General features: G+C 39.0%; 194 protein-coding genes, 2 tRNA genes, 1 pseudogene and 2 CRISPR repeat arrays (2 of these 199 cut by a window edge). Of the genes and pseudogenes, 148 read left to right on the forward strand and 49 right to left on the reverse strand.

All coding sequences use genetic code 11. The features are described from left to right. The 6 genes from AC2TDL_RS12715 to AC2TDL_RS12740 all read left to right on the forward strand — a co-directional run. Window positions 1–1,242: the 3' portion of a methyl-accepting chemotaxis protein gene (locus tag AC2TDL_RS12715; protein WP_484696466.1), read on the forward strand. 705 nt of this gene lie to the left of the window's left edge; 1,242 of the gene's 1,947 nt are visible here — the last part of the coding sequence; the start codon falls outside the window, past its left edge; it ends in the stop codon at window positions 1,240–1,242. Between the two features lie 18 nt (window positions 1,243–1,260). Continuing rightward, a complete protein-coding gene (locus AC2TDL_RS12720) occupies window positions 1,261–2,769 on the forward strand; it encodes a chemotaxis protein CheW (protein ID WP_484696467.1) in 1,509 nt (502 codons plus the stop codon). Window positions 2,770–2,797: 28 nt separating this feature from the next. After that, window positions 2,798–3,835: a chemotaxis-specific protein-glutamate methyltransferase CheB gene (gene cheB, locus AC2TDL_RS12725; RefSeq protein ID WP_484696468.1), complete on the forward strand. Its 1,038-nt coding sequence runs from the start codon at window positions 2,798–2,800 to the stop codon at window positions 3,833–3,835. Between the two features lie 116 nt (window positions 3,836–3,951). After that, window positions 3,952–4,359 (forward strand): Hpt domain-containing protein, encoded by a 408-nt coding sequence (locus tag AC2TDL_RS12730; RefSeq protein ID WP_484696469.1) that lies wholly within the window; start codon window positions 3,952–3,954, stop codon window positions 4,357–4,359. Then, window positions 4,259–4,633, forward strand: a complete 375-nt coding sequence (locus AC2TDL_RS12735) for a CheR family methyltransferase (protein ID WP_484696470.1) — start codon at window positions 4,259–4,261, stop codon at window positions 4,631–4,633. Before AC2TDL_RS12730 ends, AC2TDL_RS12735 begins: the two co-directional genes overlap by 101 nt. A 103-nt stretch (window positions 4,634–4,736) precedes the next feature. Next, window positions 4,737–6,977, forward strand: a complete 2,241-nt coding sequence (locus AC2TDL_RS12740; protein ID WP_484696471.1) for a chemotaxis protein CheA — start codon at window positions 4,737–4,739, stop codon at window positions 6,975–6,977. A 132-nt stretch (window positions 6,978–7,109) separates the two neighbouring features. Here the strand turns inward: AC2TDL_RS12740 and AC2TDL_RS12745 are convergent, their stop codons facing one another. Next, complete coding sequence (locus AC2TDL_RS12745) at window positions 7,110–7,871, reverse strand: SDR family NAD(P)-dependent oxidoreductase (protein WP_484696472.1); 762 nt, start codon at window positions 7,869–7,871, stop codon at window positions 7,110–7,112. A gap of 313 nt (window positions 7,872–8,184) precedes the next feature. Between AC2TDL_RS12745 and AC2TDL_RS12750 the strand changes: the two genes are divergently transcribed. From AC2TDL_RS12750 to AC2TDL_RS12775, 6 genes and pseudogenes are all read left to right on the forward strand, one after another. Further along, window positions 8,185–9,102 carry an ArsR/SmtB family transcription factor gene (locus AC2TDL_RS12750; RefSeq protein WP_484696473.1) on the forward strand — a complete coding sequence of 306 codons (918 nt, stop codon included), beginning with the start codon at window positions 8,185–8,187 and terminating at the stop codon, window positions 9,100–9,102. Between the two features lie 238 nt (window positions 9,103–9,340). Further along, window positions 9,341–10,660 (forward strand): ABC transporter substrate-binding protein, encoded by a 1,320-nt coding sequence (locus AC2TDL_RS12755; protein ID WP_484696474.1) that lies wholly within the window; start codon window positions 9,341–9,343, stop codon window positions 10,658–10,660. Window positions 10,661–10,766: 106 nt separating this feature from the next. Continuing rightward, window positions 10,767–11,648: a carbohydrate ABC transporter permease gene (locus AC2TDL_RS12760; RefSeq protein WP_484696475.1), complete on the forward strand. Its 882-nt coding sequence runs from the start codon at window positions 10,767–10,769 to the stop codon at window positions 11,646–11,648. A gap of 13 nt (window positions 11,649–11,661) precedes the next feature. Then, window positions 11,662–12,489, forward strand: coding sequence for a carbohydrate ABC transporter permease (locus AC2TDL_RS12765; protein ID WP_484696476.1), 828 nt, complete (start codon window positions 11,662–11,664; stop codon window positions 12,487–12,489). A gap of 17 nt (window positions 12,490–12,506) precedes the next feature. After that, window positions 12,507–15,230: a glycoside hydrolase family 2 protein gene (locus AC2TDL_RS12770; protein ID WP_484696477.1), complete on the forward strand. Its 2,724-nt coding sequence runs from the start codon at window positions 12,507–12,509 to the stop codon at window positions 15,228–15,230. A gap of 639 nt (window positions 15,231–15,869) precedes the next feature. Then, a pseudogene (locus tag AC2TDL_RS12775) lies at window positions 15,870–16,887 on the forward strand (DUF2804 domain-containing protein). 201 nt (window positions 16,888–17,088) lie between these two features. Here the strand turns inward: AC2TDL_RS12775 and AC2TDL_RS12780 are convergent. Next, entirely contained in the window at window positions 17,089–18,273 is a 1,185-nt protein-coding gene (locus AC2TDL_RS12780; protein ID WP_484696077.1) for an IS256 family transposase, read from the reverse strand. Window positions 18,274–18,471: 198 nt separating this feature from the next. On the opposite strand from AC2TDL_RS12780, the gene AC2TDL_RS12785 reads away from it, so the two are divergent. Beyond that, entirely contained in the window at window positions 18,472–19,743 is a 1,272-nt protein-coding gene (locus AC2TDL_RS12785; RefSeq protein WP_484696478.1) for a diguanylate cyclase domain-containing protein, read from the forward strand. A 149-nt stretch (window positions 19,744–19,892) separates the two neighbouring features. Here the strand turns inward: AC2TDL_RS12785 and ku are convergent, their stop codons facing one another. Then, window positions 19,893–20,729, reverse strand: a complete 837-nt coding sequence (gene ku, locus AC2TDL_RS12790; RefSeq protein ID WP_484696479.1) for a non-homologous end joining protein Ku — start codon at window positions 20,727–20,729, stop codon at window positions 19,893–19,895. Window positions 20,730–20,753: 24 nt separating this feature from the next. Here ku and AC2TDL_RS12795 point away from each other — a divergent pair, with 24 nt between their 5' ends. The 3 genes from AC2TDL_RS12795 (at window position 20,754) to AC2TDL_RS12805 (ending at window position 24,547) form a co-directional block, all read left to right on the forward strand. Continuing rightward, complete coding sequence (locus tag AC2TDL_RS12795; RefSeq protein WP_484696480.1) at window positions 20,754–20,933, forward strand: hypothetical protein; 180 nt, start codon at window positions 20,754–20,756, stop codon at window positions 20,931–20,933. Window positions 20,934–21,035: 102 nt separating this feature from the next. Beyond that, window positions 21,036–23,489 (forward strand): DNA ligase D, encoded by a 2,454-nt coding sequence (gene ligD, locus AC2TDL_RS12800; RefSeq protein ID WP_484696481.1) that lies wholly within the window; start codon window positions 21,036–21,038, stop codon window positions 23,487–23,489. A gap of 140 nt (window positions 23,490–23,629) precedes the next feature. Further along, on the forward strand, window positions 23,630–24,547 hold the full coding sequence (locus AC2TDL_RS12805; protein WP_484696482.1) for a polyamine aminopropyltransferase: 918 nt from the start codon (window positions 23,630–23,632) through the stop codon (window positions 24,545–24,547). Window positions 24,548–24,629: 82 nt separating this feature from the next. On the opposite strand, the gene AC2TDL_RS12810 is transcribed toward AC2TDL_RS12805, so the two are convergent. Further along, window positions 24,630–25,580: a zinc-binding dehydrogenase gene (locus AC2TDL_RS12810; RefSeq protein WP_484696483.1), complete on the reverse strand. Its 951-nt coding sequence runs from the start codon at window positions 25,578–25,580 to the stop codon at window positions 24,630–24,632. A gap of 260 nt (window positions 25,581–25,840) precedes the next feature. Between AC2TDL_RS12810 and AC2TDL_RS12815 the strand changes: the two genes are divergently transcribed. The 16 genes from AC2TDL_RS12815 (at window position 25,841) to AC2TDL_RS12890 (ending at window position 45,855) form a co-directional block, all read left to right on the forward strand. Beyond that, window positions 25,841–26,815, forward strand: a complete 975-nt coding sequence (locus AC2TDL_RS12815; RefSeq protein WP_484696484.1) for a LacI family DNA-binding transcriptional regulator — start codon at window positions 25,841–25,843, stop codon at window positions 26,813–26,815. Window positions 26,816–26,970: 155 nt separating this feature from the next. Continuing rightward, window positions 26,971–28,314 carry an ABC transporter substrate-binding protein gene (locus AC2TDL_RS12820; RefSeq protein ID WP_484696485.1) on the forward strand — a complete coding sequence of 448 codons (1,344 nt, stop codon included), beginning with the start codon at window positions 26,971–26,973 and terminating at the stop codon, window positions 28,312–28,314. Window positions 28,315–28,392: 78 nt separating this feature from the next. After that, entirely contained in the window at window positions 28,393–29,274 is an 882-nt protein-coding gene (locus tag AC2TDL_RS12825) for a carbohydrate ABC transporter permease (protein ID WP_484696486.1), read from the forward strand. Next, the gene (locus AC2TDL_RS12830) at window positions 29,274–30,104 is read left to right on the forward strand and encodes a carbohydrate ABC transporter permease (protein WP_484696487.1); all 831 of its coding nucleotides are present in this window, start codon (window positions 29,274–29,276) and stop codon (window positions 30,102–30,104) included. Before AC2TDL_RS12825 ends, AC2TDL_RS12830 begins: the two co-directional genes overlap by 1 nt. A gap of 27 nt (window positions 30,105–30,131) precedes the next feature. Further along, window positions 30,132–31,601, forward strand: coding sequence for a glycoside hydrolase family 32 protein (locus AC2TDL_RS12835; protein ID WP_484696488.1), 1,470 nt, complete (start codon window positions 30,132–30,134; stop codon window positions 31,599–31,601). Window positions 31,602–31,611: 10 nt separating this feature from the next. Beyond that, on the forward strand, window positions 31,612–32,577 hold the full coding sequence (locus tag AC2TDL_RS12840) for a carbohydrate kinase family protein (protein ID WP_484696489.1): 966 nt from the start codon (window positions 31,612–31,614) through the stop codon (window positions 32,575–32,577). A gap of 143 nt (window positions 32,578–32,720) precedes the next feature. Beyond that, entirely contained in the window at window positions 32,721–33,476 is a 756-nt protein-coding gene (locus AC2TDL_RS12845; RefSeq protein WP_484696490.1) for an alpha/beta hydrolase family protein, read from the forward strand. Window positions 33,477–33,590: 114 nt separating this feature from the next. Further along, entirely contained in the window at window positions 33,591–34,538 is a 948-nt protein-coding gene (locus AC2TDL_RS12850) for a tRNA dihydrouridine synthase (RefSeq protein ID WP_484701171.1), read from the forward strand. A 194-nt stretch (window positions 34,539–34,732) separates the two neighbouring features. Then, window positions 34,733–36,892, forward strand: a complete 2,160-nt coding sequence (locus AC2TDL_RS12855; RefSeq protein WP_484696491.1) for an alpha-galactosidase — start codon at window positions 34,733–34,735, stop codon at window positions 36,890–36,892. A 90-nt stretch (window positions 36,893–36,982) separates the two neighbouring features. Beyond that, on the forward strand, window positions 36,983–38,785 hold the full coding sequence (locus AC2TDL_RS12860) for a cache domain-containing sensor histidine kinase (protein WP_484696492.1): 1,803 nt from the start codon (window positions 36,983–36,985) through the stop codon (window positions 38,783–38,785). A gap of 5 nt (window positions 38,786–38,790) precedes the next feature. After that, window positions 38,791–40,344: a response regulator transcription factor gene (locus tag AC2TDL_RS12865; RefSeq protein ID WP_484696493.1), complete on the forward strand. Its 1,554-nt coding sequence runs from the start codon at window positions 38,791–38,793 to the stop codon at window positions 40,342–40,344. A 114-nt stretch (window positions 40,345–40,458) separates the two neighbouring features. Then, window positions 40,459–41,415 carry an ABC transporter permease gene (locus AC2TDL_RS12870; RefSeq protein WP_484696494.1) on the forward strand — a complete coding sequence of 319 codons (957 nt, stop codon included), beginning with the start codon at window positions 40,459–40,461 and terminating at the stop codon, window positions 41,413–41,415. 16 nt (window positions 41,416–41,431) lie between these two features. Continuing rightward, entirely contained in the window at window positions 41,432–42,319 is an 888-nt protein-coding gene (locus AC2TDL_RS12875) for a carbohydrate ABC transporter permease (protein WP_484696495.1), read from the forward strand. A gap of 74 nt (window positions 42,320–42,393) precedes the next feature. After that, complete coding sequence (locus tag AC2TDL_RS12880; protein WP_484696496.1) at window positions 42,394–44,088, forward strand: ABC transporter substrate-binding protein; 1,695 nt, start codon at window positions 42,394–42,396, stop codon at window positions 44,086–44,088. Window positions 44,089–44,206: 118 nt separating this feature from the next. Continuing rightward, entirely contained in the window at window positions 44,207–45,181 is a 975-nt protein-coding gene (locus AC2TDL_RS12885; RefSeq protein WP_484696497.1) for a glycosyl hydrolase, read from the forward strand. A 155-nt stretch (window positions 45,182–45,336) separates the two neighbouring features. Next, a complete protein-coding gene (locus AC2TDL_RS12890; protein WP_484696498.1) occupies window positions 45,337–45,855 on the forward strand; it encodes a GNAT family N-acetyltransferase in 519 nt (172 codons plus the stop codon). Window positions 45,856–46,455: 600 nt separating this feature from the next. Here the strand turns inward: AC2TDL_RS12890 and AC2TDL_RS12895 are convergent. Next, entirely contained in the window at window positions 46,456–47,043 is a 588-nt protein-coding gene (locus tag AC2TDL_RS12895; protein WP_484696499.1) for a GNAT family N-acetyltransferase, read from the reverse strand. Between the two features lie 169 nt (window positions 47,044–47,212). On the opposite strand from AC2TDL_RS12895, the gene AC2TDL_RS12900 reads away from it, so the two are divergent. From AC2TDL_RS12900 to AC2TDL_RS12965, 14 genes are all read left to right on the forward strand, one after another. Then, window positions 47,213–47,839 (forward strand): hypothetical protein, encoded by a 627-nt coding sequence (locus AC2TDL_RS12900; RefSeq protein WP_484696500.1) that lies wholly within the window; start codon window positions 47,213–47,215, stop codon window positions 47,837–47,839. A 317-nt stretch (window positions 47,840–48,156) separates the two neighbouring features. After that, window positions 48,157–51,426 carry a pullulanase-associated domain-containing protein gene (locus AC2TDL_RS12905; RefSeq protein WP_484701173.1) on the forward strand — a complete coding sequence of 1,090 codons (3,270 nt, stop codon included), beginning with the start codon at window positions 48,157–48,159 and terminating at the stop codon, window positions 51,424–51,426. Window positions 51,427–51,533: 107 nt separating this feature from the next. Next, entirely contained in the window at window positions 51,534–53,291 is a 1,758-nt protein-coding gene (locus AC2TDL_RS12910; protein WP_484696501.1) for a sensor histidine kinase, read from the forward strand. After that, window positions 53,284–54,648, forward strand: coding sequence for a response regulator transcription factor (locus AC2TDL_RS12915; RefSeq protein ID WP_484696502.1), 1,365 nt, complete (start codon window positions 53,284–53,286; stop codon window positions 54,646–54,648). Before AC2TDL_RS12910 ends, AC2TDL_RS12915 begins: the two co-directional genes overlap by 8 nt. A 178-nt stretch (window positions 54,649–54,826) precedes the next feature. Then, window positions 54,827–56,506, forward strand: coding sequence for a type 2 periplasmic-binding domain-containing protein (locus AC2TDL_RS12920; protein WP_484696503.1), 1,680 nt, complete (start codon window positions 54,827–54,829; stop codon window positions 56,504–56,506). Between the two features lie 65 nt (window positions 56,507–56,571). Next, window positions 56,572–57,462: an ABC transporter permease gene (locus AC2TDL_RS12925; RefSeq protein WP_484696504.1), complete on the forward strand. Its 891-nt coding sequence runs from the start codon at window positions 56,572–56,574 to the stop codon at window positions 57,460–57,462. Window positions 57,463–57,481: 19 nt separating this feature from the next. Next, window positions 57,482–58,366, forward strand: coding sequence for a carbohydrate ABC transporter permease (locus AC2TDL_RS12930; protein WP_484696505.1), 885 nt, complete (start codon window positions 57,482–57,484; stop codon window positions 58,364–58,366). Between the two features lie 31 nt (window positions 58,367–58,397). Then, on the forward strand, window positions 58,398–60,848 hold the full coding sequence (locus tag AC2TDL_RS12935; protein WP_484696506.1) for a glycoside hydrolase family 31 protein: 2,451 nt from the start codon (window positions 58,398–58,400) through the stop codon (window positions 60,846–60,848). A gap of 204 nt (window positions 60,849–61,052) precedes the next feature. After that, window positions 61,053–61,760: a DNA alkylation repair protein gene (locus AC2TDL_RS12940; RefSeq protein WP_484701175.1), complete on the forward strand. Its 708-nt coding sequence runs from the start codon at window positions 61,053–61,055 to the stop codon at window positions 61,758–61,760. An 18-nt stretch (window positions 61,761–61,778) separates the two neighbouring features. After that, the gene (locus AC2TDL_RS12945) at window positions 61,779–63,035 is read left to right on the forward strand and encodes a mechanosensitive ion channel family protein (RefSeq protein ID WP_484696507.1); all 1,257 of its coding nucleotides are present in this window, start codon (window positions 61,779–61,781) and stop codon (window positions 63,033–63,035) included. Between the two features lie 116 nt (window positions 63,036–63,151). Beyond that, on the forward strand, window positions 63,152–65,068 hold the full coding sequence (locus AC2TDL_RS12950) for a DEAD/DEAH box helicase (protein WP_484696508.1): 1,917 nt from the start codon (window positions 63,152–63,154) through the stop codon (window positions 65,066–65,068). 414 nt (window positions 65,069–65,482) lie between these two features. After that, window positions 65,483–65,878 (forward strand): hypothetical protein, encoded by a 396-nt coding sequence (locus tag AC2TDL_RS12955; protein ID WP_484696509.1) that lies wholly within the window; start codon window positions 65,483–65,485, stop codon window positions 65,876–65,878. Next, window positions 65,847–66,188: a glycosyltransferase gene (locus tag AC2TDL_RS12960; RefSeq protein WP_484696510.1), complete on the forward strand. Its 342-nt coding sequence runs from the start codon at window positions 65,847–65,849 to the stop codon at window positions 66,186–66,188. The genes AC2TDL_RS12955 and AC2TDL_RS12960 overlap by 32 nt, the downstream gene beginning before the upstream one ends. Further along, complete coding sequence (locus AC2TDL_RS12965; RefSeq protein WP_484696511.1) at window positions 66,185–67,054, forward strand: AAA family ATPase; 870 nt, start codon at window positions 66,185–66,187, stop codon at window positions 67,052–67,054. The genes AC2TDL_RS12960 and AC2TDL_RS12965 overlap by 4 nt, the downstream gene beginning before the upstream one ends. Before the next feature lie 601 nt (window positions 67,055–67,655). Here AC2TDL_RS12965 and AC2TDL_RS12970 read toward each other — a convergent pair. Beyond that, window positions 67,656–69,038, reverse strand: a complete 1,383-nt coding sequence (locus tag AC2TDL_RS12970) for a hypothetical protein (protein WP_484696512.1) — start codon at window positions 69,036–69,038, stop codon at window positions 67,656–67,658. Window positions 69,039–69,182: 144 nt separating this feature from the next. Between AC2TDL_RS12970 and AC2TDL_RS12975 the strand changes: the two genes are divergently transcribed. Next, a complete protein-coding gene (locus AC2TDL_RS12975; protein WP_484696513.1) occupies window positions 69,183–69,638 on the forward strand; it encodes a hypothetical protein in 456 nt (151 codons plus the stop codon). 80 nt (window positions 69,639–69,718) lie between these two features. Here AC2TDL_RS12975 and AC2TDL_RS12980 read toward each other — a convergent pair whose 3' ends face one another. Then, window positions 69,719–71,335, reverse strand: a complete 1,617-nt coding sequence (locus AC2TDL_RS12980) for a response regulator (protein WP_484696514.1) — start codon at window positions 71,333–71,335, stop codon at window positions 69,719–69,721. Continuing rightward, window positions 71,332–73,164, reverse strand: a complete 1,833-nt coding sequence (locus AC2TDL_RS12985; RefSeq protein ID WP_484696515.1) for a sensor histidine kinase — start codon at window positions 73,162–73,164, stop codon at window positions 71,332–71,334. The genes AC2TDL_RS12980 and AC2TDL_RS12985 overlap by 4 nt, the downstream gene beginning before the upstream one ends. Window positions 73,165–73,325: 161 nt before the next feature. On the opposite strand from AC2TDL_RS12985, the gene AC2TDL_RS12990 reads away from it, so the two are divergent. The 3 genes from AC2TDL_RS12990 to AC2TDL_RS13000 all read left to right on the forward strand — a co-directional run bounded on the left by AC2TDL_RS12990 (window position 73,326) and on the right by AC2TDL_RS13000 (window position 76,542). Then, on the forward strand, window positions 73,326–74,213 hold the full coding sequence (locus AC2TDL_RS12990) for a carbohydrate ABC transporter permease (protein WP_484696516.1): 888 nt from the start codon (window positions 73,326–73,328) through the stop codon (window positions 74,211–74,213). Continuing rightward, the gene (locus AC2TDL_RS12995; RefSeq protein ID WP_484696517.1) at window positions 74,213–75,049 is read left to right on the forward strand and encodes a carbohydrate ABC transporter permease; all 837 of its coding nucleotides are present in this window, start codon (window positions 74,213–74,215) and stop codon (window positions 75,047–75,049) included. The genes AC2TDL_RS12990 and AC2TDL_RS12995 overlap by 1 nt, the downstream gene beginning before the upstream one ends. A 155-nt stretch (window positions 75,050–75,204) precedes the next feature. Further along, the gene (locus AC2TDL_RS13000) at window positions 75,205–76,542 is read left to right on the forward strand and encodes an ABC transporter substrate-binding protein (protein ID WP_484696518.1); all 1,338 of its coding nucleotides are present in this window, start codon (window positions 75,205–75,207) and stop codon (window positions 76,540–76,542) included. 83 nt (window positions 76,543–76,625) lie between these two features. On the opposite strand, the gene AC2TDL_RS13005 is transcribed toward AC2TDL_RS13000, so the two are convergent. Together AC2TDL_RS13005 and AC2TDL_RS13010 are read right to left on the reverse strand one after the other, a co-directional pair. After that, window positions 76,626–77,846 carry an MFS transporter gene (locus tag AC2TDL_RS13005; RefSeq protein ID WP_484696519.1) on the reverse strand — a complete coding sequence of 407 codons (1,221 nt, stop codon included), beginning with the start codon at window positions 77,844–77,846 and terminating at the stop codon, window positions 76,626–76,628. Between the two features lie 161 nt (window positions 77,847–78,007). Continuing rightward, the gene (locus AC2TDL_RS13010; protein ID WP_484696520.1) at window positions 78,008–78,682 is read right to left on the reverse strand and encodes an HAD family hydrolase; all 675 of its coding nucleotides are present in this window, start codon (window positions 78,680–78,682) and stop codon (window positions 78,008–78,010) included. Between the two features lie 294 nt (window positions 78,683–78,976). Between AC2TDL_RS13010 and AC2TDL_RS13015 the strand changes: the two genes are divergently transcribed. The 6 genes from AC2TDL_RS13015 (at window position 78,977) to AC2TDL_RS13040 (ending at window position 84,169) form a co-directional block, all read left to right on the forward strand. Next, a complete protein-coding gene (locus AC2TDL_RS13015; protein WP_484696521.1) occupies window positions 78,977–81,199 on the forward strand; it encodes a methyl-accepting chemotaxis protein in 2,223 nt (740 codons plus the stop codon). A gap of 161 nt (window positions 81,200–81,360) precedes the next feature. Then, window positions 81,361–81,436, forward strand: a tRNA-Ala gene (locus AC2TDL_RS13020). Between the two features lie 465 nt (window positions 81,437–81,901). After that, window positions 81,902–82,852, forward strand: a complete 951-nt coding sequence (locus AC2TDL_RS13025; protein WP_484696522.1) for a quinone oxidoreductase family protein — start codon at window positions 81,902–81,904, stop codon at window positions 82,850–82,852. Window positions 82,853–82,859: 7 nt separating this feature from the next. Beyond that, window positions 82,860–83,294, forward strand: coding sequence for a MarR family winged helix-turn-helix transcriptional regulator (locus tag AC2TDL_RS13030; RefSeq protein WP_484696523.1), 435 nt, complete (start codon window positions 82,860–82,862; stop codon window positions 83,292–83,294). A gap of 92 nt (window positions 83,295–83,386) precedes the next feature. Further along, window positions 83,387–83,593 carry a zinc ribbon domain-containing protein gene (locus AC2TDL_RS13035; protein WP_484696524.1) on the forward strand — a complete coding sequence of 69 codons (207 nt, stop codon included), beginning with the start codon at window positions 83,387–83,389 and terminating at the stop codon, window positions 83,591–83,593. A gap of 120 nt (window positions 83,594–83,713) precedes the next feature. After that, complete coding sequence (locus AC2TDL_RS13040; RefSeq protein WP_484696525.1) at window positions 83,714–84,169, forward strand: hypothetical protein; 456 nt, start codon at window positions 83,714–83,716, stop codon at window positions 84,167–84,169. A gap of 74 nt (window positions 84,170–84,243) precedes the next feature. Here the strand turns inward: AC2TDL_RS13040 and AC2TDL_RS13045 are convergent, their stop codons facing one another. The 3 genes from AC2TDL_RS13045 to AC2TDL_RS13055 are packed head-to-tail and all read right to left on the reverse strand — an operon-like array spanning window position 84,244 to window position 86,161. Further along, complete coding sequence (locus AC2TDL_RS13045; protein ID WP_484696526.1) at window positions 84,244–84,978, reverse strand: ABC transporter permease; 735 nt, start codon at window positions 84,976–84,978, stop codon at window positions 84,244–84,246. Next, a complete protein-coding gene (locus AC2TDL_RS13050; RefSeq protein ID WP_484696527.1) occupies window positions 84,975–85,709 on the reverse strand; it encodes an ABC transporter ATP-binding protein in 735 nt (244 codons plus the stop codon). Before AC2TDL_RS13050 ends, AC2TDL_RS13045 begins: the two co-directional genes overlap by 4 nt. A gap of 20 nt (window positions 85,710–85,729) precedes the next feature. Further along, window positions 85,730–86,161, reverse strand: a complete 432-nt coding sequence (locus AC2TDL_RS13055) for a helix-turn-helix domain-containing protein (RefSeq protein WP_484696528.1) — start codon at window positions 86,159–86,161, stop codon at window positions 85,730–85,732. A 254-nt stretch (window positions 86,162–86,415) separates the two neighbouring features. Here AC2TDL_RS13055 and AC2TDL_RS13060 point away from each other — a divergent pair, with 254 nt between their 5' ends. Beyond that, window positions 86,416–86,703: a hypothetical protein gene (locus AC2TDL_RS13060; protein WP_484696529.1), complete on the forward strand. Its 288-nt coding sequence runs from the start codon at window positions 86,416–86,418 to the stop codon at window positions 86,701–86,703. Between the two features lie 78 nt (window positions 86,704–86,781). Here the strand turns inward: AC2TDL_RS13060 and AC2TDL_RS13065 are convergent, their stop codons facing one another. Next, window positions 86,782–88,023, reverse strand: coding sequence for an MFS transporter (locus AC2TDL_RS13065; protein WP_484696530.1), 1,242 nt, complete (start codon window positions 88,021–88,023; stop codon window positions 86,782–86,784). 108 nt (window positions 88,024–88,131) lie between these two features. After that, entirely contained in the window at window positions 88,132–89,316 is a 1,185-nt protein-coding gene (locus AC2TDL_RS13070; RefSeq protein WP_484696531.1) for an ROK family protein, read from the reverse strand. A 173-nt stretch (window positions 89,317–89,489) separates the two neighbouring features. On the opposite strand from AC2TDL_RS13070, the gene AC2TDL_RS13075 reads away from it, so the two are divergent. The 8 genes from AC2TDL_RS13075 (at window position 89,490) to larC2 (ending at window position 98,233) form a co-directional block, all read left to right on the forward strand. Continuing rightward, a complete protein-coding gene (locus tag AC2TDL_RS13075) occupies window positions 89,490–90,929 on the forward strand; it encodes an IS6 family transposase (protein WP_484696056.1) in 1,440 nt (479 codons plus the stop codon). A gap of 495 nt (window positions 90,930–91,424) precedes the next feature. Then, window positions 91,425–92,693 (forward strand): nickel pincer cofactor-dependent isomerase, group 22, encoded by a 1,269-nt coding sequence (locus tag AC2TDL_RS13080; RefSeq protein ID WP_484696532.1) that lies wholly within the window; start codon window positions 91,425–91,427, stop codon window positions 92,691–92,693. A gap of 45 nt (window positions 92,694–92,738) precedes the next feature. Further along, a complete protein-coding gene (locus AC2TDL_RS13085; RefSeq protein WP_484696533.1) occupies window positions 92,739–93,509 on the forward strand; it encodes an SDR family oxidoreductase in 771 nt (256 codons plus the stop codon). A 19-nt stretch (window positions 93,510–93,528) separates the two neighbouring features. Further along, window positions 93,529–94,338 carry an ATP-dependent sacrificial sulfur transferase LarE gene (gene larE / locus AC2TDL_RS13090; RefSeq protein ID WP_484696534.1) on the forward strand — a complete coding sequence of 270 codons (810 nt, stop codon included), beginning with the start codon at window positions 93,529–93,531 and terminating at the stop codon, window positions 94,336–94,338. 31 nt (window positions 94,339–94,369) lie between these two features. Further along, window positions 94,370–95,845, forward strand: a complete 1,476-nt coding sequence (locus AC2TDL_RS13095) for a gluconokinase (RefSeq protein WP_484696535.1) — start codon at window positions 94,370–94,372, stop codon at window positions 95,843–95,845. Between the two features lie 29 nt (window positions 95,846–95,874). Continuing rightward, entirely contained in the window at window positions 95,875–96,630 is a 756-nt protein-coding gene (gene larB / locus AC2TDL_RS13100) for a nickel pincer cofactor biosynthesis protein LarB (protein WP_484696536.1), read from the forward strand. Further along, window positions 96,630–97,724 carry a nickel pincer cofactor biosynthesis protein LarC gene (gene larC / locus AC2TDL_RS13105; protein WP_484696537.1) on the forward strand — a complete coding sequence of 365 codons (1,095 nt, stop codon included), beginning with the start codon at window positions 96,630–96,632 and terminating at the stop codon, window positions 97,722–97,724. The genes larB and larC overlap by 1 nt, the downstream gene beginning before the upstream one ends. 29 nt (window positions 97,725–97,753) lie before the next feature. Further along, the gene (gene larC2 / locus AC2TDL_RS13110; protein WP_484696538.1) at window positions 97,754–98,233 is read left to right on the forward strand and encodes a nickel pincer cofactor biosynthesis protein LarC2; all 480 of its coding nucleotides are present in this window, start codon (window positions 97,754–97,756) and stop codon (window positions 98,231–98,233) included. A 131-nt stretch (window positions 98,234–98,364) separates the two neighbouring features. Here larC2 and AC2TDL_RS13115 read toward each other — a convergent pair whose 3' ends face one another. Continuing rightward, the gene (locus AC2TDL_RS13115) at window positions 98,365–99,765 is read right to left on the reverse strand and encodes an MATE family efflux transporter (protein WP_484696539.1); all 1,401 of its coding nucleotides are present in this window, start codon (window positions 99,763–99,765) and stop codon (window positions 98,365–98,367) included. Between the two features lie 427 nt (window positions 99,766–100,192). Between AC2TDL_RS13115 and AC2TDL_RS13120 the strand changes: the two genes are divergently transcribed. Together AC2TDL_RS13120 and cas3 are read left to right on the forward strand one after the other, a co-directional pair. Beyond that, complete coding sequence (locus tag AC2TDL_RS13120; protein WP_484701177.1) at window positions 100,193–101,323, forward strand: MFS transporter; 1,131 nt, start codon at window positions 100,193–100,195, stop codon at window positions 101,321–101,323. Window positions 101,324–101,522: 199 nt separating this feature from the next. Further along, window positions 101,523–103,374: direct repeats of the CRISPR family, unit length 32 nt; unit sequence GTCGCACTCCATGTGAGTGCGTGGATTGAAAT. Window positions 103,375–103,721: 347 nt separating this feature from the next. Continuing rightward, complete coding sequence (cas3, locus tag AC2TDL_RS13125) at window positions 103,722–106,178, forward strand: CRISPR-associated helicase Cas3' (protein WP_484696540.1); 2,457 nt, start codon at window positions 103,722–103,724, stop codon at window positions 106,176–106,178. 406 nt (window positions 106,179–106,584) lie between these two features. Here cas3 and AC2TDL_RS13130 read toward each other — a convergent pair whose 3' ends face one another. After that, complete coding sequence (locus tag AC2TDL_RS13130; protein ID WP_484696541.1) at window positions 106,585–106,734, reverse strand: hypothetical protein; 150 nt, start codon at window positions 106,732–106,734, stop codon at window positions 106,585–106,587. A gap of 227 nt (window positions 106,735–106,961) precedes the next feature. Here AC2TDL_RS13130 and cas5c point away from each other — a divergent pair, with 227 nt between their 5' ends. From cas5c to AC2TDL_RS13175, 9 genes are all read left to right on the forward strand, one after another. Next, entirely contained in the window at window positions 106,962–107,678 is a 717-nt protein-coding gene (gene cas5c, locus AC2TDL_RS13135) for a type I-C CRISPR-associated protein Cas5c (RefSeq protein ID WP_484701179.1), read from the forward strand. Continuing rightward, a complete protein-coding gene (cas8c, locus tag AC2TDL_RS13140; RefSeq protein WP_484696542.1) occupies window positions 107,675–109,600 on the forward strand; it encodes a type I-C CRISPR-associated protein Cas8c/Csd1 in 1,926 nt (641 codons plus the stop codon). Before cas5c ends, cas8c begins: the two co-directional genes overlap by 4 nt. Before the next feature lie 68 nt (window positions 109,601–109,668). Beyond that, on the forward strand, window positions 109,669–110,529 hold the full coding sequence (gene cas7c, locus AC2TDL_RS13145; protein ID WP_484701181.1) for a type I-C CRISPR-associated protein Cas7/Csd2: 861 nt from the start codon (window positions 109,669–109,671) through the stop codon (window positions 110,527–110,529). Then, window positions 110,519–111,175 carry a CRISPR-associated protein Cas4 gene (cas4, locus tag AC2TDL_RS13150; RefSeq protein WP_484696543.1) on the forward strand — a complete coding sequence of 219 codons (657 nt, stop codon included), beginning with the start codon at window positions 110,519–110,521 and terminating at the stop codon, window positions 111,173–111,175. The genes cas7c and cas4 overlap by 11 nt, the downstream gene beginning before the upstream one ends. Next, window positions 111,172–112,203: a type I-C CRISPR-associated endonuclease Cas1c gene (gene cas1c, locus AC2TDL_RS13155; RefSeq protein WP_484696544.1), complete on the forward strand. Its 1,032-nt coding sequence runs from the start codon at window positions 111,172–111,174 to the stop codon at window positions 112,201–112,203. Before cas4 ends, cas1c begins: the two co-directional genes overlap by 4 nt. Window positions 112,204–112,212: 9 nt before the next feature. Next, complete coding sequence (cas2, locus tag AC2TDL_RS13160) at window positions 112,213–112,503, forward strand: CRISPR-associated endonuclease Cas2 (protein WP_484696545.1); 291 nt, start codon at window positions 112,213–112,215, stop codon at window positions 112,501–112,503. Window positions 112,504–112,687: 184 nt separating this feature from the next. After that, a CRISPR array of direct repeats spans window positions 112,688–114,536; the repeat unit is 32 nt; unit sequence GTCGCACTCCATGTGAGTGCGTGGATTGAAAT. Window positions 114,537–115,100: 564 nt separating this feature from the next. After that, window positions 115,101–115,892 carry a DUF4097 family beta strand repeat-containing protein gene (locus AC2TDL_RS13165; RefSeq protein WP_484696546.1) on the forward strand — a complete coding sequence of 264 codons (792 nt, stop codon included), beginning with the start codon at window positions 115,101–115,103 and terminating at the stop codon, window positions 115,890–115,892. A 151-nt stretch (window positions 115,893–116,043) separates the two neighbouring features. Further along, on the forward strand, window positions 116,044–116,586 hold the full coding sequence (locus tag AC2TDL_RS13170; protein ID WP_484696547.1) for an RNA polymerase sigma factor: 543 nt from the start codon (window positions 116,044–116,046) through the stop codon (window positions 116,584–116,586). Next, a complete protein-coding gene (locus tag AC2TDL_RS13175) occupies window positions 116,583–117,353 on the forward strand; it encodes a hypothetical protein (protein WP_484696548.1) in 771 nt (256 codons plus the stop codon). The genes AC2TDL_RS13170 and AC2TDL_RS13175 overlap by 4 nt, the downstream gene beginning before the upstream one ends. Window positions 117,354–117,449: 96 nt before the next feature. Here AC2TDL_RS13175 and AC2TDL_RS13180 read toward each other — a convergent pair whose 3' ends face one another. Further along, a complete protein-coding gene (locus AC2TDL_RS13180; protein ID WP_484696549.1) occupies window positions 117,450–118,829 on the reverse strand; it encodes an aldehyde dehydrogenase in 1,380 nt (459 codons plus the stop codon). A 94-nt stretch (window positions 118,830–118,923) separates the two neighbouring features. On the opposite strand from AC2TDL_RS13180, the gene AC2TDL_RS13185 reads away from it, so the two are divergent. From AC2TDL_RS13185 to AC2TDL_RS13200, 4 genes are all read left to right on the forward strand, one after another. Next, window positions 118,924–122,163: a hybrid sensor histidine kinase/response regulator gene (locus tag AC2TDL_RS13185; protein WP_484701183.1), complete on the forward strand. Its 3,240-nt coding sequence runs from the start codon at window positions 118,924–118,926 to the stop codon at window positions 122,161–122,163. Between the two features lie 224 nt (window positions 122,164–122,387). Continuing rightward, on the forward strand, window positions 122,388–122,732 hold the full coding sequence (locus AC2TDL_RS13190; protein WP_484696550.1) for a YojF family protein: 345 nt from the start codon (window positions 122,388–122,390) through the stop codon (window positions 122,730–122,732). A gap of 956 nt (window positions 122,733–123,688) precedes the next feature. After that, window positions 123,689–124,351, forward strand: coding sequence for a bacillithiol biosynthesis deacetylase BshB2 (bshB2, locus tag AC2TDL_RS13195; RefSeq protein ID WP_484696551.1), 663 nt, complete (start codon window positions 123,689–123,691; stop codon window positions 124,349–124,351). An 11-nt stretch (window positions 124,352–124,362) separates the two neighbouring features. Next, window positions 124,363–124,899 (forward strand): DUF402 domain-containing protein, encoded by a 537-nt coding sequence (locus AC2TDL_RS13200; protein ID WP_484696552.1) that lies wholly within the window; start codon window positions 124,363–124,365, stop codon window positions 124,897–124,899. 132 nt (window positions 124,900–125,031) lie between these two features. Here AC2TDL_RS13200 and mnhG read toward each other — a convergent pair whose 3' ends face one another. Genes mnhG through AC2TDL_RS13235 form a run of 7 tightly spaced genes read right to left on the reverse strand, consistent with a single transcriptional unit; the run spans window position 125,032 to window position 130,822 of the window. Further along, window positions 125,032–125,415, reverse strand: a complete 384-nt coding sequence (gene mnhG / locus AC2TDL_RS13205; RefSeq protein WP_484696553.1) for a monovalent cation/H(+) antiporter subunit G — start codon at window positions 125,413–125,415, stop codon at window positions 125,032–125,034. Then, entirely contained in the window at window positions 125,393–125,677 is a 285-nt protein-coding gene (locus AC2TDL_RS13210) for a Na(+)/H(+) antiporter subunit F1 (RefSeq protein WP_484696554.1), read from the reverse strand. The genes mnhG and AC2TDL_RS13210 overlap by 23 nt, the downstream gene beginning before the upstream one ends. Then, a complete protein-coding gene (locus AC2TDL_RS13215; protein ID WP_484696555.1) occupies window positions 125,677–126,153 on the reverse strand; it encodes a Na+/H+ antiporter subunit E in 477 nt (158 codons plus the stop codon). The genes AC2TDL_RS13210 and AC2TDL_RS13215 overlap by 1 nt, the downstream gene beginning before the upstream one ends. Window positions 126,154–126,184: 31 nt before the next feature. Next, window positions 126,185–127,669: a Na+/H+ antiporter subunit D gene (locus tag AC2TDL_RS13220; RefSeq protein ID WP_484696556.1), complete on the reverse strand. Its 1,485-nt coding sequence runs from the start codon at window positions 127,667–127,669 to the stop codon at window positions 126,185–126,187. After that, window positions 127,662–128,000, reverse strand: a complete 339-nt coding sequence (locus tag AC2TDL_RS13225) for a Na(+)/H(+) antiporter subunit C (RefSeq protein WP_484696557.1) — start codon at window positions 127,998–128,000, stop codon at window positions 127,662–127,664. Before AC2TDL_RS13225 ends, AC2TDL_RS13220 begins: the two co-directional genes overlap by 8 nt. After that, the gene (locus AC2TDL_RS13230) at window positions 128,000–128,425 is read right to left on the reverse strand and encodes a Na(+)/H(+) antiporter subunit B (protein ID WP_484696558.1); all 426 of its coding nucleotides are present in this window, start codon (window positions 128,423–128,425) and stop codon (window positions 128,000–128,002) included. Before AC2TDL_RS13230 ends, AC2TDL_RS13225 begins: the two co-directional genes overlap by 1 nt. A 3-nt stretch (window positions 128,426–128,428) precedes the next feature. Then, a complete protein-coding gene (locus AC2TDL_RS13235; protein ID WP_484696559.1) occupies window positions 128,429–130,822 on the reverse strand; it encodes a Na+/H+ antiporter subunit A in 2,394 nt (797 codons plus the stop codon). Between the two features lie 131 nt (window positions 130,823–130,953). Here AC2TDL_RS13235 and AC2TDL_RS13240 point away from each other — a divergent pair, with 131 nt between their 5' ends. The 6 genes from AC2TDL_RS13240 to AC2TDL_RS13265 all read left to right on the forward strand — a co-directional run bounded on the left by AC2TDL_RS13240 (window position 130,954) and on the right by AC2TDL_RS13265 (window position 138,567). Beyond that, window positions 130,954–131,610 (forward strand): histidine kinase, encoded by a 657-nt coding sequence (locus AC2TDL_RS13240; protein WP_484696560.1) that lies wholly within the window; start codon window positions 130,954–130,956, stop codon window positions 131,608–131,610. Between the two features lie 344 nt (window positions 131,611–131,954). Next, window positions 131,955–133,328: an ABC transporter substrate-binding protein gene (locus AC2TDL_RS13245; RefSeq protein ID WP_484696561.1), complete on the forward strand. Its 1,374-nt coding sequence runs from the start codon at window positions 131,955–131,957 to the stop codon at window positions 133,326–133,328. An 89-nt stretch (window positions 133,329–133,417) separates the two neighbouring features. Then, window positions 133,418–134,260 (forward strand): carbohydrate ABC transporter permease, encoded by an 843-nt coding sequence (locus AC2TDL_RS13250; protein ID WP_484696562.1) that lies wholly within the window; start codon window positions 133,418–133,420, stop codon window positions 134,258–134,260. Beyond that, window positions 134,260–135,096, forward strand: a complete 837-nt coding sequence (locus tag AC2TDL_RS13255) for a carbohydrate ABC transporter permease (protein WP_484696563.1) — start codon at window positions 134,260–134,262, stop codon at window positions 135,094–135,096. The genes AC2TDL_RS13250 and AC2TDL_RS13255 overlap by 1 nt, the downstream gene beginning before the upstream one ends. Window positions 135,097–135,187: 91 nt before the next feature. After that, the gene (locus tag AC2TDL_RS13260; RefSeq protein ID WP_484696564.1) at window positions 135,188–136,222 is read left to right on the forward strand and encodes a LacI family DNA-binding transcriptional regulator; all 1,035 of its coding nucleotides are present in this window, start codon (window positions 135,188–135,190) and stop codon (window positions 136,220–136,222) included. A gap of 227 nt (window positions 136,223–136,449) precedes the next feature. Then, window positions 136,450–138,567 (forward strand): methyl-accepting chemotaxis protein, encoded by a 2,118-nt coding sequence (locus tag AC2TDL_RS13265; RefSeq protein ID WP_484696565.1) that lies wholly within the window; start codon window positions 136,450–136,452, stop codon window positions 138,565–138,567. 133 nt (window positions 138,568–138,700) lie between these two features. On the opposite strand, the gene AC2TDL_RS13270 is transcribed toward AC2TDL_RS13265, so the two are convergent. From AC2TDL_RS13270 to AC2TDL_RS13285, 4 genes are all read right to left on the reverse strand, one after another. Further along, entirely contained in the window at window positions 138,701–139,204 is a 504-nt protein-coding gene (locus AC2TDL_RS13270) for a hypothetical protein (RefSeq protein WP_484696566.1), read from the reverse strand. 177 nt (window positions 139,205–139,381) lie between these two features. Then, window positions 139,382–139,458, reverse strand: a tRNA-Asp gene (locus tag AC2TDL_RS13275). 91 nt (window positions 139,459–139,549) lie between these two features. Beyond that, window positions 139,550–140,665: an electron transfer flavoprotein subunit alpha/FixB family protein gene (locus AC2TDL_RS13280; protein ID WP_484696567.1), complete on the reverse strand. Its 1,116-nt coding sequence runs from the start codon at window positions 140,663–140,665 to the stop codon at window positions 139,550–139,552. Window position 140,666: 1 nt separating this feature from the next. After that, entirely contained in the window at window positions 140,667–141,500 is an 834-nt protein-coding gene (locus tag AC2TDL_RS13285; protein ID WP_484696568.1) for an electron transfer flavoprotein subunit beta/FixA family protein, read from the reverse strand. Window positions 141,501–141,879: 379 nt separating this feature from the next. Here AC2TDL_RS13285 and AC2TDL_RS13290 point away from each other — a divergent pair, with 379 nt between their 5' ends. Then, window positions 141,880–144,351 carry a 3-hydroxyacyl-CoA dehydrogenase/enoyl-CoA hydratase family protein gene (locus tag AC2TDL_RS13290; protein ID WP_484696569.1) on the forward strand — a complete coding sequence of 824 codons (2,472 nt, stop codon included), beginning with the start codon at window positions 141,880–141,882 and terminating at the stop codon, window positions 144,349–144,351. A 23-nt stretch (window positions 144,352–144,374) separates the two neighbouring features. Beyond that, entirely contained in the window at window positions 144,375–145,580 is a 1,206-nt protein-coding gene (locus tag AC2TDL_RS13295; protein ID WP_484696570.1) for a thiolase family protein, read from the forward strand. Window positions 145,581–145,836: 256 nt separating this feature from the next. Here the strand turns inward: AC2TDL_RS13295 and AC2TDL_RS13300 are convergent, their stop codons facing one another. Next, the gene (locus tag AC2TDL_RS13300; protein WP_484696571.1) at window positions 145,837–147,057 is read right to left on the reverse strand and encodes a hypothetical protein; all 1,221 of its coding nucleotides are present in this window, start codon (window positions 147,055–147,057) and stop codon (window positions 145,837–145,839) included. On the opposite strand from AC2TDL_RS13300, the gene AC2TDL_RS13305 reads away from it, so the two are divergent. The 8 genes from AC2TDL_RS13305 (at window position 147,057) to AC2TDL_RS13340 (ending at window position 153,833) form a co-directional block, all read left to right on the forward strand. Beyond that, window positions 147,057–148,706: a long-chain-fatty-acid--CoA ligase gene (locus AC2TDL_RS13305; RefSeq protein WP_484696572.1), complete on the forward strand. Its 1,650-nt coding sequence runs from the start codon at window positions 147,057–147,059 to the stop codon at window positions 148,704–148,706. The genes AC2TDL_RS13300 and AC2TDL_RS13305 overlap by 1 nt on opposite strands. Beyond that, the gene (locus AC2TDL_RS13310; protein ID WP_484696573.1) at window positions 148,699–149,091 is read left to right on the forward strand and encodes a PaaI family thioesterase; all 393 of its coding nucleotides are present in this window, start codon (window positions 148,699–148,701) and stop codon (window positions 149,089–149,091) included. Before AC2TDL_RS13305 ends, AC2TDL_RS13310 begins: the two co-directional genes overlap by 8 nt. A 33-nt stretch (window positions 149,092–149,124) precedes the next feature. Then, a complete protein-coding gene (locus tag AC2TDL_RS13315; protein WP_484696574.1) occupies window positions 149,125–149,265 on the forward strand; it encodes a hypothetical protein in 141 nt (46 codons plus the stop codon). A gap of 201 nt (window positions 149,266–149,466) precedes the next feature. After that, window positions 149,467–149,655, forward strand: a complete 189-nt coding sequence (locus AC2TDL_RS13320) for a hypothetical protein (RefSeq protein ID WP_484696575.1) — start codon at window positions 149,467–149,469, stop codon at window positions 149,653–149,655. Between the two features lie 193 nt (window positions 149,656–149,848). Beyond that, complete coding sequence (gene map, locus AC2TDL_RS13325) at window positions 149,849–150,841, forward strand: type I methionyl aminopeptidase (protein WP_484696576.1); 993 nt, start codon at window positions 149,849–149,851, stop codon at window positions 150,839–150,841. A gap of 190 nt (window positions 150,842–151,031) precedes the next feature. Further along, window positions 151,032–151,892 (forward strand): sulfurtransferase, encoded by an 861-nt coding sequence (locus AC2TDL_RS13330; protein WP_484696577.1) that lies wholly within the window; start codon window positions 151,032–151,034, stop codon window positions 151,890–151,892. Window positions 151,893–152,097: 205 nt separating this feature from the next. After that, complete coding sequence (locus AC2TDL_RS13335; protein WP_484696578.1) at window positions 152,098–153,153, forward strand: LacI family DNA-binding transcriptional regulator; 1,056 nt, start codon at window positions 152,098–152,100, stop codon at window positions 153,151–153,153. A 308-nt stretch (window positions 153,154–153,461) separates the two neighbouring features. Further along, window positions 153,462–153,833, forward strand: a complete 372-nt coding sequence (locus tag AC2TDL_RS13340; protein ID WP_484696579.1) for a sensory rhodopsin transducer — start codon at window positions 153,462–153,464, stop codon at window positions 153,831–153,833. A gap of 245 nt (window positions 153,834–154,078) precedes the next feature. Here AC2TDL_RS13340 and AC2TDL_RS13345 read toward each other — a convergent pair whose 3' ends face one another. The 5 genes from AC2TDL_RS13345 to AC2TDL_RS13365 form a co-directional block, all read right to left on the reverse strand. Then, window positions 154,079–155,107, reverse strand: a complete 1,029-nt coding sequence (locus tag AC2TDL_RS13345) for an ABC transporter substrate-binding protein (protein ID WP_484696580.1) — start codon at window positions 155,105–155,107, stop codon at window positions 154,079–154,081. 12 nt (window positions 155,108–155,119) lie between these two features. Beyond that, entirely contained in the window at window positions 155,120–156,451 is a 1,332-nt protein-coding gene (locus AC2TDL_RS13350; RefSeq protein ID WP_484696581.1) for an LLM class flavin-dependent oxidoreductase, read from the reverse strand. Between the two features lie 55 nt (window positions 156,452–156,506). Then, window positions 156,507–157,334 carry an ABC transporter permease gene (locus AC2TDL_RS13355; RefSeq protein ID WP_484696582.1) on the reverse strand — a complete coding sequence of 276 codons (828 nt, stop codon included), beginning with the start codon at window positions 157,332–157,334 and terminating at the stop codon, window positions 156,507–156,509. Between the two features lie 19 nt (window positions 157,335–157,353). After that, window positions 157,354–158,157 carry an ABC transporter ATP-binding protein gene (locus AC2TDL_RS13360; protein WP_484696583.1) on the reverse strand — a complete coding sequence of 268 codons (804 nt, stop codon included), beginning with the start codon at window positions 158,155–158,157 and terminating at the stop codon, window positions 157,354–157,356. 282 nt (window positions 158,158–158,439) lie between these two features. Further along, entirely contained in the window at window positions 158,440–159,210 is a 771-nt protein-coding gene (locus tag AC2TDL_RS13365; RefSeq protein ID WP_484701185.1) for a YheC/YheD family protein, read from the reverse strand. 220 nt (window positions 159,211–159,430) lie between these two features. On the opposite strand from AC2TDL_RS13365, the gene AC2TDL_RS13370 reads away from it, so the two are divergent. Next, window positions 159,431–160,594, forward strand: coding sequence for a serine hydrolase domain-containing protein (locus tag AC2TDL_RS13370; RefSeq protein ID WP_484696584.1), 1,164 nt, complete (start codon window positions 159,431–159,433; stop codon window positions 160,592–160,594). Window positions 160,595–160,713: 119 nt separating this feature from the next. Here the strand turns inward: AC2TDL_RS13370 and AC2TDL_RS13375 are convergent, their stop codons facing one another. Together AC2TDL_RS13375 and mgrA are read right to left on the reverse strand one after the other, a co-directional pair. Next, window positions 160,714–161,568 (reverse strand): AraC family transcriptional regulator, encoded by an 855-nt coding sequence (locus tag AC2TDL_RS13375; protein ID WP_484696585.1) that lies wholly within the window; start codon window positions 161,566–161,568, stop codon window positions 160,714–160,716. A 16-nt stretch (window positions 161,569–161,584) separates the two neighbouring features. After that, window positions 161,585–162,595: an L-glyceraldehyde 3-phosphate reductase gene (gene mgrA, locus AC2TDL_RS13380; RefSeq protein WP_484696586.1), complete on the reverse strand. Its 1,011-nt coding sequence runs from the start codon at window positions 162,593–162,595 to the stop codon at window positions 161,585–161,587. A gap of 424 nt (window positions 162,596–163,019) precedes the next feature. On the opposite strand from mgrA, the gene AC2TDL_RS13385 reads away from it, so the two are divergent. Next, entirely contained in the window at window positions 163,020–164,216 is a 1,197-nt protein-coding gene (locus tag AC2TDL_RS13385) for an acyltransferase (protein WP_484696587.1), read from the forward strand. 63 nt (window positions 164,217–164,279) lie between these two features. Continuing rightward, a complete protein-coding gene (locus AC2TDL_RS13390) occupies window positions 164,280–165,170 on the forward strand; it encodes a polysaccharide deacetylase family protein (protein WP_484696588.1) in 891 nt (296 codons plus the stop codon). 124 nt (window positions 165,171–165,294) lie between these two features. On the opposite strand, the gene AC2TDL_RS13395 is transcribed toward AC2TDL_RS13390, so the two are convergent. From AC2TDL_RS13395 to AC2TDL_RS13405, 3 genes are all read right to left on the reverse strand, one after another. Then, on the reverse strand, window positions 165,295–165,801 hold the full coding sequence (locus AC2TDL_RS13395) for a GNAT family N-acetyltransferase (RefSeq protein ID WP_484696589.1): 507 nt from the start codon (window positions 165,799–165,801) through the stop codon (window positions 165,295–165,297). Window positions 165,802–165,901: 100 nt separating this feature from the next. After that, window positions 165,902–166,624, reverse strand: coding sequence for an amino acid ABC transporter ATP-binding protein (locus AC2TDL_RS13400; protein ID WP_484696590.1), 723 nt, complete (start codon window positions 166,622–166,624; stop codon window positions 165,902–165,904). Then, window positions 166,617–168,077, reverse strand: a complete 1,461-nt coding sequence (locus tag AC2TDL_RS13405; protein ID WP_484696591.1) for an ABC transporter substrate-binding protein/permease — start codon at window positions 168,075–168,077, stop codon at window positions 166,617–166,619. Before AC2TDL_RS13405 ends, AC2TDL_RS13400 begins: the two co-directional genes overlap by 8 nt. A gap of 120 nt (window positions 168,078–168,197) precedes the next feature. Here AC2TDL_RS13405 and AC2TDL_RS13410 point away from each other — a divergent pair, with 120 nt between their 5' ends. The 4 genes from AC2TDL_RS13410 to AC2TDL_RS13425 all read left to right on the forward strand — a co-directional run bounded on the left by AC2TDL_RS13410 (window position 168,198) and on the right by AC2TDL_RS13425 (window position 173,964). Next, entirely contained in the window at window positions 168,198–169,676 is a 1,479-nt protein-coding gene (locus tag AC2TDL_RS13410; RefSeq protein ID WP_484696592.1) for a methyl-accepting chemotaxis protein, read from the forward strand. A gap of 179 nt (window positions 169,677–169,855) precedes the next feature. Beyond that, window positions 169,856–171,655: an ABC transporter ATP-binding protein gene (locus AC2TDL_RS13415; RefSeq protein ID WP_484696593.1), complete on the forward strand. Its 1,800-nt coding sequence runs from the start codon at window positions 169,856–169,858 to the stop codon at window positions 171,653–171,655. Further along, a complete protein-coding gene (locus AC2TDL_RS13420) occupies window positions 171,652–173,568 on the forward strand; it encodes an ABC transporter ATP-binding protein (RefSeq protein ID WP_484696594.1) in 1,917 nt (638 codons plus the stop codon). The genes AC2TDL_RS13415 and AC2TDL_RS13420 overlap by 4 nt, the downstream gene beginning before the upstream one ends. Before the next feature lie 36 nt (window positions 173,569–173,604). Next, on the forward strand, window positions 173,605–173,964 hold the full coding sequence (locus AC2TDL_RS13425) for a hypothetical protein (protein WP_484696595.1): 360 nt from the start codon (window positions 173,605–173,607) through the stop codon (window positions 173,962–173,964). A 177-nt stretch (window positions 173,965–174,141) separates the two neighbouring features. On the opposite strand, the gene AC2TDL_RS13430 is transcribed toward AC2TDL_RS13425, so the two are convergent. Then, window positions 174,142–174,912, reverse strand: a complete 771-nt coding sequence (locus tag AC2TDL_RS13430) for an exodeoxyribonuclease III (RefSeq protein ID WP_484696596.1) — start codon at window positions 174,910–174,912, stop codon at window positions 174,142–174,144. Between the two features lie 20 nt (window positions 174,913–174,932). Further along, window positions 174,933–175,583 carry a DUF4190 domain-containing protein gene (locus tag AC2TDL_RS13435; RefSeq protein ID WP_484696597.1) on the reverse strand — a complete coding sequence of 217 codons (651 nt, stop codon included), beginning with the start codon at window positions 175,581–175,583 and terminating at the stop codon, window positions 174,933–174,935. Window positions 175,584–175,757: 174 nt separating this feature from the next. Between AC2TDL_RS13435 and AC2TDL_RS13440 the strand changes: the two genes are divergently transcribed. The 9 genes from AC2TDL_RS13440 to AC2TDL_RS13480 all read left to right on the forward strand — a co-directional run bounded on the left by AC2TDL_RS13440 (window position 175,758) and on the right by AC2TDL_RS13480 (window position 185,994). Beyond that, on the forward strand, window positions 175,758–177,638 hold the full coding sequence (locus AC2TDL_RS13440) for an LTA synthase family protein (protein WP_484696598.1): 1,881 nt from the start codon (window positions 175,758–175,760) through the stop codon (window positions 177,636–177,638). Between the two features lie 116 nt (window positions 177,639–177,754). Then, window positions 177,755–179,215 (forward strand): ABC transporter substrate-binding protein, encoded by a 1,461-nt coding sequence (locus tag AC2TDL_RS13445; RefSeq protein ID WP_484696599.1) that lies wholly within the window; start codon window positions 177,755–177,757, stop codon window positions 179,213–179,215. Window positions 179,216–179,377: 162 nt separating this feature from the next. Beyond that, complete coding sequence (locus AC2TDL_RS13450; protein ID WP_484696600.1) at window positions 179,378–180,787, forward strand: ABC transporter substrate-binding protein; 1,410 nt, start codon at window positions 179,378–179,380, stop codon at window positions 180,785–180,787. 170 nt (window positions 180,788–180,957) lie between these two features. Further along, window positions 180,958–182,436 (forward strand): ABC transporter substrate-binding protein, encoded by a 1,479-nt coding sequence (locus AC2TDL_RS13455; protein ID WP_484696601.1) that lies wholly within the window; start codon window positions 180,958–180,960, stop codon window positions 182,434–182,436. 349 nt (window positions 182,437–182,785) lie between these two features. Then, window positions 182,786–183,346, forward strand: a complete 561-nt coding sequence (locus tag AC2TDL_RS13460) for a hypothetical protein (protein ID WP_484696602.1) — start codon at window positions 182,786–182,788, stop codon at window positions 183,344–183,346. Window positions 183,347–183,473: 127 nt separating this feature from the next. Next, entirely contained in the window at window positions 183,474–184,322 is an 849-nt protein-coding gene (locus tag AC2TDL_RS13465) for a M15 family metallopeptidase (RefSeq protein WP_484696603.1), read from the forward strand. Window positions 184,323–184,436: 114 nt separating this feature from the next. Continuing rightward, a complete protein-coding gene (locus AC2TDL_RS13470; RefSeq protein WP_484696604.1) occupies window positions 184,437–184,775 on the forward strand; it encodes a LapA family protein in 339 nt (112 codons plus the stop codon). Window positions 184,776–184,869: 94 nt separating this feature from the next. Continuing rightward, entirely contained in the window at window positions 184,870–185,064 is a 195-nt protein-coding gene (locus AC2TDL_RS13475) for a hypothetical protein (RefSeq protein WP_484696605.1), read from the forward strand. 171 nt (window positions 185,065–185,235) lie between these two features. Then, on the forward strand, window positions 185,236–185,994 hold the full coding sequence (locus tag AC2TDL_RS13480) for a hypothetical protein (RefSeq protein WP_484696606.1): 759 nt from the start codon (window positions 185,236–185,238) through the stop codon (window positions 185,992–185,994). 60 nt (window positions 185,995–186,054) lie between these two features. On the opposite strand, the gene AC2TDL_RS13485 is transcribed toward AC2TDL_RS13480, so the two are convergent. Further along, window positions 186,055–186,867 (reverse strand): lipase family protein, encoded by an 813-nt coding sequence (locus AC2TDL_RS13485; RefSeq protein ID WP_484696607.1) that lies wholly within the window; start codon window positions 186,865–186,867, stop codon window positions 186,055–186,057. A 156-nt stretch (window positions 186,868–187,023) separates the two neighbouring features. On the opposite strand from AC2TDL_RS13485, the gene AC2TDL_RS13490 reads away from it, so the two are divergent. After that, window positions 187,024–187,992 (forward strand): Gfo/Idh/MocA family protein, encoded by a 969-nt coding sequence (locus AC2TDL_RS13490; protein WP_484696608.1) that lies wholly within the window; start codon window positions 187,024–187,026, stop codon window positions 187,990–187,992. Between the two features lie 73 nt (window positions 187,993–188,065). Here the strand turns inward: AC2TDL_RS13490 and AC2TDL_RS13495 are convergent, their stop codons facing one another. Continuing rightward, entirely contained in the window at window positions 188,066–189,259 is a 1,194-nt protein-coding gene (locus AC2TDL_RS13495; protein WP_484696609.1) for a magnesium transporter CorA family protein, read from the reverse strand. A gap of 215 nt (window positions 189,260–189,474) precedes the next feature. On the opposite strand from AC2TDL_RS13495, the gene AC2TDL_RS13500 reads away from it, so the two are divergent. Further along, window positions 189,475–190,038 carry a hypothetical protein gene (locus tag AC2TDL_RS13500; RefSeq protein ID WP_484696610.1) on the forward strand — a complete coding sequence of 188 codons (564 nt, stop codon included), beginning with the start codon at window positions 189,475–189,477 and terminating at the stop codon, window positions 190,036–190,038. Window positions 190,039–190,157: 119 nt separating this feature from the next. Here AC2TDL_RS13500 and AC2TDL_RS13505 read toward each other — a convergent pair whose 3' ends face one another. Both AC2TDL_RS13505 and AC2TDL_RS13510 read right to left on the reverse strand, forming a co-directional pair. Continuing rightward, a complete protein-coding gene (locus AC2TDL_RS13505; protein WP_484696611.1) occupies window positions 190,158–191,384 on the reverse strand; it encodes an NAD(P)/FAD-dependent oxidoreductase in 1,227 nt (408 codons plus the stop codon). 32 nt (window positions 191,385–191,416) lie between these two features. Further along, window positions 191,417–192,340 carry an AraC family transcriptional regulator gene (locus tag AC2TDL_RS13510; RefSeq protein ID WP_484696612.1) on the reverse strand — a complete coding sequence of 308 codons (924 nt, stop codon included), beginning with the start codon at window positions 192,338–192,340 and terminating at the stop codon, window positions 191,417–191,419. 229 nt (window positions 192,341–192,569) lie between these two features. Here AC2TDL_RS13510 and AC2TDL_RS13515 point away from each other — a divergent pair, with 229 nt between their 5' ends. The 4 genes from AC2TDL_RS13515 (at window position 192,570) to AC2TDL_RS13530 (ending at window position 197,045) form a co-directional block, all read left to right on the forward strand. Beyond that, window positions 192,570–193,745: a galactokinase gene (locus tag AC2TDL_RS13515; protein ID WP_484696613.1), complete on the forward strand. Its 1,176-nt coding sequence runs from the start codon at window positions 192,570–192,572 to the stop codon at window positions 193,743–193,745. A gap of 128 nt (window positions 193,746–193,873) precedes the next feature. Beyond that, complete coding sequence (gene galE / locus AC2TDL_RS13520) at window positions 193,874–194,860, forward strand: UDP-glucose 4-epimerase GalE (protein WP_484696614.1); 987 nt, start codon at window positions 193,874–193,876, stop codon at window positions 194,858–194,860. Window positions 194,861–194,889: 29 nt separating this feature from the next. Next, the gene (locus AC2TDL_RS13525) at window positions 194,890–196,464 is read left to right on the forward strand and encodes a UDP-glucose--hexose-1-phosphate uridylyltransferase (protein ID WP_484696615.1); all 1,575 of its coding nucleotides are present in this window, start codon (window positions 194,890–194,892) and stop codon (window positions 196,462–196,464) included. A gap of 149 nt (window positions 196,465–196,613) precedes the next feature. Continuing rightward, complete coding sequence (locus AC2TDL_RS13530; protein WP_484696616.1) at window positions 196,614–197,045, forward strand: hypothetical protein; 432 nt, start codon at window positions 196,614–196,616, stop codon at window positions 197,043–197,045. 137 nt (window positions 197,046–197,182) lie between these two features. Here AC2TDL_RS13530 and AC2TDL_RS13535 read toward each other — a convergent pair whose 3' ends face one another. Beyond that, window positions 197,183–197,407 carry a DUF1128 domain-containing protein gene (locus tag AC2TDL_RS13535; protein ID WP_484696617.1) on the reverse strand — a complete coding sequence of 75 codons (225 nt, stop codon included), beginning with the start codon at window positions 197,405–197,407 and terminating at the stop codon, window positions 197,183–197,185. Between the two features lie 157 nt (window positions 197,408–197,564). Here AC2TDL_RS13535 and yyaC point away from each other — a divergent pair, with 157 nt between their 5' ends. The 11 genes from yyaC (at window position 197,565) to AC2TDL_RS13590 (ending at window position 208,744) form a co-directional block, all read left to right on the forward strand. Further along, on the forward strand, window positions 197,565–198,143 hold the full coding sequence (gene yyaC, locus AC2TDL_RS13540; RefSeq protein ID WP_484696618.1) for a spore protease YyaC: 579 nt from the start codon (window positions 197,565–197,567) through the stop codon (window positions 198,141–198,143). Continuing rightward, window positions 198,121–198,963 carry an alpha/beta fold hydrolase gene (locus tag AC2TDL_RS13545; protein WP_484696619.1) on the forward strand — a complete coding sequence of 281 codons (843 nt, stop codon included), beginning with the start codon at window positions 198,121–198,123 and terminating at the stop codon, window positions 198,961–198,963. The genes yyaC and AC2TDL_RS13545 overlap by 23 nt, the downstream gene beginning before the upstream one ends. A gap of 16 nt (window positions 198,964–198,979) precedes the next feature. After that, on the forward strand, window positions 198,980–200,182 hold the full coding sequence (locus AC2TDL_RS13550) for a class I SAM-dependent methyltransferase (RefSeq protein WP_484696620.1): 1,203 nt from the start codon (window positions 198,980–198,982) through the stop codon (window positions 200,180–200,182). 89 nt (window positions 200,183–200,271) lie between these two features. After that, the gene (locus AC2TDL_RS13555) at window positions 200,272–201,966 is read left to right on the forward strand and encodes a histidine kinase N-terminal 7TM domain-containing diguanylate cyclase (protein ID WP_484696621.1); all 1,695 of its coding nucleotides are present in this window, start codon (window positions 200,272–200,274) and stop codon (window positions 201,964–201,966) included. A 76-nt stretch (window positions 201,967–202,042) separates the two neighbouring features. Next, a complete protein-coding gene (locus AC2TDL_RS13560; RefSeq protein WP_484696622.1) occupies window positions 202,043–203,125 on the forward strand; it encodes an HD-GYP domain-containing protein in 1,083 nt (360 codons plus the stop codon). Window positions 203,126–203,471: 346 nt separating this feature from the next. Beyond that, complete coding sequence (gene thiL, locus AC2TDL_RS13565) at window positions 203,472–204,512, forward strand: thiamine-phosphate kinase (protein WP_484696623.1); 1,041 nt, start codon at window positions 203,472–203,474, stop codon at window positions 204,510–204,512. 18 nt (window positions 204,513–204,530) lie between these two features. Next, complete coding sequence (gene tsaE, locus AC2TDL_RS13570) at window positions 204,531–205,010, forward strand: tRNA (adenosine(37)-N6)-threonylcarbamoyltransferase complex ATPase subunit type 1 TsaE (RefSeq protein WP_484696624.1); 480 nt, start codon at window positions 204,531–204,533, stop codon at window positions 205,008–205,010. Further along, window positions 205,007–205,927, forward strand: a complete 921-nt coding sequence (gene tsaB, locus AC2TDL_RS13575) for a tRNA (adenosine(37)-N6)-threonylcarbamoyltransferase complex dimerization subunit type 1 TsaB (RefSeq protein ID WP_484696625.1) — start codon at window positions 205,007–205,009, stop codon at window positions 205,925–205,927. The genes tsaE and tsaB overlap by 4 nt, the downstream gene beginning before the upstream one ends. Beyond that, complete coding sequence (gene rimI, locus AC2TDL_RS13580) at window positions 205,924–206,421, forward strand: ribosomal protein S18-alanine N-acetyltransferase (RefSeq protein WP_484696626.1); 498 nt, start codon at window positions 205,924–205,926, stop codon at window positions 206,419–206,421. The genes tsaB and rimI overlap by 4 nt, the downstream gene beginning before the upstream one ends. After that, on the forward strand, window positions 206,411–207,433 hold the full coding sequence (tsaD, locus tag AC2TDL_RS13585) for a tRNA (adenosine(37)-N6)-threonylcarbamoyltransferase complex transferase subunit TsaD (RefSeq protein WP_484696627.1): 1,023 nt from the start codon (window positions 206,411–206,413) through the stop codon (window positions 207,431–207,433). Before rimI ends, tsaD begins: the two co-directional genes overlap by 11 nt. A gap of 639 nt (window positions 207,434–208,072) precedes the next feature. Further along, a complete protein-coding gene (locus AC2TDL_RS13590) occupies window positions 208,073–208,744 on the forward strand; it encodes a response regulator (RefSeq protein WP_484696628.1) in 672 nt (223 codons plus the stop codon). Between the two features lie 164 nt (window positions 208,745–208,908). Here AC2TDL_RS13590 and AC2TDL_RS13595 read toward each other — a convergent pair whose 3' ends face one another. Continuing rightward, the gene (locus AC2TDL_RS13595) at window positions 208,909–210,849 is read right to left on the reverse strand and encodes an ABC-F family ATP-binding cassette domain-containing protein (RefSeq protein WP_484696629.1); all 1,941 of its coding nucleotides are present in this window, start codon (window positions 210,847–210,849) and stop codon (window positions 208,909–208,911) included. 139 nt (window positions 210,850–210,988) lie between these two features. Between AC2TDL_RS13595 and AC2TDL_RS13600 the strand changes: the two genes are divergently transcribed. The 8 genes from AC2TDL_RS13600 to AC2TDL_RS13635 all read left to right on the forward strand — a co-directional run bounded on the left by AC2TDL_RS13600 (window position 210,989) and on the right by AC2TDL_RS13635 (window position 217,472). Then, window positions 210,989–211,570, forward strand: a complete 582-nt coding sequence (locus AC2TDL_RS13600) for a 5-formyltetrahydrofolate cyclo-ligase (RefSeq protein ID WP_484696630.1) — start codon at window positions 210,989–210,991, stop codon at window positions 211,568–211,570. Between the two features lie 18 nt (window positions 211,571–211,588). Then, on the forward strand, window positions 211,589–212,065 hold the full coding sequence (moaC, locus tag AC2TDL_RS13605) for a cyclic pyranopterin monophosphate synthase MoaC (RefSeq protein ID WP_484701188.1): 477 nt from the start codon (window positions 211,589–211,591) through the stop codon (window positions 212,063–212,065). A 26-nt stretch (window positions 212,066–212,091) separates the two neighbouring features. Next, window positions 212,092–212,583 carry a MogA/MoaB family molybdenum cofactor biosynthesis protein gene (locus tag AC2TDL_RS13610; protein WP_484696631.1) on the forward strand — a complete coding sequence of 164 codons (492 nt, stop codon included), beginning with the start codon at window positions 212,092–212,094 and terminating at the stop codon, window positions 212,581–212,583. Window positions 212,584–212,744: 161 nt separating this feature from the next. Further along, window positions 212,745–213,824, forward strand: coding sequence for a molybdopterin-binding protein (locus AC2TDL_RS13615; protein ID WP_484696632.1), 1,080 nt, complete (start codon window positions 212,745–212,747; stop codon window positions 213,822–213,824). An 83-nt stretch (window positions 213,825–213,907) separates the two neighbouring features. Further along, on the forward strand, window positions 213,908–214,150 hold the full coding sequence (gene tatA / locus AC2TDL_RS13620; RefSeq protein ID WP_484696633.1) for a twin-arginine translocase TatA/TatE family subunit: 243 nt from the start codon (window positions 213,908–213,910) through the stop codon (window positions 214,148–214,150). A 69-nt stretch (window positions 214,151–214,219) separates the two neighbouring features. Then, on the forward strand, window positions 214,220–215,044 hold the full coding sequence (gene tatC, locus AC2TDL_RS13625) for a twin-arginine translocase subunit TatC (protein ID WP_484696634.1): 825 nt from the start codon (window positions 214,220–214,222) through the stop codon (window positions 215,042–215,044). Window positions 215,045–215,296: 252 nt separating this feature from the next. After that, entirely contained in the window at window positions 215,297–216,919 is a 1,623-nt protein-coding gene (locus AC2TDL_RS13630; RefSeq protein WP_484696635.1) for a hypothetical protein, read from the forward strand. Between the two features lie 28 nt (window positions 216,920–216,947). After that, complete coding sequence (locus AC2TDL_RS13635) at window positions 216,948–217,472, forward strand: hypothetical protein (RefSeq protein ID WP_484696636.1); 525 nt, start codon at window positions 216,948–216,950, stop codon at window positions 217,470–217,472. A 71-nt stretch (window positions 217,473–217,543) separates the two neighbouring features. On the opposite strand, the gene AC2TDL_RS13640 is transcribed toward AC2TDL_RS13635, so the two are convergent. Further along, the gene (locus AC2TDL_RS13640) at window positions 217,544–218,500 is read right to left on the reverse strand and encodes an ABC transporter substrate-binding protein (RefSeq protein WP_484696637.1); all 957 of its coding nucleotides are present in this window, start codon (window positions 218,498–218,500) and stop codon (window positions 217,544–217,546) included. A 350-nt stretch (window positions 218,501–218,850) separates the two neighbouring features. Here AC2TDL_RS13640 and AC2TDL_RS13645 point away from each other — a divergent pair, with 350 nt between their 5' ends. The 11 genes from AC2TDL_RS13645 to AC2TDL_RS13695 form a co-directional block, all read left to right on the forward strand. After that, window positions 218,851–219,966: an NEAT domain-containing protein gene (locus AC2TDL_RS13645; RefSeq protein WP_484696638.1), complete on the forward strand. Its 1,116-nt coding sequence runs from the start codon at window positions 218,851–218,853 to the stop codon at window positions 219,964–219,966. Window positions 219,967–219,991: 25 nt separating this feature from the next. Continuing rightward, complete coding sequence (locus AC2TDL_RS13650) at window positions 219,992–221,722, forward strand: S-layer homology domain-containing protein (protein ID WP_484696639.1); 1,731 nt, start codon at window positions 219,992–219,994, stop codon at window positions 221,720–221,722. A gap of 98 nt (window positions 221,723–221,820) precedes the next feature. Further along, window positions 221,821–222,804, forward strand: coding sequence for a heme ABC transporter substrate-binding protein IsdE (gene isdE / locus AC2TDL_RS13655; protein ID WP_484696640.1), 984 nt, complete (start codon window positions 221,821–221,823; stop codon window positions 222,802–222,804). Window position 222,805: 1 nt separating this feature from the next. Then, a complete protein-coding gene (locus tag AC2TDL_RS13660; RefSeq protein WP_484696641.1) occupies window positions 222,806–223,789 on the forward strand; it encodes a FecCD family ABC transporter permease in 984 nt (327 codons plus the stop codon). Then, window positions 223,779–224,555 (forward strand): ABC transporter ATP-binding protein, encoded by a 777-nt coding sequence (locus AC2TDL_RS13665; protein ID WP_484696642.1) that lies wholly within the window; start codon window positions 223,779–223,781, stop codon window positions 224,553–224,555. Before AC2TDL_RS13660 ends, AC2TDL_RS13665 begins: the two co-directional genes overlap by 11 nt. 127 nt (window positions 224,556–224,682) lie before the next feature. Beyond that, window positions 224,683–224,964, forward strand: a complete 282-nt coding sequence (gene groES / locus AC2TDL_RS13670; RefSeq protein ID WP_484696643.1) for a co-chaperone GroES — start codon at window positions 224,683–224,685, stop codon at window positions 224,962–224,964. A 52-nt stretch (window positions 224,965–225,016) separates the two neighbouring features. Then, window positions 225,017–226,636, forward strand: coding sequence for a chaperonin GroEL (gene groL / locus AC2TDL_RS13675; RefSeq protein WP_484696644.1), 1,620 nt, complete (start codon window positions 225,017–225,019; stop codon window positions 226,634–226,636). 270 nt (window positions 226,637–226,906) lie between these two features. Further along, on the forward strand, window positions 226,907–227,332 hold the full coding sequence (locus AC2TDL_RS13680; RefSeq protein WP_484696645.1) for a gamma-glutamylcyclotransferase family protein: 426 nt from the start codon (window positions 226,907–226,909) through the stop codon (window positions 227,330–227,332). A 95-nt stretch (window positions 227,333–227,427) separates the two neighbouring features. Further along, window positions 227,428–227,886, forward strand: a complete 459-nt coding sequence (locus AC2TDL_RS13685) for an ion transporter (protein WP_484696646.1) — start codon at window positions 227,428–227,430, stop codon at window positions 227,884–227,886. A gap of 423 nt (window positions 227,887–228,309) precedes the next feature. Continuing rightward, window positions 228,310–229,269, forward strand: coding sequence for an IS30 family transposase (locus AC2TDL_RS13690; protein ID WP_484696043.1), 960 nt, complete (start codon window positions 228,310–228,312; stop codon window positions 229,267–229,269). A gap of 42 nt (window positions 229,270–229,311) precedes the next feature. Then, window positions 229,312–230,686 carry the 5' portion of a methyl-accepting chemotaxis protein gene (locus AC2TDL_RS13695; RefSeq protein ID WP_484696647.1) on the forward strand. The gene runs 710 nt beyond the window's last position, so 1,375 of the gene's 2,085 nt are visible here — the first part of the coding sequence; it begins with the start codon at window positions 229,312–229,314; its stop codon lies beyond the right edge, outside the window.

The raw sequence follows: 230,686 nt of genomic DNA on the forward strand, positions 1-230,686 counted from the left end.
AATGTAAAAGTGGTCGTTGTTGATATTGAGAGTACAGGTAAAGCTGCTAACGAAGAAGTAGAGAAAGCAAAGAAAACAACAATTGATCTTAACAATATATCACGAGATATTGTCTCGATTCAAAATAGTGTAGCTGAAATTGCTATGAACGCATCTGACGCAAGTAAAGGGGCAATTGAGTTTCTTGGACTTGCTGAACAGATTGCAGTTGCAGCGGAGCAGCAAAGCAGCAGCTCAGAAGAAATTGAACGCTCATTACAAATGCAAAATCGTGCTTTTAGTGAGTTGAATTCAGCGGCGTCAGATTTAGCGCAAATGGCGGAAGAGCTAAAAGTATCAACAGATACGCAAAAATCCGCAGAAGTATTAGCGGCAGCGGCTGAGGAATTATCTGCTAATGTAGAAGAAGGTAACTCTATGGCTTCCGAAATTTATCGTGCGATGGAGCAAATTTCAATGGGTGCACAGGCCCAAGAACAGCTTTCGGAAAAATCCGCCCAAATGGTAGAAAAGCTTGCGGCAGCAGCAGTTCAAATGAACGAACGTGCAATGTTCTCTACTGAAAAATTAGGAGAGCTGCAAAGCTTGCTAGAAAGTAACAAAATCTCAGTAGATGAAATGATTAAGGGGATTACTATTTCTGCTGAATCCAATGTCAATTCAGCTAAAAATATTAAACGATTAGAAGAAACAATTCGCAAAATCGATAAAATTGTTGATGCCATCGTTAATGTTACGATTCAAACGAATATGTTGGCAGTTAATGGTTCAATTGAGGCGGCAAGAGCTGGAGAGTTCGGCAGAGGATTTTCTGTTGTTGCTGGAGATATCCGCTCGTTAGCAAATGAATCTGCTGAGAATACAGATAAAATTAAAGAGTTGGTAAGAGGCATTCAAGATCAGATTCAAAAGGTTGCGCTAGATATTGATACTGCTAGTAAAACTTCCTTCAACGAAGTGGAAAAAGCGAAGAAAATTACTCATAACTTAAACGTTATCGAAGAAAATATGATAAAAGTTGTTGAGATCACAAACGAAGTGCAAAAAAATGCGGATGAATCAGTTATTGCACTTGAACAAGTAACAAAAGGAGTAAATCAAATCGCAGCAGCAGCTCAGGAAGCAAGCAGAGGAGCGGCAGAAGCTACTGTCGCTGCCAGTCAGCAATCTAAAGGAATGCAGGATTTAGCTGAAGCCATCGAGGAAATTTCTAGTCTAGCTGATGAACTCCAAAATATGTAATAGGATGAGGATGAGCATATGGCAGAGATAAAGGAACACAATTTAAACTATGCTGAATCTCAGCTCGTTACGTTTAATCTTGGAGATGAAGAATTCGGCGCAGATATTATGAACGTTAAGGAAATTGTTAGGGTTACAGATATTATTAAAGTGCCTAACGCGCCAGATTACATAGAAGGAGCCTGTAACCTTAGAGGCGATGTTTTACCAATTATTGATGGACGAGTTCGACTCAACATGGCTAAAAAGGAAAAGGATGAAAATAGTAGAGTGCTTGTACTTGATGTCAATGGAACAGCGACAGGAGTCATTGTAGATAAGGTGTCTGAGGTTTTACGTGTTAGCACTCATGATATTGATGATACACCTGAAATTGTAAAAAGCGTTGATTCTGATTACTTGAACGGAATTGTTAAGCTAGATAACGGTAATCGACTTATAATGCTGCTGGATGTCGTCAATGTACTCAATGTGAATAATGAGTTAAGACAAAAAATGATGGAATCTACTTCTGTAGACAATCATTTTAATGTAGCGAGCCATGCATCAGTGGAAGCAGTTGACGATCATCAGTTAGTGTCATTTTTGTTAGGTGATGAAGAGTTTGCTATCGATATTATGCAAGTTAAAGAAATTATTCGACTTTCAGAAGTGATGAAGGTACCGAATGGTGTTTCCTATGTCGATGGGGTAGTATCGATTCGCAATCAATTACTTCCTATTATTAATATGCGTTCCTATTTTGGGATGGAGTATCAAGAGTATACAGATCATACAAGAGTACTAGTCGTTGATATGGGTGAAATGACTGCAGGAATTATGGTTGATAAAGTGTTAGAGGTACTAAGAATTCCAGCAGACATTGTTCAGTCACTTCCTAAATTTGCTCAGCAGGGTGGGGAGCAAATTAAGGGGGTAGCCAAGCTAAACGAAGGTAAAAGACTCATTATGATGCTTGATCCTACAGGAATCATTTCCGTTGAACAGTTAGAACGAATTGTTAATTCTAGTCGTTTTGAGCAAGAGGATAATGCTTTAGAATCGGTTAATGCCATTATTGATGAAGAACATCTAGTTACTTTTAATCTTGATACCGAAGAGTATGCGATAAAAATTAAAGATGTCATTGAAATCAATCGAATGACTAGTGTTACAAAGGTCCCGCGTTCTCCGCATTTTATCGAAGGAATTGTAAACTTACGGGGCAATATCATTACAGCAGTAGATTTAAGAAAGTTGTTTGGGTTAGACGAGAAGCAATTAAACGATACAACGCGCATTATTATTGTAGAGTCGGGTAATACAAAAACAGGAATTATCGTAGATTCTGTGTCTGAAGTGCTGCGATTAGAGCGAATCAAAATCGAGGTTCCGCCTGTGATATTGCGTAATGGAATCAATAGCAACTGGATTGAAGGTGTCGGAAAATTAAATGACGGCAAAAGAATGATTTTAATTCTAAATCTGAAACAGGTGTTAGGATTTCAAATGATAGCTGAAGGTGATAGTAGTGAGGAATCGGATTAGAGTATTAATCGTCGATGATTCTGCTCTAATGAGAAAAACTTTAAAAGAAATTATGCTAACTGATTATGAAATTGAAGTAATTGGGACGGCACGAGATGGAGAAGATGCGATACTTAAAGCACGAGAGTTTCAACCAGATGTCATTACAATGGATATAAATATGCCAGTAATGGACGGGTTGACCTCAATGCAGCATATTTTGAATGATTTTCCAGAAATGCCGATTGTGATTGTTAGCTCATTGTCTCAAGAGGGAGCACTCACGACCTTTGAGGCGCTAGCATTAGGAGCTTTTGATTATGTACCGAAGCCTTCTGGCACTGTTTCTTCTAATCTTCATATTGTTGGTAAAGAAATTATCAATAAGGTTAAGCAAGCTTATCAAAGTATAAATAAAAAAGCTTTAATTAATCGAGTTAAATATCGCAGCAATGAAGTGAAAATGCTTAATAAGCAACCTTCTGTTCGCTCAAGTATACAACTAGAACAAGGAGAGCTTTCCAAGGTTGTTGTTATAGGAGTATCAACTGGGGGACCAGGAACATTGATGGATGTAATTCCATATCTCCCGCATGATTTAAAAGCGGCTTTGCTAATTGTGCAGCATATGCCGCCTTCCTTTACATCTTCATTTGCTGATCGATTAGCAAAAGTCTGTGCTTTTCCATTTAAAGAAGCAGAGCCAGGTGATGTTTTGGCTAATGGCAGGGGTTATCTTGCTCGGGGAGGTTACCAGTTAATTGTTCATCGTCATAGTAATATGCTGCGGATAAGTTCTAGTCCACAGACACAGTTTATGCCTAGTGTTAATGTGACGATGGAGTCAGTGCTAGAGCGTTACGGCGGGAAAAAGGTAGTTGGAGTAATTATGACTGGTATGGGCAGTGATGGCGCGGAAGCGATGGTGAATATTAGAAAAGCAGGCGGAGTAACGATTGCTGAGGATGAGTCCACTGCGATTGTTTTTGGAATGCCGAAGGAAACGATTGTAAGAGGTGGCGCTGAAATTGTTGTTCCATCCTATCAGATTGCTGATGAAATTGTTAAAGCTGTAAATCGAAAATGATTAGCTACCACATCTTTGGGAACTTAATTGCTCAAGAACTAATTAAAGGATGACTGGAAAAATTAGATTGAGCTATTTTAATAACGTCTTCCTAGTAGAGTAGAGGTGAACAATAAATGAATCAAATAGCTGCACTTTACTTTGAGGAAACGGAAGAGTTGCTTCAAAAAGTAGAGTTTTTATTAATCGAACTTGAAACCAATTATTCAATTAATGAGATTAATGAATTATTCCGAATTGTACATTCAATTAAAGGCTCCTCTCAAATGATGGGATATGAGCATATCGGTAATTTAACACATAAAATTGAAGACATGTTAGATAAGGTTCGCAAGCATGAACTTGAAATGAACAGTGAAGTGTTGAGGCTATGCTTTGAAGGCTTTGATTTGGTAAAAAGCTTGTTTGAAGTGCAAAAGTTTGATGACGAGGGTTCTACTCAGTCGATTCTTGCTGAAGCAAATAAAATTGAGCAGAGTATTGAAAAAATATTTTACGAAACGTCACGACAAATATTTGATTAGTCCTAAAATTAAGCGCTCTATTAACTTTATGAATATTAACTTAATGGATGAGGCAGCGATAAAAACGATCACAGATTGTGATGTAATTTTTTGTAGAAATTGCTTAATCTATTTTGATGATATTTCCAAAAAGGAAGTGCTGTTAAATTTTTATAATAGCTTAACACCTGGAGGTTACATTCTATTAGGACATTCTGAATCAGTTGGCAGAATCTCTACAGCATACCAAATGCAAAAAATTGGAGATACCATTATTTATTCCAGACCTCATTAAGTTAAGTTAGTAAAATTATTCAAAATAACACCCACTGAGCGAAATTATCAGAGAAATTGCGCAAACAACAACAGTCTGCAGGGGACGTAGGAGTGTGCTTGAAGTGGAATATACTTTCAGTCTCGAGGATAGTGATTATTTAAAAGTATTATTTGCGGAGTGGATGAAAAGCTGGGATGAGCTTGCAAAGCTTTTCTTACAGCTTGAAGTGGAATATCGAAGCTTAGAGTTACAGACACAAATCCATACAAGGTTACACCATGCCAAAAAGTATTCTTCATTTATTGGTATAACTGAAATAACAAAGCTAATTTATCGAATAGGAATAGCTATCGAAGATATTCATTCCTATAACATTATCGTGGATGAAGCAGTTATCGATTGTCTGCTTAACGCTCATGAGCTTATTAACATTATCATTAACGCCATTAATCATCAATTAATAGATAGCAAGACGCAGGAAGACGGTATTGTAATAGCGATCGATGATCAGCTTTTTACTGGGATAAATGATAGTATTGCCCAACTAACATCGAGCGTTAATAAAGCTAAAGAAAATAAAGCTGCGGTTGCAGCATTAGATGAAGTTGTAGTACAGCATCAAGAAATTAGTTCAACTGCTTCCCTGACACAAAATGATATTACTGCATTAACTGAAAGTATCAAAGAAAAATTCATCTTTGATATGTTCCAGTATGTTGACCAAATAGATGGAGTTTTAGCGATATTAGAGCGAGCAGAACATCAAGAACAAGCGTTAATTCAATTAAAGCATATCGTTCATAAGTTAAATAGAGGAATTGATGAATTTAGCAGATACGATGGTATTGAAGGGATGATGGCTGAGCTATTACAAGAGATGTTAGAGGTTGGCAGTGCCTATGAAAAGCTTCTTAATCATTTTAATAATCAACAACTAACGTATTTTCACCAGTTAGCATTTAAGGTAAGCTACGAAACTGCTTATTTTTTACGAGAAGTGTTAGATACGATGATGCTTGAACAAGAGCGAAATTGCTCAAATAAAGAGCTACTAAATAGTATCATGGAAGTAATCGAAAATAGCAGAAATACATCGTCCCAACAAGCTGCTTATAACTTACCTAAAAAATGGGAGAGAGAAACTAACTCATCAGATTTGCCTGCTAAATCATTATCGACACAAAGCATTCGTGTAAGCCAAGATAAATTAGATAAAATGATGAATATGATCTCTGAGCTTCTAATTACAAAAAATACTTTTTTACATGTGTCAGATAAAATCAATATTGATGGCGGAAACTCTCAATTATCCAAGGAAGTAAAACAAATAGGGTCGATGGTTAATCGTATTTCAGATGAATTGCAAAAAGCGATTATGTCGATGCGAATGGTTGAAGTGAATACATTATTTCAAAAGATTCCGCGAATTATTCGAGATGCATCACAAAACACCGGCAAAAAAATGAAGCTAGTTATGAAAGGTGAAACTACGGAAATAGATAAAACTATTATTGAACAAATTAGCGATCCAATCGTTCATTTAATTCGCAATGCTGCCGATCACGGAATTGAAGCGGGAGAAGAGCGGCTGGCGAAAGGGAAGGATGAAACAGGGGTCATTACATTACGAGCTTATAATATGGACAAGCATGTATGTATTGAAATCGAGGATGATGGTAAAGGGATTGACGCACAATTTGTTAAGCAAAAAGCAATAAATAAAGGTTTTATTACAGAAGAACAAGCGGAAAAAATGTCACAGAATCAGCTTATCCAACTGATTTTTCTACCTGGTTTCAGTACAGCAGAGCAAGTCACTGAGCTGTCTGGTCGCGGTGTAGGAATGGATGTTGTTCGCAGTAACATTGAGAAAATTAATGGAAATATCTCAATAAATAGTGAAATAAATAAAGGAACAAAAATTATTATTTATCTTCCATTGATACTTGCCGTATCTAGAGGGCTAACTGTAAAGGTAGGCACAGAAACATATATTATTCCGATTGATTATGTATCAGAAACTGTAAAGATTAACATTAAAGATATTCATGAATATAACGGTAAGAAATTTGTCTATTTAAGAGGGGAAGTTGTCTCGATTGATTGGCTTAGCTCATTGTTTTTGCTTGAAGCATGCGAGCAAAGCTCAGAGGGAGAAGTCAATACAGTAATACTTACGAATGGTCAGGAAAAGCTTGGTTTAGTAGTAGATAAGCTTTTAAATGAGCAGGAGTTTGTAATTAAAACATTGAGTGGTCATCTTGCGGCTATTCCAGGAATATCAGGTTCTACTTTGCTAGGTAGCGGACAAGTTGTATTAATTATTAATCCGCTTGATCTTATGCAGCTAGCAAAGACATAGAGCTACAACAAAAAAAGCGCGAACAGCCACTGGCTTGTTCGCGTAAATGATATATATGGATAGGTGAGGGAGTATTAAGCGAAAGGAAAGGTAAAGTCAATTGAACAGTAGGCGGATCAACGTAATTGAGCATTACTCTTTTATCGTTTGACCACCATCAATAATAAATTCCGAACCTGTAATAAATCTTGCTTCATCAGAAGCTAAAAATAACACTGCGTAAGCAACATCCTCTGGTTTTCCTAATGTTCTTAAAGGAATACCTGCAATCAGATGTTTTTTTACGTCTTCATTTTCAGTGTAATCCTTAATCATTGGTGTTTCGATAAAGCCCGGATGAACAGAGTTAACACGGATATTGAATGGACCTAAATCTTTAGCTGCACCCTTCGTTAATATACGTGTTGCACCTTTGGAAGCAGTATAGGCACTAATGCCTCCAATACCATGAATACCGGCAATCGAAGAAATATTAACGATAGAGCCTTGTCCTACCTTTTTCATTTCAGGAACTACATGTTTAATTCCTAAAAGGTTACCTAAGGCATTTACATCCATAACCTTAGTCCATTCTTCTACAGTAATGTTTTCGAGCGCCAAAGTTTTACCTGTAATACCAGCATTGTTGACTAAAATATCAACTTTGCCAAACTTATTGACCGCTTCTTTTACTACTGTAATCCAGTCATTTTCGTCAGCGACATTTTGCTTTAAGGCAAGTGCAACATCCCCGTATTTAGCATTAACTTCGCTAACAACAGAATGAAGCAGCTCCTCTTGTACGTCAGTGGCAACTACTTTGGCTCCTTCTTCAGCAAAAAGTTTTACCTCTGCTGCACCCATACCACTTGCTGCACCAGTAATAATTGCAACTTTTCCTGACAATCTGCCCAATGGCAACACCTCCTATTTCCAAAATAAAAGATTTTGTTAGTCAAAGGTTTATGTCTATTAAAATTGTAAATGATGGAAAATATCCAGACAGTGACATTTTTCACACTTGGTGTTACGATCTTTTAACAGTAAAAAGCTGCTTTTGCTTAAGTGAATCATGGAACAGCATCTATATTTTCAGTATAATAAAGGTGCGTTTATCTGCTTCTGAGAAATTGTGTAAGCTTGCATTTTGAAGACTTTCGCTGTTATTGTTAATATAATAATTAAGTAATAAGTGATGAAGTAAATTAGACCAGAACGGAGAAAGCTTATGAAAGTATTAAAATTATCAATGGACGAAGCGGTTCAAATATGCAAAGTAATAGCCAATGAACATCGTATGAACATTTTGAAATTGTTAGCGACTGGTCCGCATAATGTGAATGAAATTGCAGAAAAGCTAGGACTGCCTTTTTCAACCGCTGCAGTGCATGTGAAAAAACTAGAAGATGTTCAGCTAATCACAACTGAATTAGTTCCAGGCAGAGGCACACAAAAGGTTAATACAAAAAATTACGATAGAATTATGATTGATTTATTTAGTGAAGGAAGAGAAGAAGAACAAAATGTAATTACCTTCGATATGCCAATTGGTGAATATGTGGACAGTCATGCTGAGCCTAGCTGCGGTATTGTAGGTCTTCATGATTATATTGGCATGCAGGATGATCCGCGCTCCTTCTACGAGCCTGGGCGCAAAGAAGCGCAATTGTTATATTTTCGTTGCGGTTATGTTGAATATCGTTTTCCAAACCGCATTCCTTACGGGATGAAGGCAGATGAGATTGAATTTAGTGCCGAAATATGTTCAGAGGCCCCATACCATAAGCTTGATTGGCCTTCAGATATTACAATTTGGGTCAATGGAGTGGAAATCGGCACATGGACTAGCCCTGGTGATTTTGGCGGACAACGAGGATTCAATACGCCGGAATGGTGGCTTATCTATAATTCGCAATATGGATTGTTAAAAAATTGGAAAATTACTTCAAATGGAAGTTTCCTTGACGGAGTGCAAATTTCTAATGTACGTATTGAAGATTTGCAATTACAGGCAAAGCCGTATATTTCTTTAAGAATTGGAGTTAAGCCTGATGCTGTAAATGTTGGCGGCTTAAATTTATTTGGTACAAACTTCGGAAATTACAGTCAGGGAATTTTAATGAATTTACGTTATAGTAACAGCTAGAACTTCTTCTTGTCCCAATTATTACAACAAAAATTAGAATGAAATAATAAAAAAAGAACCCTTTCAAGGGTTCTTTTTTTACATCAATTGCATAATTTAAGTAATTAAAGTAGCCCATTTCATGGGAAAACTAAAAATAGAAAACGAATACATTTTTATTACAATAATACTTGATATATAACCAAAAAATATGATATATTCGTTTTGAAGTTACAAATACTTTTTAGGGGGAAGTAGAATGAAGAAATTTGCTCAACTAGTAAGTCTCTTATTAGTCGTTAGTTTGTTTCTAGCTGCATGTTCTTCTGGTAACAATTCAAGCAACTCTGGAAGTTCAGCGGGAACGAATGAAAGCACTTCCAATTCAGGTGGGGAATCATCATCAAGTGATAAAACAATAGAATTGGATTTCTGGGTACCATTCAGCGGTTCGGATGGTGAATTTATGGAAGCAATGGTTAACGCTTTCAATGAATCTCAGAGCGAAATTAAAGTGAACTTTATGAATAACAACTGGGATAACTACTATACAAAATTCCGTACAAGTCTTGTATCTAACTCAGCTCCAGATGTTGCAGTTGCTCACGTATCTGAGCTGCCAAATCTTATTCCTACTGACAACCTGGCTGTGCTTGATGATTTAGCGGCAGAAGCTAATCTTGATTGGTCTAGCTTCGGACAAAACCAAATTGAGGCAACGATTGTAGATGGCAAGCATTATGCAGTACCTCTTGATACACATGCTGTTGTTATGTTCTATAACAAAAAGTATTTATCTGATGCAGGTCTTCTGAATGAAGATGGTTCGATTAAAATGGAGCCAGGTGCAGAAGGATTTACTAATATGCTTAGAACGCTAAAATCTACGCTTCCTTCTGATGTTTCTCCGATGATTATCGGCAGCAACAATGTATTCACATATTGGATTTGGTATGCGCTTGTTCATCAGCAAGGCGGCAGCATTATGGTAGACGGTAAGCCAACGATCGATACACCAGAAGCTAAAAAAGCGATGGAGCTATTAAAAACATGGCTTGATGAAGGGCTAATGCCTGCAGACATCGGTGATCAAAGCTACGATATCTTTAAAGCAAGTAAAGCAGCAGTAACCTTTACTGGTGTATGGGCTACAGGTAACTTTGAAACTGAAGCTTCACTAGAGTTTGCAGCAACACCATTCCCACAATTGTTTGATCAACCTGCTGCATGGGGTGATTCTCATACTACTGTAGTACCAGTTCAATCTGACAAAACTAAACAGCTTGCAGCAGTTAAATTTGCTGATTGGTTAGCTAGCAACGGACATTTATGGGCAAAAGCAGGTCATGTACCTGTAAAACCTTCTGTGCTTGAATCTGCAGAGTATAAAGAAATGCCTTATCGTGCGGATTATGCTGCAGTTATGGGAGATGTTAAATATGCTCCATATTCAGACAAGATGGGTGCGATCAAGGACACTGTATTAGAGTCATTAGTTGAAATTAACTATGGTATGACTTCAATCGAAGAAGGATTAGCAAAAGCGCAAAGCAATGCTGATGCACTTGTCAATAAATAATGTAGATAAAGAGTTTATTATTTAAGTAAGGAAAATCAATAATCAAAGAAGTGATGTGAAATGCCAGCGGGTGTTTCACATCATTCCTTTGGAGGAGAGATTGACATTGAAACAATCAGGAATCCGTTCATATAAAGCTTTATTGACCGCAACGGTCTTTTTAGCTCCGTTCATGATTCTCTATATCTGGTTTTGGGTATATCCGATTTTCAAAGGATTCTTTTCTTCTTTTTATTCAGGCACCTTTGGTGGAGAGCAAAAATTTGTTGGATTGTACAATTTTGAATATATGATGTCTGATTCTAAATTTTGGACATCTTTAGGTAATACACTTTATTTCATTGTTATCTCTACACCAGCAATTGTTGTACTTGGTCTCATTATGGCATTGCTTGTTAATGCAAAACTGAAAGGCACTACGTTTTTGCGTACAATTTTTTTTATGCCATATGTACTTTCTGTATCAGTTATCGGGAGTATTTGGCTATTTATGCTGCAAGCTCGTACCGGGCTTATACCTGAAACTTTACGTTCTCTAGGAATGACAACAGAAATTTCTTGGCTTGGTAGCTGGGGCATGGGATGGTTATCAATTCTTATCGCGACGTTATGGTGGACAGTAGGATTTAATATGATTTTATTTCTAGCTGGATTACAGGAAATTCCGGATGAAATTTATGAAGCAGCTGCTCTGGATGGAGCAGGAACATGGCAAAAGTTTTGGTATATTACGATGCCTTATTTAAAAGGGGTTACGGTGTTAATTGTTATTTTACAATCCATAGCGTCTTTTAAACTTTTCGGTCAAACATGGTTAATAACGAAGGGCGGTCCAGGAATTTCGACGACACCGCTAGTTCACTATATTTATCAGATTGCCTTTAGACAGTGGGATATGGGATATGCTGCAGCGGTTTCATTCGTCTTATTTTTTGCGATCGCTTTAATTTCGATTATTCAATATAAATTACTTATGAAAAAGGATTAAGGAGGTAAGAGCATTGAGTCTACGAGTAGGAAGAATTTTCTCCTATCTGTTTGCTTATGGTTTGGCATTACTTATGTTAGTTCCAATCCTTTGGATGTTTATTTCATCGTTTAAAGCGCCTGGCTCAACCGTAACAATTATGAACAAATTGCTTTCGCCTCCTTTTACGTTGGAGAGCTTTGCCAGAGTGCTGAAGCCTGACGGTACGGCAATGATGTGGCGCTGGACAGTTAACAGTGTCGTTGTCGGAGTTGTCCAAACGGCAATTACGATATTTTGCAGCTCATGGGCTGCCTATGCAGTTTCTCGTCTAGTAACAAAAGGAAAGTCTATTATTTTTGCTTTTATTTTAGCTGGGATGATGGTACCGATGGAATCGATTGTCGTTCCGTTGTTTGAAATGATTGTCGATTTAGGTTGGGTTAATAGCTATCATGGATTAATTTGGCCTGGCATGATGCTGCCACTCGCATTTTTAATCTTAAAGCAATTTATTGATCAATTACCGCATGAGTTGTTTGAAGCAGCAAAGATCGATGGAGCGGGTTCATTGCGTATTTGGTGGAATTTAGTATTTCCGCTATCAACGAGCTCAATGGCTGCAGTAAGTATTTTTATTTTTGTACAGTCTTGGAACAATCTTCTTTGGCCAATGCTAGTTGCGCAAGAGACGGCTATGATGACGCTGCCGGTAGGTGTTCCGACCTTCCAAAGCACATTTGCTACAGATTTTGCAGTGCCAATGGCTTCTAATATGCTAGCTAGCTTGCCAGCAATTCTCGTATTCTTGCTATTCCAACGACATATTGTTAAAGGGATTGCAATGACAGGCATAAAATAAAAAATCGGGGGATAGGCATGAGAAATAGATTGAAACTGAATAGTTTATGGCAATTCCAGATCGATCGCAAGGATGTGGGGGAAAGCCAAGCTTGGTATCAAACAGGCTTGCCTATGGCTGAAGCAGTAGAGGTGCCTCATATTTGGCAAAGTAACCCTAACTATACTCATTATTGCGGTACAGCTTGGTACCAGAAATCATTCGAAATCAAAGAACAACTTGCAGGCAAACGATTGTTTGTATGCTTTGGCGCAGTAGATTTTCGCGCACGTGTCTGGCTCAATGGGGTATTTATCGGAGAACATGAGGGAGGATTTACTCCGTTCGAATTTGAGATAACAGATGTAGTGAAATTAGCGGATAATCTTCTCACGGTGCAAGTTTACGATCCACAGGACAATGCGGAGATTCCGATCGGCAAGCAAGGAAGCTGGTATACCCGAGTAAGCGGAATTTGGCAGGATGTGGTGCTGGAATGGCGTACTGCTTCATTTATTGACTATGTCCATGTTTTTCCTGATATTGATCGCAGCTTGATTAATATTAAAACAGAACTAAATATGGCGCAGCAAGCTGTCTATGAGATTGAGTATATTGTCACGGATCATTTACAGAGTGACCCCGTTGCAACTAGCGCTGGATCAGAACTAAACGACACATTAATCGAAACAGAATTGATCATTCCTAATTGTATTTTGTGGTCTCCTGATACACCGCATTTGTATGACTTGAAAGTAATCTTAAAGGAAAAGGCTACTGGTGAAATCGTAGATCAATATCAAACTTATTTTGGAATGCGGAAAATTAGCTTCGCTAATGGGCAGCTAATGCTCAACCATCGTCCATTATTTGTCCGAGGAGCTTTAGAACAGGCTTATTATCCTGACACCATTTATGTAGCACCATCAGATGAGTGGATTCAACAAGAAATTCGCCTTGCTAAGGAAATGGGCTTCAATCTCCTGCGCAAGCATATTAAGGTAGAAATTCCTGCTTATCTTTATTGGGCAGATCGTATGGGGATGTTAATTTGGGCAGAGCCGCCAAATACAGTGAAGTGGAGCGAACAGAGCAGAACGCGGTTTTTAAGTGAGCTTAAAGGAATGATTAAACGTGATATGAATCATCCTTCCATCCTAATTTGGACATTGTATAACGAAGAATGGGGCTTAGAGTGGGATCTAGCGAATGACTTAGAAAAACAAGAGTTCGTGAAGCAGCTATATGATGAGATTAAACAGCTTGATCCAACACGACTTATCTGTGATAACTCTGGCTGGATCCATGTAAAAACCGATATTAATGACTATCATCGTTATTTTACATTGCCTGAGCAAATTAGCGATTGGAAGAAAGACATTGATGATTACATGGTTGGTCACCCAGAACAAAACTATGTGCAAGGATATAAGCCAGACGGTGAGCCGATTATTGTTTCAGAATTCGGAGTATGGGGCTTGCCAAGTGTGAAGAAGCTATTTGACTATTACGGCGGAGAGCCTTCCTGGTTTGCGAATTTGGGGGATGATACTCATCGCGAAGATTTCAAGCAACCTCGTAATATATTTAAAAACTTTGAAAAGTATCAGGTTAATCGTGCCTTTGGCGATATGGAAAATTTAGCAGAGGCATCACAAAAGCGAATGTATCGTGCAGTGAAGTCTTTGATCGAAGAAATGCGCAAAAATCCAAAAATTAATGGTTACGTTGTAACTGAATTTACTGACATTGAGTGGGAAACAAACGGTTGGCTTGATTATATGCGCGATAAGAAGCTTAGAATGGATAGAGCAGCAGATTTTAATGGTAGTCTAGTTGTCATGGTTGATCAGTTAAAACGGAATTTGTGGTGCGGAGAGCAGCAAAGTGTAGACGTTATTATTTCAAACCATGATCAGCAAGTTATTGCAGGTACTCTGTCGTGGGAGTTGACGGGAACGAATGTGTCCGGCACGATTGAGCTGCAAGAAGGCAATTCCACTTATATTAAGCTGCCGCAGGCAATTCAATTTACTGCGCCAGATGTTAAATCCTCTTCGTTCCATAGCTTAAAGCTTACATTAACGCTTAATGGGGAAGTGGTAGCGGTAAACGAAGAAGAGCTGACGATTTCACCAATTCATATGCCGACATCATTTACGATATATGCCTATCAGATGCCAGAAGTTTTCTGTAAATATCTAGAAAAGAATGGTTTGAAACTAACAGATTCTTTTGAACAGGCACAGGCAGTCATCACCTCTAGCCTGGACCAGAAAGTAATGTCTTATTGCCGCAATGGTGGTGCTGTGCTGTTCCTAGCGGAAGAAGGAGATCGCTTGCTTGAGAAGGATCAATTTACGTTCCGCGAATTAGTGCGCGGAGAAAGCTGGGATCGAACATCATCGTTTAACTACGTCGATGCTTCCTATTTTGCAGAAGTTCCGCTTCATCCTGAAATGGGCTGGGAATGTGATGGTCTGTTTCCAGAGTATATCGTGCCATTCAGCAATTATAACAAGCTTGGGGGCACGATAGGGCGTATTGTATATATGTTTGGAAATGAGACACTTCCTGAATCTAGTGAAATTATTTCTGGTTATTTTCAGGGTTGGATCGGTCAAGCCGGCGGCTCCATGCTGAAAAAAGCAATTGGACAAGGCAGCCTAATACTAACGACATGGAAACTGAAAAACACCTACGGCACACATCCAATTGCAACACAAATCATTCATACATTGCTAAGTAAAGAGATCAATTAACAATAATCCCTGTTTCCAAAGCTTAACTCTAAGCTACGAAGCGGCACTGACAAAGCTGCAACGGAGGAATAGTTAACTCTGGACAACAAAAAGAGGGTCGCCTTTAAAGCTGATGCTAACAATAAAATCATTAAAAGCATCAGCTTTAAAAAGTGACGGTAATGGTTAAAACAGAGGGACACGGAGATCCCTCTTTATGTTTTCTTATCCAGTTTGCTATCATAGCTCATTTCCTCATACTTTTCTTTACAATTAACAACTGCTCCTTTACCTGAAGTGAATGAAAGTCCATTGACTTTTACGCTACTTTACGCTTTGATTCTTTTACTTTTTCCGTGATATTTTTCCTCCATACAAGTACAAAGCCTACTGCTAAAATCCAAAGCAACTCAATACCGAAGCTATTGAATACTTCATTGCTAAAGAACAACACTTTGATTATTATGTAAAAAAATTGATCGATGTAATTATGCATGGAGCTGTTAATAAGATAGGATTTTTCGCTGAAAGCAACGATGAAATACATTAATGCAGCAAAAAGTTTAAACGTATAGAGTGGGGGTTATTTAAAATTTAGATTATTTTTCGCATATTTGAAACAAGTTCAATATAATATGATTAATAAATGGAGGTGTTTTTATGCAAAATGAAATCATTACTCCAGGACCATTACTTAATGATAAAGGGATATTAAATCAAAGAGGCTACAGTACACGCGCAATTTTAACCTACAATCGTGAAAAGATTAAAGCTGCTCCGTGGCGCATTAAAGAGTGGGATTTTTATCAGGTAAACAATGCTGACTATTGCTTGCAAATGACAATTGGTCACGTTGGCTATGCTGGTCATGTTTCAGTTAAATTATTCGAATTTGCTAATGGTCAGCATTATGAAATCACAAAAATGTTAGCGCTTCCATTCGGTCGATTAAATATGCCTCGTACTGCAGAACAAGGAGATCTACACTATAAGAGCAGAGATGTAGAAATGAAGTTTGAGGTTTTTGAAGGTGGCAGACGAATAAGTTGTCGCTCAACGAGCAAAAAGCATCCAACAATTGAGGTTGATGTGACACTTACTCAGCCTGATCTTACCTCAATGGTTATAGCTACTCCTTTTAAAGAGAAGCGAACGCAATTTTAATCATAAAATTAATTGTATGCCAGCCAAAGGAACGGTAACAATTGGCGAGGGGGAAAAGCAATATACCTTTGAACCTGAAACTGCATTTGGGCTTATTGATTGGGGCAGAGGAGTTTGGCCATTTAGCCATGAATGGGTTTGGGGCAATGGCGCAAGCTTTGTAAACGGTAAACGCTTTGGTTTTAATATCGGCTTTGGCTTTGGTGACACCTCGGTGGCAACAGAAAATATGCTATTTTACGATGGAAAGGCGCATAAGCTTAGCCATGTCTATATCAAGTTAGACGAGAATGGTTTTATGTCTCCAAAGAAAATTACTAGTGATGATGGGCGTTTTGAAATGAATTTTACACCCATTTATGATCAACAAACGGCTACAAAATTACTATTCGTTAATAATCGTTGCCATCAAGTTTTTGCAAGATTTGATGGGAAAGTGATTTTGGACGATGGTGAAATTTTGCATGTTGAAAATTTAATCGGATTTGTAGAACATGCAATAAATAATTGGTGATAAATAATATATAGGAATAGATTATTATAAAATATATATAATTAACTCTTATATACTAGAATTTATAGTTAATTAGTGCTAAATACTTATAGGAAGTAAGAAGTCAGTACTTTATAATTTTTGTAATACCACAATTGATCCATATTGGTAGCGTCAAGAAGTTTGTGTAAATAAAAATAACTTTTACTTGTAGCAATTGAATTACGTGTTGCTTTTGAACATGGCTTGTAGTTCTGCACGAGCTTGATCAAAGCCAATATGACATCTTGTAGCAAAGCGTTGGTTATAGCCTTCGAACTGTGAAACTAAGAATTTTTCTAGTGCTTCTTCATGAGGAAATTGCTCTTTCCGCTTGGTATATTTCTTGATCTGCTTGTTAAAGGATTCAATAAGATTAGTAGAGTAAATGCTTCTCCAAATCGACTGTGGAAAGCTGTAAAACGTGAAGATATAGGGATTCTCCACTAAGGCTTTCGTTGCTTTAGGATAAGCAGTTTTCCACTTATCACAGAAACGTTCTAGTGCTTCACGACCAGCTTGCTCATCTTTTGCACGGTATACGGTCTTGAAATCATCACAGATCTCAGCACGATCAGACACACGCACTTTATGAGCAAGATTGCGAGCAAGATGAACACAACAGGTTTGGTATTTGGCACCTGGAAAGACCTCGAAAATGGCATCAACCATGCCTTTTAATCCATCAGAAATAAAGAGTAGCACTTCTTCTGTGCCTCTTTCTCGAAGGTCTTGCAGAAGCTCTTTCCACACGTAAGCAGACTCGGTTGGAGCAATGGCATAGCTTAACACTTCCTTAGAACCATCTTCGCGAATGCCAACAGCTAAGTAAACCGCTTCTTTCGAAACGGTCTCACGCTTTACAGCAATGTAGGTTGCATCCAAATAGACGCAGACATAGCGTGTAGCTAACGAGCGTTTCAAGAAGGCATCCACATGCCCTACCATCACTTGCGTCATGTTAGAAATGGTTTGCGGGGTGTAATGATGCCCATACATTTTCTCGATCAGATCAGCGATTTCAGTCATGGTTACGCCCTTTTGGAACATATGAATGACAAACGATTCTAACGTGTCGTTGGATCGCTTGTAGGGTGCTACGGTCTGCTGCTTGAACGCTCCATTACGATCACGAGGGATTTGAAGGTGCAGATCGCCGTATTCCGTATGGAGCGTACGTGTATAGCTGCCGTTACGAGAATTGCCTGTATTGAAGCCTGCACGATCATACTTTTCGTAATCTAGGAAGGCGGTTAACTCGGTTGTTAACAAGTGATTCATCGCTCTTTCGAGGTGAATACGAAAAATTTCAGTCACATCTTGTTTTGTAACTAGAGCTTGGACTAAATCTGTTGTAAAATGATTCATAGGGAAGACCTCTCTCTGTGAATTTTGTGTGGTAACTCAATTCTACAAGAAAAGGTCTTCCTTTTGCATTTATTCATTTACACATAATATTTTATACTCTCTCCATATTTCTTATCTTAAGATTTTTCATATGATATATTACCCATGTTTTTTATAAATTCCACCATTTAAATTACTTAATTATAGAAAGGATAAATAATGAATTTGTTGTTCAGTGAGCATGCAAAAGAAATTTGCCAATCTATCATTGATTACAATCCAGATGGTATAGTTGTTTTTTCCATGGAAGGAAAAATTATTGATATTAATCAAGCAGTAGTATCAATACTAGGATATTCAATGGAGGAACTAAAGGATTTATCCTACACAGATTTTTTTGATCCTAAGCAGTTGCCTATAGTTAACCATTATGTAGACTTAATTAAACAAGGGATTCCTTGCGAATACCAAGTAGATGCTACTTGTAAAAATGGGGAAATTGTTCATCTTGACATAAAGAATGTTCCTCTATTTTTAGAAGGCAAAATGTCTGGCGTGTTTGCTATTGCTAAAGATATAACTGCATTGAAAAGAACAGAAGAAGCATTAAGAAAGAGTGAAGAACGCTATCGAATGATAGCGGAAAATATGACTGATCTTGTAGCGATTTGGGATGTTAGTGGAATCGTGAAATATGCTTCTCCTTCTCATAGACAAGTGTTAGGTATTGAGGCAAAAGAGCTCGAAGGGAAATTCGCCATCGATTTTGTTTTTCCTGACGATATTCCGTCTGTTCAAAAAAAGTTTAAGAGAATGATTCAGACGAAGGAAAGTGAAGTTAGTGAGCTTCGATGTAAACATGTAGATGGACAAATTATTTGGATAGAGGCAAGGGCAAATCCAATTTTAGATGAAGCTGGAAACCTTCTTCATTTTCTCGTTATGGCTAGAGATATTACAGAAAGAAAATTGTTTGAGGAACAGCTAAATATATTGGCTTATCATGATCTATTAACAGGGATAGCTAATCGCCGATTATTTCAAGAAAACTTAGAACAGCAAATTAAAGAAGCTAAGCGTTACCAAAGGAAGCTTGCGGTTATCTATTTGGACCTTGATAAATTTAAACCAATTAACGATGCATTTGGCCATGACATCGGAGATGAGTTACTCAAGCAACTTTCCCAAAGAGTACAAGGTTGTTTAAGAGAAAGTGATATTCTCGCTCGACAAGGCGGAGATGAATTTACGATTTTGTTAAGTGAAATTCATAATGAAGAGGAAGCCCTGCTTATCGGTGAGCGAATTTTGATGAAGCTTCAAGAACCATGGTATCTTGGAAAACATGCTGTTCAAACAACTTCAAGCGTGGGGATTGCAATTTATCCTACAGATGGCGAGACCGCATTAGAACTTATGAAAAATGCAGATATTGCCTTGTATGAGGCAAAGGAGAGCGGCAGAAACAGAGTACAGCTTTATTTAAAATAACAGTAAAGCCCATCTTTAATGAAGGTATCTATTATCGTATAGTGTATACCTCATATAGAAGGGCTTTTTTATTTAAAAATAAACTTTCCTCTTACTTTTTTATATCGGCAACAGAATGCTCGTAAAGTTGTAAAGTACGATACTGTCCATTATGAAATTTTTTCTTCTTTCTTTTTTGCGCTGCGTTTACGTTTTGGAGCTGTTGTTTCCTTCGGCTTGGTTGCTTCCAAACTTGCTTTAAGTGCAGTCATCAGATCGATAACGTTCGCCTTATTCGGCGCAGGTGCATTCACTACATCAATTCCTTCTCCAGCAATTTTGGCTTCAATTAATTCATATAGCGAAGCACGATAGTCATCTGTATATTTTTCTGGATTAAAGGTATCGCTCAATTGCTCCACTAGCATTTTAGCCATTTCTAGCTCCTTCTCATTAACTTCTGTAGCCTGTGGTAAATTTGGTACAAGATTAATTGCTCGTATTTCGTCAGGGTAATGCATTGTTTCTAGACAAAGGCAGTTATCAATGACTCGAATTGCTGCAAGATTTGATTTGGAGCGTATTGAAATTTTCGCAATTCCAATTTTCCCTGTTTGCTTGATCGCTTCAGTTAATAGTGCATACGCATTTGAGCCTGACATGTCGGGTGATAAATAATATGGCTTTTCAAAATAGATTGGATCAATATCGGTTAAATTTACAAAGTCTAAAATCTTTATCGTATGGGCGGATTCAGGTTTTATTGCTTCGAGCTCTTCCTCATTGACGATAACATATTTACCTTTTTCGTATTCAAATCCTTTTACAATATCCTCTGGCTTAACCTCTTTATCACAGTGAGGACATTTTTTCTCATAGCTAATTGGCATCTTACATTCCTTATGCAGTTGTCGAAAATGAATGTCTTTGTCCTCAGTTGCTGCATGCATCTTTACAGGCACATGCACAAGTCCAAAGCTGATCGCGCCCTTCCAAACTGTATGCATTTTATCCACTCCTTTTTATGTAATATGCCCAAGCACAGCGTAATTATTGGTTTTACGTACATTACAATTATTGAGAAGTTTTGCATACTGCCTTGTCTGCTGGAAACAATACAGCTAGAAAAATTAAGCGAAGGCAAAGTAAGCTCTGGAAAACGAAAGTGGGACGCCTTTAAACCTGTGATGCTGACAATAAAAATTCAATAAGAAAGCAACAGGGTTAAAAAGCGTCTGCAAGAGCGTACTTTCGCCGAAGCGAAGCAAGAGCTTACTTAGCCGAAGCATGCCAAGCGAGGTGATTTTATAACTATGCCATCCAAGTTAACTGAATATAACCAAAAACGAAACTTCGACATTACCTTAGAACCGCAAGGTGCAACCGAGGATTCATCCGGTCAAGGCTTGAGATTTGTTGTCCAGCATCATATGGCGCTTCGTGAGCATTATGATTTTCGCTTAGAGTGGGCAGGAGTATTGCTTAGCTGGGCAGTGCCTAAAGGTCCTTCCTATAATACAAAAGACAAACGATTAGCTGTTATGGTAGAAGACCATCCATTAGCCTATCGAAATTTTGAAGGCACGATTCCGAAAGGACAATATGGTGGCGGAGTCGTAATGCTGTGGGATGAAGGGTTTTGGGAGCCACAAGGAAATGTAGAGCAAGGACTGCATAAAGGTGAACTGAAATTTATTTTGCATGGCCGTCGGCTTAAAGGAAAATGGGCATTAATTCGCTTAAAAGCTAAGGCTGATGAAGATAGAGACAACTGGCTTTTATTAAAGGAGCGGGATGAATTTGTTCAATTAACGAGCGGCATTGAACAATTTAATAGAAGTATTCGTACAGGTCGGACGATGGAGGAGATAGAACGAGGCGAGGAATGGAAAGTGATGCGCAATCCCTTTAACAAGCTTAATGTACAACTTGCCAAATTAGTTCGCACGATTCCAGAAGGAGACGAGTGGCTGTTTGAGTTAAAATACGATGGTTATCGAATAGTTGCTTTTATTGAAGAAAATATTGTGCGTTTAATTACTAGAAATGGTCATGACTTTACAAGCCGCTTTCCAAGTATTGCAGCAGCATTAAGCGATCTGGCTGCAGGGCGAGCGATGATTTTAGATGGCGAGCTAGTTGTAACGGATGAAACGGGCAAAACGGATTTTCAGGCATTACAGAATTATATAAAAAAACCGCAGGATCAAAATTTAACATATATTATTTTTGATTTACTCGCACTTGATGGTGTTGATTTGCGAAGCTTAAGTCTTGTCGAAAGAAAGGAACGGCTGGAACAACTGCTTCAGCACGCTCCTAGCAATTTGTATTATAGTCGTCATATTCGAGGCAACGGCAAACAAAGTTTTGCGGTAGCTTGTCAAACTGGAATGGAGGGGATTATCGGTAAAAAGGGGGATTCTTCCTACAGCGGCTTAAAAAATGGGGATTGGATTAAATTGAAATGTGATCGCAGACAAGAATTCGTCATTGGCGGTTATGTGCAAACGGATAAAAAAACTAGCGGAATAAGCTCTTTATTGCTTGGGGTATATCACGGTGATGATTTGATTTATGTCGGTCGTGTCGGGACTGGCATGAGTCAACGGGATAAAAAAATGCTTGAGCAGGAGTTTACTTCAATAAAAAGAAAAGATTCTCCATTTCTAGATGCCCCAAAGGCTAAAGCAAACGAAAAGTTTACTTGGCTTGAGCCTGAACTCGTTGCAGAAGTGAAATTTGCAGAATGGACAGACGAGCAGCTTATCCGACAAGCAAGTTTTAAAGGCTTGCGTATAGATAAAAAGCCCAAAGATATTCAGCGCGAGGACTTCGGAGATCATGATCAAGAATTGCAACTAAATGAACTTGAAATGGCTGAGACTGAAAACAGCGGGAAGACCGGTTCAAAGGCAAAAGCAATGGTTATCGAAGGAATAACGATTACTAATCCTGATAAAGTTATATTCACTGAACCATATCTTACAAAAAAGGATGTTATTCAGTATTATGCGCAAGTAGCAGAACGCATGCTGCCGTATATCCGTAATCGCGTGCTTACAGTTGTACGTTGTCCGAAAGGAATCGACCATAGCTGCTTCTACAAAAAGCATCCAGGCGCAGAAAGTAAAGGAATTGCTACACTTCCAATTACAACTGGCAGTGGGGAAACGGAGGAATATTTTTATATCGAGAATAGTTCAGGGCTCATTTATGAAGCGCAAATGGGTACACTTGAATTTCATACTTGGGGAAGTCGCATTGATGAGCTGGAAGTGCCAGATATGATGGTATTTGACCTCGATCCTGACGAAGGAATGGATATAAGCAGAGTTCGGCAAGGCGCAAAGGATGTGAGAGAAGTGCTAGCAGAGCTTTCCTTAAGATCTTATCTAAAAACGAGTGGCGGAAAAGGCTATCATGTGGTTGTTCCTTTTCAAGCGAGAATGAATTGGGAGCAGTTCCACGATTTTGCTAAGCGTGTTGCTCAGGTGATGGAGCAAAAATGGCCCGATCGTTATACAAGCAATGTAAGAAAGAGCAATCGCTCAGACAAAATTTTTATTGATTGGATTCGCAATGGTCGGGGTGCTACGAGTGTAGCTCCTTATTCTTTAAGAGCTAGGTCGGGAGCTAAAGTGTCCATGCCGATTTTTTGGGAGGAGCTTGATAGTGTAGCGCCTGACAGCATTACGCTTCATGATGCACTGCGCAGACTAGCGGACAAAGCAGATCCGTGGCAGGACTATTTTAACCGCACATAGCCTAGCCTTTAAGCTGCACGATTAGCTCAATAATCTTATAGAAATGTTTAGTCGCTTGCCGTACAGTTTTAAGTGTGGAGCAGTCAAATCATTTGATGCTTTGCTTTCTAACTTTGCTTTCCCTTTTGAACAACCGTATAATGAAAGAAATCAAAGAAACAGGTGAAGCAATGAATGATATAAAGCAACACGACAAGCAAACGATAGCAAACAATTATCGAGTATTTGCTTTATTAAGCCAATACTTAAATCTAAAGCCAGATTTGATTACAAAAGAGGATATTGATGAACTGACAGCAAACGGTGTATCTGCAGAGTATGCCTTTGCTACGTTACTGGCATCCTCATTAGGGCTTGATATTGTTGAAGATGCTAAAGATAAGCAAATTTTTCACAGTTACTTTGCGGAGATGATTCATCAACTGGATACTCAGGTGTACGAGGACAATTTGTACTATCAAAATATTAAGCTACCGACTGTAACGATTGGGAAAAGTCAGTTGAAATATGACGCGTATAAGCCATATGAAGGCTTTGTCTGCAATGATATCATGCAAATGGACGATGGCAGACAAGTGCCGCAAATCGGTTTCTTTGCAACAGAATTTAAATATCCAGCCGTACTTGAAAATGGGCGAATTTGGATGACTGTTACACCAAATGAAATTGAAACGATTAAGGAGCCGATCGAGCAAGCCTATGGTAATGTGCTGACGTTTGGTCTTGGTCTAGGCTACTTTCCATATATGGTTTCTGAAAAGGAAAATGTCAGCTCTGTTACAGTAGTTGAAGTGAATCCAGATGTAATCGCTTTGTTTCAAACGCATATTTTACCGCAATTTAAAAACGGTCATAAAATTAAGCTAGTCCAAGGCGATGCTTTCGAATATGCAGAACAACATTTAGCGGCAGGGCAGTTTGATTATGTGTTTACAGATTTATGGCACGATGTATCGGACGGCATTGATCTTTATTTGAAAATGAAATCCTATGAAAGCCTTAGTCCGCAGTCGACATTTTCCTATTGGATTGAAAAGTCGATGTTATGCTATTTATAAGATTGACTCACATGTAATGTCTTTTACAGTAAGAAAAAGGATCGCCATGATGACGATCCTTTTTTTTAATAAGTATGAAACTTTATTCAAATACTGCAACAAGGCGGCCTTTTACCTCATGGTTTTTAAGCTTTTCTAAGCCTTTATCGATTTCCTCAAATGGAATTGTTGTCAATTGAGGTTTCATGCCTAGTGAGAAGCACTCGTAAACGCCTTTTAAGTCTTCATTAGTACCGCCGTTACTGCCTAGCAGTTTAATTTCTTTAGTAATCATTAGGTAAGTATTAATTTCGGATTGTAAAATACCCATTCCGACAATAACAACTGTTCCTTTAGGTTTAATCGCTTCTAATGCATCTGATGTTGTTTTACCGAAACCAGCAAAGTCAACGATTAGCTCACATTCATCATCTTTCATATCAAGCACATTTTCATATACCTTTTTACAGCCAATTTCTTGAGCTAGTTGTCTTGCTTCTGCAGAAACGTCACATGCATAGACTTCACAGCCTTTAATCATTGCCATTTGTGCAGCGAATTGACCTAGTCCGCCAACTCCGATAATACCAACTTTCATACCAGCTTTAGCCTGACCGATGGAGAATAATGCATGGTAAGAAGTTAAGCCTGCATCAGTAGCAGCAGCACCTTCGATAAAAGATACGTTATCAGGAATTTTAACACATTGCTTAGCAGGAACACGTATTTTTGTTGCATATCCACCATCGTAATTGTATCCTGCTGCTTCACGAGTTTCTTGATCAAGTGGGTTAACGCCTACACGATCACCGACTTTTAACTCAGTAACACCTTCACCAACTTCAATAACAACGCCTGCACATTCATGCCCCATAATAACTGGACCATTTGGGAAAAGTGGCATCCAGCCTGGATCTTGTAATGCAGCTACATCTGAGTGACATAAACCTGCTGCTTTTACTTCTAGTACAACATGATTAGGTGTAGCTTTAGGATCTTCTTTTTCAATTAGCTTTAGTGGAATGTTAGTTCCAGAAAACAACCAACCTTTCATGAAACAGTCCTCCTTGAGTTGTGAATTGATACACTTTGATTATATACGCTTTCATAAGCAAAGTTTGTGGTAAAAATCACAATATAAATAGAATTGTTAAAATTATTTTTTTATACATAAAGTAGTATTAGTTATGATAAATGGGTTTAATCATGAAAAAAACAGAATTTACAATTTAGCGAAATTAATTTTAAGATATTTTACCTTAATTAGGGAACATCGTTTATACTAGTAACAAGGAATAAAGAAGGAGAAGGAATATGGTAACGATTAATGATGTCGCAGAGCGTGCAGGTGTATCAGTTACTACTGTATCTCGTGTGTTAAATAATCGAGGATATATTAGCGAGAAAACGAGAAAACTTGTTTATGATACGATGAATGAATTAAATTACCAGCCTAATGAGATCGCTCGTTCATTGCTAAGAAAACAATCCAACATTATCGGGCTAATTATCCCTAACGTAGCTCATCCATTTTTCGCCGAATTGGCTAGTGCGGTTGAATATTACGCTTATGAGCAAGGCAGTAAAGTTTTACTTTGCAATTCTCAGCTAGATCCAATTAAGGAACGAGATTATATAGATATGATGAAACGGCATCGTGTGGATGGTATTATTATGGGCAGCCATACGTTAGAAGTTGAAGAATATGCGCAATTAAAAAATCCTGTTGTTACGATTGATCGTAAAATAGGGGATCTTCCTTATATTGCTTCTGATAATGAGCTTGGGGGGAAGCTTGCTGCTGAGTTATTAATTTCAAAAGGCTGTCGTAAAATTGCCCATATTTGCGGACATCTTCAATTAGATCTGCTAGCAAATTTACGTACCCAAGCGTTTGAACAAACGATGAGAAAACATGGTGTAGAATTTATAACCATTCAAACAGATATGAACGTGTTTGACCAACAAACTTATGAACGAATTATTTCCAATCTTTTCGTTGAGCACAATGATATTGATGGAGTTTTTGCGACAAGTGATATTATTGCTTCCTTTGTATTAAAATGGTGTCGCATGCTCGGAAAGGATATTCCGCGAGATATTAAAATTATTGGCTATGATGATGTGAATTTAACTTCATGGATTAGTCCAAGTTTGACAACGATTAGACAGCCAATTAATGAAATAGGCAAGCTGGCAGTAGAATTAATTCGCAAACAAATGGATGGAGAAGCAATTGAACGTGTAAACGTAATGCCTGTTGAGCTGATAGAAAGAGAAACAACTTAAGTTGATAATATAATATGAAAACGTTAAGCCTAGCATCGAAAAATATGCTAGGTTTTTTTTATAAAATTTATATGTCAAACGATTGACATGTCAAACGTTTGACATATATAATGAACTTGTCTGTAAGCGATTACTATTAAAAGGGGATATGAATTATGAACAAAAAGCTTTCATTTGTAAGTTTTTTACTCATTCTTATGCTATTGCTGCTTGCAGCTTGTGGAGGCAACAATAATGCAGAGAAATCAAGCAACAGCAGTAACTCCTCAACGAATCAGTCAAATTCTGGTTCACAAAGCAATAGCAAATCTAATGTGAAACTTACATTCCTTAACTCAAAATCAGAAATCCAAACTCAACTTGAAGATGCAGTAAAGGTTTTTAAAGACGAAACAGGTATTGACATTGAAATTATTAGTACAAGCAATGGTCAATCTCCATTCGAAAAAGCTTCTCAGCTATATGCGTCAGGCAATCCTGCGACAATCCTAATGCTTGATCCAGCCGATGTGCCTAGCTTTGAAGATCGCATTCTTGATCTTTCTAATGAAAAATGGGTTGCTGATGCAGTGGATAACGCCACAACAGTAGTAAATGGTAAAGTGCTAGATTTTCCACTAGCTGTAGAAGGCTATGCGTTTATTTATAACCAAGCAGTGTTGGATGAAGCGGTAGGCGGTACTTTTGACCCTGCAACAATTCAAACAAGAGATGATCTGAAAGCTCTATTTGAAAAAATTGCAGCTATTGGTAAGCAGCCAATTCATATTTCACCGATGGACTGGTCATTAGGCGCTCATTTCCTAAACGGCTTATATGCAAATCAATCTCCTGACTTAAGCAAAGTTGAGGAGTATATCGCGCAATTAAAAGCAGGCTCTGTTCAGCTAATGAACGATCCAATATTTAATGGTTTAATCGATACGTTTGATTTGATGATGGAATATAACAATGTCAAGGATCAACCGCTAGCGGCTGCCTATGAGCAAGGTCCTGAAGATATTGCTTCTGGTGAAGTAGGTCTATGGTTTATGGGGAACTGGGCATGGCCAAATATTAAAGAATTTGATGATAATGGACAATACGGATTCCTTCCTGTTCCGATTAGCAATAACCCAGATGATTATGGTAACACACAAATCGCTACTTCTGTAACGAAACGTCTTGTAATTGATGCTGAGAAAAGCACACCTGAACAACAAGAGGCTGCAAAACAATTCTTAAATTGGATCGTTTACGAACCAAGCGGCCAAAACTTCTTAATTAATGAAGCGAATATTGTACCTGCATTTAACGATATGGAATTAGAGCCACAAGATCCATTAGCGAAATCTATCCAAAGCTATATGGCAAATGGTAAAACAACAATTGGCTTAAATATTTTGCCAGCGGATCACTGGAGCAATGTAGGTGCATCCATGCAGAAATACTTAGCAAAAGCAGGAGATCGTGCAACACTTGCTAGCGAGATTGAAGCTTATTGGAAAAACGTAAAGTAAGCAGAAATAATTTATAGGCAGGCAATATGCCTGCCTTCCTCTACCTATAATCATTGTACAAAAGGATTGTGATACAACATGATTGCTGAAAAGGGCTTATGGGATCGGCTCAAATCAAGGCTACTTTTTACAGGTCCAACTACGTTTATTTTTGTAACAGTTATTATCATCCCGTTCCTTTACGGTATTTTTCTTACCTTTACAGACTGGGACGGAATTGCTACTAGCTATAATTTTGTTAAATTTGATAATTATGTCGAAGTATTTTATGATACGGCATTTTGGCAATCTTTTGCTCGTACATTAAAGTACGTTTTTGCATCTGTTATTTTTATTAATTTAGTCGCTTTTTCCTTAGCTTATATTCTTACTAGACGAAGAAAAAGCAATTTATATCGGACAGGATTTTTTGTGCCAAATCTAGTTGGCGGTATCGTGCTAGGTTTTATTTGGCAGTTTATTTTTAACCATTTAATAGTAAACGCAGGTAAATACTTTGGCATTTCACTATTTGAAAATACTTGGCTAGCTGATCCTCAGCGTGCTTTATGGGCATTAGTCATTGTCACAGTATGGCAATATGCTGGTTATATGATGGTCATTTATATTTCAGGACTAATGAATGTTCCAAAGGATGTTATGGAAGCTGCTGAGATTGATGGGGCAATTGGCTGGAAACGAATGAAAAATGTAGTTTTACCGTTAATGGTTCCTGCTTTTAGTGTTTGTATTTTTCTATCGTTGCAGCGTGCCTTTCTAGTATATGAGGTTAACCTATCGTTAACTTCCGGCGGACCTTTCAAAAGTACAGAGCTGGTTTCAATGTTTATATACAATAAAGCCTTTTTAGCTCGTGATTATGGGGTAGGTCAAGCAGAGGCATTTGTTCTATTTATTATCGTAGCAATGATTACGTTATTGCAGGTTTACTTTACGAAGAAGATGGAGGTGGAATCCTAATGACAACAAGTGTAAAGAAGGTTTGGACAGGAGTAAAAAGCATTTTACTTTTTGTTGTATTAGTGTTGTTTATTTCACCTTTCTTCGTCATTCTGCTTAACTCTTTTAAGCAAAATAAAGAGATTACAAGTAAACCATTTGCGCTCCCTGCTAAATTTAATCTGGATAACTATATTACTGCATTTGAAAAAATGAGCTATTTTCATGCTTTTGCAAACTCTTTAATAATTACGGTTTGCAGTGTGTTATTAATCGCTTTGTTTGCTGCAATGACAGCACACTTTTTTGTTCGTAACAAAAGCAGGCTAAATCAAGTGATGTTTATGTCGATGGTCGCAGCAATGATTATTCCGTTTCAAGCGATTATGATTCCGCTTGTGCAAATTTATGGCTCACTGGATTTAATGAATAGTAAGGCTGCTCTAATCTATTTATATATTGGCTTTGGTACTTCACTAGCCGTATTTATTTATCATGGCTTTATTAAAAGTATTCCGCTTGAATTAGAGGAAGCGGCAATGATTGATGGTTGCTCTAAAATTCAAACGTTCTTTAAGATTGTCGTGCCGGTTCTTATTCCAACAACAGTAACGATTTCAATATTAAATGTGCTTTGGATTTGGAATGACTTTTTGCTTCCTTCATTAGTGTTAATAGAAGCGAAACAACGGACATTGCCGTTATCTACCTTCTACTTTTATGGTACCTACACAGCAGATTATGGTCCGTTAATGGCATCATTGCTATTAACAATTTTGCCGGTAGTCATCGTGTATTTGTTCGCACAACGATACATTATTCAAGGCGTAATGCAAGGTTCAATCAAATAAAATAAGAGGTACAGGATGGAGAAGAAGATGACCTATACAACTAAGATGGCAGACGCATTTATTGAAAAACATAAGCATCGTATCGATAATACCTATCGCTTGAATTATCATTTAATGGGGGAACTAGGCTGGATAAATGATCCTAATGGCTTTGTTCAGTTTAATGGAAAGTATCATATGTTTTATCAGCACTATCCATATGCCGCAGAATGGGGACCAATGCATTGGGGACATGCGGTTAGTGATGATTTAATTACATGGGAGTATATGCCGATAGCATTAGCGCCTGATATGCCGTATGACCGAGACGGATGCTTTTCAGGCAGTGCAATAGTTAAAGATGGCAAACTTTATTTAATGTATACAGGTCATATGATTACAGGACCTGATAAAGATCGAGACTATACGCAGGTACAAAATATCGCAGTTTCAGAGGATGGGATTCATTTTACAAAAATTGCGCAGAATCCCGTTATCTCAAGTGAACAAATCCCTGATGGGGTAAGTCAACATGACTTTAGAGATCCGAAAGTATTTTACTATAACGATGCGTATTATGTTGTGTTAGGCTCCAATGATTCGCAAGGTAATGGCTTAGTTTTACTTTATACCTCTACTGATTTAATTCACTGGAGCTTTGTATCAATTATGGAAAAAAGTGAAGGAGAGATGGGCGATAACTGGGAGTGCCCTGATTTCTTTCCATTAGGTGATAAAGAAATATTAATGTGTTCTCCGCAGCGTATGCCATCACAAGGACTGGATTATCACAATATCCACTCCACAGTATATATGTGGGGCAAGCTAAATGAGCATGGCACGTTTACGAAAGAGGGCTATGCGCCAATGGATCAAGGCTTTGATTTTTATGCTCCGCAATCTACGCTAGATGATGGGGGCAGAAGAATCATTATGGCTTGGATGGATACATGGAATAACCGTATTGTTACTCAGGAGAAGCAGCATCATTGGGCAGGGGCATTAACGCTGCCGCGTGAAATGCTATATAACGAGCAAGGGCAAGTCATTTTTCGTCCGCTTAAGGAAATTGAAAAATATAGAGGGGAAGCCTATACTTTTGCTGCCTGCGAGCTTAAAGGCGAGTTAATTTTACCTTTTACAGGTGATTGCTACGAGCTTCACGCAGAAATCTCTGTTCAGCAAAGTAAAGCTTGCGGTATAAAGCTTAGAGCATCAGAGCAAGGAGATTGCTATACTTCTCTAGAGTTCGATGCTGAACGTCAAATCTTTTCTTTGAATCGTGAACATAGCGGCGAAGGAGAAGGCGGAGTAAGACAAACTTATTTGCAATTAGAAGAAGGCAAGCTTAAGCTGCAGGTCTTTGTAGATAAATCTTCGGTTGAAGTATTTTTGCAACAAGGCATCAAGGTAATGACAGCTCGCATTTATCCGCCAAATGATGCAAAAAAAGTGGTATTGTTCTCAAATGGTACATGCTATCTCGACACCTTAACGATTTGGGAGTTAAGGATATAGGAGGGTCAACATGAGCACGGTATTTACAATTGGTGAAGCGCTTATCGATTTTGTACCCAGTGAGGTTAATTGTTCATTAAAGGATGTAACTACCTTTCAGCGAGCAGCAGGCGGAGCTCCAGCGAATGTTGCATGTGCAGTGGCTAAGCTCGGCGGGAAAGCAAGCTTTATTGGCAAAATCGGCGAGGATCCCTTTGGTGATCATATTGTTGAGGTTTTATCGCAAACGGGCGTGGACACCTCTTATATTTTTCGGACATCGGTCGCAAATACTGCTTTAGCGTTTGTCAGCTTGCAAGCAGATGGACAAAGAGAGTTTTCCTTTTATCGCAAGCCGAGTGCTGATATGTTTTTGCGAGCAGAAGAAATCAAACAGGAATGGTTTCGCAAAAATGACATCTTACATTTTTGCTCTGTCGATTTAATTGATGCCCCTGTAAAGAGAGCGCACATACAAGCGATACAATATTGCTGGGAGCAAGGAGGGTTTATTAGCTTTGACCCTAATGTTCGGCTTAACTTATGGGAAGATGAGCAGGAACTGCGCAAGACGATACTAGAATTTTTGCCTTTAGCCGATCTTGTGAAAATTAGCAGTGATGAGCTTTTCTTTATTACAGGGATAGAGGATGAAGCTCTTGCCTTGCAATCATTATTTCAGGGTAAAGTAAAGCACATTTTATATACTCGCGGTGCAGCAGGAGCTGAATGGATTGCGCAAAATTTCCGTGCTTATGTTCCGTCGCACAAAGTAAATGCAGTCGATACTACTGGAGCAGGCGATGCTTTTATTGGTGCAATTTTGTATCAATTAGCGAAAGCAGAACAGGCACTTTCTAATATTCAGGTGACACAGGCTGCCGATATATTAAAGTTCGCCAATATTGCTGCAGGTTTAACTACAGAGCAATATGGGGCGATTCCAGCCTTAGTGACAGAACAGCAAGTATTAAATCATTTAGCTAAAAAGCAATAACCTAAAAGTCATGTTAGTTTACTTCTTGCAGAGAAGCGGCTAGCATGATTTTTTTATATGTTTTTTTGAAGCGCTTGCTTATAATGAAACTAATGAACTAATGGTTATTAAAACTAAACATTCATTCTATATCGGAGGCGATTATGATTAATATTGAAACGAAAGTCGTTGAGATTGAGCATCATGCGCGAAAAATATATGGAGTGTCTTATTTGCCTAAGGTTGATCATAAGTATCCTGTCGTTATATTCAGTCACGGATACAATGGTTCACATGAGCGTTTTAACCAGCATTGCGAGCAGTTAGCTCAACATGGAATAGCTGCCTTCTGTTATGATTTCTGCGGCGGCTCTGTCCAATCAAAAAGCGATCTATTAACGACGGAAATGACGATTTTTACTGAAAAGGAAGATTTAGAGGCTGTTATTGCTGCGGTAAAACAATGGGAGCAAGTAGATCATGAACGAATTTTTCTTTTTGGAGCCAGTCAAGGAGGCTTTGTTTCTGCTTTAGTAGCAGATGAACAAATTGATGCCATTAATGGACTTATTTTATTATATCCTGCTCTATGCATTCCAGATGACTGGAATAAGAGGTTTCCGACCGTTGACAGTATTCCTGATACCTATGAGTTATGGGGAATGACAATAGGCCGAGGATATTTCGAAGCTGTCCATGGTTATGATGCATTTGAACATATCGGTAAATATAATAAACAAGTGCTTATTCTTCACGGAGATCAGGATGATGTTGTGCCAGCTGCATATAGCGAGCGAGCAGCTAAATTGTATCCTCATGCAGAGCTTGTCATTTTTGCAGGAGAAGGACATGGTTTTACAGCAGAAGGAGATAAGCGTGTAATTGAACGTACACTTCAATTTGTACAAGCTAATCTATAGTGTATTATAATGAAGCAAGAGAATTTAGAGTGGAATTTATGCAGGAGGATTTGAACGTTGACTACAAATAATTTCTGGACTGAGCTACCTCGTCCGTTTTTTGTGCTTGCGCCGATGGAGGATGTGACGGATGTTGTGTTTCGTCATGTTGTCAGCAAAGCGGGGCGGCCAGATGTATTTTTTACCGAGTTTACGAATACAGAAAGCTACTGTCATCCAGACGGCATGAAAAGCGTAAGAGGACGCTTAACGTTTACACCAGATGAGCAGCCAATTGTCGCTCATATATGGGGTGATAAACCGCAATATTTTCGTCAAATGAGCATCGGGATGGCTGAGCTGGGATTTAAAGGTATAGACATCAATATGGGTTGTCCAGTCCCTAATGTTGCCAATCGGGGAAAAGGGAGCGGGTTAATTTTGCAGCCTGAGCTTGCAGCTGAAATCATTGAAGCAGCGAAAGCGGGCGGTTTGCCTGTTAGCGTAAAAACGCGACTTGGCTTTAATGAGGTGGAAGAGTGGGAAGGCTGGTTAACACATATTTTGCAGCAGGATATTGCCAATCTTTCGATTCATTTGCGCACAAGAAAAGAGTTAAGTCAGGTCGAGGCGCATTGGGAGCTTATTCCTGAAATTAAGAAGCTGCGCGATCGGATTGCACCTAACACACTGCTTACGATTAATGGAGATATTCCTGATCGGCAAACAGGACTTGCGCTTGCCAAACAACATGGTGTAGATGGAATTATGATCGGTCGCGGCATATTCAAAAATCCATTTGCTTTTGAAAAAGAACCGCGTGAACATAGTATAGAAGAATATCTTGACCTGCTGCGTCTGCAGCTTGACCTTCAGGATCAATATGCGGAGCTGCTTCCACGCTCGATGTCAGCACTTCAGCGCTTCTTTAAAATTTATGTGAAAGGGTTTCGCGGTGCAAGTGAGCTAAGAAATATGCTGATGCAAACGAAAACGACCGATGAAGCTCGCGCTCTATTGGATAGCTTTATGGCAAGTCGTGCTGAGGAAGAGAAAAAAGAAGAACATATGGAAGAACAATAAACTATAGACTATTAAGAGAGGGGAACCCTCTCTTTTTTAGATAGATCACCATAACAAAATTTATAATAGTTATTTTAAACTTCTAAAGTTATGCTAACAAAAATAAAAAAACTATTGTTATTGAAAACGTTCTATATTATCATTGTCAGAAGAACGACTAAGTAAAATGGGAATGATGATGGGGGGACGATAAGGTGGCAATTTATATTAATGAAGAAAAGCAAATTTTTCATTTGCAGGCTGGAGACGTTAGTTATGTTATTCAAATTATTGACGGATATCCCGTCCATGCATATTGGGGACGGCGACTTCATCACGATAGCAATCTAGAGAAATTAGCCCCTTTTACCGAAAAAGTGTTTCTTGATACGACACCGCAAGAGTATCCTCAGTATGGATCTGGCGATTTTCGCTCTCCTGCTTATCAAGTTCAACTTACAGATGGCAGCAGAATTACAGAGCTTCGTTACAAGTCATATACGATTATTGCAGGGAAGCCTGCGCTTGATGGATTGCCTCACGTCTATACAGAATCAGATAATGAAGCATCAACATTAATTTTGGAGCTGCAAGATCCATATTGCGGTCTTACCGTAGCTTTACAATATACGATTTTTAATAGCGGAGCGATTACACGTTCAGCAAAGTTTTTCAACAATGGAAACAGCTCGCTCAAGCTGCTTAGAGCTTTAAGTGCAAGTGTTGATCTTTTTGGCAAAAGTAATTATGATTTGCTTTATTTGGCGGGTCATTGGAGTAGAGAAGCGCATTTGCAGCGTCGACCGCTTGGACCAGGAGGAACAAACCTGGGCAGCCGCAGAGGGGTGAGCAGCCATCAGCATAATCCGTTTGCTGCAATTGTTAGTCCAGAAGCTGATGAGGATTACGGTGAAGTGTATGCTATGAATTTAGTATACAGCGGCAATTTCCATGCTGAGGCGGAGGTTGATGCATTTGGAACTGTACGAATGGCAATTGGACTTAATCCATTCGATTTTGCTTGGATGTTGGAGGCCGGGCAGTCGTTTCAAACTCCAGAGGCAGTTTTAGTTTATTCAGCCGAGGGACTTGGCGGAATGTCGCGCATTTATCATCGTCTATATCGTAAACGGCTTTGTCGCGGCATTCATCGTGATCGTGAACGTCCAATACTTGTTAATAACTGGGAAGCGACTTACTTTAATTTTACGGCTGATAAAATTTTGCAAATTGCACAGGCAGGTGCGGAGTTAGGCATCGAACTATTTGTACTCGATGATGGATGGTTCGGACAACGGGACAGCGATAATTGCTCACTTGGTGATTGGGTTGAAGATCGCCGTAAGCTGCCGAATGGTTTGAAAGACTTAGCACAACAAATAAATTCGCTTGGCCTGAAGTTTGGCTTGTGGGTGGAACCAGAGATGATTTCACCAAACAGTGATTTATATCGTCAGCATCCTGATTGGTGTCTGCATGTTGAAGGGCGACGCCGTACAGAAGCACGCTGGCAGCTAGTATTAGATCTATCTCGCCAAGAAGTAAGAGATTACTTATACGATGCACTCTCTAAAATATTTCATGAAGTCCCAATTGCCTATGTAAAATGGGATATGAACAGAGGATTGACGGAAATCGGATCTTGTGTTGCTTCACCTGAGCACCAGCAAGAAATTGCCCATCGTTATGTACTAGGCTTATATGAGCTGCTTGAACGAATAACGACTGCATTTCCTCATATTTTATTTGAAAGCTGCTCAAGCGGCGGAGGGCGCTTTGATCCAGGTATGCTTTATTATATGCCGCAAACATGGACGAGCGACAATACGGATGCTGTAGAAAGACTAAAAATTCAGTACGGAACGAGCTTAATTTATCCTGTTAGCACGATTGGCGCTCATGTGTCAGCAGTTCCAAATCATCAGGTAGGCAGAGAAACTTCGCTGAGAATGCGCGGTGACGTAGCAATGTCTGGTAACTTCGGCTATGAGTTAGATTTAACGAAGTTTACTGAAGATGAGAAAGCAGAAGTGAAGAAGCAAATTGAAATGTATAAGCAAATTCGTTCACTAGTTCAGCAGGGAGATTTATATCGTCTCCGCAGTCCGTTTAAAGGAAATGAGACAGCATGGATGTTTGTGTCAAGCGACAAAACAGAAGCACTTGTGTTCTTTTTCCGTGAATTGGCAAAACCTAATCCTGCACCAGAGCTACTCAAGCTTAGCGGTATTGATGATACATTAACGTATCAAATTGAAGGACCTGACGGAATTGTCGCTACAATGAGAGGAGATCGCTTAAAATATGCCGGCTTACATATTCCACATCTTAAGGGTGATTATGTAAGTATTTGGTTTAGATTGAAGGCAGTTTAAGATAAAAAATGATGCTGAGGATGCCGCAAAGCTTAGGCTTGCAGCATCCTCATCGCTTTTTCAGTAAAGAGGAGGAGAGGTGTCATCTTAATGCAACAGTTGCTTCATGTTCGCAGCAAAATAAAGAATTATATGAACAACATAAGAATAAGGAAAAAGCTGGTGTACTCCTACCTCTTCGTAGTATTTCTACCTGTTTTAGTTATCGGCTATTTGTTAACAGATACGCTTCGCAATCAAGCCATTGAACATGCTGTAGCCCAAGCAACAAATAATATGGAGAAAGTAAAGCGGCAAGTTGAGGAAGCATTAAAGATTCATGAAGGGGTGTCAAATAATTTATTTTTTGATAAGCATTTAATGGAGATTGTAGCGAAAGTCTATAAAGATAAGACGGAAATTTTCCATGCTTATCGAGAATATAAAACGTTTACAAACTATTTGGATCTTTATAAAGATATTGCAGACATTCAGCTTTATGTAAACAACGAAACTTTACTTGAGAACTGGTCTATTTTTCGTGCGGATTCTGAAACGATGTCGGCTGCTTGGTTTCAACAAGGGATAGCTGCGCGCGGGAAAAATAGTTGGCATTTCATAGCTAATCCGACTAAAAATCATGAACCCTATCTTAGTCTTGTCAGACAGGTATATAAGCTAGATATGGACTATATTGGCATGCTTGTCATTAGTGTTAAGCCCGAAGCGTTGTACGCAATCCTTGAGCAAGAACCATTTGATACATTTCTTTATTTAGATGATGGAATGATTGTTACTGCGAAAAATCGAGAGTTGATAGGCAAGTCGATTCAGCAATATTTAAATGTACAGGATGAGCTGCCGCAGGACACGGAGCAACCTCTGTCTATTCAATTAGAGGATAAGCCAGCTAAGCTTCTTGTCGATTCGATTAAATTAGAAACGAATATTGACAGTTTACATCTCGTTAGTGTAATTCCAGAAACTTTAATTTTACAGGATGCAAACAGAGTTAGTTTCATTGCATATGTCATAGTTGGTTTAAGTCTATTAGCTTCTTGTGCGCTAATTTTTGTTTTTTCTTCTGCAATGAGTAAGCGGATTCGTGAATTAAGTTACGATATTAAGAAAGTTTCACGCGGGGATCTAAAGCACTTCTCTCGTATAGAGGGGAACGATGAGATTGGTCAGCTTTCCCGTCATTTTAATGGAATGGTTAGCAATATTGCTGATCTTATGCAGCAAGTACGAAAGGCGGATGAAACACGGCATGAGCTGGAGCTAAAGCAAAAAGAGATTCGCTTTAAAATGCTGGCAAATCAAGTAAATCCTCATTTTTTATTTAATGCTTTAGAGACGGTGCGAATGAAGGCACATTGCAACGGTCAAGAGGAAATTGCTGATATTGTAAAGTCGCTAGGGACGTTACTGCGCAGCAATTTAGAGGTAGGACAAGCAGCAGTTTCCTTTCAATCCGAGCTTGAGCTTACTCGGATGTATTTAGAAATTCAACATTTTAGATTTGGTGCTAAGCTGTCATACCGTCTGCCAAATCCAGCAGAGATTAAAGATTTTAAGGTATTACCGCTTTTGCTGCAGCCAATTGTTGAAAACGCAATTATTCATGGGATCGAACGAAAATTAACGGCTGGCTTAATAGATGTTACTGTTAGTGAGGATACAGAACATTTTTTTGTTACTGTCAAAGATGATGGTGTAGGCATAAAGGAAGAGAAGCTGCAGCAGTTAATGAACACTTTAGCGGATCAAGAGGATGACACGGGTAAGCGTATTGGACTTAGAAATGTTGATCAGCGGATGAAGCTTCATTATGGTCCGCAGTACGGTCTTACTATCCTTAGTAAAGAGGGAAGCGGAACAACGGTTATTCTTACATTTCCAAAAGGAGAATAAGCAACATGTATAAGGTAGTAATTATTGATGACGAACCTATTATTCGCCAAGGATTACGAACAATTGTTGATTGGGAAAATTTTCATATTGAAATATGCGGTGAAGCCGAGAACGGAATTGAGGGATTATCACTATGCTGTGAGCTAAAGCCCGATCTTGCAATCATTGATTTAAAAATGCCGGGCTTAGATGGAATTGAGTTAATCGAAGAGGCACGACGTTTAGGAGTTGAGACTGATTTTATTGTATTAAGTGGATACTCTGAATTTACGTATGCGCAAAAAGCTACAGAGTTTGGCGTGCGAAGTTATTTAGTTAAGCCAATTGAGCCTACTCACCTTATCGCGAAGTTACATGTATTGCGCAATGAATGGGAGGAAAGAGATAAGCTTAAAGAGCAATGGCAAGTCACTGCTAAGCTTCGTGTTGAACACGCGCTGCAGAAGCTTTGCGAGGATGAATCAGGCGCATTTTTAGCAAATGCAGCTCCATCAGAGCTAGCTCCTTTTCTAACTTCTGACGGGAAGTTATGGGGAACTTATCATCTTTATTTGCTTGGCGAGGAACGAGAGAGAGCGAGCTTAACGATATGGAGACAATTACAAAAATTCATTGAAGAGCAAATGAGCGATACTAATCTTTGCGTAACCGGCTTTATAAATCAATATTTGGTGGTACTAACTGATAGTCATGAGCTTTGTCAGCTTGTTAATAGCTTAGTAGCGGACAAGCAACAGTTTGTGAATATACAGCTTGTCGTTGCCGCGGGTGAGCCAGTTTCTTATTTATCGGATATTTCTCTTGCTTACCGTGAAGCTAGTCAAATGATGAAAGATAGATTTTTATATGATAGACAGGGCAGTGCAATTATTAAAGAAAAGCTTTGTGAGGAAATTGGCGGTGAAGTTTCTATTGAAAGTTATGCAGCTAAAGCGGCAGAGCACATTGCCGCTGAGGATGAAGCTGCGATCCGGCAAATGATGCTTTTATTGGAGCGAAAGCTGCGCTTTTCAAACTGGGAAGAGGATACAATAAAATCAGCATATGCTGCTTTTTATACTGAAACTGTAGGGCATCTTGCTGCCATTGATGACAAAGTTCGCAGCTATATTCAACCTTTACATAACGTTGCAGAGCAGTTAAAGCTTTGCTGCACATTGCATGAAGTTAGTTATTATATTGAACAGGAATTTTATCGGTTAACTGCAGGCTGGAGCAAAATGCGCAAACATGATACTTTTTCACAAATATTAGATTATATATCCGATCACTATGGAGCTGGCTTAACACTGGAAAGTATAGCTCGTACCTTCCATTACAATAGCTCGTATCTTGGAAAGCTGTTTAAGGCACAAACAGGAAAAACGTTTAATGCATATTTGGATGAGGTTAGGATGAAGCAAGCAAAACGGTTGCTGGCACAAGGGGCAAAAGTATATGAGGCAGCAGCTGCAGTCGGCTTTGCTAATGTTGATTATTTTCATGCAAAATTCAAACGTTTAGAAGGTGAAACTCCATCGGCTTATCGTGAGAGATGGAGAGGCGGTCAACGCTCATAAAGAATATCTAATTTTTATATGAATAACCTCCGAAACGTCTCGTATTGTAAACGCTACATTTTCTTTATAGTAGGAAATGTAGCGTTTACATCATTAAAGGAGCGTTTCACAGAAATGAAAACAGAAAGTATCTCCCACGTAAAGACAACAAATTCAAGAGCCAAACGTTCACGTTGGAAAATCGTGTACGAGCAGCGATATTTGTTTTTGATGTCAATTCCCTTTATTGTTTTAGTCTTTATTTTTAACTATTTACCGCTTTGGGGATGGACGATGGCTTTTCAAAACTATAAGCCAGGTTTCTCATTTTCCGATCAGCAATGGGTAGGCTTGAAAAACTTTATTGACATTTTTCATGATCCGCAATTTTACCTTGTGCTAAGGAACACATTAGCCATGAGTATTATGTCTTTAGCTGCTGGTTATACCGTTCCTGTTATTTTTGCAATTTTACTAAATGAAATTAAATTGTCATTTTTTAAGCGGACCATTCAGACGGTTTCCTATTTGCCGCACTTTGTTTCTTGGGTTGTAGCGGCAGGGATTATTACAAAGATGCTATCAATGGACGGTATCGTTAATGAATTGCTAATGTGGCTCAATATTACCGATGCACCAATTCAATTTATGGCTAAAGGAGAATGGTTCTGGTCAATTGTAACTCTATCAGATTTGTGGAAGGAAATGGGCTGGAACTCAATCATCTTTTTAGCAGCTATTTCAGGTATTGATCCAGAGTTATATGAAGCTGCGACAGTAGATGGGGCTAGTCGTTTTCGACGGATGTGGCATATTACGCTTCCGGGTATTCGTCCAACAATGATGGTAATGTTAATTCTGTCTATCGGCTGGCTGACAAGCATTGGCTTTGAGAAACAGTACCTTTTAGGCAATAGCTTAGTCCTTGATTATTCGGAGGTATTGGATCTTTACATTCTAAACTATGGTATCGGCATGGGCAGATTCTCGTTTGGTACAGCGCTTGGCATTGTCAACTCGATGGTGGCGATAACATTGTTGCTCCTTTCCAATTGGATTTTCAAACGAATTACCAAAGAAAGTGTTATTTAGAAGGAGGATGCAATAAATGAAATATCGTTTAACATCAGGGAATATTGCTTTTAACGTTTTTCTTTACGGATTTATGTTGATTGTTGGCGTAGTGACGATTTATCCCTTTCTCAATCTGTTAGCTATTTCATTTAACAATTCGTTGGACACGGTAAGAGGCGGGATCTATATATGGCCGAGAATGTTTACTTGGAGTAATTACGAGCAAATTTTTATGTATAACGATTTACTGACTGCGTTCAAAAACTCTGTTATTCGTACATTGCTAGGAACATTTCTTGGACTGATTAGCGGCTCAATGCTAGCTTATGTGCTTAGCCGCAAAGATTTTATCGCACGTAAGCCAGTTTCCTTATTTTTTGTCCTTACGCTTTATTTTTCAGGCGGCTTAATTCCAGGCTATATGCTTATGCGAGATTTAGATCTAATAAATTCATTCTGGGTATATATCTTACCTGGCATCGTTAATGCATGGAACGTATTTGTTATTCGTTCTTATATGGATGGCTTGCCGCTAAGCTTGCAAGAATCTGCCAAATTAGATGGAGCTAGCGACTTAACTATTTTCTTTAAAATCATCCTGCCACTTTGTAAGCCGGTGTTAGCGACGATCGGTTTGTTTGTAGCAGTTGGTCAATGGAATTCTTGGTTTGATACTTTCCTATACAACAGCACAAACCCAGAGCTAACTACACTGCAGTATGAATTAATGAAGATTTTATCTGATACACAAGCGGACAGCTCTCAAGCTAGAATGGGCAACAGTGAATTTATTAATCAGGTTTCACCAGAATCAGTGAGAGCCTCAATTACGATGGTTGCTACTGTACCAATTTTGCTTGTTTATCCATTCTTACAACGTTATTTCGTCAAAGGTTTAACGCTTGGCGCAGTTAAAAGCTAATAGCTAGGATTCATCAACATCGGGTACTAACAGGAAACTGTTAAACCAATATAAAGATAACTGGAGGGGTCTTCATGAAAAAGTTTGGAAAATGGCTAGCACTTCCATTAGTAGCATCAATGCTTTTCGTTTCTGCATGTTCAGATGGAACGAATGGCAATAGCACAAATGCTAGCAATGCGGGTAAAGGAGGCGAGTTGGGTGACGACTTATATCCTATTACCATTACGATGTTTAGCGCAGTAACCAATACTCAATGGGATAATATGGAAAGCCCTGTCGGTCAAAAAATAAAAGAGCTGACAGGAGTTACATTAAAGCCTGACTATCCCGTGGGCGATCCAATGCAAAAGCTATCATTAATGGCTGCCAGTGGAGAGTACCCTGATCTCATTTTTGCGAACAATAATGTAAGCACCATTATTAATGCAGGCGGATTAATTGATTTAGCACCACTTATTGAAGAATATGGGCCAAATATTAAAAAACTTTATGGGGATTATTTAAATCGACTTCGTTGGAGCAAGGATGATCCATCAATTTATTTCCTTGGCACATATGGTGTGAATGAAGTTCAATGGGAGCCAAAGGATGGTTTTATGTTGCAGCATGAAGTAGTGAAGGAGCTTGGTTATCCTGAATTAAAAACAGTTGAAGATTTTGAAAATGCGATTCGCACATATATGGAGAAGCATCCAACAATTGATGGTCAACCTACAATTGGACTAACCTTGCTTGCCGATGACTGGAGAATTGCTCAATCTGTAACGAACCCTGCTGTATTTGCAACTGGCGGTTCTGATGATGGTGAATGGTATATTGATGATGAAACGAAAGTTCCAGTTATTCATTATACTCGTCCTGAGGAAAAAGAGTACTTTAAGTGGTTAAATCATATGTATAATACTGGACTTATTGATCCAGATAGCTTTGTACAAAAATACGATCAATATAAAGCAAAAATCGCTTCTGGACGTGTATTGGCACTTATCGATTCTGAATGGCAATTCCGTGAACCTGAACAAGCACTTCTGCAAGCAGGCAAACCAGAGCGTACGTATGGCATGTATCCAATTGTGCTTAATGAAAATTTCAAAAATCGCAACTTCCAAAGCGCGGGATATTCAGGCGGTACTGGTGTAGGAATCTCCACTAGCGCTAAGGATCCGGTACGAATTATTAAGTTTTTAGACTGGTTATGTTCAGAAGAAGCACAGATTCTAAACAACTGGGGAATTGAAGGCGTACATTACACTATTGATGAAAATGGCAAACGTGTTATTTCTGAAGAAGAAATGCAGAAGCGTCTAACAGATCCTCAGTATAGCAAGAAAACAGGCATCGGAACGTATTTATATCCATTCCCTGAATATGGTGTAGGGGTTGAGGATTCAACTGGACAAACCTATAAAATCGATTCTAAAGAACAAATTATTGCTAAATATTCAGATATTGAAAAAGAAGTTCTTGCAAGCTATGGAGCAACAATGTGGATGGATCTTTATCCTAGTGTTGATGAATTCCCAGTTAAACCTTGGGGTGCTGCATGGCAAATTAACATTCCACAAGATTCTGACGGCGCATTAACGATGCAGAAGCTCAATGATGTAGTTAGAAAACGCATTCCAGAAATGATTATGGCTAAGCCTGAGCAATTTGATGGATTATGGGATTCTTTCCAAGAAGAATTAATTAAAATTGGCGTGCCAAAGCTGGAAGAGGAGTTCCAATTGCTACTTAATGAGCGAATTGAAATGTTTAATGAGTAGTGAAGGATAACATACAACCTGGCGGACTGTCTCGAAGAGACAGTCCCTTATATTATTTCAAAACGTTATCATAAATCGTTTTTTGACAAAATCATCATACTAGATAGGAGAAGAAAAAATGAAGCCAATAGACTATATTTCACCATGCAATCCAAAAGCAAGTGAGGAGGTTAAAGCTGTCCTTCGTTACTTTCATGAGCTTTCTGGGAAAGGAATTATTACAGGGCAACATACGCAAACAACTGTGCAGAAGGAGCTTAAATTTATTGAGAAACATACAGGTAAACTTCCTGCTTTATGTGGCTTTGAATTGCTTGCTTATTCACCTGGCATTAATTATACAGATTTAGGTGAGGACTGCTTAATAGAAATAGAAGAGAATAAAAATACATTAGCTACTGCATTAGACTGGGCAATGAATAAACGAGGATTGCTAACTTTCACCTGGCATTGGTTTTCTCCTTTTGGCAGTCGTGATAAAGGATTTTATACAGAAAATACAAGTTTTGATGCATCGCAAGCGATTATTGAAGGGACGAAGGAAAATAAGGCACTGCTAGCCGATATGGATCATATGGCAGAGCTGCTTAAGCAATTTCAAGCAAAGCATATTCCAATTCTTTGGCGTCCGTTCCATGAGTCAGAGGGGCAATGGTTTTGGTGGGGAGCGAAAGGACCTGAAGCAGCAAAACAGCTCTATCGGATTATGTATGATCGCTACACGAGCTATCATAACTTAACGAATTTAATTTGGGTTTGGAACTCTCCTTTGCCTGAAGGCTATGTTGGGGATGATGTTTGTGATATTATTTCCCGCGATCTGTACCCGCCAAAGCATACCCATACTGATTTAAAGAATGAATTTTATGAGTTAATTAAAATAACGCCAACGAATAAATTAGCGGCACTTGCCGAAATAGGTGTCCTGCCAAGTTTGCCTATGTTGTCTGAATCGCGCATCCCTTGGCTTTGGTATATGACATGGTCAAATGACTTTGGTGCATCCGAGGAATGGACAACGATTGCGGAGCTGCGCAAAGCATATCATCATCCGTATGCAGTTACATTAGAAAAACTGCCTAAGTTGTACTAAGCTTTAATAAAGTAGTAAAGTAATATAAAATAAATATGTTGTTTCGTATAAAATATGAAGTTAGATTACGAATAATAGAGACTAGCAGCTAGCAATATATTTTTCTGCTAGCCTTTTTTAATTATTTTGGAGAAGTCATTGGAGGTATAAATGAAATGAGCGATATTATTATTCGCCGCGCAACGCGTGATGACTTAGAAGTGCTGCAAAGCATTAGTATTCAGACATTTATTGAAACCTTTTCTGATGTAAATACAAAAGAAGATATAGATAAATATGTGAGCGAGGATTTAAGTCTTAGTAAATTAGAAAGTGAGCTTAACAATTCTGCTTCGATATTTTACCTTGCAGAGCTTAATGGAAAGGCTGTCGCTTTTTTGAAAATAAACTTTGAGGCTGCACAAACAGAGGAAGGATATTCGAACTCGTTAGAAGTGCAACGGATTTATGTACTGAAAGAATATAAAAGTATGGGAATCGGCAAACTGCTAATGGAACAAGCATTGCAAGTTGCAAAACAAGATCAGCTAAGCTACATTTGGCTTGGCGTATGGGAAAAGAATACTGCAGCAATCCAATTTTACGAGAAACGAGGATTTGTGAAATTTGGTGAACATATCTTTAAGCTTGGCAACGATGAGCAAACCGATTACTTAATGAAGCTGAGCTTGTAAACTGTTGAAAACAGTTCCAGCACTTTTACAGCATCATTTACAATGTTCTCCTAAGTACAGTAAATTAGCTTTAAATTAGACGAGCGCTCCGATTGTAACATGCGGAGCGCTCTTTATGTTGTCCCGAGTCGTTCCTTGCACACGTGAGGACGACTGCAGTGTTCCTGCTTAGACGATAACTATAGTTAATCATTTTCTAAAACAACAAAAGCCCTACCTCTCTTTTGTCCTTGCGGCTCCGAAGACCGCGCCAGTGTGAATCAGAAATACCAGTCAATTCTTTACTTTCTGGGTTATTAAAATAAGGAATTTAGTGCCGATTCGGTTAGGAGAGTTAGCATCTTATGAGGAACAATACGTTGGGTTAACTAATTTATTGATTATACCTTAAAAATTCATATAATGCAAATTTTATTTTAGCTTTACTATTCTGGGGAGAGTTTGTATAACTTTTCTGGATGCAGTGGAAAATAAAAGTGCTGGCGCAGGAATAGTTAGCTCTGAAAACGAGACGAGGCACCTTTAAACCTGATTCATATAAATTTTTAAATAAGAATGAGTCAGGTTTAGGGCGTGCCTTCTAGACTCTTTTTCAAAGGATTACTTAAACTCAACTCCGCGCACCTGTGAAAACACCTTTGTATTGCATAACCTGCCATTCCAATCTACCATATCATTTCGATACGTACCTTCATACGTAAAGCCTGCTCGTTCTGCTACTCTAGCACTTCTTATATTCCGTTCATCACAGCGGATACTAATACGATTAGCACGCAGCTCATCAATCGCAAATTGAGTAATCCGCCGAACCATCTCTGTTATATATCCTTTTCCTTGCTCAGAAGTTCTAATCCAGTACCCGATTTCCATACTGCGATGATGCCAGTTAATCGCATGCAGTGAGCTATTGCCTATATAGTGTCCTTGTTCTTTATGAAAAATTAAAAAGGTAAAAAGGCTGCGTTGTAAATAATTAATTCGACTTTCTCGAATATAAGCTTCTGTTTCTTCAGGAGATTGAATCTGTTGTGCCCAAATCATCCAAGGGCGCAAATCATCAATGCTTTCTCGTATTGCTTCATTGACGATCTTTCCATCCCCGAATAAAGGTGCACGAATGATTAATCGTTCACTTTCTAATTGCTCAGGAATGTCCATTAAAAGCGGATTATTCTCTGTTTGATTCATCTTATCAGCTCCTTCTGAAATGATTTCAACTACTGTAACATGAATAAAAGTATGAATTCAATAGTTATTTCGTAATGTGAGATAATTACTAGTTTTACAATAAGATATAAATATGTAAAGATATACATAGTTTTGAAAAATAAAAAACGTTGGCAGCAGAGGTATTTAGATGAGTAGCAAGTATAAAATTGGCGTTACTGTTGTGTTAGGTATACTACTAATCATTGGTATAGGCTTTGTGATCGACAAGCTTAATACTAGTCATTCTTCAATCGTAGATAAATTCAAAAAACGTATTTTTCAAAGAGTTGATGTAGAAAGATTGTATGAAGAAACACCTTTTATTTTTGAAGCAGGCAAACAATTGACAATGTTCACGCCCTCTAAGGAAACGCAATTAGAAATCGAAAATCTTTATTTGCAAATTGATACGATTGAAAGTGCAATAGAGGGAGATGGTGGAATTATAAAAAATCGCAATGCCACAGTATTCCCTTACGATTTTCACTTTCAGTTATACGACTATTTGTATACGAAAGAAATAAATATTCATGCGAAGGAAAGAGTGCGTGTAGCAGTATTAGGAGAACTGGATGCTGAACAGCAAAGCGATGAAATTTATTTTGATGTTATTTTATATGTTGATAATATTAGCTACGGCATCCGTCGATTCGAAGCGGGAAAATGGGGATATTCAGATTGGTTCGATGTCCCTGCTGGTAAGCTAAAGTTAGTGCTAGTTAACACTAACCCAAATAAAATCACAGGCTTTGGAGCTGTGTTTGTTGGGGAATAAAACAAAGGAAGCGGTGAGTCATCTCCTTCAAAAACGATGCTGTTTAGAACTTCAGTATCATCATGATGTTCTGAACAGCTTTTTTGCAAGGAGGGAGATGTATAGCTAAAAATAGGGTAGAACATTTTTAATCACACTTTAAAAGTTTGCAGAATTATCATCCTTAGTTAAGTAATAGCGTCTACCTTATAACTTACTTCTGAATGGTATATTGAAAGTGTAAACCAAATGCGCTAAGCCATTAAAGGAGGCGGTAAGCACTTTTTTGAAAGCGTTGTACTTAACGATAAATGGATAAAGGAGAGGTCTATTTGAAAATGAAATGGTGCAAAGTTTTTGCTCAAGTGATGATAGGCTGTATAATTGTTGCTTGTTTTTCAAGTGCTTCAATTTCTTCAGTTGTACAAGCAGAGGATCGCTCATCATTTCAAGAGAATCAACAAGACATCCCAGAACATACATTAAGGGTGCATTATCAAAATAAAAGCGGGAATTACTCTGATCTTGGCTTATGGGTATGGGGAGATGTAGCAACCCCTTCCGAGGCAGTTGCAAGCTGGCCCAAAGGGGCTACGCCATTTGAAAGTAAGCTGACAGACTTTGGAGCATATGCAGATATTCCTTTGAAAGCGGATGCAAACAAGGTTAACTTTTTAATGGTTAACCGTGAGACAGGAGTTAAGGAGGGGCATGAGATTTCTGTCGTACTGATATCGCCTGAGCTCAATGAAGTATGGATCAAGGAGGATTCCAGCGAAGCTTTTTTGTGGGAGCCTGTCATTCTTCCAGAGAATACAGTCCGCATTCATTTACTTCGTTCTGATCAACATTACGAGGATTGGGGCTTGTGGCTATGGGGTGACGTTATCACTGCCTCTGAAGCGGTTGGGAGTTGGCCAACAGGGGCAACACCATTTTCAAATGAACGGACAGATCGCAACGGCTCGTATATTGATGTTCAGTATAAAAACAATGCACAAATGATTAATTTTATTGTAGTCAACCGAGGAGATGGAACAAAAGATGGCGGAGACCGAGCATTTACGATGTTAAAGGACCATAATCATATTTTTTTAAAGGAAGGAAATCCAGGAGTGTTTACATCGCCATATATTTCAAATGTGGAAGAAAGTTCAGCGTATTTTCCAGAATGGTCTAAAGATTCTACGATTTATGAGGTAAATGTTAGACAGTATACAAAAGAAGGAACGTTTAAAGCTTTTCAGGAGCATTTGCCAAGACTGAAAGAGTTAGGTGTTGAAATATTATGGTTCATGCCAATCTTTCCTATTTCAGAAGAAAAACGGTTAGGCTCCTTAGGTTCGTATTATGCGCCAGCAAGCTTTACGGATGTTAACCCTGAATTTGGCACACTGAGTGATTTTAAGCAATTAGTAGATAAGGCTCATGAGTTAGGTTTTAAAATTGTATTGGATTGGGTAGCTAATCATACAGGCTGGGATCATGAATGGATTGAGCATATTGACTGGTATGTACAAGACGAGAGTGGCAACATTGTATCGCCGAATGGCTGGTCCGATGTAGCAGAATTAAATTTTAATAATGCCGATATGAGAAAAGCGATGATCGATGCAATGAAATTTTGGGTTGAAAAATATGATATTGACGGTTATCGCGCTGATCACGCTGCAGGTGTTCCGCAAGACTTCTGGGAAGTAGCACGAGAAGAGCTTGATGCGATTAAGCCTGTATATATGTTAGCGGAGGACGAGTCGCAATATCAATTTTTAAAGAAAGCTTTTAACGCCAATTACGGCTGGGATTTATTTTATAACGTAATGCTAGGCATCGTAAAAAGAGAAAAGGGAGCAGGTGACATTAAGTCCTACATTGAACGAAACAAAATGCTTTATCCAATAGGCTCCTATCCAATGTATTTTACAACTAATCATGATATTAACTCTTGGGAAGGGACAACTAGAGAAATGCTTGGCGATGCAGAACAGGCATTGGCTGCTTTAACGTTTACGTTGCCTGGCATACCACTAATCTATTCAGGCCAAGAAGTAGGTTTAGATAAAAGATTGGAGTTTTTTGAGAAAGATGAAATCGACTGGAGCGGTCAAAGAGCCCAGGAGATGACTAAGTTTTATAAGACACTTACTGATATGAAAAAGAATAACGAGGCGTTATGGAATGGCAGCTTCGGTGGAGAACTGCAATTTCTTGAAGTCGAAGATGAACGAGTGCTGGCATTTGAACGTGAAAAGGATGGAAATAAAGTCATTACGATAATGAATTTAAGCGGTGAAGCAATAGAAACCAAGCTTAACCTTAATACATCAGCAGGCAGCTATTATGCTTATTTCGCTAATCAAACAGTTAAGCTGGATGAAGTGTATACAATCAGCTTAGCGCCGTGGAGCTATTATATTTATTCTAATAAGCAGCCTGTTGTGACTGAACCGCCGACAAAACCAACAGCCCCTCCAAGCAATACTGTAGCAGACCCTGCATCAGCTCCTATATCTGATACTTACGTAGTGGAAGCAGAGGAATTACGCAAGCTTGAAGATACTCAGTCTATTATAGTGCCCGCTTATCAAACGAAGCTTGCTTTACCGATCAATAGTGCGGAATTACTTGGTGATCGTACATTGACCGTTCAATTCCAAGGAGTAGCAGTAACTGTTAATAGTGCTGTTTTGCAGGAGGCAAGAGATAAAGGCACCGATGACAGCAAAATAGTGCTGCAAGTGAATAAAGCATCAGAACAAGCAGCTGCTCAAGCGCTGCAAAGACATCAATCGGAAGGGACAAACATTCGTTATATAAGCGGTCTATATGATTTCTCCTTGCTGGTTATGTCAGGCACAGACATCATTGCAGTGCTAAATACGATTACAGAACCGATAACATTAAGCTTTGATCTAACTGGAACTTTTAATGCGAAACTTACTGCTATGTTTAATATCGACTCGCAAAGTCAGCTTCGCTATATCGGAGGAACAATACAAAATCATCAATTAATCGTGAACATTAATGAGCTTAGCTCTTACGGTGTGCTTGAGCTGGATAAAAACTTTGCAGATGTAACTCAGGAAGATGAAGCTTTACTGGCCATAAAAGTATTAGCTGCAAGAGGGATCGTTCATGGCATTACATCAAATTTATTTGCACCAATTAAAGAAATTAAGCGTGCAGAGCTGACAGTAATGCTTGTAAGAGCGCTTGGGCTAGAAGTGGGACAAGGCAGCAACTCGTTTAACGATGTAAACGAAACCGCATGGTATGCAGCTTATATTGAAGCAGCTTATCAAAACGGCATTGTAAAAGGAAACATCAATCAAAGCTTTGACCCTAACAAGCCTGTTACAGCAGAAGAGATGGCGCTTATGCTTATAAGAGCGTATCAGCTTTTATATGGCGATAACTCAATTGCTGCTTTAAATGATGATGCCGCTGTATCAACCTATGCTGACACTAGTTTATGGGCGATCGAGCAAGTAAAGCTGGCAAATGCCCTCCAATTATTAGGTGATAATATCGAAAATATAGAAGCGAAGTCCTTTGTTACAAGAGCTGATGCTGTACAGTCAATCTATCGACTGTTAACAATTCAATAATATGCTAGAGTAATAATCCCTTGACCAATCTATGGTTTTGGGATTATTCCTTTTATCATTTTTACTAGCTAGTATAATAGAAACATAGATAAAGGAAGGAGGAGCTTGTGATTTTTAAATACATTCTTAATAAATATAGAAAAATACCGTTTAGAAGAAGAATAATTGGAATTTTTTTACTTAGTGTATTAATTCCGTTTATAGGTTTGGGCTTAGTTTCATTATTTACGATTAACTCTATTATTACAAACAAGGTGATGGGGTCATTTCAAAGCATGCTTAAACAAGAAATTATCGGCTTAGAAAATACGTTAAACAATTTAGGCCATGTCTCACAGCAGCTTGCCTTTGGTGTGAGTACGAATCGAATGCTTGAGCAGTATTATTTTGAAAAGGATTTATTTTTGAAGTCTCGTTATCGTAATGATTTAAAAAGTGATTTAAATGTTGTTACTTTCTCCAACCCAAATATAGGTTTAACTTTTTTCTATTTTCCAGATCGAAAAGAATATGATTTTGAAAATTTCTCTGTAAGAGATTCATTTGATATAGAAAAGCTGCCCGTTATGGAAACGTATCCAGAAATTACATATTACGGTCCTCATCTTAGTAATAATCGCTCTAACAACAGTCTTGTATTCAGTACGGTAAGAAAATTAAATGTAAGTCATGAGGACGTGTATGTTTACATAGAAACTGGGTTTAAAACGACAAATGCGATTTTTAAACCCGAGGATACGATTCCTGAGGATACAATTAAACAGTCCCGCCAACTGCTTATGCTGAATAATTCTGGCGAGGTGATTTATAGTCAGAATGATGCGCTGTTTCCAGTAAAAAGTGTATTTCCGTTTTTGAATGAGCAAGAGAAATCAGGAGAATATGGTGATTATGTTTGGTTTAAAGAAGTAAGCAATCAAGGCTGGAGTCTAGTATCGATTTTTCCAAAGCAGTCGATGAATAAGGAAAGGAATCAGTGGCTCGTTCAATTTACGTTTTATTTAGTAGTTTTGTCGATTGCAGTTATTATTATCGGAACCTTATTATGGCGTATGGTTTATAAGCCGCTTGAAAAATTCAATTATGAAATTAAAACGCTAATCAATTCCAATGTTAAAGAAAATACGGATAGAATTCATATACCAGAATTTGATTATTTGCTTTTTAAAACTAGAGAAATGAAAAAGAAAATTTGGGAGTTATATGCTCAAATTGAACAAAAAGAAAAGCGCAGAGCCGATCTTGAAGTGGAAAAATTAATGTATCAAATTAATCCTCATTTCCTAATGAATACGCTTGATACCGTTCATTGGCTGGCGATGATGAATGGTCAGAAAGAAATAGATAAGCTTGTCCTATCATTAAATCGCTTGCTTCAATACAATTTAGGAAAAATGGGCGAGGAAACGACGATTGGCCGCGAGATTGAGGCTGTTAAAGAGTATTTGCAGTTGCAAAGAATTCGTTACGACTTTAATTTTGATGTTGATATTGATGTTGATGATGAGGCAATGTCCTTACCAATCCCACGCTTTATATTACAGCCTTTAGTTGAAAATGCTCTGTATCATGGTGTAAGTGATGATGGTTACATCCATGTCGATATTCGATTAGGTGATGCGTTACATATTACGATTCAGGACAATGGATTTGGCATGACTGCTGAGGAGGTCAACAAGCTGTTAAATGAGGAAACAGTGGAAACTCAAAAGGTAGGCATGGGCATTGGATTGAAATATGTGCTGCGTATTCTAAAGGCGAATTATGGAGATAAAGCTACATTTACAATAAAAAGTGAAACAGGGAAAGGAACAACGGTCTTTATGTCTTTACCTATTAAACGAGGTGATATACAGCATGATTAACGTTTTAATTGTCGATGATGAAAAGATTGTGCGCAAGGGACTCGTTACGTTTATTCCTTGGGAGCAATTTGGCATGAAAGTTGTAGGAGAAGCGAATAATGGAGAAAATGCATTGGAGTTTCTTGAGAAGAATAAAGTGGATTTATTATTTACCGACTTAGCTATGCCTGTCATGTCAGGGATTGAATTAATGCGCGAAGTAAAAAAACGATTTCCACATATTCAAATTGTGGTGCTAACGCTGCATCAAGATTTTGAGTATGTTCAAGAGGCTTTACGTTTAGGAGCAATCGATTATATTGCAAAAACTGAGCTTGAAAAGGAACAGTTTGAAGATATATTGGGACGAATTGTGTCCTTATTAGATATGAAAAAAATAAAGGGGCAACCCTCCTTTGTCGATGAACAGAAACAGATAGACGAAGTATTTGTCGCCTATTCTACAAAGCAGCATGAAGAGGACGGAGCGGAAGATTTCCCTTCAAAGCACGGGGCGATAGAGGTTGAGGAGGGAGCTTGGTATTGGACATTCCATCCAGAGCAATTTATTGCTACTCATACTGATTTTGCTTTTGTATGTATTCAGGGATTAAAAGATCTGGATCGGAAAAGTATTCTAAAACTAATTCGTAATTATCGAAAAAATGGTTTATTTTATGACTATCATCCAAGGCGCGGACTTTACTATCTTCATAGCAGAGAGATCGGCTCGCCAGTTTTAAACGCTGATAATGATTTACAGGAACTTAAGGAAATGTGGCTCCGCTCAGATTGGATTTTTGAGAATGCTGTCTTTCAAACTATGGTGCAAAACTTAAAGGAGCTTCGGCTTCCTTCAATCCGCCTTACTAGATTATTTTTTTCCTTAACAGACGAATGGAATCGAATCTATGGCGCTATGCTGGAGCAGCCGATTATGATAGAGGATTCCTTTTCCTATTATGTGGAGTTTGAAGCTTGGTTGAATGAAACAAGGGAGAAGATTTATGGGGCTAGTGTGAAGCCACAATTTTCTAATGAGATTCAATCAAGTATAGCTAAAGCAAAAATGATCGCGCAAACTGAGTATAATAAGCCGCTTACAGCAGGGGAGGTCGCAAAACGAGTGAATATGAGTTTAAGTTATTTTAGCCAATGCTTTAAGCAAATTGTTGGACAAACTTTTACAGATTACTTGCGTGACATTCGGATGGAAGCTGCAAAAACTTACTTAGTCAATACGACGAAGACGATTCAATGGATTGCTGAAGAAGTAGGCTACACTGATGAAAAATATTTCAGTCGGCTGTTTAAAGAACATATCGGACTTTTGCCTAGTGATTATAGACAAAGCAATATTACAGAGAAGTCGAAATAACGATGGGAAGGTAGAAACATGTCTGAAAACAGGGTAGATAATTTTCAGACATGTTTCATTTTTTTATTGATTTCTCTACCTGATTGCATGATTTTTTCTAACGCGGCCAAGCATAGTTACCGTTTACAATAAAGTCGTACTTAGAAAACCGCTTTACAAATACGAAGGGGGAACAATTGTGAAGAAAAGTTTTAAAGTATTGGCATTAAGTGTAGCAGCAGCATTAACGGTTACTGCATGTGCAGATAACAACAGCAAAACTGCAACGAATGCTGGAAATAACCAAAGCAGTACGAATGCAGGAGTTGCTGTTACAGATCCATTTGCGAAGTACGATGAGCCAGTTGTCGTATCTATCGGCAGAGCAATCGACCCTAATTACAAGTATGAGGGGAATGATACCGCTGAGGACAACTTGTATACTCGTTGGTTAAAAGATGCTTACAACATTGTTATTAAGCATGAATGGGAAGCTTCCACAACTGATTATAATCAAAAGGTAAGCCTTGCTATCGGCAGTAATGATTTGCCTGATGCAATGCTTGTTGATGAAACACAGTTGCGTCAGATGGTTAAAGCTGATCAGCTTGCGGATTTAACAGAGGTATATGACAAGCATGCAACGGATCGCTTAAAACAAATTTATGACTCTAACCCAGGGTTGCTTGACAGCGTTACCTTTGACGGCAAATTATATGCGTTGCCAGAAACAACATTGCCTTCAGCACCATTGACTTGGATTCGTAAGGATTGGATGGATGAATTAGGTTTAGAAGAGCCTAAATCCATTGCAGATATTGAAAAGATAGCACAAGCATTTATTGATAATAAAATGGGCGGGCCGAATACGGTCGGTATTGTAGCTACGCAGCAAGGCGGATCATTGTATTCTACATTCCTAGCTTCTACGGACCATTTTATGAACTTATCTCCTGTTTTCTTTGCGCATAATGCCTATCCAGGAATTTGGACTAAGGATGCAAATGGAAACGCTGTATATGGTTCAACCACAGAAGAAACCAAACAAGCGCTAGCGACATTAAGAGATTGGTACAGCAAAGGAATTCTTGATAAAGAGCTTGGCTTAAGAAAAAGCTCACAGGAGCTGCTAACAAGCGGTCAAGCTGGGATTTTCTTTGGTCCTTGGTGGTCACCATATAACTTGATTGATGCGATTAAAAATGATGAAAAAGCGAACTGGAGACCATATGTGGCGCCATTAAATGACGAGGGTCAATTTAATTCTAACCAAGCTACTGGAAGTACTTATATTGTTGTGAAAAAGTCTTATAAACATCCAGAAGCAATTATTAAATTGCTAAATATTCACGTAAATGAAAAACCAGAAAGCTACAAAACAGCAGTAGGCAAAGAGATGACCTCTCAAGAAATTCCATTGTTCTTAGTTATGGGACATGGCGATCAGCTTGATTATGCAGTAAATACTACGCAAAAGGTGCTTAAAGGTGAGCTTAGCTTAGAGGAAGTTGATAAGCTGAACTATGGTTTCACATATGAGATTGCTTCACACGTAAAAGAGGTTAAAACAGAGCCATATGATAACTATGACATTCAATATTGGGATAAAGAATCAAACCCAGACTTTTTCCCTCACTTATATGCACATCTAAATGGTGGTTCTGCATTTGTTAATGCAGATATTCATTGGGTGAGAAGCTTGGTAACAGCGCAAACGAAAACAATGCAAAGCAAATGGGCTAACCTTAAAAAGCTCGAGGATGAAACGTTCTTAAAAATTATTATCGGCAGCGCTCCGCTTGAAGAGTTCGATACATTTGTAGAAAAGTGGTATCAGCAGGGCGGTAAAGAGATTACAGAAGAGGTTAATCAATTGTAAAGATTCAAAGTTAAGAGGAGCATATATGCTCCTCTTAATCTAACCTATTTCAAGGAGAAGTTAACATGCTGAATCGTAGTGCGTACAAACATTATTATTTGATGCTTCTACCAGGATTGTTATGGCTGTTCTTTTTTAACTTATTGCCGATGTATGGCATCCTAATGGCATTTAAAGACTTTAATCCAGGCTTAGGGGTATGGAAGTCTGAATGGATTGGGCTAGAAAATTTTAAGTATATGTTTCAGCTTGAAGACAGCTTGCAGGTGTTTAAAAATACGATTGTCATAGCCGTTTTAAAGATGATAGGAAATTTAATTACGCCATTAATTTTTGCACTTATGCTTAACGAAATTAAAAATAGACTGTTTACTCGTTCGGTACAAACGATTGTTTACTTACCACACTTTTTATCTTGGGTAATTGTCGCTGGCATTATGCTAGATATTTTCTCGTACAATGGACCAGTAAATCAATTATTAGCGATGTTCGGCACAGAACCTATTTTATTTTTTGCAAATGAAAAATTATTTCCATGGTTAGTTGTACTAAGTGATATTTGGAAAGAGTTTGGCTTTGCTGCAATTATCTTTTTTGCAGCGTTGACATCCATTAATCCAGAAATGTATGAAGCTGCAGCGATTGATGGTGCCTCCCAATTTAAAAGATTAACGCATATTACGTTGCCAAGTGTTCTTCCTGTAGCCATTCTTGTCGGAACACTTAGTCTAGGAAACATTTTGAACGCTGGCTTCGATCAAATATTTAACCTGTACAATCCTTCTGTATACTCTACTGGAGATATTATTGATACATGGGTGTATCGAGCAGGTTTGCTTGATATGCAATATGGTTTAGCAACAGCAGTCGGTTTGCTCAAATCTGTTGTTGGTCTAGTATTAATCTCGGTTTCTTATACGTTAGCATATCGTTTTGCCAATTATAGAATCTTCTAAAAGATAGGATGTGACAGCAATGGTAGAAGAACGTTCAGCAATATCCAAGTTTTTCAATGGATTAAATGTGTTTTTAATCATATGTATTACATTGCTTTGTATCATGCCTGTATGGTATACCTTGGTTATTTCTATAAGTGATAGAACAGTCGTTGCAGCAGGAGAGGTATTCTTTGTTCCTAAAAATTTAACCTTCGCTTCCTATCAGATTATTATTGAGGACAGTCAGTTTTTTAAATCTTTCTGGATATCGGTGAAGCGTGTAGTGTTTGCAACAATTATTACCTTTACGGTCGTGCTACTAATGGCATATCCGCTGTCGAAAAATACAAAGGATTTTAAACCAAGAAATGTATTTATGTGGCTATTAATTTTTTGTATGCTATTTAATGGCGGTATGGTTCCGTGGTATATGACAATGAAATCATTAGGTCTGACTAACAGCATTTGGGGGCTTGTGCTTGGCGGAGGCTTGCCGGTGTTCAATGTCATTCTTGTTATGAACTTTTTCCGAAATTTGCCTAAGGAGCTGGAAGAGTCAGCGCTAATTGATGGAGCGGGACCTTGGAGAATTTTATTTCAAATTTTTCTGCCGCTATCTACACCAGTATTAGCGACCATTCTTGTATTTACCATCGTTGGTCATTGGAATGAATTTTTCCAAGCGTTATTGCTGATGACGAAAAATGAAAATTATCCGCTGCAATCTTATATCCGTCAGTTCACCGCGAATGTTGACTTGACTAAGATTGATGCGGAATCGGCAAAACTTTTAACTACACTGAATAATCAAACCTTGAACGCGGCAAAAATTTTTATATCAATGGTGCCTTTGTTAGTCATCTACCCATTTTTTCAAAAATATTTTGTTAAAGGAATTACACTTGGTTCCGTAAAAGGATAGTACTATTAGGAAAGAGATAGGAGATATATCGATGAAAACAAGCGAAAGTATTCACCCAGATCTTAAGCAAGCCGATACGTTGATAGAAAAAAGCTGGAGTGTAGGGGCTATTCGATCTGTAGGCTATAATCCAGAGGCTGGAGCATATGTATTTAAAGCTGAGCATGCCTCGCTTCTTATCCAGCCTGTAAATGATTATATTGTTCGGGTTAAATTGTTACTCCATCATGAGCTTGATATGAGTACAACTATCGCTGTTCAAAAAGACGTATTTACTAGCGTACCAACAGAGCTGACGGAAACGGAGCAAACCTATCAATTAACGTTGCCAGCACTATCGGTTGTACTGTATAAAGCAACTGCACAGATTGATTTTTATGCGAAAGACGGAACGCTAGTCTCTCGTCAGGAAGAACTTTATAGTCAAAGCAGAGGAGAGTATATATGCAAGAAGCATATGGATCCATCTTCCCATATTTATGGCTTAGGTGAAAAAACGAGCTTCTTAGATAAAATTGGCGAGAAATATGATATGTGGAATTCAGATGTTTATGATCCGCATGTTCCAGAAATTGAAGCACTGTATGTGTCGATCCCGTTTCTTATTCATTTTCAATATGATAAGCCGACATATGGCATCTTTTTAGATAATCCTGGTCGTTCAGCCTTTGATATGCGTTCGTATAAGGATGCTTATACCTTCCAAGTAAACTCAGGCACAATTGACTATTACTTTATTTTAGGTCCTAGCCTTAAAGAGGTTGTACAGCGCTACAGTCAGCTTACAGGAAAAATGGATCTGCCTCCTGCTTGGGCAATTGGTTATCATCAATCAAGATATAGCTATATGACTCAAGAGGAAGTGCTTTCTTTAGCAAAAACATTTAAAGAAAAAAATATCCCTTGTGATGTTATCCATCTCGATATTCATTATATGGATGAATATCGTGTATTTACCTTCGATCCTGTACGTTTTCCTAATCCGCGAAAAATGGTTGAGGAATTAAAGGAAATGGGCATTCGTATCGTGCCAATTGTCGATCCAGGTGTAAAGAAAGATCCTGAGTATCAGCAGTATAGGGAAGGCATTCAACGGAATTACTTTTGTAAAAAAATCGAAGGAGATTTATTTATTGGCGATGTTTGGCCTGGAGCGAGTGCATTTCCTGACTTTACAGAGGAGGAGGTACGTCAATGGTGGGGAGAGCAGCATTCTTTCTATACGGATCTAGGGATTCATGGCATATGGAATGATATGAACGAACCAGCGGTGTTTAATGCAACGAAGACGATGGATCTCGATGTTGTTCATCGTAATGACGGCAATCCAAAAACGCATCGTGAGCTGCATAATCTTTACGGTATGCTAATGTCGATGGCCACTCAGCAGGGATTGAAGAAAGAGCTTAATGGAGAACGTCCATTTGTTTTAACAAGAGCAGGCTATGCAGGTGTTCAAAAGTATGCCGCTACTTGGACAGGGGATAACCGCAGCTTCTGGGAGCATCTTGCGATGTCCATTCCAATGGTATTGAACCTAGGTTTGTCAGGACAGCCGTTTGCTGGTCCGGATATTGGCGGATTTGCTCACCATACATCACCTGAGCTGCTGGCAAGATGGACACAAGCAGGAGTATTCTTCCCATATTGCCGTAATCATAGTGTGATTGAATCAATTCGTCAAGAGCCTTGGGTTTTTGGCGAAACGATTGAAGAGATATGTAGAAAATATATTCGTTTGCGTTATCGTTTAATGCCATATTTATACACTCAGTTTTATCATGCGCATAAGGCTGGCCTTCCAATTATGCGGCCATTGATTATGGAATATCCAGATGATCGCAAGGTGTATAACTTATGTGATCAATTTTTAGTAGGCTCTGATTTGCTTGTGGCGCCTATTCTCCGACCAGGCACTGAAACACGCTCGGTGTACTTGCCTGAAGGAGATTGGATTGATTATTGGAGCGGTGAACGATATAAAGGCGGTCAATATATTTTAGCTTATGCTCCGCTAGATACATTGCCGCTATATGTTCGAGCAGGTGCAGTAATCCCTGAGTTGTTGGATAATGCGTGGAAACCGGTCTTAAATGAGAAAGCAGATATTTCCCTCGTTGTATACGCTGCAAGTGAAGGAAGTATTGTTACGAGTGAATGGTATGAAGACGATGCACGCACATACGATTATGAAAAAGGAATCTATAATTTACTTGAGACTAAAGCAAGCTTCTATGCAGATCATGTTGTGCTTAGCTGTTCTTACAGCACAAAAAATATGCTAATGCAGCGCAATCAGCTGCAAATAACCGTTAAACATTTGGCATATCAACCAACAACAGTGCAAGTTCAAAATTCCGAGCGTACTGTCCGATTAGAGGAAGCAGGCGGAAGCTGGTCATATGATGCAGAATTGCAACAACTTACGCTTAACCTTCCTAATACATTTGATCAAGTAGAGCTAGTTGTTGGAGCTAAATAACCGGGTTATCTGTGAAAATAGATATTTGTCAAAGGGCATTGCGAGCAGTGGATTATCCAGCTGCTCGTAAATGTCTTTTTTTATTTGAAAATAGTTATCCTTATATACTTTAATCCTTATTTAAGAAGGATATGTTAATATATAAGCGACCAGTTTAAATAATGTTTATAACAAGAAGGATTAAAAGGAGCTGGAACAATGACAATAGATGCACAAACGGTCATACAGGAGCTTGCAGCTTTAGGCAAAGAAAGACTTAAAAAAATGTATATGTCCAACGGTGCACATGAACCGTTGTTTGGTGTAGCGACAGGGGAAATGAAGCCGTTATTTCGTAAAATAAAGATTAATCATGAGCTTGCAGAGGAATTATATAGCAGCGGCAACTATGATGTCATGTATTTTGCAGGCATGATTGCCGATCCGAAGCAAATGACTGCTGAAGACTTTGAACGCTGGATAGATGGAGCTTATTTTTATATGCTGTCTGATTTTGTAGTCGCAGTGACACTGTCAGAAAGTCCGATTGCCCAAGAGGTGGCTGATAAATGGATAGCTAGTGGAGAGGAATTACGCATGTCTGCTGGCTGGAGCTGTTATTGTTGGATGCTCGGCAACCGTTCAGATCATCAATTTTCCGAGGAGAAAATTTCACAAATGCTGGATTACGTGGCGCAACATATTCATACTGCACCGCTGCGTACAAAATCTTCAATGAACAACTTTATTTATACTGTAGCAATTTCTTATTTGCCGCTGCATGAAAAAGCGATAGAAATAGCTAAAGCCGTTGGTCCAGTCGAATTTACAGCAAATAATGGCAAAGTGAAGTATCTCAATGCGCTAGAGAATATTGAGAAATTTATGAAGCGTGGGAAAATTGGATTTAAACGCAAATATGTGAGATGTTAAAGGGGAAAGGAGCAGGATATGGGCATTATAGAGAAATTTCTCTCTGATTTTATCAAAGATGAAACATTAATCACGAATTTAGCGACTGTTATTATGGCGGTGGTCATTGCCTTAGTATGTATTGTCGCTAATTTTATTACGAAAAAGGTTTTACTAAAGTTGATCACTTTTTTCATTAAAAATAATAAATTTCATTGGGATGACTATTTACTAGAGCGCAAAGTATTTCATAAGCTGTCACATCTCGTCCCTGCTATCATTATTTTTTATTCAGCAGCGTTGTTTCCGCATATCTCATTTTTTATTTTAAAAGCGGTAAATGTGTATGTACTCGTTGTCGTTTTGCTTGCGCTTAGCGCATTTCTTGATGCAGTCAATGATATTTACTTGAACTTTGAAATATCAAAAGCTAAACCAATCAAAGGCTATATTCAAGTTGCGAAAATCGTGCTGTTTTTCCTTGGCGGCATTTTATTTATATCAGGGATGTTTGGCGTTAGTCCATTAATTTTATTAAGCGGACTAGGGGCATTATCGGCTGTAACGATGCTTGTGTTCAAAGATTCCATTCTCGGTCTAGTCGCTGGCGTGCAGTTAACAACGAATGATATGGTGCGAGTAGGCGATTGGATTGAAATGCCTAAGTATGGCGCAGATGGTGAAGTGATTGATATTTCGCTTAATACGGTAAAGGTGCAAAACTGGGATAAAACGATAACGACGATTCCAACCTATACGTTAATCTCAGACTCATTTAAAAACTGGCGCGGGATGCAAAGCTCAGGTGGGCGCCGTATTAAGCGCTCTGTGCGAATCGATACGAGCAGTATTGTGATCTGTGATAGAGAAATGCTTGAGCGATTCAAAAAAATTCATCATCTTAAAGCATACATTGAGCAAAAGGAGCGAGAAATTGAAGCTTACAACAGGGAGAATCAAATTGATCGCTCCATTAAAGTAAATGGTCGAGCACTTACGAATATCGGGATATTTAGAGCGTATATCCAGCGATATTTAGAGGGGCATCCGAGTATTCATAAAGGGATGACTTGCATGGTGCGTCAACTTCAACCAGAGGAAACAGGTTTGCCGCTAGAAATCTATGCCTTTGTCAATGATACGACATGGGCTACTTATGAGGGCGTTCAATCTGATATTTTTGATCATATCCTTGCTGTTGCCCCAGAGTTTGGTCTGCGTGTATACCAAAGTCCAACTGGTCATGATTTGAAATACAGTCTATATCAAGAAAAGCTTTCTACAGAAGTGGAATAGAGTTTGAAATAAAAAAGGAATCTCTTAGCTGTTAAGAGTTTCCTTTTTTATATTTTATGATTTTGGATCTATCTAATATAATGAGTATAGGTACATTATACTAGGAGAGATAACTTATGGCATATATGGTTCCAGAATCTATTCCCAGAAAGGCAAGCTCAGGCGAGCGTATTTTATTTACTAGCTTGAGAGATCATTTGCCTAGTGATTATATCGTTTATTATGAACCAGAAATTCGTAACTATAGACCGGATTTTGTAATCATTGGACCTGATTTAGGAATTGTAGTATTAGAAGTTAAGGACTATACCAAAAGTACAATCTATCAAGTAAATCACGACGAATGGATCATTCGTGAAACATCAGGTTCTGGACAAATTCATCGGCTGAAAAGTCCTTTGAAACAAGCCCGTGATTATGCACGAATTATTGAAGACCATTTAAGAAAAGATAAAAACTTAGTTCGTGAAGGCGGTTCGCATTTAAAATTTCCATATGGTTATGGGACAGTATTTACTCGGTTGCGACAAGAGGATTTTTTGAAGCTTGGGCTATATCAGGTCATTGAGCCGCAATTTGTACTTTGCAGAGATGAAATTGACCCCGATGAGGACGGATTTTCAGAGGAAATTTTAATAGAAAAAATTCAAAGTATGTTTACAGTGCCGCGTTATCGACGGACTTTGCTATCCGATCAAGATATACAGGCGATTCGATTTCATTTATTTCCTGAGGTGCGAATTGGCGCAGATTATCAGCTTCCTATTGAGCATCAAGATCAATTGCTGCTTTCCTTGCACAATATTCGTACGATGGATATCCATCAAGAAAATCTGGCAAAGCAAATCGGTGATCGCCATAGGCTGATTCGCGGCGTTGCTGGCAGCGGCAAAACATTAGTACTAGCGACTAGAGCTAAGCTATTAGTAAAGCAGCATCCAGAATGGAAAATACTAGTGTTATGCTATGGAATTCCGCTTTCCCGCAGTTTAAAGCAAATGATCGAACATAAATTAAAAGAGCCCGACGATTTATTTGATTTTATCAATAGCCAGGATGACAATCTTAAACATAGCAACATAGAGGTATATAACTTTCATGAATGGCTTAGAAACTGCTTAAAAATGAAAGATACAGATATTCCGACATTGCTAGAGAAAATAGAAAAGAATGAAGCAATTGTTCCTAAATACGATGCGATATTGATAGATGAAGGACAGGATTTTGAATCGGAATGGCTTAAACTGCTTAGTCATTGCTTAAATCCAGAAACTCAATCATTGCTCCTAGTAGAAGATCGAGCGCAAATGATCTTTAAGCGCAAATCAAGTCTTATACAGGATGTCGGGCTTGATTTCCGCGGCAGATCAAAAATTTTATCGATCAATTATCGTAATACTGCGCAAATAGTGAAGTTTGCCTGGGATTTTTACCAACAGTTTTCACAGCTGAAAAATAAGGTGCGAGAAGCGACAATCGATGGAGTAGAAATTATTCCGCCACAAGCGACGAAGCGTAAAGGACCCGAACCGATTATTCGTGCGTGCAGTGGAATTCAAGAAGAGATCGATTTTGTCTCTAAATCGATTATATTTTTGCATAAGGAAAAAGGGATACCACTAGAGGATATTGCAATATTGTATCGTGTAAAAAATACGCATGCAATTTCCTATATTGATGAGATTAAATATGGATTAGAGCAGCATCATTTGCCGTACACATGGATTACTGAAAACCATGAAACTAAGCGTAATTTTATCCGAGACGAAAAAAAAGTAAAAATTTCAACAATTGATAGTGCAAAGGGAATGGATTTTCAAGCTGTTTTTATCGTAAACATTGAAAATATGCCATTTAAGCTTGAAGAAGCAGAGGAACGAGAGGTTTCATTGTTTTATATCGCGATGACAAGATCAATAGAATGGTTATTCCTAACTTATAGCGGGGAATCCAAATTTACAAATTATCTTGCTCAAGTTGTCGAGCAAAGAAAATCAAGTAACTCCAATCGTACAATAGAGCTTGGAGGTTAACCTGAGTTACTTTCAAGGGCGTACTGAAGGTCACTTGGCTCTCCAAAATAAGCGATTAGCTCAAGAGATTATTCGTATCTACCTTGAACAGGATGGGATCTATGGCGCTCCGAAAATCCGTCAAAACTAATGAACTTAAATGTACCCTTTTCAGGTAAGTGAAAAACGTGTTTCCGATGCTTCTGATGACGTGAATTTACAGTTGATAAGCACAGTTCATCATGACTGGTGGAGTAAAAAGAAGGGAGGGCGCAGATAACTGATGAGGTATCAAGAAGTTTCGGTTCTCTCTCCTCTTCGAATGCCTCTTGGAGCGGAGGAGGAACAGACTTGCCGTTTTTCATTCAAAAGTATGGGTGATGGGATGAAGTGTGAATTTCTCGCAGCAAGTATCCAGTCGACTACTTTATTCCATTGGATGCAGAGCGTGGTTTTGGAGGTACGGAAATCTCTGTTGTCCGTTACAGCAAGGCGCTTACCGAAATGGGGCATGATGTTTGGGTGTTTAGCAAAAACACGCGTCCAGGTCGATATGATGGGGTACAATGGCGTCTCGTGGACGAAGTTGACCAAATGATGAATGCTGATGTAACAATTTATTTTAAACGTGTTCCTGAGTTTTTCGAAGTTCCAGCACCATTGCGTGCGGTGGTATTGATGGATCGATCTATTCCAGAGCATCTTGGTGAGTGGCTGAAAAGTGGGAAGATCAATATGATTATGCCGACTTCTAAATGGCAGTATGAGTGTGCGAGAGCTACCGTAGAAGCGCCAGACAATGTTTGGTTTCAGACAGGGCACATACGATGATTCGTTTTGCCTAGTTGCATTAGAAGCAGCAGCTGCCGGAGCTGTGGTGATCACTAGTGAACGAGCAGCTCTTAAGGAACGGGTCATCGACGGTGTAACCGGATATCTTATATCAGGCGACCCTAATTCGCCAGAATATCGAAAAGATTTTATAGAAAAAACTGTAGAGGTACTTCGTAATGACGAATTGCGCCGCAAGATGGCTCAAGAAGGGCGTCGTCTGGCAGCCGAGTATGACATAAAGTATTTAGCGATGCAATGGGTTAAACGCTTTAATCAATTTATTAATTCTCAGGAGGGATCAGTTTGAAGAAGAAAAAATGCATTATGATCCAAGGAACACGGGCAGGGATCGGGAAAAGTTTGATTACACTTGGGGTGGCCCGACTTCTAGCGAACAATGGTTACAATACACAAGTTTTCAAGGCGCAAGCGATGGAAGACAAGATGTACCGAGTGCCGACAGGGGGCTTTATACCTCCAAGCATGGCGTGTGCAGCGCAAGGCACTGGCCATGAGGCGGAACAACGACATGTGCCAATCTACTTGAAACCAGTCTCAGAACAAGCAGTAGCTGTAGATAATTTCTCGATAAATCAGGAATATGAAGTGTATGTAATGGGTGAGTTCCAAGGCGTGATGTTGCTCAGTGAATATTTGAAGCGATGTCATGAATATTATCCTGTAGTGACTGAGAACTTGAACTCGCTACAGGAAGAGTCTGACGCTTTAGTAATCGAAGGAGCAGGCTGTCCGGTTGAACTCACCCCACTAGGGGATGGATTGGCCAACGCTTTTATAGCTGAAAAGTGCGATGCAGAAGTTTGGTTAGTGTCTGACCTAATTTTGGGAGGTGCATTTGCAGCTGCGCTAGGTACGTTGCAATTGTTGGATTCGAAGGAAAAAGAACGGATTAAAGGAGTAATATTCAACAAAGCGCTTAAAGCTTCCGATGTGGACTTTCTCAAGCCAAGCGTGGCAAGATTCGAGGAGTTGACCGGAGTTCCTAGCATCGCGGTATTGCCTTTAATGGATGACACGGAACATGTTAACAAAGTCTTGAAATTCAATCGAGAAATTTTAAATGGCGAATGGTTATGGAATGACACATACGATTACTGGACTGAGCATTTGGCAAATTATTTAGCACCAAAATTTATGAATTACTTAAAATAATACTCCCAATGCAACTTTTCGATTGTAAAGAGCTTCAATGGAGAATGAAACATATCGATCATTTAACCATAACACCTACGATCCCGTCAATGTTGCCTCATATTTGATGCTTTCTTGGAGAGTACCTTTCAAATGAGACAAGCTTCCGGCATTCGTATCGGGATTATTGCTAGACAATCTAAACAGGAAGCCTGGGGAGCTGCAAGAAAAGCTTACTCCCTAGAGAGGAGTAGTCTTATTAAGACCAAATTCAAGACTAACTCCGAGTCGAAATGGATACGTAATTTGGCAAGATTGGCTTTAGTGGTCTCCATCTCTTACCTAGGATAGTATATTTCTAACGGATTCATATAAAGATTTTGTCATTACGAAGCACAACACGTTCCGTTAGGACGAGTATGTGCTTCGTTGATTTTTCTCATTAAAGAGACATAGTATGCCTATTCGGAGATAGATGATGCGAATTTGACCTCTATCCAAAATGTATTTACATTACAGCGTGAGCATCTCGTCATGCAGTGCGTTTAATTATCTTCTATTAATACGTATAAACGAAAAAGGACAAGAATAAATCTTGTCCCTGTTATGCCCGCAAAATAAATTAAGGTACTATTTTAAGAGTACTTGCATGAGTTGCAGTGCTCGTTGTGAAGTATTCTCCTACAAAAATGTTTTGGTAATATCTCGTATAAGAATATCTAATTTTTGCACTTGCTCCTTGAGTTACATTAAAACTAGAAGTCACATTTCCACTATAAGTGTAAGAACTTTGTACTCCTAGTCCATTTTCTTGTCTGTAAATTGGTAAAGCACCGCTACTAGTATTTGCATCGGTAACTGAAGGTGAAAACCCGAAGTTTTTCTTCAATACCCAGCTCGTAATATGTGTATTGTGTGGGCTGCTGCCAGTAGCCTTCTTTCGATATGATAAAGTGGTACTGCTCAAAGGTATTGAAAAATTGAGAGACTGATAACCATAAGTGGAGCCAAAGTAAAAAGGAATACTTACATCTAGGGAGGTACTACTATTAGCTGGTAAAGCAGCTCCTCCTACTGCATATAATAAATCATCAGCACTTATAATTTCTACAGTAAAGGTTTCTGGTGCGACATCGATGACTTTATATGGTGAAGAGGTAATAGACTGAATATAATTTGTTGCATTGTTTGTATAGGAGTTTGCTTTAGCATAGTGAGTTGTTATTGATTGATTTCTTAGTTCTTTTGTAGAGTAGAAGCTTATTGCTGCTAGATTACCATAAGTTGAAGTAGCATAATCTGTTCCTTGATATACGACTCTTGCATCAACAGCAGTAGATTGAATTAAATTATTTGAAGTATTGAAATTATCATTATTAGTTTCTTTCACCTTATTTGCTTCTTTTTCATTTCTAAAAATTTGAAATGCTTCTTGAATCACTGTACTGTCTTTATCTCCAAAATAGAAAAACGAAGGTGTACGCCCATTTCCTCCGCTACCAATTGTTACTGAAAATAACGATTCTGCGGTGCTTGGTGAGTAATGCAGTCCAACATCAATTACATTTTGATCTTGTTCCTCAGCCGTGTCAGACTCACCTAAATATCCGTGTAAACCACCTATATACACTAAATGATTTTCATTAGTTGTAATTTTATGGAGATTGCCAGTCACAACTGTTTGATATTTATTCTTATTTGTATCAATAGTAATAATTGCATCTACTGATAAGGTACCATCATTGTTTTCATGTGTCTTCGTAAATTTAAAATTAACACTAGATGTATGTGTTAATTTTGCTTTTTCCAGTTCCAGTGCAGCATTATTTATACTGTAAGTAGCAGTTTGCTGTAATTTACTTTGTGCGACTTGAGATTCGGCTAACTCAATTTGTGTAGCAGAAATATTTAGAAGTTGAGTGATAGCATCTTGAGGCGTTACTTTACTTTCATTTGATGACACGCTTGTTGCAAATGTTGCAAATAAGCAAATTACTAGCATCAAAGATAAAAATTTCCTTTTTAATTTAATCACACTCCTAATATTGAATATTTCCATGTAGTATAGTACCATAAAAATGCTATTATGTAAAATATAGGAGGTGTTAACATTAGAAAATTACTATACTATATTATAACTTTTGTAATATTGCTTGCTGGCTTAACTGCTTGTCAGAGTAAAGAAGCTACTCAGGACGCTAATATTGAACAGTTAAAGTATAACGGTATTGCGCTTTATCAGAACAATGAAGATCATATTCAAACTCAATTTTTAAGAAGTATTAATGATGTCAATAGCTTTATTGCTGTTTTTAATGAAATCAAAAAACAGCCAGCTGATATTAAAAAGTTTGAGCAGAAGGATTGGGACTATGTAATTGAATTAGGAGAAAAAGTAACTTCAGTTAATCATAATACTGAACCATACTTTGAAAAAGACACCTCTAGATTAGTTATTCTTATACAGGGAAACTACATTCTAATGGGTACTAATTTATACTCTACCAAGGAGAACATTGTTTCTAAAATGGATGATTTGTTTCAAGAATACATTGAAGTCAATAAGCTATATGGCTTTGAACCTATTGAATGGAAGAAGTATTAGTTGAGAGTCAAAGTAAACGGTCATTGTGAAGAAGCATTTTTCTTGTTCTCGTAGCGACCTGTGTAAGCTAAGCAAGCAGCTCATAAAAGCTGCTTGCGATATTGATTGGGCGAAAGCCCTAATTTTTTTTTGAAAACCTTGCTCAAATATTTCTCATCTCTATAACCGACCAGCTCTGCAATATCTACGATTTTTAGTTGCGGATTACCAAGCAGCAGCATTGCTTTTTCAATGCGAATCCGTTCAATATAATCTGACAAGTTTTCGTTCATTTCTTGTTTAAAACGCCGTGAAATATATTCTCTGCTTAGAAAGAAGCGCTCTGAAATATGCTGCAGCGTAATTTCTAACTGATAGTTTTTCTCTATATAATCCACGATCTCGTAGATAACATTGCTCTCACGCTGCTTAGCTGCCTTTAATTGCTCCGCCAGCCTCCACAAATCCTGCTCCAGTGCGGCTTGTAATTGCTCGAAGGAGAGTTTTCCTTGTTCATCGACGGGAACCTGCAAAGGGAAGGTCTGTCCAGATTCACCGCTAAACTCTGCTCCATCGCTTTCCAGCAGCTCATGATAGCATCTTGCTTTAAACAGCGTATATTCATGATGCCAAAGCTCCAACTGCTCAATCGATATACTTTTCAGCGTGCGAATCGCTCCGATCCATTTACTAACCGCTTGGCTAATAATATGCTGCTGTGCACATTGCAGGGCTGTTTTAATTTCCGTTTCAAAACGGCTAAACGGAAGCGGGACAAGCGGCAGGATGTCCAGCTCATCATAGCAATATATATTGCCAGCAGATTGCAGCAAATTGCGCTGTTTTAAGATGGAATGCGCCTCTTGATAGCTTTCCTTTAACCCTTGCGGAAAGCTTTTAACTCCACCAATGCCAATTTCCATTCTGCTGCCTAAGATCATTGCAATCCCTTCATTAATTTGCTTCATCGTTTGTAAAAAGCGCTCTTTGCTTAACCAAGAGACAATCAGTAATTCATGTTGACTGTTCCAATAGCGGAAGGCGTAGCCGGAATGCTCGTGCTGCAAAAACTCATTTACGATATTACCTAATAAAAAGAATAGTAAATCAAAATTGCTAGTAAATTTTTTTTGAATAAATAACGGCAGCAGTTCCGTGCTAATGATCGCAATTTGCGCTTGTTTTGGTCTTTCCTTCATTTTAAAGTCGGTCTCAAATTGCTCGGCAATCGATGCATACGAAATTTCCTCATGAACGAGATTGGAAAACACTTTATCCCAATACACAGGCTTCAACTGATTAATCTCTTTCGTACGACTAAACTGCATCGAACGCTCCTCTTGCTCTTTCTTCCAATTAACGATCGCTTTATGCAAAGCTTGATTCAGCTCTTCTTCATCAATTGGTTTAAGAATATAGTCGCTGCCGCCATATTTCATCGCATGTTTCACATATTCAAAGTCATCATGACCGCTAATAACAATCGTTTTGCCTTGCGGATAGTACTCACTAATCCAGCGGAGCAGCTCCACGCCATTTTTTATCGGCATATACATATCTGTTAAAATGATTTCCGGCTTATGCTGTTCGATAATCGCAATAGCAGATTCTCCCTCAGGCGCCTCTAGCCACTCAGTAATTCCAAACTGTTCTTTATCGATCAGAAGTTGAATACTTTCGCGCACATGCTTTTCATCGTCGACAATTAATATTTTCATGACAAATCTGCTCCTTCCTCTAGTTGAATCAGTAAAGTAACTTGCAGACCGTGTGGTTGTTGTGGACTTAGCTGAATTGCTGCACGTTCATCGAAAAATAAACGAAGTCTGGCAAGAACATTGGTTAAGCCGATATGCTCTGTTTGTTGAAGCAATGCAGAAAATTGATGACCTTTGCTATTCAAAAGCTTTTGTAACTGCTGCAAACGCTGCGGCTCAATGCCCGTTCCATTATCCGTTACTTCGATACATAGCATGTTTGCTTGCTTAAAATAGCAGGAAATCTGTAATTGACCAAGACTCTCTCTAGTTTGGAAGCCATGTTTAAAATAGTTTTCAACAATCGGCTGCAAAATCATTTTCGGCATATGAATGTCCTTACAAGCTGGTTCCAGCTCTATGGAATATTGCAATTGTTGCTCACCAAAGCGCTGTTGCTGAAGATTTAAATAATTTTTTACGTAATCGACTTCTGCCGAAAGTGGAACACTTGTCAAATTCGTATTCATCTGATAGCGCATCATTTTGCCTAGTGATGAGATTAACGTATAAATTTTTTTATCTCCTTGCTGCAAAGCAAGTGTCCCAATAGATTGTAAAGCATTATTAAGGAAGTGCGGATTTATTTGAGCTTGCAACGCCTTTAGCTCATTTGTTTTATTGGCAAGCTCTAAGCGATACTCTCGCATAATCAAGCTATTTAATCGTTGAATAAGCTGCTGAAAACGTTTGGCAAGTATACCTAATTCATCGGTTCGTTTCATCTTTAGTTCAGCGTTCATATTACCAAGCTCGACCTTATTAATATAGCGAAGCAATTGCTTAATTGGATTAGTAAAGCGCAATGATATAATGACTGTAGCAATAACTGCAATAATAAGAAACAAAAGCAGTACGATACTATTAATGAACGTAAGTTCTCTCGCATTGCGATAAAGATAGTCATAAGGAATTCGTTTTACAATTGTCCAATCTAACCAACCATGCTGCAGATGCTCGTACAGATAGATACCATTAAATTGTTTATCCTTATAATGGTAACTTCCAGCGATGTCTGTACTTTGCCTAATATGCTGCAGCCAAGGGTAATTTTCCTCAAGTGCTAATCCGTCCTCTGATGAGAAAATCAGCTCATTTTGCCCATTAAATATATACAATTCCTCATAAGGTGCAGAATACACCTCTTCACTAATTGCACGTATTGCGTCAAGCTTAATATCTACCGAAAGGGTTCCCAATGTCTCAAATGATGGTGCATCGTTAATATAACGATGGATAGTAATCACATCTTGCTCGATATGAAAAGGAAACTTAGGCTTTGCAATGCCATATTGATGGCTCTTATGGATCGGCTCGACAATAATGTGATGCTCGATTTTATTGTTATCATCTTGACCGAGCGGTGGTTGATAGGATTGACCTTCTACATTTCGCAGCAAACGATTAGCGTAGCGATAAGAAATATTGGTGACGGAGGAATATAAGTAAATTTGCTCAATTTCTTTCGCTGTATTGGACATAACCTGCATCATTCTGAATAATTCACGATCGGTCAAGTAACTGCTGTCATTATTTTTAATAAGTTGATGCAAACTGTTAGGATCATCTATGCCGGAATAGATTTGCAAGGTTGCTTCATTTAATCGTTCCATGTAGTCAATAATGCTTATTGCACTTAAATGAATAAGATTAGAGTTTTCCTGAATATATTGATCCTTCATTGACGCTTTCGTGTAATAGTAAGTAATCACGATTGACAATGAGATGGGAATAATAATTGAAATTAAGAGAAATACAATGAGTTTATTGCGAATGCTGCCTTTTAGCATAGAATTCACCTTCTTCATTGCCTAGTTTCTAAAGCGTTTTCAGTATAACAATAGACATCAATAATTTCCACCTTTTCAATCAAATACTGGAGTGTTTCATTGTGTCGCGATTCATTATACTCAAATTACAATTCCTTACTAAAATGAAAGGGACGATAAGTATGAATCAGCGAAAGAAGCGATGGTCCGAGAATTTACAACAGATTATATTTGTAGGCCCTGCATTTTTATTCTTTTTCATGATAGTAGGCATTCCGTTTTTTATGAGTTTATATTATAGCCTTACAGAGTGGAATGGGGTTACGAGAAACATAACATGGGCTGGTTTAGAGAACTTTAAACATATTTTACTTCATGATGAAGGTTTTCGCACATCATTTTGGTTTACAGCAAAATATTCAATTGTTACTGTCTTTCTAGCAAATGCGGTTGGCTTCTGCCTAGCGCTGCTGCTTACACAACGTCTGAAAACAAGGAATGTGCTGCGTACTGTATTTTTCTTGCCGAATGTTATCGCTGGTTTATTACTCGGTTTTATTTGGTCATTTATTTTTGTAAGAGGTTTTGCTGCAGTTGGCGAACTGACTGGCATCGGATTTTTCCAACTGCCATGGCTCGGTACAGCAAATACTGCTTTTTGGGGAATTGTTATCGTTAGTATATGGCAAATGGCTGGATATTTGATGGTTATTTACATCGCTGGCATATTGAATATGCCAAAAGAGTTGCTGGAGGCGGCAAAAATAGACGGAGCCAATGCCCTGCAGCTACTGAAAAATATTACGATACCGCTTATTATGCCGGCATTTACGGTATGTTTTTTCTTAACTATTTCATGGACATTCAAGGTGTTCGATCTCAATCTTTCCTTAACTAAAGGAGGACCTTTTGGTTCAACAGAATCTGTAGCCTTAAATATTTACAAGGAAGCTTTCCAAAACAATCGTTACGGACTAGGTACAGCTAAAGCGTTAATTTTCTTTGTCATTGTTGCAATTGTTACAACATTGCAGGTCGTTTATACCAAACGCAAGGAGGTTGAGTCATAATGGAAACGACTGAGAGCTATTCTGCTAAGCATTTAATTCTTGAAATTATCGCGATCTTGCTGGGCATTTTGTTCCTTATTCCATTTTACTTTGTTGTTATTAACTCCTTGAAAAGCTTTGGTGATTTAATGAGCAATGCGGCTGGTTGGCCTGCTGCATTTCAATGGGATAACTATTCAAAAGTTTGGAGTATTATGAAGTTTCCAATGGCATTTACCAATTCCCTGCTCATTACGGTAATAAGCAATGTTGGACTAGTCATTATTAGTTCAATGGCTGCCTATCGTATGGTTCGACGCCCACATCGCTTAAATAAACTACTATTTCTATTATTTATCGCAGCGATGGTTATTCCATTTCAGTCAATTATGATTCCTTTAGTAAGAGTTGCTAGTGAAATTGGCTTAATGAATAGTAGAATTGGGCTTATTGTTTGTTATTTCGGATTTGGTTGCTCATTAAATCTATTTCTCTATCATGGCTTTATTAAATCAATTCCAGCGGAGATAGAGGAGGCTGCCGTTGTTGATGGATGTAGTCCATACGGTGTATTTACTAGAATTGTATTTCCGTTGCTTAAGCCGATGACGATTACAGTCGTGCTGTTAAATAGCTTATGGATTTGGAATGACTTCCTGCTTCCATCACTAGTACTACATGATGCAACTTTAAGGACGATACCGCTGCAAACCTACTCCTTCTTCGGTCAATATACGAAGCAATGGGATTTGGCGCTTGCAGGCTTAACTCTCGGTGTAGCACCGATGGTTACATTTTTCTTAATTATGCAGAAGCATCTTATTCAAGGGATTGCTGCTGGTGCAGTAAAGGGATAGTCTCAGGTTAGATTAGTAGAAATGAAAGAAGAAGACTTAACAGTCAATAAGTTGCACCTTTTTGTTCAACATCGTACCTGTTAGATGATAAGAAATTGATTTACTATTAAACCCATAAATATAAATATTTCACAAAACATTAGGAGGTTTTAATAATGAAAATGAATAAGATCGTTGTTATGACTGCAGCAGCTTGTTTACTAGCTAGCTTGACAGCATGTAGCTCCTCCTCTAATACTCCGGCTAATTCAAGCAATACAGGCGGAAGTTCACCTACAACAACAGATAGCAACACTAGTTCTGGCGGCAATAAAGGTGAGCAAGTAACAATTAAAATGTTTCAATTTAAAGTTGAAATTGCTGAAGCTTTAACGAATATGATTGCTGAATATGAAAGTCTTCATCCAAATGTAAAAATTGAAATCGAAACAGTTGGCGGTGGTGCAGATTACGGTGCAGCACTGAAAGCAAAATTCAACTCAGGCGATGAACCTGATATTTTCAACAATGGCGGATTTACTGATCTTGATCTGTGGATTGAGCATTTAGAGGATTTATCCGATCAGCCTTGGGTAGCGAATTTAGTTGATGCTGCTAAGGAGCCAATGACAAAGGATGGCAAGCTGTATGGACAGCCGTTAAATTTGGAGGGATATGGATATATTTATAATAAAGATCTTTTTGCAGAAGCAGGAATTACGGAAACACCTCGTACATTATCTGAGTTAGAAGCAGCCGCTCAAAAACTGCAAGCAGCAGGCATTACACCTTTTGTTAACGGTTATGGGGAATGGTGGGTGTTAGGAAATCATTTCATCAATATTCCATTTGCGCAACAACCTGATGCTGATGCTTTTATTAAAGGCTTAAATGAAGGAACTGAAAAAATTGTAGGAAATGAAATCTTCGAGCAATGGTTAAATTTATTCGATTTAACGTTGAAATACGGTAATAATAACCCATTGCAAACTGACTACAATACGCAAGTTACTGATTTCGCAACAGGAAAAGCTGCGATGACTCAGCAAGGTAACTGGACACAAGTTGCGATCTCACAAACGAATCCAGATATTAACATCGGATTTTTACCAATGCCAATTAATGACGATGCAGAAGCGATGGATAAACTGCCAGTTGGCGTACCAAACAACTGGGTAATTAATAAAAACTCTCCTGTTAAGGAAGAAGCTAAAGAATTTTTGAATTGGATGGTAAGCTCTGATATTGGTCAGCGTTATATTACTGAGGAGTTCAAATTTATTCCTGCCTTTACGAATATTCCAGCAGACGAAGAAGTGCTTGGTCAGCTGGCAGCAGAAATTATTAAATACAGCAAAGAAGGCAAAACAATTAGCTGGAACTGGTTCAAGTTCCCAAGCGGCGAAGCATCCAGCAACAAGTTTGGCGATGCAATGCAAGCTTATATCGGCGGACAATATTCTAAAGAGGAATTGCTTGACAGCTTCCAAAAAACTTGGGATGAGCTAAAATAAAAATTCGTAAATGAAAGAGACTGATGCAGTTGTTGTGAAGGTATCAACAATGCATCAGTCTTTTTTTAAAATCAAGAGAGATATTAATTTACTTGCTGTTTCGATTTTGGCTTAATGCCAAACAATGCTAGCAGTATCGCAATTCCAGCTAGTCCTGCACATAAATAAAAAAACGGATCGGCTGTAGGAGTTAACATTATAGAGGCTATAGGCGGTCCAGCCGCTACTCCAATAAACCGAACACTACTGTAAAATGAAGTAACCGTACCTCGCACTTCTTTTTCAATCCCTTCAACAATTAGTGCATCAAGACAAGGCAGCGACACACCGATACCTAGAGAGCCAATCGCAATATATACAATATCCATTACCAACGATTTTTCGCCAAGCCAAACCATTACAAGCAACATCGCAGTTATAATTATTACACCGCAGAAGTTAAACCATTTCATTCGTTTTTGCTTATTACTTATTAGTTTTCCTGTGATAAAGGATGCAATACATAAAGCCGTAGTAGGAATTGCTAGGACGATCCCTTTCCATATTCCTTCAATTCCATACTTATCCTCTGCGATGCTAGATAAATAAAACAATGTTCCAAATACAATAAACATACCTATCCCGCCTATTGCAAATGTTGCATATAACCAGCGACCTTTATCGGCAAACAACTGTTTAATTTCATGAACATAAGTGCGAACTAGCATGGAAGGAGTTGTTGTGTCTTTATCTTTTGGCACTTTCACCATAAAGGCAACCATTAAAATAGAGACTAAACATAAAACGGGAATTGCCCAAAATGGCAGAAACCATACGAACATTGCTAACAGTGAACCTAATAGGGGGCTTAACACTTTGCCAAACGTATTTGCGGTTTCAATAAATCCTAGTCCTTGGCTAACATCACGCTCCTGCTTAAACATGTCGCCAATGAGCGGCAAAACAATCGGTGCTGCACCTGCTGCACCAACTCCTTGAATAAATCTGCCAATTAAAATCCAAGAATAAGCATGATCAAACCAAGTTGCAGCAATTGCAGCGACTAATCCTCCGATTCCAGTAAGTGCAAGGGAAGGGAGGATAATTTTAATACGACCAAAACGATCAGAAAGGAAACCTGCTACAGGGATTAAAAAGATAGCAACAATGGAGTATACCGTAATGACCAAGCTAATTTGAAATGAACTTACCTTTAACTGATGACCCATCGCGGGGAGAACTGGAATTAGCATGGAATTTCCTAAGGTCATAATTAATGGGATTGACGAAAGAGCAACGAGGCTTATTTTTTGCGAACTCTCCATTACAAATAAACAGACTCCTTTCAGAATACTTGCAGGCAAGAAGCTCTGTTGATTTGTATTCCCTGAAGAGAGCATTTTAATGCATAGGCCTTACTTTATAAATAAGTTAACTGATTTGTAAAAACAACCTTTGTCTTCTATTCATTCACCGACAACGTTTATTACTTTGGATAAGTGTAGAAAAATGGCTTTGTAAGCAGCTCATTAAAGTCTAATTCCTCTAAGCTGTTGATGCGACGATGCGGCATATCAAAGGTTAAGCTGCTTGTTATCGTGTTAGGAACAACTAGACAAGCTAAGCCTGCTGCCACTGCTGCTTTTGCTCCGTTAGGAGAATCCTCAATTGCAACCGCTTCTTCGGGCTTTACCCCTAATGCTTGCACTGCTTGGATATATAATTCTGGATGAGGCTTAACCTGACTCACATCATCTGCTGTACGAATAATATCAAAATAGTTTAATAAGCCGAGTTCTTGCAAATGTCGTTCCACCCATAAACGATCTGAGCTAGAAGCCACAGCTAGTTTTAAGCCTGCACGACGAGCTTGCTGCAAAAAGTTCACTACTCCAGCCCGTACTGTTTCCTCTTTCATTAATTCATCATACTTCATACGGACTTGCTGCTTAAATTCATCAGGGTCGACTTGAACATTCAGCTCATTAATTAAATAGGTATATGGATTAAATGCATTTATGTGAGTACCGATACAGCTTGAATAAAGCTCCAATGACAGATCTGCTCCATATTGTTGATACAGTTCCTTTAGTGCGACATACCATGCTGTTTCTGTATCAATAATTGTTCCATCTAAATCAAAAATAATTGCTTTTAACATGCCTTCCCTCCCTAATAAACTTTTAAGCAAGCTAATATTTAAATTTGTTATTTAGTTCTAGTAAAACCATATCACGGAAATAAAAAACTCGTCAAATAGACTCTGCAATTCATTTTATCGTGCTCTGATTACAAATTTTAATTGTCTTTACTTGTGTTATTTAAATAAATTTTTATCTTATTGCGAAGAAAATAGCATTTGTTGCTCGACGATTATCGACAAGAAAATATGAGATGAGTATAATTTTTACATAATAAGTAATGTATAGTTACATACTTAGAGTGAGGGATGCTTATGTTTGACTGGATAGGATGGAAAAAGGGCTTTCCACTTTGGATCTCTTGGCGATTAAATTCACATACACATGACGATGTACGTGATATATTCGAAGGGATAGCTCAAACAAGAAAAGAACTATTAATCCAATGGGCAGAACTGTACTGGGGGTATTTAGATCGCGCATTAGGTCAAATTCAACATGAGCTAGAAAAATCAGATACAGATGAAGTAAGCCGTGAACGTTGGGAGCAGCAGTTTGAAGCTATGCGTATGAGAGCAATAGATTTCTCAGAGCTATTTGTACTAAATAACAACTTTGAAGTCATTGCATCAACCTATCAGGCGCATTATGGCAAAACATACGATAAAAATAGTGCCATTGCTAAAGGTTTAGAATATGCTACTGCTACAGATAACGGTCGTAAATGCTTATTTGGACCATTTGCTGATCCATTAACACTGGAAATTGGACCAAGCACATCATCTTTTCATGATGAGATGACTTTATTATTTATTGCTCCAATTGTAGTTCGGGAAAAACGTATTGGATTACTTTGCGGACGAGTGCCAAACGATGTTGTTGGCGACTTAATTCAACGCGAATCAGGTCATGTTTACCCTGATTCTGGTGATAACTACATATTTATGGCTAAGCCAGCCCTTAACGTGCATATTTCTCCAGGTACTGCACTTTCGCGTAGCCGCTTTGAAGACCGCACGTTCACGTTAGGGGATAATTTGAAAGATGGTGTTCCAACTGATTGGGGAACAGTAAAAATTGAAAAGCATACAGAGCTGGAAATTATGTTTACTGACCCAGCAACAGGTCAGCTGCATCCTGGCGTAGCCAATACGATCGCAAATGGTAGCAATTTATTTGTCGCTTTTCCTGGTTACTCCGATTATCGTCATATTCCCGTTATTGGCAAAGGGATAACTTTTCAAATGCCGCACAACCCAGATCTATGGGGGATGATGTGTGAGGGTGATCTTGAGGAAGTTTATCGCAATCGCGGGATCGTTTGGCGTATGACGAAGCTGCTTGTACCGTTGTTATGTTTAATGATGGTAATTTCCGCTTTAGCATCAGGATTAGCACAATATTTTGGCATTAATTCTCCATTCTTATTGTCTAGCATTACAGCAGCAGTCAATATTCCTTTTATTGCACTTATTGTCTTCCTCGTAAAAGCAAAAGTTACTTTTCCAATTTCTAAGCAGCTATGGGAAATTAACCGTTTTATCCGTCGTAATGCAGAGGGGAGAGGGGATTTGACGCAGCGTCTGCAAGTGAATAGCTTTGCAAGAGATGAAATTGGGGATCAAGCGAAATGGCTAAATAATTTTATTGACTCGCAAGAAGGCATTATGATTCAAGTTAAGCAAGCGGCTGATGATGTGCGTTCAAATCAGCATGAGCTGTATGAATCAACAGGAACAACAGCGAAAACTACTCAGCGTGTAAGTAATCGTGTTGAAAAAATGCTTGTAGGCATTCGCAAGCAGCTGCAGGATTTAGATGTTGCGAAAGATGTAGTCGGAGATATGAAGCTAACCTTACAGCAGCTTGAACAGCATGCAGCAGCACAAATTGCTGTAGCGCAAGAGGAAATTGAAAAAATTAAAGGTAAAATGTCACATATTTCACATCATGTAAGCAACACCAATGACAGTATTAATTCCTTTGTTGAGACGACCCGCAGCATAGAGGAAGTATTGCAAATTATTGAAAATATTTCTTCGCAGACGCATTTGCTTGCACTTAATGCTTCGATTGAGGCAGCGCGTGTCGGCGAACATGGTAAAGGCTTTGCCGTCGTTGCTTCGGAAATTCGCAAGCTGTCGGAAAGTACTCGTGAATCCGTTGAGCAAATTCAAGGGATTATTGAGGAAGTTTATAAGGGTGCAGTTGAGGCTCAACGGTTTATGGAGGAAGGGAATGAGGTCGTCGCAGAAGGCGAGGAGCTTATTGCAGCAGCAACGAACTTGCTACGTCAAGCGAATGAAGGAGAAAGTCAAAAAGCAAAAATTATCGATGAGGTTGTGTTGCTGATGGAAAATATAACAGCAGTCAGCATTGGCAATCGTAAGCTTTCTACTGAAGCGGAGGAGCAAGTTGCAGAATTGCAGCAGGACTTTTTACGCGTGCAACAAGCCTCCGAAGATGTGGAATCAATTGCCGCATTTTTGCAGCAGCTTATTGGTCAATTTAAGCTGAATGAAGGCAAGCGTCGCTAAGCTTTCATAGATTTATACATTAGTCGATAATGGAGGTAGATTCCCCTTGTCTTAATCGTGCGACAAGGGGAGTTCTTGTCTTTACAATAATGAACTTAAAAACTATCTTTTGTAAAAGGAATGGTTTTGCTATAATTTTTCTAGAAATAAATAAGAGATATGGGGCATTAGCTCAGCTGGGAGAGCGTTGCACTGGCAGTGCAAAGGTCAGCGGTTCGAACCCGCTATGCTCCACCATTTTGCAAGCAACCTGAAAAGGTTGTTTTTTTATTTATAAAATGAATGATTTTCTTCGCAAATGCCTCAGGTTGATTAAAGTGAGAAGTGAATAAACGGGATATTTCTTCTTTTGTCAATCTATAAGATAACAGACCAAACACAATAGAGGTTGTTTGGAGCAATTACAGAGAATCAATTAACTATAGATGCACTTCCCCAATTGTCTGATAAGGTATACGAAGAAGTTTATATCATTCATTATAAGGAAAAGTTAAAAGAAGTTTTCTAAAATCAAAGTGAAATTGATTTCTCAGATAGAAGAAAGACTTAACAATAGCTGTCGCATTTAGTTTGACAAAAATATTATTTTAAAAGTTTTACAAAAATTTTTTTTTGCAAAATATGTGCATAATGCACATATTCATGCTATAGTATTTATGTGCATTATGCACATATTTTGTTGCAGAGGAGAGTTTGATAACGATGAAGGCAGCGATTGTGAATCGTTTAGGAGCAACTCCTGTATTGGGTGAATTTGCAGCACCAGAAGCAAAACAAGGTCAAGTGGTGGTAAATGTTAAGGCGGCAGCATTAAGCAGGCTAAGTAAGTTTCGTTCGATGGGGAAGCATTATTCATCTGATGTTCAATTTCCAATGATAGCTGGTATGGACGGAGTCGGTACTTTGCAGGATGGCACTCGCGTTTATTTTGCATTTCCAATTGCTCCATATGGCAGTTTAGCGGAACAAACCATTGTGAAACAGAATATGCTCATTCCTTTACCGGATGAACTTGATGATGGATTAGCGGCCGCAATAGCCAATCCAGGGATGTCGTCATGGGCAGCTTTAATCTTTAGAGCTCATTTTAAACCTGGTCAAACGGTATTAATCAATGGCGCAACTGGTGCTTCAGGCAGCTTAGCTGTGCAAATCGCTAAGCATATAGGAGCGAAAAAAGTTATCGCTGTTGGACGCAATGAGGCAAAACTGCGACTACTGGATGCGGACGAAGCCATTGCTTTTGATATGACAAATGATGAAGGGAAGAAGGCATTTGAGCAGGCATTGCAGCCTATTGTGTCAGAAGGGGTAGATGTAGTTTTAGACTATCTGTGGGGAGACAGTGCACTAGTCATTATGTCCGCTATTGCCCACGCTAATGTTAGAACAACTCGCTTTGTCAGTATTGGCACCTCGTCAGACCAAGAGAGCATCCAATTGCCTTCCTCGTTACTTCGTGCATCAACTCTTGAGCTAATAGGCAGTGGAGGCAGAAGTGTATCATTTGTTGATATGCTGGCATCTGCAAGAAGTGTATTTGATTTGGCGGCAAAAGGTTTAATTCATATTGCTACAGCAGAATATAACTTGAAAGATATTGAAGCTGCATGGAATGCACCCTTGACTCCTCGCCCAGTAATCCGCATATAATAACTACATGGAACATAAAATTTTTGAAGCGATTATTGAATTAGTTTCTATCATAAATCGAAGCGATCGGGATCAGAATATGATCGAGCGCGCTGGTGTACATTTGGATCCGGCAGCTTTTCGCGTTCTCGTCGGTATTGGTCATCTTAAAGCAACTAGTGTTGGGGATTTGGCTGATAAAATGGGACGAAATTATTCCAGCATCAGTCGCCAAATTGATAAATTAGAGGCAGCAGGGCTAGTGAAAACATACCCATCAGCCGAAGATTCTCGTATTCGTGTATCTGAATTAAGCGAAAAAGGGAAGGAGATTTATTCAATTATTCAAAGTACCAGAAAGCAAATGATGTCTGACGCATTAAGTGATTGGAAAGCGGAGGATAAAGCCGGCTTATTAAATGGTTTAACCCGTTTAATTGATTCAATTAACAAATTCGAATAAATAAACTGAAATCATTTCGGCGAAACTTATTTAAACGGAAACCGTAAATAAAACCAAAGCTTTTTATTTAGAAAATACGAGGGTGAACCAATATGAATCATAATCATGGGTGTATTAAATGTGGAAGCAGAGATGCTGGTACGAAAGAAGTCGCGATGACAGGTACGGGTTTATCGAAAATGTTTGATATTCAGAAAAATCAATTTGTCGTTGTATATTGTAAAAAATGCGGTTACTCAGAATTTTATAATCGTGAGTCATCAACAGGCTCCAATATCCTCGACTTGTTCTTTGGCTAAATACTCATTAATGGGCATGCTGCAGCGCATGCCTTTTTATTTGCTTTAATCAGCTATTTAAAACTTAATTAGAGGTATGAGCGTCGTTTATTGTAGCAATGGTGAGAGGAGGAATAGCATGTGAAGTATGTTGCCTTGTTTATGCTTTGCATCATATTTCTTACTGCAGCGGCCTGCAGCAATAAAACGGAACCAACTGTTCCAGCGAATCATAGTGCAAAAGATTCGCTCTATCCATCAAACAATAATTCGAACGAGCAAACTATTCAATTAAACGAAATGGAAAAGCAAGGCATTCTGCTTGGTCAACATGAAATCAACAAAGACTTGTACCTCGTAAGTATAGACATACAAATATCCGAGGAAGAAAAACAAGCACTATTGGAAAAATCAATTGACGAGATTATTGCTGAGTATAAACAGCTTTACTTTCTTAATCTCAGTCAAATCCCTGAAAAATCTAAGGAAAATTTAAAACCAGGCTCTTTAGTTATTTATACACTTATGAATAATATTCAGATGGATACCCGACCACCAACCATTAAGATAGCGGATATTCGTATTGCAGAAACTTGAAAAAACAGTTAGACGAGAACGGAACTGATTCCTATCATCTAACCGTTTTTATATGCGAGAAGGCATATAGGAGATTAGCGGTTTAACATATGTCGTTGAAATGCATATACTCCGCATGCTATTAAAATCATTGCGTATGCCAATACCCACCAAAGTTGAGGTAACGCTTGAGAAAATTGTCCCGTCGATACTGTCTGGGTAAGTTTAACAGCATGTACAAATGGCAATGCGTTTGCAATAGTTTTAAATACTCCACCTACTAAATCGAGATCGAACCAAACTCCAGAAAGCCATGCAGATAAATTAGTAAGCAATGCTCCGCATAGGGCAGTAGCGGCTTTTTCAGAAAGCAAAGTGCCGCACAGTAAACCAATGCCAATAAAAATTAATGCCGTAGGAATTAAAGAAAATAAACTTATAATAGCATCAATATTAATTTGCAATCCAAACACTAGACCTGTTAAATAACAAATGAAGCCTTGTAAAATGGCTAAAGGAACTAGCGGTAAAGTATAACCTAAAATAAAGTCCCAAGCTTTCATTGGTGTAGTGAATAGACGGATCGTATAAGCGCTGTCTCTATCTTTAGAGATCATTTGCGCGGCAAATAAGGCTAAAAAAGATAAGCCAAAAACTGCTACACCTGGACTAAGCAACTGAATATTAAACATATCATTCGGAATGTTTTGATTAATAACGGATAGCAAAATAATTAACACAACCGGAAAACCGACACCAAAGGCAATAGATAGAGGGTCGCGCAATATTTCTTTTAATGTTCTCGTTGCAAAGATCATCGTTTTTCTCATCGTTTATGACCTCCTGTGACGATTTCTACAAACGTATCCTCAAACTTACTCTGACCTGTTAATTGATTAAGCTCATCAATCGTGCCGACTCCTTTGATCTTGCCATCTTTCATTATCAGTAAACGGTCAGTTAATGCTTCAATTTCCTCTAAATAATGAGTTGTCAAAATAATCGTCGTCGTTTTTTTTAGATTTTCAATTAAGCTCCATAGCTCACGACGGCTAATTACATCAAGTCCTAACGTCGGCTCATCTAAAAATAATAATTTCGGCTTACTGATGAGTGCCATGGCTATACTTAATTTGCGTTTCCAGCCGCCGGATAGCTTGCTGCTTTTTTGGGTTAAATAAGGCTGAAAGGAGAATAATTCTACCATGTCTTGCACTCTGTTTTTAGCTTCCGACTTACTTAATCCATAGATTTCAGCCATAAACATTAAATTTTCCTGCACTGTTAATTTAGGCGCAATGGCTGACTCCTGCGGCGATACTCCAAGAAATTGCCTCACTTCGTTAGGTTGCTTAACGATGCTATACCCATAAATTTCAGCATCTCCCGAAGTAGGAGTAGAGATACAAGACAGCATATTAATTAGAGTTGTTTTTCCCGCACCATTCATACCTAACAAGCCGAATAGTTCTCCTTCATAAATATCGAATGATACTTCGTTAACAGCAACAGTAGAACGATAATGTTTGCTTAATTTGTTCACAGATACGGCTTTGTTCATGTTGATTGCCTCCCTTCCAGTTAGTTGTCTTGATCGAATGGGGTTTTTTTAATAAGGTTAAAAAATTCACTAATAAATGACTCTGGCACAATCGCTAAACCTCTATCATCATCACCAACAATAATTAGCGAATCACCTGGCTTAATGCCAAAAATATCTCTAGCTTTTTTAGGAATAACAATTTGTCCTCGCTCGCCTACAGTTACACTGCCAAAGAAATGCTTCCCTTTAGGTGGAACAACTAGTCCAGTGACTTCTTCTTTATAAGAGACTAGATTATCTATTGTTACACCATATAAATTAGCTATATCTAAGCAAGCTTGAAGATCAGGCACAGAGTCCCCTTTTTCCCATTTAGCAATAACCTGTCTAGAAACATTAATTTTTTCTGCTACTTCCTCTTGAGTTAAACCATGACGTGTACGTAAAGTTTTTAAATTATGATGAATCATATTTTTCATACTCCTGTTTTTTATTTAATTATTAGCGATGATATAACAATTATCCATTCATAATTGTAGACATTGATGTTATATTTCGTGGCATTCAAAGTTTGTCTCGGTTAGAGGCAAAATAATTAAAGAGAAAATGATTAAAGGGAAATAATGTTGCGGAAAAGAGCGCTCTAGGCATTCGCACAGCCCAATTTCTGGGTGCTGCATATGCTAGTAGCAACTAAAAAATGGGCTAAGAGCGGGGGTTACTAATGAAAAGCTGGAGTTCAATGTCTGATGCAGAAAAGCTAGGATTAATATCCGCCGTTGTCGTAGTAATCGGTGACGCTCTTGCTTTACTTTCAATACTTGTCGCCAATCAGGAAGATGATAATGATAATGGCAATAGCAACGGCAACGGGAATGGAAATGGGAACGGCAAGGGGAATGGAAATGGAAGTGGCAACAGCATAAAAAGAAGCAAGCGAAATGTTAATCAAGCAAGCAATGTTCGCAATATTAGCTATAGCTACAATGGACGAAGGGGAAATATACGTTAATAATGCTGTAATTTATCAATTAGCTTGTCCATTTATCCCTGTCCATTGTATTACCATATTAGCTATGAAATGTATTTACTAATTTGCGGCATTGACTATTGCACGTTCTTCAGCATCTGGATCAATGCCTCGTGTTTCCTTGCCCCAAAACAACACGGCAATAACACCTATAATAATGGAGATAAAAAAGATCGTGAAGATTGCAGATACAGCGATTTCTCGTGCCACAAGTATGCCGACAAGAAAAGGTCCTAATATTCCGCCAACTCGGCCAAATGATGCTGCAAAGCCAACCCCAGTTGCCCTTGCAGCTGTAGGATATAGTTCAGGAGTATAGGCATACATGCCGCCCCAGGCTCCTAAATTAAAGAAGGAAAGCAATGCACCAGCAGTAAGCAGAGCAGCTTGAGATTCAGCTAGACCAAACCATAGCGCACTAACTGCAGTAAAAAATAAATAGACAACTAGCACAAATTTACGACCAAATTTTTCAATAAAATAAGCTGCAGTAAAATAGCCAGGAAGCTGCGCTAACGTCATCAGCAATACATATTGAAAGCTTTTCACTAAAGTAAAGCCTTTTATGACCATAACGGAAGGAAGCCATAAAAACATGCCATAATATGAGAAAACAACAGTAAACCAAAGGATCCATAGAACAGTTGTAGAACGACGATAAGGCTTCGACCAGATAAAAGCAATGCGCTCCATAAAGCTAAGCTTATTAGCATTCTTTTGCTTTTTATATCGCGGGGAATCCTCGATCGAGCGTCTTAAGTAAATCGCAAAAAATACAGGCAATGCTCCAATAAAAAATGCAATTTGCCATCCGAATTGCGGTATCACAAAATATGAGATTAGTGCAGCAACAAGCCAGCCGGCAGCCCAGAAACTTTCCAAAATGACAACTATTCTACCTCGTTCACTAATTGGAACGGATTCTGATACGAGAGTTGAGGCGACTGGAAGCTCACCGCCAAGTCCCACTCCTGCAAAAAAACGCAAGAAACATAACATTAAAAAACTTGTAGCTAGTCCGGAAAAACCAGTAGCTAGAGAAAAGAGAATAAGCGTAGCAAGCAAAATCATGCGACGACCGTAACGATCAGCTAGTGCTCCTGCGATTGCAGCTCCAACTGCCATTCCGATCGAATTGATCGCGGTTAGCCAGCCAACCTGATCAGCACCCAAATTCCAATCCGTTGCGAGTGCCGCAATAATAAAGGAGAGCATACCAACATCCATTGCATCAAAAAGCCAACTAAAGCCCGCATTGATTAACATTTTTCGTTGCTTACGTTCTTGCCAAAAATAAGTCATGTGATCGATATCCTCCTAAGAAGCAATATCTCATAATATCGACAAAAATCGATCAAATTATGACAATTAAGAGGAAAGAGAGGCTTTGCGATATGTAATGAACTACTGTTAATTGCTTTCCGTTGCAACTAATTGATCATATGGCAGGGTGAGCGAAGGTATATCCAAAAAGCGTACAATTGATTTAGCGCATGCTCCCAGAGTGCAAGAGGTTCTGCCTAAGGTAGAAATATATAGTCCATGATAATGACTGACTCGCGAGCGTAAATTATCTTTTACTTTATGCAAAGCGTTAGGATAAAGGCGCAGCAGCTCACTATCTAATACAACTACGTCAGGATTGTAAATATTAATCATATTGTTGACCCCAATGGAAAGATAATAAATATATTGTTCAATCGTTGAAATAAGTACGCTATCTCTTAGTTCAAGCCGCTGCTTAATAAAGGGATAGTTAATTTCCTTATTAGGGTAGAGCTTAGCAAGATTTGCGAACAAAGCTTGCTCTGAGGCATACTTTTCCCAGCATCCTTCATTGCCGCATTCACATGCTTTTCCAGCAGGCACAACAATCATATGACCAATTTCTCCTGCAAACCCATCATGTCCGCTAAAATACTGATCATTGACGATCATGCCCATTCCAATCCCGTAATAAAATGAAATACTAATTAAATTTTTCGTTGAATGGTGGATAAATACACGCTCTGCAAAAGCGGTTAAATTAGCATTATTTTCAATCTGGACTTCAACTCCCAGTGCCATCTCTAAATCCTGCTTCAAAGGAGCTTTTTCCCAGCCAAGACGAGGAATGTACTGAATCATTTGATTTGCATCAACTAGTCCATGGACAGAAATAACGATGCCTATAATGCCGTAGCGCCGATGATTGTAGCGCTGTTGATAGCCTTGAATATATGAAACTAAAAGCTCGACAGTTTGCCTGTAGTTGCTGCAATCGTGAGCAATATTATCGATCGTCACAGGTTTACCAACAAGATCCGTGATCATAAAAGTAATGCCGTCTTTTTCAAGATCAATCCCAAGAGCGTAGCCAGCATCAGCATTTAGCGATAGCATTATAGGTTTACGACCTACAGTATTATGCAAAATTTCTTTTTCAACGATAAGTTCTTCCTCAATCAGATCAGCAACCTGTGCAGAAATTGTAGCTTTCGTTAAGTTTGTTATTTTTGAGAGACTTGCGCGAGAAATAGAATGATGCTTAACAATTTCATGTAAAATAAGCGAACGATTTATTTTTTTAATAAGCGCTGCATCTCCTGCTGCCATAGTTACCCTCCTTAAATGAATATCGTATTGTAAAAACTTTATATATATAATTGAGGGTTTTCCTTGATATATAAGTCTCGGAAAGCAAAAAACTTGCCACCCCCATAGTTTTAGGTTAAAAGTAAGGTTACCACACCGAACACTTAATCCCAAACAACTAGGAAGTGACAAGTTTGTATCCTCAATTATTAACCTATTTACTTGAATTTATCAAGTACCAAGATCAAATTATTAAAACTTTACTTACTCTTCTTATCGGTAAAAACATGTTTGATAAACCTAAAGAAGAGCCAATCAATAAACCATATCGTAAGCTTCAGGTGGATGATCTTCCGATCAACGAAACTCTTCAGAAGCTTGATTATCGAATCCTTCTAACAGAATACCTAGAGAAAAACGGTAAACATCTAAAGCCTGTTCAAAGGCGTTTGAATGCAAAGACGACTGTACCTAAATCTATGAACTGTCCGAAGTGTGGTGCTCCATCGGATTATCTTTATGCCAATAATGGGGGCAAAGGACAGTATCAATGTAAGGTATGTTCCTGTCTGTTTAATGATAAGAGCCGCTATTTGAAAGAGGCCATTTTAAAGTGTCCTCATTGTTCTAAGACTCTTGAAAAAATCAAAGAGCGAAAAGACTTTAACGTGTTCAAGTGTAAAAATAATGATTGTCCCTATTACCAAAAGAAACTAAATGGTATGTCTTCGAAAGAGAAGAGACAGTTTAAAAAAGATCCTCAATCCTTTAAGTTAAGATACATTTTCCGGCAGTTTCACATCGATTTTCAGCCATTGTCTAAGTCTTCCCCCAAAAAGCCCAAGGTTGATTTATCCAGGCTGTATGCGTCGCCACATACTTTGGGGCTCATTTTAACCTATCATGTCAACTATGGACTTTCGGCCCGTAAAACAGCTGCACTCATGAAAGATGTACATGGGGTAAGCATATCGCATCAAAGTATTTTAAATTATGAGAATGCAGTTGCCCTAATACTTAAGCCTTACGTAGATTATTATCCCTACGAACTTTCTGACCAGTTCTGTGGAGACGAAACCTACATCAAGGTGAATGGGCGTTGGCATTACTTGTTTTTCTTCTTTGATGCGGTAAAAAAGATTATTTTGTCTTACCCAGTATCGCCAAATCGGGATACAGTGTCAGCAATCCGTGCCATTGATGATGTCTTAATGAAACTGAAAGAGATTCCTAAAGATCTTACATTTGTGGTGGATGGCAATCCGATTTATCTCTTAGCTCAGCACTTTTTCGCTCAACACGATATTCAGTTCGACATCAAGCAGGTTATTGGACTTACCAATGAAGATCCTGTGTCAACGGAGTATAGGCATCTCAAACAAGTTATCGAAAGACTAAATCGCACATTTAAAGGCAATTATCGTTCAACACACGGGTTTGGATCCGAACAAGGATCTGTTTCTTTTGTGACCCTGTTTGTAGCTTACTTTAACTTTTTAAGGCCTCATTCTGCATTAGAAGGTAAGGTGCCAGTGCTTAATCCAGAGTTACTGCAGCTCCCGAATATGCCTGCGAGATGGACTAAACTGATCGCTTTAGCACAACAATGGATTAACGAACAACAACCAGCCTAACTTTTTGGTTTAGCAGAGCCCGAAGTAAAAACGAGCAATCGGCGGAGCGAACTCTTGACAAACCGAACTAGCCAATGGTTTAAAATGGAAAAACCAAGGGCTATTTAGCATGCCTTCTTTTTGTCCCCGTCGCCCTTGTTAAAGTAGAGTCAAACCATTGGCGTGTTTGTCAAGAGCGATTGCGTGGCCTTTCCACCCAACAAATGGGAGACGACCCGAACACCTATTGAGTTTTCATAGAACTTTTGACACTACCATGAATATATTCTATGTGGTGGCAAGGATTGGATCTATGTATATAAAAGTACATCGAAAGCATATATTTGTATACATTACTTAGCTAATAAAAATCGTCAAAATTAGTATTTGACAAAGAAGAATGGAATTGTTACCTTAAAGTTATAATTAGTTCACTTACTAAACAAATAGTATCGCATGTTCAGAAGGATGTCAAAACAGAGTGTATGATCACATAGTGGGAGAGTGAAGTGAGCAATGGGAATTGTTCAGGAACTGCTAAAAAATATACCTGTACCACGCATGGCAAAAGTGAAAGTGAATTTTGATCGAGCATGTATTGAGAATGTACACCATGAGCTAAGAAATAAGCTGGAGCAGGATAGAATTCAACAGCTTGTAAAGCCCGGTATGGAAATCGCGATTGCAGTTGGCAGCCGCGGTTTAGACCGCTTGGTTGAGATTGTTGCTACGACTGTTCAATTTTTGCAAGATGCAGGTGCAAAACCATTTATTGTACCGAGTATGGGTAGTCATGGTGGAGCAACAGCAGAAGGTCAACGCGAAGTGCTGGCTCATTTAGGAGTAACCGAGCAAAGTGTAAACTGTGAAATTCGTTCCTCGATGGAGGTCGTGCAGCTTGGCTCATTGCCGAATGGTTTACCAGTATATGTGGATAAATTTGCTTCCGAGGCAGACGGCATTGTCGTTATTAATCGGATTAAACCGCATACCGCATTTAGAGGTCCTGTTGAAAGCGGTATTATGAAGATGATTAGTATCGGGCTAGGCAAGCAAAAGGGAGCAGAAGCCTGTCATCAGCTAGGATTTAAATATATGGCAGAAAATGTACCGGCAATGGCGAAAATGATTATGGAGAAAAAGCCGCTGCTATTTGGAGTAGCAAGTATTGAAAACGCATTCGATAAAGTAGCTCATTTAGAAGTCTTGACGAAAGAGGAAATTATTGAGCGTGAGCCAGAGCTGCAGCTAAAGGCAAAAAGTCTGTTACCGAAGCTATATTTTGAGCAAATTGATGTGCTTGTTATCGATCAGATCGGAAAAAATATAAGCGGGGATGGAATGGACCCTAATATTACTGGACGTTATCCAACACCGTATGCGCATGGCGGACCTGATGTCAATAAAATGTGCGTGCTTGATCTGACCCCGCAAACCGAGGGGAACGCCAATGGGGTAGGCACGGCAGACTTTACTACCCAGCGCTTAGTAGACAAGATGGACTTAGATGTTACCTATGCAAACGGCTTAACGTCGACTGTCTGTGCTCCGACTAAAATTGCTACCACGTTGCCTAATGATAAGCAATGTATTCAAGCAGCGATTAAAACTTGCAATATATTAGATTTTACTAAGGTGAAGTTAGTTCGCATTCATAATACGTTGGAAATTAGTGAAATAGAAGTTTCTGAGAGTTTGATCGATTATGTGCGGCAGCATCCACAGATGGAGATAGTAGAAGGTCCATATGAGCTGCAATTTGATAAGCAAGGGAATTTATTTTAAGAACGATATAATTAGTGATAAATTAGAAATGAGGGCTGAATTCATATGTCAAAACTATTTGATTTAACTGGGAAAACAGTATTAGCTTTTGGCGGAAATAGCACGCTGGGCTCAGCGATTTGTGAAGGGTTAGCCGATCATGGAGCTCAAATTGCAGTCATTGGACGGAATAAAGAGAAGGCTGAGGCTGTTGCGGAGAAAATTAATGCACGTGGCGGCACTGCAAAGGCATTTAGTGCTGATGTTAGCTCTAAAGCTTCACTTGAAGCTGCTGCTGAAGAAATTGAAGCATGGTGCGGCGGTTGGGACGTTATTTTAAATGCGGCAGGTAAAAATAGCACGACTCCATTTTTAGAGCTAGAGATGGAGGAATGGGATGATATTATGGATGTTAATCTAAAAGGTGTCGTTTTAACTTGTCAAATTTTCGCTAAACGCATGATTGAACAAAAGCGTCCGGGCAGCATTATTAATCTATCTTCCGTCTCATCAACGACTCCACTTTCTCGCGTATTTACATATTCTGCATCAAAAGCAGGCGTTAATAGTGTGACGCAATATTTGGCAAGAGAGTTTGCCCCATATGGAATTCGGGTAAATGCGATTATTCCGGGCTTTTTCCCAGCAGAGCAAAACCGAAAAATTTTAAGTCAGGATCGGATTGAAGCCATTATGCGCCACACGCCGATGAATCGCTTTGGTGACCCTAAAGAATTACAGGGAGCTGCAGTATTTCTGGCATCAGATGCAGCATCAAGCTTTGTTACAGGCGAGCTATTGAGAGTGGATGGTGGCTTTGGCAGCATGACGATTTAATGAAGGGACGTGTAACGAAATGCTAGAGCAAAAGTACGCACAATTGCAAAAGATTCTTCGTGAAATGGGCTCTGTCGTTGTCGCCTTTTCTGGCGGAGTAGACAGTACATTTTTATTAAAAGCGGCTGTAGATACATTGGGCAAGGAAAACGTTCTAGCAGTTACAGCAGATTCAGAAACCTATCCTTCTAGTGAGTTAGAGGAAGCAAAGTCTTTAGCAGAGCTAATAGGAGCACGTCATCAAGTAATTGAAACTTCTGAGCTGAATATCCCCGGCTATGCCGAAAATAATAAGAATCGCTGCTATTTTTGCAAAAGCAGTTTGTTCGATCATTTGTTGCCGCTGTTGGAGCAGCACGGCTACTCGAATATTGTGTATGGTGTAATCGCTGATGATATGAATGAGCATCGCCCAGGGATGCAGGCAGCGAAGGAGCGAGGAGTTCGTGGACCGCTGCTTGAGGCACAGTTATATAAGTCAGAAATTCGCCAGTTATCTCAGCGCTGTGGTTTACCGACTTGGAATAAGCCTTCATTTGCATGTCTATCTTCACGTATCGCTTATGGTGAGCGAATTACGCAAGAGAAGCTTAGTAAAATTGAATTAGCCGAAGCATTTATTAAATCACTTCATATCCGACAAGTGCGTGTACGAACTCATGAAGGAATTGCTAGAATAGAAGTAGAGCCGCAGGACTTGCCTAAAGTAGTGGAGCATGCTGAGCTTATTGCGAAAACATTGCAGTCCTATGGCTATCAATATGTTACGTTGGACTTGTTAGGCTATAAAAGCGGCAGTATGAATAAACTGTTAAGTATGTCCTCGTAATATTTAAAAATTGTAAAGGAACTGTGCAAGCATGGAACAATTATATATTCTTGGCTTAGATTTAGGAACCACAAGTGCTAAGGCTTGTTTATTTGATTTACAGGGGCATTTATTATCTTCAGCAGAGCAGATGATTACTTCCTACTATCCGCAGCAGGGCTGGGCAGAGCAAAATCCTGAGGAAATTGCCCAGCTTGCATGTATAGCGATTAAGGAAGCATTGGCATCAGCTAGAATAAATGAGCAGCAGGTTTTGGCGCTTTCTTTTTCGGCTGCTATGCATTCGCTAATAGCAGTAGACGACAAAGGGCGCGCGCTATCACAAGCGTTAATTTGGGCTGATGGACGAGCAGCAGAACAAGTTGCTAGCCTCGATCCGCAATTAAAATATGAGCTATATGCAGAAACAGGCACACCTGTTCATCCGATGACCCCATTTACGAAGCTATTATGGATGAAGGAAAAAAATTTCGCTCCCTATCAACAAGCAGCGTATTTTATGTCGATAAAAGAATACTTAATTTATGCTTGGTGTGGAGATCGTGTTATCGACTATTCCATGGCATCAGCAACGGGAATGTTTAATCCGCGCAGCTTGCGTTGGAACGAGCAGTCGTTGCGGTTAGCTGGGATTAAAGAAGAGCAGCTGTCACAGATCGTGCCACCTACAACAAAGCTATCCTCATTAAAGCCTGAAATTGCAGCAGCTATGGGCGTGCGACCAGATTTAACAGTGATAATCGGCGCTGCTGATGGACAGCTCTCAAATCTTGGGATTGGTGCAGTGCTGCCAGGAGAAATCGCCGTCTCAGTCGGTACTAGCGGAGCGATAAGACAATTTACGAGTGAAGTAGTTGTTGGCGCGCAGCAAGAAAGTTTCTGCTATGCCTTTACAGCAGATTCATTTATCGTTGGCGGACCTACGAATAATGGCGGTATCGTTTTGCAATGGCTAAAGGATTTATTGCAGGATAAGAGCGATTTTTCTGCATTTTTAGCACAGGCAGAGGGTGTTGCCCCAGGAGCAGAAGGTTTGTTTTTCTTGCCATATATAAATGGGGAGCGGGCTCCAGTCTGGAATCAAAAGGCGAAAGGTAATTTTTATGGAGTAAGCGTAACCCATCGCAAGGAGCATTTTATTCGTGCAGCACTTGAGGGAATTACCTTTAATTTATATAGCATTGGAAAAGCGTTACATGCATCGCAGCAGGGAGCGCGAAAAATGTACATCAATGGCGGATTATCTCGCTCGAAACTGTGGCTGCAAATGATGGCGGATATGTTTAATGCAGAAATTTACGTTTCTGAAAATCATCATGGTGCAGCATGGGGAGCTGCCTGGACAGCATTAGTCGGACTTGGCATCGCTCATTCCTTTGCCGATATAAAGCATAATATTCCGATGAGTGAGCCAACTTTGCCAAATCCAGAAAATGTAGAAGTGTACCGCAATTTATTTCTTCGTTATGAACAACTTGCAGCAACGATTGCACCGTTATTTTGCTAGAGGCTTTTGCCAGGTTAGGGGGAATAGACTTGCTGGATCATATTTTACAGCAACTGCAGCAAGGGCAGCTTACGATTGAGGAAGCTAAGCAGCGCCTAGCTGCATTTGATGATCTTGGTTTTGCAAAAGTGGATTACCATCGAAAAAAGCGGCAAGGCTTTCCTGAAATTATTTATGGCGAAGGTAAGTCGGTAGAGAGTATCGCCGCCATTATCGGATCGCTTGCAGCTCATCAGCAAGATATTATTTGTACGCGAATTTCAGAGGATAAGGCTGCGGCGCTTCAAGCGATGATTCCACAGCTTCAATACAATGCACTTGCTCGTTTGCTCTATAAAAAGGATACTTCATCCTCTAAGCAGCAATTAAAGGGTTATGTTGCAGTCATTGCAGCAGGAACCTCTGATCTGGCGGTAGCAGAGGAGGCAGCATTAACAGCAGAGCTGCTTGGCAGCAATGTGCGGCGAATTTATGACGTGGGAGTAGCGGGAATTCATCGTCTACTGCATTATTCCGAGGAAATTCAAGCGGCAGTTGTTTCAGTCGTTGTTGCAGGGATGGAGGGGGCTTTGCCTAGTGTCGTTGGCGGGCTTGTTTCACATCCTGTTATCGCCGTACCGACAAGTGTAGGTTATGGTGCGAATTTTCAAGGCTTATCTGCTTTACTGACGATGCTCAACTCCTGTGCTTCCGGAATTAGTGTCGTAAATATCGATAATGGTTTTGGCGGCGGCTATAATGCAGCGCTAATCCATCGGCTGGCGAATAAAGGAGTAGGTGAATAATGAGGCTATTGTATTTGGATTGTATGTCTGGCATTAGTGGAGATATGTTTATCGGGGCGCTGCTTGACGCAGGAGCAGATGTTGAGACACTTGAAAAAGGATTAAAGAAGCTTGGATTTACTGAGGAGTATGAGCTTAATTATCGAAAGGTTAACAAAAATGGCATTTCAGCAACCAAATTTGATGTAATATTAAGCGAGCATAGACATCAGCAAGGACAAACTCATTCCCATCAGCTTCATATCGCACCATTTGGGCAAAGCAATGAGCATGTTCACGAACATAAGCATAGTCATCAGCATCATCATGCGCATGACCACCCCGATCAGCATAAACATACGCACCATCATGCGCATGACCATGTACACCAGCACGAGCATGTACATGATCATAGTCATGACCACGCCGATCAGCATGAACATATGCACCATCATGCTCATGAACACGCTCATAAGCACGAGCATTTACATGATCATAGTCATGACCACACCGATCAACATGAACATACGCACCATCATGCTCATGACCATGTCCATCATCACGCTCATACGCATGATCATAACCATGTGCATTCTCATCATCATCGTTCTTATGTTGATATTGTTAAGCTTATTACAGAAGCCGGATTTAATGAAAAAGTGACCTCTATGGCACTGCACATTTTTCGTAAAATTGGCGAGGCAGAAGCAAAAATTCATGGCTTGCCGCTTGATTTGGTTCATTTTCATGAAGTAGGAGCGGTTGATTCGATCATTGATATTGTAGGAGCAGCAATTTTACTCGATGATCTCGGAATACAGCAGGTTTATGCCTCACGTATTCCAGTTGGCTTTGGTAAAATACGAATTGATCATGGCGTATATCCTGTTCCAGCGCCTGCAACACTTGAAATACTTAAAGGTGTACCGCTTGAAAAGTCAGAAATTCGTGCAGAGCTAACAACACCAACTGGAGCTGCAATTGTCGCTGTGCTTGCTGAGCAGTACGGTCCGCTGCCGTCGATGACTGTAGAAAAAATCGGCTACGGGGCGGGGACAAAAAACTTTGGGGATTATCCTAATGTTTTGCGCGTCATCCTTGGCGAGCTAGCATAAATTGCAGAGTAAATAAGGAGTGAGCTGCATTGAAACAATCAGCGCCAGCAAATGAACATATTGATGATGAGATGATTAAACTAGAAGTAAACCTTGATGATACGTCAGGAGAATGGCTTGGCTATGTGTTAGATTTGCTATTGGAGCAAGGAGCGAACGACGTATACTATACACCGATATATATGAAGAAAAATCGACCTGGCGTCTTGCTTCAGGTGTTATGCACCGCTCATTTGCTTGACCAAATGAAAGAAATCATCTTTCGTGAAACAACTACACTAGGCTTGCGCTATTATCCGCTCACCGTTCATCGCTTGGAACGTAAAATGGTTAAAGTTTTAACAGAACTAGGTGAAGTGCACGTTAAAATTGGCAGCTATCAAGGAAAAATGATGCAATGGGCACCTGAGTATGAGGATTGTAAATATCTTGCTAAGCAGCATGGAATTCCATTAAAGAAAGTATATGAAATTGTACGGCATGCCTTTGATAGTTCTAGCCTTGTATAGCCGTAATATGACTAACGTAACATGACATGACATAAAAAAAAGCGATCCATGAAGGGCACTCTGTTTGTCAGATTACTAAGCAAAGGGAGTACCTTCAAGCGGATCGCTTTTTTTAATTAAATGCAGCAGCACTAATGACTAGCAGAGGCTGCTGGAGTTGCTTTAACCAATGCATGTTTTTCCCAATTCCGTCTTTTCCAACGAATCGACATAATAACAGCACGGGACCATTCGTCGGCAGCAATTGCTAGCCATACACCTGCAAGACCCATATCGAGATGGAATAAAAGTAAATAACCAAGCGGCAAGCTCATACATACCATCGAAAATATGCCGATGATTAATGGGAATGTTGCATCCCCAGAAGCACGCAGTGAGTTAATAATAACAATATTAATGGTACGTCCTGTCTCTAGTACTATGCTAAGCAAAAGTACATTTGCACCGATTGAAATAATTTCTTGATCATCGGTAAAGATCGACATTAACGGTACACGTAATAGGATAACGACACCAATCATGATTAGCGTAATAATCGAAGCTGATTTTGTGCTGCCCCATACTCTTTTATAAGCTTCATCTTGTTTGCCAGCTCCTACTAAGCGACCGACAATAATAGATGTACCAGAAGCAACAGCTATCGCAAACAAATAGATAAACATTGAAATATTGGTCGCGTACGTTCTTGCTGCAAGTGAAGCTTCTCCTAAATACGTACAATAATACAAAAATACAAGCTGACAGGATTGATACATAATTTGCTCTAATGCTGATGGAATACCGATTTTTAGAATTTTAGTAATATACGTTTTCGATAATGAAATATAAAACTTCCATTCAATTTTAACCTCGATAATCTGATAGAGCAGCCAGAAAAATACGACTACCGCAATTACACGGCTAATCACAGATGAAATAGCAGCCCCTTGCGTACCAAGCTGTGGTAAGCCAAAGTGACCTAAAATTAAGCCATAGTTCAACAAGATATGAATCACATTCATACCAAGCGAGACAAACATTGCTTGCTTAGTAAAGCCATGAACACGAATAATTGCAGAAAGTGAGTTAATAATTGCCTGTAAGAATATCGCTCCTCCGACAATCGATAAATATCTGAAGGCATGTTCATGAACTTCACCGTGTAAATTAAGCATTGTTAGCATCGATTTGCTAAAAATGACAAAGATTGTACTGATAATAAGCCCAACAATCAGGTTAAGCGTAATTGCAAGCGCAGAGACACGAGAAGCTTCAAGCAGCTTGCGTGACCCAAGATATTGTGCAACAACAATCGATGCACCGTTACCAATAACCTCCATAATTAGTATTGCGATATGAAGGAAGTTGTTAGATGCTCCGACTCCCGATACAGCATTATCGGAAATCTCACTGAGCATAAAGGTATCTACAATACCCATTAGCATAAATAATAAGACTTCTAAAAAGATTGGCCAAGTGAGCTTGAATAAATTAAATTCAGATGCACCTTTGCCGCTTGCTGTTTCGTTCACAGTTGATTGATCTCTAGACATGTGCTTTCCTTTCTTTACGTAGTACATAAAAATAAGCCAATGGGTATCATAGCACATTTAATCAAAAAATGCATTTAAAATTTTAGATCTAAAATATTAAATTTTTTAGAGATAATTTTCCTCATTCACAGCTTTTCTATCAGCTACTCCATCTTTCATTTATCTAAAATAATCAGGCTAAAACCATTAAGATCAGTAAAACCGTAGATTTTTGCAAGTCCGCCGCTAAATAAAGACTGACCGTTCCAGCGAGCTGCATTTGAGTTGATTCTCTAATGCAACAACTGCCCACTTTAAACATGGATAGACGAAAGTTTTTCCTTGCAAAAATATTATGCTTATCTACTCTAATATCACTGATTCAACGCTCATAAGATAGAGTACGGAGGCGATGATGATGAGAAAGCTTTATTTAATATTGGCAATTATGCTTGCGGCGTTTAATTTAAGACCGATAATTACATCAGTCTCCCCATTACTTAATACATTGCAATCAGAGCTAGGAATGAGTGGAGTGGTTGCAAGCCTGCTTACCACCTTGCCTGTATTATGTATGGGTCTGTTTGCACCAATAGCAACGAGGCTCAGAGAATGGATTGGATTAGAGCGAACGATTTTCTTGTCGATATTATTAATTGCGCTTGCCACTGCTGTACGCGGGATTATTGAATCTGTTGCAGTGCTAGTTATTAGCGCATTTGTCGGTGGAATTGGAATTAGCATTGCTGCTCCGTTATTGTCTAGCTTTATAAAAAAGTACTTTCCTACAAAGCCACAAATCGTAAGCTATTATACCGCTGCCTTAACAATAGGTGCGGTTCTTGCTTCAGCCTTCTCGGTATCAATTTATAAAGGAAGCGGCAATAATTTTGCTATAGCGCTCTCTTGCTGGAGTTTAATTGCAGTATTTGCCCTGCTAGTATGGTCAGGACTGCTTTCCGAGAAGGTGCAGTCAGCAACGATTTCTCACCGAGCTAAGTTGCCGCTTCGCAATAAGCGAGCATTGCTTTTAACGGGCTACTTTGGGTTTATGGCTGGCATATTTTATAGTTTGCTGGCTTGGATTTCACCTATTGCCATTAGCTTTGGTTATTCTCAAGCTAGTGCAGCAATGCTGCTAAGTATTTTTGTTATCGTCCAAATACCTATTTCCTTTATTATCCCTTGGTTAGCTAACAAATGGGGAAAATTTAGATGGCTGCTAATTGGCTGCAGCTTATGTGAAGTTGTAGGAATTAGCTTAATGCTGCTAGATTTTCCGCTTCTTCCTGCTATTATTAGCAGCGGAATAGGTGCTGGTGGATTGTTTTCTCTTGCGCTGATGCTGCCAATCGTTGAAACAGCGAATTCAGAGGAAGCGGGTTCATGGTCAGCGATGTCACAGGGCGGAGGATATATAGCTGGTGCTATGGGTCCACTGCTTGTCGGCTTTATTTATGATGTATCAGGCAGCTTTACAGTAGCACTGCTTGCAATATTGCTGTTAATTTTGTTAATGATTATAGTACAGAGCTTTATGACAGATAGAAGGGGAGAAAAGCAAGTGTTAAGTAAATAGAGTGAATGTAAAAGGAAACACTTAGTACTTGGTGCGGATCGGAAGCTCACATAAAATCCCTAGGAGATCCGCACCCCGCATAAAATAAGGGTTTTTGCGATTTTTCACGTGATTTTTTGGTATAATTATGGTAAATTTAAATCGATCCGCACTTAAGCGTTTGCAAAAGCTTGCTACGCAAAGGTGAAAAGTGCGGGCTGTCGCACTCCATGTGAGTGCGTGGATTGAAATCCATCATAACAAGCACATACCATATTACCAGTGATGTTAGTCGCACTCCATGTGAGTGCGTGGATTGAAATGATAATCTCACTGGCGACTATCGCATCATCCGTCCAGTCGCACTCCATGTGAGTGCGTGGATTGAAATTTCGGTCAATTAAAAATTGCAGGTGTCTCAACGAGTCGCACTCCATGTGAGTGCGTGGATTGAAATCCTGGTAATGTTGCACCTTACGGATATCAACGTGTCGCACTCCATGTGAGTGCGTGGATTGAAATATCACTACCATATAAATGAAGGTAAAGATTTTGAGTCGCACTCCATGTGAGTGCGTGGATTGAAATTATTTCCGCCATTTTACGTTCTAATCCCGCCAAGTCGCACTCCATGTGAGTGCGTGGATTGAAATTTTATCTAGTTTTGTTTGTTATTATCCGAAATTTGGAGTCGCACTCCATGTGAGTGCGTGGATTGAAATACCTTTAGCGGTACAAAGTTAAGGATAATTGTTGGGTCGCACTCCATGTGAGTGCGTGGATTGAAATAAAATCACATGTGCCTAGCTGCCATCGAACTGTGTCGCACTCCATGTGAGTGCGTGGATTGAAATAAGCTATACAATCCTAGCTACTTACAGGAGTCTGTGTCGCACTCCATGTGAGTGCGTGGATTGAAATATTAGTGTTAAAAGCTATGCAATTCAAAGATGACAAGGTCGCACTCCATGTGAGTGCGTGGATTGAAATATATTAAAAAAGAAGGTGGTCACAATTGTCTGGAGTCGCACTCCATGTGAGTGCGTGGATTGAAATATATTAAAAAAGAAGGTGGTCACAATTGTCTGGAGTCGCACTCCATGTGAGTGCGTGGATTGAAATTCTGCATCAGAGACAAAGCGATTATTTGCATCTTGTCGCACTCCATGTGAGTGCGTGGATTGAAATCATATGAGATTTTACAAGCTCTTGAGAGTAGTTGCAGTCGCACTCCATGTGAGTGCGTGGATTGAAATCATATGAGATTTTACAAGCTCTTGAGAGTAGTTGCAGTCGCACTCCATGTGAGTGCGTGGATTGAAATTTTTATCAATTTGTACAGCATCACTAATTGCTAAATCGTCGCACTCCATGTGAGTGCGTGGATTGAAATATCATAGCTTTTTGCACTAATCGTTCCATTTAGATATAGTCGCACTCCATGTGAGTGCGTGGATTGAAATTCCGCATCCTGTACAGTCCAAACATCATCATCTAGTCGCACTCCATGTGAGTGCGTGGATTGAAATAAGACCTAACTTATCTCTGCTATAGGTCTCAAACCAGTCGCACTCCATGTGAGTGCGTGGATTGAAATCTAAAATGCGACTATTCGAGTTGTGCGGAGTAGCGTCGCACTCCATGTGAGTGCGTGGATTGAAATTCAATCTGATAGATTACTTGATTAATGCAGACTGTGTCGCACTCCATGTGAGTGCGTGGATTGAAATAAGAGATGAGTACAAGTCTCTCACAAGGCTTGTGTAGTCGCACTCCATGTGAGTGCGTGGATTGAAATCTTTCGTGCAGTTTTAGGATGAATGATGTACTTAATGTCGTCGCACTCCATGTGAGTGCGTGGATTGAAATACAAAGAAAATGATAGAGTATTCTACCGCAGGCATTTAGTCGCACTCCATGTGAGTGCGTGGATTGAAATTTTACGTCCTATATGATTTATATACGTCAGATATAGTCGCACTCCATGTGAGTGCGTGGATTGAAATATGATGCGTCTAATAAGCTCAGATGGGTTGATATGTCGCACTCCATGTGAGTGCGTGGATTGAAATGATCATGTACGTTGTCGACTGTCAGTTCGATTTCAGTCGCACTCCAAATGAGTGTGTGTCTCAAATATATGCTCCTGTTCGTATATTGCAGAGGGATCGGGGGCGTAGTGTGGTTTAAATTACAACTGATTATTTGTAAGAATATGTGCTACAGATTTAGACATTAATTTTTATTTCCAGGTAATGTTTGATATTATATTATTAGTGAAATATGGGATTAATAGAATCGATTGGGACAAGCGGTATAGCAAGGATAGTAGTTAAATAGGAGTGTTAAATTGTGAATGATGAGTATTACGTAAATATACCTAGTAAGTTATTCTTGAGCAAAGCATTGAGGTGTTAGTATGGCAAATCTCTCTATATATGAATCAATAGCACATATTAGAAAGAGTGACGGAGCAGTACAAACTGTTGAACAACATTTGCTTGAGGTAATGAAGCTTGCAGAAAAGATTGGGGATAAAGTCGGCATCCCTCATGTTACTGGACTTGCTGGATTATTGCATGACGTTGGGAAATACAATCAACAATTTGCTGATTATATTAAGCAAGCGGTTCTTAATCCAGATAATCCTCCTAGTAAAAAAATTGACCATTCAACAGCAGGCGGTAAACTACTGTTTAGCATGTTCCATCGTCTCTATGAACGTTCTTCCCTATACGAACTACTAGCCGAAATCGTTAGCAATTCTGTTATTTCTCACCACTCTTATTTACATGATTACTATTCCCCTGAACCTAACAATGGATTTTTGTATCGAGTAAGTGAAAAACCGATTTATAATTTTGAGCAAATCGTTGATATATTTTTTGAAAAAGTAATGAGTCGTGAGCAATTTAAGGAATATGTAGATTTAGCGACTAAAGAATTACACCAATTTTCACAAAAAGAAAAAAAACAAGCCTATGCAAATTTAATGCTTCTAACAAAATATGTGTTTAGTGCTTTAATTGAAGCAGATCGTCATAACTCTAGAGCCTTTGAGGAAAACATTCCAATAGAGCAGCAAGTATTGCAAGGAAACAATATAGAAGCGCTATTTCGACAATACTACGATAAACTAACTACATATTTACAATCATTTGTTCTAAAGCAAGGAGAGAATGAGCAAATCTATCAATTGCGAAAGCAGTTATCTGAGCAATGTGAAGAATTTGCTGTGCATCCATCTGGCATTTATACATTATCGATACCTACTGGTGGTGGAAAAACATTAGCTAGTTTGCGCTATGGGTTAAAACATGCGTTAACTTACGGTAAAGAACATATTATTTATGTTGTGCCATATACGAATATAATAGAGCAAAATGCTGCTGAAGTTCGGAATATTTTACAAGATGATGATGCAGTTCTTGAACATCATTGTAACGTCATAATCGAAGAGAACAGTGATGAGATGGATGACTGCATGATGAGCAATGCTCAAAAACTGAAACTTGCCATGGAAAATTGGAATGCACCTATCATCTTTACGACCATGGTGCAGTTTCTAAATGTGATATATGACAAAGGTACAAAAAACATACGGCGTTTCCACCAATTAGCGAAATCCGTGATCATTTTTGATGAAGTGCAAAAAGTACCGACTCATTGTATTTCTCTATTTAATTTTGCAGTTAATTTCTTAAATAAATGTTGTGATTCAAGTATTGTATTATGTACGGCAACACAACCAGCATTGCAAAAATTACAGCTTCCTCTCATGCTAAGTAACCGTCATGAAATGATAGAGCAATTAAATGAAGTTTTCCAAGCTTTTCAAAGAGTGAAGCTCGTGCCTAAAATCGAAAAAGAGCTATCTACAGAAGAATTAGTAGAAATGGTACAAGAGCAGCTGGCACAGCTAGATAGCGTATTAGTTATCCTTAATACAAAATCGGTTGTGAAAAAGCTCTATCAAGCATTAAAGGAAAGTACAGATGATGACATACAAGTTTATCATCTGAGCACTTCCATGTGTGCACAACATCGTAAAAGTATGCTTAGAATCATTCGAGGCAAGTTAAAAACGAATCAAAAAATTGTTTGTATAAGCACTCAATTGATAGAGGCAGGAGTCAATATTAGCTTTCAAACGGTAATTCGCTCATTAGCTGGACTTGATTCAATTGAACAAGCAGCGGGAAGATGCAATCGCCATGGTGAACATCCATTGCGCTATGTATATCTTATTCAGCATAAAGAAGAAAAGCTGGATAAGTTAAAAGAAATTCAAATAGGTGCAAAGATTACCAAAGAAATGATTGTTGAGTTAAAAAAGAATTCATCATTATACGACGGTGATCTCAGATCGAAAAAAGCGATGGATTATTACTTTGAGCAATTTTATCAAGACATGACAAATGAGTTGAATTATAAGCTTCAAGGAAAGGGATATTCGCTCGTAAATTTATTGGCAGGATATAAAGATAAAAATCCTCATTATGTAGCTTATATGAATAAAATGAAACAAGATTCACAGCCGCCATTATTTCTAAATCATAGTCATATGACAGCAGCAGAACAATTTGAAGTTATACCTGATCTTACAACGTCGGTTCTTGTGCCGTATGGTAAGGGGAAAGAGATTATCGCTGCTTTAAACGGTAGTCAAAGTGTTCAAGATCTTGGAAGAAGATTAAAACAAGCTCAGCTATATTCGATTAATATTTATAATCAGGAGCTCAAAGCTTTGACTGAACAACAAGGTATTGTACCGTTGCTTGATGGTAAGGTACTTGCGCTGAAAGAAAATATGTACTCTAAGCAATATGGTTTGGATCTTGAGGGTGAAGGAGAATTGGCATTTTTAAGTTACTGATTGATACTGATTGATTTTATAGAGGTAAAAAAGAGAGTACGATGAAGCGAAAACCTTTTCATCGTACTCTCATCTCTTTCTCACAATATGCAAACATTTCAAAATAAATTAATTTAAACCCACGTCTTATGACGACATCCATAGTATAGCATAGCGGCAAAAATACTCAATATTTGTTCTAATTAATTTTAAAATACAAGTATTTACAATTCCAGTATCTTTTATTAAAATATGGATATGAAGAAAAAGAGACGCAATAAGCGTCCCTATCACTTGTAAACATCTCCTCGAGTACCGATTTTTATAATCACAACAATTAATTGCTCATTAACAATTTTGGTCGAGAATTCGTTTTTTCCACTTGCTTTCTAATTTCTGAATGCTTTTCAGAGCTTCTTTATAAAACTTAATCTCGTAATTCATTTTCAATGTCCTTTAAGCTAATAAGCTCATCATTTTCTAAAGCGTGCTGAGCTGCTTTAATCGCTGCAAGGTCATCTACTGTAGTTGGTTCTTCATCAATTGGTGGTTCATACTCAGAATGATTATTCTTCATTAAGCTCTCTAAATGATTTTTGGCAAGCTCATACGTTTTTTAGGCAAGTGATCAACAAGTTCATGCAATTGTTCTTTACTAACTGCCATGTCTCTCAACCCCTTTTCACTCAATAATATTATTATACCATTTAGACAAGCCTACAATAAACTTAACAACTGTTCATCTCGAAATTATATTCAGAATAATCAGATAAGTCATTGTATTAGGAGGTGAAGCTTATGAAAATTAGAAATTCGATAGAATTTAAAGTATATGGAAAAAACGCATTATTTACTGATCCATTAACGAAATTAGGAGGAGAAAAGCTTTCTTATCAGATTCCTACTTACCAGGCATTAAAAGGAATAGTTGAATCGATCTACTGGAAACCAACTATTACCTATATTATTGATGAACTTCGAATTATGAAGCCGATTCAAATGGAGTCAAAAGGTATTCGTCCTATCGAATATGGCGGCGGGAATACATTAGCTAACTATACATATTTGAAGGATGTATGTTATCAGGTTAGATGTCACTTTGAGTTTAATATGAATCGACCAGAATTGGAATTTGATCGTAACGAACATAAGCATCACAATATTTTGAAACGAAGTTTGAAGGCAGGTGGAAGGAGAGATATTTTTTTAGGTACTCGTGAATGTCAAGCATATGTTGAACCTTGTGTGTTTGGTGAAGGAGAAGGATTTTACGATAAATATGCTGAGATACATTTTGGCACAATGTTTCATGGTTTCAATTATCCTGATGAGACGGGTACAAATGAATTATCTGTACGTTTATGGCAGCCTGTTATGAGAAACGGAATAATTAAGTTTTTAAGACCAGAAGAATGTAACCTAGTTAAACGTATCGGAGAACGCACTAAAAAACATTTTGATAACAATTCCATTCAGTCCGCAGAGCAATTGCTGGAGGAATTGGAGGGAAGCAGTTTATGAGCTGGTTATTAAATTTATATGAAACCTATGAAGCGAACAGTAATCAAATTGGTGTGATAGAAACAACGCATTATGGACAGGAATACACCTTGTTACCAGTATCTCATACTACACAAAATGCTCAGATTGAAGTGACCATTGATAATGCAGGTGAATTTTTAAGAGCAGAAGTGATTAGTAAGGATAATAGTAATACGATTATTCCTTGTACAAAAGATTCTGCCAGTAAAGCAGGAACAGCAGTTTTTCCTCATCCGCTGCATGACAAGCTCATTTATGTAGCAGGTGACTATAACGACTATGTGGCTGCGAAGAAACAAACAACGCATTACCAAGATTATTTAAAGCAATTAGCTCAATGGGCAGAATCCCCTTATGCTTCTCCAAAAGTAAAGAGCATTTTTCGTTATGTTCGTAAAGGAACTCTAATTCATGATTTAGTAAAGGAAAAGAAACTTGCAGTTGATGAAAAAGGACTGTTAATAAGTAAATGGCATGATAAATATAAGTCACTTTATCTTGAAAAGCCAAATATTTTTACTGTTTTAGCAGGCGAACAAGAAAGTGCATTTATACGATTTAATGTTGTTGAAGCCGAAAAGGCTACTGTACCTGTCTGGTCGGATAAAGAAATGTATGATTCATTTATTAAGTTTTATGAACAAAAGCTTGGAAATAAAGAAATTTGTTATGTCACTGGTGAGTTTAAACCGAGTACGGACAAGCATGCTAATAAAATTAGAAATTCTGGTGATAAAGCGAAGCTCATTTCCTCAAATGATACGAGTGGTTTTACGTTTCGTGGCAGATTTAATAAAAGTTATGAAGTTGCAACGATTAGCTATGATGTGTCGCAAAAGAGTCATAACGCATTAAAATGGCTAATTAATCGCCAAGCAAAAATTGTTGATGGTCGAGTTTTTTTGGTATGGGGGAACAACAAAACGGATGTGCCTAATATTGTTAATGATAGTTTTGATTTGTTGAACATGATTTTGGAAGAAGATCAAACGCAACAGGTGATTCAAACGATTGCTTCTACTAGCAAAGAGACAGCGGAAGAGTTTAAGAAGGCATTGAAAGGATACCAGCATAAACTATTAACCGAACTTGGCGAACAAACAATGCGTATCAATATTTTATTATTAGATTCTGCGACTACAGGACGCATGGGAGTTTTATATTATCGTGATTTAGACGTAAAAGACTATTTTGCCAGAATAGAACGCTGGCATACGAAATGTAGTTGGAGACATGATTATCGAAAAGTGGACGGCATATTTGTACCGTTCAAAGGAGCTCCTTCGACTCAAGACATTGCGTTTGCAGCATATGGCTCAAGGGCAGACAATAAAGTTGTTAAGGGTTTAATGGAACGTATGCTTCCATGCATTGTCGATAATCGAACCTTACCTATAGATATATTAAGAAGTGCGATTGCTCGTGCAAGCAGTCCGCAATCTATGGAACCTTGGGAATGGGAAAAAACATTAAGCATTACGTGTGCCTTGATAAAATCAGTTACGGAGGGATATGACGTGGGGTTAGATCCTAATCAAAATGATCGAGATTATTTGTTTGGTAGATTACTAGCTTTGGCAGATATTTTAGAGCGTAGAGCACTAAAAAAGCAAAATGAAAACAGAGCTACGAATGCGATTCGATATATGAATGCATTTTCCAAATATCCAGAACGAACATGGAAAACGATTCATTCGAACATAAATCACTATATAGAGAAATATGGTACCCAAGTTTCAGATATTACTAAATTAATTGCTGAAGTATCTAACAAGATTCCGTTTGAAAAATTCAATAACGAACCATTATCTGGTAAATACTTACTAGGATATTATAGTCAACGACATGCTTACTATAATCATACTCCTGCAGAAGAGCATATGGAAGAGACAAAGGAATAGGGCATAAGTGTATAGAGAGCAGTTTCAAGAATAAATTAATGATTTCAATTTTGAAAGGAGAAATTATGATGTCCATACTAGATCATAAAGTAGATTTTGCAGTGATTTTTTCAGTAAATAAAGCAAATCCTAATGGAGATCCACTAAACGGAAACCGTCCGCGCCAAAATTATGATGGTTTTGGAGAAGTATCTGATGTTGCAATAAAAAGAAAAGTTCGTAATCGATTGCAAGATGCAGGGGAATCTATTCTAGTTCAATCTAATGATCGTCGAAATGATGAATATGATAGTATTCGTGCTCGTGTAGAATCTGTTGATGAAATAGCACAATTATTAAAAACTAAAAAAGCATCAAAAGAGCAATTTGCCGCACTTGCTTGCCAACAATGGATTGATGTTCGAAGCTTTGGACAAGTATTTGCCTTTAAAGGTGGAGATGCTGAAGGGGTTTCAATCGGTATTCGTGGACCTGTATCTATTCACACTGCTACGAGTGTTACTCCAATCGACATTACAAGTATTCAAATTACAAAAAGTGTAAATTCAGAGTCAGGCAAGGAGCGAGGCTCTGATACAATGGGGATGAAGCATCGTGTAGATTATGGATTATATGTATTTTACGGTAGCATAAATCCACAATTAGCGGAAAAAACAGGGTTTACCAATGAGGATGCGTTAAAAATTAAAGAGGCGTTGCTCTCTTTATTTGAAAATGATGCTTCATCTGCTCGACCAGAAGGGAGTATGGAGGTACACAAGTTGTATTGGTGGGAACATAATTCAAAGTTAGGACAATATTCTTCAGCAAAAGTACATCGCTCATTGCAAATAAAAGCAAAAGGAGATGTTCCTAAGTCATTTGAGGATTATAGTATAGAATTGTATCCTTTGGAAGGATTGAAAGTTGATGTCCTTGATGGCAGATAACGTCGATGAATATTTGCTATTGTCAGGTATACAGCACTTTAAATTTTGTAAACGTCAATGGGCCTTGATTCATATCGAACAGCAGTGGGAAGAAAATGTAAAGACAATTGAAGGGCAGATTGTGCATGAAAAGGCGCATCAGCCCTTCATCCGAGAAAAACGAAAAAACCACATTGTTGTTCGTGCTATGCCTGTTGTCTCTCATCAACTTAAATTAACAGGTGAATGTGACGTAGTGGAGTTTGTTCAAGATGACAATGGGGTACCGATATTTTCTGCAGAAGGAAAATATATTGCTTATCCAATAGAATATAAGCGCGGCAGACCAAAGAAATCTGAGGAAGATATCGTGCAGCTAGTTGCTCAAGCATTGTGCTTAGAAGAAATGCTCTGTTGTGAACTACATACCGGCTATATTTACTATGATGAAATTAAGCATAGAGTTGAAGTGGATTTAACGTATGAGCGCAAGCAAGCAGTAAAAGAACTTGTAGCAGAAATGTATAATTACTATGTTCGAAAATATACCCCTAAGGTGAAGACAGGAGCTCATTGTAAAAGCTGCTCGCTTCAGCATATATGTATGCCCCAGCTAATGAAATTGCGTTCGGTGAAAAGCTACATTGAAGGGGCGATTTTTAAATGAAAAAATTATTAAATACACTATATGTTACTCAACCAGACGTATATCTATCTCTTGACGGAGATAATATTGTGCTATTAAAAGATCAAGATAAGCTTGGAAGAGTACCGTTGCACAATTTAGAAGCTATTGTGACTTTTGGTTATACAGGAGCGAGCCCAAAATTGTTAGGGTATTGTGCAGAGAGAAACATCGATGTTACCTTTTTTACGAGCAGTGGAAGATTTCTTGCAAGGGTAGTCGGAGAAAGCAGAGGGAATGTTGTTCTGCGTAAGGAGCAATATCGAATATCAGATAATGAAAAACGCTCTGCAAAAATAGCCCGTAATTTTATTATAGGTAAAATATATAATCACAAATGGATATTGGAACGAATGATACGCGAGCATAGTTTGCGTATCAATGTTGAGCGATTTAAAGCAGTATCAATAGAGCTAACCGAATATTTGAGTGAAGTTAGAAACTGTGAGGATTTGCAGCAACTACGAGGGTTAGAAGGACAAGCAGCATCAATTTATTTTGATTTATTTAACGATATGATTTTACAGCAGGAAGAAGATTTTGTATTTCACGGTCGCTCACGTAGACCTCCTCTTGACAATGTAAATGCAATGCTTTCATTTGCCTATTCATTGCTTGCTAAAGATATGGCTGCTGCTTTAGAAGGGGTAGGGTTAGATGCTTATGTAGGATTTCTACACCGGGATCGACCTGGTCGTATTTCCTTAGCTCTTGATATGATTGAGGAATTAAGGGGTGTTTATGCCGATCGTTTTGTTTTATCATTAATAAATAAACGAGTAATTACGAAGGATGATTTTTGGGTAAAAGAAAACGGGGCAGTACTCTTAAAAGAGGATTCGAGAAGAAACTTTCTAAATGCTTGGCAAAGCAAAAAACAAGAAAAGATTACTCATCCATTTACGGGTGAAAAAATAGTTTGGGGTTTAGTACCACATGTACAAGCCCAATTATTGGCAAGATATTTACGAAATGATCTCGATGAGTATCCACCGTTCTTGTGGAAGTAGGTGAAATTTATGCTCGTTCTCATTACGTATGATGTGAGCCTTACCGACTCCAATGGAAAAACAAGACTGCGCAGAGTTTCAAAGCTGTGTCAAGATTATGGACAACGTGTTCAAAATTCAGTTTTTGAATGTCATGTAGATTCTGCTCAATTAGCTACATTAAAGCATAAATTAATAGAAATTATTGATCCTGAACAAGATAGTTTGCGTTTTTATCGTCTCGGTAATCAATATAAAAATAAGGTGGAGCATATAGGAGTAAAAAAATCTTTAGATCTCGATGCACCATTAATATTTTGAGAGAACTTATAAATTGGTGCGGATCGGAAGCTCACATAAAATCCCTAGGAGATCCGCACCCCGCATAAAATAAGGGTTTTTGCGATTTTTCACGTGATTTTTTGGTATAATTATGGTAAATTTAAATCGATCCGCACTTAAGCGTTTGCAAAAGCTTGCTACGCAAAGGTGGAATGTGCGGGCTGTCGCACTCCATGTGAGTGCGTGGATTGAAATGGCACTTTCGGCAGCCTTAAAAAAGGGAAAAGAAGTCGCACTCCATGTGAGTGCGTGGATTGAAATATCATCGCCCCATTTATTTTTAGCAAACTTTTCGAGTCGCACTCCATGTGAGTGCGTGGATTGAAATTCGTCTGATGCTTGCTTACTCGAATACAAGCACAATGTCGCACTCCATGTGAGTGCGTGGATTGAAATATAGTTTTCGCCCCAATCTATTACTTACGTATTTCCAGTCGCACTCCATGTGAGTGCGTGGATTGAAATTCTTATGCCTGACTATATTTTTAAATCTGTTAAATGTCGCACTCCATGTGAGTGCGTGGATTGAAATACTAGTATCTTTATTTAAATTAAAACGTCTTTTAGTGTCGCACTCCATGTGAGTGCGTGGATTGAAATTGCTAGAAACAATGGCATTGACTACCGTAAGTCCGGTCGCACTCCATGTGAGTGCGTGGATTGAAATAGCAGCTCCCAGTTCAGTGACATCATACACCATAGTCGCACTCCATGTGAGTGCGTGGATTGAAATCATTACACTTTCAGATTACAGACTTCACCTAAACCGTCGCACTCCATGTGAGTGCGTGGATTGAAATATTAAACGTGGACAATCTTTGCCGCTCCAGTCGTGTCGCACTCCATGTGAGTGCGTGGATTGAAATAAAAACGTGTAAGCCCTCATACGTTACGACATACCGTCGCACTCCATGTGAGTGCGTGGATTGAAATTTGAAGGTCGGATGCTAGGTTAATCGCTTCTCGGTCGCACTCCATGTGAGTGCGTGGATTGAAATCGAAAAACTGTTTTAGTTTGCTTCTATCTGATAAGTCGCACTCCATGTGAGTGCGTGGATTGAAATTATTTTTTTTAGGATTTCTTCGCGTGATACTTTCATGTCGCACTCCATGTGAGTGCGTGGATTGAAATTATTTTTTTTAGGATTTCTTCGCGTGATACTTTCATGTCGCACTCCATGTGAGTGCGTGGATTGAAATATTACACTGCATCTCTGCCCAGTCAATCGTGTCGATGTCGCACTCCATGTGAGTGCGTGGATTGAAATTTGGTTAGAACAATGGCGCTGCACTCAAGTACACGGGGTCGCACTCCATGTGAGTGCGTGGATTGAAATCCGTACAACAACAGCGGTAATAAAGGCATTGGTGCAGGGTCGCACTCCATGTGAGTGCGTGGATTGAAATACTAAAGATGAATCCAGTCTCGACTAAAGTAGTAAGAGTCGCACTCCATGTGAGTGCGTGGATTGAAATGTTACATATTGACCAGACCCGCTTGTATTATCAGTAACAGTCGCACTCCATGTGAGTGCGTGGATTGAAATACACCATCTGGCACATCTGCATGATAAATCTCGCGTCGCACTCCATGTGAGTGCGTGGATTGAAATCGTATACACGTTGCGGACACGGTGAAATAGACGTGTCGCACTCCATGTGAGTGCGTGGATTGAAATCTCAGATTACTGTCGAGCCCAAACTTTGCCGACAGTCGCACTCCATGTGAGTGCGTGGATTGAAATTTGTTGCAGCTCCCAGTCCTGGCGTACTTTCTTTGTCGCACTCCATGTGAGTGCGTGGATTGAAATGTTAATTTTTCGTTAAAGGAGGACTAAAAAGTCCGTCGCACTCCATGTGAGTGCGTGGATTGAAATGTCAATTACTCGGATAAATCGCCCGATGTCCGCCTGGTCGCACTCCATGTGAGTGCGTGGATTGAAATTAAGTTCACGCTCTGCACATTAATGCAATAAAAGAGTCGCACTCCATGTGAGTGCGTGGATTGAAATACATACATGCTAGTAAGCATAATAGTCGTTTTGTTGTCGCACTCCATATGAGTGCATGAATCGAGCGAAGCGATTTGTCCCACCCCATGCCAATTCATTTTTTCTTAATTTTTATCTCTCCATGGATGAAATTTACAAAAAGGGAGGGCTGTTATGAACAGATATGTTTTGTATATAGTTTCATCAGTCCTTTTAATCATTGTGCCAATATATCTTCTTCTATATGGCTTATGGGATGCGCGGCAACCTAAATAGGATCTATGGGCAATGGTGTTGTATCTCCATCTTTCCAGCAGCTTGTCCCCATTTTTTGTACTGTACTTTCAGGTATTATTAATTTGTCTGTTGCAATATATCGTTATATCAAGCAGAGACAATCAAAACAAAAGGATACTGACAATACTAGAAAATAACCATAGCTTTTCTTACAAATTAGTAGCCCGCTAATATTTCTTGAACCCGCCTTTAGTCCAGTATTAAAACTAGTCGTTTGGCTGTATCTGTGCTTCTTCTTTCTGCGCTATGATGGTTAAAGTTAGCAAATGGAAAAAAGGAGTACGGATTATGAAACAAACGATTAAATTTACTTGTATTGGTTTAGCGCTAGTGCTTATGCTTGCTGGTTGCGGAGTTGACGTTGCAAACGTAGCTACTAAAGTGATTAGTGAAGGCTCTGGCGCAGGTGAGCTAGTATCGCAAGAAAAACAAACTTTTAATAAAGAGCAATTTGATGCTGTTGAAATCAAAACGGATATAATGGAAATCATCGTTATGCAAGGAGATAGTGATGAGGGAACGGTTGAGCTTTTAAGGGATAGTAATTTAAAAGATGAGTTAACATTACACACTTCTGTTGCGAACTCTGTATTAAAAGTAGAGATTACGACAAAAGACAAGCTCTTATCTATCAACAATACTGGCGAGCGCAAGCTAATTGTTACGTTACCAAATCAGCATCATACATCAATTGATATTGAAAATGATATTGGTATGGTAAAACTTGATGACATTACAGTTAGTCAAGCATCTATAAAACTGGATACTGGGATGATTACAACGCAGCATGTTGAAGGAGAGCTTGCACTTAAAGTTGATGCCGGTGAAATTAGGATTGAGCAAGCAGCTACTGAACATCCAATTAACGCAGCTACAGATACAGGAAATATTGATATTTCTTTTGCTGAAACACCAGTGAATGCAACGTTTGAGTTAATGGTTGACATCGGTAAAGTTGAACTTGACATAGACGATGTAACATATGAGAAAAACTATCATTCGATCATTAAAGCGAAGCGGGGAAATGATGGTCCACTTATTAAAGCGACCGCTGAAGCTGGAGAGATTAGCGTAAAATAATAAATATTAATATTTTTGGATAAATTGAATAAAATAGCGGGCTGCTTGCATTATACAAGCAGCTTTTACTTTTTTTATAAACGCGAAAACTTTTTTGAAACTTGGCGGGTAATGTATATAGCTTAACGTTAAGAGAAGGGAGAACAGGAGCTTGAATGACAACGAACTGATGGTTTTAGTTAAGCAAGGCGAAAAAACAGCATTTCGTAAAATATATGATCGCTATTATGAATATGCAGTCCGCGTTGCAACAATTGTATTGCGCAATCAATCCTCATTAGCTCTAGATGCGGTACAGGAAGCATTTATTCGCATTTACCGCAATGCAGCAAGTTTTCGCGAAGATCAATCCTTTAAGCCTTGGTTTTATACGATATTGCTTAATGAATGCAAGCGGATTGCTGCTAAACAAGGCAAGCATATTGTCGCTAGTAATGAGACGTTAAGTGCATTCGAACGGGGCGATTACGACCAGCATATGTTCGAGGAATATGAGGAGCTGTACAGGGAGCTGCAGCAACTAGAGGAACACAATCGCATACCAATTATTTTGAAGTATATGCATGATTTTAAGGATCAAGAAATTGCCGATACGTTAGGAGAAAATATTAATACGATTAAGTCTCGTATTTTTAAAGCAAAGCAAAAGCTAAGACAACGACTGCAGACCGTATTTGGAGGTGGAGAAGAATGAAAGATGAGCAATTGGATGAGGCAATGATAAACGCCATGAACAAACATACCGACTCCATGTTACAGCATAAGGAGGAGATCTGGAGAAATATTGAGGAGGAGTTATTTATGACACAATTAAGCAGAAAAACGACATATGCTCACAATAAAAAGAATAAAGGAATTGGCAAGAAAATAGGCTGGATAATTAGTATTGCTGCAGCTGCCAGTATCATTGGCATATTTACGACAACGAATACGGGTCAAGCTTTTGTTGAGCATATTAAGCAATATTTTGAGCCCAAAAAGCAGGTAGAGGAACATATTGAAGGGACGCCAGAGGAAAAAGAAGTAGTGTTACAGGATACGAAGTCTGGCTATGTGATTTATATTGATGAGGAACGCTACAAACTAATTGAGGAGGAAAATCGCGATGTTATTGTGCCTAAAACACCGCTTGATGATAGCTATCCAGAGGTTTCGATGAGCATTGAGCAGTCTGAAGATGAAACACCAGAGCAAGCTGTAGAGCGAATGAAAGCGGAACTAGCCACGCAGTATGATACTGTAAATGAACCAGTTGAAGTTACTGAACCGCTAAAAGCTACATTAATTCATGCAATAGATGGAGGGAAAGAGTGGGATGATCCTGTAGCTCAAGTGTATGTTCTGTCCAATGAGCGGGGAGGCAGCTTTATTATTACAGAAAAATATTTCTTAGAGGCATCGGAAGGTCATGGCGCGCGCTTCCATTATATGCTGCAACAATTTACCGTTGTTGAGGAATAACTTTTTATATGAATTAGATAACGTAGTTAGGTATAAATATACCATCTGTTACAAGCATAAGAGTCTAAGCCTATTGTAAATAGACTTAGGCTCCGTTTATTTAAAAAACATTTTTAAGATTTTTAACCCATTTTTCATATTTGGATAACGGAAAGGGAGATCGAATGCTGTTGTTTGCTTTAATACGCTTTTATAATGTGTAAACGTGTCAAAGCTATATTTGCCATGATAAGCTCCAATTCCGCTAGCACCAACCCCGCCGAACGGTAAATTTGGATTAGCAATATGGAAAATGGTATCGTTAATACATCCGCCGCCAAATGATATCTGTGTTACAATCTGCTGCTGAACTTGCTTGTTTTCAGAAAATAAATATAATGCCAAAGGATTAACATGATGCTGAATTCCGTTTATGACCTCATCAAGTTCATCATAAACCATCATTGGCAGCAGCGGACCAAATATTTCTTCCTGCATAATTGGCACGCTCCAATCGATTTGATCGATTAGTGTCGGTTCAATAAGCTGCTTTTCTTCATCATACCCACCGCCAAATACAATTTGACCATCCTGTAAAAAATTTTTTAAGCGATGAAAATGCCGAGAACTAATGATTTTCGTGTAGCTATTGTTTTCAAGTAAATGTTGACCATATAGCAACTTTACTGCTTCCCGCAGCTCAGCGACAAAAGCATCTCGTACATTACGATGAACATATAAATAATCTGGAGCAATGCAGGTTTGTCCAGCATTTAAGTATTTCCCCCAAGCAATTCGTTTTGCGGCTAGCTTAAGATTGGCATCGTGATGAATAATGCAAGGGCTTTTTCCTCCAAGCTCCAATGTAACAGGAGTTAAATGTTTAGCTGCTGCTTCCATAACGATTTTGCCAACGTTCTGACTTCCTGTGAAAAAGATATAGTCCCAGCGCTCAGCAAGCAGTGACTGATTTACTTCAATGCCGCCTTCAACAACGGCAACATGCTGCTTTTCAAATGTGTTTTCAATAAGTTTGCGAATAATGCTTGATGTATGCGGAGCAAGCTCAGATGGCTTAATTACTGCACAATTGCCAGCAGCAATCGCCCCAATTAACGGTGCAAAGGCAAGCTGAAATGGATAGTTCCATGGTGAGATAATTAAAGCTACACCATACGCTTGAGGATATATATAGCTTTTAGAGCCTAAATGTGTAAGCGGGGTTTTTACGCGTTTCGGTTTACTCCATCGTCTAATATTTTTCAGACATATATTAAGATCTTCAAGCACAATGCCGATTTCAGTACTATATGCTTCTAATTCTGATTTATTAAGATCAGCATTTAGAGCCTCCATAATCTGTCGCTCATATTGAACAATTGCATGCTTAAGTTTTTGCAATGCCTTGATTCGAAAGGCGATAGAACTCTTAAAATCATTGTTCATTTTACTAAAAAATTGCTTCTGTTGCTGAATGAGATTTCTATATTGTTCCATAATTGCACCCCTTAATTTAGAATGGGATTTCCTAGTTTCTTAATTTCGTGTATATTAAATTAGTTATACCTTTTTGTAAGGAGTATTTCAATTGATGAAAGTGCTAACTAAACGAGCAATTTTGCTTAATTTAATTGTCCTGCTGCTGTTCGTTGTCGTGCTAAATGTTGCTCGCCTATTGTGGATTTCAGCTTTTGAGCAGGGGGAAACCCGCTATGCCAAGCATGGGATTATTGACCTGCGTGATTGGGATTTACAGGGCAAAAAAACATTTTCACTTGACGGAGAATGGGAGTTTTACCCGCATCAGTTTATTGCCAGTGAGCCGTCAAATGAAACGTCTACGCCAAGTTATATTTCTGTTCCAGGAAATTGGAGCAGCTATCTAAATCCTGATAATCCTACATCATTTGGCTACGGCTCCTATCGTCTTACAGTTTTAGTTAATCCAGAGCTAAGACAATCATTAGCCATTCAAATTAGTAGTATTAGAAGTGCCTCTAAGCTATATGTAAATGATGTCCTAATAGGCACAATGGGTACGACAGCAACGCAAAAAGAGCAATATACTCCATATAACGTACCGTATCGAGGTACCTTTACGAGTGATCAGGATGGAAAAATTGAAATAATTATTGAGGTTGCTAACTTTGTTGATGTACGAGGCGGCGGACTTATTCGCTCGATTAAATTTGGTACAGAGCAAGCGATTTTAAGTAACTATAATACAGCGACTAGTATGCAACAGCTTGTAGCGTTTGTCTTTGCTTTACATGCGATCTATGCGATGATTATTTATTTTGCATTTCCAAGACTATCTTCGCTGTTTTGGTTTTCTATATTTGTCATTAGTCTAACTACATTACTTTTGGTTGGCAGTGAGGAGAAGCTGCTGCAAGTATGGTTAGGTTTTAGTTATAAAACAGCATTTAGATTAGTATTGCTATCTGTTGCCATGATGCTGGTGGCATTGTACCAGGCGATTTCTCCGTTTTTATTGGCTCATCATCGAAAAGTATATTATGTTATCCAGGCGATTAATGGATGCGGAATAGTAAGTGCGCTATTTTTGCCATTCGATCTTGTAATGATCATTAATAATTTCTACTCCTATATTATGTTAGTTGTTGTGACGATTAGCATAGTTGTTTATTTGTGGAATATCAATCAAGGATACAAGACCAATCACTTATACTTTATCTCCTTTTTTGCAGTATTAAATCATATGTTATGGTGGATGTACAATCTGTTTACTGGACAAAAAGTGATGTACTACCCGTTTGATTTAATTATCGCAATGACGTCCTTTTCAATACTATGGACGAGAGGGTATATACGAACATTTAAAGAAAAAGATTTGCTTACAGAGAAATTGCAGCGTAACATTGCGCAGCGAGACGAATTTCTCGCCAATACATCACATGAGCTGCGTAATCCTTTAAATAGCATTTTGAATGTGGCTCACGTCATTTTAGAGCGAGAAAAGCAAACCTTATCACCGCGCAGTATTAATGATTTGAATAATGTTGTTACTGTTAGCAAACGACTTTCTTTAATGCTTAATGAGTTGCTAGATACGATGAGCTTACAGGATGGAATAGGACGATTACATTTTGCTCCAATTTCCTTACATAAGCTTACGGTCGGTGTAACAGATTTACTTACTTATAAGCGTCGTTCTGAAGATGTGCATATTGTAAACAGCATTGATGCCGATTTCCCTAAAGTATGGGGAGATGAAAATCGCACCATTCAAATTCTATATAATTTGCTGCATAATGCTCTGAAATTTACACGTAAAGGAAAAATAGAAATTTATGCTAAGCAGCAAGGGGAGTATGCGTTAATTTCCATTTCTGATACAGGTATTGGTATGGATCAAGAAACATTAAGACGGATATTTGAACCATATGAGCAAGGTGAATCTGCCAAAATTATGGAAGGCGGATTTGGTTTAGGTCTTAGCATTAGTAAAAAGCTAGTGGAAATGCAGGGAGGCGTGATTTCTGCCAAATCAGAGCTTGGTTTTGGTTCAACCTTCTGCTTTACATTACCGCTTGCTACTACTGCTCAATTACAGCAATTTGCTGAATTAGATTCTATTGCCCATGAGCATGGGAATGATGGGAAATTTGAAACTGATGACAAGCTTCAATTGCTAGATGGCTCGATAATGAATAGTAATAGAGATGGAAATGAGGCGTTCTTACTAGATAAGGAAATAGCAGCAACAGTTGAGCAAGTTGCTATTGAAGCTCCAGAGAAGTTAAATCCCTCTTCTAAAGATAAAGATGAGCAAATGCAAGGTAATCTAATCTCTGCTGCCAATAAGCAGATGAAGCTATTGCTTGTCGATGATGATAGTATGAATCTTAATATTCTTGAAGCGATCTTAGAGGGCGAGCAATTCTCTATTACATGTGTGCAGTCTGCGCTTGAAGCCCTAAATTATATTGACAACGGCGAATGGGATTTAGTCATTTCTGATGTCATGATGCCTGAAATGTCGGGCTATGAATTAACAAGACAAATTCGTCAGCAATATTCGTTGGCAGAATTGCCTGTATTGCTGTTAACTGCAAGAAGCGGCCCAGAGGATTTGCAGCATGCCTTTGCTAGTGGCGCTAATGATTACGTGCGTAAGCCATTAGATGCCAACGAAATTCGCTCACGTGTCTCTGCATTAACAAGTGCTAAGCGAACATTTAGCGAGCGACTGCAGATGGAAACTGCTTGGTTGCAGGCTCAAATTCAACCGCATTTCTTATTTAATACGATTAACTCAGTGATCGCTTTAAGTGAAATTAATCTTGAGCAAATGAGAGAGCTGCTTACAGCATTTAGCAGCTATTTGCAAAGCAAATTCTCTTATAACCACTTTATGGATAAAACATCAATTGAAGAAGAATTGAATTTAGTGCGAACCTATTTATTTATAGAGCAAGCACGATTTGGAAAGAGATTGCAGGTGCAGTGGAAAATAGATGAGGGCATAGAGTTAGAGCTGCCGCCATTAACAATTCAGCCTTTAGTTGAAAATGCGATTCGTCATGGCATTATGCCGCTTGCTAAAGGCGGCACCGTTACGATTGCGATTGAAGAGGGCGCTGTCGGATACACAATTTCGGTAAGCGATAATGGAGCTGGTATGGATGAAGAGAAGCAGCAAACGTTATTGCAAGCTGCCTCGACTTCAAGTAGGTCAGGAGTTGGATTAGTGAATGTAGAGCGTCGCCTGCAATGGCATTATCATAGCGGACTAACAATTCAATCCAAGCCAGGATTAGGCACCGTGATCTCATTTAAAATTCCTAAATCAAGGCTTGATAACTAAGGGGAGAAGTTATTTCTAGTAGACTAATCAAATTATTCTTTTATAATAACTGCTAGCACGAAATCGCTGAAGATATGTTATTCTAGTACTGTTGGAATAACATAGTATCAGCTTCTGCTAGCAGTTTTTTAATAATGTGTCGATGCGTCTACATGGTTTATAATGAAAATTACTTTATATATTATCGAAGGCGTATAATTGAAGAAAAGGGGAGGATGAAGAAGATGATACCAATTCAAAAGTCTTTGGTTCAAGAACAAATAGATTCCTTTAGAAATACACCTGTATACATTCACCTTGAATTAACGATGGGCGCTTATGCCACTCATAATGACAGCAGTAAACATCCTGCCGCCAATTTTATTAAAAATGCAGTGATTCAGTACTCACATGGTTCAATAGAAGGAAACGGTCCATATCGCGTTGGCTTAAAGCTAGAGCATGGTTGGGTTTATACAGAAGGATTGACTCATGCTGTAGAAGACGAAGCAGGAAGAATTGTTCTGCACGGCATTAATAGTGAAGGAAAATTAGTCGTAGCTTTGCAACTAAGCAAAACCCCTTTCTAACAAGGAGGGCATGAAATCAGTTTAACGAAGCGCTAAATGAGGAACGTCGAACTAAATTGACATACAACTTTCTGCAAAGCGAAACCAACAAACAACATCGAAGTTTTACTCACAAAAATCACCAGCGAAGCTCAACCACTCAATAAGCGACTTTTTCCGAAGGAAAGTGGAGCGCATTGAGTTGGTTGAGCGAAGCGCCGAAAGTGGAGTACAAGGGTAGGAGACAGCGCAGAAAATGCATGGCAAAAAGAGGCGTCGAAGCCCTCGCACACAAAAATCACCAGCGAAGCTCAACCACTCAATAAGCGACTTTTTCCGAAGGAAAGTGGAGCATATTGAGTTGGTAGAGCGAAGCGCTGAAAGTGGAGTGCAAGGGTAGGAGACAGCGCAGAAAATGCATGGCAAAAAGAGGCGCCGAAGCTCTCGCACACAAAAATCACCAGCGAAGCTCAACCAGCTCAATAAGCGACTTTTTCCGAAGGAAAGTGGAGCGCATTGAGTTGGTTGAGCGAAGCGCTGAAAGTGGAGCATATTGAGTTGGTAGAGCGAAGCGCTGAAAGTGGAGCGCAAGGGTAGGAGACAGCGCAGAAAATGCATGGCAAAAAGAGGCGCCGAAGCTCTCGCACACAAAAATCACCAGCGAAGCTCAACCACTCAATAAGCGACTTTTTCCGAAGGAAAGTGGAGCGCATTGAGTTGGTAGAGCGAAGCGCTGAAAGTGGAGTGCAAGGGTAGGAGACAGCGCAGAAAATGCATGGCAAAAAGAGGCGTCGAAGCCCTCGCACACAAAAATCACCAGCGAAGCTCAACCACTCAATAAGCGACTTTTTCCGAAGGAAAGTGGAGCGCATTGAGTTGGTAGAGCGAAGCGCCGAAAGTGGAGCATATTGAGTTGGTAGAGCGAAGCGCCGAGAGCGCTATAAGATAGCTTGACGAAGTAAAAGGAGGCATCCATTATGTTTGAACGTATATTAGTCGTATTGCCTCATCCAGATGATGAAGCATTCGGCATGTCAGGAACTTTAGCAAAATTTATTTCAGAAGGGGCATACGTGACCTATGCTTGCCTTACTTTAGGACAAATGGGGCGAGCACTTGGTAAACCACCAATTGCTAATCGCTTGACATTACCTAGCTTTCGCGAGCAGGAGCTAATTAAGTCCTGTGAGGCGATTGGAATTCAAGATCTTCGTATGCTCGGTTATCATGATAAAACAATTGAATTTGAGCCGAAAGAAGATCTGGATGCAGTGATTCGCGGACTGGTAGAAGAGGTTAAACCGGACCTTGTGTTAACCTTTTTCCCAGACTATAGTGTGCATCCTGATCATGATGCTACTGGTGCATCTGTTATACGTGTACTAAAGCAATTGCCTGCTGATCAGCGCCCACTTACTTGGTGCGTAGGCTTTGCCCATAATATGGTTGCCGATAACGGAGAGCCTGATGTAGAGATTGATATTAGTGACTTTATTGTTAATAAATACAATGCACTTGCGGCTCATGCTACCCAGTTCCAAGTTAGTGATATGTTTGGAAAAGTTGATCTTCATTCTGAAGAAGCTAAGCAACGTTTCGGTAAAGAGCGTTTTTGGACTTATAAATTTGAAGATGAATAAAGGAGCAGCCGATGAACAAGCCAATTACAATTCAAGCCTATAAATATCCCAATAGGCTGCATTATGAATGGCCAGCGGAAATTATAGAGATTACCGATCAGTATGTGATGGTGTTATGTCGTGCTAAGCGTCAATTTTTCCATCATACGAAAGGTAAAACTTTTACAATGCCTTATCCGTCAATTGAAGTATTTTTCTTCGAGCAATGGTATACTGCAGCAATTACGTTTCAGTCGGAAAATCGCTTAATGTATTATTGTAATATTGCTATGCCTGCAAAGCTTGAGAATGATATATTATCATTTCTTGATCTTGACCTTGATTATTTGAAAGAGCCTGATGAGGATTGGAAAGTGGTTGATCGAGAGGAATTTGAAGCACATCAACAATTGCTCGGTTATTCTAAGGAGTTAATTCAACAAGCTGAGCAAGGATTGCTACAATTGCAGCAGGTTGTAGCTAAACAACAGTTCCCATTTGATGGGAGCATTAATTACGAATTGTTAGCAGAGAAGCTATCTAGTGAAGCATTAATTAAGCAGAAATAAATGATAAGACAAAAGGCACATAATAGATAAAATAAGCTACTCCATATGCTAGAAATAATGCTTGGATATGGAGCTAAGCTTTATCTATCGTGTGCCTTTTTAATTAACTAATTAATATATTAGCTTTCTGCCTTAAACTGGACGTACCTTTTCTTCATCCATCGCTTTTTTGGTATGCAGCTCTTTTAAGTCATCCTGTACACTAATTGGCGCCAGTGGAGAACCATAGCGATGGGCGGAGCGAATAACTAGATGACCTGCAATTGGCGCTGTTAAAAATACAAAGACAATGCCAAGCAGTAGACGAATACTAGATACACCATGCGTAAATAAGAAGTAAATAAATGCACCTAATAAAATCGACAATATTCCAAGCGTTGCACTTTTTGTAGTAGCATGTGCTCGATTATAAACATCAGGTAAGCGCAGAAGACCAAAGCAGCTCAGTAAGCTCATTGCCGTACCGAACAAGATTAGGCCTGCAACAATCCACTCAATCACCACGTTTCCGTCCAATCACAACACCTCTTTCCATATATCTGCTTAAAGCAATTGTGCTTAAAAAAGCAAGAATCCCAATAAGCAGAATTGTTTCTAAATAAGCATGTGAATCGAGATAGATCGAAAGCGTCGCTACAATGCCAATAATAATATAGCCAACTGAATCAAGGGCAAGAATTCGATCGTGTACAGTGGGTCCTTTAATGATACGATATAGCGTAAGCAGCAGCGAGAGCGACAATAAAAACATCGCAATAAGCATAATAGATTTAAACATTATCGCATCACCTCTAAAATTGCATTTTCAAACCGACGCTTTGTTTTACGAATATTGTTATGAAAATCATCAGCATCCATCGCATGAATGTACATCACTTTAGCATCTTTATCAATTTCCATCACGACTGATCCTGGGGTTAATGTGATTAGCGACACAAGTAAGCTAATTTCAAAGTCACTTTCAAGGATCGTCTCAGAACGATAAATGCCGGGTTTTATTTTTAGCGTAGGGCGAACAATTTCTTTTAAAACAACAAGACTAGATTTGAATAGCTCGACAATAAACAGCCATAACAGTTTAAGGATTGCAATTGCCTTTTTACCATAAAACGGAGTATTAAAGGTTCGGCGTAAAGATAAAATAATGATAAAACCAATAATATATCCGACAGTAAAGTTAACGACATCCCAACTTTCTTTAAGCAGCATCCATGTTATGGCAATTAACAGATTTATTAAAATTTGTGTGGTCATTGATTAACACATCCTTTTTTGTTAGGTTGAATCAAGGACGAAATTTCAGTACTGCTTCGATATATAGAGTAGGATTAACCATAACCTCGGTTGCCTGCGCGATGTAGGGATTTACCCATTCCGCTCCAATTCCTAGAGCGAAAATCGAAGCAACAAGAATTGAACCAGGCAGAAGCGCACTTTTACCTGTAGAATATTGTTGCCCTTCACTCATTAGTGTTTCTCCCCAGAAACTATGAATAAAGATTTTTAATACGGAGTAAAGCACCATTAAGCTAGTGATTAAGCCAATAATTGAAACAGCCAGCTCGCCAGCAGATAAGGCACCCTGTAAGATTTTCACTTTGCCAACAAAGCCGCTTAATGGTGGAACACCTGCTAAAGCAAGCACACCTATAAAGAACAACCAGCCTAGCAGCGGACGGAATAGGATTAACCCGCTAAATTCTTTAAGCTTATCTGTTCCAAAAATATTAATAATAGCTCCGCCTGTAATAAAAATAAGTGCTTTAGCTAACATATCATGAATCAAATAATAAAAGGCTCCGTTAAGTGCTTGCTCTGATCCAACTGCAACCCCAAACAAAATAAAGCCGACAGAAACAATAACATTATAGGCAAGAATCTTTTTAATTTCCCAATGTGATACTGCACCGAGCGCCCCTAATATCATCGTTAAAGCTGCCATCCAAAGCATTACCGTATGGGTAATTTCAGGCTGATGATAAAACAGAAGCGTAAAGCTGCGAATAACGGTGTAAACCCCAACCTTTGTTAATAATGCAGCGAATAATGCAGCAATTGGCGGTGAAGGAGCACTATATGATCCAGGAAGCCAGAAAAAGAGCAGCAGCCCTGATTTTAAGCCGAAAACGATTAAATATAAGAAGCTAATTGCTGTTAATAAGCCATCCTGTCCAACCATTGCTATTCGCTCTGAAAGATGCGCCATGTTTAATGTCCCTGTAGCAGCATATAAATAAGCTGTTGCAATAACAAAAAGCGTAGAGGACACGACATTAATTAGCACGTACTTAATCGATTCACGCAATTGAATTTTTTTTCCTCCAAGTGCGATCAGCACATAGGAAGCAATAAGCATTACCTCAAAGAAAACAAATAGATTAAAAATATCGCCTGTTAGAAAGCTGCCATTAACACCCGTTATGAGCACTAAAATCATTGGATAAACAAAGTGCTTTTTATGCCCCAGCTCGATGGCTTGAAATCCGTAAAGCAAGCACATTAAGCTTACAAAGCAAGCTACTGTCACAAGGACGATAGCCAGCATATCTCCAACAAGCACAATGCCGTAAGGGGCGGACCAGCCGCCAAGTTCTAATACGAGAATATGTTCAGTCGATACGTAATAAATGACATATAAAGAAATGCATATGGTGGCGAGAAGACTCAGCACAGTAAGCCACTGCTGGAGCTTAATACGATCCCGTATAAAGACAAGCACAAGTGCAGTCAAAAGCGGGATAATAATCGGATAAATTAACAGATTACTCATGCGATTCTCCTCTCAGTTTTTTCATGTTAACCGTGCCAAGCTCAATATAAGTTCGATAGCCAAGCACTAGCAGCAATGCGGTTAAAGCAAAGCTAATGACAATCGAAGTAAGGATTAGAGCTTGAGGTATCGGATCTGTGTAACTAGCCGCTTTTTCCCCAAGTAACGGTGCAGCTCCTCGCTTTAAACCATTAATCGCCATAAGCATCATATGGGTAGCGTGACTAAATAACGTTAACCCAAGCACGATACGTAAAAAGTTTTTATGCAAGATGAGATAAGTGGCAACCGTAAAGAGAATGCCGGAAATAATAATCATAAATGTTTCCATTAAATATCATCCTCACTTATGCTTGAGATGATCGTCATCGTTGTGCCAACTACACACATATACACTCCAAAATCAAAAATCATTGCAGTAGCGAGCTCAGTATGACCAAGAAATGGAAGATCAAAGTAATTAAACGTTTGGGATAAAAATGGTTCGCCTAGCACAAGCGAGCCAACACCTGTTAAAACAGCGACAAGTACACCTGCAGCGGCAAGTTTTTTAAAGTCGACAGGAATAACCTCTTTAACCGTTTGTAAATCAAATGCAATATATAGCAGAACTAGTGCAGATGCCGTAATTAGTCCGCCAATAAACCCTCCGCCAGGATTATGATGTCCTGCAAACAGAACATAAATCGAAAAGGTCATAATAATAAATACAATAATTTTCGTTACAGTTTGTAAGTAAACGTCTGAGAACTTCATAGTTTAATCATTCCTCCCTGCAGAACGAAGTTTTATGAATGTATAGATGCCTATACCAGCCGCAAATAAAACCACGATTTCTAACATCGTATCAAAAGCTCGAAAGTCAACTAGAATAGAGTTGACGATATTTTTAGCTCCTGCGAGGGCATATGAATTCGTGAAATAATCAGCGATCGGTTCAAATACGCGATAACCATATGCGGACAAGCCCATCAACGTTAGTGTTAATCCCACTCCAACCGCAATAATCGCATTGCTTAACTTAAATTTAATAGATTCTAAATTAGACTTCATTTTCGGCAAGAAATAGAAGCAAAGCAGGAATAACGTTGTTGAAATTGTTTCAACGACTAGCTGGGTTAAAGCTAGGTCTGGTGCACGGAAAATAACAAAAAACAATGAAATGGTAAAGCCAATTACACCAACTCCCATAATCGACATTAAGCGGGAGGTTGAAAAAAGAATAAAGAAAGCAGCAATAATTGTTACGATTCCAATAACAAGCTCATACCATTCGATTGACGAATCCTGCGAAGTATCGAGGATAAATGAGCCTGTGCCAAACAAGGTTGCGAGAATAACAACAATCATAAAGCCAAAAATATAGCTTAAATAATGGGTTGTAGAGCCAGTCATATACGATTTTGTTGTCATTGTTGCAATCTTTTCAATAAACAACAATGCTTTATCATATAAGGTAAATAAATTGAATCGTTTTGGAATTAAATCGAAAAGTGGTGTTTTCCACTTCTCCATTGTTATATAAAGATACAGACCAACGAGTATAATTCCAATTGTCATACCAAGCTCTAGCGTTATCCCATGCCAAGCGGTAATGTGAGTGTGCCAATCTGGATATGAAGCAAACACTTGCGGTGCCATTCCTTTTACCGTAGGTTCTAATATTGATGTTGTTATTAATCGCGGAAAGAAAAATAAGCTAATGGCCAGCATTGACAAAAGCGCAGGCGACACCAACATTCCTATCGGCGCTTCATGCGGTACACGCTCCAGTAAGTCTGCATGGTAAGTGCCTGTGAACGATTTGAAAATAATAATCATACAGTAGATAAAAGTAAAAATACTTGCGATCCAGGCTAGTATCGGAATAATCGCCATCCAAGCGCTTGTATGACGAGATAAGTCCACTAGGCTAGTAAAAAACATCTCCTTACTAATAAATCCGCTAAATGGCGGCAAGCCTGCCATAGAAAAAGCACCAATCATTGTTAATGTAAAGGAAATTGGCATCAAATGAAGGATGCCGCCTAGTTTACGAATATCACGCGTACCTGTTTCATGGTCTAAAATACCGACCATCATAAATAGACTGCCTTTAAATATAGAGTGGTTAATTAAATGAAATATTCCTGCCACTAATGCACTTATAAACACCAATTTTTGCTCTGTATAGCCTGAATTCAAGGCTAGGGAGCCAACTCCTAATAAAATCATAATTAAGCCAAGCTGACTAATTGTTGAAAAGGCGAGTAACGCTTTTAAGTCATATTGCTTTAAGGCATTAAATGAACCTAGTATTAACGTAATTAATCCAACGATAATAATTGTCCAAGACCACTCCAGCAACATTCCGAAAATAGGTGTAAGCCTAGCTACAAGATAAACGCCCGCTTTAACCATAGTTGCTGAATGCAAATAAGCGCTAATTGGAGTTGGGGCTTCCATTGCATCTGGCAACCAAATATGAAACGGAAACTGTGCTGATTTCGTAAATGCTCCTAAGAGAATAAAAAACATCGCTGGTACGAATAAGGAGTGTGATAATAAACTATCACCAGCAGCTATCATTTCACGAATACTGAAAGTGCCTGATATAATATATAAAATGATAAAGCCCAGCAACATAGAAAATCCGCCGAACATTGTGATATACATTGCTTTTTGCGCACCATAACGTGATTTTTTGCGCTGATACCAATAAGCAATTAATAAAAAGGAAGATACGCTTGTAAGCTCCCAAAAGGTATACAGCATCATCAGGTTATCAGATAGCACTGAACCAAGCATTGCCCCCATAAAGAGCATAAGGTAAGCATAGAAGAAATTTAATCGTTCGCGCTCCTTAGATAAATAGTAAATGGAATACAGAACAACAAGCGAGCCGATTCCTGTAATTAGCAGACAAAATAATAATGACAAGCTATCTAAGTAAATAGTAAAGTCGATACCAATGGAAGGAATCCAAGGAATAGAAACAATTACAGGCTCAATTGCCTCATGAATGGAGAAGTAACGAATAAAATAAGCAAAAAGTGTTACTGGAACGATTAATGCTATCCAACCTGTATGTATAGCTCGTGTATACTTGTATAATAATGGGATAATTACAACAAAGACAAAGGGTAGTAGAATGGCTAGATGAAGACTCGACATATTGCTTCCTCCTTTATTAATTAATTTTTAAATTTGGATTAATAAACTTATAAGCAACTGGACATCAACTTTTTTGTTTATTTAAGTTAGAACAGTTATTATAAACTATATAATGAGGTGATAGATCAATCATGAATACGATAAATGTAAATGAATGCATATTGGTCTGTGTATATTATGGACCAAACGGTGAAAGGCTTATTCGACGAGGCGGAAAGCTTGCTAAAATGCTTGAATGCCCGCTTTACGTGTTAACTGTAGATTCTCAGCCTCAAGATGAATGGGACATTGAGAAAATCCATTATATTGCTGCTTGGAAAAAGCTAGCTCGTGAGTTTGGGGCAGAATTTATCATAAAATATAATGAAAAGAGATCCGTTGCTAAAGTTATTGGCGAAGTTGCCATTGAGAAAAAAATTACTCAAGTAGTGCTTGGTCAAACTGCCCAAAACCGTTGGGAAGAAATAACGAAGGGCTCGTTTGTTAATGTTTTACTCAATGAAATTCCGTTCGTCGATTTGCACATTATTTCTGTTTCTCGTGGTCAAAAAAATGTTGATGAATTTTATGAAAAAGGCATTCGTGCTTATTTAATTCAAACAGACGAAGGTTACAAACTAACCTTTAATCAAACGCAGCATGCCATTTATGAAGGCATATTTTATAAAGAAGTCGGTACCGACTTTAATAATGGACTATTTAAATTTCTTAAAGATGATGAAATGATTGAAGTTAGAGTAATGGATGATTATGTAAAAGACATCAATCATCGAATTAATCTCGAATAAGTATTAATTTGAATGAACGATAAAAAGAGCCACATCAATGAATTATACGATTGTGGCTTTTTTTAGTTTCATTTTTTTTACTTATAAAGAACTGCATAAAATGAGCAGCTAAGGTAAAAACTCTTTACGTAGTTAACTAATAACGTGATTAATTAATCACTAGTAATCGAAATTAGATATAAATCAATCGATTAATTTCGCAAAAAAGTATTGTCAACTTTAAACCACTATGCTACGATAATAGTCGTTGGAATCGTTTTCGGTAACGTTACCGAAAAGCTTTTCGGTAACGTTTGCAGAAAGAGTATTCTAAAGCAGGATTAATTACCTAGGGGGATTTAGTAATGAAGAAACTGAACAAATTGTTAGCTGTATCATTAGTACTTTCTTTATTGTTTATTGCAGCTTGTTCAAACAATAAAGAAGGGGAATCATCATCAAATGGCGGTAGCTCTGGTGGCGGTGAGTCAATCTATTTCTTAAACTTCAAACCAGAAATCGCTGAAGTGTATAACAAAATCGCAAAAGATTATGAAGCTGAAACAGGTGTCAAAGTAAAAGTTGTAACAGCTGCGGCTGGTACATATGAGACACAATTGAAATCAGAAATTGCAAAATCTGAACCACCAACAATTTTCCAAATTAATGGTCCAATCGGATATAACGCTTGGAAAGATTACACTCTTGATTTGAAAGATACAAAATTGTTCAGCTACCTATCTGATCAAAGCTTAGCAATTACAGATGGCGATGGTGTATACGGTATTCCTTACGTTGTTGAAGGCTACGGCATTATTTACAACAACGCAATTATGGAAAAATACTTTGCACTACCAAATAAAGCAACAAACGTAAGCTCAATGGATGAAGTGACTAACTTTGATACATTGAAAGCAGTTGTTGAAGATATGCAATCTAAAGCTTCTGAGCTTGGCATTAAAGGGGTATTTGCTTCTACTTCACTTGCTGCAGGTGAGCAATGGAGATGGCAAACTCACTTAGCTAACATTCCTTTGTATTATGAATTTAGCGCTATGGAAGGCTACGATAACCCAGTTATTGCAGGTCTAGAAGCAAATGAAATTAACTTCACTTACGGAAATAACTTCAAAAACATTTTTGATTTGTACATCAATAACTCAACAGTAAAACCAACATTGCTTGGTTCAAAATCCGTTGCTGATTCTATGGCTGAATTTGCTTTAGGACAAGCAGCTATGGTTCAAAACGGTAACTGGGCATGGAGCCAAATTTCTGAAGTTGGCGGCAACGTAGTTACACCGGAGGATATCAAATTCTTGCCAATTTACACAGGCGTTCCAGGTGAAGAAAAACAAGGTCTAGCTGTTGGTACTGAAAACTACCTTGCAATTAACAGCAAAGTTTCTCCAGAAAAACAACAAGCTTCAATTGAATTCCTTGAATGGTTGTTTAGCAGTGAAAAAGGTAAGCAATATGTAACAAATGAGCTAGGTTTTATTGCTCCATTCAACACATTTAATGAAAATGAGAAACCTGCTGATCCGCTTGCAGCGCAAGTTATGGATTGGATGAATAAAGATACAATTTCAGTAGCTTGGACATTTGCTGCATTCCCAAGTGAAGATTTCAAAAATGACTTCGGTGATGCTTTACTTGAATATGCACAAGGTTCTAAATCTTGGGATGAAGTGACTGCAACTGTGATTGAATCTTGGAAAAACGAAAAAGCTAAGTAATCTAAAAGCTTAACATCTATGTCACTATACATCTAACAGTATAGTGACATAGCATGTTATTTGATGCTGGCAGAACAGGAGACAGAGCAATGCAGAAGATGGTTAAAAAGTATTTTCCCCTTTTTGTGTTACCAACATTGATAGCTTTTGTAATAGTCTTTGTTATTCCCTTTGTTTTAGGGGTATATCTGTCCTTTACAGACTTTACAACGGTAACAGATGCAAAATGGGTTGGATTAGATAATTATATTAAAGCGTTTAAAGATAAAGATTTTCTAAATGCTTTATGGTTTACTTCAAAATTTACTGTTGTTTCAGTTATTTCAATTAATGTGTTTGCTTTTTTGTTAGCACTTTTATTAACCCAAAAAGTACTCGGCAGAAACGTATTCCGTACAATGTTCTTCATGCCGAACCTAATCGGTGGTATCGTGCTTGGTTATATTTGGCAACTTATTATTAACGGTGTGCTTTACAAATTCGATGCCACATTAACAACAAGTGCGAGTTACGGTTTTTGGGGTCTAGTTATCCTTATGAACTGGCAGCTAATCGGTTATATGATGGTTATTTATATTGCGGGGCTGCAAAACGTTCCGAAGGAGCAAATTGAGGCAGCAAAAATTGACGGTGCAACAAACGGTATTATTTTAAGAAAAATCATTTTGCCGATGGTTATGCCTTCAATTACGATCTGTTTGTTTTTAACATTGTCAAACTCATTTAAGCTATTTGACCAAAACTTAGCACTAACTGCAGGGGCACCGTCTAAACAGACATCAATGCTTGCACTTGATATCTTCAATACATTCTACAGTAAAGCTGGCTTTGAAGGTGTAGGACAAGCTAAGGCGGTTATGTTCTTTATTATGGTTGCCTTAATTGTGCTCATTCAGCTTAGTATTACTAGAAAAAGGGAGGTCGAAAGCTAATGCTTGACGATACACAAAAAAATAGACCGATCTTGTTTGTAGGGCTGGTACTGCTAGCAATTGCGTTCTTGCTGCCTATTTTGATCGTGCTTATGAACTCCTTTAAAGGGAAATTTTTTATTAGCGATGCTCCGTTTGTATTTCCAAACAGTGAAACCTATATCGGTTTTGAAAACTATACAAGCGGTGTAGCAAAGATTGGTTTCTTCTCTGCATTTGGTATGTCTCTATTTATTACTGTATGTTCTGTAGCAGCAATCGTTTTTTTCACTTCAATGACAGGCTGGTATTTAACGCGCATTAAAACAAAATGGGCAAGTGCATTGTTTTTCATGTTTGTGTTTTCAATGGTTGTTCCATTCCAAATGGTAATGTTCACCATGACAAAAGTAGCAAATATGCTTAATTTGGATAATCCAATCGGTATCTTATTTATTTATGTAGGATTTGGAGCAGGGTTATCAGTGTTTATGTTCAGCGGCTTTGTTAAATCAATTCCGCTAGAAATTGAAGAAGCCGTTATGATCGATGGCGGCGGACCAATTCAAATGTTCTTTAGAGTAATTTTGCCAATTCTAAAGCCAATTGCAATTACTGTAGCAATCCTTAATGTAATGTGGGTTTGGAATGACTATTTGCTCCCATACCTTGTTATTGGCTCTGAATACAAGACATTACCAATTGCAATTCAATATCTAAAAGGCGGATACGGTTCAATTGATATGGGTGCAATGATGGCGATGCTTGTGTTAGCGATTATCCCAATCGTAATTTTCTATCTAATTTGCCAAAAATATATTATTGAAGGTGTCGTTGCGGGAGCTGTTAAAGGTTAATCGACAAAATTTTGCGACAATTTAATAAAATGTTTATTAACCTGGAAATTTAGCGTATGATAGCATTAAAAAAGTTAAAGGATATGAAAGTATGGCTTCGATTACTATTATTGATATTGCGAAAATTTGTGGTGTAGGTGTAACTACAGTCTCCCGTGCAATTAACAATCATCCTGATATAAGCGAAGAAACTAAGCAGATGATTATGAAGGTTGTGAAGGAGTATAATTATGTACCTAACAACAATGCTCGTAATTTGAAGCGCTCAGCCTCTAAGACTATTGCAGTATTGATTAAAGGGCTTCATAATCCTTTCTTTATTAAGATGATTGATCTACTAGAAAAGGGGATTACAGAAAGAAAATACTCCTTTATTTTGCACCAGGTGTACGAACATCAGGATGAGTTTGATGTTGCAAATGAATTAATTACTGAGAAAAAGCTTAAAGGCATTATTTTTCTTGGTGGTTATTTACTTCATTCAAAGGAAAAGCTCGAGAAGCTTACTGTGCCATATGTAATGTGTACAGTAGGAGTTTCAACCGAGCTAGACAGCTACGATTATTCTTATGTTTCGATTGATGACTATAGTGAGAGCTACAAAATGGTCGATTACTTGTGCAAGCTAGGTCATCGTCGAATTGCTTTAATCTCTGCAAAAATGGATGATCGCAGTATTGGTCAATTGCGTTATTTAGGATATCGACAAGCTTTACAGGATAACGGTATTCCTTTTGACGAGAAATTAGTTCGGCCAATGAAGTCTAACCTTGTCGGCTATTCAATGGAAAATGGCTACGAGGTGACCAAAGAAATGCTGAAGGAGGGAATCTCCTTCACAGCGCTATTTGCAATTTCTGACTCATTAGCGATTGGAGCGAGTAAGGCTCTGCTTGAAGCTGGATTATCAATTCCTGGAGATTGCTCTGTTGCTGGCTTTGACGGTTTAGATATGGCTTTTTATTACCATCCTTCGATTACGACAATTCAGCAGCCAATTAGTGAAATGTCAGATGAAGCGATTCGTATATTATTTGATATGATTCATAAAAAAATTACGCATGCCCAAAAGAAATTCCCAGCTACGCTCATTGAAAGAGCTTCAACGGGAAAGCCTGGTGCATAGCGTAATTGGAATGCTTTTAAACCTCTATCTAAAGACTAGTAGTGTTGCTAGATTAAACGTTACTAGATTTTATAGATGGGGGTTTTTCATTTTATATGAATTCTAATTTAAAGATTATTCTTGAAAACTTTTCAAATTTATTTTCATTTTCTAATATTTCTTGGCTTAGTAGTCGATATATAACAATGGAAGAATTTATAAGCAACGAGAAAAGGAGAAGAATCACATTGAAATTCAAGCTATCACGTAATCATCTTTCAAGTAACAAACAATCGCGTAATAAGCTGTCACGTAAATTGATTATAGTGTTAATCGCTGTATATTTAATTGCGAGTATAACATCAATGATGGTTAATATGTCACAGCTCAAAAAAGTAGGCTTGGAAAAAGCAAGCTTGGAAGCAGTTGAAGCTAGTAGAGCGTTTACTTCATCCTTTCAAACGTTAATGGATAAGCAAACAGGTTCTCTAGTTACAATTTCTGAACTAATTACAGATTTACAGGCAGCAGGGACGACACGGGAACAATTATTAAATATGATAGAAAGCTATATGCTTGAGGATAAGGACATCTTTTTTATACAGTTGGCATTTGAGCCAAATGCATTTGACGGGAAAGACTCAGAATATAAAAGACTGCAATTATATAGCCAGGGTGAAGAACCAGGACGATTTGCAGTAAGCTTGATTGAATCAGGCACTTCAACTGTAAGAAATCAGATTTTCTCATTAAAAGAAGGGAATTCAGCACTTTTTTATAACAAAACCAAGGAACGCAATGAGGTTACTAGACTTAATCCAATTAACTACGGTTCCTTTGATCGGCCAGTCTTATATACTCCGATTAGTGCACCAATTTACAATAAAAAAGGTGATTTTATCGGTGTAATTGGTTATATGATTGCTTTACACTCCTTGCAAGAGCTGGCTGAAAATTATTCAACAGAAATATCCAGTGTAGGACTTATCTCGCAAGAGGGATACTATGTTGCAAATGGGAGAGATAGTGAACAATTAGGAGAGCCTGCAAACATTGAGCATATCCAGTTATCACAATCAGAGACAGTAGAGTATGAAAGCAAAGAACATAATGCTTTACAACATTATGTTCCGCTGTCCTTTGTCAGTGAGCAGGATACATGGCATGTAGAAGTAGTAACCTCCATGGATGAGGTATTGAAAGAATATAATCAAAGCAGAATCCTTACGATTATTATTTCCGTCGTTACAGCGATTATTTTTGCTGCAATCATTATTTATTTAATTCGCGTATGGGTATTGAAGCCGCTAAGTAAACTGAATGCTGGTTTAAGTCAAATTGCCGAGGGAGATTTGACGCAAGAGCTAAACATTCATACAAGAGATGAATTTAGCGAAATGGCTCAATACTTTAATACGATGAGTAAAAATTTACGTGAAATGTTCCGTCATGTTACTGATCTGAGTCATAATGTGAGTGCAACTTCTGAGCAAATGACGGCCAGCTCACAACAGACAGCGACTGCATCTACCAATATTGCGAGATCGATCGAAGAGCTTGCCTCTGGTGCAGAAAGACAACATAAGTTCTCAGAATTAACGGCAGCAGAAATGAAAGAAATGGCTCAAGGCATTGAAAGAATTGCTGAATCATCAACAATTGCCGCTACTTCCTCACACAGTGCTGAGCAAAGTACAATGATAGGTCGCAATAAAATGCAAGCGACAGTGGAGCAAATGAATCAATTACAGCAAACTGTTGAGCAGTCTAGTTCAGCAATTCAAGCACTTGCAGCTAAATCGAATCAAATTAAGCAAATTACAGAGGTTATCGCAAAAATTAGTCAACAAACTAATTTGCTTGCGCTTAATGCTGCAATCGAGGCTTCCCGAGTTGGCGAACATGGAAAAGGCTTTGCAGTAGTTGCTGGAGAAATTCGTAGTCTAGCAGATCAAACGAAAGAAGCTACAACTCATATTGCAGCTCTTATTGATGAGGTTTATGACGAAACTATACTTGCATCTCAAGCTATGACAGAGGGAACTGTTCAAATGGAAGCAGGTATTCATTCAGTGAATGAAGCAGGACAAATTTTTACTGAAATTTTTGCAGAAGTGCAGCAGGTAAATGAGCAAATTAATGAGGTATCTGCGGCTGCTGAGCAATTGCTTGCTAGTTCAATGGGAGTAGCCTCTACGGTTGAAAACTTCTCACGTAATGCCAGCGACACAATGAAAATTTCTGCTGATGTTGCGGCAGCGTCAGAACAGCAGCTTGCTTCAATGCAAGAGGTTGCTTCATCATCTGAAGCGTTATCGAATATGGTGCAGGAGCTTATGGATCGCTTAGCTAAGTTTAAGATCTAACGTTGCTCGTCATCATTAAATTGAATTAGAAACCGTTAAGGAGGTTATTTAGCGTCTAGCATTGGACGCCGAAATAACCTCCTTTGTTTTGGATGTATGCAGTATGATATATGCAGTATAAATATATAGCTAACTAAATCGAATTATCTTTATTCAACCAATATATCCCATAGCCAAAAATAACACCAAGTATTAATAAGTAACATAATAAGCTGGTTAACATAATATCCCCTTTTAACTCGACTCCTAGCAGCAAACAAAGCCACATAATAGCGATGTCTATCGTTAATAAAAAAGAAAAGCTAATTGCTACTACTCTAAATAATAAGCTCATTTTATGTCGTATTTTTTGTTCAAATTGCAAACGCTCCTGATCATTTTTCAGTTTATTAAATCCTGTAAAATCATCAAGTTTAATTGAGGCTCGTCTAGCAGTAAGTACAAGAGCTAAATAAATAATGAGATTAATTCCAATTAATAAATAGTAAAATGAGCTGCTACCGTAGTCATCAGCTTCTCCTTTAAAGTTAAAATGGGTTGGAAGTATCGGGTCTTTCATAATAAATACAATATAGGAGATTACGATGAGTTGAAAAAGAAGAGAAATAACAAAAAGGATATCTAATTTTCTTATCAAGAAACCTCACTCCTACTAAACATTTATGAGTTTGAGCGGAAACAAGGCAGTTTAATTAATTATATTACAGATAACAAGTTGTTAGGCAATACCTATTCTAAATTTGATTATAACCAAGCAGAAAAAATAAAAAAAAAGCCAATTGCAATAGCAACTGACTTCTTGGCAATGATAATATGGCGGAGCTGACGAGATTCGAACTCGCGTTCTCCTGCGTGACAGGCAGGCATGTTAGGCCTCTACACCACAGCTCCGCGTTCTTGTCTAACAACGACAAGAAATATATTATCATAAATCTATTAAATGTTGCAACAGTGAATTTCAATTATTTACTATAATCTTTAATTATTTCGTGGCAAGTGCTAAAAGTTCATCTCGCAGCAGCGGAATAATTTCAAATAAATCGCCAACAATTCCATAGTCTGCAACAGAAAAAATAGGAGCATTGGGATCGTTGTTAATGGCAATAATCGTTCTTGACTGACTCATCCCCGCTAAATGCTGAATAGCTCCGCTAATGCCACAGGCGATATATAGCTGAGGAGTGACCACCTTTCCGGCTTGACCGATTTGTAAGCTATAATCGCAATAACCAGCATCACAAGCAGCGCGAGATGCTCCGACCGCACCGCCAAGCAGATCAGCAAGCTGTTGCAATAATTGAAAGCCTTCCCTGCTGCCAACGCCACGGCCGCCTGCAACGATAATATCAGCCTCTGCTAAATCAATTCCGTTTTTTACACGACGTATTACATCTTTCACAACCGCCCGTAAAGGAGGAGCAGTTGTTAAAATTGCTTTAACATTGTTCTCGTTAATTTGCCGAGGCGCAGATCGCTGGTTTTGTTCTAGCAAATTTTTAGTTGCTTTTGCCAAAGCATCGTTATAATTGTTAGGACGAATTGAGATAAGAAACGGTGCTTTACCAACGAAACGTCTCGTTTCAAACGCTTTGCCCGCGTATATTGGTGAAGTAAAGCTAAAGTGAGTAATGTCTGTTTCTGCTGGTGATGACGGCAGAGGTGAAGGAGTGATGTTAAACAGCGATGTCTGCTCATTAACTTCCTGTACATTAGCTTCGTTTACTGTTGAAATCGAGGTGACATCCGAAATATACGCTGCATTGAGTGATGCAGCTAAACGAGGTGTCAATTCTCGGCCATATGATGTATGCCCTGTAATAATAAATGTTGGTTGAAATTGCTTTACAAGCTGTTGTAGCCTAGGAACGTCATCTAGGACATAATGGCTTTCTGCAAGATGAACATTTGCAGCTCCACCAGCAAGTAATTGCTTAGCTGCTTGACGTACCGAACTATCAATTACTGGAGCAGATAGATAGCAATGTACCTTGCCTGTTTGCTGTTGTAATAGCTGGTATGCAACGGCTAATGCTTCAAGCGTAACTTTCCGAATGGTTAAATTTCGATACTCCGCAATGACAAGTACATTGATACTCATCTTAGCTCTCCTTTCTGTCCGCCAAATTTAACTGCTGTAATATAGAAACTAACTGGTTTACTTGTTGCTCACTGTTTCCTTGCAGCAATTTGCAAGCTTGTCTTGCCGGTGGAACGGTTATATGGTCAATTATCGTAGTGCTAGCTGCAAACTGTTGCTGAAATGCATCTTCTGGCAAGAGCGAGCCAGGAAATCTTTCAGTTATAGCTTTTTTCTTAGCCTTCATAATTCCTGGAAGCGAAGAGGAGCGAGGCTCATTTAAACCTTGCTGAGCAGTAATTAGTGCAGGCAAAGGCAATATGACAATTTCAAAGTCTCCCTCGACATCGCATTCAACGAGTGCGACTAGTCCCTGCCAAGGAACGTCTTGTGTTAGTCCCAGCTCATCGGCAGTACCTAGTTTTAGCTTAATTGCCGCTGAGGCATGCGGAAGATCAAGCAGTTCAGCTACTTGCAAAGCAACACTTCCATTGCCAGTATCAACTGCAAATAAGCCAGCAAGGATCAAATCTGGCTTTAAAGGCTCTATACACGCTGCAAGTAAAGCAGCTAAATAATTGCTGTCCTCTAATTTTTCCTGCTCTGAAATCAGAATTGCCTGATCGACGCCAAGTGATAACGCTGTGCGTAGTGCAATGCTGCAGCGCTCTGGTCCTACAGTAATGGCGATAACTTCAGCTCCTATCGACTCCTTGATTCGTAGTGCTTCTTCTATTGCGTATTCATCGTAAGGGTTAATGACAAAGTTAACTCCCTTTTCTTGAATTTTTCCATTAATAACCTCTACTTTTTCCTCTGTATCGAAGGTTTGCTTTAATAGAACAACAATTTTCAAGGCAAAGAGCTCCTTTCATAACTCCTTTATGTACAAACTTCTAGTGCTACCATATGATGGATAATTATAAATTAGACCGTGCTTGAAGAAGCATGATGTGAGTTAAAGGCACATATAAATGAAGCAAGGCTTCAGCTAAAAGTAATTGATGGTATGCTGCAAAGCGTTGAACAACTGTTGTAATCTTTAACTTTCGTGCAATGCTAAATGAATTAATCTTATGTGAATTGAGAAACAGTTGATGAGGCGATCGAAGCAGTAATCGAGCTTGCTCGCTGCATTAACCACTATACTTGCTTTCAATTGTTAGCATTGCTTGTCCATATTACTTTTAATAAAAAGGAAGAAATAGGCAAAAACCTTTTGAAAGGGGCATTTAATGTTGGAAGCAAAGCGCAACGTAAAACAGCAGACAATTAGCAAAGTAGCTGTTATTGGAGCTGGAGTTATGGGTGCTGGCATTGCCGCTCACATGGCGAATTGCGGGTTTGAAGTTTGGCTATATGATATTGTTCCTAGCTCCTTAACTGAAAAGGAGCAAGCATTAGGCTTAACGCTGCAAGCTGCTCAAGTGCGCAATCGCTTATCACAGGCAGCGATTGATGCAATGGAAACACAAAAACCAGCCCCCCTCTACGATATGAGCTTTAGGAAACGCATACACGCATGTAATTTAGAAGATGATGCAAAGCTGCTTTATGAGATAGATTGGATTGTTGAAGCAGTAGTGGAACGGCTAGATATTAAGAAGCAGGTAATGAGCTGGATAGATCAGCATCGCAGACCTGGAGCGCTTGTTACGACTAATACATCAGGATTAAGTGCTGCTGCAATGATCGAGCATTGCTCAAAGGATATGAGACAGCATTTTGCTGTAACGCATTTCTTTAATCCGCCTCGGTATATGAAGCTAGTAGAATTGGTTGCAACTGAAGAAACGTTGCCAGAGGTAGCTTCTCTGTTAATGAAAATTTGTGAGCAAAGATTAGGCAAAGGAGTAGTTGTTGCTAAAGATACGCCGAATTTTATCGCCAATCGGATTGGCACGTACAGTATGTTGAAAACAATTGAAGCGACTCAGACGTTTCGCTTATCGATTGAAGAGGTTGATGCCCTAACTGGACCAGTTATTGGGCGACCTAAGACCGCTACTTATCGAATGCTAGATTTAGTAGGACTAGATACATTACTGCTGGTTGTCGACAATGTATCTTCCCGCAGCGAGGATGAAACAGAGAAAGCGGCATTTGCCCGACCAAGATTGCTTGAATTGCTAGTATCGCGAGGTTCGTTTGGAGAGAAAAGCGGCTCAGGCTTTTATCGAAAGACGAGAAATGAAGCTGGTTCGACAATTATTGAAGCTATTCAGCTAGAGGATCCGCAATTAGGCTATGCTCCTATTTTAAAAGTTAACTCTCCTATCATTGATGCAGCCAAACAAGCGAAAGGAATAAAAGCTAAATTACAAGCCTTATTAAATTCAGCGCCGGATCATCCTCATACGTTATTTATTTGGCAAATCTTAAAAGCTACTTTTCTATATGCCGCAAGGCAAGTGGGGGTTATTGCTGACAATATTGCAGACATCGATAAGGCAATGCGACTTGGCTTTAATTGGGAGCTAGGTCCATTCCAGCTATGGGATGCTGTCGGCCTTGTTGCCTCAGTTAAGCGCATGAAAGATGAAGGTGAAACAGTTCCGAGCTGGGTAGAAGAGTGGATAGCTACTGGACATGATTACTTTTATACAACGGTTGCAGGAAAAACATTTTATGTGCAGCGACAAAGACTAGCTCTGCTAGAGCAAGAACAGAGAGTGATCGAGCTGGCAAGAGTTAAAGAGGAAAAAGGAACAGTCTGGAGTAACCGCGATGCCAGCTTAATCGATATTGGCGATGAGGTATTAGCGTTAGAATTTCATTCTAAAAGCAATTCGATTGGAACAGAGGTATTATCTGCGATTCGCTATGCTTGTCATGAAACTGCCAAACAATGGCGCGGGCTTGTTATTGCTAATGAAGGCAAGCATTTTAGTGTAGGGGCAAACTTGATGCTGCTACTAATGGAAGCGATGAATGAGGAATGGGATGAGGTTGAAGATATTATTACTTTATTTCAGCAAACCATGCTTGGACTAAAGAGATTGTCTCGGCCTGTTGTAGTTGCTCCACATGGTATGACGCTTGGCGGAGGAGTCGAGGTTTGTTTGCCTGCAGATGCCATTATTGCTGCACCCGAAACCTATTTTGGATTAGTAGAGACAGGAGTGGGGTTAATTCCAGCAGGAGGTGGTTGCAAAGAAGCGGCTAGATTAGCGATGCAGCGTGCAGCATTTGGAGCTGGACCCGGACTGCAAATCGAAAAGAAATTGTTAGCGGGTGATCTTCAGCCGCATTTAAACACATTATTTGAAAGCATTGCTCTTGCAAAAACGTCAAGCAGCGGTTATGAAATTGCAAGACTTGGTTATGCTCGGCCGCAAGATCGAGTCGTAGTACGTGAAGAAACAAGAATTTTTGAAGCAAAGCAAGAGGTGCTTAGATTGGATGCAATGGGCTATTTGCCACCGCAGGATGAATTAATTGCCGTAGCAGGTAAAGATGGGAAAGCGGTGCTTAAGCTAGCTATTCAAAGCATGAAGCTAGCTGGGTATATTAGCGATTACGATGCTCTAATAGCTAACAAATTAGCTCATGTATTATGCGGTGGCGACGTTCCTTCTGGCACGCTGGTCAGCGAGCAACATTTGCTGCAGTTAGAGTGTGAAGCTTTTCTCAGTTTATGTGGAGAGCCCAAAACACAGCAGCGCATGAGCCATATGCTTCGATATGGAAAGCCATTACGAAATTAATCTATAGAGAGGAAGGCTGAAGGATGAGTCAACATTTTGCAACGCAGCAGCGAGATGCAGTTATTGTTGCTGCGGTGCGTACCGCTGTAGGAAAAGCGAGCAAAGGAAGCTTAGCTGAGGTGCGCGCAGAGGATCTAGGCAAAGCTGTGATTCAAGGCTTACTAGCACGAGTGCCTCAGTTATCGCCAGAAAGCATTGATGATATAATTATCGGCTGTGCCATGCCAGAAGGAGAACAAGGCTTAAATATGGCAAGAACAATTGCACTCTACAGTGGCTTACCAAATACTGTTCCAGCAATTACTGTAAATCGTTTTTGCGCATCAGGCTTACAGTCGATTGCCTATGCTGCAGAACGCATTCGTTTAGGCGAGGATGATGTCATTATTGCAGGTGGAGTAGAAAGCATGAGTCATGTGCCAATGACTGGCTGGCGCTTTTCACCTCATCCAGATATTGTTGACAGTATGCCTGAAATCTATATGGGAATGGGGCATACAGCAGAGGAAGTTGCTCGTCGCTACAATGTTACACGTGAGGAGCAGGATGAGTTTGCTTTAGCAAGTCATCAAAAGGCAGCATGGGCAATTGCCTCTAATGCATTTGAGGATGAAATTATTCCGATTAACGCCACACGCACTAATATTGATCCAGCAGGACGTTGTTCAACACGAACGATTTGCTTTAAACAGGATGAAGGAGTTCGACCAGCAACGACGCTGCAAGCATTAAGTCAACTAAAGCCCGCATTTGCCCGAGATGGCACAGTTACAGCAGGTAATGCTTCACAAATGAGTGATGGTGCTGCTGCATTGCTGTTGATGAGCCGAGAAAAAGCAACCGAGCTTGGACTGAAACCACTTGCGGCATTTCGCCATTACGCTGTTTCTGGTTTAGCGCCTGAAATTATGGGGGTAGGACCGATTTATGCGATACCTAAGCTTCTTGCCAAAACAGGACTTACGCTTAATCAGATTCATTTAATTGAACTGAATGAAGCTTTTGCAGCTCAATGTATACCAATTATTCGTGAGCTCAAGCTTCCATTAGAACGTGTAAATGTGAATGGTGGAGCAATTGCACTCGGTCATCCGCTTGGCTGCACAGGCTCAAGGCTAACAGTTTCGCTTATTTATGAACTAATGCGGCGTGGAGGTGGATTAGGAATTGTAACGATGTGTGTTGGAGGAGGGATGGGGGCAGCAGGCTTACTAGAGGTATACGTGTAGAGAGTGGCAGCAGGATAAAAATAAAGGGACTACGCTTTAATGAACAAGTGAACTGATGAAATGAAACCGCTCGTTGTCAAATGATTAAATGGGAAAGTGTGTTTAGGAGGTGATAATCATTTAATAGATCGATAAACCGATATGGAATGAGATCTTTATTGGAAAACGAGCAATTGCTGCTTATCGGAAGAGAGCACTACTATGTGTGAAGGAGTGTGATTGGGTATGGAATCACCTAATCAACAGCCATCCGAGGTTAATAAAAATACTCACCTTGACGATAAATTAAGCTCAATTCAAGAGGAAGAAGCACCGCAAGCAGCATCGCAAGCAGCACTGCAAGCAGCACCACAAGAAGCACCGCAAGAAGCACCACAAGAAGCACCGCAAGAAGCACCGCAAGAGGCAACCCAAGAAGCACCGCAAGAAGCACCGCAAGAGGCACCACAAGAAGCAACCCAAGAAGCATCGCAAGCAGCATCGCAAGAAGCACCGCAAGCAGCACCACAAGAAGCACCGCAAGCAGCACTGCAAGCAGCATCGCAAGAAGCACCGCAAGAGGCACCACAAGAAGCAACCCAAGAAGCATCGCAAGCAGCACCACAAGTAGCATCGCAAGCAGCACCGCAAGAAGCACCGCAAGAAGCACCGCAAGAGGCACCACAAGAAGCAACCCAAGCAGCATCGCAAGCAGCACCACAAGCAGCATCGCAAGCAGCACCGCAAGAGGCACCACAAGAAGCAACCCAAGAAGCATCGCAAGCAGCATCGCAAGAAGCACCGCAAGCAGCACCACAAGCAGCATCGCAAGCAGCACCGCAAGCAGCATCGCAAGAAGCACCACAAGAAGCACCGCAAGCAGCACCGCAAGCAGCATCGCAAGAAGCACCACAAGAAGCACCGCAAGCAGCATCGCAAGCAGCACTGCAAGCAGCACCACAAGCAGCATCGCAAGCAGCATCGCAAGAAGCACCGCAAGCAGCATCGCAAGCAGCACTGCAAGCAGCACCACAAGCAGCATCGCAAGCAGCATCGCAAGAAGCACCGCAAGCAGCACCACAAGCAGCATCACAAGAAGCAACCCAAGCAGCATCGCAAGCAGCACCACAAGAAGCACCGCAAGCAGCATCGCAAGCAGCACCACAAGCAGCACCGCAAGCAGCACCACAAGCAGCATCGCAAGCAGCACCGCAAGCAGCATCGCAAGAAGCACCACAAGAAGCACCGCAAGCAGCACTGCAAGCAGCATCGCAAGCAGCACCGCAAGAGGCACCACAAGAAGCAACCCAAGAAGCATCGCAAGCAGCATCGCAAGAAGCACCGCAAGCAGCACCACAAGCAGCATCGCAAGAAGCACCGCAAGAAGCACCGCAAGAGGCAACGCAAGAAGCATCCCAAGCAGTATCAGAAGCTGATGACTCAGAGAGCTACGACAAGCCTTGGCTAAAGCACTATCCAGCAGGAGTAAGGACTTCATTGGAATATCCTAAGGTGAATATCGCCCAATTTCTTATTGACGCGGCGACAAAATATCCTAAAAAGCCAGCGCTCACCTTTATGGGGAAAAGATTAACGTATGAGCAGCTTTATTCTGCTGCCGATTTATTAGCTCGAGGACTTGGTCGATTAGGAGTAAAAAAGGGTGATCGCGTAGCAATTATGCTGCCAAACTGCCCGCAAGCGGTAATCGCTTATTATGGTGTGCTTTTGGCTGGAGCGATTGTCGTGCAAACCAATCTACTTTATGTGGAGCGGGAATTAAAGCATCAGCTTAAAGATAGCGGGGCTGTAGCGATAATCGCGCTAGATATGTTATATCCTCGTATTGCAAATGTAAGAGGAAAAAATCCTGAGGAGGGGGATGTACCTAATCTTAAAACAGTAATTATTACTTCAATTAAAGATGGGCTGCCATTCCCAAAAAGCTGGCTTTATCCTATTAAGCAGCGCCGAGAAGGTTTTAAAGCAGCTATTCCGTATGGCAAGCACGGCTATGTCTCCTGGAAATCGCTGCTGCATCGCTCTGCGCTTTCCTATGAGCGTCCAACGCTGCCGCAGTATGATGATATTGCTGCCTTACAATATACAGGCGGGACGACAGGAACACCGAAAGGGGTGATGCTTACTCATTACAATTTAGTTAGCAACACGCTGCAAAGTCTTGAATGGTGTGTGCGTATTCGAATGGGAGAAGAACGGTACTTGGCTGCCCTCCCGTTATTTCATGTATTTGGCTTAACTGTGTTAATGAATTTATCTGTCTGCACTGGAGGCTGTCTAGTGCTGCTGCCGAAATTTGATATAAAACAAGTACTTCAAACGATTGCAAAGGAAAAGCCAACGCTTTTTCCAGGTGCGCCAACGATGTATATTGCAATTATTAATGCTGCCCGTAAGCTTGCTAAGCCGATTGATATGTCATCCATTGAAACTTGCATTAGCGGCTCCGCACCACTTCCGTTAGAGGTGCAGGATTCATTTGAAAAGTTAACGGGAGGAAGATTAATAGAGGGATATGGATTAAGTGAAGCTTCTCCTGTAACTCATGCTAATCCAATTTGGGGAAGGCGCAAAATAGGTACGATTGGTTTACCTTTTCCAGATACAGAAGCTCGTATCTTATCGCTTGAAACGGGACAATTTTTACCGCCTGGGCAAATTGGCGAGCTAGTCATTAAAGGACCACAGGTCATGAAAGGTTATTGGAATAACCCTGCTGCCACTGAAGCGGCATTTTATAAAGGATGGCTGAGAACAGGTGATTTAGCATTTATGGACGAAGAAGGTTACTTCATTATTAAAGATCGTATTAAGGATATGATTATTGCAGGCGGTTATAATATTTATCCGCGTGAAATTGAAGAAGTACTGTACGAACATCCAGCCATAGTCGAGGCTGCTGTTGTTGGTGTGAAAGATGAATACCGAGGTGAGACGGTCAAAGCATATATTGTCTTAAAGGAAAATACCGTAGCTACCGAAAAGCAGTTAGATCAATGGTGTCGAGAGCGATTAGCAGCCTATAAAGTGCCACACATTTACGAGTTCCGTAATTCATTGCCAAAATCAATGGTAGGTAAAGTGCTGAAACGCAAACTATTAGAAGAGGAATCAGACAATGAATGATTCTCATAAGGGGCTTGAGAGCAAAGGGAATCAAACCTTTTGGGATTATGTAGGCTTTGAGCTCGTAGAGCTGACACCTGCTTCTGCAAAAATTTCTTTGCAAATTCAGCCTTTTCACCAAAATGCACTGCAAATTGTGCATGGTGGAGTGTTAATGACGATGCTCGATCATGCTATGGGGTTAATTATGCTTCAGCATCGTGACTTGCGAGTCGTAACTGCAACAATGAATACGCATTTTCTTAATAATGTTTCAAATGGAAAAATTTTCTGTAAAGCGGAACTTTTACACCGTGCGAAGCGTACTATAACAATGACAGCTTCAATTTTTAATGAGCAAAATGAACGACTTGCTTATGCTAGCGGCTCATATCGGTTATTATAGATGCAAGGCATTGTTATAGGGGAGGGATCAGAGGTGTGGCAGGGTGTAGTTGCTTCGATACTTTTAGGATTTGGTGTAATTGTTGCTGTAGTTGGAGTAGTCGCTTATTTGCGTATGTATCGTAAGCAAAAACAGCATTCTCCAAAGTCACAGAATTCGCCTCGTGATTCCTAAATTACGGCGAAAATAACGTTCTGGAATACGCACTTTTATATTGTTGTCTGAAATGTTATAATAGTAAGAAAATTTACAAATATGATATCTGCATCGTGGTTAGTCAGCAAAAAGCATTGGCAATGGCTTATTAGTTTTTTAATTAGCTTTTGCGAGAGTTAGCGATAACGACACCATCCGTAATGTGAGGGAGGAGATTTCATGGCAAAGCATAGCCAGAATGAAGTCAAGGAAAGTTTGAGGGAATTGACGAGAATTTTCCAACCTAAGGATCCGAGAAAGTTCGTAAAGGATTATGTACGCAAATATCGTATTACTGGCGGCTATGAGGATGAATTGACCTCTCTTGTAGAGGATGAGCTAGATAAAATGAGGTCATCTGCGGTGTAGAAATCAGCATATGTTGGGGCCTGAAGAAATGGTAATCATTTCTTCGGGCTCTTTTTGTGTTGCGCTAAATTTAAAAGTACGTTTTAGCAGCGAAAAAATGATGAACGGTAGTGCTTCTCTTCAATAGGTTTGACATGGGACTACTTTTTATTGAATACATTTGAATAAACGGGAATAAGGAGGTGAAAAGTTATTGGTAAATATAGTAAAGACCGCTGACCAAATAAAAAAAATTGAACGCGCAGGTCGGATTGCAGCAAAGTGTCATGAGCGATTAAGTAAAATGCTTAAGGTAGGATTACGAACGAAGGAAATTGATCAATTTATTGATTGGTTTTTGACAGAACATCATGCTATTGCTGCGCAAAAGGGCTATAAAGGCTATCCTTATGCGAGCTGTATTAGCGTTAATGAAGTGGCATGTCATGGATTTCCTAGTCAATATGAATTGCAGGATGGCGATATTGTAACCATTGATTTTGTTGTAGATGTTGAGGGCTGGAAAGCAGATTCGGCACGTACCTATATTATTGGAAATGCATCCAAGGAGGCGAAACGTTTAGTACGGGCTGCCCAAGCAGCACTCTCTGCAGGGTTAAAGGCTGCTAAGGCAGGGAATTCCATTGCAGCGATAGGTCAAGCAATTGAAGAGCGCGCTTCAAAAGACGGGTATCAAGTCGTTACTGCATTTGCAGGACATGGAATTGGTGAGCGTCTGCATGAAGCTCCACAGGTGCTGCACACCAGCAAGCAGCCACCTACATCGTTAATTTTAGAGGAAGGGATGGTCATAACGATAGAGCCGATCTTATCGGCAGGTTCTCCAAATATTTATATTGCTGCCGATGGTTGGACAGCATATACCGTTGATCATTCATTAACGGCTCAGTTTGAGCATACGATTGCAATAACGAAGGGCAATCCTAAAATCTTAACTGCTTTATCGGAAGTACAAAGTGCACCAAAAAAATCTGGGAGGGAAAAGCAAAGGAATTTTTCTGCTAGTCAGCCGAAAAAAGAGCAATCTATCCGCACAGCGAAAGCAATTATTGCGCAGTCTGGAGACGTTAAAGGATTGCCGATACTACTTAACAATGCTGGTCCGACTAAAGTGATAAGAGCGAGTCATATTGTGCCAGGCAGTAAGATAAGGAGTAAGAAAGGAAAAAATAAGGAGGATCGCTAGAACACAGGTCTTCATATGCACCATTAGTGGATAATTAGCTATGTACGGCCTTGGAGGTTAAGCTAGTGTATCACTGCAAATTGCGCTAAACTAGATTAAAGTAGTAATAACAAAAGAGAGTAATATATATAAGAGTAGTGGTTAATACCCCTATATTCGAGCAAGAACGATGGTCAAGGAGAGGATATAAATGTCGTACTTTGTGACGCGTGAGTGGTTATTAAAGCGTCAGCAATTACCAGACAAATTAGTTATTGTTGATACGCGCTATGATTTGATGGATGCTGATGCAGGAGAGCTAGCTTATCTTGCAGGCCATATACCTGGTGCATATTACGCAAGTTTAAGTCATGATTTATCAAGCAGAAAGCGACCAGATGGAGTAGGCGGGAGACATCCGCTGCCTGAGCCGGAGAAAGTTGCTAAATTTTTTGCATCGATCGGAATAGAACCTGGTGCTACAGTTGTTGCCTATGATGATCAAGGCGGAGCAATGGCATCCAGATTATGTTGGCTGCTGCAATGGATTGGTTTTACAGGTGAGGTTTATGTGCTGGAAGGAGGTTATAGCGGCTGGGAAGCAGCGGGTCTGCCAGTTTCAAAGGAAGTTCCTAAGCGACTTAATGATGCTACGCTTCCTGTACATCTTCAAAGCGATATGCTTGTAACGCAGGACGAGGTAAAACAAGCTATCAAAAGCGGAGATACGATTATCATTGACTCTCGCGATGGTGCGCGCTACCGCGGGGAGTTAGAGCCAATTGATCGGGCAGCAGGTCATATTCCAACTGCGATTAACCATTTTTGGCAAGAAGGTAAAAACGCAGATGGTACCTGGAAATCAGCAGAGCAGCAAGCAGAGCGTTTTAAAGGCATTGCTAAAGATGCCAACATTATTGTTTATTGCGGCTCAGGTGTAACCGCAACGCCGAATGTATTTGCTCTAAAGGAAGCGGGTTATCGCAATGTTAAGCTGTATGCAGGTTCTTGGAGCGAATGGAGCAGTAATTCTGAGAATCCAGTTGCTGTTGGAGAAGAGAGCAGAAAATAACTGTTAATTTGATAAATTTCATTCCCCATCACTATTGCTATGTAGGCAAGGTGATGGGATTTTTTATGCATTTGTATTATTGATATTTTACTATATCCGTAATTTAATCGATAAATTATCTAGAATATGGCAAATTTTCATGATATATTGGTACTAGTCGAAGCATGCCTTCCTGATTAAATGTTCAAGTAAAGGAGGATAGAGGATGAAGAGAGTTACTGTGTACGACATTGCCAAGGAAGCTAATGTCTCTGTAGCAACTGTATCACGGGTATTAAACAATACTGCTCCAGTAAAACAATCAACAAAGCAGAAAGTCATAGAACTCATTGAAAAGTATCAGTTTCAACCGAACGCACTTGCTAGAAGCTTATTTAAAAAGGAAACTGGCATGGTTGGTGTTATTGTTCCTGATATTACAAATCCATTTTTTCCATCCTTACTTGCAGGATTAGAGCAGCAAGCTCGCAGTCGCGGCTACACAATCTTTTTATGTGACACTGTCTCAACACAAGGGGATTACCATGGACAATATGGACGTGAATCACAATATTTAAATTTATTATTAGAAAAGCAGGTCGATGGCATTGTTTGGATAGGCGGACGAATTAATTTAGCAAAACCTGATGCAGAATTGATTAAAGAAGTGATTGATGTCAGCAAACGGGTGCCATTGTTATTAATTAATGGAAATTTGCCAAACTCCAAATTAAATCGAATATATGTTGATGAGAAAGAAGGCGCAGAGCAAGCAACTCAATACTTAATTGACCTTGGACACAAAAACATCGCCTTCGTAGGTGGATATAATTATATGTCCAATACGATTCAGCGCTTGCAAGGATTTACGAAAACAATGAAAAATAACGGATTGCAGGTGCGTAAAGAGTGGATATTAGACGGAGATTTCTCGGTTGAAGGAGGCATTTCATACTTTAACCAGTTATCTCGGGGAAAAGAGAGGCCGACGGCGATATTTTGCGCCAATGACTTAATTGCTGTCGGGGTAATGAAAGCAGCTCATCGCGCAGGAATACGTATTCCACAGGACTTGTCGATTATCGGCTTTGATGATATACCGTATGCGACTCACAGCATTCCAGAGCTAACGACAGTTTCATTAAAAGCTTATGAAGTAGGTCGGATGGCAGCCGATCGCTTGTACGATATGATTAATGGTAATAGAAAAGGAAACGGGAAAAGTATAAAAGTAAAACCTCAATTAATTATTCGTGAATCTACAGCCGTTTGCTCAAAATAAAAGGTAAGCATATAGTATGAGAAAACAACTAAGCTAACTGTATTGAAACTAAAAGCTGCTTATCTTGGCTTGAGCAATTTTATTCATAACAAATGTAACGGGTTTCATGTATCGGGTTTCAAAATAATATTAATGGGTTTCAAAATAATATTAAATCCCTAGCTTACGTTAAGTCTGCTCAATTGAATAAAAGTAACTATCAATGCAAGAAATATCAAATTTTACTAGATTATGCGCTATAATGAAATAGATCTTAATCGATCACAATTTTATTATTCATCATAGGAATAAAAGAGGGAGGGATCATAATGAATAAGGCAATAGGCGAGAAGCAATGGGTGATTCCAGATGGTTATATTCCACCTGAAAGCTCTGGCAGCTTAGTAAGTCATGAATCGATTTGTGTACTGAATTGTTCAACAAAGGAGGCTAATTTAAGCATTTCTATTTACTTTGAAGATCGTGATCCAATGCTAAATATTCCTTATGTATTGCCAGGTCAACGGACAAAACATATCCGTACCTCATCATTGCAGCTTAATGGCGAGTATATACCAACAGGCGTACCATATGCGATTTATCTTGAAAGCGATATTCCTGTTGTTGTTCAGTATAGCCGCTTAGATTCAACACAAGCTGAAAATGCATTAATGTCGGTTATTGCTCATCCTATTCGTTAAAAGAGTTTTGTATGCGTTTACAGTCATATTCTAGTTTATAGTCATGAGCTAATAGAGCAAATAGAGTTTATCGACATCCGCTTTTTATGTGGACTACAATAAATACAATATTCAGGAAATGCAATATTCAAGCAAGATCCAATACAAATAAATACCAATTCCCGATTACTATCATTGGCGAAGCGGTCGGGAATTGGTTTTAGTTAGCTCTATTGTTCTTTCACATAGTTCGGAGTAGTTTTATGCTATTGAGCTTGGGCATAAGGATTAAATTCATTTGTATACAGATCCTCCGCTTTTATTTCACCTGGCTTTAGCTCGCCAGTTTTTTCAAGCCATTCAATCCATATACTAAAGTTACGGTCTTCAATGACGCCGCCTGTTGTAACAATCCCTGGACTTTTCCAATACTTTAGATTTTCTGTCGATTCATTGCCTGGACGAGCAGATACAATTTTTTCTAAGCGAGCAATGACTTCTTCACGCGGAGTTTCTCTTAGCCATTCGATCGCCTTAGCTACACCCTCAGTAAACGTTTTAACGGTTGTTGGATTTTTCGCGATATATTCTTCAGTAAAGAAATAATCGCCTGCTGTAAAACTTCCGCCGAAAATATCAATATCTCTAAAAAGCTCTGTCAGTCCGCCACGTTCTAAGGCAAAGTCTCTAGAAATACCGCTTAAAATGACAATATCAATCTGTTTATTGCGCAACGTTTGCTCGGCAGTCGCGGAAGGAATTGTAACTAGCGTAACCTCATCAATTTCCTTTTCTGTTAATCCACCTTGTCGTAAATAGTCTTTAACAAGAAATTCAGCATGGGCACCTAAAATATTCATTCCTACCTTTTTCCCAATAAAATCTTTAGGCGAGGTTATTCCGCTGTTTTCAAGCGCATATGCCCCCATATAGGTGTATTCATCGCTGCCATAAGAAGCAACCACTGCTTTAAGCTTTACATTTTTTGCAACAGCCTTAATCGTTGCTCCATTAAAGGCAGAGCCAAAATCAATTTCTCCCATCGCGGTAAGTTGAATGCTTTCTGGACCACCAACATTATTACTTACTTTTTCTAGCTTAAGATCACCTAAAAAGCCTAAATCTTCTGCCAGCTCCGGAAAAGAAACAGAGCCTGGTGTACTTTGATATTGCAATACTTTATCTTCAGCTGAGCCGTTTGTTGCAGCTTTACTAGCTGAAGAGCAGCCACTTAGTAAACTAGCAATGAAACTGCATAATAGGATAAATGATAGCCATGTTTGTTTATTGTTCATGAACGATACTCCTTACACTTGAACACGATTTGAAATCGGCTTTGGTACAGACAGACCTAAGTTTTCACGCAACGTAGTTCCTTCATATTCTGTACGGAATAAACCGCGGCGTTGCAGCTCAGGAATAACTAGATCAACGATATCATTTAGTCCATCAGGGAAAGTAGGAGCCATGACATTAAAGCCATCAGCCGCATCATTTTCAAACCATTCTTGTAATTTGTCGGCGATTTGCTCTGGTGTTCCGATAATTTCCCAATGTCCTCTTCCGCCAGCGATAAACTCGTAAAGCTCACGAATTGTTTTTAATCCTTCACGCTCAGCAATTCCGCGCACAAGATTGGCACGAATTTGCGGATTAGTTGGGTCATCAATTTCAGAATGAGTTGGAATTGGACCGTTAACATCGTAGCCAGTCAGGTCAACACCAATAAAGTTGGATAAATATTTAAGCCCTGCATCAGGTAAAATGAGCGAATCAAGTTCTTTACGCTTTGCTATTGCTTCAGCCTCTGTCTTCGCTACTGTAATGAATACTCCAGGCATAATTTTTAGCTCATCAGGTTTGCGTCCATATTTTGCTAATCGGCCTTTTAGATCGCGGTAAAAGGTTTGTGCTTGCTTCAACGTTTGCCAGCCTGTAAAGACAACCTCTGCAGTTTTTGCTGCTAGCTCCTTGCCAGATTCAGAGGAGCCAGCTTGCACAATGACTGGATGGCCTTGCGGTGAAGTAGGGGCATCCAACGTTCCTTTAACTTTAAACCATTGACCTTGATGATCGACAGGATGAACCTTAGTAAGATCAAGGTATTTGCCGCTTGCTTTATCAATGACAAGCGCATCATTTTCAATGGAAAGCCATAGCTTCTTCACTACTTCTACAAACTCCTCGGCACGTACATAGCGATCAGCATGGGCAAGATGTTTTTCTCTGCCGAATAAAGTAGCTTCCCTTCCGTTAGCAGAAGTAACGACATTCCATGCTGCTCTTCCTTTAGATAAATGATCAAGCCCAATAAATTTGCGAGCAACTTGGAAAGGGTCGTTATACGTCGTTGTAAGTGTTGCAACTAAACCGATATTGTTTGTTACTGCAGTTAATGCAGATAAAATAACAACAGGATCTAATTTAATGCCAGAAGGTGAGTTTTCAAAAAGCTCTTGTCCGAAGCCATCTGCAAAAAAGATCGTATCGAACTTACCGCGCTCAGCGATTTGAGCTAGCTCGATAAAATAATTTAAGTCTAATGTGCGCTCTGGGAAAGTAGAAGGATGGCGCCAGCTTGCAAAGTGATGACCTGGCAAATTAAAAAATGCACCTAATTTCAATTGTCTTTTTGACATAACAAACACACTCCTATTATTCAGATATGAATACTTTGTTTTTATTAAAAAAAAATTATTCCGCAGGATCTTGCTTCCAACGAGATAATCTTTTTTCAAGAGACAGTAGACCGTAATTAATGATTAATCCGAGAATAGAGATTGTCACGATGCCAGCATACATTTCAGCGATTAGGAAGTTATATTGCGAATAAGTGATAAAATATCCTAACCCAGCTTTGGCACCAACCATTTCAGCAGCAATTAGTACGAGAATGGCGCTTGTTCCCGCCATTCGAATTCCTGTAAACATGGTAGGAATCGAAGCAGGGAGAATCACTTTATAAAATAGAGCAAAGGACGAAATATTCATTGAGCGAGCAGATTTTATAAGCAGCGGATCAACGTTGCGCACTGCAGCTATCGTATTTAATAAAATGGGCCAAGTACAAGCGAACAGAACAATGGCAATTTTCGAGGTTTCTCCGATTCCAAAAAATAAAATAAATACTGGTAATAGCGCTAAAGCTGCTGTGTTGCGAAACACCTCCAAGATCGGATTTAGTAAATCCCGTACAAATGGATACCAGCCAATTAACAGTCCTAATGGTATGGCGAAAACAATCGCTAAGCCAAAACCAGCCAAGGAGCGAATAATGCTTGCATTAAAATGAGTAAACAGCTCATTGCTTAACAGCATGTTCCACCAGGCAACAGCAACCTCAGAAAAAGCAGGGAAGAAGGATGCATCGACTAAACCGATACGAGGAGCAATCTCCCAAACTGCTAAAAATAGCAATATAATAATGGATTGTTTAAACAGCTTCTGAAATGAAAAGAGTGAATTGAAGGAGACTCTGTTTATTTTGCTTGCTGATTTCACTTGTTTACTAATTGCAACCACTAGTTTTTCCTCCTTTACATTAGATATATTGTCCTGCATATTCTAACTCGTGCAGGTAGTTCCAAACCTCGCTGCGTGCTTTCACAAACAGTGGATTAGAGCGAATGTCTGCATCGGCTAGACGATGGGTAAGCGGAATATCGACGATTTTTTTTACACGCCCTGGATTCGCTGACAAAATAACAACGCGTTGCCCAAGATAGACAGCTTCATCGATGCCATGGGTTATAAAAATAATCGTTTTTTTCGTTTTTTCCCAAATGCGCAGCAGCTCGCTTTGCAGCGTTTCGCGAGTTTGCGCATCTAAAGCCGCAAATGGCTCATCCATCAACAAGACATCTGGATTAAAGGCTAAACTTCTAGCTATCGCTACACGCTGCTTCATTCCACCAGATAATTCATGCGGGTAGCGATCGGCAAATTTGCTTAAGCCAACCAGTTCTAAATAATAGTCGGAAAGCTCGCGCCATTCTCGTTTTGGAATACCTTTTGCTTCAAGTCCAAATTCGATATTGCCTCGCGCCGTTTTCCAAGGAAATAGCGCATATTGCTGAAAAACTGTACCGCGATCTAGACCAGGTCCTTTAATTTCTTGACCATCCAGTAAAATTCGTCCTTTAGTCGGAGTAGATAGACCTCCTAACAGATCAAGCAGAGTTGATTTCCCACAGCCGCTTGGGCCGACGATCGTAAGAAATTCTCCTTCTTTTACGCTAAAATCCATATTGCTGATCGCTGTAAATTGCTTGTATGCCCCTCGTTGCGTGTTATCTCGTACGGAAAAGGTTTTTGTAACATTTTCTACTCTAATTTTTTCACGCATAGCTCATACCCTCCTTTTATTGCACTATCAAGTTGTACAAAAAAAGCCCCTATTTCACAAAGAGAGTGAAAATAGGAGCCTTAAGCTGACTTATCGGCTTCATTAATGTAGTTCAGACAATATCTAAGTAAACTTATAGGAATAGTTTAACATGTTTTTTGTTGGTGTCAACCCCTGTTTTTGGGAAAAATAAAAAAATTTAAAAACAAATAAAGACACCAAAAGGTGCCTAATATATCATCTTTTTATATGTTTCTGTATCGTAATGGGTTGCCGAGTATGTTAACCTTTACGCCCATATTGCTTGGCATAAGATAATATTTTTCGATAAAGCTTGCCATTATTTATATGCTTTAACGGATAAAATTGCGGACGTGTATTAACCTCTAATATCCACAGATGACCTGATGTATCTAACGCAACATCTAATCCGAGCTCGCGATAGCCATTGCTTTTTTGAGAAAATACTTTTCCTACCTTTTTGCCAAGCTTGCGCATTTTATTTTTCAAACTGGATCGTTGTGCTTCGCTAATTCCTGCTCCAATTAAGGTAGCATCGATTAATTGCAGTGAGCCGCCTTGATGATAATTTGTAGTCACTTTATTAGCTTGCCCGACTTTGCAAAATAGTGCAGTGGTTTCCCAAACATCGTTGTTTGTTTTTTGGACCATAACACGTATATCGAACGGATTGCCGTTGCTTTTCGCTAGCGAAATTCCTTTTTGCAAAATAAAGGAACGTTTTCCGGCAAATTTTTTTAACCATTGCACTAAGCCGTTCATTGATGAAAATTTTTTCTTCGAGGAGTTATGCTTGGCAATATACTGTTCCTCTTGTTTACTTATTTTCACAATTTTTGATCCGCCTGAGCCATCAATTGGCTTGAAAAATACTGTATCGTATAAATTAAGCATATTTTCTAAGTTTTCTTCTGTAAAGAGCTCAGTGTGGGGAATATATTTCTTTATATCATCACTTTGCAATAACCATTTTGTTTTAATCCATTTATTTTTATGTGAAATACTTTTATAGCGCGCTTTAATTGTAATCACCTCCTGCAAATTGTAACAAGCTCCATTTAATGCGCAGAAAGCTGGAACCAACGATAACCAACGATATATACTATGTCGATTAGCCGTTATAGGGCATGGCATATACCTAGATGAATTGATTAATTTTCATTCGGCTTAGGGTAACGCTTTCATATTTTCCTAGTTTTCTTATTACTAGATAGATTATAATGGAGGAGTAGTATCAATAAGGAGGGTTAGGATGAGCACATTTAAGCATTTAGATCAGTTGCTGTCAGGCTTTGTAGAAAAGCAAATTGCAGGCTGTGGCTGTATTGTTGCACAACGAGGCAACATTTTGTATGAAAATTATTTTGGCTATGCTGATCGCGAGCGCAATATTGGGATGAATGAGCAAAGCATTCATCGTTTATTTTCAACTACAAAAGTTATTGTATGTACAGCAGCATTATTGCTTTTTGAGCGCGGTCATTTCTTATTAAATGAGCGGCTTGATAAATATTTACCTGAATTCAGCAATATGCAGGTTGTTCATACAGCGAGCAATGGTTCGGTAAACATCCAACCAGCTCAATCTCCGATTTTAATTAAGCATTTATTTACAATGACGGTAGGTTTACCTTATCCAAATGAAGAGACAATTACGGGCAGAGAGCTTAAACATTTTGTGACCGAACTGCAAAGAGAAGGCAACTATACGTTGGAGCAATTTATTAAGAAGATAGCACAAGCGCCATTATTGTTTGAGCCTGGAACTAATTGGCGTTACGGTTATGGACATGACATTTTGGCGCGCCTGATTGAAGTAGTTAGCGGAATGAGCATCGAGCAGTTTTTACAGCAGGAGCTTTTCCAGCCGCTAGGAATGAACGATACAGGCTTTACCTTTAGCGGCAATCAAGCAGAACGCCTGGTTACATTGTATGTTGATGATAACCATGGAGGAATAAAACCGTTAATTCCTGCTTTTGACGATGAGCGTTTCCAGCCTGGAGTAGCATACCGTGGCGGAGGTACAGGACTATTTTCAACGCCGCGTGATTATACAAAATTTGCACAAATGCTTGCAAACGGCGGTATGCATGACGGCAAGCGCATTATTGGACGAAAAACGATCGATTTAATGCGGGCGAATCAGCTAGATGGGCAACTGTTAAAGCAATTCCAAGGACCTTATACAGAAGGGTATGGATATGGTCTTGGCGTTCGAACATTAATCGATCTAGCTGGTTCGAACGGCAACGGGTCAGTAGGCGAGTTTGGTTGGACAGGAATGACGGGAACATATGCGCTAATCGATCCAACAGAGCAATTATCGATTGTTTATATGCATCAACGGTTTCCTAATCTAGAAGTTGAGCATCATTTGCGCGTTCGTAATACAGTTTACGGTTGTTTAGAATAGTAAAGATAGTTTAGCTGCTTTCATAAGCAGAAAAAAGCTACGATAATCGCTAGCTGCTAGTGATTATCGTAGCTTTAGTTTTATTAAAAGATAAAGCGTGTTGCCTGCAACTTCTGCTACTATCTCATTGCATATAGCGCTTGCTGCTCTAAACGATATTGAGTTGGCGAGACACCTATTGACTTCTTAAACATTTTTGAAAATTGCAATGGATCCTCATAACCAACAGACCGCCCAATATCGCCTACTAATAGCGAAGTATCGCACAACAGCTCGCAAGCCTTTTTCATTCGATATGAGATTAAATAATCTTGCAAGCTAATTCCGATAACTTCCTTGAACAGAGAGCTTAAGTAGCTGCGCTGCAATCCAACAAATTGAGCGATCGATTGCACCGTTATTTTATTTGCATAGTTGACTTCAATAAAATGAACAACCTGCGAAATATATTGCTCCTTGCTACTATCGTTACCTTTAGCTTTGGCTTGCTGTTCGGAGCCACGGCAATCAATCATTGCGGAAAGCCATAAATAAAGCAATCCCGTTAGCTTTAGTTCTCTGCCAGCTCTCATATGTTTAGATTGCTTCATTTGCTCAATGCTTTGCTCAAAAAAATCAATTTTATCCCAAGTGTAGATTGGTGATTCATGGGAAAGCTGAGCTAATCTAAGCAGGCTAGAAGCCTTAATTCCGTTAAAGCCAATCCAACAATAAGTCCACGGCTCAACTTCATCTGCCTCATAATAGCAAACAGTATTAGGTGTAATTAGAAAACCTTGTCCTTTTTTTAGCTCATAGCGCTTCCCACTGATTTCAAATACACCTTTACCCTCTAAAATATAGTGAAACTTGTAATATTCCCGTATAGCGGGTCCAAAGGAATGACGTGGTTGACAAGCCTCGCGACCGTATTGGATAAGATACAAGTCGGGTAAGTGAAGATGCTGTGGCAAAAATTCAATAAATTTATCCACTAGCTGACACCTTTAATTAATGGCTCGCGCTAAGATAAGCAGCCACGATTTTGTCAATACGAGCGAGTTCCTCGCTGCTAAAGCTTAAATTATTTAAAGCAGCGACATTTTCTTCAATTTGACTTACACGACTAGCTCCGATTAATGCAGATGTCACTTTTCCATCACGCAGCACCCATGCTAGTGCCATTTGCGCTAAGCTTTGTCCACGCTCGGCAGCCAGTTCATTCAGCTCTTTTGCCACTTGTACATGCTTGTCAGTAACGCTGTCAGCATTTAAAAATCTTGAATGTCCTGCAGCGCGAGAATCAGCAGGGATACCGTTTAAATATTTATTAGTAAGAATACCTTGCGCTAGCGGTAAAAAGGCAATGGTTCCGATGCCTTCCTGCGCTAGAACATCCTGCAGACCATGCTCAATCCAACGATCAATCATATTATAACGCGGTTGATGAATAAGGCATGGTGTGCCGAGCTCCTTAAGCACTTTAGAAGCAGCAGCAGTTTGTTCGGCATTGTAATTGGACAGTCCGACATAAAGCGCCTTGCCTTGACGAACAAGGTGATCCAGCGCTGCCATCGTTTCCTCGATCGGAGTTTCAGGGTCTGGACGATGATGATAATAAATGTCTACATAATCTAAGCCGAGACGCTTTAAGCTTTGATCAAGGCTAGCTACTAAATATTTACGAGAACCCCAGTTACCATAAGGGCCTTGCCACATATCATAACCTGCTTTTGTAGAAATAATAAGCTCATCACGATATGGTGCCATATCAAGTTTTAGGATTTTACCAAAATTTTCTTCAGCAGATCCATATGGCGGGCCATAGTTATTAGCGATATCAAAATGCGTAATCCCAAGATCAAAGGCACTGCGTACCATCGCACGGCCATTTTCAAATATGTCTTGTCCACCAAAGTTATGCCATAAGCCTAAAGAAATGGCTGGCAGCAGTAAACCGCTTTTTCCACAACGATTATATTTCATTTGCTGATATCGTTCAGCCGAAGCAACATACGTCATTATCAGTCTCTCCTTAAATTGAACTAAAGTTCTGTAAATTTGCGAAAGCTTTTTATAAATTTGCTCTAAGATTCTCTTAAACTTATCTTAAGCACTTCTTATTTCTTGTTAAGAAGTTTCTAGAATCTCTTAAAAATTTATTAAACTTAGCTTCATTATATAGCTTAATAATGTATATTACATAGCGTATCGTCACTTTTATATGTCAAAATGTATTGTAGTATAACGTCATAACGGTTATGTATATGGCATAATGTGGTCTAGTAAATAAATTGACAAACAATATAAATTCATTAATAATTGGATAGTATTCAACCATTGAATATCGTTGCACTCATGAACTGGCATAAGTAACTGCGGAACAAGCATTCCGCAGTTGTTTCATTTATATTTCTAAAATTAGTAGAAAGAAGGAGTTATTTGTATGGCTCAAGGAGCAACTCTTGCAAAAAGGGATAAAATTCCCGAATTGTCTGTGCTGCGTGCGATTGCTATTATTGGCGTCTTAAGCGTTCACTCTACTTCTGAAGCTGTAAGTACAGGCATGATTCAATCAAATTGGTTTTTTCTTTACAATTTTTTTAATATCTTTTTAAAGTTCGGTACAACAACATTTATATTTTTAAGTAGCTTTGTCTTATTCTATAACTACTATCAACGTCCATTTACGAAAAAGCTAGTAACGAATTTTTATCAGAAAAGATTATTGTATATTATTATTCCATATATTATCTTTTCGCTTTTCTATTATTTTATTAAATTTTATGGCGTTGCTAGCTTGCCATCGTTTAGTGAAATGCTAAGTCAAATTGGGCAAAGGTTGTTGCGAGGCAATGCCCATGCGCATCTTTACTTTGTATTTATTAATGTGCAATTTTACTTGCTATTCCCGCTATTCTTATGGGTTTTGAAAAAATTTCCTAAGTTGACGTATGGTTTAATCTTCTTCGGGATTGCTGTACAGTGGGCATTCTTTATTATTAATAAATATTATTTACCAGAGCCAGTTCCGGCACGCGGTAGCTGGTCACTAAGTTATTTCTCTTATTATTTCCTTGGTGCCTTCCTCGGTATACATTGGGATAAATGCAAAAGATGGTTAATTATTAACAAAGAGAACTTTTCAAAAGGTCGCTTGGCAGGCTGGTTAACATTAGGGATTGTTTGGCTTGCGGCTGGTTTAACCCATGTTTATATTTGGCATCAAACTCGCTTAAAGCTAGACAGTTTTAATACAACATTTATCGATGCAGTGTGGAATTTGCATGCACTAACTACAGCAGTAGTATTGTTTATGCTAAGTCACTTGATTTATCGTCACGCGGCTGGCTTTATTAGAACTACACTTTCAAGATTGGGTGAGTTAAGCTTTGGTATTTATTTGTTCCACCCATTTGTATTGTTAATTTATCGCAAGTTCCCTGTAACTTCAGGAAATATTTTGTATCATCATCTATGGTATTTAGGTGGATTTTTATCAGCACTAATTATTTCTTGGATCGTTGTAAGTTTAACTGCTCGTATTTTTCCTAAGCAGAACTGGATTTTATTCGGCAATATTCCGACTAAGAAAAAACAGCTTCCTGCAAAAGAGCAAACAACACCTAGTGTCGGAGCTTAATTTTAAGCTTTCATCATAAATATGCTTTTTTAAATTTCTGAATGGGAAGTGGGGAGTTATAGGTTGAAACGACGGTTATTTTTATTAAGTATTGTGCTTCTGCTCTGTGCGACAGTTTTTAATTTCAGTAGTTTATCTGTACAAACAGCACAAGCTGCACAAAACCAAAAAAAGTCGAGTAAAACATATTACAGTAATAAGGTTATTGTGCTTATGTATCACCATATTGATGCGACAGAAAGCGGAGCGACGATATCTCCGGCTCGTTTTGGCACTCATCTAAAGTTATTGAATGACCGTGGTTACAATGTTATCTCGATTGAGCAATTTTATCGGTTTATGCTTAAAAAAGAGAAAGTACCTGACAATGCAGTAGTTATTACATTTGATGATGGTTATGACAGTTATCGCAAATATGCAGCGCCATTGATGAAAAAATATAATATGGTAGGTACGAATTTTATTATTGGGCAAAGCTCTGATTTGAACAATGTAGCGATTCCTCATTTAACATGGGATAGTATGAGAAAGCTAAAGGAAGAAGGCCATAGCTTCTACAATCATACGTACAACTTGCATAACTACGCTAATCTTAATGAGAGCGGTACGAAAACAGGACCGCTGTTAAAAAGTCGCATTTATTTGAGTGAACTTGGCCGAGTTGAAACTGAGCAGGAATATAAGCAGCGGATTACTGATGATTTATCGTTTATGGAGCAGCGATTAAAAGAAGAACTCGATAATGAGTACAGCATGATTGCTTTCCCATACGGTGCTTATAATGATACTGCTAAGAAAGTATTAAAGGATCTTGGTGTTAACCTGTTCTTTACGATCAAGGCAGGCATCAATAAACCGGGTAAAGATGAAGTTTATCGTTTGAATGCAGGAACTCCAAAAATGACTGCAAACAAATTTGTTGAATTGTTAAAGCAATATCATGATAAAAAATAATTAAGCTAACCTCTATGTACATGGAGTATTGCCCCTTGCGAGCAAATTCCATGACTGCATAGAGGTTTTAGCAGGTATCCATCTTATTAGCTGTAGACACAATAACGAGTGAGCTTCCAACGCTTTATTTGTTGGAAGCTTTATTTTTTGCTTCAGTATTCCCTTGATAAACCATACAGTAGACCAGCTTACTGTTACCGCGATAAAACACTTCATACTCGTCAGTGATGACAAAGCCAGCTTTGCTGTAGCAGGCAATAGCACGTTTATTCCAGCATTCTACTTCGAGGTCAATTTCTGCATTAGGATCGAGCGCTTTAGCAGCTTGTACTGCGAGCTCAACGGCATCGCGACCAAGTCCTTTATTGCAATAATTTGGCGCAAGAAAGATAGCAAGTCGGATAACGAGCAGCATAGGAAATAGTTGAATAAATCCAACCAACTGTGTTTGCTGATAAAGCGCACGATATTGCTGCTTGCGAATTTGTTCATTGGCAAACTCTATATCTTGTTCGGTCATCTCGTTCCAGGAAGGAAGATTATAGCAATCATAAGGCGCTTCATATCGCCAATGACAAATTTGCATAGCATCTGAAATAGACATTGGTCGCAGTTCAAGCATGTTTGACATTAGAAAGACGCTCCTCTAATTTTAATCTAAGGATAGTATTAGATTGTAAATAAAAGCGCAAGAGATGGGAATCCCTTGCGCTTTTATTTAATTTATTAGATTACAGTACTTGCTCTAGGAAGCGGGCAGCACGCTCGCTGCTCGGATTATTGAAAAATTGCTCAGGCGGAGCTGCTTCAAGCAGCTGTCCTTGATCAAGAAAATAAATAGTGTCTGCTGCTTCACGAGCAAATTTCATTTCATGTGTTACAATTAGCATTGTCATTCCTGATTGTGCTAAATCTTTAATGACGTTAAGCACCTCTTTAACCATTTCAGGGTCAAGCGCAGAAGTCGGTTCATCAAATAGCATAATGTCTGGTTCCATTGCAAGTGAACGAGCAATCGCCACACGTTGCTTCTGACCGCCAGATAGTTTGGAAGGATAGACATTAGCTTTATCCTTTAGTCCGACTTTTTCCAATAGCTCTAACGCTTTTTGTTTCGCTTGCTCAAGCGGAATTCCTTTTACAGTTGTCGGTGCAAACGTAATATTCTCTAGCACCGTCATATGCGGGAACAGGTGAAAATGTTGAAACACCATCCCGATATGCTGGCGAATACGAGCAATATCTGCCTTTGGAGATGTAATTTCATCATTGCCGATCACAATTTTTCCGCTTGTCGGCACCTCTAGCAGATTAAGACAGCGTAAAAAGGTTGATTTACCGCTGCCTGAAGGTCCGATAATAGCTACAACCTCACCTTTTGCAACTGATGTTGAAATTCCTTTGAGCACTTGATGCTTACCATAGGATTTCGTAAGATTTTCTACCTTAATCACCACGGCGTAATCTCCTTTCTAGCGTACGAGCTAAAGTTGTCAATATAAGCACTAGTACGTAGTAGATTGCTGCTACTAGCAACAGTACCTCAAAGGAACGGAATGTATCTGCTCGTACAACATCAGCACGTCGCATTAGATCAGTAACACCAATTACTGAAACGAGTGAAGATTCCTTAATTAGGGCAACAACCTCATTTACTAACGCAGGCAAAATGTTACGCAGTGCTTGCGGGAAAATAATTGAAACCATCATTTTAGAGTAAGGAACCCCTAGTGCCATTGCGGCCTCCTGCTGTCCTTTATCTACAGCCATAATCCCTGCACGGATCGTTTCAGATAAGTAGGCTGCGGAGTTCAAACCAAATGCTAGTCCTGCGGCAAGCAAAGCTGGAATTTTAAATCCTGTTAACTGCGGGGTAGCGTAATAAATTAAAGTAAGCTGCACTAACAATGGTGTTCCGCGGAATACCGAAGTATAGGCGGTAGCAAACCATTTTAGCGGCTTAATATTTGAAATTTTAAATAACGATAAGATGCTCCCTAAAATTAAACCGAGAAGAGCTGAAACAAGGGTAAACAGTAATGTTACGCCAATCCCTTTTAGAATATAAGGAACGTAACCTTCAAGCACTGAAAAGTCGATAATTTTACCGTTTGCCTTATTTTTTTCAGCCTCTGGGAACCATTTTTTCTTAAGCTCGTCCAACTTGCCATTTTCCTTCATTTGGGCAATGACTTTATTAAATTCATCAACGTACGGTGAGCCTTTCGGAAATGCAATTGCATAACCGTCGTCAGACTCATCGGCTGGCAAGAAGCTTAATGAAAGACCTGGTGAAGAATTGCTCATTTCAATGGCAACGGCATCCTCAACAATCGCTGCATCAATACGATTAGAGTTAATCTCATTAATAAGGTCAGCAATTTTGTTAAGCTTGCGTATTTCTTTAGCATTCTCAACCTGATTTGCGACGGCTTCTTGAACAGAGCCTAGCTGAGCACCTACCACTTTACCTGAAAGATCCTCGAGTGTTTGGTAGCTAAACTCCTCTTTAGACACAATCGTGTTACGAGCAAAGTAATAAGGTTCGGAGAAATCGACGCTTTTTTTCCGTTCCTCTGTTGCTGACATGCCTGACATAACAAAGTCGACACGTCCAGTCTGCAAGGCGGCGATTAGACCGCTAAAATCAATACTTTCAATTTGTAACTCGTAACCAAGTTCGCCAAGTATATATTTGGCAATATCAATGTCAAGCCCGATAATTTCCCCACCGTTTTTGGCATCTACATTTTCATAAGGTGGAAAATCAGGCGATGTTCCCATAATCAATGTTTGCTTTGGTTGCTCGGCAGTCTCCTGTGCAGCAATGCTTGACACTGGCCCGAATAAAGCAATTAGAAGCACCAAAGCAAGCAGGGAAACATAAAATAACCTATGCTTGTTCATATTGTCCTTCCTTTACCAGTTTATTAACTAATCAATTATAGGAAGAATCCAACGTAATGTAAATGGTAAATTTAGTTATTTAAGGGTACAGGGCAGGCTTAAGCAAAGGGGACGATCAAGATGGTAAAGGACAGACTGATTATGACTTTAGCACTTTTGATAGTGCTTGTTACATTCGCTGTGTATGGTTTACATCAGTGGTTTGTCGTACATCATTCTCAGCTCCATGTTGCTCAGAATCGCCTTGGCGTGCTTATTGCAGTATTATTTCCAGCACTGCTATCCAGTATTACGGTATATTTGAGCCGCAAACAGGGTCAAGAGAGTATTGTGGCTTGGCTTAATATGCTAACCATGACCTGTTCAAGCATGGCGATGATTGCCGCAGGCTATGGCATGATCGAATATCATTTTTCTATTTTTATGGTGCTTGCTATCGTCAGCTATTATGAAAATATTAAAATGATAATGGTGATGAGTGCTATATTTCTAGTTCAGCATCTAGCTGGTTATTTTTATTTAACGGAATATGTATTTGGCATGGCTAAAGGTACGTACAGTTTTACGATGCTGCTGTACCATGCCTTGTTTTTGCTTGGTACGGCAGGAGCGCTATGCTGGCAAATTCGTCATAAGCGCACGTTACGCCAGCAATTACAGTCAACAAGGTCAGAGCAGTTAATGCTAGAAGAATTATTCTCCCAAATGAAGCAAAACTCTCTCCAGCTTGCGGCAGTATCAATTAAGCTTAATCAAATGTACGGCTATGCGCAAGGGGAGTTGAATAACATAGCAGCTGCCATTCAAGGTATGGCGGATCATGCACAGCACAATAGTGAGCTGACAAGCAATACGGCAGCGGCTGTGATTGGAATTAGTGAGAGCTTGCAGCAGATATCCAATGCTAACCTAGAGGTAGTTGAAGGAGCACAGCAAATGTCTAGTAAAGCTTTTGCTGGAAAGCAACTGATGCAGCGTACATTGGAGCAGTTGCAAAAACTTCAGCTTCAATGCGAAAACTATATGAACGTAGTTGGTGAGCTTCATCATCATGCTGGCAAATTGCAGCAGGTGGCGAAACTTATTCGTTATATTTCAAAGCAGACTCGAATGCTAGCATTGAATGCGAGTATTGAAGCAGCTAGAGGAGACGGACAAGGCAAAGGCTTTGCGGTTGTCGCCTCAGAAATCGGAAAGCTGGCAATGCAAAGCAATCAGGCTGCTGGTCAAATTACTGTACTGGCAGCGGATATTGAGCTGAAATCCGAGCATGTTGTCAGCGACATGCGTGAATTAAGGAAGCGGGTAGCTGAAAGTGTTAATGACAGCGAGGAAATGATGCATCTGTTAGAGGATATTAGCAAACTCATTACGCACTCAACAGAACAATTTGAGCTTGTTGCACAATATACTTCAACAATTGCAGCTAACACTGTGCAGGGAAATGCTGAGATTATTGAGCTTAAGCATAATGCAAATAACATTCGAAAGAAAGCTGAAGAGACCGCACATGCCACCTCACGTCAGCTTGAGCTAAATGCAGAGCTTGAGCCGCTTATTATTGAATTAAATGAAATTGCTGAGGATTTAAAGAAGTAAGCGAGTAATGTTTATGAGAATCTATGTAGAAGTGTCAAGCAGATAACGCTTGGCACTTTTTTCATAAGTTGCTGCCGATCACTTTAACTTGCTATAATTTTTGTATTGACGTTTTTTGTGAACATTAGGTCATGCAAGTAAGTGATGGACAAAATGACAATAGAAAGAAGGATTGCGAGATGCTCCAGTTAATGCGCTATTTAAAGCCGCACAGGTTAACGATTGTCTTTATTATTGTGCTCATCCTTATGCAATCATTAGCTGATTTGTATTTGCCTACGTTAATGTCTGACATTGTCAATAACGGCATTGTGCAGCGAGATACGGGGTACATATGGAAAATGGGAGGCTTTATGCTGGCAGTATCGATTTTCGGTACGTTTGTTGCCATTTTAGCAAGTTTATATGCCTCCAAAGTATCATCCGCATTTGGCAAGGTGATACGTTATGATATGTTTAGTAAAGTAGAGAGTTTTTCTGTGCAGGAGTTTGACAAGCTTGGTACAGCTTCACTGATTACACGCACGACAAATGATATTAATCAGGTGCAGCAAGTAATCCTTATGATTTTGCGAATGATGGTTATGGCGCCGCTAATGTGCATTGGCGGTATCATTATGGCTTTATATAAAGATGCCAAACTTTCATTAGTACTGCTAGTTGTCATTCCTATTCTTGTGCTAGCAATTGTTCTTATATCTCGTGTAGCAATGCCTTACTTTAAAATAATGCAGAAGAAATTAGATAAAATAAATTTAGTGTTGCGTGAAGGGTTAACAGGTATTCGCGTCATTCGCGCCTTTAACCGTACAAGCTATGAGGCGGAACGTTTTACTGAAGCAAATAAAGATGTAATGAACACGGCAGTTAAGGTCAATCAAATTATGGCATTTATGATGCCGTTAATGATGTTGCTAATGAATTTATGCGTTATTGCGATTGTTTGGTTTGGCAGTTTCCGTATTGATATGGGAGATATGATGATCGGCGATCTTATGGCATTTATTCAATATGCGATGCAAATTATGTTTTCCTTATTATTGATGTCGATGATGTTCGTTATGATTCCCCGCGCACAGGCTTCGGCTGTACGAATAAACGAGGTGCTAAACACAGAGCTATCTGTTCAGGATAAATCTACAGAGCATACTGCGGTTATTCACAATGCTGCTTCGGACATGGAAGATAGTCAATCCCGATACAGTGAGCCGTATGAGGAACAGGGAGCAGATCGTGATGTGATTTTATCATTTGAAAATGTGAGCTATACCTATCCAGGTGCAGAGAAGCCTGCGGTTAGTCAGCTTTCCTTCCAATGTCGCAGCGGTGAAGTAACTGCGATAATTGGTGGAACAGGCTCTGGTAAGTCAACGATCATTCAGCTTATCGAACGTTTTTTTGATTGCAATGAAGGCAATATCACATTCAAAAACAAAGAGCTTCGCGATTGGGAAATTCATAAACTTCGCAGTCAAATTGCCCTTGTCCCGCAAAAATCTATTATTTTTAGCGGCACGATTGCTGACAATATTCGTTACGGCAAGGAAGATGCAACGGACGAGGAGGTTAAGCAGGCGGCAACTGTGGCACAGGCACTGCCTTTCATTGAGCGAATGGAGCAAGGCTTTGACACTTTGCTGGCGCAAGGAGGCAGCAATATTTCAGGCGGGCAGAAGCAACGTTTGTCAATTGCTCGAGCCTTGGTGCGTAAACCCGATCTTTATTTATTCGATGATAGCTTTTCTGCGCTTGATTATAAGACCGATGCAGCGTTACGCGCTGCTTTGAAGGACTATGTGCAAGATGCAGCAATGATTATTGTTGCTCAACGTGTAAGCACGGTAATGAATGCAGAGCAAATCATCGTGTTGGATGAAGGTCAAATTGTTGGCAAAGGGACGCATCAACAATTGCTGCAAACCTGCGATGTCTATCGCGAAATTGTTCAATCTCAGCTATCAGAGGAGGAAAGCGCATGAGCAGACATCCTGGACATGGAAAAGAGCATAAACGACCTCCTTCTGGGCCAGGCTTTGGCGGTCATCATGGACCACCAGGAATGATGCCAGGAGCTAAGCCTAAAAATTTCAAAGCAACGCTCAGTCGTTTGCTAGTATATCTTAAGCCGTATCGCTTGCGCCTGTTTATCGTTTTTATCACGGCCATACTAAGTACGTTATTTTCCATTATTAGTCCGCGAGTATTAGGGAATGCCACTGACGTATTGTTAGCAGGCTGGCAGGATAAGTTTCAAGGTTTGCCTGGAGCAGCGATCGATTTTAAACAAATTGCCTTTATTTTAGCGATTCTTGCTATGCTGTACGTCTTTAGCTCGTTATTTGCCCTGCTGCAGCAATATTTAATGGCTACCGTAGCGCAGAAGGTTGTCTACCAAATTAGAGAGGATGTTAATGCAAAGCTTGGCAAGCTGCCGTTAAAGTTTTTTGATTCACGCTCAAACGGAGATGTTCTAAGCCGTATAGTCAATGACGTTGATAATGTTGCTAATACGTTACAACAAAGCTTAACCCAGATGATTACGTCTATTGTGACACTTGTCGGAATCATTATTATGATGTTAATGATTAGTCCGCTATTGACGTTAATATTAGTGTTAACACTGCCATTAAGCTTCATTGTTGTGGCGGGCATTGCTAAGCAATCACAGCGACATTTTAAAAATCAACAGGATCAGCTGGGCAGACTTAACGGTCATGTTGAAGAAATGTTTACTGGGCATACGATTGTAAAAGCATTTGGCCGCGAGCAGAGATCAATTGAGCAGTTTACGGAAATGAATGATAAACTATACGAATCAAGTTGGAAGGCACAATTTATTTCAGGTATTATGATGCCGCTAATGGGCTTTATCGGTAATATTGGCTACGTACTTATTTGTGTAGTTGGTGGCGTTCAAATGATTAAAAATGTGATTAGCGTTGGCGATATTCAAGCCTTTCTGCAATATGCGCGGCAATTTACTCAACCGATTACACAAACGGCTAACATTGCTAATATTATTCAATCGACGATCGCTTCGGCAGAGCGGGTATTTGAAATTATGGATGAAGAGGAAGAAGTCGAAAATGCAGATGCCAGCGAGCAGCTTACAAATCCGCAGGGCAATGTTAGCTTTCAGCATGTGAAGTTTGGCTATTCAGACGACAAGCTGTTAATGCAGGATATGAATTTGCATGTGAACAGCGGACAGACCATTGCAATTGTTGGACCTACAGGTGCGGGGAAAACAACGCTCGTCAATTTATTAATGCGCTTTTATAATATTCAAGGCGGGCAAATTACAATTGATGGTGTGCCAATTGATAAGTTAAAACGCTCATATGTGAGATCCCTATTTGGCATGGTATTGCAGGATACATGGTTGTTCAATGGAACAATTCGTGACAATATCGCTTACGGTCGAGCAGGTGCAACGGATGATGAGATTATCGCCGCTGCTAAGGCTGCTCATGCGGATCATTTTATTCGCACGCTGCCAGAGGGGTATCAAACAGTGTTAAATGAGGAAGCTTCTAACATTTCTGCTGGACAGAAGCAACTATTAACGATTGCAAGGGCAATTTTGGCAGATCCGCCAATGCTTATACTGGATGAAGCTACTAGCAGTGTCGATACACGCACAGAGCTGCATATTCAGCAGGCGATGAACAACTTAATGCAAGGACGCACCAGCTTTGTTATTGCTCATCGTCTCTCTACGATTAAAGATGCCGACCTTATTTTAGTAATGAACCAAGGTACAATCATCGAGCAAGGCACTCATGATGATCTGCTAGCAGCGGGTGGCTTCTATGCTGAACTTTATCACAGTCAATTTGCGAATGGTGGAGCGACTGAAGTGGAGCTTGAAGAGGTTAATGGAATAAGCTAATTTGGTTGCAGAGATTTTTTAGACGGGAGATAAATCATGTATGATATTGAGATGAATTTAGTTGCTGATTGGATTTCGATTGTTAGGGAAGTGTTTCGCGGCAGTGGGTATGTATTAGAGGACGAGCTTACGGAGCAGGATATTGCAGAAATTTATTTTCTGCAAACATTACCTGAACAGGAGGCCGTTGCATTAGCATCGGAAACGCTGCGACGTTTAAGAGAAATGGAAGAAATCATTCTGGACAATATGGCTTCGATTATCGTTCCAGATATTCGTAAACGAACAGGTTATGAAGGCAATAAGTTTCACTTTAGCTGGGTATACGATCAAGGGGAGCATATTATCGAAACATATTCGGAATATCGTATCCCATTAAATGCAGGACAATCATAAAAACAGAGAAGTATCAGATAATTTGTCTGATGCTTCTTTTTTATAATCTTTCAAGCAGTGAAAAACTTGCGTATTTGAAAAAAGCGCCTTTAATGTCCAGGGTCTCGCAATAACAAGACGACCTCGGCATTAAAAGCGCTAGAAGTGACATTTAGGTGTGGAATACTAAGAAGCTTATTAATGTAAGTTGAGCTCCAGCGTAACTGGACAATGGTCACTGCCCATCACATGGTCTTCAATCGTTGCAGCTGCAATATACTCTTTCAATTGCTCAGAAACAAGAAAGTAGTCAATACGCCAGCCAATATTCCGCTCGCGTACCTTTGGCATAAACGACCACCAAGTAAACTTGTCTTGCATTTCTGGGTAAAGGTAACGGAAGCTATCTATAAAGCCGCGCTTTTGCAGGGTAGTCATACAGCTCCGCTCCTCGTAAGTAAAGCCCGAATTTCCAATATTGGATTTTGCATTTTTAACATCTATATCAAGATGGGCAACGTTTAGGTCGCCGCAAATGATAACGGGCTTACTTTCATTAAGCTTGGATACGTAATCGGCAAAGCGCTTTTCCCATTCTAAACGATAAGGAAGTCGCGATAAATCACGCTTCGCATTAGGTGTATAGACGGTCACTAAATAAAAGTCCTCGTATTCCAAGGTAATAATCCGTCCTTCAGGCTCACTGTTTTCTTCAAGCCCGTACCAGACAGAAAGCGGTTTATGCTTAGTAAAAATGGCTGTTCCAGAATAACCTTTTTTCTCAGCATAATTCCAATATTGTTCATATTGCTCGCCAAGATCTAATTGAATTTGACCTTCCTGAAGCTTAATTTCTTGCAGGCAAAAAAAGTCTGCATCAAATTGCTGAAATTGCTCGATAAAGCCTTTTGTGATACAAGCCCGCAGACCATTGACATTCCATGATACAAATTTTAATCTATCGTTCATTCTAAGTTCCTTTACAAGATTTAGTAATAGTAGTTGTTAGCCTCGGCAAACAATATAACCGCAAAGATAATGAAAGCAAAAATAATGAGATAAAGTGCTGTACCGATAATACTTGTAACAAGTCCGCCGATTGCTAATCCTTTCCCATCCTCATGTGTTCTCTTAATCTCTTTCAATGAAATGGCATTAACAATAATACCCGCAATTCCAATAAAAAATCCAAGATAAGGGATAACTATTGCCGCGATACCAAGTATAAGACCGACGATTGATTTAGTATTTGTTTTCCGCTGAGGGTTAACAGGCGGCTGGAATCCGTATCCTCCAGTTGGCGGTGGAGGTGGAGGAGGATATTGTCCATATTGCGATTGTTGTCCGGCAGCTTGTTGATAATTGGGATAAGCTCCTCCAAAATTAGGTTGCTGGTAGGAAGACTGTTGATTGAAACTTCCTTGTCCGTTATGATATGGCTGTCCATATTGGTTATAGTTATTTTCGCTTGATGAGTAATTAGGTTGCTGCTGGTTATATTGATAGGATGCAGTTTGATCTTGAGCTGGAGTTTGCAGTTGAGATGAATCATTGGTACTATTACTAGATTGATTATTATTTTGATCAGAAGAGAATTGGTTCTGATCATTTGAACCATCATATTTTGAATGCTCGCTCATTATATTCCTCCTCAAACATTTCATGTTATTTAATGATAACAAAGAATTACAACTTCAACAATGTACTACTTGTAAGCAGGTGCATTATTGATTTGCAATGATATGGGCAGGATAGAAAAGAAGGAGTATTATTAATTTATTTATGGATTGGGTAAAGAAAGACGGAGTGATGAAATGAAACAGATTTTACGATGGATTAAAGTGAATTCAACCTTATTGCTACACCTTGCATTACTAGCTAAACTGCTATTATTTCGCATTGTTGTATTGCAAACTTTTACATTTGCAGGGATAGTTTCTGATATCGGGGCAATCGGCTTGCTGATGGCATTACCGGCATGTTTTGTAACTGGCAAATGGCGCAAAGCTTTGCAAGTCATTGTTGCTCTGCTTATAGCTACTATATGGTTTGCTGCAGCAATATATAATAGCTATTATGGTGCAATTCCTACTTTTTACACATTATCCAGCTTAAATCAAGTTGGTCAAATATCTGAAAGTATAACAGCGTCAATTGAACCGTATATGTTGCTATTTTTTATTGATTTTCCAATTCTTGCGTTAGGACAATTAGTAAGAGAGGAACGCAGACCATTATATGTGATCTCTTACGGCAAAAAGCAGGAAGTGTGGAAAGCAAGAGTTATGCCGCTTATTGTTGTGCTGTTGTCGATAGTTCTTGTGATTAGCAGTTTATTTACAAGCAAACATATTGAAAACAGTCATGCTCTTGCTAAACGCTTAGGCGTGCTAACTTACCAGCTTGCAGTTAGTCGAAATCTTGAAGGAAGTCAGCAACAAGAGCTGACAAGCGAGGAGCGGGAGAGCATACGCAATGAACTGCAGCAATGGTTTGCTGAGCAAGATAAGCCCGAGCATGCCCTTTATCATGGGGTAGCTGCAGATCATAATCTGATCGTTATCCAAGTAGAAGCGATGCAAAATTTTGTGATCGGTCTAGAGTTGGATGGTCAGGAGATTACACCATTTCTAAATCAATTTGTTAAAGACAGCTTTTATTTTTCAAATGTTTATTCACAAATTGCTGAAGGTAACACTTCAGATGCTGAATTTATGATGAATGCAGGAGCTTATCCCAATGCTGTGCAGGCTACCAGTAAGTTGATTACTGGAAAAGTCATCCCTAGCTTGCCGAGATTGCTAGCTGAATATGACTATGCATCGTTTACCTTTCATGTAAATGATGTTACCTTCTGGAATCGCAATGAGCTTTATCCTGCACTTGGATTTACGAAATATTTTGACCGTGCTAGCTTTACAAACGATCATTTTAATAGCTTTGGTGCATCAGATGAACAGCTTTATAAAACGGCGCTTGAGGAGCTAGAGCAATTACAAGCGAATAATGAAAAATTTTATGCTCAGCTTGTTACAGTATCGAGTCATCATCCTTTTAAAATTCCAGAGCAATATCAGGAGCTTAAGTTACCTGATGAGTTAGTGGATACCCAGCTAGGACATTATTTGCAAGCTATGCACTATACCGATAAAAAAATTGGTGAATTTGTCGAGCAACTTAAGCAAAAGGGAATTTTTCAAAATAGTGTTCTTGCTATTTATGGGGATCATTTTGGCTTACAACCGAAGGATAATGATGCTGCCTGGGTTAGTCAGCAGCTAGGTATTGACTACCATGAAGTGATTTCTCGTATGAATATACCGTTTATTGTTTCAGTGCCTGGCGTGGAAGGAGAAGAAATTAAACAAGTTGGCGGACAACTAGATATGTTGCCAACGATATTGAATTTACTCGGGATCTCTGAAAAAGACTCTAATCTCCTTTTGTTCGGCTCAGATCTATTGAATAGTTCGACGAATACAATAGGATTTCGCTATTATTTGCCGACAGGAAGCTTTATGAATGACGAGCTATTATTTATACCAGGGACAGGTTTTAGCGATGGAAAGGCGATATCATTAGCTACCCATCAGGAAGTAGAACGAACAGAGGAGCTAAGAGAAGACTACAATTATGTGCTTGAGCTGTTATCTATGTCGGACTTATATCTTTCAAGCTTTGAAAAGCGAAATTAAAATTTAAGATAAACTTAAGAAAATGGAAGAACTTCTTATAATTTTCTTAATATGGAACATTTACCTTAGAATTTACGTCATAAGTAAACGTAGAAAATCTAAGGGGTGTAAATTAAATGAACAAATGGATAAAGACAGGCCTTGCTGTATCTATTTCAGCATCGCTGCTAACAGGCTGTAGCTTTGGAAAAAGTGAAAGTACTACAGAACAAGCAAAGACACTAAAGGTAATGTTTTATGACGAATCTTATTTCTATTCAAAATACGGCATGCTGTACAGTGCTTTGTATCCAAATGTTGAATTGGAAATTGTGCCGACAAACAACTTATATCGCGAAGCAACAGAAGAAAAGAGCTACGAGGATTTGCTAAAAGAGCTTATCGAGCAAGAAAATCCTGATATTTTAATGCTTAATCCTACAGCATATACTTTGCTAGGTGAAGAAGGCAAGCTGTATGATATTGAGAACTTTGTCAATGAAGAGAAATATAACGCTGCAGGACTTGCACCAGGCATTATTGATGCGATGAAGGCGTATGGCAACGGTAAACTGTATGGATTGCCAACCAGTTTCTCCAGCCAAGTTATATACTACAACAAAGATTTATTTGATAAGTACAATGTACCATATCCAACAGACCAAATGACCTGGGCTGAAGTGATTGAGCTTGCTAAAATGTTCCCGACCGAGGGAGATCCAATGGAGCGCGTATATGGTTTGCAAATTGGTTGGAGCAGGGATCTATACCAGATTGTTGACGCATTAGCACGAGGCGAAAACTTGCAAATGTTTAATCCTGATACTTTACAAATGACGATCGATACGCCAGCATGGAATGAACTGACTGAAATGGCTGTATCTATTATGAACTCAAACTTTTTGTACTTTGAAAGTGATATGAATAATGACGATGTGAGAGTTTATAATATGGACTACTATTCGAGTGACCCATTTTTTGCTGGTCGCTTAGCGATGAAATTAGAGAGTAGCTATTTAATACATCAGCTGGAAAATCTAGATCTTTATACGCAAAATCCAGATGACTTAATTCAAAACTGGGATATCGTAACTGGCCCAGTAAGTTCTGACAACCGTGAGGAATCTCAATATACGTTCTACTATGACATATTTGCAATTAATAATTCCTCAGCCAATATTGAAGCAGCATGGGACTTTATTTCCTATGTTACGGGTGATGACTATGCTCGCGTCAAATCTAAAGCAACTTATGGCGATTTACCACTAAGAACTGCATACTTGCCGAAAAAAAATGAGCGTAACTATGAAGCATTTTATAAAATTCGTCCTTCATTACAAACTTTGATTTTCGATAGCAAAAAAATTCCGCTAACTTTCCAAAATGAATTTTATATGGTTATGCAAACCGAGCTAAGCAAAGTGGTGTCAGACGAAGCCACAGTTGCAGAAGCGTTGTCTGCAATACAAATCAAAGGCAATGAATTATTATCGCAGCCTGTAGAAACAAGTGAGGAAAAGAAGCTAGATGAGGGTGAAGGCGACGTGTCTATTAATGCTGGTGAAGGGGAAGTAACAGAAGAAACAGGGAATAATTAAGATATATAGAGAAAGATTAGAGGGGCTGCCTAAAAGTCAGTGCAACGACTTAGGGCAGCCCCTTTCGTTTTTATGAAAACTGAAAAAATGTAGAAAAATGGAACTTTTTCCTTATAATCTACGTTGTAGATGAATGTAGAACATGCTGGAGGTGTAAATTAAATGAGCAAATGGATAAAAACATGTCTTACTGTTTGTATCTCAGCAACGCTGGTTACAGGATGTAGTATTGGCAAAAGTGAAAGCAATAATGATAAACCAACAACACTGAAAGTAATGTATTATGATGAATCTGGTTTTTATTCAGAATACGGCATGCTATATAGTGCTTTGCATCCGAATGTAGATATTGAAATTGTCTCCACTAACAATTTGTATCGAGAGGGAACAGAAGATAAACCGTACGAGGTGTTATTACAGGAGTTAATTGAAAAGGAAAATCCTGATGTCTTAATGCTTTCTCCATTTGTACTAGCTTCCTTGAGCGAGGAAGGCAAACTGTATGATATTGAGAGCTTTGTCAATGAAGAGAAATATAACGCTGCAGGACTTGCACCAGGCATTATTGATGCGATGAAGGCGTATGGCAACGGTAAATTGTACGGATTGCCAACCAGCTTCTCCAGCCAAGTTATATACTACAACAAAGATTTATTTGATAAGTACAATGTACCTTATCCAACAGACCAAATGACCTGGGCTGAAGTTATCGAACTTGCTAAGATGTTTCCGAGCGAAGGAGGGGCTAAGGATCGTGTATACGGCTTAAAGCTTTCTTGGGGCAAGGAACTTCATGAAATTGTTTATACATTATCACAAGGCGATAATTTGCAAATGTATAATCCAGACACGTTACAGATGACGATTGATACGCCAGCGTGGAATGCATTAGTTGAAACTGCACAGTCTGTAATGAACTCAAATGCTTTATTATTTGAAAATTATTTGGACGACGATGATATGAATTATGAGAGAGATTGGTATTCCAGTGATCCTTTTTATGCTGGTCGCTTAGCGATGAAATTGGATGGTAGTTATTTAGTGAATGAGCTGCTTAATCTAAAAAACTATGCACGAAATCCAGAAGACTTAATTCAAAATTGGGACATTGTAACAGGACCGGTAAGTGCTAGTAACCCTGAGGAATCCAACTATATCAATTACTATGATATTGTTGCCATTAATAACTCATCAGCGAATATTGAAGCTGCATGGGACTTTATTTCCTATATTACTGGTGATGATTATGCTCGTGTAAGGTCAAAAGTAATTACAGGTAATCTTCCATTAAGAACTGCGTTTTTGTCGAAAAAAGATGAACGCAATTATGATGCATTTTATAAAGTTCGTCCTTCCATTCAAGATATAAATGTTGACTATGAAAAAATTCCGCAAGTGTTCCAATATGAGTTTTACGATATGTTTCGCGCAGAGCTAAACAAGATAGTATCAGGCGAAGCCACGATTGCGGAGGCACTGTCTACCTTGCAAATTAAAGGGAATGAATTGTTGTCGCAACCTGTAATGACAGAGGAGGAAATAGAACAGTATTGGAACGAGAAAAACAGTTAAGGTGGCATATCTCTCGATATTTTGAAGGAGAAGCAATAGAAGAAGCAGTTAAATAATTCGTTTATATTAAAAAAATGAGAAAAAGCTCAGAAAATTTTTCTAAACTTGAAACCTTTTCCTTAACATCTACGTCATAGGAAAGTGTAGAAAATGATAGGGGTGTAAACTAAATGAACAAATGGTTAAAAACAAGCCTTGCTGTTTGTATCTCAGCAACGCTGCTTACAGGTTGTAGTATCGGCAAAAGTGAAAGCAAGAATGATAAACCAACAACTCTGAAAGTAATGTATTATGATGAATCTGGTTTTTATTCAGAATACGGCATGCTGTATAGTGCTTTGCATCCGAATGTAGATATTGAAATTGTTGCGACTAGCAATTTGTATCGCGATGTAACTGAAGATAAAACCTATGATGTCTTATTAAAAGAGCTTATCGAAAAGGAAAATCCTGATGTCTTAATGCTAGAGCCTACAGTGTTAACTACCTTGGGCGAAGAAGGTAAGCTGTATGATATTGAAAGCTTTGTTAATGAAGAAAAGTATAATGCGGCTGGTCTAGCTCCTGGTATTATTGATGCTATGAAGGCGTTAGGAAACGGTAAACTTTATGGATTGCCAACTAGCTTCTACAGTCAGGTGTTATATTACAACAAAGATTTGTTTGATAAGTATAATGTACCATACCCAACTGATCAAATGACTTGGGCTGAAGTGATTGAGCTTGCTAAAATGTTTCCAACAGAAGGCTCTCCAATGGAGCGTGTATATGGCTTGAAGCTTTCATGGAGCAAAGATTTGTATGAAATTGTTAACACATTAGCACAAGGCGATAACTTGCGTATGTTTGATCCTGATACATTACAGATGACGATCGACACGCCAGCATGGAGTGCATTAGTTGAAACTGCACAATCTGTTATGAAATCCAATGTTCTGTACTTTGAAAGCGATATGTATGAAAATGAGGATTATATGAATTATAACGGAGACTGGTATTCTCGTGATCCATTCTATGCAGGTCGTTTAGCAATGAGATTAGACGGCAATTATTTAATGAGTGAGCTTGAAAATCTGAAAAATTATGCGCAAAATCCAGAGAATTTAATTCAAAATTGGGATATTGTAACAGGACCAGTAAGCTCTAGCAATCCAGATGAGTCTAGCTATATTAACTATTATAATATTGTTGCGATTAATAACTCATCAGCGAATGTTGAAGCAGCATGGGACTTCATTTCCTACATCACTGGGGATGATTATGCTCGCGTGAAGTCTAAAGTAACTTACGGCAGTCTTCCATTAAGAACAGCATTCTTGCCGAAAAGCGATGAACGCAATTATGAGGCATTCTATAAAGTTCGTCCTTCATCTCAAGAGATGAGTATTGATTACAATAAAATTCCGCAAGTATTCCAATATGAGTTCTATGAAGTTATGCAAGCTGAGTTAAACAAAGTTAATTCAGGAGAAGCTACAATTGCAGAGGCATTGTCTACATTACAAATTAAAGGTAATGAATTGTTATCACAACCGATAATGTCCGGAGAAGAAATGGAAAATTATTGGAAGGAAAAATACGGTGAAGGCGGCGGTGTAATTATTGATTCCGTTGCTACTGAGAGCACTGATGAAGCAGTAGCTGAATAAAAAATATCGTATAGCTGCTGATTAAAAGAGCTAGCAGTGTGAATAATTTCATAACTGCTAGCTTATTTTTATATTATATTGATCAATTTCATTTCTCCTAGAATATAACTACAACGACTACTACTTTACGTCTTAGTAAATATGAAACGGTTAAGCATAGAATCTACTAAATATTCCTCTATTGTAAGTTAACAATAAATAAAGTAAAATCAGATCATACTGTAAAAAAGTTGGATATTGGATTACGACTTTCGTCTAGTTTAACTTACTACCTTGGGCGGTTACATCGGTTTATATCTTAAGGTAAATTTAAGATAACACGAGATTCAATCAGGGGGTCAAAGACAATATGGAGAAGGAAATATATATTCTGCTTACGAATACTGGAACACTGTTAGCACGTTCCATCCAATATTTTACTGGTGAAAAGTTTTGTCACGTCTCCATAGCCTTTGATAAAGAACTGAATGAAGTTTACAGCTTCGGTAGAAAGAATCAAAGTAATCCATGGATTGGTGGCTTTGTAAGAGAAGATGTACGTGGACCGATATTCCAGCATTCGCCATGTAAAATCTATAAATTAAAATTAGACGAGCAGGCATATAATTCTATTCGTGAACAAATTCAATATTTTATGAAGGAAAAGGATAAATATCGTTACAATTTTTTAGGTATAATTGCGGTGCTATTTGGTGTTCATTGGCAAAGAAAAAATTATTATTTTTGCTCGCAGTTCGTAAATACGTTGTTACAAAATGCTAATATATTTATTATCGACAAATATCCTGCGTTAACTACGCCCGCAGATTTTAAGGATGCAAGACTTGAGCTGCTTTATCAAGGAAGTTTGCCATCCTATATTGGTGCGTTATACCGAACACGACGCAGTAAACAATTTCGAACGGCTTAAGCATCCTTGCTGCAAGGGTGCTTTTTTAGTACATATATGAATTAATAAAAAGTTAATAATTTCCCCACTTTTTGTTAATGTTTTTTATTTACACTAATTAAGAAAGCTAAATAAAGGAGAGTTTTTGGTGAAAAAGTGGGCTTTTATATTTATTTTAGTAGCAGTTATCATTGTTGCAGGACAATTTTTACCACAAAAAGGAATAAGCATATCCTCTAGGAACATGGAAGATAACAAGGAAAACTATCAGTTAATTGAGTTTGATAAAAAGCAAGTCCATCGTGGTGAGCTAATTTTAGTTAATCGAGATAATCCTTTGTCTTCTGATGGTATTGCTGGTAAGCTTGTAACAATAAGTGCAGCAGAAGCAAATGAGGCAGGCTTTGCTTTAGAGAAAAATGAGATTACGTTAGCAGCAGAATTATTGAGGGCATTAAAGGTTATGCTTTCTGCCGCTCAAGAGGATGGGGTTAACGGCTTTCTGCTTACTAGCGGCTATCGCTCGTTAGAGCAGCAAGCAAAGCTATATGAGGAACAAGGCAGTGATTATGCTTTACCAGCGGGTTATAGTGAACATAATAGCGGATTAGCTGTTGATATAGGATCAATTTACGCTAAAATGGAAACGGCAGAGGAAGGAAAATGGTTGCGTGAACATGCGGCAGAGTACGGCTTTATTTTACGTTATCCGCCGGACAAGCAACATATTACTGGGATTCAATATGAGCCGTGGCATTTTCGTTATGTTGGTTTGCCTCATAGTATGATAATGATGGAAAATGATTGGGTGCTAGAGGAATACATTCAGTATATTGAAGAAAATCCGCATCTTAAGATAGATACTAAGGATGGAAAATTTTTAATCGATTATTATAATTCCGAAGAGGATGAATTTGTTAAGCTGCCTGCTGAACTTCAATATTCGATTTCCGGTGACAATAAAAAAGGGATTATCATAACAACTTGGAAACAATAAAACTGCTGATTAAAAACTTTCTCTACTGCTGACACTAAGCTGACAACATTACAATCTTTACTAATTGCGGCCAGTATGAGATTCTAATACTAGCTGAAATGAGGAGGACGAACGATGAAAAGTCAGTGGATGCTTATATTAGGCTTATTGTTTGCGTTGCTAATAGCGGTTTTTGCTGTATTCAATGTGAGAGCAGTAGAGGTAAATTATTTATTTGGTACTGCATCAATTCCACTTATTCTTGTCATTTTGTTTTCAACTTTGTTTGGCGGACTAGCCGTCGGCTTAATAGGGTTATTCCGTTTTATCGTGTTGCAGCGTAAAGTGAAACAGCTTGAAAAACAGCTCGCAGCGTCTCAAAGTGTACATACTGAGGAGAAAGAAGCGGATTACTTAGCTGACCAAGATGTAAATGAAACGGCTGAGAATAATATAGATACGGAAATGAAATAATATATTGTTAAATAACGATCCTCTTTCTCTTTATTACAAGAAATCAGTTGTAGTATAATTGGGACAAAGTTAACCTTAAAGGCAGGTGCCGCGGATGTCCAATGAACAAGAAAAAGAGCAAGCAGTGAAGCCATTGTCACAGGCAGAGCGTGCAAAGCAGCTTCTTGCTGCCCGCAAGCAGCAAAATTCGAAGTCAGGCGGAAAACAGCAGCTCTCTACAGCTACGAAAAAGCTAGTAAGTCAAAATACGAAAAGAGTTAATAACCAACGCAAGAAAATGGGTGTATAATCGTTCTCCATCAACTTGCTAAGAAAACGCCTGAAAAATTTTAATTTTGAGGCGTTTTTTCTTTATCATTTTGCGACAGGAAGGATTTACTTTATAGTTTTTCGTATGAATTTCAAAAAAGCCTGCATAATGTAAGTTAAACGATAATAAATTTACAGCGGAGGAAAGAGAATGCGAGCCGGTCAGTCACTAAAAGTATTTTTGTTAGCTGGTGTTAAGACGAGCCCGAGCGCATTTTATTCATTGGAGGAGCGCCTGCAGCAAATGCTAGCAGAAAAGGGTGTTACAGCAGATATTGAGCTATTATTTCCTTATGGAGAAATGGAAAGAAATCTCTTTCTACAGCTTGCTGAGGTTAGAGCGGATCTGTCCCGCTATATCATTCGCGGTGGAATCGGCGGCAGAAAGGTATGGAGAAAAATTCAAGAGCATGAACATAAGTCCAAGCTGCTTATGATTGGACATAGTGGTGGAGGAGTTGCCGCCTATCAAATTGCTCGTAAATTATATGAGGATAAAACACCAATTAATGCGAAGGTGATTCAGATTGGATCACCGAAAACACGTATCATTCCTGCATTAAAAGAAAAGGTAAGCTATATTTACGCGACAGATGAGGCAGGCAGATTTAAAGATCCGATTACTAAGCTTGGCAGTTGGGGAGGCTGGACGTTCCAACATCAGCATGTTCCTTTGCCGCGCTGGGACGCTCGTAAATATGCACCAGGACGAATTGTTGGAGTTAATACATTAGGTGGTCATAAAGATTATTTTAGACAATCGCCTCAATTTACAGATGAGTTAAGCTATTGTAACCTCGATAAAACAATTAGGTCAATTGAAGGCTGCCTGAACGAATGGCTATATGCTGATACAATGGAAGAAAGCAGCTTCAAGGAGGTTAGCTTAAATCAACTGTTGACGACCTAAGATAAGAAATTGACGAATAAACTTAGCGCTGGTGCATCATGATTGCTTACGAGCTAATCATTAATCACCATTTACCGCAGGACAAAACCCAATAGGTCTTGTGCAAATAGACTCAGCAATTTGCGGCATATCTTCGGCAAGATCTTGAAAATAACTGCTCATAATATGGTTAGAAGATACTGAACCATTACGAAATGAACGTTGAACCTCGCCCTTTACATGTAAATAAAAATAGGTTTCATCCGTTTGCGGTGAATGATATACAATGGTAGGCAATTGTGGCACAATATCATATTTGTTTTGGAAACGCCAATGAATTGGTACTGTATAATTATATGTTCTGACAAAGGTTGGGTCACCAACTCTTGGGGCGCCAAAGGTGTACACAATTACTTTGCGAAATGGCGAATTAACTGCGATATCCAGTGCTGCCAGCGTTGCAAGTGCACCTCCCAAGCTATGCCCCGTAATGTAGAGTGGCTTTTCATAGTCACAATAACTTAATAGCTCTAATATTTGCTGACGCAGTGCATAATAGATGTCGGAAAAACCTTTATGGGTTTGACCGGCATTTTTTAATGGCAAATATTCGGTTTGTTGGGCAATAAAATCATAAACCCAATCAATTGATGTACTGCTGCCGCGAAAAGCGAGAATCGTATTATGCTCAGAAGTTAAGACAAAACCGTAACGATCATTCTCAATACCAAGCTCAGAGGTAATAATCGAGCCAACTAGCTCATAATGATCAGGTTTAATAAATGCTCCTGATTCTTTATTGGCAAACTGAACATAGGTCTGACTGCAAATGGCAGCTAGAAACAAAGCAGTTTCATAATTAGGCTCAGCAAGAGCGTGTTTATGATAGGTCATAGCCATTCCTCCATTCGAAAAGAGGTAAGTAGACTATATACTATGAAAGCAGAATGCAATAGGTACCAGCACATTTTTAAAAATGTAAGCGTGGACAAGAAATTTTGTTTATGACTATAATGTAGGAAACAGGTCAAATGACTAGGAGGAAATGGAATGGCATTAAAGGTTGGTTTAATTGGCACAGGTTGGTTCGGTGAAATGCATGCAAAGCTGCTAGCAGCGCAAGAGGATGTGGTAGTTGCAGCAATAACAGGCAGTTCGCAGACCAAAGCAGAACAGTTTGCTGCCAAGTTTTCAGATGCTAAAGGATATGGTGACGTTGAGCAAATGCTCGATAAGCATTCACTTGATGCAGTTTATATTTGCACACCTCCTTTTGCACATGGCAATTTTGAACAGCAATGTATCGAAAGAGGCATTCCTTTTCTTGTAGAAAAGCCGTTATCTTGTGAAGCAGATTTGCCTCAGCAGTTGCTTACACAAATTGAAGCAAAGGGCTTAATTACAGCAGTAGGTTATCATTTTAGATATATGGATGGTACAGATAAAGCCAAGCAGCTATTAGCAGATCGGCAGTTGGCGCTAGCTTTAGGCTATTGGATGGGTGGTGCACCAGGAGGTACTTGGTGGCGCAGACAAGAACGATCAGGCGGTCAGTTTGTCGAGCAGACAACGCATATTGTTGATTTATTGCGTTATCTTGCTGGTGAGGTTGTTGAGGTATATGCTGCAGCTTCAGAAGGGATATTATCCTCGCAGGACGCTAATGCTAATGTCGCAGATGCTGCTACGGTAACTTTAAAATTGGCAAATGGGAAAATTGCTACGATTAGCAATACATGTATATTGCCTGCAGGAGATAAAGTAGGATTGCACTTCTATACTGATGCAGGCAGACTGGAAGTTGGTTACAGCGGGGTAAAAGACTACACATCAGAGCAAACGATACAATATTTTAATAAAAGCAATCCGTACGAGAAGCAAATGAAAGCATTTCTTCATGCTGTTCGTACAGGCGATACATCTCATATTCGCTCTAATTATAAGGATGCTTATGAAACGCACCGTGTAACGATGGCAGCATTACAATCAGTTGCATCTGGACAAGCAGTTAAGCTTTAAGAAAATGAAAGATTAAAAAAGCCTTAGTCGCAATATGATTTAACTTCTTGATGAAGCTGTTGCGGCTAAGGCTTTATTTTCGTTTACGGGGCGGTAATTCTAAAGCGGTTAATTTGTCTTGATTAGTCGCAGGAAGCGTTGCTTGTTCTGCTTGTTGCTTTAATTTTTTAGCGTTCCTTTTATTGCGTTCTTTTCTTGAAGGCAGTTGTTGATGGATTTGCTCTGTTTCAGGCTTTGTTAGAATAAGATCGTTAAGCTTTTCTTTTGGCAAGTTTTTACGCTTGGTCAAAATGTCTCCTGTCCATCCTTTGCGCCAAAATAGAAAGTAAATTAGCGCGGTAATGAGCAGAATAACGCCAATCATATAAATAAAACCTAACGGACTATCTTTAAACGGCAAGTGTATGAAATTCGTGCCCCATATCGCTCCTATAATGGATGCTGGCAAGCAAATTGCAGTAAATAGTGTCAGTGTACGAATAATCTCATTTCCGCGAAAACTGGATAGAGCATCATCAACCGAAATTAAGGTATCAATTTCAAGCGCATAGTGCTTGAGCAGTACGTCTAGCCGTTGAAAACGATATTGTACTCGTTGATAACCGTCACTTGCAGTTAGCTGTTCAAGAAATGCTTCCTTTGCTAATCCCTCTAATTCTCGAATTGGCAAATACATATGATTATAATGAAGCAGCTCATAGCGGCGTTCAATAATTGTATCAAGTAAATCTTTATGATTTTTTTCCTTCATATCTCGTTCTAGTTTGCCAAGTCGTTTCTCTAACCTATCTAATCCGATATGTAAATGATCTAGCAACGCTCCCAGCATGATAAAGAATGCTTCCGGTGCATTTTTACATTGGTGATATTGCTCTTGCATATCAAGATGCTGCAGTCTAAGCGTTATCCGAATGTCACGCTGCATCGTTATAAGCTTAGTGCTTGATAACCAAAAATGAAGCGGCGCAACATCCTCTTCTTGATTAGAAAGCTGCAGCAATATTGTTCCTTGAACAACAGGACCGTATTGCTCAACTTTTTGAATTAATAAATTGTTGCTTATTCTTTCATAGCTATCATTTATCCAAGCAGCGGCTTCAGGAAATGCTTGGAGCAGCTCGCGTTTTTCTGCAACATAGCTGTCATTTATTTGTAAGCGGGTTTTTTCGCTAATGTGCTGATGATATGAAGGGGTAATTGGAGTATGCTTGAGCTGCAAATTATGCCATTCCCAGCCCGCTATTTGTACTAGATTTCGTTGGATCAACTGATTTGCAGCCTCCCTTGCATGTCAAAATAATCTCTACTATCCATCATAGCGCATCCATTATCGCCATACAACCGCTAACCTGTAAATTAAACAATATTAGATCTTATTTGTAATAAATCGACATTGTTCACGACAATATAATGATTGATTGCCTTAGGAATAGGGAATACCAACATAGAAGGTAAAATGCGATAAGTTCATTGGAGGTTACGATGATTACAAAAGTATTATTGTTTAATACGGAGCATGAAGCAGCCGAGGCACTCAAAAAACTGCAAAACAGCGGCATTCCAGCAAGCTCACTTTCTGTGCTTGTTTCTAATGTCGAGCATAGCAGATTGTTAAATGCAGAGACGGATATTCATATTGATTTATTTTCTGAAATCACAAGTGAAAATCGACGAGATGTTGGTCGCGGCGCAGCAGACGAGTCTTCTCATCATGAAGGAGACCTTAGCGGACTAGCTGTTCCAATCTATGCTCAGCAACCTTCTATGCAAGTTCCGTTTTTAGGATTCACAGGAATTAAAAACGGCTTTGAGCAGCATGAGCAAGGAATTCCTTCACTGCTTTCATATGGCATATCAAAGGAAAATGCTGAGCGTTGTTTGCATGCGCTGCGAGCAGGACAATGTATCGTGTGCATCTCTGAGAGCTCCTCCTCACAGGAGGCTTACGATAACGCTTCCCTGTATAGCGGATTAGCATTGGGCGGGTTAGTGGAAGAGTCTAGTTTGCCAGATGTCGGAGCAGCCGAAGTTTTAGACAACACATAATCGGCAGCGAAGATAATCAACTCATTGGCAGCGATAAAGTTTTACGAAAAATAAGCCTTCATCTTTAAATGGCGACTACCGTTTAATAGATGAAGGCTGTTGTTATATTTTGGAAATGATTATGTTCTTGATAACGATAAAATTTGCGCAAGCTTTTGAAAATGCCCTGATCCATGAATCGCTTCTGCGACCATTTGAGCACCAAGCATACATGACACAACTCCATTTCCACCATAGCCAAGTACATAATATTGATTAGGATCGAGAGGATGAGCGCCAACATACGGCAAACCGTCTTTAGTTTCAATAAAGGCTGCATTCCATTGATAAGCCAGTTGCGGTTTCAATTGAGGAAAAAGCTCTGTTAAATATGCCAATAATCGCTCGCTATGTTGATTGATTGAAACTTGATCATAATTAACCGTATCAGTAGGCTCGTCTAATCCGCCAAGCATAATACGGTTGTCAGCTGTAAGTCGCAAATAAAAATATGGTCGGGCTGTTTCCCAAATCATCATTCGCTCATACCAAAAATCTACATTTACAATAGGCTCTGTTACAATGACATAGGAGCGATTAAGCCTTAACTTTAGCTGTAATTGCTGTAATTGTTGGTATTGGTAGCCGATTGCATGCACGATACTTGCCGCGTCTACTTCGATCCCGTTAATACTTGCTTTGTAACGTCCGTTATTTTGCTTTGAGATCTTTGTTACAGCAGAATGTTCGTAAAGCTTTCCACCATGCTTAGTAATATATTGCGCGAGCCTTAACACGAATAAATGCGGATTAATTTCTGCATCTTGATGCGTAACAAGCGCACTGCTTCGAGTGAAAGGGAAATGCTGAGCAATATGTTCGCTGTTCCATAGCTCACACGGTAAGCCAATACTGGATAATGCTTCGTATTCCCGTTGCAGCTTCAAATGATGCTGCTTGTTGGAGCATAGCTGGATGCTGCTGCGTTCCGCATATTGTATCTTTCCCACTTCGAGCTCCAGTGTTGGAATCAGTTTTTTCAATAGCTGTAAAGCATCATAGCAGCAGCGGTAATAATAATCAGCATTTTCTTTGCCAATTTGCTGGCGAAGCTCATGCAGCATAATATCATTGCAGTATTGCAGCAGACCTGTACTGGCACTAATGCTGCCCCCAGCAATTTCATCTCCTTCAACCAATATAAAATCAATATTGTGCTGCAAAAGTAAAAATGCGGTTAGCAGACCAGATATTCCGCCGCCGATAATAAGCACCTCGGTAGCTAACGATTGCTGCAAAGACGGCCATTCTGTTTGTTTACTTGCAAATAAACTCCAATAGTTAGCCCCCTTATGAAGGTTTTTCATCTTTTCGCTTCACCTCACCGCTAGTATGTCCATTAAGACAATGTTTCTAATACTTGTTTGCGGTAAGAGCTTGGAGATTGTCGATATGCTTTACGAAACTGCTTAGAAAAGTATAGAGCATCCTGTATTCCAACAGATGCTGCCACCTGTTCAATCGTTAAATCTGGTCGTTCACGCAATAAGTGTCTTGCGTGATCTAATCGCAAATTAAGCAAAAATGTGCTAGGTGGCATACCGACATGGCGTTTAAATATTCGCGATAAGTAGGCACGATTATAACCAAACGCTTCTGCCATATTGGCAATGCTAATTGGGTGTGTATACTGTGAGCTTAAATAGTGAACCATTTGTTTATGAAGTTTATGCTCAGCATTAGCATGCGTGGGCGGCAGACTTGCTTGCGGGAATTGTTGTTTACCGTAATGAGACATAATAATTTGTAGCCAGCCAGCAGCTTGCATTGCACTTGTTGCATGCCCTTCGCGAAATGCTTCCAAAATGTTACGATAGTACTTAGCCGTTTTTTTGAAATTCGGCAAAGAGATGACTTCACATGTATGATGAAAACCAGCCAGTTGCACCAGCTCATCTGCACCTTCTCCAGTAAAGGCTACCCAGCGATAACGCCAAGGATTATGTGCTGATGATTCATAAGAAATTAACTGGTCAGGTCTGATAAGAAAAGTATCTCCTGCTTTTAGTTTGTAATGCTGCTGCTCTGTAGTAAAAGAGCCTTCGCCGTCGAGTACGATATGCATTAAGTAAAAACTATAGACTTTAGGTCCAAGCCGGTGATTAGGACTTGTTTGACTTTCACCAGCAAATAAAACATGCAATCCTGTAATATTGCGATCATCTGTCATTGGACTTGAAGCTACAAGATACGTTTCAGGCTTACGTTTGTGTGTTGAATTTGGCTGATGTTCTCCATCCTGCATAAATGAGGTATGAAACATAATTTATCCTCCTGCAGCTATATGAACGAATTATTTATTTTTTGCATGTGAAATCATCTTTTTCCAGCAAAAATAGCTGCTTTCTCTCCATTTTAATCTATATAGGAAGGAAAGCAAAGTCACATTAATCCATATATATTTCACTTACCACCATTCAGTTGAAAGCGGATAAGGTTTATACTAAAGAGCAAGATCAATATTTAATTTGATGTAAAGGATGGATATTTATATGGCAAATATTCAAGAATTGAAAAAAGAATTCGTAGAACGATATGGTAACTCTGAACATAAAATTTATGTTTTTCATGCACCAGGACGTGTAAACTTGATTGGTGAACATACAGATTATAACGGCGGTTATGTATTTCCTGCTGCTTTAACCTTTGGTACTACTTTGCTAATTCGCAAACGCGACGATAAAGGTCTTGGACTTGCTTCAACAAACTTCCCAACTACAAAAGTATTAAGCGTAGAAAAAGTTGTTTATGATGAAGCAGACGATTGGATGAACTATCCAAAAGGCTGTGTTAATGAGATTTTACGTACAGGTGCAGTTTTCAAACATGGCTATGATTTGTTGTTCCATGGCGAAATTCCAAATGGTGCTGGCTTGTCCTCCTCTGCATCAATTGAAGTTGTAACGCTATATGCTTTATTAACATTAGAAGAAAAACCGATTGATACTGTGAAAATTTCACTAATGGCACAACGCTCTGAAAATGAGTTTAACGGTGTGAAATGCGGAATTATGGACCAATTTGCTGTAGCAAACGGTAAAAAGGATCACGCTATTTTGCTAATGTGCGATACATTAGAATATGAACTTGTACCATTTAACTCGGGTAATTATAAACTTGTTATTGGTAACACGAACAAACGCCGCGGCCTAGTCGATTCCGCATACAATGAACGTCGTGCCCAATGTGAGCAAGCTGTTGTTGATTTGCAAGCTGCTCATCCAGAGCTAACTTTGCTTGGTCAACTATCACTTGAGCAATTTAATGCGTCCAAGCATTTAATTAAAGACGAAGTTGTTCTAAAACGTGCACAGCATGTTATTGAAGAAATCGATCGCGTACTTAAATCAATCGAAGCGCTTAAAGCAAATGATCTTGTTGCTTTCGGTCAATTAATGAACGGTTCTCATGATTCTTTACGTGACCTTTATGAAGTAACAGGACCGGAGCTGGATGCGTTGGTTGATGCTGCTCGCAAAGTGCCAGGCGTACTAGGAGCACGTATGACTGGTGCAGGCTTTGGCGGTTGTACCGTATCGCTTGTGCATGAAGATTCCATTGAGTTATTTAAAGAGCAAGTAGGTAAGGAATATACAGAAAAAACAGGTCTAGTTGCTGATTTCTACGTATGCACTATCGGTAATGGCGTAGAGCAACTTGAAGCTTAGGAGATAAAAAGGCTAATTTCAAATAAACGAAAATAACAACTCGCAATGAGCTGTCCTTTAGGGAGTGCAGACAAGCATATGAACTTTTGGACAGCTCAGCATATAAAAGATTGGAAGGATGATTTATAATGGCAGTTCTAGTAACTGGAGGAGCTGGATATATCGGTTCTCATACTGTAGCAGCACTACATGAACGCGGAGAGGAAATTGTTGTTCTAGATAATTTGCAACAAGGTCACAAAGAGGCTTTGCTTGGCGGTAAACTTTATGTAGGTGATTTGCGTGATGGCGTAACGCTGGATAAGCTTTTTAGCGAAAATGAAATTGACGCAGTTATTCATTTTGCAGCCAATTCCCTTGTTGGTGAAAGTATGAAAGATCCAGGCAAATACTATCATAACAATGTGTACGGTACACTTTGCTTGCTTGAAAAAATGAATCAGTACGGCGTTAAAAAAATTGTCTTTTCATCAACAGCAGCAACATATGGCGAACCTGAAAATGTACCTATTGACGAATATGATCGCACAATGCCAACAAATGCATATGGTGAAACAAAACTCGCAATGGAAAAAATGATGAAATGGTTCGATGTTGCCCACGGTGTAAAATATATTTCACTGCGTTATTTCAATGCAGCTGGTGCACACGCAAGCGGCAAAATTGGGGAAGCGCATGATCCAGAAACACATCTAATCCCAATCGTATTGGAAGCAGCACTTGGCAAACGTCCGCATATTTCAGTGTTCGGCGATGATTATCCAACTGAGGACGGTACTTGTATCCGTGACTACATCCATGTAAGCGATCTTGCAGATGCGCATATTCTTGCAGTTGAAGCATTGCGTAAAGGCTCTGACAGCGCAGTATATAACTTAGGAAGCAGCAATGGCTTCTCTGTTAAACAAGTTATCGATATTGCTCGTGAAGTAACAGGCCGTGAAATTCCAGTTGTCATGGAAAAACGTCGTGCAGGCGACCCTGCAGTGTTAATTGCATCCTCAAAACGTGCACGCGAGGAACTTGGTTGGAATCCAACTCGCAGTAATTTGAAGGATATTATTGCTAGTGCTTGGAGCTGGCATCTTAACAATCCAAACGGTTACAACAAGTAAGACTTTAATGTGTGGAAGGAGTGTAAAGAATGACAGCACAAGTTACAGCAGAACAAGCTCAGTTGCAAATCGCACGTCTCGTGCAGTTTGCACTGCAACAAGAGTTAATTGAAGAGCAAGACCAAAACTATGCTACCAATGCATTACTGGACTTATTTCGTTTTGATGAGCCATACGAAGGTGAAGTGCCGCAAGAGACACTAAGCTCACCGATTGAGCCGCTAGAAAAGCTTCTTGATTATGGCTACAGCATCGGTTTAATTCCAGAAAATACATTAACATATCGTGATTTGCTAGATGCAAAAGTAATGGGAGTATTTGTACCGCGTCCATCTGATTTTATCCGCAAATTTAATCAGCTTGCTGAAGAGCGCGGTGTTGAAGCTGCTACAACGATGTTTTATAAGTTAAGCATCGACAGCAACTATATCCGCATGGATCGCATTTCAAAAAATCCGAACTGGTTACATCCTACAGAATATGGTGATTTGCAAATTACCGTCAATCTGTCTAAGCCAGAAAAAGATCCAAAAGAAATTGCTTTGCTAAAAACATTGCCGCCAGCGAAATATCCAAAATGTTTGCTTTGTGCAGAAAACATTAACTATGCTGGCCGTGTTAATCATCCGGCACGTCAAAACTTAAGAACCGTACCGTTAATGCTGCAAGGTGAAGAATGGCATTTGCAATATTCACCATATGTTTATTACAACGAGCATAGCATCGTGTTTAAAGGCAAGCATGAGCCGATGGCAGTAACGCATAGCTCGATGGCTAGATTGCTTGATTTCGTTGAGCAATTCCCACATTACTTTATTGGTTCTAATGCTGATTTGCCGATTGTCGGCGGATCAATTCTAACACATGATCATTTCCAAGCTGGTAAGCATGTGTTTCCAATGGAAACAGCACCAATTGAAGCAAGCTTTCGTTCAGAGCAGTTTGCTGATGTAGAGCTTGGCATTGTTAAATGGCCGATGTCTGTCATTCGCTTGCAGGGAAAAAATAAGGATTCTGTGAAAGCTCTTGCTGCAAAAATTCTTGATGAGTGGAGAGAATATAGCGATCCTGAGGCAGATATTATTGCTTATTCTACGGCAGCCGATGGTAGTAAAACGCCTCATAATACAATTACGCCAATTGCTCGCTTATTGGCTGACGGACGTTTTGAGCTTGATCTTGTGTTACGTAATAACCGCACAAGCGAGGAGCATCCAGACGGTATTTTCCATCCGCATAAAAACTTGCATCATATTAAAAAGGAAAATATTGGATTGATTGAGGTAATGGGCTTAGCTGTATTGCCAGGACGACTTAAAGATGAGCTTGCTGCGATTGCAGCTATTCTTAGCGGCAATGATCAATCTGCGCTTGAGGCAACGGCAGCATCTGAGCATGTCCTTAATAAGCATTATGAATGGATTAAAGAACTTGCTGCTGAACATGGATTGTCCTTATCGGCAAAAGAAGCGCAAGCTTTAGTAGAGCGTGAAGTCGGTAATAAGTTTTTAGCAGTTCTTCATGATGCAGGTGTTTATAAACGTACAAATCATGGTCAAGAGGCATTTAAACGCTTCATTGCATCATTAAACTTCAGCGAATAGTAATAATACAAATGAATAATTGAAAAAAATTCCTATTTGATAGAAACAAATGGGAATTTTTTGTTGTAATTTGCTAAAGAGTATGGTATTTTTTATGTAATTATGAAACTTTCATATGTTACTAAATATCATATGCTGGAGGGTTGATTATGTCTGAAAAAATGCTTCCACTTGAGGAGTTCTTAAAATTAACTCCTGATGAACAAGTGGAAAATTTGAAAAGATGGAAAATGACATATACCTTGAAAGACATAAGAGAGGCTTGGAATTTTAAACACTCTGCACAATATTACATGCTTTTAAAAAAGCTAAGAATTTATGAAAGAGTCGTTAATAAATCTGACAAGTTTTACCCGCATGCAGATTCACAACGACTAGGCGTTGACGGAGTTTGGAGATCATTTAATGATTCAAGTGTAACAACAGATCAGTTTCATATTAATTTAAACACAAATATTTCAGGTGTAGAACTAGCTGAAAAATTAGAACGCATCGCCTATTTCCTTAAAGGCGAATCAAAAAATGTTCATGTAAAGCTAGCAATTACACTGCATGACACCGAGAAAAAACAGACATCATAGAATGCTATAATATAAATTATATTTGTGTACTTGGACAAAAGACAAAACAAAAAGGAGCTGTTAAAGATCAGTCCATACTACTGATTTTTAACAGCTCTTTTTTATAAAATAATGGAATTCATATTTACAAGCGTAAGCTAGCTACGCAACTTGCCAAGCTCGGAAACGAGTGCTTCAACCTCACTAATACTAAACTTATCTTTAGAAACTACTACCTCATAAATATCCTTAATATCCTCATAATTTGCTAAGTTAAAGCTAGAGGACTGCATTGCAGCAGCTGTGGCCATTTTTAGTTTTGCTTTAATCGTATCGATCATATATACCATGTTGTCTACTGTTGCTTGCTCTAAATCTACCATGCTATCTCTCCTAACCTTTTAAATGGGCTTTTCGTCATTGTACCATGAAATGAATAGTTAAACGAATAAATTGAAGTGATTATTAAAATCAGCTACAATAACTTAGTATCATATTTATTCGTAGCATGAATGAATTAGAAGGGAAATTGAAAATAATATGCTTGAGCATGCAAATCATTTGTCGTTGCGCAAGTCAATAATGAATGAGACTAATTTGCAAAGCCTTCGTTATTTTTTACGAGAGATTCATCTGCAATGTCCTTTGCCTGAGGATATTGTGTTTATTTGTATAGGAACGGATCAATCAACAGGTGATTCATTCGGGCCATTAGTAGGCAGTCAATTGCAGCGATTTGGCTTTCCTCACGTTATCGGGACGCTTGCTTATCCTTGCGATGCTGATACCGTGCAGCAAGAGATTAAAGCGTTGCAGGCGCTAAACAAACTAATCATCGCCATTGATGCTAGTTTAGGTAGTATTGCTCAGGTTGGCAGCTTTTTATGCAGCAATGAGCCGTTAAAGCCTGGTTCGGCTTTAGGTAAAAAACTTACTGCGATTGGCGATTATAGTATACGTGCAGTTGTAAATATTACAGGACCTAAGGCGTATTGGAAGCTGCAATCAACCTCATTATTTCATGTAATGGAGCTTGCTAATGAGCTGTCATCACAGATTTCAAAAGTATGGAATATGAGCAAGGAGTGTTCACTATATGATTCTTACATTAAGCAATAAAAGCTGCTCACTTCGCGAAGAAGTGACCTTGAATTATTATGATTCTGCACCTTCAACCAATGATACAGAAACAAGCAAGCCCGTTGTTTTGCTGTTGCATGGCTATTGTGGCAGCTCTGCATACTTTAGCAAGCTTGCTCCATTATTAGCTGACCATTATCGTCTGCTTATTCCGGATTTGCCTGGTCATGGCAAGTCACAGTCACTTCAGCAAGAAACATATCGCTTAGAGGAGATAGCAAGTTTATTATTAAGCTGGTTAGAGGGGATTGGCATCAAAGGAGCATATATTTTTGGTCATTCCTTAGGAGGCTATATTACGCTGGCAATGGCTGAGCAAAAGCCTGAATTGCTAAAAGGCTTCGGTCTGCTGCATTCTACCGCCCTGCCTGATTCTGAACAAGCAAAGCAAAATCGTGAGCAGGCGATTATTAAAGTACAGGAGCAGGGTGTAGGTGCTTTTGTAGACGGTCTTGTGCCAAAACTATTTTCCGCTGAGCATCCAGAGTATGAGCAATTGCTGCGTTATGGGCTAGAGATTGGTTATCAGACAAAGCCTGAGGGAGTAGCCGGCTTTGCTAGAGGTATGAAGGAACGTCCTAATCGAGCTGCAGTTATTGAGCAAAGTCAATTGCCAGTTCTGTTAATCGCAGGAGCAAGGGATGGCATTGTGTCTCCAGAAGGCACCTTCACAGGCAGCAATGAAGTCACTAGCTGTAAAATTATTGATGAAGCGGGGCATATGGGGATGCTTGAAGCGCCTGAGCAAATGGCGGAGCTTTTACTGCACTTTATCAATAGCGCTGAACAAGTAAGATAGCGGGGGCGACTGAACTATGACAGAGCAAAGCAAACAAGCGCAAGAATTGCAATTGCATGAAGAGCTCTCTAAGCTGATTAGCAGTGATGCGTTATATCAGGCAGTGTTAAGTTCACCTAAGCTTAGCACAGCAGCACAAAAGGTGGTTGTCCGCCCTGTTCAATTAAAAAGTGGGTTATTCTATCAGTTTGAAACATATTATAAAAATAAAGTGTTACATGAAAATGTAGCAGGCGCTCAAACGGTGGATAAGCTTGTCCAATTGATTGCTGGCGAATATAAGCAAACACTTATAAAAGCGCAAGGTTATCAGCTTCATATCCTTTCCAGTAAAAAAGGAAAATTAACGCTGAATCGCAAGCAAGTAGAAGCAATGGTTGGAGAAGCAAAGCCGCGGAGTCATAATCGCCAGAAACGCAGAGTGCTGGAAGAAGGAAAACCGGTTGCATTTTTAGTGGAACTTGGGATCATGACCCCTGAAGGTCGTGTGCATGCAAAAAAAACGGATAAGTTTAAGCAAATTAATCGTTTCTTAGAAATGGTGGAGGATGTAATTGAGCATCTGCCAACGGGAAAACGTTTAAAAATTATTGATTTTGGTTGCGGCAAGTCGTACCTAACCTTTGCTCTATACCATTATTTATGCATAGAGCAGCAACGGGAGTTAGACATTATCGGTCTCGATCTTAAAGAGGATGTTATTGTTTTTTGTAATGAGTTGGCACAAAAATTGCAATATGAGCATTTGCGTTTTGCTGTCGGCGATATTGCTGAGTTTAATGAATTAAATGAGGTTGATATGGTCGTAACGCTGCATGCCTGTGATACTGCTACTGATGCTGCACTTAGCAAGGCAGTTCATTGGGGAGCTTCTGTCATTATGTCAGTACCATGCTGTCAGCATGAGCTGTTTCCGCAAGTGAAAAGTGAGCTAATGGCACCGATTTTGCAGCATGGCTTACTGAAAGAACGCTTTTCTGCACTAGCTACAGATGGGATGCGGGCGCATTTATTAGAAACGATCGGATATAAAGTAAATATGCTGGAGTTCATTGATGCCGAGCATACACCTAAAAATATAATGATTCGTGCTGTAAAACCTGATAAACTTCAATTTAATAACAAAAAATGGGAACAATATTTGGCTTTTAAGCAACTACTGGGGACGAAACATACATTAGAAAAGCTACTATCGGATTTGCTGATAAATGTTGATTAAATACCATTTTAATTTTAATATTAGTAATTGTAGATTTATGGACAATTTGCTATAGTAAACAGTGATAGAAACATGAATGGGTGGGTAGCATGGGAATATCAATGGTAATTGATTTTAGTATCTTTTTAGTGTTGCTAGGGACATTGTTATTCTTGATTTATACAAAAGCAATCTCGCATCTCAGTCGAGTATATATGTCGCTTCATCTAGCATTCATGTTTTGGGCACTGCTACAATTCGCTGCTAGTACGACAACAATAATGGATTATCGGTTTTTATTCATTAAGCTTTCCTACGTCGTACTAACAGCTTTAGGAATTGGTGCTGTAGTATTTACACTTTTCATTACAAACCGAAGTTCCTTTCTTAAAAGTAAAACCTTCAAACTTTTTCTTCTCCCAACAGTTGCCGCAGTAATTTTCGTAATGTGGAATCCGAATCACTTATTCCTAACGATAAACAATGATTTACAATCAGAAAAACAGTTTGTATATGGACAATATTTTGGAGCTGTCATTACGCTGCTATTACTGCATATTGCATGTGCAATTTTTTTGCTTATACGTTATTATATCAAATCTAAATCTGAAAGCATGGCGCGACATGTTTGCCGCTTTGCGATGAATGGCATAGGTCTTGTGCTTTTATTTGGGTGTTTTGATTTGATCATAAATATTATTTATATTGATTGGAATGAAAGATACTTCCCGTTGTTATCAATTGGCATGTTGTGTACTGCGGTTTATATGTCAATTAACATAAATCGGATAAATGTACTCGATATAATAAGTATTGCACAGAGAGATGTGTTAAACACAATTTCAATAGGGATTTTGATTTTGGATCGTGATTTCCACATTGTAGAAAAGAATGAGCTAGTTGATCAATTTCTTACTTTAGAGATCGGTGAGCGTATTGATGTACGTAAAATAAAGCAACAGCTTCCCCAATCTACTTGGCTTGCTATTGAAAATAAGCTGATGGAGTTCGAAAAGAATCCGCTTGTTAAGCTAGAAATTAAATGGTCAACAAACGATAATCAAGCTAGACATTTGCATATTCAATCTTATCCAATAATGAATAAGCAGCAAAAGCTTAAAGGTTATATGTTTACCATACAAGATATTACAGAATTTAAAAATTTAACTGAAAGCTTGAAGCGACAAAATGAGCTATTGCAGCTGCGAAATCATGAATTAATCCAAACACAAGAAGAATTATATGAAGCAAATCAAAAATTAGAAAACATGGCTATTACGGATGCGCTAACGGAATGTTATAATCGTAGATATCTCATGCAATTTTTAGAGAAAGAGCTTGTCAAAAATATTGTAGAGAAGATACCATTTACAATAATTATTTTTGATTTAGATTACTTCAAGCTTATTAATGATGCGTATGGTCATCTGAATGGCGATACTGTTTTAGTGCATACAGCGAAAAAGGTTAAAAGTCTTTTGAGCAGTCGTGATAGGCTGGCTAGATATGGCGGAGAAGAGTTTCTTGTATATTTACCAGAATTATCAATTGTTGACGCTCAGCGTAAAGCAGAAGAAATTAAAAATGAAATTGAAAACAATCAAATTTGGTTGGAAGATGTTGCAGATAATATTTCAGTGACTATCAGTGTAGGGATTGTAACGATCGATAACTATGAGCAATTTAAAATTACAGATTCGAAAGTGTTTTTACAGGAAGTTATGAGTTTGGCTGATGCAGCGCTGTATGAGGCAAAATATAACGGACGTAACTTAATTGTCAATCGTAGTTCTGCTATTAGTTAAAGGTCGCTGCACTTGAAAGTTGTGCTGCGACCTTTCGCTAGTGATTGGCAAGAAATAAAAGGAAGCAGGTTGTACGATGAAAAAAATTCATATTAATTCAGTAAAGTCAGGCGATGTTGTTGCTAAGCCGGTCTATCAAGAAAATGGGAATATCCTGCTTGGGGTTGGCATGACGTTGACTGATCGGTATATTGAACGACTCCGCAGCATGGGGATTGATTATTTGTTCGTTGAGGATTCACTTACACAGGACATCGTTCCTGAAGAAGTAATCTCTGATAAAACTCGTAATAAAGCAGTAAAAGAAATTATGGATACGATGAATGCTTTTCGTTCCAATGATTTAAGTAAAGGCAAAGTCATAGCGCCCAATATCGGGAAAACATTTAGAGATATATTTGGCAGTATTATGACAGAACTTTCAACACGTGATGATATTATTGATAATCTTTCAACTATTCATTCAACGGATACATATTTATTTCATCACTCTGTCAACGTAGCAGTTATTTCAGGAATTATTGGCATTGCAATGGGATTTAACCGCACGCAGCTTGAGGAACTTGGTATAGGTGCGTTGTTGTTTGATATTGGAATGACCAAGATGCCAGATAAATTGTTGAAGCAACCTGAAAAGTTAACAAAGGAAGAACGTGCGTTGCTTGAAACTCATCCTCGTGAAGGATTTGAAATTTTACGCAAATATCACGATATTTCTCTTTTGTCCGCACATTGTGCCTTGCAGCATCATGAGCGCTTTGACGGTTCAGGTTATCCTCGTGGCTTAAAGGGCAACGATATTCATTTGTATGCACAAATTGTAGGGCTTGCTGATATGTATGACGCACTCATATCACCTCGACCGTATCGTAAACGCTACAAAATTAGTGAAGCAATCGAGTTTCTGTTTGCCGCTGGGGGAACCTATTTCGATCATAAATTGATTAAGCTCTTTTGTAGTCATATTTCAATTTACCCAGTCAGTACGATGTTGCTGCTTAATACAGGACAGACGGTAGTTGTTGTAGCAAACAGTAATTTGGCATTGCATCGACCAATTGTAAGGGTCGTTATGGAGGCTGATGGCAGTATTCCTAAAGAGCCTTATGAGTATGATCTGAAAAATGAGCTGCATTTAACGATTGTTAAAGAGTTGTAGAATGCTAAAACATTGTATGGATAAGCGTTACTGTTGCAATTAGCTTAGTATGCAAGCTGCAAGTGAAAGAAAAACTAGCCCTGGAAAGCGAAGCATGATACTTTTAAACCAACTGCTTACCTTAATCAAATTTAAGCAGTTGATTTAAGCCGTGTCAGAAAGGGCTAGTAATTCCGCAGCGATGTAAGTGCGAATTTTAGCTTTAGTAACGTTGTAATACAAGGGATGTTCAGAAATCATCAGCTTATAGCTGACAATCTGAACATCCCCATCTTTTTTTATAAGGATTGTTAAGGTACAATGTACTTTAGACTTTAGCATGTCTGGAGTAAAGGAGACTTGGCTAATGGATGAATTTGCTCGAATTCGCTATTGGACGGAGCATGGACAAGCAAGCAGCTTACTAGATGCAAGAGGAGTAAGACTATCCATTGGTGATGATGCAGCAATCGTTGCATATACAAATGATGAGCAAAACAGTAAAGCTTATGATTGGCTTTATACTGTTGATACAATGGTAGAAGATGTTCATTTTAATTCTCAAACGATGACATTAGAAAAAATTGGTTATAAAGCACTAGCTAGTAATATATCAGACATTGCGGCAATGGGAGGGATTCCATTGCATGCAGTAATTGCTATTAGTATTCCTAAACGATATAGCCCAGAGCAAATTAAGCAAATCTATAACGGATTATATCAATGTGCGAACCAATATAATATTGCGATTGTTGGGGGAGACACTACCTCGTCACCGTATAGCTTAGTGCTGACGATTACAGTAATTGGCCAAGTCGAGCAGGCAACCGCAATTCGTCGTAGCGGAGCAAAACCTGGTGATATCTTGTTTGTAACAGGAGTAGCAGGTAAGGCTGCGGCTGGTCTGCATCTTCTTTTAAATTCGCAGCATGAGCAACATTTAGCTGATTCATATAAACAGATATTAACTCAGGCCCATCAAGCACCGCAGCCTCATGTAGTTCAAGGAAGAATTTTACATAGCCTTGGCTGCCATGCTTTAAATGATGTTAGTGACGGACTGGCAAGTGAAGCAGCAGAAATCGCATCTGCATCGCAGGTTGATATTGTGATTGAAGAAGAACTGCTGCCAATAAGTGAAAGCTTGTCTCAGTATAGCGCTTATACGAAGCAAAGAATGCTTGATTGGATGCTTTATGGCGGGGAAGACTATATCTTACTAGGCACAATGTCGAACGAGAAGTTTATGCAGGCAAAAGTTATTTTTGCTGAGCGCCAGCTGGAGCTATACAAAATTGGTCGAGTTGAGCAAGGACAAGGAGAAATATGGCTGGAATCACTAGACCAGAAGTTAGAGCGCAAGCAGCGTACACGTCTGGAGGGACGTGGCTATAATCATTTTAGATAAAGAAGTGGTGTATAAACGATGGATGCGAAAAAGTGGATGCTAGCAATAAAAAATCAGCAGGAAACGGAGCAACTCGCGAGCTTTATTGGCGAGCACTGCTGGCCAGGATCCGTTATTGCACTCGATGGTGATTTAGGTGCAGGAAAAACGACGTTTAGCAAGGCATTAGCTCAAGCGCTTGGCGTACAAGAGGTTGTCAACAGCCCAACCTTTACTATCATTAAAGAATATGAGGGCAGGCAGTTCCCTTTTTACCATATGGACGTGTATCGCTTGTCACTTGCAGAAGCAGATGAATTAGGTTTGGATGATTATTTTTATGGACAAGGTGTGACAGTAGTAGAATGGGCATCATTGATTGAAGAAATTATGCCAGAACAGCATCTTGCTTTATATATTGAATGGATTGATGAACAGCAGCGAAATATTCATTTTCAGGCACGAGGTGCTAAATATGAAGAGCTGCTGCAACAATTGAAAGATTGGAGTTTAACATGATGAGCAATAAGGAGAGATGGTTGGCAGTAGATACCTCGACAGCTACGATGGCAGGAGCTATTATGCAGGGCGACGAGCTGTTAGCGTCTGTGCAGACAGAGTCAGAGCGCAATCATTCTATTCACATAATGACCAATATTGAAGCGATGCTAGCAAACAGCGGTTTGAAAATAAATGAGATTGATGGCATAGCTACTGGTATTGGACCTGGATCATATACAGGAGTGCGCGTTGCAGTCACTGCAGCAAAAACTTTGGCGTGGGCAAGCGGAAAACCTTTAGTTGGCATTTCCAGCTTAGCGGCGTTAGCAATAAGCGGTATTTTGGCAGAAGCTCAAGCAAGTGGAGCAAGTGGCGTCAATAAGGCACTAGCTGTAGCAGCGATTTTGCAGGCTAATAAGCTGCAGCAAGCGCAATCTTCTGGTCAAGAGATAGGCGAGCAACAAGCTCAACAGCAAGAGGACAGACAGGCGAAGCTGCTCGTTTTGCCAATTATGGATGCACGTCGTGGACAGGTATATACAGCTGCATTTGAACTTGGGACTGAGGAGCAACAGGTATGTCATAGACTTTCCAGCGATCATATCGTGCTAATGAATGAGTGGTGTGAGCATTGGAGCAATCAGCTAGCTGATCTAAGTTTGCGCGGAGTTACGACGATTGCGTTTTTTGGCGATTGTATGCTGCATAAATCTACTATTAACGAACTGCGACTTGCCGCTGCAAAGTATCAAATTAACGTGCTTGCTGCACCTCATATGATGAAGGGTGAGGCACTAGCTCAACTAGCCCAAGGTGAGTGGCTTGATGAAAAAGTAATGCCGAATACACAGCATGATCTTGTGCCTAACTATGCTCAGCTTACGGAGGCTGAGGTTAAACAAAATGAGAAGGAACGAGGGGCTAAAGAGGCATGAGCATACAAGTACAAGTAGAAGAGCTTGTTTTTCGTAAAATGACGCTTGATGATTTGCCCGACATTATGAAAATCGAGCAGGATGCCTTTGCGATTCCTTGGACCGAGGAAGCGTTTCGTAATGAACTTACAAATAATATGTTTGCTCAATATATGGTGATGGAATATCGTGGACAGGTCATTGGCTATACAGGGATGTGGATCATTGTAGATGAGGCCCATATTACGAATATCGCAATTCTTTCACAGTATCGTGGACAAGGGCTTGGCAAGCTGCTATTAAACGAGGTTCAACGGACTGCACGTTTTTTGGGAGCTGTCAGAATGACACTTGAGGTAAGAGTAAGCAATGAAATAGCTCAGCGTCTCTATCGTCAGTTTGGCTTCACTAATGCTGGGATTAGACCACAATATTATTCCGATAATAATGAGGATGCGATTATTATGTGGGCAGAGTTGGAGCAAGAGAAAGAGGGTGCTGAAGGTGAGCGATGAGTTAATTCTTGCAATAGAGACAAGCTGTGATGAAACGAGCGCTGCAGTTGTACGTGGAGGGAAGGAAATTCTTTCAAATATTGTTTCGAGTCAAATTGATATCCATGAACGTTTTGGCGGCGTTGTACCAGAAATTGCTTCACGTAAGCATGTAGAAAGCATTACACGTATTATCGAGTCAGCAATAAAGCAATCAGGGTGTGGAGTACAAGATTTATCAGCTATTGCGGTTACAGAAGGACCTGGGTTAGTTGGTGCATTGTTAGTAGGCAATGTTGCAGCTAAAAGTTTAGCGTTGGCACTCAATTTACCGCTAATTGCGACTCATCATATTGCCGGACATATTTATGCTAGTGCGCTTGAGAATGAGATGAAATATCCTGCTTTGGCGTTAGTTGTATCTGGCGGACATACTGAGCTAGTTTTATTGCCAGAGGAAGGTGTATTTCAAATTATCGGTCGCACGCGAGATGATGCTGTAGGAGAGGCCTATGATAAAGTAGCAAGGGCATTGAAGCTGCCTTATCCAGGCGGTCCTCATATTGATCGGTTAGCGCATGAGGCTGATGAGGAAATTGAATTGCCAAGGGCATGGCTAGAAAAGGAAAGTTATGATTTTAGCTTTAGCGGATTAAAATCGGCTGTGCTCGCTGTTATTAATCAGCATCGAATGAAAGGACTCCAGCTTAATGAAGCAGCCCTAGCTAAAGGCTTTCAGCAATCAGTGATTGAAGTGTTAGTAACGAAGGCGCTACGTGCTGCTAAGCATTACGAAGTGAAGCAGTTAATTTTATGCGGCGGAGTAGCAGCCAATAAAGGGCTTCGTCATCTGCTTGCGGCTGCTTGTGAAAAGGAGAAGCTAGAATTGATTGTACCATCGCCTAAACTTTGCACCGATAATGCAGCGATGATTGGAGCAGCGGCATATATTAAGCTGAAGCATGGAGAGTTTGCTGGTTTAGATATGAAGGCAGATCCAGGTCTATCGCTAGAAGGATGGTCAATTAAATAAAATGAAATAGAAATCGTATTTTAACGTCTTTTTTCATAAATTTTATGGAAAAAGACGTATTTTTTTTGTCAATAAAAAACGTTAGCAGTATAGGATTTTGTTATTGTGTATAAGATTATCCACATATAAACAGTTAAAATGTGGATAAATTACAAAACCCGTGCTATTACTCATTTATTTAACGAAGGAAGGTTTAAAGAAAATGGGATAACTTTTTCATGTATTCAATGTGTAAGCTGTGGATAATGTGGATAAAAATTGTGAATAACTGTAAACCTCAATAATCTTCTCGACAAACACTTATTTTACAGCATTATTAGTCGACAAATAAAGACTGAATTGACTAACAATTTATTCACTGCTGTGAATAAATCTGTTGATAACTAATATTGAATAAAATCTCAAAAGTTTGCCTTGGGCAAAAGATCCGCAATTTTTTTTGCGGTATGTAATGATTTATTCATAAGGTGTTTAATAATATAATGAACTTAGCTATATTTACTACCCTCGTTTTTACCTCTAATCTACTCCTTTCTGAATTTTCTCTTTACAACACAACATCACTTTTAGCTCTTTCACTAAGTCGCCAGCTAACCCGTAATAGAAGGTTTGATAATAACAAAAGAGGGGGATTTTTTATTGGTTAAAAGTATTCTTATTGTGGACGATCATCCTACGGTTGGTTACGGAACGAAGGCTTTATTAGAACGTCGCTTTAACTGTCATGTAACTTATGTAATGACTGGAACTCAAGCGATTAGCAAGCTGCGTGGACAACGCTTTGATATTGCTCTATGTGATTTTATGATGCCAACGATGGATGGAATACAAACTGCAAGAGAAATGAAAATTATTCAAGGTGATTTAAAAATCATTATTTATACTGGCTATACGTTGGAGCATTATCATAATGCGTTAATGGATGCTGGAGTAAGCTGTATTTTGTCTAAGGAAAGTAGTGTTGAGGAGCTAGAAACAGCGATTATTTACACTATGCGAGGATATAGTCTGGTGTCTTCTGACTTATTTACTAAGCTAAGGCTTCCAAGTTTTTTGGGCAGTACATCAGAAAACGAATTGCAAAAGAAATGGAAGCTAAACGATGAGGACATAGAGCTGTTGCAGGGGATTGTCAGTGGGTATTCCAACAAAGAGCTTGCGCAAATGCATAACCGTAGCCAGCGGGCTGTTGAATATCATATAACAAAGCTCTACAGTAAATTAAATGTTCGTTCGCGCTATCAGCTTATGCGATTTGCTTTAATGTATAATGTCGTAAATGAGGAGGAGACGAAAAAGCAAAGTGTATAGGAGCGGATTAGCTAAAGCAACTAAGGCGACAGAATGTCGCAAGCTAAAGAGAAGGAATCATAAAATAAATAATCTGCAAATTAATTAAAGAGGCTGTCAGAACGTCAGATTTCTGATATTCTGGACAGCCTCTAAGCATTAAAATATAGTTATCAATAGCTTGACTAACTCATAAGTTCTTCCCATTGCTCGTATTGTGCTTCTAACGCTTGTTTAAATTCGTTAATTTGAGCTTGAATTTCTTGAATACGCAAATAATCATTAAAAATCTCAGGATCGGCTAGTTTCTCTTCCCATTCTGCAATATTTGCTTCTAGCTTAGCAATTTCTGCTTCAACTGCTTCAAGCTTACGCTGCTTATTGCGTTCAGCTCGTTTTTGTTGTTTTTCGAGTTCATAGCTTTGAATGGAGGAGCTTGATTTTTCCTGAGCCTGTGTCTGTTTCGCTGCAGCTGCTTTGCGTGCAGCCTCCTGTTTAGCCTCCTCAATTTCGAGCTTTTTCTCCAGCATATCGTCATAATTTCCGAGGAAATAATTGGCTCCACTAGGAGTTAATTCGACAATACGTTCTGCCATTTTATTTAAGAAATAGCGGTCATGCGAAATAAACAGTACAGTTCCCTCATAATCCATTAATGCAGCTTCAAGCACCTCTCTGCTAAACAAGTCGAGATGGTTTGTCGGCTCATCTAAAATGAGTAAGTTTGCTTGTGCCAGCATAAGCTTAGACAACGAGACACGAGCTTTTTCTCCACCGCTAAGCGAAGAGATACGCTTTAAAACGTCTTCTCCGCTAAATAAGAAATTTCCTAATACGGTACGGATTCGTACTTCCTCCATATGCGGATATGCGCTCCATACTTCCTCAAGAACCGTATTGTTTGGATTTAATATATTATGCTCTTGATCATAGTAGCCAAGCTTAACATGCGATCCAAAATCAATACTTCCTTCTGTTGCTTGCAATTGACCTGTAATAACCTTTAACAATGTTGATTTACCGATTCCGTTTGGCCCAACAAGAGCAACCATTTCTCCGCGCTGTAATTTTAGAGTTAAGTTACGAAATAAAGGTGAATTACTTCCTGGAAACTGTACCGTAACGTTGTTAACGTTAAGTACTTCTTTACCGCTCATTCGTTCAATTTCAAAAGAAAAACTAGCTTTTTTTAATTCACCTAAAGGTTTTTCTATTCGTTCAAGCTTCTCTAATGCTTTTCTGCGGCTTTGTGCTCGTTTCGTTGTTGAAGCTCGTACAATATTTTTTTGGATAAATTGCTCCATACGTGCAATTTCATCTTGTTGCTTTTCATAATGCTTAAGTTGAATTTCATATTCTGCCGCCTTTAACTCTAAATAGCGGCTGTAATTCCCTGTATATCGTTTAGCTTGATGACGTTCGATTTCGATAGTTGTCGACGTCATCGCATCAAGAAAATAACGGTCATGCGAAACGACAAGAACTGCGCCGTTATAGGAGCGTAAATAATTTTCTAACCAGGTTAATGTCTCAATATCAAGATGGTTGGTTGGTTCATCGAGCATTAGCAGGTCAGGAGCCTGCAACAATATTTTTGCCAGAGCAAGTCGTGTTTTTTGTCCGCCGCTTAGGGAGGAGATAGGCGTCGCATGATCGAACTCACCAAAGCCCATACCATGCAGCACGCTATTAATCCGCGTATTAATTTCAAATCCGCCATTGTTTTTATACCAATCAGAAAGATTAGCGTAACGCTCTAACGTGTCATTGTAACGCTTTTCATCGTTATGAAGCTCAGGATCGGCAATTTTTTGTTCTAATTCTCTAAGCTCTTGTTCAGCAGCTAGCAGATCTGAAAAAACAAGCAGCATTTCCTCAATAATTGTACGATCGGATTGTAAGCCGCTGTTCTGAGCAAGATAACCTAGTCGTGTATCTTTCGCTTTATGAATTTCACCACTGTCGTAGCTCATTTCACCTGCGATGATCTTTAATAAGGTTGATTTTCCTGCGCCGTTGACACCGACTAAGCCGATTTTATCTCGTTCTAAAATTTGTAAATTAATATTTGAAAGAATCGGTTCAACACCGAAGCTTTTCGATAGGTTGGAAACTTGCAGCAGCATGATTAACCTCCATCAAAATGTTGTGGTATATAAACTCTATCTACTACTATATAGTGTATGTTTAAGCATCACTTAGCTTGGCGAAAGTAATGAATCAATGGTACACTATTAATATTAAAAGGAACAGGGTGGAAACTACGTGAATGAAACGGATCAAGAAAAAAAGCAGCTTCGCAAGCAGCTAGCGCTCATTCGTGACAGCTTGTCGCAAGAGACAAGAGAAGAGCAATCACGGCAAGCCTGCGAGCATTTAATAGCGTTAACAAAAGAACAACGCTTTTTATCTGTTATGACCTATATTCCTTTTCGTAGTGAGCTTGATTTGTGGCCATACATTGAATGGTGCTGGCAGCAGCGTATTGAGGTGCTTGTCCCACGCTGTAATGTAGCTACGCATACAATGACCCTTTATCCATTATACAACAAAGCACAGCTTCGTAGAGGGGCTTATGGGATATTGGAGCCAGATACCGAGCAGTTAACTGAAACTAAGCTTATTCCACAAGCCGTGCTAGTGCCTGGACTAGCCTTTAATGAAAAAGGTCAGCGACTAGGTTATGGCGGTGGATACTATGATCGATATTACGAAAAAATTGGAAAAGCGACAAGCTGGATTGGTATTTGTCATGAACAACAAATAATCGAGCAAATTCCTGCAGATCAGCATGATATTATTTTGAATTATCTTGTTTCGAATAAAGGAATTAAGAGCTTTACATAGAATGAAAGGAAGTAGGGAATTGTGAGCTTTACTCACTTTAATGAACAAGGCAGAGCAAAGATGGTAGATGTATCAGAAAAGGAAGTTACTAAGCGTCAAGCAATTGCATCATCATCTGTAAAAATGCATCCAGATACGCTTTCTGCTATTAAACAAGGAAAAATTGCTAAAGGAGATGTGCTTGCTGTCGCACAGGTTGCAGGGATTATGGCAGCCAAAAAAACAGCGGACATTATTCCGATGTGTCACCCATTATTTTTAACCGGGGTAGATATTACTTTTCATGATAATGAGGTCGATGAGCTGTTTATTCAAGCGACCGTAAAAACTACCGGTAAAACGGGTGTAGAAATGGAAGCATTAACTGCTGCTACGACGGCGGCATTAACAATATATGATATGTGCAAAGCTTTACAGAAGGATATGGTTATAGGTCCTACTTCGCTAGTTGAAAAAACAGGCGGGGTGCATGGAGATTATCGTCGTGAACAATAGATATAGAGTGAACGGAGGATATGGGGATGCGATGGAAAGTGGCAATACTGACTGCCAGTGATAAAGGATCACGTGGAGAGCGTGAGGATATTAGTGCACAGGTGGTAAGAGAGATCGTCGAAGACGAGCTGGGAGGACAAATTGTCGATTATCGCGTTGTGCCTGATGAACAGGATGAAATCATGGCAGCACTCATTGAAATGACAGAGTATTATGAAGCAAATCTTGTTATTACAACTGGAGGAACTGGACTATCGGCGCGGGATGTAACACCTGAAGCAACGCTGAAAGTAATTGATCGCCAAGTTCCAGGTATTGCAGAGGCAATGAGAATGGGAGCATTGCATAAAACTAGACGTGCTATGCTATCCAGAGGAATTTGCGGCATTCGTGGCAATACGCTTATCATTAACTTGCCTGGCAGCCCTAAAGGCGTATCAGAAAGCTTATTAGCAATTATCGATCAATTACCGCATGCTTTAAAAATTTTGTCAGGGATAGATGCAGAGCATGAATAGTCTAGTGGAATTACAGTAAAATTTTTTATCCAGCAAAGATATTTGAAATTTGATATATAAGCAATTTTTATCGTTATTATGAATAATAAAAGCATTGTGCCAAGAGAAGGAACTACAGCTTATTGTTACGTGTAGTGTAGCAGTTAAAGGAGATTAATTAAATGAGCGAGCAACATCAGGAGTTATCAGTAAAATGTGAATCGTCAAATTATTCTACAGCTAAAGTGCAAACAACCTTAAAGGAGGTTGCGGTTCAGCAAGCAGTAGGAATGCGACTTGCGCATGATCTCACACAAATTATCCCTGGTCAATTTAAAGGGCGGCTATTTAAAAAGGGACATCTAATTACAGAGCAGGACATTCCTAAGCTGCTTGACATCGGAAAAGAGCATATTTATATTATGGAGCTTTCTCCAGATGATTTGCACGAGGATGATGCTGCTCTTCGTATGGCAACTGCTTTAATTGATGATTCCTTGCAAACGCTTGTCTTAACTGAGCCGCACGAAGGTAAAGTTAGTATTCAATCGTCAGTGCTTGGTGTAACAAAAATCGCTAAAGAGGTTGTTGACGAAATTAATCGGCTGGGCGAAGTCGCCTTAGCAACTGTACACCATAACAAGGCAATTAAGCCAGGAGATAAGCTAGCAGCTACAAGAGCAATACCTTTAGTTGTCTCTAAGCAAAAGGTAGAGAAAGTGGAGCAAATTGCTGCAGAATATAAGCATAAGTTCAACCGTGCGCCGATAGCCGTTGTTCCTTTACCGGCTCGTCGAATAGGCTTGCTTACTACAGGCAGTGAAGTGTATAATGGCAGAATTAAGGATAAATTTGGTCCTGCGGTTCGAGAAAAATTAGAGTCGCTCGGATCAAGTGTAGTTGAGCAACGATATGTACCTGATGATCGTCAGCAGATCGTAAAGGAAATTCAAGATCTTGCTCAGCAAGGATATGATATGATATTAGTGACAGGCGGAATGTCAGTCGATCCGGATGATCGTACGCCTGGAGCAATTGCCGCAACTGGTGCTGAAATTGTTAGCTATGGAACGCCAATGTTGCCAGGTTCGATGTTGCTAGTTGCTTATCTTGAGCAAACTCCAATTGTTGGTTTGCCAGGCTGTGTAATGCATGATCCATATACCTCATTCGATGTGCTATTGCCTAAGCTGCTACTTGGGGAGCGAGTTGAGCGTGAGGATATTGTGACATTAGGGTATGGTGGCTTGCTTGGCTGTTAACGATAACCTAAAATGGAAATAGAGCTTAATCTTTTACTTAATCTATATAAATTGTATGATCAAAAAGTATAGGAGGACATCAGATGTTTAGCGGAATAGGTGTTGGTGGAATTGTTTTGCTTGTAATCCTTGCGCTGCTGTTGTTTGGTCCTAATAAGCTACCTGAGCTTGGACGAGCTGTTGGCAGAACATTAAAGGAGTTCAAGGCAGGAGCAAATGAAATGATTGATACAAGCGACAAGAAAAAGGAAGAGGCTTCTCCAATCGAAGTACAAGCTCAGACGGTCGAATCTTCAGAGCGAGTAAATAAGCGGTTACCAGACTAAGCTGGTCCGCTTTTTTCTTGTTATGATCGATGTGGTGTGAACTGCTAGAACAAAGGAGTGTACTGAACAATGAGCATGGAAAGCCGCGCGAAGCGATTTGGCTCTGCTGCTAGTAAGCTTGTTTCTGAGCAGGGGCTAATGTCACTTGTTGAACATTTAACAGAGCTTCGTCGACGTTTAATCTATGTGTTAATCGTACTTGTTATTGCTTTAGTAGGTGGATTAATTATTGCCAAGCCGACCTATCATTTTCTGCTTAATCAGAAGCCAGCTAATGGTGAGCTTGCTCTACATACATTTTCCTTTTGGGATGGAATAGGAATTTATATGCAAATTGCTTTTGTATTAGCAATGATTGTAACGGTTCCTTTTATCGTGTTGCAGCTATGGCTGTTTGTAAAGCCAGCGCTTTATCCGCATGAGCAGCGTTCAACATTAAAATATGTACCTCTTGCACTTATTATGGCGCTAATTGGGTTAAGCTTTGCTTATTTTGTCGTATTTCCATTGGCGTTTAATTTTACGCGCTCAGTATCGCAAAATTTAGGTTTAGAAGAAACCTTCGGTGTAGTGCAATATTTTAGCTTTATGTTTAGTATTTTAATTCCGATTACTTTATTGTTTGAGTTGCCGCTTTTAATTATGTTTTTAACTGCGATTCGGATCGTGAACCCGATCCGCTTGAAAAAGATGCGCAGACTTGCCTATTTTGTTATGGCAGTTATTGGGGTCATGATTACTCCGCCAGATTTTATATCAGATATTTTGGTTATCGTTCCGCTTGTTGTGCTTTATGAAATAAGCGTATGGATGTCTAGCTCAATTTATCAAAAGCAGCTAGCAAAGGATGCGGAGTGGAATAGTCAGGTGGAGCCGACCTCGCCAAAAGCGTAGTAAGAATTAATTGAACTAAGCTTTAGTCAAAAGAAATAAAAAAACATCATTGCTTATTAATATAGTTTTTTAATAATAACAAGTATTTTTGTGAAGAATCATTTTGATGCCCCGTTGCAACGGGGCATTTTTTTATAGGATTGAATGGAAGTACTAAATTTAGCAAATAAGATAAAAATAATATGTTTTATGACAATATGATATTTTAATAGGTAAATTTGGTATTTTTATTTATAAATAGGAGGGATAGTAATGAGTAAACAGTTGTCTAAAATCATTTTAGCGTTAATTTGTTCTATCATTATTCTTAGTCAGGCACAAGTTGGTTTTGTTGCAGCACAGGCCACTACTGATAAGAACCAGGGAATTTCGTATGCACCTGAAAACAATGACCTCACTATTAAACTATTACAAGATTCTGTCACTGCTAATGTAAGCGCTAAAGAACCTCTCGCGGTATCCTTAAAAAGTGAAATCGTTGCTTCTAAAGCTATACCAAATGACATAAAAATTGATTATACTCTGCAAAAGGTATCGGATGATGGATACCGACTTGAAGAAATACCTCAAAGTAAGAATGTTTCTACGCTAAGTTTGAAAAATGATCTTTCTGCTGTTGTTCCCATTAATTTTTCTTCTTTAGAATCAGGCAGATATGAGATTAAAGTCAGTGCACTATCTGATATAAATGATAGTTTAACAATAGGTAATTCTGATGTTCTCAGATTTACAGTAGATGACAACAAAACGATCAAAGTAGGATGGGAGAAGGATTTACCTAATATGGTACCAGCAACTAGTGAAAGTAGTAAGCTAGCAGAGGTGTATAGTGATCCTTTTTCAATTGAATATGGCACGGTTCAACTGGATGAGAAAGATAATTTAAACCTTAATAATTCTATTCAAGCTACAGTTACCTTAAGTGGCAAATGGATGCACTACAATCGTGGTCAAACAACTACTTCGGCACTTAAGAAGGCGACAGTAGAAGTAAGATATAGAGACCAATTTTATATTTGGCGCACTGCAGCAACAACGACGACTGATGCAAATGGAAATTGGTCTGTCAGCTATACCCCTCCAAGCAGCCATAATTTATGGGAAGTTCGTGTCGTAACTACTAATTCAAATTATGGTAAGATACAAAATACTAGTAATTCCACGTATAATTCGTATACACAATATTTAGATTTATCTACTGGTGGAAATATTGGAACTTGGATAGTAACTTCAGGAACATACACCGACTACGCATTTTGGATGTGGAGTGATATGGTAAAAGCGAAAGATGCCTTAAATTCTTATAAGAATCCTGGCACGGCTACCATTGTATGGCCGATTAACGAATCAAAAGCTTATTATACTCATGGGGATAAAATATATATGGGGAGTTTAGCTCATGCAAGTAGCACTATCACATTGCACGAATTAGGTCATAATTATATGTACAATATTTATGGAAGCATGCCGACTAGTAACTGTAAAATTCCTAATAAACAAGGCCATGATTTTCCTGATGTATCCGAGCCAGGTTGTGCTTGGGTTGAAGGATGGGCAAGTATGTTGGCTTTTTACATTAATAACAGCCCTGTATATGAATACTATGGGGGAGGCAGCAGAAATTTAGAAGATACAAGCAGTTTTCCTGACGAAGGAGAGAAAGTTGAAGGATTAGTTGTTGGTGCTCTGTGGGACCTATACGATACTAATGTTGACGGCATTGACAATGTTTCATATTCATTTTCAAGTATTTATAAATCAATGTATTCAGTGAAAATAAATAATTTATCAGAGTATTGGGCTAAATGGAAAAATTTAGGTTATTCTACAACTGCTAAAAATGCATTCAATCAAAATAAAATGAATTATAGTTAAGAGTCATAATGGATGGGAGGAGTGATAGTTGAAGTTCAAAAAATGGGGTTTGATTAGTATACTCGCTGTTATTTTACTTGTGTTGATAATATATTGGTTGTTTTACGATGTGACATTAGTAAAGCGTATCAACTCAAATATCCATCTTGATGAAATTAAGTTATTACAAGATGAATCAATTGCCAAAGATCATCTTGGTTACGGAAAGCGAATACCTAACAAAGGATTAGGTCAAATTTATCATTATGAAAAACAGGGTCTGACCGTTTATTATGAGGATCAGCGTGTTGAGAGCATATCGACCACTAATCCTGAGCACTCAGTATATGGGATACATGTAGGCGATGAAGAGAAGAAAGCTAGAGAAATATTAGAAAAGAAACACGTTCACTTTTATTCTGAAGATCAGGCTTACGATATGCCAAATACAGATATTGTGACATACGCAACAACCAAAAATAAAGTGCTAGTAAGTTATGAAAGTACAGATGGAAATGTGGTCAGACTGACAGTTACATTTAATAAGTCGCCAAAAAATAACATCACTCCATAGAAAGGACTATATGACATAATCCCTGTGATTAGAAGAAATCTTATTCTACAATTACAGGGATTATGTTTTAATTATTCATGCAGAGCTTTATACATATAATCTAATGACTCAGTAATTCGTGTGCCAGGGTTTGAACCGAATAATTCAGCAGGAAGCACCTCGATGCGTCCATTTTTGACAGCATCAATGCTGCTCCATGCAGAGCTTGATTCCATCTCTTTAATAAATTGCTCACGCACATCCTCGGGATCAGCATGTGTCATAATAAAGATTGCTTGCGGATTTGATTGCACAATTCGCTCCATATCTAGTGCCGCATATTGCGGGTAGCTAGAAAGCTGAGGATAGTCTGCTGCAATATTTGATCCGCCTGCAAGTGTTAAAATGTCGCCTGCTAACGAGCTTGGTAAAGCTGCCATAAATGTGCCTGGTGCTCCATAAACAAGCAGGGCAGGAACAGGCTCCGCATGACTTGCAGATAATACAGAGATTTTTAGATCAATCTCGTTAATTAGCTCCTCTGCTTTCTCTTTCTTTTGCAGCAATTCGCCAAAGATTTGGATTTGTCGCTTTATATCCTCAACTGAATTACCGCTTGTTAAAACAGCTTTTATTCCGAGATTTTCAAGCTTAGTAACATCCTTTTCATTCATAATATTGTGCATAAGGACAACTTGAGCCTTTGTTACTGCAATTTTTTCAAGGTCAACATCATGGGTCGTGCCAATTTCAAATACGTCATAAGCTTCTTCCCACTGCAGATCAACCTCAGTCGCAGGACGTCCAACTAATGATCCGCCAAGAGAGTAAATAATATTTGTTTCGCCAATGCTGAGTGCAGCAATACGCTCTGGCACTTCATCAAATGTAATTGTTCGATTGTTAAAGTCAGTAATTGTATATTGCTCGCCGGTTTCGTTGGCAGAGGATGATTGCTGCTGGTCACCATTAGTTGAACTACTGCATGCTGATAATATAGCGATGAAAAATGCTAATATAGGGAATGCGAGTAATTTCCACTTAAACATGATTTAACCATTCTCCTTATCTATAACTTAATTAATTTTGTTGTTGATAATGATTCTCATCTATTATCTATTGTGACATAATTGATTCTGCTTGAAAAGAGGAGGTCAGAAATTTATGTTGAAAGTGTGCAGAGATAAGGGCAGTAATTCGCTGAATTTTCGCTGAATTTATAGAAAAATTATGAATAATATAAATACAGAGTTGACGTTTTCTTTTTCAATCATGTATTCTAAATAATAATAGATATTGCTAAATGGTGTCATTTTTAAATGTTCTTGTTGAGCATTTATTTTTTTGTTCATTCAATGAGAATGATAATCAGTGGTTAACATTACCAGTGGAGGTGCTTATGGAATTTACATCAAGACAATGGAAACGAAGTATTGTGGCCTTTCTTTTTATATTAGTTTTGCTTACCGTCTTTAGCAGAGCAAATCTATCAGCAGCTAGTACATTACAGGATGGAGAATATACGATTGATTTTGAAATTTTAAAAGGAGATCCGAGTGATGACTCGACATCTTTAGCCAATGGTTATTGGAATAAGCCTGCTACAGTCATTGTAAAAAATGGTGCCATTTCTGTTCGCACAGTTATTAATAAGGATGCTTGGGTTATTGACTTTTCTACTAAACAAGGCAGCAATTTTGTTGACAGCACAGTGCTTTCTAGAAATACCGACAATGATAGCAGACTAGTAGAATTTCCGGTTAGCTCGTTTGATCAAGATTTATCTGCGAAGATGACAGTTGATATTCCTAGTATGAGCTATTATCACACCTATGAAACTCGGTTTCGCTTTTACCCGGATACTTTAAAGCTTGTAAAAGCTGCTGAGAGCGAGAAGAAGGATACAGCTGAACAAGGGGCTAAACCAACATTAACACCTTCAACTTCAAGCAAGGCTGATGCTAGGGGGGATTCAGCGAATACTGCAACTGTTAAACCTTCTGCTACAGAAACAGCAGGCAAACATAATTCATCACAGAAAAGTTCTACAACTAACCAATCCGAGAAAGACACCGCTAAGCCTGGTGCTTCAGAGAATAGTACAGATGTAAGCAAAGCTGCAGCGGCAACTACTCATAAAGATGCGGTTGACGCTGCAAAAGATAGTAATGCAGTAAATGAAGCTAGCAATAGTGAAACAACAACTGGAATTGATGCTGCATCTGCTCTTAAGGAACAGGCGGTGGATAAAGAGGAATCAGCAAATGATTCTGATTCAATTGCAGGGCAAACTGATGCAAATAATGCAGAGTCTACTGAGGCAGGTAGTGAAGCGCTAGAAAACACAACTGCTAACAAGGAAGAAATGACTGCAGTTCAATCAGCAAATGTTATTCAAGAAAAACAAGAGGAACAATCAGGAAGCACAACTTTAGTTGTATTAATAATCATTATAGTCATTATATTTTTGCTTGTTTCAGTGATTTGGATAAGAAAAAATAAAGGCAATAAATAATATTTTGGTACTGGAGGCATTATTCATGAATAGAAGATTCGTAAAAACAATTACAAGCTTGGCTGTTGCAGCATTGTTAGTCGGCACAGCTCCAACGTTCGCTTTAGCAGATTCAACTGCACCAACATCAACTGCAGTTGAATCAGCAGCTGAAAAAACGGTTGTGCATTTTATCAATTCTTCAAAACCAGACAGCATATCTTCGATGGTAAATTATATAGCTAACCCAACTGTCTATGAAAAAGATGGGGTAAACTATTTGCGAGTAGATGTACAACAAGTTTATGATGTGAAGATTACTGTTGAAGGCAAAGAGGGCGTTAAGGTTGCTGAATATGAAGGAGTTACTAGAGGCCGCGATGGGGTTGAACAAAAAGTAACATTCTTTACATTCGATTATGCATTATCTGATATTTCAAAACCAATCGAAGCATCCGCATCTTATTTTGTAAAGGGCTATTTTACAGAGCCGCAAGTTCATGGCATCTACATTATGATTAATAATGATATCGACGCATTAATAAAAGAGTTGGCTGCAGTACTGGAGGAAGCAAAGCAAGTAGCCGAGCCTTCAAAAGCGCTAGCAGATGCTATTGCTGCTGCAGAAAAAGCGAATAGCTATTTAACAAAAAAAGGTGATCTTGAAGCAGCATTAAAACAGCTAAAAGCAGTATTTTATGCGGAGCCAGTTGCTGTACCTGTTTATTATGTAAATAAATCTGAACCTAGCAAGCTATCTGTAATGGGGAATTACTTGGCTAATCCAAAAACATATGAAAAGGACAATGTGAAATATTTCCGTGTCGATGTGCAACAATCCCATAATGTAAAAGTGCTTGTAGAAGGTAAAGAAGGTACAAAAGTTGGCGAATACAAGGCAACGATCAATGGCCGAACAGGTCCGGAAGAAGTTACATATTTCACCTTTGATTTTGAAGTATCAAGCTTCGATGAAGTTCTTGAGGCATCTGCTTCATATTACGTACCAGAATTTTTTGCGGATGTACAAAATCATTCCATTAATTTAGTAATTGGCAAAAATGTTGATGCCAGCAAAGCAAAACTAGTGAAAGCAATTAATGCTGCAATTGCGATAGTTAAAGCAAATCCATCTACAGATTTAACTGCAGCAATTGAAAAAGCAAATTCATTTAATAGTTACCTAGCTTCTGATACAGATATTCAAGCAGCCGCTGAAGCTTTAATCGCTGTCGCTGCTAAAGGCGTACGTCTTTCTGACATTTCTGGTCATTGGGCTGAACATACAATTGTTAAAGCTGTAGCTTCTGGTATTGCAAGCGGCTATACAGATGGCAGCTTTGCACCAAACCAAGCGATTACTCGTGCTGAATTTACGAAGCTATTAGTAGAAGGGCTTGGCTTGCCAACATCCAGCGCGGAACTTGAGTTTGCTGATGCTGCCAGCATTCCTGTTTGGGCGCAAGCGTCTGTAAAAGCAGCAGTTGCTGCAGGGATCGTTAGTGGCTATCAAGATGGAACTTTCCGTCCTAATGGTCAAATTACAAGAGCAGAAATGGCTGTCATGATCGTGAATGCATTGAAGCTTGAGCTTGAAGCAGCGGACGTATTAAGCTTTAGCGATAGCGACAACATCCCTAAATTTGCAAAAGAAGAAGTAGCAACGGCAGTTAAAAATGGCTTAATTCAAGGCTTGTCTAATAATACATTCGGCGCAAATCAACAAGCGTCACGTGCAGAGGCAGTAACGATTATTTTACGTGCACTTAATAAATAAAAAAGTAGGATTAGTTACAAGTCTACTAACTACACGAACATACAGAGGACCTCAGACTTTGAGCGTCCTCACATGCATTTATAGGGGGAAATAATGCTATGAAAAAACGCAGCATCAGTTTAGTTACTTGTCTCATCCTAGTTATTTTACTTCTTGCAGGCTGCGGAAATGACAATGGAGCAGCGGGAAATAGTAATGGAAATAGCAGTGGTAATAGTGTTATGAATAGCAATGTAAATGAAAATAGCAGTAATGGAAATGAAGGTGATAGCCAAAACAACGCTGTGGAAGATGAAGAGCAATATCGGATTGTATCTACGACCGTAGCGATTACTGAGGTGCTTAATGCGCTTGAGCTTGATGTAGTAGGGGTGCCAACCACCTCGAAAACATTACCTGAGCGCTATAGTGGAGCTACTGAAGTTGGCAATCCTATGAGTCCAGATATGGAGTTAGTGAAAAGTCTTAAACCAACTCATGTATTTTCGGTAACGACACTGCAATATGATTTAGAGGACATATTTATAAATGTAGGAATTGATGCAAGCTTTTTAGACTTTACAAGCATAGATAATATGAAGCAAGAAATTTTAAAGCTTGGCGAAATGTTTAATCGAATGCCACAGGCAGAGGCGCTTATTGAACGTTACGATGAAAAAATCGCTGCTATTAAGGATGAGGTTAGCGCTCAACAACCCCCTACTGTACTAATTTTGATGGGGATCCCTGGCAGTTATATTGTGGCTACAGAAAATTCATATATAGGAGATTTGGTGAAGCATCTTGGCGGAAGTAATATTGTAACAGATTCTAAAGTAGAATATGTTGCTTCGAATACAGAATATTTGCATCAAGGTAATCCTGACGTCATTTTACGGGCTGCGCATGGGATGCCTGATGAAGTAATCGAGATGTTTGATCAAGAATTTAAAAATAATGATATTTGGAAGCATTTTAATGCAGTGAAAAATGGACGTGTATATGATTTACCAGAGGACTTTTTCGGCACAACAGGTAATTTAGCTGCAGATGAAGCATTAGATATTTTAGCAGATATGCTTTACCCTGACAGGAAAGGATAATGTGATGAAAAAAGTAGCTAGCTTTCTTATTGTTATTGTAGTTTTAATTGGATTAATGTTATATTCAATTGCTACGGGCAGCATAAAGGTAGGCTTTGGTGAATTAATTCAAGGTTTGCTGTTCGGCGGCAATGATAATGTAGAGGTTATTCGCGATATGCGTCTGCCTCGTATTATCGTTTCTATTTTATCGGGAGCAGCATTAGCTGTTTCAGGTGTGTTGTTGCAAGCAGTGATGCGTAATCCTTTGGCCGATGCAGGAGTAATCGGTATTTCTGCAGGGGCTGGCTTTGTTAGTGTACTAATGGTTACAATTTGGCCAACTTTAATTTTTTGGATGCCACTATTTTCAGTAATTGGCGGTTTATTTGCTTGCTTTCTTGTCTATGCTTTTACATGGAAGACGGGCTTGCGCCCATTATATCTTATTTTAGTCGGTGTTGCGGTAAATGCGATGTTTTCAGGACTAAATCAATTGTTTAACTATCGTGGAAGCTATGCAGTTGGCACTGTAAATCAAGCAGTTAGTTCAATCTTTACGATGAAAACTTGGAAAGATGTTGACATTATGCTTACCTATGCCACAATTGGCTTACTTGTTGCTCTGCTGCTTGGCACATGGTGTAATTTGCTTTCGTTACAGGATCGCACTGCTAGTAATCTTGGAATGAATGTTATGCGTGCGAGATTAATTATTTCATTTGTTGCTGTTCTGCTTGCCTCAATTGCCACAGCAATTGGCGGCTTAATTTCGTTTGTCGGCTTACTAGTTCCGCATATTGCTCGACATTTCGTCGGAACAGATCATCGCCTGCTTATACCGTTTTCGGCTTTGCTTGGCGGCGTCCTAATTTTACTTGCTGATACTCTAGGGAGAACGGTTATTGCTCCAGTTGAAATTCCAGCATCCGTTATTATGACGATTATTGGCGGTCCATTCCTCATTTTTATGCTGCTAAGAGGGGAGCGTTTATATGGAAATTAAACAATTAAACTTTCAATATAAAAATAGTCCGCCAATTATTCAAGGGTTGACGACTTCCTTTGCCCAAGGTAAGGTTACAACGATCATTGGGCCTAACGGGAGTGGAAAGTCTACTTTACTTGGCTTGATGGCGCGAAATTATGTTCCAAATTCTGGTCAGATCTTCATTAATGGCCGCGAGCTTCAACAATTAAAGGGCAAGGAGCTAGCCCGAATTCTTGCTGTCGTTCATCAGCAAAATGAAGCGCCGTATGACTTAACCGTCGAGCGTCTAGTTTCTTACGGCAGATTGCCTTATCGACATATGTTTTCGCAAGAAACAGAAGAAGAAAGAGAAGCGATAGATTGGGCACTTGAATGCACGAAGCTTAAAGAGTATCGCAGCCGTAGACTGAATGAGCTGTCTGGGGGACAGAAGCAACGAGCTTGGATTGCAATGGCGCTTGCACAAAAAACTTCTGTATTATTTCTTGATGAGCCAACCACTTTCTTAGATATTTATTATCAGATCGAGCTATTAGATCTAGTAAAAGAGCTTAACCAGGTTCATGGCTTAACGATTGTTATGGTGCTGCATGATGTGAATCAGGCTGTACGTTATAGCGATGAAATAAAAGTTGTAAAAAATGGACATCTTATCGCTGAGGGCGAGCCAGAAAAAGTGATGACGGCTGAGCTTATGAAGGATGTTTATGATGTTGAAGCCATCATCCGTCACGATGAGCAATTTGGGATGTATATTGTGCCTATTGCTACACAAGCATAGGCATTTTTTTTTAGACAAATACTTGAAATCAATTAATAAAATCAGTAAAATAGGATTTGTTAGCACTAGACCTAATCGAGTGCTAACAAAGTGTAAACAGAACGATCAAATAAGGAGGCTTTTATCCATGATTAAACCTTTAGGTGAACGTGTATTGGTTGAACCTATTCCTCAAGAAGTAACAACAGCTAGCGGTATCGTACTACCAGGTACGGCACAAGAAAAACCACAAGAAGGAAAAGTTATAGCTGTAGGCAGTGGAGCACTTAAGGATGGCGTTCGTGTTCCTTTGGAAGTTAAACCAGGCGACCGCGTTCTGTTCTCTAAATATGCCGGAACTGAAATCAAATACGATGGTAAAGAGTATTTGATTATGAGAGAAAGCGACATCCACGCGATTTTTGAATAATATCGTGCTCACATAAACGACTTAAAAAAATACTTATTTGGAGGGAAAAATAATGGCTAAAGAAATTAAATTTAGTGAAGAAGCTCGTCGTGCCATGCTTCGTGGTGTTGACGCGCTTGCTGATGCTGTTAAAGTAACACTTGGACCAAAAGGACGTAATGTGGTGCTTGAGAAAAAATTTGGCAGCCCACTAATCACTAACGATGGTGTATCTATCGCAAAAGAAATCGAGCTTGAAAACGCATTTGAAAATATGGGTGCACAACTTGTTAAAGAAGTTGCAACAAAAACAAATGATGTTGCTGGTGACGGTACAACTACAGCAACTGTATTAGCACAAGCAATGATTCGTGAAGGTTTGAAAAACGTTACAGCTGGTGCTAACCCAATGGTTATTCGCAAAGGTATCGATAAAGCAGTTCAAGCTGCTGTAGAAGAACTTGCGAAAATTTCTAAAAAAGTTGAGTCTTCTCAAGATATTGCACAAGTTGGTGCTATCTCTGCTGCTGACGAAGAAGTTGGTAAACTAATCGCTGAAGCAATGGAGAAAGTAGGTAACGACGGTGTAATTACAGTTGAGGAATCTAAAGGTTTCCTTACTGAGCTTGAAGTAGTTGAAGGTATGCAATTCGATCGCGGTTACATTTCTCCATATATGGTAACTGACACTGACAAAATGGAAGCAGTGCTTGAAAATCCATACATTTTGATTACTGACAAAAAAATCTCACACATTCAAGATATCCTTCCAGTGCTTGAGAAAGTTGTTCAATCTGGTAAACAATTGCTTATCATCGCTGAGGATGTTGAAGGTGAAGCACAAGCTACTCTAGTAGTGAACAAACTTCGCGGTACATTCACTTGCGTAGCTGTTAAAGCTCCTGGCTTTGGTGATCGTCGTAAAGCTATGCTTCAAGACATCGCTGCTCTTACAGGTGCACAAGTTATTACTGAAGAGCTTGGCCTTGACTTGAAATCTACTGATGTTTCAGCTCTAGGTTCTGCTCGTCAAGTTCGTATTACTAAAGAAAACACAATTATCGTTGATGGTGCTGGTAATGCAGAAGACATTCAAGCACGTGTTAACCAAATCCGTGCTCAACTTGAAGAAACAACTTCTGAATTCGATAAAGAAAAACTTCAAGAGCGTCTTGCTAAACTTTCTGGCGGCGTAGCTGTTATTAAAGTAGGTGCTGCTACTGAAACAGAATTGAAAGAGCGCAAGCTTCGCATTGAAGATGCATTGAACTCTACTCGTGCTGCAGTAGAAGAAGGTATCGTATCTGGTGGCGGTACTGCACTTATGAACGTTTATAAAGCTGTTGCTGCAGTGCAAGCTGAAGGCGACGAAAAAACAGGTGTTAACATCGTTCTTCGTGCGCTTGAAGAGCCAGTTCGCACAATTGCATTCAATGCTGGTCAAGAAGGATCTGTTATCGTTGAACGCTTGAAAAATGAAAAAGTAGGTATCGGCTACAACGCTGCTACTGGCGAATGGGTGAACATGTTCGAAGCTGGTATCGTTGACCCTGCTAAAGTTACTCGTTCTGCATTGCAAAACGCAGCATCTGTTGCAGCGATGTTCCTGACAACAGAAGCAGTTGTTGCTGATAAACCAGAACCTAAAGCTCCTGCAGCAGCTCCAGACATGGGCGGCATGGGCATGATGTAATAATAAAATCAATATCGAAGTAATTCGATGTTGAAGCGACCGCGGAAAACGGCCGAAAGTCAAAGTGTTAATTTTTAAATAGTATACCAACTGCCACTCCTCACGATTCATAAAAAATCTTGAGGGGTGGCAGTTTTTTTGTTATTAAGATTGGCTTACAATGGTCTAAACAGTTGCTTTAGTAACAGAGTATAATGAATAGCGAAGCAATAATAAAATAAAGAAATCTTGTAGTGCTAACGAAGGGATTAGGAAGGGAGGAAATCATTATTGCAACAAACGCAAATGTTTCTAGTATTTGTATACGGTAGTTTAAGAATAGATGAAGAAAATCATCATTATCTTGCCAGCTCTGAACTAGTATGCGAACAATGCTTCACCGACGGTCGGCTGTTTGATAAGGGATGGGGCTACCCTGCAATGATTTCATATTCTGGGGAAAAGGTGATTGGGGAGCTTTATCGCGTAACGACTGAAGTGCTAAAGATGCTTGATGCTCTTGAGGACTATAACGGAGAAGGTATGGAGAATGATTATGAACGTGTCATTCAACCGATTTATACCGACAATGGATATATAGATGCTTATGTATATGTGTATCCAAAACATAAAGCGGAAGGGTTACATTGGATAAAAGACGGAGACTGGAAGCACTATCGCAAACAAAAAAATGAATTGGAAAATGAAAAGGTGTAAAAACGTCTATACTTGAACAATAGATAGGTATTTGATGAAAAAGCGTCAATACTTGATAACTGCAAAATGATATTTCAAGAAATTGGAGGAGTAGTGTGAATAAAGTAGTATTAAAACAATGGTACCTAATTTTATCTCTTATTTTCTCTATTTATTTACTTGTGGTTACGATTTTGGGATTCACACCACTTAAATCTGAACCGTTTATGGAACTATTACATAAAATCTCACTTTATGTTCTTTGTTATTTTGTCGTGGAACTGATTGTTTTATTTTTTATGGCGCAATCCTATAAAAGTTATTTTAAGGAACAATGGATTAGCATTATTGCTGTTCTGTCATCACTTTCAGCTACACTTTTAATTAATACAGCAATTGCGTTTGGTTCTATTACTGGGTTAAAGGCACTTAAAGGAGCTAAAGTTATTAAAAGCATTAAAGGAATAAAGCTATTGAAAGTAACAAAAGGAGCAAAGGTTGCCAAAACAATAAAATTAGCTAAAAAGACCAAAAAGGCTCGTTATGCAGCTCGCGAATATAAACAAAAAGGCTAGAAAGATGAATAAGAAGCATCCATTTTGAAAATAGACCTATCAAAATGGATGCTTTTTATATTATAAAGCTACAACAAAGTTATTAAGTACTACGCCATCGCCCCAAAAGCCGAAGTTTGCAAAAAAATAAGTTCAAGGAAAAAGTTCTATTTTATTTGAGGTTGTGAATATAAAGATGAAATTTTGAAAATAAATCGAAAATTATATTACATTATCATTACATATTAATTTCATTATCATTTCATTAGTATTATTATATTGGAATTTTATTCATGGATATATGTTAATTTTTTCATTCATATAATATAATATATTTTATTTCATGATAGATTGTAATATGAAGTGCGACACCTAAAAAAATAACCCATGACGAAAACTCGTGTAGAATGAAGTTACCACACACCATCTACAAGGAGGCTCGTCATGAGCTATACACATCTTACCATAAACGAGCGTATAAAAATAGAAACATTATTTCATTTAGGCTGGAGTGCGAGAGCCATTGCACAGCAGATCAAACGCCATCATTCTACGGTGTCTCGTGAGCTTCATCGTTTGAATACCTCGTCTTCTGCTTATGAGGCTAGCGATGCGCAAGCAGATTACCAGCGCAAACGCATGCAAAGCAAGCCTAAAGGGAAGTGGACGAAAGAAAGAGAACATTACCTTACTCAAACCTTGGCTGCAACGTGGTCCCCAGAACAAATTGAAGGGCGCATGAAACAAGACTATCCTGAGCAAGCGGTATCCTTCAAAACCATTTACCGCTGGATTTACCAAGGTAGGCTAGTCCAAGGGAACACCATCTTCTTACGACAGAAGGGAAAGCGTAGAAAGCCTCGTGAAAGCAGAGGTCGCTTTAATCTCGGGTTATCCATCAGGCAACGTCCAAAAGAAGTGAAGCAACGTGAATCCTTTGGTCATTGGGAGCTTGATACTGTCGTTTCTAGCCGTGGTAAAAGTAAAGGCTGCTTGGCTACTTTTGTTGAGCGAAAAACACGCTATTACCACGCTGTAAAAATGCCAGACCGTTCAGCGGCATCTATGGAGCAAGCGGTTGCTACGGTGCTAGAAGAACTCGCGTTGCCTATGCTCACAGCTACCGTTGACCGTGGAAAGGAATTCGCCTGCCATCAAGCATTGTTAGAAGAGCATGGCTTGACGGTATACTTTGCTGATCCATATTCATCTTGGCAAAGAGGCAGTAACGAAAATGCAAATGGACTTCTCCGAGAATTCTTTCCTAAGAAGTACGACTTAAACACCGTTGATCAAGCTGAACTTCAATGTGCTTTGGATTTAATTAACCATAGACCACGCAAATGTCTGAATTGGAAAACTTCTCATGAGGCAGTTATGGAAGAGTTGTCGCACTTAGCTTGACAATCTATCTCATAATAAAGATTTATTTTGGAGGGAAACATCATGGCTTTTTTTACACCATTTATTAGGTTGTTAAATCGACTGAAGTATTTCCAAAAGTTCACTATTATTGGTTTTATCCTGCTTATTCCATTAATAGTAGTCAGTCTGCTGTATCTCGACAGATTAAATGATGAAATGAAGCAAATTAAAAAAAGAACTGAGGGAGCTAATTATAGTATTGCCTTGAAAGATGTACTGCAATTGAGCCAGCAATTAAGATCATTGAATGTAACTTATCTTAATGATGCATCAGTTAAAGATAAAGTAGATGAAACTATTGGAAAATTAGATCAAGCATTTGAGCAGATTAAAGTCATAGAATCAAACTTAGATTATAATCTAGAAACAAGTGAAGATATAGCTGCCTTAGATAAAAAGTGGAATACATTAAAGAAAAAAGAGTGGACCAACGCTACGCGAGCTATTAAGGCATACAATGAAATTATTGAAGATATACTAAACCTTTCGGTAAAACTGACCAACAATTCGGATTTACTATTTGCCTCATCAAAAGTAGAATTCAATTTAATCTATACTACAACGATTGAATTACCAGCCTTAACGGAGCAATTAGGTCAAATGAGCTCTGTAGGAGTAGACACAATTAACAGTACAGCAATAGGTAGTGTTCAACTAGAGCAGTTAAATTCTATATATTATGCTATCGAAAATACATTAGATAGAGTGTATAGTAATTCAGAAGTTATGTTTACAAATGCTACGATTGCAGCAACCTTACAATCCAATTTAGACCAAGTGAAAAATAGTACAACTCAGTACTTAAATGCTATAAAACAAATAAATAACAAATCAATTACGGTTGAGGAATTTAATAAGTTTGCAGCCACATCAATCGACGATATATTCAACTTATATATTGCTAGCCTTGATCTAATGAATGCTTACTTAGCAGACAAATACAATGATCTTCAGCAGCAAGTTTGGCTAACATTTGCTTTGATAATTATTATTATTGTGGTAGCACTTCTTCTCTTTATTACACTATACATATCTATTCGACTATCAATTAAACGTCTTGCAGAAGGTACAACTGCGGTTGCAAATGGCGATTTAAATATAAAAGTGGACCTGCAAACGAAAGATGAAATGAAGCAAATCGAAGTTGCGTTTAATAATATGACCGATCAACTAAATTACTTAGTTAAAGAGATTATTACGAGCGCTAATCATGTCTCATCTTCAAGTCAAGAGTTAAATGCAGGTGCACAGGAAGCAACTGCTTCAGTAGAGCAAATGACAAGTGCTACTAAGCAAATCGCAACAGAGCTGGAAGAACAAGTGGTGAATTTAACAGAAAGTGCGCAAGCTATGAATGAAATGGTTACAGGGATTGAGCGTATCGCCGAAAATAGTG

The sequence above is a fragment of the Paenibacillus sp. plas6 genome (assembly GCF_057221655.1).

Excerpts from the sequence above, each read along its gene's own strand:
- AC2TDL_RS12720 (WP_484696467.1), top strand. The coding sequence starts at position 1,261 with ATGGCAGAGATAAAGGAACACAATTTAAACTATGCTGAATCTCAGCTC.
- cheB (WP_484696468.1), top strand. The coding sequence starts at position 2,798 with ATGAGAAAAACTTTAAAAGAAATTATGCTAACTGATTATGAAATTGAA.
- AC2TDL_RS12730 (WP_484696469.1), top strand. The coding sequence starts at position 3,952 with ATGAATCAAATAGCTGCACTTTACTTTGAGGAAACGGAAGAGTTGCTT.
- AC2TDL_RS12735 (WP_484696470.1), top strand. The coding sequence starts at position 4,259 with ATGACGAGGGTTCTACTCAGTCGATTCTTGCTGAAGCAAATAAAATTG.
- AC2TDL_RS12750 (WP_484696473.1), top strand. The coding sequence starts at position 8,185 with ATGAAAGTATTAAAATTATCAATGGACGAAGCGGTTCAAATATGCAAA.
- AC2TDL_RS12755 (WP_484696474.1), top strand. The coding sequence starts at position 9,341 with ATGAAGAAATTTGCTCAACTAGTAAGTCTCTTATTAGTCGTTAGTTTG.
- AC2TDL_RS12770 (WP_484696477.1), top strand. The coding sequence starts at position 12,507 with ATGAGAAATAGATTGAAACTGAATAGTTTATGGCAATTCCAGATCGAT.
- AC2TDL_RS12780 (WP_484696077.1), bottom strand. The coding sequence starts at position 18,273 with ATGAATCATTTTACAACAGATTTAGTCCAAGCTCTAGTTACAAAACAA.
- AC2TDL_RS12785 (WP_484696478.1), top strand. The coding sequence starts at position 18,472 with ATGAATTTGTTGTTCAGTGAGCATGCAAAAGAAATTTGCCAATCTATC.
- ku (WP_484696479.1), bottom strand. The coding sequence starts at position 20,729 with ATGCATACAGTTTGGAAGGGCGCGATCAGCTTTGGACTTGTGCATGTG.
- AC2TDL_RS12795 (WP_484696480.1), top strand. The coding sequence starts at position 20,754 with ATGCCCAAGCACAGCGTAATTATTGGTTTTACGTACATTACAATTATT.
- ligD (WP_484696481.1), top strand. The coding sequence starts at position 21,036 with ATGCCATCCAAGTTAACTGAATATAACCAAAAACGAAACTTCGACATT.
- AC2TDL_RS12805 (WP_484696482.1), top strand. The coding sequence starts at position 23,630 with ATGAAAGAAATCAAAGAAACAGGTGAAGCAATGAATGATATAAAGCAA.
- AC2TDL_RS12810 (WP_484696483.1), bottom strand. The coding sequence starts at position 25,580 with ATGAAAGGTTGGTTGTTTTCTGGAACTAACATTCCACTAAAGCTAATT.
- AC2TDL_RS12815 (WP_484696484.1), top strand. The coding sequence starts at position 25,841 with ATGGTAACGATTAATGATGTCGCAGAGCGTGCAGGTGTATCAGTTACT.
- AC2TDL_RS12820 (WP_484696485.1), top strand. The coding sequence starts at position 26,971 with ATGAACAAAAAGCTTTCATTTGTAAGTTTTTTACTCATTCTTATGCTA.
- AC2TDL_RS12825 (WP_484696486.1), top strand. The coding sequence starts at position 28,393 with ATGATTGCTGAAAAGGGCTTATGGGATCGGCTCAAATCAAGGCTACTT.
- AC2TDL_RS12830 (WP_484696487.1), top strand. The coding sequence starts at position 29,274 with ATGACAACAAGTGTAAAGAAGGTTTGGACAGGAGTAAAAAGCATTTTA.
- AC2TDL_RS12835 (WP_484696488.1), top strand. The coding sequence starts at position 30,132 with ATGACCTATACAACTAAGATGGCAGACGCATTTATTGAAAAACATAAG.
- AC2TDL_RS12840 (WP_484696489.1), top strand. The coding sequence starts at position 31,612 with ATGAGCACGGTATTTACAATTGGTGAAGCGCTTATCGATTTTGTACCC.
- AC2TDL_RS12845 (WP_484696490.1), top strand. The coding sequence starts at position 32,721 with ATGATTAATATTGAAACGAAAGTCGTTGAGATTGAGCATCATGCGCGA.
- AC2TDL_RS12850 (WP_484701171.1), top strand. The coding sequence starts at position 33,591 with ATGGAGGATGTGACGGATGTTGTGTTTCGTCATGTTGTCAGCAAAGCG.
- AC2TDL_RS12860 (WP_484696492.1), top strand. The coding sequence starts at position 36,983 with ATGCAACAGTTGCTTCATGTTCGCAGCAAAATAAAGAATTATATGAAC.
- AC2TDL_RS12865 (WP_484696493.1), top strand. The coding sequence starts at position 38,791 with ATGTATAAGGTAGTAATTATTGATGACGAACCTATTATTCGCCAAGGA.
- AC2TDL_RS12870 (WP_484696494.1), top strand. The coding sequence starts at position 40,459 with ATGAAAACAGAAAGTATCTCCCACGTAAAGACAACAAATTCAAGAGCC.
- AC2TDL_RS12875 (WP_484696495.1), top strand. The coding sequence starts at position 41,432 with ATGAAATATCGTTTAACATCAGGGAATATTGCTTTTAACGTTTTTCTT.
- AC2TDL_RS12880 (WP_484696496.1), top strand. The coding sequence starts at position 42,394 with ATGAAAAAGTTTGGAAAATGGCTAGCACTTCCATTAGTAGCATCAATG.
- AC2TDL_RS12885 (WP_484696497.1), top strand. The coding sequence starts at position 44,207 with ATGAAGCCAATAGACTATATTTCACCATGCAATCCAAAAGCAAGTGAG.
- AC2TDL_RS12890 (WP_484696498.1), top strand. The coding sequence starts at position 45,337 with ATGAGCGATATTATTATTCGCCGCGCAACGCGTGATGACTTAGAAGTG.
- AC2TDL_RS12895 (WP_484696499.1), bottom strand. The coding sequence starts at position 47,043 with ATGAATCAAACAGAGAATAATCCGCTTTTAATGGACATTCCTGAGCAA.
- AC2TDL_RS12900 (WP_484696500.1), top strand. The coding sequence starts at position 47,213 with ATGAGTAGCAAGTATAAAATTGGCGTTACTGTTGTGTTAGGTATACTA.
- AC2TDL_RS12905 (WP_484701173.1), top strand. The coding sequence starts at position 48,157 with ATGAAATGGTGCAAAGTTTTTGCTCAAGTGATGATAGGCTGTATAATT.
- AC2TDL_RS12915 (WP_484696502.1), top strand. The coding sequence starts at position 53,284 with ATGATTAACGTTTTAATTGTCGATGATGAAAAGATTGTGCGCAAGGGA.
- AC2TDL_RS12925 (WP_484696504.1), top strand. The coding sequence starts at position 56,572 with ATGCTGAATCGTAGTGCGTACAAACATTATTATTTGATGCTTCTACCA.
- AC2TDL_RS12930 (WP_484696505.1), top strand. The coding sequence starts at position 57,482 with ATGGTAGAAGAACGTTCAGCAATATCCAAGTTTTTCAATGGATTAAAT.
- AC2TDL_RS12935 (WP_484696506.1), top strand. The coding sequence starts at position 58,398 with ATGAAAACAAGCGAAAGTATTCACCCAGATCTTAAGCAAGCCGATACG.
- AC2TDL_RS12945 (WP_484696507.1), top strand. The coding sequence starts at position 61,779 with ATGGGCATTATAGAGAAATTTCTCTCTGATTTTATCAAAGATGAAACA.
- AC2TDL_RS12950 (WP_484696508.1), top strand. The coding sequence starts at position 63,152 with ATGGCATATATGGTTCCAGAATCTATTCCCAGAAAGGCAAGCTCAGGC.
- AC2TDL_RS12960 (WP_484696510.1), top strand. The coding sequence starts at position 65,847 with ATGTTTGGTTTCAGACAGGGCACATACGATGATTCGTTTTGCCTAGTT.
- AC2TDL_RS12980 (WP_484696514.1), bottom strand. The coding sequence starts at position 71,335 with ATGAAAATATTAATTGTCGACGATGAAAAGCATGTGCGCGAAAGTATT.
- AC2TDL_RS12985 (WP_484696515.1), bottom strand. The coding sequence starts at position 73,164 with ATGCTAAAAGGCAGCATTCGCAATAAACTCATTGTATTTCTCTTAATT.
- AC2TDL_RS12990 (WP_484696516.1), top strand. The coding sequence starts at position 73,326 with ATGAATCAGCGAAAGAAGCGATGGTCCGAGAATTTACAACAGATTATA.
- AC2TDL_RS12995 (WP_484696517.1), top strand. The coding sequence starts at position 74,213 with ATGGAAACGACTGAGAGCTATTCTGCTAAGCATTTAATTCTTGAAATT.
- AC2TDL_RS13000 (WP_484696518.1), top strand. The coding sequence starts at position 75,205 with ATGAAAATGAATAAGATCGTTGTTATGACTGCAGCAGCTTGTTTACTA.
- AC2TDL_RS13005 (WP_484696519.1), bottom strand. The coding sequence starts at position 77,846 with ATGGAGAGTTCGCAAAAAATAAGCCTCGTTGCTCTTTCGTCAATCCCA.
- AC2TDL_RS13010 (WP_484696520.1), bottom strand. The coding sequence starts at position 78,682 with ATGTTAAAAGCAATTATTTTTGATTTAGATGGAACAATTATTGATACA.
- AC2TDL_RS13015 (WP_484696521.1), top strand. The coding sequence starts at position 78,977 with ATGTTTGACTGGATAGGATGGAAAAAGGGCTTTCCACTTTGGATCTCT.
- AC2TDL_RS13025 (WP_484696522.1), top strand. The coding sequence starts at position 81,902 with ATGAAGGCAGCGATTGTGAATCGTTTAGGAGCAACTCCTGTATTGGGT.
- AC2TDL_RS13030 (WP_484696523.1), top strand. The coding sequence starts at position 82,860 with ATGGAACATAAAATTTTTGAAGCGATTATTGAATTAGTTTCTATCATA.
- AC2TDL_RS13035 (WP_484696524.1), top strand. The coding sequence starts at position 83,387 with ATGAATCATAATCATGGGTGTATTAAATGTGGAAGCAGAGATGCTGGT.
- AC2TDL_RS13045 (WP_484696526.1), bottom strand. The coding sequence starts at position 84,978 with ATGAGAAAAACGATGATCTTTGCAACGAGAACATTAAAAGAAATATTG.
- AC2TDL_RS13050 (WP_484696527.1), bottom strand. The coding sequence starts at position 85,709 with ATGAACAAAGCCGTATCTGTGAACAAATTAAGCAAACATTATCGTTCT.
- AC2TDL_RS13055 (WP_484696528.1), bottom strand. The coding sequence starts at position 86,161 with ATGATTCATCATAATTTAAAAACTTTACGTACACGTCATGGTTTAACT.
- AC2TDL_RS13060 (WP_484696529.1), top strand. The coding sequence starts at position 86,416 with ATGAAAAGCTGGAGTTCAATGTCTGATGCAGAAAAGCTAGGATTAATA.
- AC2TDL_RS13065 (WP_484696530.1), bottom strand. The coding sequence starts at position 88,023 with ATGACTTATTTTTGGCAAGAACGTAAGCAACGAAAAATGTTAATCAAT.
- AC2TDL_RS13070 (WP_484696531.1), bottom strand. The coding sequence starts at position 89,316 with ATGGCAGCAGGAGATGCAGCGCTTATTAAAAAAATAAATCGTTCGCTT.
- AC2TDL_RS13080 (WP_484696532.1), top strand. The coding sequence starts at position 91,425 with ATGGGAATTGTTCAGGAACTGCTAAAAAATATACCTGTACCACGCATG.
- AC2TDL_RS13085 (WP_484696533.1), top strand. The coding sequence starts at position 92,739 with ATGTCAAAACTATTTGATTTAACTGGGAAAACAGTATTAGCTTTTGGC.
- larE (WP_484696534.1), top strand. The coding sequence starts at position 93,529 with ATGCTAGAGCAAAAGTACGCACAATTGCAAAAGATTCTTCGTGAAATG.
- AC2TDL_RS13095 (WP_484696535.1), top strand. The coding sequence starts at position 94,370 with ATGGAACAATTATATATTCTTGGCTTAGATTTAGGAACCACAAGTGCT.
- larC (WP_484696537.1), top strand. The coding sequence starts at position 96,630 with ATGAGGCTATTGTATTTGGATTGTATGTCTGGCATTAGTGGAGATATG.
- AC2TDL_RS13115 (WP_484696539.1), bottom strand. The coding sequence starts at position 99,765 with ATGTCTAGAGATCAATCAACTGTGAACGAAACAGCAAGCGGCAAAGGT.
- AC2TDL_RS13120 (WP_484701177.1), top strand. The coding sequence starts at position 100,193 with ATGCTTGCGGCGTTTAATTTAAGACCGATAATTACATCAGTCTCCCCA.
- cas3 (WP_484696540.1), top strand. The coding sequence starts at position 103,722 with ATGGCAAATCTCTCTATATATGAATCAATAGCACATATTAGAAAGAGT.
- AC2TDL_RS13130 (WP_484696541.1), bottom strand. The coding sequence starts at position 106,734 with ATGAAGAATAATCATTCTGAGTATGAACCACCAATTGATGAAGAACCA.
- cas8c (WP_484696542.1), top strand. The coding sequence starts at position 107,675 with ATGAGCTGGTTATTAAATTTATATGAAACCTATGAAGCGAACAGTAAT.
- cas7c (WP_484701181.1), top strand. The coding sequence starts at position 109,669 with ATGTCCATACTAGATCATAAAGTAGATTTTGCAGTGATTTTTTCAGTA.
- cas4 (WP_484696543.1), top strand. The coding sequence starts at position 110,519 with ATGGCAGATAACGTCGATGAATATTTGCTATTGTCAGGTATACAGCAC.
- cas1c (WP_484696544.1), top strand. The coding sequence starts at position 111,172 with ATGAAAAAATTATTAAATACACTATATGTTACTCAACCAGACGTATAT.
- cas2 (WP_484696545.1), top strand. The coding sequence starts at position 112,213 with ATGCTCGTTCTCATTACGTATGATGTGAGCCTTACCGACTCCAATGGA.
- AC2TDL_RS13165 (WP_484696546.1), top strand. The coding sequence starts at position 115,101 with ATGAAACAAACGATTAAATTTACTTGTATTGGTTTAGCGCTAGTGCTT.
- AC2TDL_RS13175 (WP_484696548.1), top strand. The coding sequence starts at position 116,583 with ATGAAAGATGAGCAATTGGATGAGGCAATGATAAACGCCATGAACAAA.
- AC2TDL_RS13180 (WP_484696549.1), bottom strand. The coding sequence starts at position 118,829 with ATGGAACAATATAGAAATCTCATTCAGCAACAGAAGCAATTTTTTAGT.
- AC2TDL_RS13185 (WP_484701183.1), top strand. The coding sequence starts at position 118,924 with ATGAAAGTGCTAACTAAACGAGCAATTTTGCTTAATTTAATTGTCCTG.
- AC2TDL_RS13190 (WP_484696550.1), top strand. The coding sequence starts at position 122,388 with ATGATACCAATTCAAAAGTCTTTGGTTCAAGAACAAATAGATTCCTTT.
- bshB2 (WP_484696551.1), top strand. The coding sequence starts at position 123,689 with ATGTTTGAACGTATATTAGTCGTATTGCCTCATCCAGATGATGAAGCA.
- AC2TDL_RS13200 (WP_484696552.1), top strand. The coding sequence starts at position 124,363 with ATGAACAAGCCAATTACAATTCAAGCCTATAAATATCCCAATAGGCTG.
- AC2TDL_RS13210 (WP_484696554.1), bottom strand. The coding sequence starts at position 125,677 with ATGTTTAAATCTATTATGCTTATTGCGATGTTTTTATTGTCGCTCTCG.
- AC2TDL_RS13215 (WP_484696555.1), bottom strand. The coding sequence starts at position 126,153 with ATGACCACACAAATTTTAATAAATCTGTTAATTGCCATAACATGGATG.
- AC2TDL_RS13220 (WP_484696556.1), bottom strand. The coding sequence starts at position 127,669 with ATGAGTAATCTGTTAATTTATCCGATTATTATCCCGCTTTTGACTGCA.
- AC2TDL_RS13225 (WP_484696557.1), bottom strand. The coding sequence starts at position 128,000 with ATGGAAACATTTATGATTATTATTTCCGGCATTCTCTTTACGGTTGCC.
- AC2TDL_RS13230 (WP_484696558.1), bottom strand. The coding sequence starts at position 128,425 with ATGAAGTTCTCAGACGTTTACTTACAAACTGTAACGAAAATTATTGTA.
- AC2TDL_RS13235 (WP_484696559.1), bottom strand. The coding sequence starts at position 130,822 with ATGTCGAGTCTTCATCTAGCCATTCTACTACCCTTTGTCTTTGTTGTA.
- AC2TDL_RS13240 (WP_484696560.1), top strand. The coding sequence starts at position 130,954 with ATGAATACGATAAATGTAAATGAATGCATATTGGTCTGTGTATATTAT.
- AC2TDL_RS13245 (WP_484696561.1), top strand. The coding sequence starts at position 131,955 with ATGAAGAAACTGAACAAATTGTTAGCTGTATCATTAGTACTTTCTTTA.
- AC2TDL_RS13250 (WP_484696562.1), top strand. The coding sequence starts at position 133,418 with ATGCAGAAGATGGTTAAAAAGTATTTTCCCCTTTTTGTGTTACCAACA.
- AC2TDL_RS13255 (WP_484696563.1), top strand. The coding sequence starts at position 134,260 with ATGCTTGACGATACACAAAAAAATAGACCGATCTTGTTTGTAGGGCTG.
- AC2TDL_RS13260 (WP_484696564.1), top strand. The coding sequence starts at position 135,188 with ATGGCTTCGATTACTATTATTGATATTGCGAAAATTTGTGGTGTAGGT.
- AC2TDL_RS13280 (WP_484696567.1), bottom strand. The coding sequence starts at position 140,665 with ATGAGTATCAATGTACTTGTCATTGCGGAGTATCGAAATTTAACCATT.
- AC2TDL_RS13290 (WP_484696569.1), top strand. The coding sequence starts at position 141,880 with ATGTTGGAAGCAAAGCGCAACGTAAAACAGCAGACAATTAGCAAAGTA.
- AC2TDL_RS13295 (WP_484696570.1), top strand. The coding sequence starts at position 144,375 with ATGAGTCAACATTTTGCAACGCAGCAGCGAGATGCAGTTATTGTTGCT.
- AC2TDL_RS13300 (WP_484696571.1), bottom strand. The coding sequence starts at position 147,057 with ATGAAGTCCTTACTCCTGCTGGATAGTGCTTTAGCCAAGGCTTGTCGT.
- AC2TDL_RS13310 (WP_484696573.1), top strand. The coding sequence starts at position 148,699 with ATGAATGATTCTCATAAGGGGCTTGAGAGCAAAGGGAATCAAACCTTT.
- AC2TDL_RS13320 (WP_484696575.1), top strand. The coding sequence starts at position 149,467 with ATGGCAAAGCATAGCCAGAATGAAGTCAAGGAAAGTTTGAGGGAATTG.
- AC2TDL_RS13330 (WP_484696577.1), top strand. The coding sequence starts at position 151,032 with ATGTCGTACTTTGTGACGCGTGAGTGGTTATTAAAGCGTCAGCAATTA.
- AC2TDL_RS13335 (WP_484696578.1), top strand. The coding sequence starts at position 152,098 with ATGAAGAGAGTTACTGTGTACGACATTGCCAAGGAAGCTAATGTCTCT.
- AC2TDL_RS13340 (WP_484696579.1), top strand. The coding sequence starts at position 153,462 with ATGAATAAGGCAATAGGCGAGAAGCAATGGGTGATTCCAGATGGTTAT.
- AC2TDL_RS13345 (WP_484696580.1), bottom strand. The coding sequence starts at position 155,107 with ATGAACAATAAACAAACATGGCTATCATTTATCCTATTATGCAGTTTC.
- AC2TDL_RS13350 (WP_484696581.1), bottom strand. The coding sequence starts at position 156,451 with ATGTCAAAAAGACAATTGAAATTAGGTGCATTTTTTAATTTGCCAGGT.
- AC2TDL_RS13360 (WP_484696583.1), bottom strand. The coding sequence starts at position 158,157 with ATGCGTGAAAAAATTAGAGTAGAAAATGTTACAAAAACCTTTTCCGTA.
- AC2TDL_RS13370 (WP_484696584.1), top strand. The coding sequence starts at position 159,431 with ATGAGCACATTTAAGCATTTAGATCAGTTGCTGTCAGGCTTTGTAGAA.
- mgrA (WP_484696586.1), bottom strand. The coding sequence starts at position 162,595 with ATGACGTATGTTGCTTCGGCTGAACGATATCAGCAAATGAAATATAAT.
- AC2TDL_RS13385 (WP_484696587.1), top strand. The coding sequence starts at position 163,020 with ATGGCTCAAGGAGCAACTCTTGCAAAAAGGGATAAAATTCCCGAATTG.
- AC2TDL_RS13395 (WP_484696589.1), bottom strand. The coding sequence starts at position 165,801 with ATGTCAAACATGCTTGAACTGCGACCAATGTCTATTTCAGATGCTATG.
- AC2TDL_RS13405 (WP_484696591.1), bottom strand. The coding sequence starts at position 168,077 with ATGAACAAGCATAGGTTATTTTATGTTTCCCTGCTTGCTTTGGTGCTT.
- AC2TDL_RS13410 (WP_484696592.1), top strand. The coding sequence starts at position 168,198 with ATGGTAAAGGACAGACTGATTATGACTTTAGCACTTTTGATAGTGCTT.
- AC2TDL_RS13415 (WP_484696593.1), top strand. The coding sequence starts at position 169,856 with ATGCTCCAGTTAATGCGCTATTTAAAGCCGCACAGGTTAACGATTGTC.
- AC2TDL_RS13420 (WP_484696594.1), top strand. The coding sequence starts at position 171,652 with ATGAGCAGACATCCTGGACATGGAAAAGAGCATAAACGACCTCCTTCT.
- AC2TDL_RS13425 (WP_484696595.1), top strand. The coding sequence starts at position 173,605 with ATGTATGATATTGAGATGAATTTAGTTGCTGATTGGATTTCGATTGTT.
- AC2TDL_RS13430 (WP_484696596.1), bottom strand. The coding sequence starts at position 174,912 with ATGAACGATAGATTAAAATTTGTATCATGGAATGTCAATGGTCTGCGG.
- AC2TDL_RS13435 (WP_484696597.1), bottom strand. The coding sequence starts at position 175,583 with ATGAGCGAGCATTCAAAATATGATGGTTCAAATGATCAGAACCAATTC.
- AC2TDL_RS13440 (WP_484696598.1), top strand. The coding sequence starts at position 175,758 with ATGAAACAGATTTTACGATGGATTAAAGTGAATTCAACCTTATTGCTA.
- AC2TDL_RS13445 (WP_484696599.1), top strand. The coding sequence starts at position 177,755 with ATGAACAAATGGATAAAGACAGGCCTTGCTGTATCTATTTCAGCATCG.
- AC2TDL_RS13450 (WP_484696600.1), top strand. The coding sequence starts at position 179,378 with ATGAGCAAATGGATAAAAACATGTCTTACTGTTTGTATCTCAGCAACG.
- AC2TDL_RS13455 (WP_484696601.1), top strand. The coding sequence starts at position 180,958 with ATGAACAAATGGTTAAAAACAAGCCTTGCTGTTTGTATCTCAGCAACG.
- AC2TDL_RS13460 (WP_484696602.1), top strand. The coding sequence starts at position 182,786 with ATGGAGAAGGAAATATATATTCTGCTTACGAATACTGGAACACTGTTA.
- AC2TDL_RS13470 (WP_484696604.1), top strand. The coding sequence starts at position 184,437 with ATGAAAAGTCAGTGGATGCTTATATTAGGCTTATTGTTTGCGTTGCTA.
- AC2TDL_RS13475 (WP_484696605.1), top strand. The coding sequence starts at position 184,870 with ATGTCCAATGAACAAGAAAAAGAGCAAGCAGTGAAGCCATTGTCACAG.
- AC2TDL_RS13480 (WP_484696606.1), top strand. The coding sequence starts at position 185,236 with ATGCGAGCCGGTCAGTCACTAAAAGTATTTTTGTTAGCTGGTGTTAAG.
- AC2TDL_RS13485 (WP_484696607.1), bottom strand. The coding sequence starts at position 186,867 with ATGACCTATCATAAACACGCTCTTGCTGAGCCTAATTATGAAACTGCT.
- AC2TDL_RS13490 (WP_484696608.1), top strand. The coding sequence starts at position 187,024 with ATGGCATTAAAGGTTGGTTTAATTGGCACAGGTTGGTTCGGTGAAATG.
- AC2TDL_RS13500 (WP_484696610.1), top strand. The coding sequence starts at position 189,475 with ATGATTACAAAAGTATTATTGTTTAATACGGAGCATGAAGCAGCCGAG.
- AC2TDL_RS13505 (WP_484696611.1), bottom strand. The coding sequence starts at position 191,384 with ATGAAAAACCTTCATAAGGGGGCTAACTATTGGAGTTTATTTGCAAGT.
- AC2TDL_RS13510 (WP_484696612.1), bottom strand. The coding sequence starts at position 192,340 with ATGTTTCATACCTCATTTATGCAGGATGGAGAACATCAGCCAAATTCA.
- AC2TDL_RS13515 (WP_484696613.1), top strand. The coding sequence starts at position 192,570 with ATGGCAAATATTCAAGAATTGAAAAAAGAATTCGTAGAACGATATGGT.
- galE (WP_484696614.1), top strand. The coding sequence starts at position 193,874 with ATGGCAGTTCTAGTAACTGGAGGAGCTGGATATATCGGTTCTCATACT.
- AC2TDL_RS13525 (WP_484696615.1), top strand. The coding sequence starts at position 194,890 with ATGACAGCACAAGTTACAGCAGAACAAGCTCAGTTGCAAATCGCACGT.
- AC2TDL_RS13530 (WP_484696616.1), top strand. The coding sequence starts at position 196,614 with ATGTCTGAAAAAATGCTTCCACTTGAGGAGTTCTTAAAATTAACTCCT.
- AC2TDL_RS13535 (WP_484696617.1), bottom strand. The coding sequence starts at position 197,407 with ATGGTAGATTTAGAGCAAGCAACAGTAGACAACATGGTATATATGATC.
- yyaC (WP_484696618.1), top strand. The coding sequence starts at position 197,565 with ATGCTTGAGCATGCAAATCATTTGTCGTTGCGCAAGTCAATAATGAAT.
- AC2TDL_RS13545 (WP_484696619.1), top strand. The coding sequence starts at position 198,121 with ATGATTCTTACATTAAGCAATAAAAGCTGCTCACTTCGCGAAGAAGTG.
- AC2TDL_RS13550 (WP_484696620.1), top strand. The coding sequence starts at position 198,980 with ATGACAGAGCAAAGCAAACAAGCGCAAGAATTGCAATTGCATGAAGAG.
- AC2TDL_RS13555 (WP_484696621.1), top strand. The coding sequence starts at position 200,272 with ATGGGAATATCAATGGTAATTGATTTTAGTATCTTTTTAGTGTTGCTA.
- AC2TDL_RS13560 (WP_484696622.1), top strand. The coding sequence starts at position 202,043 with ATGAAAAAAATTCATATTAATTCAGTAAAGTCAGGCGATGTTGTTGCT.
- thiL (WP_484696623.1), top strand. The coding sequence starts at position 203,472 with ATGGATGAATTTGCTCGAATTCGCTATTGGACGGAGCATGGACAAGCA.
- tsaE (WP_484696624.1), top strand. The coding sequence starts at position 204,531 with ATGGATGCGAAAAAGTGGATGCTAGCAATAAAAAATCAGCAGGAAACG.
- tsaB (WP_484696625.1), top strand. The coding sequence starts at position 205,007 with ATGATGAGCAATAAGGAGAGATGGTTGGCAGTAGATACCTCGACAGCT.
- rimI (WP_484696626.1), top strand. The coding sequence starts at position 205,924 with ATGAGCATACAAGTACAAGTAGAAGAGCTTGTTTTTCGTAAAATGACG.
- AC2TDL_RS13595 (WP_484696629.1), bottom strand. The coding sequence starts at position 210,849 with ATGCTGCTGCAAGTTTCCAACCTATCGAAAAGCTTCGGTGTTGAACCG.
- AC2TDL_RS13610 (WP_484696631.1), top strand. The coding sequence starts at position 212,092 with ATGCGATGGAAAGTGGCAATACTGACTGCCAGTGATAAAGGATCACGT.
- AC2TDL_RS13615 (WP_484696632.1), top strand. The coding sequence starts at position 212,745 with ATGAGCGAGCAACATCAGGAGTTATCAGTAAAATGTGAATCGTCAAAT.
- tatA (WP_484696633.1), top strand. The coding sequence starts at position 213,908 with ATGTTTAGCGGAATAGGTGTTGGTGGAATTGTTTTGCTTGTAATCCTT.
- tatC (WP_484696634.1), top strand. The coding sequence starts at position 214,220 with ATGAGCATGGAAAGCCGCGCGAAGCGATTTGGCTCTGCTGCTAGTAAG.
- AC2TDL_RS13630 (WP_484696635.1), top strand. The coding sequence starts at position 215,297 with ATGAGTAAACAGTTGTCTAAAATCATTTTAGCGTTAATTTGTTCTATC.
- AC2TDL_RS13640 (WP_484696637.1), bottom strand. The coding sequence starts at position 218,500 with ATGTTTAAGTGGAAATTACTCGCATTCCCTATATTAGCATTTTTCATC.
- AC2TDL_RS13645 (WP_484696638.1), top strand. The coding sequence starts at position 218,851 with ATGGAATTTACATCAAGACAATGGAAACGAAGTATTGTGGCCTTTCTT.
- AC2TDL_RS13650 (WP_484696639.1), top strand. The coding sequence starts at position 219,992 with ATGAATAGAAGATTCGTAAAAACAATTACAAGCTTGGCTGTTGCAGCA.
- isdE (WP_484696640.1), top strand. The coding sequence starts at position 221,821 with ATGAAAAAACGCAGCATCAGTTTAGTTACTTGTCTCATCCTAGTTATT.
- AC2TDL_RS13665 (WP_484696642.1), top strand. The coding sequence starts at position 223,779 with ATGGAAATTAAACAATTAAACTTTCAATATAAAAATAGTCCGCCAATT.
- groES (WP_484696643.1), top strand. The coding sequence starts at position 224,683 with ATGATTAAACCTTTAGGTGAACGTGTATTGGTTGAACCTATTCCTCAA.
- groL (WP_484696644.1), top strand. The coding sequence starts at position 225,017 with ATGGCTAAAGAAATTAAATTTAGTGAAGAAGCTCGTCGTGCCATGCTT.
- AC2TDL_RS13690 (WP_484696043.1), top strand. The coding sequence starts at position 228,310 with ATGAGCTATACACATCTTACCATAAACGAGCGTATAAAAATAGAAACA.